Here is a 230,686-nt window from a genome sequence, read left to right as displayed (position 1 = left end):
TCGCTTGGCTGCTCGAAACCGGCAACCATGCGCAGCACCGTTGTCTTGCCGCAACCGGAAGGCCCCAGCAGCGCCAGAAAACCGCCATCACGAATGGTCAGCGAGACATCGTCCACCGCAGGTTTGCCAGTGCCAAAGTCTTTGGACAAATGGTTGAGTATCAGTTTTGCCACGGTACAACTCCCTTCGGCAGTTTGCGGCCAAGCAGTTCCAGAAGCAGCATGAGAATGATCACCATGGCCACGACAAGAACGGACAGTGCAGAGGCAAGATCGAAACTGCCGCTATCATCAAGATTGTAGATAACCACCCCAAGTGTCTGGGTGCCGGCTGACCACAGCAGCGCAGACACCGTCAGCTCATTACAGGCGATCAGAAAGACCAGAATAATCGACGCCCCAGCCGCCGGTGCCACCAGCGGCAGGATGATATCCTTCAACCGGCGCCAGAACCCCGCTCCAGCCAACCGGGCTGCCTCTTCCAAAGCAGGATCGAATTGCGAGAAGGCACCAACCATCGGCTTAAGGCTGACAGCGAAGAACGACGAGAAATAGGCCAGCAGAATAATCCAGATCGTTCCGTAAAGCGTCACGCCAACAAAGGGCAACGGTGCGGCCAGAAGCAGGATGAAGGCCACGGCAATGACGATGCCCGGCAAGGCATAGGGAATATCCACCAGCGCCGACAGGATGAACATGAAGCGGCTTTTTGCCCGCACCAGAAAATACGCCGTCAGCAATGTCACCAGAAGGAGACCTGCTGCCGTAACACTGGCGAGGAACATCGAATTCAGGAAGGCGGTACGCGTCGAGGCCTGCCGAAACAGGATTTCCTCATAGGCATGCAAGGTTGCTGTCTTGAGGCTGAGCGGCACACCATAGGCCGGTGCGAGCGAGCTTGCGATCAGCGCTGCCAGCGGCGCAACCAGAATGAAAAAGATGGCCAGCCACAACACCACTTCGAGCGGCAAACGCCAGGAGTGTAGCCGGAAGGTCGCGACCTTGCCCGACAGACCGATGATGCGGTAATCGCGGCCCTTCATGGCTCTTTCCTGCACCGCAAGACCGGCCACCGAAATAATGGCAATCATGCCCGACAACATGGCGATGTCGCCAAATGTGCTGGTACCGAAGCTGGCAAAGCGGCTGTAGATCAGCGTCGGCAGCGTGAAAATCGAGGCCGGAATACCGAGAATGGCAGGAATGCCGAAATTGCCGACGCCAGAGACAAAAGCAATGGCCGCACCGGCAATCAGCCCCGGTGTCGACAGGGGAAGAATGACATCTTTCAGCACCCGCCATGAGGTGGCGCCCGACAGGCGGGCGGCCTCGATACCATCCTGCGGCAGTGCCAGCAGGCCCGCCCTCAAGGACAGATAGACCAGTGGGGCGTGTTGTACGCCAAGCAGCAATGCAATGCCGCCGATCGAATAAAGCGGTTGCGGCGAACCCAGCGCTGGCGCGAGGCCAATGGCCTTCAACAACGTGCTCGATGGGCCCGTCATGCCAATCCACGACAGGGCTGTTACCTGTGGCGGGATCATCATTGGCAACATGAACAGGAAACTCATGGCAGCCTTGCCGCGCACGTCGCATAGCGTCAGTGCCAAGGCGAAACCGCCGCCAATGACAACGGAAATGATCATGCCAAGAAATGAGGTGACCAGACTGTTCAACACCGCGCGCCACAGGGCAGGATCAGTCAGCAATGGCCATAAGTCACCGTTCAGTGACGATAGAATTCCGGTATAGGCAAGACGCCCCAGCGGCAGGGCGCTGAGGACGAAAACCACCAACACCACAAAGGGAAACAGCCAGCGCGGCTGGCTGTTTCCTGATGCATTCAAAACGGACATAATGTGATTTAGCCGTTCGAACCGAAGATGTCGGAGAAGGTCTTCAGGTCTTTCTCGGAGTTCTTGAGAGCTTCCGGAGCATTGATCGGCAGAACCTTGATCTTGTCGCGGGCCGGGAAACCTTCGGGCAGAGCAACGTCGTTGCGTGCTGGAATGTAACCAAGCTTCAGGAAGCCTTCCTGGCCGTCCTTGGACAGAACGTAATCAACGAACTTCTTGGCAGCGTCAGCATGCTTCGTTGTGGACAGAATGCCAACCGGCTCGGTCACGGCCGAAACACCCTCTTCCGGGAAGATGAATTCAATCGGTGCGCCCTTGGCCTTTTCACGGATTGGCATGTAGTCAACCACAACGCCATAAGCCTTTTCGCCAGAGGCCACAGACTTCAGCACACCACCGTTACCACCAGCGGCAACCGCACCATTTTCCTTGAGCGCCTTGTAGTAGTCCCAGCCAAGGCTGTCGACGCCAGCCAGCGTCTGCGCGTGAATGAGAGCAGCACCCGAGGTCAGCGGGCTTGGCATAGTCACCATGCCCTTAGCTTCCGGCTTTTCCAGATCCTTCCAGCTGGTTGGCTTCATCGCAGCGGCAGTGTTGTACATGATGCCGGTGGTGATCAGCTTGGTGGAGTAGTAATAACCATCGGCGTCATACAGCGAAGCGTCGAGATTGGCGGCTTCCGGCGACTTGTAGGCCATCAGCTGACCAGCCTGCTTCATGCGCTCCAAGGTGACCGTGTCGGCAATCAGCAGAACGTCGGCAACCGGATTGCCGGCTTCAATTTCCGCCATCAGCTTTGCCATGATCTTTGGCGTTCCGTCGCGAACCCACTCGACGTCGAGGCCGGGATTGGCAGCCTTGAAGCCATCGACGGTAGCCTGCGCATCTTCATTTGGCTGGCTGGTGTAGAGCACCAGATCAGCAGCGTTGGCGCTGCCAACAATCATGCCAAACGAAACGAGAGCAGTGAAAGCGGAAAGAAGGGTTTTCATGGGTCCATTCCTGTTATGAGGTGGCCCCGCTAAAACACATATCTATAACATGTATGTGACAGTCCATTTTTCAGGCCTGTCAATACACCTCATATGACAACACTGCCATCGATAACGCCGGTCACTTCACCAGCGATCCAGATGTCGTCGTCCAGCTTCTCGACATAGACGCGCCCGGCACGACCAAGCACCGTGCCCTGACTTGCGACATAGCGTTGTGGCGCAACACCTTTGCCCATCAGCCACTGGGCAACACCGGCATTGAGACTGCCAGTGACAGGGTCTTCGCAGTTGTCGCAAAATGCCCGCAGCTCGAAATCGGTTTCAACACCGTCCTCATGGGTACATGGCGCCACCACACCGACTTGATAATGTCCAAGTGCCGCATAATCCGGCCGAATATTCAAAACATCCGCTCTGGTTTTCAACAACAATGACAGCCAGCCCGGACCATTGTCGGTCCAGTTTGCGTCGACAATGGCGCTAGATGCCACGTCAAGGGCAGCTGCTACCGTCGCCAGCGTCTCGGCATCAACAGTCCCGGATTTGCGCAAAGGCGGTGCGGCAAATGCCGGCCTGCCGTCACTGATGCGGATACGCACCAGTCCTGCCTCACACTCCTGCACAACGTCCTGCATTCCGGTTTTGCCATGATGAGCAAGCCAGACATGGCAGGACCCAAGTGTCGGATGACCGGCAAAGGGCAACTCACCAACTGGCGTAAAAATCCGCACGCGGTAATCAGCACCATCAACTGTCGGTTTCAGCAGAAACGTCGTTTCGCTGAGGTTGGTCCAGTTTGCAAAGGCCGCCATTTGCGCGTCCGAGAGATTATCGGCATCGCAGACCACCGCCAGCGGATTTCCCTTGAATGGCTGTGAGGAAAAGACATCGACCTGATGAAAGGCATGTGTTTGGGTCACGAAGAATTTCCTTGGGAAACGGGCGTCAGATGGTCCGTCATTCATTCATGCAGGCACAGGCAGGTGCTGCCGTAAAAACTGACAATAAGGAAGAAAAACAATTGCCGAAAACGCGGACATCCGGCCACATGCGGCTTGAAACCGCAGATGAAAGGCAGCGGGATACTGCTCCCGCTACCCTCACCCATCAACAACCAATCAGATGATTGGCATCGTCGCGCTGGTTGTCGCTTCTGCACCGGCAACCAGACGACCAAGGCGCTTGATGCCCTCGTCGATCATCTGCTCGTTGGCGCAGGAGAAGCTGATGCGCAGCGTGTTGCTACCGGAGCCATCAGCAAAAAATGCCTTGCCCGGCACGAAGGCAACGCGCTCGCTCGACAGCGACTTGGCCAGCAATTCAGCACCGTCGATGCCTTCCGGCAATGTTACCCAGATGAACATGCCACCTTCCGGTTTTGTCCAGCGAGCGGTCTTTGGCATGTATTTTTCAAGAGCTGCCAACATGGCATCACGACGGGCGCTATAGGTTGCCTTGATCTTGCCGACCTGCTTGTCGAAACCGCGTGAAGCAACATGTTCGATGGCCATCTGATTGATGGTCGAGGAATGCAGGTCAGCAGCTTGCTTCATCAGAACCAGCTTGCGGATGACCGGCATGGAGGCAACGACGAAACCAACGCGCAGGCCTGGTGCCAGCGTCTTGGAGAAGCTGCCGCTGTAGATGGTACGGGTGTTTTCAATGCCGCCGCTGCGCTCAATGTCGAGTGCCAGGATCGGTGCAATTGCTTCGCCATCAAAACGCAGGTTCTGATAGGCCGCATCTTCGAGAACCGCGATATCCAGCTCATCCGCCAGTTCCAGCAACTTCTTGCGGTCTGCAAGGCTGACGGTTTCACCGGTCGGGTTGGAGAAGTCGGCAGACAGATAGGCAAACTTCACCGAACCACCAGCCTTGGTAGCGTTTTCACGATAGGTTTCCGGCGTGCGGTTACCGCCCGGGTTCAACTGGTCATAGGTCGGCTCATAAGCGTTGAAGGCTGAGAGAGCGCCTAGATAGGTTGGCCATGTCACCAGCGCGGTATCCTTCGGCGACAGGAACAGCTTGCCGAGATAATCGAGCGCCTGCTGCGAACCGGATGTGATGAAAACATTGTCCACGGAGCATTCAATGCCGATCTTCGCCATGTCGGCAACGATCCATTCGCGCAGCGGCTTGTAGCCTTCGCTGACGGAATATTGCAGGGCAGAATTTACCTGTGCACCGGAAAAAATATCGGAATAGGCCTGCTTGAATTCCTGATCTGGGAACAATGCAGGGTCGGGAATGCCGCCTGCAAACGAGATGATATCCGGCTGCTCGAGCAGTTTCAGCAGCTCACGGATTTCCGACGCCTTCATGCGCGAAGAGCGCGTGGCGAAAATATGTTCCCAATCAAGCATGGGTACGTTTCCTCTTGTTTCGTTTTTTGTGCTTTTATCTTTATAGAAAACTCGAAAGGTCAGCAATGCTGACTTATCGAATTTTGGTACTATTTTTCGACTCTACGGCGCACTCCCAAATGCAGCCGCACACTCCATTACAACTCCCTTCAAGACTTAACAATTCCCAACTGTCAGCAGTTGGACGGTGCACTCGCCTGTCTCCATCAGCCAAACAATGCCCAATCACACATTGACGAAACGGTAATTTCCGGGTCGATTGCACGGCAACTGATTTGCATTTTTCGAGGAGGATAGAATGCTCAAGAATATCGACCCGGCACTCAATGCCGATGTGCTGCACGCGCTGCGCGCCATGGGGCACGGTGACACACTGGTCATTTCCGACACCAACTTCCCGTCCGACAGCGTGGCACAACACACCGTAGTCGGTCAGGTGCTGCGCATGGAAAACATTTCCGCTGCCCGCGCCATGAAGGCAATCCTTTCGGTTCTGCCGCTGGACACGCCCTTGCAGCCTTCCGTCGGCCGCATGGAAGTGATGGGCGCACCGGACCAGTTGGAGCCTGTGCAGGCCGAAGTGCAGAAAGAAGTTGATGCCGCCGAAGGCAAATCCGCCCCGATGTATGGCATTGAGCGCTTCAAATTCTACGAAGAAGCCAGGGATGCATATTGCGTGATCACCACGGGTGAAACCCGTTTTTACGGCTGCTTTATCCTGACGAAGGGTGTCATTCCACCATCGGCCTGAGTGTGGTCCGCTGCACCAGATGAAAAACTGGATGAGCGGCCACCTGCCCGCTCATTCCTTCAATCCGGGATTGGCGTGCCCTGATGAAAACGCAACTGCCAACCGGCACCCTCCCGGCTCCAGATTGACGATCGGTTGGCGCGCTCGATGTTCTCACCATATCTGACTTCGCTGACATAAGTCACCTGCACGACATCCTCAGACAGATGACGCGCATGGAATTCTGGTAGCGGAATGGTCGCATCAATCACTTCAGCAGAATGCGGATCAAAAAACATCTCCGCACGCGCATAGGTCCTGCCTGAGCGGCGGAATTCAAAAAAGTCGGCAGCAAACACCTTGTCCATCAACGCGTTGTCAAAACGGCTCCCACCGATCCACAGACACTCTTCCAGCCTGCGGATGGCATCCAAATCTTCTTTTGTTAGAGACACATCTGCGTCGCGCATAAGGCTGCCCTGTCTGTTTTATCGGGGTTTATCAGACCAGTTTTTACCGGGGTTCACAATAAAGGAAGCGCTAGGTTGATGGTTGCAAACCCGCCGGCCGCGTCATCCTCGGGCTCGTCCCGAGGATGACGCCAAATTAAGTGACGCAATGAAAACGGCCTGAGCTATCGCCCCGGCCGTTGGTATTCCTGCTTATCGTGAAGTTTATCTAACAGCCTCGTCGCCCCCTGTTCTTGCCGACCCCTCCGCTGCCGCAGGCACGCAAACAACAAAAAGGGCCAGCGCTTTCGCGCTGACCCTATTATTTCAACCTAAGCAAATGGCTTAGTTGACAGCCTTGTCAACCAACTGTTCTTGCCGATACCCGCGATGCCGCAGGCACGCAAACAACAAACAGGGATCGGCAAAAGGCTTAGTTAACTGCCTTGTCGACCAGCTTGTTCTTGCCGATCCATGGCATCATGCCGCGCAGCTTTGCGCCAACTTCTTCGATCTGGTGAACATCGTTCATGCGGCGGATGCCCTTGAAGCGTGCGCCACCAGCCTTGTATTCCTGCATCCAATCAGACGTGAACTTGCCGGTCTGGATGTCCTTGAGGACGCGCTTCATTTCAGCCTTTGTTTCAGCAGTGATGATGCGAGGACCGGTCACGTATTCGCCCCACTCCGCAGTGTTGGAGATGGAGTAGTTCATGTTGGCAATGCCACCTTCGTAGATCAGGTCTACGATGAGCTTCACTTCGTGCAAGCACTCGAAGTAAGCCATTTCAGGTGCGTAACCGGCTTCGGTCAGCGTTTCGAAACCAGCGCGGATCAGTTCAACCAGACCGCCGCACAGAACAACCTGCTCGCCGAACAGGTCGGTTTCGCACTCTTCGCGGAAGTTGGTTTCGATGATGCCGGAACGGCCGCCACCAACGCCACAAGCGTAGGACAGAGCAACTTCAAGAGCGTTGCCGGAAGCATTCTGGTGAACAGCAACGAGGCAAGGCACGCCGCCGCCCTTCTGGTATTCGCCGCGAACCGTGTGGCCTGGGCCCTTTGGTGCGATCATGACAACGTCAAGCGTGTCCTTTGGCTCGATGAGGCCGAAGTGAACGTTGAGGCCGTGTGCGAAAGCAATCGCTGCGCCGTCACGGATGTTGCCAGCAATTTCTGCCTTGTAGATGTCGGCCTGCAGTTCGTCCGGCGTTGCCATCATCAACAGGTCTGCCCACTTTGCAGCCTCTGCAACGGTCATGACCTTGAAGCCGTCAGCTTCTGCCTTCTTGATGGTCGGCGAACCGGCCTTCAGCGCGATAACGATATTCTTCTGGCCGCTATCCTTGAGGTTGAGCGCATGGGCGCGGCCCTGCGAGCCGTAACCGACGATGGCGACATTCTTCGCCTTGATGAGGTTGAGATCGGCATCACGATCGTAATAAACGCGCATATCATTTCCTTCTCTATGCTAATCAGGTTGAGACGGTGCGGGAAGGCAGCCCTGCCCCGCAGCCGCGTGATTATTTCTGCACACCATAGAGCGTCAGAAATGCCGTAACGGCCTTTCTTGCCCGTGGTGCGAAATCCTTTTCCGGTGCCTCGCCCAGCAGCATGCGAACATGCAGATCCGAGACGATAAGACCGTAAAACATGCGATAAGCCTCTTCGACGTCATCGATGCGAAGCAGGCCGGAGCGACGCCCCGTCTCCAGCAGAGCCTTGGCGCGACGGTCGATCTGGCGACGGCCGCGCTCCAGAAGCAACGTGCCAAGCTTGGAGCCGTCACGGCTGCTCTGCCCGACCGCCAGACGGTTCAGCGCCAGCGAAACATCGCCTGCCAGAACGTCCAGCAAATCATGGGCAAAAACGTCAAGATGTTCTTTCAACTGCTCGACGCTGAGGCGTTCGCCGGTACGCTCGATGGTGCGGACCTTGCTCTGCTGAAAGGTGATCATTGCAGCCAGCAGACCATCACGGTCGCCAAACCACTTATAGAGGCTTTCCTTGGAACAGTTGGCCGCGCGTGCCAGACCGGATGTGGTCAGCGCTTTATCCCCACCCTCGACAAGCAATTTCAAAGCCTGCTCCAGAACAGCGTTCTGACGCGGCGAAAATTCCTGTGTTGTGATTGGATCGGTTGTCACGGCATTCACTCCAGAAGTACGGATTAGTACCGTACAGTACGGTTCTGGCGATGGATAAGAGAATGCCTTCTCCGGGTCAAGATATTTTTTAAGGGAACGTTACGATTTGGCGCAGCGTAGCATAAAAGCTGCGACGCAAACAGTCTCGCCTTCGCAGCAGTCAGACAGCCTTGTCGAATTCAGCACGCGCAGTCCGCACGGCTTGCTGGTTTTCCAGCGCCCAAAGGATGACTTTCGACACAGGTTCATAAAGCGAATGCCCGAGCGGCGTCATGCGATATTCAACGCTTGGCGGCTTGGTCGGGAAAACCTCACGTTCGACATAACCGTCGCGCTGCAGATCACGCAAAGTCTGCGTCAGCATCCGCTGCGAAATATCAGGCACCATGCGCCGTAACTGGCCGAAACGATAGGGTTTTTCGGACAATGCCTCCAACAAAAGCGTTGCCCACTTACCACCAATCTGGCTGAGAAGATCACGCACCGGGCAATTGTCGAAATCCAGCGCCGAATTATCTATAGTGCCACTGTTTTTCGGTTTGAAGCCAGAGGTTGGCGCATCCATGGTGGTTCCCTTTTGGTAACGATCTACCTCGAAAGTGCCTTCTTTACAGCACACGGTCAATTCCTATTTTAGCCTTGGTCTCTTTTTGAGAGCAGCAGCACAAGCCGCTACTCATGACACGCAAACCAGCGCCACACGAAACCAAACAAGGAAACACGCCATGAGCAAAATTCTCGTCACCGGAGCAGCAGGCCAGCTTGGCAAGGCTGTCATTCAGCATCTTCTGGAGACTTACAAGGTGCCAGCATCCGACATCGTCGCCGCCAGCCGCGACACGTCCAAGCTCGCCGATTTCGCTGCCAAGGGTGTTGAAACCCGCAAGGCTGATTTTGATGATGAAACGTCTCTGACAGCAGCCTTTTCCGGCATCGACAAGCTGCTGATCATCTCTACCGACGCTCTTGCCGTACCCGGCCAGCGCCTCAAGCAGCACACAGCAGCGGTTAATGCCGCCGCCAAGGCCGGCGTAAAACATCTACTTTACACATCCATGCCAAACCCGGACAAATCGCTGGTTACCTTTGCACCTGACCATCTCGGCACAGAACAGGCCGTGAAGGCGAGCGGCCTGCCCTACACCATTATCCGCAACGCCTGGTATAACGACAACTACCTGCATGCCATGCCGCACAACCTGCAGACCGGACAGTGGTTCACCTCCAGCGGCACAGGCAAGGTTCCCAATATCTCGCGTGACGATTGCGCCCGTGCAGCCGCTGCTGCCCTCGCCAAGGGCAAGGCAGAAAACAAAACCTACACCATCACTGGTCCGCAGTCGCTGAATGCCGATGAGGTTGCCGCCCTGATCACCGCCGCTACCGGCAAACCGCTGGCCGTCGTGCAGATCAACGACGAGCAGTTGAAGCAGGGCATTGAGGGCGCAGGTCTTCCCGGCTTCGTCGCTGACATGCTGGTATCGGCTGATGCCAACATTCGTGCGGGCAACTTCGATGGCGTGACCAATGACTACGAAACGCTAACCGGCGAAAAGCCACAGTCCCCGGCAGATTACTTCAAGGCCAGCAAGGCAGCCCTGATCGGCTGATTCCATCAAGGTTTCTGAACGCAAAAAAGGAGGCAGGCAAACACTTGCCTCCTTTTGCATTTCGGTTTTGCTGTCGTGATTTGCTCGAAGAAACCGCGCCAACAGATTCTAAACATACCGGAATCGCCACTTATTAACCTTGCGGCATCCAGTCTCGTTATTCCGCAGCCATGCTTTCGCGCGACGCCTCGACATCGCGGGCTGGCGACAGGCCGTAAACACGGCTGTATTCCCGGCTGAACTGCGATGGGCTTTGGTAACCGACACGGTGACCGGCAGTACCGGCGTCCAGCCGCTCCAGCAACATCAACCGCCGTGCTTCCTGCAGGCGAAGCTGTTTCTGGTACTGCACCGGTGTCATTGCGGTGATTGCTTTGAAGTGATGATGAAAGGACGACACGCTCATGCCGACATGATCGGCAAGGTCTTCAATCCGTAACTGGCGGGCAAAGTTCTCGCGCAGCCAGGCAATGGCACGGGCAATGCGGTTGCCATGTGTGTCGGCGGCAACGATGCCCATCAACTGCTCACCAGCTGGCCCAGTCAACACGCGGTAGAGGATTTCCTCCTCTATCAGCGGCGCCATGGCTGGAATGTCGGATGGACGATCAAGCAAACGGAGCAACCTTGTGGTTGCATCGAGAAGTTCCGGTGTTGCCGCATTGACGACAATGCCACGCTGGCCGGTTGCAGTCTCCGCACGCCGCCGGATATGGGCGCGAGCCATAAGATCCAGCACTTTTTCGCCGCTGATAGCAAGCGTGATGCAGAAATGCGGAACCTGTTCGCTGGCCTCAACCACACGCCATGCGACAGGCAGGTCCAGCGAACTCAGCAGATAGTCACCCGCGGCGTAATTGATTGTGTCTGTGCCCAGTTGCAGGCTTTTAGCGCCTTGAATGACCATCGCAAGACAAGGACGGTAGCTACCATGGCACGGCGCACTGGGTGACGAACGTTTGCTGATACCCAGACCGTCAACGGCCGTCTGCACCTCCCCGTCAACAGGCGCGTAACGCGCAGCGATCGAAGCGATTTCATGATAGGGGCTGAAAGGCAGCGTCATTGGTCAAGTCTCATCGAGAAAGAACGGATCCGGTAGGCTACATCTAGATTATGGCGGCCTTTTCGCAAAGGCCACACTCCTTCAATTTGCAGGATCGTGCAAAAAGGCTGGAGGATCGCTCTAACGGCACAGCGCATTTTCATTGCAGTATCCGCCATCGCTTTCCCAAACCTGAAAGGAAACTTCAGATGGCTATTGCAAGAGGTTATGCTGCGACGGATGCGTCGAAGCCACTCACTCCTTTTACCTTTGAACGTCGCGAGCCGAATGACGATGACGTTGTCATCGACATCAAATATGCGGGCATCTGCCACTCCGACATTCACACTGTCCGCAACGAATGGAAAAACGCCGTTTTCCCAATCGTTCCTGGCCACGAGATTGCCGGCGTCGTCAAGGCTGTCGGTTCCAAGGTCACACGCTTCAAGGTCGGTGATCACGTCGGCGTTGGCTGCTTCGTGGACAGCTGTGTCGGCTGCGCCACCCGCGATCTCGACAACGAACACTACATGCCAGGTCTCGTCCAGACCTATAACGACAACGATGCCGATGGAAAAACCAGAACGCAGGGCGGTTACTCCGACCATATCGTTGTCAAGGAAGGTTATGTCCTGTCGATCCCGGACAACCTGCCGCTCGACGCGTCCGCACCACTGCTGTGCGCCGGTATCACGCTTTACTCGCCGCTTCGTCGTTGGGAAGCTGGTCCGGGCAAGAAGGTTGCCATTGTCGGCATGGGTGGTCTTGGCCACATGGGCGTAAAGCTCGGTGCTGCACTGGGCGCAGACGTTACCGTGCTGTCGCAAACGCTTTCCAAGCGTGAAGATGGCCTGAAGCTGGGTGCGAAGGAATATTACGCCACCAGCGACGCATCGACCTTCGAAAAGCTGGCTGGTACATTTGACCTGATCATCTGCACTGCAGGTGTGGCCATCGACTGGAACGCTTATCTCGGCCTGTTGAAGCCAAAGGGCAACATGGTTGTGGTTGGCGCGCCTGAGCATGCCATTCCGGTTCACGCCTTCTCGCTTATCGTCGGCGCGAGAAGCCTTTCCGGCTCGATGATCGGTTCGATCAAGGAAACCCAGGAAATGCTCGATTTCTGCGGCAAGCACAACATTGTCTCGGAAATTGAAAAGATCGACATCAAGGACGTCAACGAAGCTTATGAGCGCGTGCTGAAGAGCGACGTTCGTTACCGCTTCGTCATCGATATGGCGACACTGCCAGCCTGATTGCCGACCAATGGCCTGAATACACAAAGGGCAGGATGCGATATGCATCCTGCCCTTTTTCGTTTGTATCAGACGCGTGGTGTCACGCCTCGTCTTTGAGAGTTTCCTTCTGGGTAATCAGGCGGGCACTGTGCTGACCGCTAAGATAGATCCACAACCAGCTCCATGCCACCGCAAGGCGCGAACGCGTGCCGATCAGGAAGTAGATGTGGGCAAGGCCCCAGATCCACCAGGCAAGCCCGCCCTTGAGGCTGAACTTGCCGAAGTCGATAACGGCGGCACGTTTACCGATCGTCGCCAGATTGCCCTGATGCCTGTAACGAAACGGTGCTGTGAATGGCATGCCAGCCAGACGGGCAACAATGAGTCTCGCAACATAACTACCCTGCTGTTTTGCCGCTGGCGCTATACCCGGCACCGGCTTGCCGCTTTGCTGTGTTACGGCGGCCGTATCACCAATCACGAACACGTCAGGATCACCCTCAATGGTCAGGTCTGGCCCGACGATGGCGCGCCCTGCCCGGTCGGCCGCGATGCCAAGCCATTGCGCGGCGGGAGATGCCTGCACACCTGCCGCCCACACCACGGTGCGGCAAGCCACGAAACGATCTCCAATTGTCACACCTTCATCCGTGCAGGCTGTAACCGGTGTGCCAAGCGAAACCTGTACGCCAAGCTTTTCCAAAGCATCTTTGGCGTAAGCGGAAAGTTTTTCGGTAAACACCGGCAATACACGTGGACCAGCCTCCACCAGAATGACCTTGGCTTTGGTGGTATCAACACGGCGGAATTCCGGTGGAAGAATTTTATGCGCCAACTCGGCAATCATGCCGGCCATTTCCACACCGGTCGGGCCAGCGCCGATGATGACGAAGGTCAAAAGCGCTTCGCGCTCCGCCGGGTCATTGCTGAGCTCGGCCTTTTCAAAGGCCAGCAGCAAACGACGGCGTAACGTCGTGGCATCCTCCAGGGTCTTCAGACCCGGCGCCACGCTTTCCCACTGGTCATTGCCAAAATAGGCATGGCGTGCACCGGTTGCCAGAACCAGCGTGTCGTAACCAATGTTTTCACCGGTCTTCAACTGCACGGTTTTTGCGGCACGGTCGACGCCGGTCACCTCAGTCAACAGGGTGGTGACCTCTTTGCGGTCCTTGTACAGCAGGCGAATAGGCCAGGCGATTTCGGATGTGGCGAGAACGGTGGATGCGACTTGGTAGAGCAGTGGCTGGAACAGGTGGTGATTGCGTCGGTCAATCAGCGTTATGCGAACCGGCGCGCCTTTCAGACCATGTACAAGCTGAAGCCCGCCAAACCCGCCTCCGACAACAACGACATGATGTTCCTGCATAAAACTGCCCCTTGGTCATAATAAATAAAGCCCGCGCATGGGAATGCGCAGGCCCAATTTATAAAGCCAAAACTTGACGATAGTTATGAAATATCCTGACCGCAGGCGCGGCAAAAACGCCGCACCGTCTCGACCATGCCATATTCCAGGGCATCCGCAGTCAGCCCGTGACCGATGGAGACCTCGGCCAAATAAGGAATGCGCTTGACCAGTGCCGGGAGGTTGGCAACCGTCAGGTCATGACCGGCATTGACCGCAAGCCCTAGCGCCTTGGCGTGATCGGCCGTCTGGCCCAAAGCCTCAAGAAGTACTGCCTCTTTTGCCGGATCGTCGTAACACCCGCCAAACGGGCCAGTGTAAAGTTCGATACGTGCGGCACCGGTCTCAGCAGCCAGTTCCACGGCCGAACGGTCTCCGTCACCATCGGCAAACAGCGACACGCGCATGCCACCGGCTTTCAGACGCGCGACGGTTTCTTTCAGGAGCCCTGAATGTTTGTGAAAATCCCAACCATGGTCGGACGTGGCCTGCGACGGATCATCCGGCACCAATGTCACCTGCTCTGGCTGGGTCTGTTCGCAAAGCAACACAAATTCTTCCGTTGGATATCCCTCAATGTTGAACTCCGCCTGCGGGAACTCGTCATCAATCAGGGCGCGTAACACAGGCAAATCAGAAAACCGAATGTGGCGTTGGTCTGGCCGCGGATGTACTGTCAGACCGCTGGCACCGGCCTGAAGCGCCAGTCGACCAAAATGCTCGACATCCGGCCAGGGCAGACCGCGCCTGTTGCGCAGCATAGCTATGGCATTGAGATTAACGGATAAAGTGGTTGGCATGACGGCAGCCCTTGGAAAAGCAAATCAGGAGTGAGTACTCTCTTTTATCAAGGATGCAGTAACACAAACGCAACAACCAGAAAAAAATGTATTCGGCATGGAACAGAATCAGAAATGGGTTCATTATACTAAATTCGCGCAATCCGCTGAAAGGAATGCCGCCTGTGAGAGATGTTGCCGACCATAGGACCAATCACACAAACGACGCTCGCCTTGTGAGTGGCACACCTCGTGATTGCGCCAGGCAAACATTTCACTCCAGACATCAAAAATGAAAGACCAGACACGCGAGAGGGCCAATCTCGCGCTGTTCATTCATGGAATGTAGCGACTGATCAAGAAGGAATGCTGTAAAGATATTCACGCATGGAGGGGGGAGACCTTATGCAGAAGGAAAATACGCCCGACAGTCAAATACGTGCGAAAGCGAAGTCGTCGCTCTATGACGAACATATTTTCTTGCCAGACCTCAAACTATCCCTACGCTTGCCGCCAGAGCCGGTTGGAATAGCAGAGATGGCTAATCTTTTTGGCGTCACCCATAGAACGTTGCATTTCTACGAGGAAAAAGGACTGCTGTCCTCCCGCCGTTCTGGCCTGATGCGCATCTATTCGCATCGCGACGTAAATGTCATGGCGCTGGTCAACACCTGCCGCGAAGTGGGCATTCCCGTTGCGGTCATTCAGGAATTCATGGAAAAGCTGGCTGATGCGGATTCTCAAGTGGAAGCGACAGCGCTGTTCGAAGATTTGCTCAATAACCGCAAACGCGAACTGACGGCTGATCTTTCAACCATGCGCCGGCAAATGCAACAGATCAGCAATCTGCTTGCACCGGATGACGATGATGACACGGTTCAAACCGGCCCATCACCTGAAGATACGATCATACTGACCGACATCGAACGCAAATGCCTGGAACTGATGGCGGAAGGTTATGCCTCCGTTCGTCTGGCGCGTGCCGTTGGCCTGCGCACGGAAGAACTGCAGAAAATCGAATTGGGCATTATCCAGAAATTTAGCGCCAACAACCGCTTTCAAGCGGTTGCCAAGGCCGTATTGCTTGGAATCATACCCGCTTGAAAGAATGGGAATAGTCGCCCTATCGAACGATTGTCAGTGTTTCTGCCGCGCGGGTAATGGCTGTATAAAGCCAGCGCTCGCGGCTGTCGCGAAATGCGAAACTCTCGTCGAACAACACAACATTGTTCCACTGCGAACCCTGCGCCTTGTGCACAGTCAGCGCATAACCGAAATCAAACTCGTCGTAACGCTTGCGCGTCGTCCAGGGAATTTCGGTTTCGCTTTCCTCAAACGCCGCTTTCAGCAGTTTGATCTTTGCCGCACCGCGATCCATATCGTCGTCTTCGGGACGGATCATCAGGTTGATGCCGGGTTTTACCGTCTCGCGCGATGAACTCATCACCTGCCAGAGCGAGCCGTTCAGCAGGCCCTTGGCAGGGTCATTGCGCAGGCATACCAGCTTGTCACCCGATTGGGGGTAATCGGCCGAAAAGCCCTTCAACTCGCGAAGACGCTGGTTGTAACGACGACGGGTGCGGTTGGTACCAACCAGAACCTGATCGGCGTCCAGCACCAATGACTGCGTCACCTCGGATTTGGAAATCACCTGCGCGGAACCATAATCGCCGCGCATGATCTCGCGACCCTCGCGCACATCCATGGCCAGCTGGATGATCGGGTTATCCTTGGCCTGACGATGAATTTCGCTCAGCAGATAATCCGGTTCCTGCTCGGTGAAATAACCGCCACCGGTCACCGGCGGCAACTGGCCGGGATCACCCAGAACAAGGATCGGCGTGCCGAAGCTCATCAGGTCCTTGCCCAGTTGCTCGTCCACCATCGAGCATTCGTCGATAATGATCAGAGCAGCTTTGGCCAACGGGCTTTGCCGGTTGATGGAAAACATCGGTGCGATGGACGTCTTGCCGGTTTCCTCGTTTTCGATGGCTTCTTCACCACGTGGTCGATAAATCAGCGAATGTATGGTACGGGCATTGGACGCGCCGCGGGAACGCAGCACCTGTGCCGCCTTACCGGTAAAGGCCGCAAACAACACGTCGCCATCCACATTCTCAGCGAAATGTTTGGCAAGCGTCGTCTTGCCCGTTCCGGCATAACCGAAAAGCCTGAAAACCTGCGAACGGCCTTCCTTGAGCCAACGCGAAACGGCTTTAAGAGCCTCGTCCTGTTGCGGTGAAAATTGCATGCGCTCTCTTCGCAGGATTCGGGGCAACTGCGCAACCGCAAACTCTCCGTGGAAGTTTTCCTTCCATGCGTGCCAGCGAAGGCAATAGCGCCTAAAATGCCCCCATGAAGATACTGATTCTCGGCGCAACAGGTTTCATCGGCTCAGAGATTGCAAGGAAACTTGCCCTGCAAGGCCATCAGGTTACCGGTCTTGGACGCGACCCTCAGCGGACAAAATACAAGTTACCAGACATGCAATGGGTCAGCACCGATCTTGCGCCCATGGGCGAACCATCGGCATGGCAGGCACTTGTGGAAAGTCATGACGCCATCGTCAATTGTGCCGGCGCCCTGCAGGATGGCCTGGCCGACAATCTCGCCGCCACGCAGGAAAAATCCATGCTGGCGCTCTATCAGGCGGCACAGGCTGCAGGTGGCCGGTTGATCATCCAGATATCCGCCAGAACCGCAGGTGCAGCATCATCCCTGCCCTTCCTCGCCACCAAACGACGCGCTGATGAAGCACTTGTCGAAAGTGGGCTACCTTACGTCATTCTGCGACCGGCACTGGTCATCGGCCGCAATTCACATGGAGGAACATCGCTGCTGCGCGCACTTGCCAGCATGCCACGCATATTGCCGCTCACCCACGCAGACAGCCCTGTTCAAACTGTTGCCATCGGCGCTGTTGCGCAGATGGTTCTCTTAGCACTCAGCGGATCGATACCTCCCAGAAGCGACGTCGACCTCGCTGCCGATGAAAAGCATACACTCGGCTCGCTTGTTCTTCTGCACCGCCAATGGCTGGGCCTGCCGACTGCGCGGATCATTTCGCTGCCACCCGCCATCGCCCGACCGGTCAGCTGGTTGGCAGATTTGGCTGGACGTCTCGGTTGGCGCTCGCCCCTTCGTTCCACCGCGATGCAAGTCATGTCGGAGGGCGTCATTACCTCTGCCAGAACAGATGCCAGACATTACGGTGTGCTGCTGAAAACCGCACATCAGACATTACAGGCAAGCCCTTCAGGTGTGCAGGACCTGTGGTTTGCACGACTGTATCTTCTGAAACCGGCAATCATTCTGTGCCTGTCGCTGTTCTGGCTGCTGTCTGGCCTGATCCCGCTTTTCGACCTGCCGCGGGCATCCGGTCACTTCCTGCCCTTCATGCCATCCATGGCAGCAGTCACTATTACCGTCGCCACCTGTGTGTTGGACATGGCGCTGGGCCTCGCCGTTCTGGTGCGACCTTTTGCACGCAGGGCCATGCTCAGCATGTTGCTGGTTACCGCCGCCTATCTGGCTGGCGGCACTTTGCTGGAACCGGGACTGTGGCTTGATCCGCTCGGGCCGCTTGTCAAAGTCCTGCCCTCCATCCTGCTCACACTGGTCGCGCTCGCGACATTAGACGAACGATAGGCCACCATGCTGGAAGAAATTATCCGCCTTGCCCATGTCATTGGCGCAACCGTACTTCTGGGCACCGGTGCCGGCATTGCATTTTTTATGGTCGTGGCACGCCAGACCGAAAACCCTGTATTGATTGCCCATGTCAGCAGCACGGTAGTGATTGCCGATACGCTGTTCACGGCAACGGCCGCCATTTTCCAACCGATCACCGGATACCTGTTGGCTAAAAGCATCGGCTGGCCGCTGACAGAAGGCTGGGTCTTCCTGTCGCTTATGCTTTATGTCTTTACCGGCCTGTTCTGGTTGCCGGTGGTGTGGATACAGATCAGGCTGCGTGACATTGCTCGCCTTGCCGCAAAGGATAACACGCCATTGCCAGCACAGTGGTTCCGGCTTTACCGCATCTGGTTTGCCTGCGGTTTTCCAGCCTTCTTTGCCGTCATCGGCATATTCTGGCTGATGTTGATGAAACCCGACATTCCGCTTTGGAACTGAACGTCGAAACGGCATGGAAAGATTTTTTCCAAACCACGGAATAAATCCGCCTCCTCTGGTGTCTTACTCCATGTGACCGGCTGTTTCGCCGCACCAAACGAGGAGGATCTCCATGAAAACGCTCGCACTCATTCCTGTTGTCATGCTGGCCGTTGCCAGCACGGCCTATGCTGCCCCCATGCTGAAGACCGTGAAAACCGACAAGGGCGAAGTTCTTGCCGGCGACAAGGGCATGACGCTTTACACGTTCCAGAACGACAAAAAAGACGTGTCCAATTGCTACGACAAATGCGCGACCAACTGGCCGCCACTGATGGCAAAGGCCGACGACAAGGCTGGCAACGGTTACACCGTGATTGATCGCAAGGATGGAACAAAACAGTGGGCCAAGGATGGCAAACCGTTGTATTATTGGGTCAAGGACATGAAGGAAGGTGACGCCACGGGAGATGGCGTCGGTGGAGTTTGGCATGTCGCAAAGCCATGACGGCATGAACAATAACGAGAGGCGGGAGCCCAAAGCTCCCGCCGACAGTTCGTTCGAGGGCCAAATGCTGGCCCTGATGCCCTTGTTACGTCGGTATTCCCGCAGTCTTTCCCGCTCTGACAGTGACGGGGAAGACCTGCTGCAGGATTGCGTGGAACACGCCTTGTCCAAAAAGCAGCAGTGGCGCGGATCGCAGATGAAAGCCTGGGCCTATGCCATCATGACCAATATTTCCCGCAACCGTTACCGGGCGGAAAAACGCCATCCGTCTGAGAATATCAACGCCTGCGAAAACGAAATGGTGACCGAACCGGCAAGCGATACGCTGGAAAACAAGCGGCTGCATGATGCCCTTGCCCAGTTGAACCCTGACCTGCGTGCTGTTTTGATGTTGGTGACGGTAGAAGGTTACAGCTATCAGGAGGTCGCAAACCTCATGAATATACCGCTCGGCACCGTGATGTCGCGCCTTTCGAGAGCGCGAGAAACGGTGCGAATTCATCTGAGCGAGGACAATATCATACCACTGCGGAGACCGAAATGACGAGAGACAATGCCATAACGGAAAGCGATCTTCACGCCTATGCAGACGGACTGCTGGGTGCCGAAGACCACGCCCGCGTGGAGCAGTGGCTCGAGTCGAACCCGCAGGACCGCGCCAAGGTTACGGACTGGCACGACCACGCCAAGGCCCTGCGACAGGCGTTCGCCCCCTACCACACGGCAAAATATGACGACCACAAACTGCTACATACCCTGCAAGACAGTGGCCGTCGCCTTATGCCCGTCCTGATGCGTGCTGCTGCCGCCTGTCTGATTTTTGGCGCTGGCGCCGTTGCCGGGCAATTTGTACCCTTGCTGCCTCAAAAAGCAGATCCGCTTCGGACGACGCAGGTCGTGGCCGATATTTCGACACAGGCAGAATCTGCCTATCTCATCTATGCCAGCGAAGTCCGCCATCCCGTCGAAGTCGGAGCAGACCAGCAGGCACATCTGTCGACCTGGCTTGGCAAACGTTTAGGGTATCCTTTCACCGTCCCTGACCTGACCTCAGTGGGGTATGAGCTGGTTGGCGGCAGGCTGGTGCCGGTCAGTGGCAAACCCGGCGCCATGCTGATGTACCAGAACGGCAGCGGTGAACGTGTGACCGTGCTGGTGGGCCGTAATCCGCAAAACCGCACAACCAGTTTCCGATTGGCAAATGCCGACGGTGTGTCGACCTTCTACTGGATCGACAATGATATTGGTTATGCCGTGTCGGGCGAAATCTCGCACACAGATTTGCGCCGTATCGCCGAGGAATGTTACCGCCAGTTTCCGACCTGACCAACGCTATTTCAGCATTGGCCAGAGGCTGAGAACCAGAAGCACCGCCATGGTGATGTTGAACCACTTTAACCGCACGGGCACCGAAAGCCATTCCCGCAACGCGGAGCCAAAACCTGCCCAGGTGGAAACACTTGGCAGGTTGACGGCGGCAAAGGCCACCCCCACCAGCAGGACGGTGGTGAAATACTGGCGCTCATCCGTATAGGTCGCCATGGCTGTCACTGCCATCACCCAAGCTTTCGGGTTGACCCATTGAAACGCGGCAGCTCCCAGAAAGGTCATCGGTGCGGCCCCGGTCTTGCCCTCGGAGAGGCTGCGCGACATGCCTATCTTCCAGGCAATCCACACAAGATAAAGACCACCTGCGAATTTCAACGCCGTGTAGAGCATCGGCACAGAATGCAACAAGGCACCCAGCCCAAAACCAACGCCAATCAGTAGCGACAGAAATCCGGCACCGATGCCCAGCATATGTGGAACCGTTCGACGGAAGCCGAAGTTCACCCCAGAAGAGAACAACATCATGTTGTTGGGTCCGGGTGTGATGGACGTGGTAAAGGCAAAAAGGACAAGCGCCAGAAATGTTTCGATAGTCATGCGACCTCCAGAGGTGCGCCAGATTACCCACCGCGTGCCATAAGAACCAGTCGCAAACCGTCATAACAACAGTCACTTTTTTTGATAGATTGCGCCAACGGAGATGCCACACCGGACCGGTTTGATTCTATTGTCTGCGGGCTCGCCCGCCAGTGATGAAGGGTTCCCCATGCAAGAAGACATTCCAACTGTTAGCCTGCCCTCCGGCGTGAATGTTCCCGCACTGGGCCTTGGCACATGGATGATGGGCGAAGAACCGCGCAGCGAACCGGATGAGATTGCCAGCATTCGAAAGGCAATCGATGTCGGCATGACATTGATCGACACGGCAGAAATGTATGCCGATGGCAAATCCGAAGAGGTGGTCGGCAAGGCGATTGCAGGGCGACGCGATCAGGTGTTTCTGGTCAGCAAGGTGTACCCATGGAATGCCGACAGTAAGGGCACAATCAACGCCTGCGACCGAAGCCTCGAAAGGCTGGGCACCGATTTCATCGACCTCTATCTCCTTCACTGGCGTGGGCCACATGCGCTGCGCGAAACAGTCGCCGCTTTCGAGACCTTAAAACAGCAAGGAAAGATAGGCGAGTGGGGTGTCTCAAACTTTGACACCTCTGACATGGAAGAGCTGTTTGCCGTTCAAGGTGGTGGCAACTGCGCCGTCAATCAGGTGCTTTATAACCTGTCCCGTCGCGGACCGGAATACGATCTATTGCCTTGGTGTCAGCGAAACCGCGTACCGCTGATGGCCTATTCGCCGATTGAACAAGGCCGTATTTTGCGCAATGCCGAACTGATCCGTATCGCCAAGGCCTACCAGGCAACTCCTGCACAGATTGCCCTCGCCTTTTTGCTGGAGCGCGATGGCGTGATTGCCATTCCCAAAAGCAGCCATCCGCAGCGCGTCGAGGAAAACCGAGGCGCCGCTGGTCTTGATATCAGCGATGAGGATTGGGATGCACTGGATGCCGCCTTTCCGCCACCGGCGAAAAAAATGCCACTGGAAATGCTTTAGCAGCGCACGAATCTCACGCCGTTATTTGCCCACTTAAATTCCGTTCGCAGTTCACCGTTTTGTGAAAAATGTGCGCAAAGGTCGCGCACGTTTCTCGTGGCTTTTCGCCAAAATTCAGAAACACAAAAATCTATTTTTTGGTTGTGTATTTTCAATCAGACCTATCAAAATACAGGGTATTTTTTGCGGCCTTCAACCACAGGAATAGCGCGTTTAACCAAATGAAAAAACATTAGAAATTATTATAATAAACGACACTAAAGTACCCGTTCAAAATTGTGCCGCCGGCTTTAACCATTCTTTACACAACCATCGCGCTAAAACAAAAACAAGCACAGGATTGTAGGTAATTCATCGACAATGTGCGCCATGGTGAAACAAAGCTGACAAACATGAAAATCAAGACACTCCTCCCCGGCCTATTTGGCCTTCTCGTTGTGCTTGGCGTCGCGCAAGGAGCAATTGCCCTCAATTCAATTTCAAACCTGAAGGATGCAACGGAAGGCGTCAATCATCGCCTGGCCCGTTCCGAAGTGTTGTCGCAAATCAACATGCTGTTCGGCGACGTAAGACGCGCCTATGTGCAGGGCATGAGTGCCGGCACGATTGAAGAAGTCGATGCAGCTATTGCTGCCATTCACAAGGCACAGGCAGACCGCAAAAAGGCTGCCGATGAATTTGGCGCAACGATCACCTCGCCAGCCTTGGTGGAAAAATTCGCTATCGCTGAAAAATCCGTGACTGAATATGAAGCTGCTGGCGCGGCATTCATCGAATATATCAACAATGGCCAACTCTACGAAGCCAAGGGTTACATCCAGCAGACCCTGACGCCGATGGGTCAAGAGGCCGTTGCCAAGATGAACGACACCCTCGATCTGAACAGCAGCCTCGGTCGGGAAGCAGCAGCTGGCGCACAAAAGACGGCGAGCTTTGCCAACACTGTCACCATTTTGGCGATCATCGGTTCAACGCTGATCGCGATCGCCGCAGCAGTGCTGAGCCATATCCGTATTTCCCGTCCGATCACCGAGATCACCGATGCCATGAACAAGCTGGCTGCAGGCGATAACGCCAGCGCCATTCCGCATAGTGGCCGCAAGGATGAAATCGGCGATATGTCTGCCGCTGTTACGGTGTTCCGCCAGAACGCGATTGAGCGTGAACGTCTGGAGCACGAAACCGAAGCCAACCGCAGCCTCAGCGAAAAAGAGCGCCTTTCCCGCGAAGAGCAGAAGGCCCGTGAAGCTGCCGAAGTTCTGTTTGCCGTCGATAATCTCGGCACGGCGCTCGACCGTCTGGCAGCGGGTGACATGGTCTACCGCATCGAGGAAAAGTTTGCCGGTCAGCTGGATCAGCTGCGTACCAGCTTCAACACCTCCATCGCCAAGCTGCATGGCGTTCTCAGCTCGATTGGCGACAACGCTCGCATGATCGATGCCGGTGCCAATGAAATCCGATCCGCCGCCGAAGACCTGTCCAAGCGTACCGAACAGCAGGCCGCGTCAGTTGAAGAAACTGCAGCAGCCCTTGAGCAGGTGACCACCGCCGTCAAGGATTCCGCCGTTCGCGCCAGCGAAGCCGGTGAACTGGTATCGCAGACCCGTCTGGGCGCTGAACAGTCCGGTCAGGTTGTCCGCAAGGCGGTCGTCGCCATGCAGGGCATCGAAAGCTCATCCAACGAGATCAGCAACATCATCGGAGTCATCGATGACATAGCGTTCCAGACCAACCTCCTGGCGCTGAATGCGGGCGTGGAAGCAGCTCGTGCCGGTGAAGCTGGCAAGGGCTTTGCCGTCGTTGCACAGGAAGTACGCGAACTGGCACAGCGCTCTGCCAAAGCCGCAAAAGAGATCAAGGCGCTGATCACCACCTCCAGCGAACAGGTTCGCCAGGGTGTCGAACTGGTCGGTGAAACCGGTCGCACGCTGGAATCCATCGTCGCGGAAGTCCAGGAAATCAACCGACACGTCCATTCGATTGTCACCTCTGCCAAGGAACAGTCGACCGGCCTTTCGGAGATCAATACCTCCGTCAACCAGATGGATCAGGGCACCCAGCAGAACGCCGCAATGGTCGAGCAATCGACTGCAGCCAGCAACAGCCTTGCCACACAGGCTGCTGCGCTGACATCGCTGCTGTCGCAGTTCAAATTGGACAATGGCAACTCATATGGCATTGCCACAGCCAATGAATATTCCACACCAGTACAGTCTCCGGCCCGCGCATTGGGACAGAAACTGGCCTCGTCCTTTGGTCGGAAATTCGGCTGATCCAGTCATCTGACACAAATGACAAAGCCTCCCACAACAGACATTGTGGGAGGCTTTTCAGTATGTTGAGCCTGTTTCCTGAATCAAAATGCCACAAACATGAATCAGATTGGCAAGTTGGCTCCGCCGTCAATCATGGCGACAAGCGTTTCCAGCCTATCGGCCTCCCGTGGCAGCTTGTCGGTTCGCAAACGAGAGATACGCGGAAAGCGCATGGCGACCCCTGACTTGTGACGTCCGGAGCGGTTGATGCCCTCAAAAGCCACTTCGACGACAAATCCGAAATCCGGTTCGGCGCGAATGGAGCGCACCGGACCAAACCGCTCCACCGTATTGTCGCGTACAAACTTGTCCAACACATCCAGCTCGGCATCGGTAAAACCGAAATAGGCCTTGCCGACCGGCACCAGCTGATCGCCACCCTCGCCTGCCATCCACACACCGAAGGTAAAATCGGAATAATAGCTGGAGCGTTTGCCGTGGCCGCGCTGCGCATACATCAGCACCGCATCGACATTATAAGGGTCACGTTTCCACTTGAACCACGGTCCTTTTGCCCGCCCGGCCTGATAGGTGCTATCCAGCCGCTTGAGCATGATGCCTTCGATCACCGCATCTGGTGGATCGGCGCGCAGCCGCTCCAGTTCAGCCCATGAGGAAAATGGGACAAGTGGTGACAGGTCAAAACGGTCCGGCTTTGCTCCAGCAATCAGGCTTTCCAGCTTCTGACGTCGCTCGACAAAGCTCTGGCCGCGAATATCGACATCATCCTCAAACAAAAGATCGTAAGCGCGAATGAAGGCCGGATAATCCTGCAACATGCGACCGGAAACCGTTTTGCGATTTAGCCGCTGTTGCAAATCGGAAAAGCTGGCAGTTGGCCGGTTCGAGGTGAATGTACCTCCCACCAGCAACTCCCCATCGATCACACCGGTAAAATCCGCCGCGTCGACAATGTCAGGGAATGCATTTGAGATATCATCCCCGGAACGCGAATAAAGGCGGCATGTGCCGGACGAACGCGACAACTGCACACGAATGCCATCCCACTTCCATTCGGCGGCGTAATCCGCCGGATCAAGCGCATCGAGATCATTGTCGCCGACCGGCGTAGACAACATGACGGAATGGAAAATTGCCGGCGTTGCCAGAACAGGCCGGTCACTTTTGCCTTCAAGCCACGCAAACAGCGGTTCATAGGGTGGCTTTAAACCGTGCCACAGCGTCTCGATCTCGGTGATGTCTTTCGAGCCGAGTTCCGCCAGCGCCTGTTTTGCCAAACGGGCAGACACCCCGATACGCAAACCGCCGGTGACAAGCTTGAGAAAGGCAAAACGTCCTGATGTGTCCAGCCTGTCCAGCAAACCACGCACCGCATTGCGGATTTCTATTTTGCCAAGCGTCTGCATCTGCTGCACGACTTCGCCCAACGGCAGGTCTTGACCCGACTTTTCCGGTTTTATCTCGCCCTGATCCCAGACCAGCGCAACGGTCTCGGCAAGGTCACCAACATAGTCATAGGAGTAGCGAAACAGCACCTCGTCCATGCGCTCAAGTACAAGTTCGCGGATCATGGCCGGTTTGACGCCCTTGAGGTCAAGCGTGCCAACCAAGGCTGCCAGTGCAATACCGCGGTCAGGATCAGGTGTGGCGCGAAAATAATCGGTCAGCAATGTCAGCTTGGCATTGCGGGATGGTGTGAGAACCAAACGGTCGAGGAGCTGGGCGAAAGCATACATATGTCTCTCAATCCCCCTCGTCTTCATAACCAACAAGATGCAGTGGTTTCGCGGCAATGCCGTGCAGCTCACACCAGCGCACCAGTGCCTCCTCACGACCATGCGTCACCCAAATATTACCGGCGCCGGTATCACGGATCGTCTGCGTCAGTTCAGGCCAGTCGCAATGGTCGGAAATCACCAGCGGCAGCTCCACACCGCGTTGCCGCGCCCGCTGGCGCACCATCATCCAGCCGGATGCAAAAGCCGGCACCGGATCAGAAAAACGCCGCGCCCAGCGATCGGCAAAGGCCGAGGGCGGCCCGATGACAACAGCGCCCTTGAATATGCCTGCGTCCTGTTTTTCCACGGTTGCTGGTCGCAAATCCCCAAGCGGGATGCCCTGCGACAGATAATAGTCGCACAGCCTGGCAAGCGCACCGTGGATATAGATCGGCGCATCATATCCGGCATTGCGCAGCAGCATGATGACGCGCTGCGCCTTGCCCAGCGCATAGGCGCCTATAATGTGGGTACGCTCTGGAAACTGCTTCAGCGACTGCAGCAGTTTCGCCATTTCATCTCTCGGGTTCGGATGGTGAAAAACCGGCAGACCAAAGGTTGCCTCGGTAATGAACACATCACAGGTAACAGGCACGAAATCTTCGCAGGTTGGATCCGGGCTGCGCTTGTAGTCACCGGATGCCACAATGCGTGTTCCAGATTTTTCGACAGCGATCTGCGCCGACCCCAGCACATGGCCTGCCGGATAATAACGGATGGTGACGCCGTTGATATCGACGGTTTCACCGTGCGCAATCGCCTGCTCGCTTCCGCAGAAATCCTCACCGTAGCGAATGCGCATGATATCGAGCGTCTGGCGAGTCGCGAGAACATGCTGATGACCTGCGCGGGCATGGTCCGAATGGCCGTGGGTAATCAGCGCCCGACTCACCGGACGCACTGGGTCGATATGGAAATTACCCTCGGGGCAATAAAGACCATCCGGCGTGGGATAAAGCAGGGCTTCCGGTTTTATCATCAATGAAAACTAAGCCCCTTGATCTGATATTACGCATTTCATTATCCGAACGTCACACCCGCCGACACCTTGGGTCATTGAAACGGATACCTTGCCACCCTCATTTCTGTGCTCGTCACAGAAATCCAGCGGACGCGTGTCCACGCGTCGAAAACTTCTTTCAGCCCAAAGACTTGGGCAGACTGGATTCCTGTGACAAGCACAGGAATGAGGAAGGAACGTATTGGCCAGCATTCTTTCAAACAAAAAAGCCGCCCGCAACGGTCTGTTGCGAACGGCCCTGAGGTCATTTTGTTCCGGTGTTTTTACAATGCAAAGATCTTCTGACGGTCAAAAAGCCATGCCCTTAAAAAGCGCATGGCTCATTCAGTTACCGTTTTGTACGCGATCCAGGATTTGCCCCTCGAGGTTGGCAGATTGCGCTGTATATTGATCTTTCCAATACTTCGCTTTCTCTGCGTTAACCTCAACACCTACGCCCTGCTCGTAGAATGCCGATAGCATAAGTTGAGCAAAACTATTTCCACCTTGTGCAGCCTTTTCCATCAACTGGACAGAAAGCACTAGATCACGTTCGACACCTTTGCCTGCATAAACGGCCATTGCTAAAGCATATATACCATCGGGTGATCCCTGATCGGCTGCGCGGCGGAACCATTTCACAGCCTCAGCGTCACTTTGCGGAACTCCTCGACCGTAAGCGTAAAGTGAGCCCAGTGCCACTTGCGCATTGGCAATTCCATTTTCAGCGTCTACCAGCCAGATTTTATAAGCTTCTGGATAATCGCCTTGAACGAAAGCTGCATTGCCCCGTTCCAGTTCGTCAGCGCTTGAGAACCTGGGCATTCCCAGCACAATCATGCCAACGAACGGCAGAACCAGCAAAAAAGGATAACGTTTTAAAACCATGGAGCATCAACATAAAATTTGAGCACCAGAAGACTTGATTTCAGTTCTCTGGTGCTCCCGTTTTTTACATGCCCTGCGAACCACGGTTCATGGCAGCGATACCAGTACGGCACACTTCGATCAGGCCGAGTGGCTTGATGATGGCGACGAACTGGTCGATCTTCGAGGACTTGCCGGTGATCTCGAAAATGAAGTGCTCGACCGTCGCATCAACCACCTTGGCGTGGAAAGCATCGGCCAGACGCAGAGCTTCGGCGCGGTCTTCACCGCCGCCGACAACCTTGAGAAGCGCCACTTCACGTTCAATCGGACGCTCCTGCCCCAGTTCACGGGCACGCACCGTCAGGTCAACAACGCGGTAGACCGGAACGATACGTTCAAGCTGCGCCTTGATCTGCTCAAGAACCAGAGGTGTGCCGCGCGTGACAATGGTGATGCGCGACAGATGCGCCTCATGTTCGGTTTCGGAAACCGTCAGGCTTTCGATGTTGTAGCCACGACCGGAGAACAGGCCGATCACGCGGGCCAGAACACCCGGCTCGTTGCTGACGAGAACCGAAAGCGTGTGGTTTTCAATGGCAGCGGTTTCCTTCGAAATGAAGTACGCGGAGCCGGTGGGTTGTAGGTGTGCGTTCATATCTATGTTCCTCCCGATCCTTAAACGAGCTGACGGCCCTTGGCATCGATAGCGTTGGCAACGGCTTCGTCGGTCGCTTCGTCCGGCAGAAGCATTTCATTGTGGGCCTTGCCCGACGGGATCATCGGGAAGCAGTTGGCAAGGTTGGCAACGCGGCAATCGAAGATAACCGGCTTGTTGACCGCAATCATCTCGGCGATCTTGTCGTCCAGTTCCTTCGGATCGTCGCAATACATGCCAACGGCACCGTAGGCTTCCGCCAGCTTGACAAAGTCAGGCATTGCTTCGGTGTAGGAGTTGGACAGGCGGTTGCCGTGCAACAGCTGCTGCCACTGGCGGACCATGCCCATATACTGGTTGTTCAGAATGAAGATTTTGACCGGCAGGTTATACTGGATGGCGCAGGACATTTCCTGAATGCACATCTGGATGGAGGCGTCACCGGCAATATCGATAACCAGAGCTTCCGGATGCGCAACCTGAACACCAATAGCAGCAGGCAGGCCGTAACCCATGGTGCCGAGACCGCCCGACGTCATCCAATGGTTTGGCTTTTCAAAACCGAAGAACTGGGCCGCCCACATCTGGTGCTGGCCGACTTCCGTGGTGATGAAGGTGTCACGCCCCTTGGATGCCTCATACAGGCGCTGAAGCGCATATTGCGGCATGATGACGTCTTTGGAGTTCTTGTAGGCAAAGGAATTGCGGGCACGCCAGCGATCAACCTGCTCGTTCCACTCTTGTGTCTGTGCTTTTTCTGGCTTTTTCGCCATGGCGCGCCACAGGCGAACCATGTCTTCCAGAACATGGGCAACATCGCCAATGATCGGCAGATCAACGCGCACGTTCTTGTTGATCGACGACGGATCGATATCGATGTGGATCTTCTTGGAATTTGGCGAAAACGCGTTGAGACGGCCGGTAATACGGTCATCGAAGCGAGCGCCGACGCAGATCATGACGTCGCAATCATGCATGGCCATGTTGGCTTCGTAGGAACCGTGCATGCCCAGCATGCCCAGCCACTTGTCGCCAGACGCCGGATAGGCACCCAGACCCATCAGCGTCGACGTGATTGGGAAGCCAGTCAGTTCAACCAGTTCGCGCAGCAAACGGGTGGCTTCCGGACCGGAGTTGATAACGCCGCCGCCGGTGTAGAAAACCGGACGCTTGGCCTGCGCCATCAGTTCAACCGCAGCCTGAGCCGCATGAACGTCGCCCTGAAGCTTCGGCTTGTAATTGTTCTTGGAAACGGCAGCCGACGGTGGCGTGTAGGTACCGGTGGCAAACTGAATATCCTTGGGAACGTCGACAACAACAGGGCCTGGGCGGCCAGACTGTGCGATGCGGAACGCTTCGTGGATGATACCAGCCAGCTCGTTTACATCCTTGACCAGCCAGTTGTGCTTGGTGCAAGGGCGCGTGATACCAACGGTATCGCACTCCTGAAACGCGTCAGAACCGATGAGAGATGTAGGGACCTGGCCGGAAATGCAAACCAGAGGAATGCTGTCCATCAATGCGTCCTGCAACGGCGTAACCGCGTTGGTGGCACCTGGACCGGAGGTTACAAGCATGACACCAACCTTGCCAGTGGAGCGGGCGTAACCCTCTGCCGCATGGCCTGCACCCTGCTCATGACGGACGAGAATGTGCTGAATGTCGTCCTGCTGGAAAATCTCGTCATAGATTGGAAGCACAGCACCGCCGGGATAACCGAAAATGTGTTCCACGCCGTTGTCCTTCAACGCCTGGAGAACGATTTCCGCTCCTGTCATACGGTTGCTGTTGTCTGTGGTTTCCTTATCCGTCATTGCCTTTTCCATCCCGCTTCTGGCTTTGGAATATCGTTGGACCAGTTGGCCCGTTTCGAGACATAAAAAAAGGCCCCTTGAGGAGCCTGTTTTAGCGCATGGGAGCTTTCGCCGGATGGTTACACCATCCTGCCCATGCGCCGTCCCACCACGATAAGTACGTTAAGATTTTTCATGGGTCGGAGTGTTAGCCAGAAAAGCATTATCCGTCAACGTATGTTGCTAAAAAAATCAGCTTCTATTTCATTTCGTTCCAGAAATCGGCATTTTCCGTAAGAAAGTTTCGCAAAATCCTTACGAGTTATTAAAGTCGAACCGGTAGCTTTTTCCCAACAAAAAATAGCAAGACAAGTTCAGGGAAACACATGTTCAACGACGACCTTCGCAAATCGGCAACGGCCGGAGAGCAAGACAGACGCGATGAACATAGCGCAGCCAACCGTATGCTGGGCCGTGTCGTGTCCTGCACCGGTTCCCGCGCCACCCTGTCGAGCGTCGCTGCCGACGGGAAAACCGACCTGACGGAACTGTGGTCCGTTGGGCGACTGATTACCATTGCGGTCGGCCAGAACCGCGTGATTGCCCTGACCTACGCCATGAACACCCAACACCATCAGTGGCGGGAAGACGAAAACAACAACTTCAATGTCGAAGCTGAAATTCTCGGTGAAATCCAGCGACAGCCCGACGGCAGCGAAACCTTCACCACAGGCATTTCGCAATATCCGCATCTGGGCGCCATCGTTCACCGTATCCGTTCCGCAGACCTGATCCGCATCTATGACAGTGGACAGGACAGCACCTGCATCGTCGGTCGTCTCTCGCAGGACGAGGCCATTGATGCCGCCATTCATATTCCCTCGATGTTGTCGAAGCACTTTGCGGTTGTCGGCTCGACCGGTGTCGGCAAATCAAGTGCGGTCTCCCTGCTGCTGCAAAAGGCAATCGAGGCCGACCCGAAACTACGTGTGCTGATTCTCGATCCGCATAATGAATTTGCTGCCGCCTTCCCCAAACATTCTGTTGTGATCGACACCGACACGCTCGACCTGCCCTTCTGGCTAATGCGGCTTGAGGAATTTGCCGAGGTGCTGTTCCGCGGCCGTAAGCCGATACCGGAAGAACTCGATGTGCTGCGTGACATTATTCCTGACGCCAAGCGGGCCTTTCGCGGTTCCGAAAGCGCGCCGATGCGACGCCCGTCGGACAAAAGCTCCATCACCGCTGATACGCCAGTCCCTTACCGTATTGCCGACCTACTGGCCTTGATCGACGAACGTATTGGCCGCCTAGAAGGGCGCAGCGACAAACCGTTCCTGCGTTCATTGAAAATGCGGATCATTTCCGCAATCAATGATCCGCGCTACCACTTCATGTTCTCCAACAGCACGATCAGCGACACGATCATGGAGACCATTGCCCACATCTTCCGTATTCCCGGCAATGGCAAACCAATCTCCACCTTCCAGCTTGCCGGCATTCCATCAGAGGTCGTCAACTCTGTGGTGTCAGTGCTATGCCGCATGGCATTCGAACTTGCACTGTGGAGCAACGGCGCCATTCACATGCTGGTGGTCTGTGAAGAAGCACACCGTTACGTACCCGCAGATCAGGAGCTTGGCTTCGTGCCAACCCGCCAGGCTATTGCCCGCATTGCCAAGGAAGGCCGTAAATATGGTGTGTCGCTTGGTGTGATTACCCAGCGTCCGGGTGAGCTCGACCAGACCATTCTGTCGCAGTGCTCGACACTGTTCGCCATGCGCCTTTCCAATGAGCGAGATCAAGATATCATCCGCTCGGCCATGCCCAATTCGTCGCTCTCGACCATGAGTTTCCTGTCTTCCATCGGCAACGGCGAAGCGATTGCCTTTGGTGAAGCGATTGCCGTTCCGATGCGCATGAAGTTTACCCGCCTTGCAGCGGGCAATCTGCCAAAGGCAGCAATCGCCTCCAGCAGGATTGAAGATCCCACGCCCGGCACCATGGACCTCAGCACCATCGTCAGCCGTATGCGCTCCAAGGCAGGCCCTGACATCTCCAACTTCCAGCAGAGTTTTGAAGCGACCTATGGCACGTCAGAACAGGACCATTTCGCGGAATTGCCTCAGGACAGTTACGACGAAATTGCCAGCGAAGCGGAACTGGAAAGCTGGAACAAGGAAATCCGCTCAACGGAATCTGACCAGTCCTATGAGCCCTACCGGCCGGAAATGCTGCCTGGTACCAGCGCCTTCAAAAGCGCCGGAGCAAATCAGCAGCCGGGCGCCTCGTCCGGCCTGCCAAAGGCTGGTTCGCTGAGAGAAAGCTTGTTGAAAAAGCCACTCGGAAGCCTGTATCGCAAGGATTGATCAGGGCGCGATCCGCTCCCAATCATCGCCCATCTGGTTGCGGAACCATGTCATCTGCCGTTTGGCATATTGGCGGGTTGCAGCAGACGCCCGCTCAATCGCCTCTTCGCGTGTCAAACGTCCGGCCAGCATCTCGGCAATCTGCGATACACCGATGGCCTTCATCGCCGTTGCATCCGGTGCAAGGTTAAGTGCCAGAATAGCCTGGACCTCTTTCACAGCCCCCTTCTCCATCATCAGTTCAAACCGCCTGTTGATACGGTCATGCAGCACCGCCCGGTCGGGCAGCACCACGAATTTTTGCGCCCGCGCCGGATCGACGATGACGGGGCCGCTTGTTCCCTGAAAATGGGCGATCGATTGGCCGGTCGCCTTGAATATCTCCAGCGCCCGCACGATACGCTGCCCGTCCTGCACATTCAGCACTGCGGCAACTTCAGGGTCCTGCTGCGCCAGCTCGGCATGCAATGCGGCCGAACCTTCATTGATAAGGCGCGTGCGATAAAGATCGCGAATATCGTCGGGAACGGCCGGCATGTTGGAAAGCCCGCCGGTCAGCGCCTTGAAATAAAGCCCGGTGCCACCGACAAAAACCGGAAAACGTCCTTGGTTTTTCAACTGTTCGAGACGTGCGGTCACATCCCGCAACCATTCGCCGGTGGAATAAAGCTGGCTTGCCGGCACATGGCCATAGAGAAAGTGCGGAACGCCTTCCATCTCCGTCTCGGACGGGCGAGCGGACAACACCTGCAGCGTATCGTAAACCTGCATGCTGTCGGCATTTATCACCACACCATTGCGTTCCCGCGCCAGACGAAGTGCAAGCGCGGACTTGCCGCTGGCCGTCGGTCCGGTTATCAGGATCGCATCGATATCGTCATCAAGGTTTTTCATCATGGCTCTCGTTGCCACGCTTATTGCCAATCCGTCAAATCCTGTCGTTACTTCGGCCCTTGGAGAAAAGGTGGCAAAGGCACTCAATGCTTCCGGTCTTTATTGGCTGGCAGATGGCATAGCGTGCGATATCGTACTTGCTGACGGCACCGATGCAACGACAGCCCGCCAGACGGTTGAAGCAGCCCTTGATGGCGCGCCCGTCGACATCGTCATTCAGGACCAGGACACCCGCCGCAAGAAACTGCTGATCGCCGATATGGATTCGACCATGATCGGCCAGGAATGCATTGACGAGCTGGCAGCCGAAGTTGGCCTGAAAGACAAGGTTTCCGCCATTACCGCCCGTGCCATGAATGGCGAGATCGCCTTTGAACCGGCGCTGCGTGAACGTGTTGCCCTGCTCAAAGGTCTGCCGGTTTCCGTTGTTGATGATGTCATTGAAAAGCGCATCACCCTGACACCGGGCGGCAAGGAACTGATTGCCACCATGAAGGCAAAAGGCCATTACACCGCACTGGTGTCCGGCGGCTTCACCGTCTTTACCAGCCGGGTGGCCGACATGTTGGGCTTTGACGAAAACCGCGCCAATCTGTTGGGCGAAGAAAACGGCGCGCTTGATGGCACGGTCGCAGAACCAATTCTTGGCAAGCAGGCAAAGGTCGATTCGCTGATCGACATCGCTGGCAAGCTTGGCATCTCAACGGATGACGCCATTGCCGTCGGTGACGGCGCAAACGATCTCGGTATGCTCGGCCTTGCCGGTTCTGGCGTTGCCATTCACGCCAAGCCTGCCGTTGCCGCCGAAGCAAAAATTCGCATCGACCACGGCGACCTGACCGCCCTTCTTTATATTCAGGGCTATCGCAAATCGGATTTTGTTACCGCTTGATGATGCTTGAAACGCCACGTCTGATCCTGCGCGAATGGAAAGAGAGCGATCGCAATCTTTTCCGTGAGATCAACGCGGACGAAAAGGTCATGGAGTTTTTTCCGTTTCGCCACAGCTATGAGGCAGCCGATGCTGCCCTTGAGCGTGTCAACGACATGATCCGTGCAACCGGTTTTGGCTTTTACGCGGTGGAGCTGCGCGAAAGCCAGGAGCCGATGGGGTTCTGCGGCATTGCCCCCGTCGACATGAAGGGCATATTCCCCTTCGGCACCATGGAAATCGGCTGGCGTTTCGCCACCCGTTTCTGGGGCAATGGTTACGCAACAGAAGCCGCCAATGCCCTGCTGGCCAATGCATTTGAAGACAAAGCCATGCCGGAAGTGGTATCCTTTGCGGTTGAGGCCAACAACCGCTCGACTGCCGTCATGAAACGGCTTGGCCTGTTTCGCAGCCCCGAGCGCGACTTTGACCATCCGCGCGTGCCCGACACCCATCCGCACCTGAAACGGCATGTGACCTATGCGATGACGCGCCAACAATGGTTTGATCGGTCAGTTTGAGCTTTTTAAAAATGCACGCCCGATTTCAGGCTACAGCCGTGCCGGATGTGATTTAATAAGAGCCATGTTATTTGCTCTTCCTGACACCCAAACACTCTACAAGGCTCTTCTGGAACGCGACCAGTCCTATGACGGCCGCGCCTATGTCGGGGTGACCTCGACCGGAATATTCTGCCGTCTCACCTGCCCGGCCCGCAAGCCGAAGCCGGAGAATTGCCGCTTCTTTGCAAGCGTGCCTGAATGTATGTCGGCCGGCTTTCGAGCCTGTCTCAAATGTCACCCGCTCGGTCCAGCCGCCGAGGCTGATCCCGCCATTGCCACCTTGCTGAATGCCTTGAAGGACAAGCCGGGTTATCGCTGGAGCGAACAGGATGTCGAGAGATTGAAACTCGACCCCTCCACAGTTCGCCGCAGTTTCAAACGGCATTTCGGCATGACCTTTCTGGAAATGGCACGACTGGAACGTCTCCGGCAGGGTTTCGAAACGCTGGGTGATGGTGGCCGCGTTATCGATGCCCAGCAGGATGCCGGTTTTGAATCCCCCACCGCGTTTCGCGTCGCCTTCTCGCGCCTGCTCGGGCAAGTCCCCGGACGGTTGGCAGACAATGCACTGCTGCAGGCAGACTGGCTGACCACGCCGCTAGGCACGATGATCGCCGTCACCGACAACAAATCCTTGCACCTGTTGGAGTTCGCCGACCGTAAAGCACTTCCGGCTGAACTGAAAAAACTAGTGGACCTGTCAAAGGGCAGTGTCGGTGTTGGTCGTCTTCCACCGCATGACGTGCTTGAGAAGGAGCTGGATGCTTACTTCACCGGCAAGTCCGCAGACTTCAAGATACCGCTCGCCTGCCACGGCAGCGAATTCACCCGCACCGTCTGGGATGCCTTGCGTGAGATACCGGCAGGCGCGGTGCGCAGTTACAGCCAGATTGCCGAACAGATTGGCAGACCAACCGCCACGCGCGCCGTTGCCCGGGCCAATGGCGCCAACCAGATCGCCCTGATCATTCCGTGCCACCGCGTCATTGGTGCAGACGGATCCTTGACCGGTTATGGCGGAGGCCTGTGGCGCAAACAAAAACTGATCGAGATCGAACGACAGTTTCTGACCTGACACCCCCGTCACGCCACACAGCGGACTTCAAAACAAAACCCCATGCAGATCATCATCTGCATGGGGTTTTGATTCTTGCTTTCGGTTTGGGACAGCCTATTCGAGCGGCAGAGCCACGAACCGCAGATTGCCCTGCGCATCGGCAATCATCATATGGGCGTTCTTGCGACCTTCGGATTTCAGACCGTTGACACGAACCATCACATCACCGGGAACTTCCATAAAGTCCTGCCCAACTTCGACGATGATGTCACCCGACTTCACACCCTTTTCGCCAGCAACCGAACCGTCGGTCACGTTTTCGACCAACACACCTTCAACGCTTGACGCGATGCCACGTGCGGTACGCAACTCGTCGGTCAACTTCACCAGTTGCATTCCGAGCACGTTTTGTGGCGCGTCATTGCCATCAGTCATCTGATCGTCGACCATCGGCGAACCATCATCCTGCTGGGTCATGTCGTTGCCGGTGTCACCATCCGTTGGATCTTCCGATGTTGTGTCTTCCGTGGCCGAAGCAGCATCGTCCAGACGGCCCAGCGTGACTTTTACAGTCTGCTGCTTGCCGTCCCGCACGATGATAACGTCTACTTCCTTGCCAACCGGGCTTTCAGCGACAACACGCGGCAGATCACGCATTTCATTGACCGGTTTGCCGTCAAAATTCAGAATGATGTCGCCAGCCTGGATAGGACCGTTTTCAACCGGACCACCCTTCACGACACCGGAAATCAGCGCGCCCTTGGTGCTATCAAGACCAAGACTTGCCGACACATCATCAGTCACAGGCTGCACGCGTACACCAAGCCAGCCACGGCGCGTCTCACCAAATTCGATCAACTGATTGACGATGTTCTGGGCAAGTTCGGTCGGCACTGCAAAACCGATACCGATGGAACCGCCACTTGGCGAAATGATCGCCGTGTTGATGCCGATAACCTCACCCTTGAGGTTAAACAGCGGACCACCGGAGTTACCCTTGTTGATCGCCGCATCCGTCTGGATGAAGTTGTCGTAAGGACCAGCATTGATGTTACGGCCACGCGCCGAAATGATGCCGACGGACAGAGAACCACCGAGGCCAAACGGGTTACCAATGGCCATCACCCAGTCACCAATGCGCATGGCGCGGGAATCACCGAATTTCACCGCCTTGAGCGGCGCCTTCGGCTCTACCTTCAAAACGGAAAGGTCGGTCTTGGTATCGGTACCGACAAGCGTTGCCTTCAGCTTCGAGCCGTTTGGAAACACCACCTCGATATCGTCAGCACCTTCGATGACGTGGTTGTTGGTAACAACAAACCCCTTGGGATCGATAACGAAACCGGAACCGAGCGAGTTGACCTTCTGGCCACCTTGCTGCTCACGCTCGCCATCAAAGAAATCCTTGAAAAATTCCTGGAACGGCGAACCCTCAGGCACCTGCGGCACAGGACCCTTGCCAGTTTCTTTGACCTTCTGCGAGGTGGAAATGTTCACCACCGCGTCCAGCAACGGCTCGGCAAGATCAGCAACCGAGGCTGGTCCCTGGCTTTGCGCATATGCTGGCACCGTCAAAACCAGACCGTTCATCAACATTGCAATTCCTGCTGCCACGGAAACGGTGGAGCGGAAAGGCGAGCGCAGTATCAGGGCCATGGTATCCTCGTGTCGTGAACCGCAAATCGAATTCTAAAAAACTTATTCTTCCCGCTTAACGCATGATTTATTCGGGGAATGCAAGCTTTCTCTCAATCCTATTCATCAACCATAAGGCGGAATGATGAAGTGTAAAAATACCTTTTCGTGATCAACAGCATTTTCCTCTATATTTGCCGAGTATTGCCGTCATAGATCACAGGTTCGCCAAGCTTGAACCATGCTTTGGCGATCTTGCCATCTTCAACTTCGTAGATGCAAATCACATCGACTTCACCTTTACCCTCGGGGAAGTTGCGGATCACCGTCTCATGGTCGATCACCACATTGCCGACGGATATGCGGCTCAACAACTTTCCCTGAAGATCAGGTTCTTTGAAACGGTCAACGTGGCGAGCGCGAATTTCTGCGGCGCTGTTCGCCAGAAGCGTTGAGGGAAATGCGTAATATTGGCAATCCTCTGCCCACCAAGGCATGAATGACTCAATATCGCGTGCATTGTAGGCCTCCAGTTGCTTTTGCACTGGCAGCAGAACCGCATCGTCAGTCTGTTTCGTCATCAATCCAAATCCTGAAAAATCTTTCGCAATAAAAAAGGCCGGTATCAAACCGGCCTTTTTCCTATCAGACATTCAACATCAATCAGTTGGCAGGCGCCGGTGCAGCCGGTGTCTGTGGCTGCGGCAGTGTGCCTGAAAGGTTGTTGAAATAACGGAAGAACTGCGAGTCTGGTGACAGAACCAGCGTCGTGTCCTTGCCATTCATCGAGGCGGCATAAGCAGCCATTGAACGGTAGAACTCGAAGAAGGCCGGATCGCGCGTGAAAGCATCCGCGAAGATACGGTTTCTTTCAGCGTCGCCCTCACCGCGCATGACTTCAGAATCGCGCTGGGCTTCCGATTCCAGCTCGACGACCTGACGGTCGGCGATAGCGCGACGGCGCTGACCTTGTTCATTACCGCGAGCGCGGATCAGTTCGGCTTCCGCCAGACGTTCAGCCTTCATACGCTCGAAGGTCTGCTGCGAGACTTCCTGCGTCAGGTCAGTACGGCGAATGCGAACATCCACGATGCTGATACCGAGCGATTCCGCGTCAGGACGCAGATCGTCACGTACTTCCTGCATCATCGATGCACGGGCATCAGACAAGGCCGATTCGAAACCGCGCAGACCGTAAACCCGGCGAAGCGAGGCATCGAGGCGTGTGCGAAGACGTGCTTCAGCAGACATCTGGTCACCCGAAACCGTTTCACGGAAACGACGAGCATCGGTAATGCGGTAAACAACGAATGCGTCCACCTCATAGAACTTGCCGCCGGAAACCTGCACGCGGATGTCGTCATGATCGAAACGCAGAGCGCGATTTTCAATGTACTGCACACGATCCGCGTCCATGAACGCGAATGGCAGCTTGAAGTACAGACCTGGCTCGGTCTTCACGTCCTTGATCTGACCGAAGCGTACCACGATGGCCTGCTGACGTTCAGTGACCACGAAAATCGACGAATAACCGAAGAACAGCACCAAGCCGATAAAAACGAGGAGTGCAGAGAGACGATTGCTCATATTAGTTGCCTCCCTGCGTCGCGGCAGCCGCTGCGGCACCGCGTGTAATCTCGTTGAGCGGCAGGTAAGGAACAACCCCCTGCTTCTCGTCAATAATGATCTTGCTGGTACTCTTCATGACCTGTTCCATCGTTTCGATGAACAGACGCTGACGGGTAACATCAGGTGCCTTGGTGTATTCATCATAGATGGATACGAAACGCTGCGCTTCACCCTGAGCCTCGTTTACAACACGGCTCTTGTAAGCGTTTGCTTCTTCGCGGATCTGAGCTGCCTGACCGCGTGCCGCACCAAGCTTCTGGTTGGCATACTGGTTGGCTTCTTCAACAAAACGGTCTTCGTCCTGCTCGGCGCGCTGCACTTCGTCAAACGCATCTGCCACTTCGCGCGGCGGTGCTGCATCTTCGATAGCAACAGCATTAATCGAAAGGCCAGCTCCGTAACCGTCCATCGTAGCCTGAATGATGTTACGAACATCAGCAGCAATCTGTTGGCGGTTATCACGGAAAATGTCCTGCGCCGGACGGCGACCAACAACTTCACGCATCGCGCTTTCGGAAACCTGTTGCAAGGTTTCAGCAGGCGTATCGACGTTGAAGAGATAAGACTTTGGATCCGTTACGGTAAACAGCACGGAGAACTGTACGTTCACGATGTTCTGGTCGCCGGAAAGCATGACACCTGTACCGGTCGACGATGTCGCACGCGAACCAATATTCTGCTGCTGCTCTGTAACCTTGACGATCTCGACCGTTTCAATCGGCCAGAAATGGAAGTGAAGGCCCGGCATGGACACTTCATCCTTCGGCTTGCCGAAACGCAGTTCAACGCCGCGCTCATCTGGCTGCACCGTGTAAATGGACTGCATGGCAACGAAAGCAATCAGCACCAGCGCAAGTATGGCAACAACACCGCCATTAAAACCGCCCGGCAATATGTTGCGAAAACGATCCTGTCCGCGTCGGATAATGTCTTCCAGATCCGGTGGGCCACCATTTCCACCACCACCACCGCCGCCACGCGGACGGTTCGGTCCCTGCCCCCACGGGCCTCCTTGGTTATTACCACCGCCGCCGCCCCAAGGGCCGCCGCCGCCATTTTGATTGCTCCAGGGCATCAATACCTCTTGTGTTATGAATTCTCCCGCCCCCACCCTGCCGATTGCTCGCGCTGAACGGGTATATCGACCCCGTTATAGGGACGCAAACCTGCGGTTTCAACGCAGAGGCGGTAACTTATTCGACAATGAGGGTAAATTGTTCACTTTGCCGCGCCTCTTCGCCTGTAAGTAGCAAAGGTCACAGCATAGTTGTCTTTATCACCGGCTGGTGCGGCCGTTTCGTCCACCTTTTCAAACCGCTCAGGATCGATGTCCGGGAAATACGTATCCCCATCAATCCGTGCATCAATATGCGTCATATAAAGGCGGTCGGCAAATGGCATCGACTGGGCGTAGATTTCACCGCCACCGGCCACAAAAACCTCGTCTACACCAAGCTCTTTCGCCTTGGTCTTTGCCAGATCAAGTGCGGCCTCCAGCGACGACACTACATCAATACCATCAGGGCGATAATCGACATTGCGGCTGATGATGATATGCGGACGCCCCGGCAAGGGACGCTCGCCGACCGAGATGAATGTCTTGCGACCCATGATCATCGGTTTACCCATGGTCAGCGCCTTGAACCGCTTGAGATCGGTGGACAGCTTCCACGGCATGTCAAGCTCGCGGCCGATAACACCGTTTTCTGTCACTGCGGCAATCAGGGAAATGTTGGGCGTGCTCATACCGCAATCGGCGCCTTGATGCTTGAATCAGCTTCGTAGTTTTCCAGCGTAAAGTCTTCGAACTTAAAGTCAAAAAGGCTTTTCACGTCAGGATTGATGCGCAGTGTCGGCAAGGCTTTCGGCGTACGCGTCATCTGCAGCTGCGCCTGCTCGAAATGGTTGGAATAGATATGCGCGTCACCCAGCGTGTGCACGAAGTCACCCGGCTTCAGACCAACCACCTGCGCCACCATCAGTGTCAGCAGAGCATAGGATGCGATGTTGAATGGCACACCGAGGAAGATGTCAGCCGAACGCTGGTATAGCTGGCAGGACAATTTGCCATCGGAGACATAGAACTGGAACAGGCAGTGGCACGGCGGCAACGCCATGTCATCCACCAGCGCCGGGTTCCATGCCGACACGATATGACGGCGCGAATTGGGATTGGTCTTCAAGCTTTCAATCAACAGGGCAATCTGATCGATATGGCGACCGTCAGGGGCTGGCCAGGAACGCCACTGCGCACCGTAGACCGGACCGAGATCACCATTTTCATCCGCCCACTCGTCCCAGATCGAAACGCCGTTTTCCTTGAGATAGGCGATATTGGTATCACCCTTCAGGAACCACAGCAGTTCGTGAATGATCGAGCGCAGATGAAGCTTCTTGGTGGTGAGAACCGGAAACCCTTCAGAGAGATCAAATCGCATCTGATAACCGAACACGGAGCGTGTTCCGGTGCCGGTGCGATCGCCACGGTCGCTTCCAGTGTCCATCACATGTCGGAGAAGATCGAGATATTGCTTCATGAGGGGTCCGCCGCAGATTCCATATTGACTGGAATATAATAGTGAAAGGCGGCGGAACCAATGTCTATCGGGGGCGCTCCCCCGCTTTTTTAGAGGTCACCCAGTTTGCCGAGTTCCTTGGCCACCAGATAATAAAAGGTCACGCGCGATTTGGAGCGGTCAGCCGCCAGGGTTTTGCACACGGCATCAACGGCATTATCGGCCGCAGCGCCCGTGACGCCAAGTTTTTTGCCGCACCACTTTTCTTTCACGCGCGCCAGTTCTTCAGGATCGGACGCCGAAACCAGCGAGGAATCGCGATTGCGAAGCGCAATACCCAGGTGCTTGACGATTTTGCTGACGATTGCCTCGTCTGCATTAGCGTCGTATTTTTTCACATCTGCAAGATAGTCCGTCATGTCCTCTCCTTCATGTGTCCTCAAGCGCCATCTCCACTTAACTCAGGAGGCGCTTGTTAAGTACAATCTATCAGAGCAATGATTGCGTCAAGAACGACCATGATGATTTAACAACTTGCCACATAGCCTGACTTTAAAGGGGTTTTCCGGCCTGTTCGCAAAAACAAAATGGCGCAATCGTCCATTCAGGCTTCCAATTGAATTTAACGGATAAAACCAATCAGACCCTTGTTTTGTTCACGTCTCCGGCTTATCTAGAGAGTGCTTCGCAAGAAGATATGGCGATAAATGGTCGGTGTAATAAACCTATTGGACCCGGGGGCGGTACCCGGCGCCTCCACCAAAAACCGGCGGCCTTCTGGCCGGCTTTTGATGGGGGCGAAATAGGATCGACAAGGGCGTAAAGATCGTACTTTTGCTCGGCATGATACCGCCGTTATCGGGTCACAAGTGTAGTTGCAAATGACAACAACGCTAAGGAATACGCTCTCGCTGCCTAATGGCGGTGCGGGAATTCCGCTCTAAGTCCTTACGGTTAGCCCCGTAAGGCGGGGTTCGGAGGTACCTGGCAACAGAAACCTCCACCTTCTTTCTTTCAACAAATTCCTATATAATGACGTGACTCGTACGCAGGGTTTGGCGTTGCCGTCCCATGCGTCATTGAATATAGTGTCTGCAAAGACAATTGCATGTATAAAGAAAGATAGGATCGCATGGGGCAGGACCATATCCGTTACGATATTCTCGCACAGGATGCTCTTCGCGGCGTTATCCGCAAGGTGCTGAGCGAAGTTGCCGCAACTGGCCGCCTTCCCGGTGATCATCACTTCTTCATCACCTTCCTGACCGGCGCGCCGGGAGTGCGAATCTCCCAGCACCTCAAGGCTAAATATGCCGAGCAGATGACCATCGTCATCCAGCACCAGTTCTGGGATCTGAAGATCACCGAAACTCAGTTCGAAATCGGCCTTTCCTTCTCCGACACACCAGAGAAGTTGGTTATTCCGTTTAACGCCATCCGTGGTTTCTACGATCCTTCCGTCAACTTTGAGCTGGAATTCGATGTTCCGCTGTCTGACGAGGAGGAAGAAACCGAAGGCGCAGAAATCACCGCTTATCCGGAAGTGACGGCTGAAAAGGCACCTGCGGTCGAAGGTGAAGCAGGCGAAGAGAAAAAGGCCGGCTCGGTCGTTTCGCTCGACGCATTCCGCAAGAAACATTAATCCTGCAACACCATTCGATTTGTGGCTGGTGCGCTTACAGAATGAACGAAGCCATTTGTTTTGGTTCATGGTCGTGGCGGGTGTTCCCGCCACTTTAGTTTTATGTTGACACTTATTGGTCAGGAAACCGAGATGTCCGCTGACGTTGTCAATCTCCGCCAGTTCCGCAAACAGAAGGCGCGCTCTGAGAAAGAGAAGCAGGCGGACCAGAACCGCATTACCTTCGGGCGCACCAAGGCGGAAAAGAACCTGACCAGCGCCCTGAATGACAAAGCGGAAAAAACGCTGGATCAGGGGCGCATCGAAAAACCGCAGGATGACAAGTGAGCGGAAACAAACGCTACTTTTCAAACACTTGCAGCGGGTTTCGGACTCAATCTGACAACTGCTTGAATCAGTTTCGAAAGCCGAAACAGTGATCCGCAAACACTCAGCCACTCTTCACGGTCACCGTACCAGCATTTCCCTGGAAGACGCCTTCTGGAGCGAATTGCAGGATATTGCCCGCCATCGCAGCATGAGTTTTGCCGCATTGCTGGCCGAGATCGATGACAATCGCCCGCCAGAAAGCAACCTTTCCTCCTCGCTTCGGGTCTACGTGCTGGAGTGGATCAAAGCATCTGTCAAATTCGAGAGCAACGACACCGTCTCCTGACACAGCCAGAAACATGGCCCGAGACATCAAGGCGCTTGCCTCAAAGGTCATATCACGACCTTCCGCGATATGTACCTGACTGCGAGATGTAAAACACACAGTTCTACTTCACATCCTCGCAGCACCGGAACTATCGGTGCGGTTTATTCAAAAATTACGCAAAACACATACCGTCAATACTCCACTAAAAAGATGTATTTTGCTGTTTATCCCTGAAACCCGTCACTATGCTCTTAATCCAGGACAACAAATCCGAAACCGGAACCCTGCGAACAAGGTGCTTACATGACGATCAAGAAGTTTCTCACGATTACAGCAGCCACGATGGGTGTGGTCTTTGCAGGCATGACGGCGGAAGCCGCTGACAAGAAGGTTGTTGTCGCCTACCAGACCGACGCGCTGCCCTCCTCCGTGGCCATTGCCAATGGCGAGTTTAAACAGCCGGGTTACGAGATCGATTTCCGCAAGTTCAATTCCGGCGCTGAAATCTTCGCCGCCATTGCGTCGGGAGACGTGCAGATCGGTTACGTCGGCTCCAGCCCGTTCGCATCGGCAACATCCCGCGGTCTGGATGTCAAGGCATTCTACCTTTCATCGATTTCTGGCACTGACGAAGCGCTGGTTGTCAGCAATGCCTCCAAGATCTCATCTCTTGATGACCTCAAGGGCAAGAAGCTGGCCGCCGCTCCCGTGTCGACCGATCACTATCAGCTTCTAGCACTGATCAAGTCGCTGGGCCTCAGCGAAAAGGATGTTCAGGTTCTCGCCATCCCCCAGCCTGAAATTGTTGCCGCCTATACCCGTGGTGACATTGACGGCGGTTTCGTCTGGGACCCGGCGCTGACTGAACTGAAGAAAAACGGCAAGGTGTTGATCACCTCCAAGGAAGTCGCCGAAAAGGGTGCCCCCACCTTCTCCGCCTGGGTCGCGACAGGTGAATTCGCCAAAGACAATCCGGACTTCCTAAAGACGTTTTCCGGCGTGATAAACAAATATTACGGCTCCTTCCTCACCGACAAGGCCGCATGGGGACCAGACAGCGACAATGCCAAGACATTGGCGAAATTCCTCGGCGGCACTGCCGAGCAGCAGGCCTCTGCACTGACCAACCTCAATCTTCTGACACCGGAAAAGCAGGCTTCTGCCGACTGGCTTGGCGGCGGTGAAAAGTCGGGTGCTGCCAATATTCTCAAGGAAACCTCGGAGTTCCTGAAAAGCCAGGGCAAGATTTCCGAAGTGCTGCCAAGCTACGCCGCGTTCGTGACGCCGGACGCTTTGAAGTAACGCGATAATACGAACCAAACCCTGTCCCGCCGGTCGCAACGACCGGCGGGACACTCTGTTGCCAGAGCAACAATATCGGGGAACAAAAATGTTGAGCATTCAAAATGCCAGTGTCTATTTCGACGGGCGCGATGGCCGTGACATCCATGCACTTGACCGGGTGAATATCGATATTCCATACGGCGCCTTTGTGGTGGCGCTTGGCGCATCAGGCTGCGGCAAGTCGACTTTGCTCAATGCTATCGCCGGTTTCCTGCCGCTGTCGGAAGGCGAAATCACGCTGAATGGACGCGCTATTACCGGCCCCGGCGCTGATCGCGGTGTGGTTTTCCAGAAAGATACGCTGCTTCCCTGGTCCAATGTTCTCGACAATGTGGCGCTAGGTTTGAAATTTGCAGGCACCTCCAAACGGCAACGCCACGAAAAAGCGCAAGAGTTGCTAGCGCTCGTTGGTTTGAAGGACTTCGCCAAAAGCTTCCCCTATGAGCTTTCGGGCGGCATGCGCCAGCGCGTTGGCATTGCACGCGCACTTGCGACAGAGCCGGACATTCTGTTGATGGACGAACCCTTCGGCGCATTGGACAGCCTGACCAGAGAACAGATGCAGGAACTGCTGATTTCCGTCTGGCACCGTACTGGAAAACGCATCTTTTTCATCACCCATTCCATTGAGGAAGCCCTGTTCCTCGGCACCCATGTCATCGTCATGTCGCCGCGTCCAGGACGGATTGTCGCCCGTTACGAACTGGATTTCGTCAAACGTTTTGTCGAAACCGGCGATGTCAGATCTATACACCTGTCACCGGAATTTGGTCTGTTGCGCGAAGAAATTCGCGAAATTCTCCATGGCGACGACAAGAAGGGGCGGTTAAGCGCATGACAACGATAGAGCTAGATAACACCCGGCCACACACATCCGAGACCACCGCGCCAGCCCGCAAAAAAACCGTTCGCATGGCAGGTTTCGGCATCGATGGAAAACCGACACTGGCCATCAGCTTGGTTACCGGCGCAATCATCATTTTGCTGTGGTGGGCTGCAACCGCATTGAAACTGACACCAAGCCTGTTTCTGCCCAAACCCGGTGAGGTGCTGCGCCAGTTCTTCGTCATCTGGAATGATGGTTATGCCGGTGCATCGCTTGGCGAACATGTCGGCGCAAGCCTGTTTCGCATTGGCCTTGCCGCAATACTGGCGCTGGCAATGGCAATTCCGATCGGTCTGTTGATGGGACTGAACCGCTGGGCAAAAGGCATCCTTGACACGCCAATCGAATTTTACTGGCCGCTCCCGCCTCTCTCCTATCTGCCATTGATGATCATCTGGCTCGGTATTGGTGAAACCTCGAAAATTGCCCTGCTGTTTCTGGCAATGTTTGCGCCGATTTGTCTCTCGGCCCAGGCGGGTGTTCGCTCGGTGTCGATTGAGCGGGCGCAGGCGGCCCGTGCACTGGGTGCCACGCGCTGGCAGCTGTTCTCCCATATCGTGCTGCCAAGCGCTTTACCGGAAATCCTGACTGGCGTGCGCATTGCCTTCGGCATTGGCTGGGGAACGCTGGTGGCCGCAGAACTGATCGCCTCAACACAGGGCATCGGTTTTCTCATCATGTCGGCAGCGCAGTTTCTGGCAACCGACGTGGTGTTTGTCGGCATCGCCATTATCTCCGTCTGCGCCTTCGGTTTCAGCGCATCGGTCCGCTTGCTGGAACGTGTGCTGGTGCCGTGGAAGGGCAAGGCCTGACAAAACAAGGGGGGCGGCGCACCCTGCTCCGCCCTCCCGCCTTAAACTGCTGTAACACAAGCATGACATGCATGACTGGAATGACCATGAGCAAGCCCAACATCCTGATCCTGATGGCCGACCAACTTAACGGCCTGTTCTTTCCGGATGGCCCCGCCGACTTTCTGCACGCCCCTAATCTGCGGCGGTTGGCATCGAGTTCAACACGCTTTGCGACGGCCTATACCGGCAGCCCGCTTTGCGCGCCGGGCCGCGCCTCGTTCATGTCGGGACAATTGCCGAGCCGTACTCGTGTTTATGATAATGCCGCCGAGTTTGCCTCCGACATTCCAACCTTTGCCCATCACCTTCGTCGTGGCGGTTATCACACCAGCCTTTCCGGCAAGATGCATTTTGTCGGTCCAGACCAGCTTCACGGGTTTGAGGAACGACTGACCACCGACATCTATCCCGCCGATTTTGGTTGGACACCGGATTATAACAAGCCGGGAGAACGCATCGACTGGTGGTACCACAATATGGGCTCGGTCAAGGATGCGGGCATTGCTGAAATCACCAACCAGCTCGAATATGACGATGAGGTCGCCTACCACGCCGTCGCTAAGATCAGGGATCTATCGCGACGTCTGGATGACCGGCCGTGGAGTCTGACGGTCAGCTTCACCCATCCGCACGATCCCTATGTGACACGGCAGAAATACTGGGATCTCTATGAAGACTGCGCCTTTCTTGATCCCGTGACCGGGCCAATTCCTTATGAGCAGCAGTGCCCGCATTCCCGGCGCATTCTCGATGCCTGCGACCACTTGGCGCTCGATATTTCTGCAGAGGATGTGCGGCGCTCCCGCCGCGCCTACTTTGCCAATATCAGCTATATAGATGAGAAGATCGGCGAAATTCTCGATGCGCTCGAGGCCGGTCGCATGGACAAGGATACGATAATCGTTTTCCTGTCCGACCATGGCGATATGCTGGGCGAGCGGGGCATGTGGTTCAAGATGAGCTTTTATGAAGGCTCGGCGCGTGTACCCTTGATGATTTCGGCCCCCGGCCTGCCGTCAGGCCTTGTCGAGCAACCGGTGTCGACGCTGGATGTTCTGCCAACCCTTGCCGCGCTTGCCTGTATCGACATCAGCCCGTTTGCATCCTGGATCGATGGCCAGAGCCTCGTCGATGTCGCCAATGGCAATGCAGACCGCGATCCTGTCTTCATGGAATATGCTGCCGAGGCCTCAATCGCCCCGCTGGTTGGTGTGCGTGATGGTCAATACAAGCTGGTGCTTTGCCCGGTCGACCCACCGCAACTTTTTGATCTTGAGGCAGACCCGCAGGAAACCACCAACTTTGCGACTGATCCTGCCTATGCCGAGGTTTTTGCGAAGCTGGAAGCGCTGGCATTACAGCGTTGGGACATCGCGCGTTTTGATGGCGATATCCGAGCCAGCCAGGCACGTCGGCATGTGGTCTATGATGCGCTCAGAAGCGGCGCCTATTATCCATGGGATTTCCAGCCGTTGCAGAAGGCGTCGGAACGCTACATGCGCAACCACATGGACCTGAATATTCTCGAGAGTTCAAAACGTTATCCGCGAGGAGAATAACGGCGCCCATCACGCCGTCTTCCTTGTCTGTGTGGCTCAAGGTGTTGCGGTTGCAGGTGGCGGTGCGAGCTCCTGACGGATTACACCCTCTTCCGGTGAAACCGGCATGGTGTTCTGCATATCGAACTGCAACTGCTGCGCCTTTTCCTGCTCAGCTTTTTTTCTCGCTTGTTCTGCAAGACGTGCTTTTTCTTCAGCTTCCGCCTTTTCACGCGCAGCTTGTCGCTCGGCAGCGCGAGTGACGTAAAGAGCAGCTTCACGGCGCAGGCGCTGTTTTTCCAGAATATTGGCCTGCAAGGTTTCCACCCGGCGGCGTTCTTTTTCAAAGGCTCGCAGCGATAGATAACCGCTTATTGCCGCCACATCCGTGCTGACCGAAGGCGTAGCAACCGGGCCTGAATAGACTAGACCGACAGATGGCTCGCCGCCCGCCTGTGCTTCCTGTCCCGGATTGAAAGCAACTGTGACATTGCCATCCACTGTCTGCTCAAGCAGATCGAGGTTCAGCGTACCGGTCAGATTGGCCTCGCCAGCCGGCAGGCCGACATTCTGCAGACGCAAGATGCCGTTGTTGATCGTGAACGGCATCACAAGGCTGTCCGCCTTGACTTCACCGTTATAAATCAGAGCGTCAACCAGTGGCTTGGTTTTGGAGGCATCGATCTCGCCGTCAATCTTGTCGGCCTCAGCCAGCAGCGGGGCAAACGCCGCGACATTGATACCACGTATCGTCAGGCCATTGGCGCGGATGTCACCCGAACCACCGGCAGAAACCAGCATGTCATGCACACTGGCACCGGTTGCCTCCGCATTGAAGCTGGCATCGAAACGCCCGGTCGCGACCGGTGCACCGGCAAACTGCCACATATGCGCCTGCGGATCGACGCCGGTCACTTTGATATTCGAACGGAATATGCCGGCCTTTTCACCCGTTGCCATAACCAGTGAACCGGCGACCTTGCCGCCCATCCAGTCACCGCTTATTTCTTCCAGCGACAGGCGACCATTGCTCTGGTTCAGGCGGGTCGAAAATCCCGACACAGATTCCAGAATACCGGTCTGCAGATTACCCGCCTTCAGCATTACTGATGCCTCAAGGCCCGGGAAAGCTGGCAGGGAAACAGCCTCGGCATTCAAGCCACCATGGGTGCTGTCAAACACAGGGCCATAGGTGGTGTCACCAAGCCAGGCCAGATCAACCGTACCAAGCGACAGATCGCCTTCGATCTTGTGCGGCGATGCCAGTTGCATCGTCAAATTACCGGAAACCGGATTGCCGGCCGTCTGCCCGTTGATGCCGGACACCTTGATGGCATCTGGCAGAACCTCAACTCTGGACTTCATTTTCGTGGCCATGCCGCTGCCAATCTGCGGCAATGAAACACCATTCATGATGAGATAGGGTTCGATATCCGCGCTCTCCAGTGAAAAGTCACCGGCGCCCTGCCCGAATTTTTCAGTACCAAGGTTGAAAGCACCAACCATGGTTGCATGGGTTTTTTCGGTCGAGAAACGAATGTCCGTATTGGCGGCATTGCCAAGCGTGCCATTGATCTTGAGCGACACCAGGCCTTCGCCATCCGCATCAAACGGCAGCGGATCGAAACCGACCTGCCCGAACAGAATGGCGGTCGACTGGTTCTTTAACACCGATTCCAGCGAAAATGCCGTATCATCGGTAATCGCCAGAACATCAGGTACCTTGCCCACTGCCGAAATCCGGCTGCCATTGACCGTGCCGGATAATGCGACGCTCATGCCCTCATTTTCGGAACCGATGGAAAGATCGGCTTTGAGATCGGAATTGACGTACCAGCTGGCGCTGTCGAGCATCCTTTGCAAGATAGGATGGCCGGGCAGATGCTTTTGCAGCATCGCAAGGAATGGCTGCGGATCCGCAGCCCGCAGGCTGACGGTTCCCTTACCTGCGTAATTCAGCAGTGAGCCTTCCAGCCGTGCATTGGCATCAAGCTGCGCGCCGGCCACATCACCGGCGGTCAGTTTTTCAACACTTAACACGCCATTATCGACGCTAAAGGCGGTTTCCACCTCATTGGCGGTTACGCCGGATACGTTGAAGCGGTCAGCCTTGAACCTGGCAGCCATCCGGTGCTGGGAAATGGAGCTGTCGCCCTGCTCGCCCATGACAAGGCCGCCAATCGCTTTCAGCGCATCAAGATCAATCTCGTTACCTGCCAGATCAATCGACAGACTTGGCGCCTGACCTTCGGCCGATTCCCGTTCCAGACGGCCCTTCAGCGAGGCATTGCCAATCACCAGTTCAAGGTTTTCCAGCCGCTGCAACTGCGTGGTCAGCGACACCGAAGCGGAAAAGCCCGCAGAGCTCAGCTGTCTGATCGCCGGATCAACCGTACCAGACAGCCAGTTGGCCAGGCCCGACGGCTGGTTGGAGGCCACCAGCAGATCACCATTAAAGGCCGGTCCGCCGGTCAGTGTGAGGGCACCACTAGCCTCAAGCTGCGTGCGTCCGGGCATGATGGCAACCGCATTGACAATCTGCCACCCGGCACCGGCCGGGCGCACATCCAGCTTGATATCGCGAATGGTCGTGTCATCGGCAACAAGTGCCGGCAGGCGAATGGTGGCCTTGCCCGGTACCTGCGGCACTGGAATGCGGGCAATCAGGGCCGCAAAAGCTTCAATGCGCTGGCGAACCGAGACGACGGGGACACGCGCCGTTTTGCCCGTTTGTACCGGCACGGCAAAGCTGTTGACATCGATTTGCTGGCCATCGGCCGTCAGCAGAAATTCTGGCTGCGTTCCGGTATCAAGCGTGGCTTCGCCGGTGATAATGTAAGGATTTCCGGCATCCCCCAACTCCATGCGGTATTCGGGAACACGCACACTTTCGTTGGTCAGCTCAAACTTGCCCTGCGTGCGGGGCGCAGAAAAAATAGACACCTGCTGCGGCTGTTTTTTATCCTTCTCGTCCTGACGGATCTGGAAGGTAAAATTGCCGCTGTAAACAGGCTTACCATCGGTAACCGCAAGACCACCATCGAGATCAACCGCAACGGGATGCTCATCCGGCAGCAGGCGCAGGCGCAAACCGATACGCGCGAGTTTGGCGTCGGGCTCGCCGCTCGACAGTGAAAATGTGCCAGCATGTCCATCAATGGCGCCGCGTCCCTCCACACGCCAGGGACCAGCCAGAGAACGGGCGGACATATCCGCCGTCAGGCCGGTAACCGTGCGATTGCGTCCGGACTGTTCATCGATAAATTCAATCTGGCCGCCTTCGATACTTACCTTTTCCAGCACAACGGTTTTGGCCGGAATATCGGCGCGGCTGCCGCGCATCCAGTCGAGCGTGCCATCCTTTAACAGACGGATTTTTGCCTTCGGCTCTTCAATGCGCATATCAAAGATACGCGCTTCACCAGACATGAACGGCGCGAGTTCAGCATCCATGGAAAAACGCGCGACCTGAATGAGCGGAGATCCATCCGCGTCCATACCAGCGCGCACATCATGCAGCGTAACGGAAGGAAAAGGCAGAAGACGCGCTTCCACAGCACCGTACACCACAACCTTCTTGCCCAGAATACGGCTTGCCTGATCCTCGAAGTCCCTGCGGAAACTGGTCCAGTCGATAAAATACGGCACAAGCAGCGCCGCAAACAGCGCCACTACGAGCAGTCCGCCCAGAAAAACAAGAATGCGTCCGAGCACTGCCCGATATCTCCATAATAACAGAAAGGAAGTTAGTTCTTTTTGAACCAAGGGCAAGACACGTTTTTGATTGTCCCTTTGATTGCCCGTTTTGATTGGTTTGTTGGACTTAACTCATCCGGAACAACTTACCCGGATTAAATATGTTATCGGGATCAAGTGACGACTTGATGGCGCGCATCAAATCCACTGCATCTCCCAATTCTTCCTGCAGGAAGCTGAGTTTACCCTGCCCTATGCCGTGTTCACCCGTGCAGGTGCCATCCATCGACAGCGCCCGGCGATTCAGTCGCGCCACAAACGCCTCTGTCTTGGTTATGCTGTCAGCATCCTTGCCGTCAAACAACACCAGCACGTGGAAATTGCCGTCTCCGGCATGACCGACGATCGGTGCAAGGAAGCCGTTTTCAGCAATGTCCTTTTGTGTTTCCACCACGCAATCGGCAAGACGCGAAATCGGCACGCAGACATCGGTGGACAAGGCATCGAGCTGCGGTGCCAGCGCCCGGCAAGCCCAATAGGCGTCATGGCGAGCCTTCCACAGCTTGGCACGTTCCTGCGCGTCGCCGGTCCACTTGAAATCGGCACTGCCAAACTCTGCGGCAATTTCGGCAAATTGCTGAGACTGCAATGCGGTTGTTTCTTCTGTGCCGTGAAACTCCAGAAACAGTGTCGGCTTTTCTTCGTAGGACAGGCCGGAATAGGCATTGCAGGCGCGGATCTGCACCTCGTCCAGAAGCTCGATACGCGCCACCGGAATGCCCATCTGAATTGTCATGATCACGGCGTCACAGGCAGCCTTGATCGTATCGAAGGAGCAAACGCCACCGGAGATCTTTTCCGGAATACCCTGCAATCTCAGGGTCACGGAGGTCAAAACGCCAAGCGTGCCTTCTGCCCCCACAAACAGCCGGGTCAAATCGTAACCGGCAGAGGATTTGCGCGCCCGTCTTGCGGTGCGGATTTCCTCACCATTCGCTGTCACGGCCGTGACCGACAACACATTGTCCTTCATGGTACCGTAGCGAACGGCATTGGTACCAGAGGCGCGGGTTGAGGCCATGCCGCCAATCGAGGCATTGGCACCGGGATCAATCGGGAAAAACAGGCCAGTGTCACGCAGATATGTATTGAGCTGCTCGCGCGTCACACCCGGTTCAACGGTCACGTCGAGATCTTCAGCATTGACCTTGATGATGCGGTTCATGCGGGTAAAATCAATCGAGATGCCACCGGATGGCGCATTGACCTGCCCTTCCAGCGACGAACCGGTTCCGAAAGGAATGACCGGCACCTTATGCTCCGCGCATGCTTTGACAACAGTCTTTACATCATCGGCATTTTCAACAAACACCACGCCGTCAGGCAGCTGCGTGGTCAGGTATGTCGTGGTGTGGGCGTGCTGTTCGCGGAAGGACTGGCCGGTCTGGAGCTTGTCACCAAGCTGCTGCGCAAGAACTTTCAAGACATTGGCAATGCCCGCCTCGTTTCTGGTTCCCGAAATTACATCCTTCAAAGCCATCGGCGATCTCCACGGCGGCATCGGTTTTCAGAAAAATCGCAACCGATTTTCAAAAGGTCCGATGCTTATTTCAATAGGCTGGAACAATCTCCTTAAAGCATCAGCAACGACGCGAAGTGCTCCAAAATGCACAAGCCGGACTCAACGTTATCACGCGAGCCCGGCTTGGTATGAGACACGATACAATGTTTGTCCAGCACTGGCATCCCGCCAGCACTTTGTTTACCGCAGGTTACTCCGCCGCAAGAAGTTGCTTGTCCTCTTCCAACGCCCGGCGACGAATGGCTGTTTCCAATTCACGGTGCAGACGGATTTCCTCGTCGGCCTGCGGCTTGGCAAAGCGGGCCAACAGCACATAAGACACCGGTGTGATGTACAGTGTCACCAGTGTCGCAAAACCAAGACCACCGACGATAACCCAGCCGAGTGCAATACGGGCTTCCGCGCCAGCGCCCTGCGCCATAACCAGCGGAACACCGCCGAGAATGGTGGCAATCATGGTCATCATGACCGGACGCAGACGAATGGTGCAGGCCTTTTCAATCGCCTCCCGCACCGTTGCGCCCTGGTCACGCAGGTGGTTGGCAAACTCCACAATCAGAATGCCGTTTTTCGCCATGACACCAACCAGCAACACAAGTCCGATCTGACTGTAAACATTGAGGCTGGAGCCGGTCACCAGCAGCGCAATCACGGCGCAGGCAAGACCAAGTGGCACTGTCGACATGATGATGACGGAACTCAGCACACTTTCAAACTGTGCGGCCAACACCAGGAAAATAATGGCAATGGCAAAACCGAAGGTCAGCAACATGCCACTGGAGTTTTCCTGGAGCGTTGCGGCCTCACCCATTGGCAACAGGCGTGCACCCTGCGGCATGATCGATTGCGCCAATTCATTGACCTTGGCGACGGCATCACCCAGCGCCACACCCTCCTTCAAGCTGGCCGTAAAACCGACCGAAGGCAACTGCTGTTCACGGTTAAGCTGGGGTGCGACGGCTGTCTCCTTCAAGGTCGCAATAACCGACATCGGCACCATCCGCCCGTCCTTGGCCTTGAGGAAGATGTTTTCAAGGTCCGTCGGGTCATTGATCGGTCGGGTCGAAGACAACAGACGCACAGGAATGGCGTCGCCATCCACGAACACATCCACGATTGAGCGACCTTCCAGCAGCGACTGCATGGCACGCGCCAGACCGGTGATGTCGATGCCGAGATCGGATGCGCGTTCACGGTCGATCGATACGGAAAGCTGCGCCTGGTTTGGTTCATTGTCGAAACGCGGCGTGTCGAACATGCCGGTTTCGTCCATCGCCAGCAGCAGCTTTTGTGTCGCCTGTGTCAGGGACTGATAGTTGCTGCCAACCATCGCCATGCTGAGACCATTACCTGCACCGCGAATACGCAGACTGTTGGGCTGTTGGGCGGTGGCGCGCAAACCCGGTACCTTCTGTGCAACAGCATTCACATCCTGCGCAATCTGGTTTTGCGTGCGTTCACGTTCTGACCAAGGTGCAAGGGTCATCACGATAAAGCCGGTGTTGGACGAACCATTCATGCCGGTGATCGAATAAATATTACGAATCTCGCCACTGTCGCGCAGCGGTTTCAGCCCCTCTTCCACACGCTGCAATTGGTCACGGGTATATTCAAGGCCGGCACCCTGTGGCGCGGTTACGCGCATGAACAGCGACGAGCGGTCTTCGCGCGGCGTCAACTCGCTCTGAACCAAGCCGAACGCAACCCACGAGGCACCCGCAAAAGCGACAGCCACGATAACGACAATCAGTGGATTGTTGAGGCAGGAAGACAGCGTCCTTTTATAGGTGGAAGCAAAAACCTTCCCAAACCACGCCAGCGGCCCCGTTTGAACCTGCTCGCCCTGTTTCAACATGCGCGAAGCAAGCATCGGGCACAGTGTCAAGGCCACTATGGAGGATAGGCCAACAGCAAAGGCCAGCACGAAACCAAACTCGCGGAACAGGCCACCAAGCTGGCCGGGCAGGAAGGACAGTGGAATGAACACCGCGGCAAGCGTTGCTGTTGTGGCGATAACCGCAAAGAAAACTTCCTGCGTGCCAAGAACGGCAGCGGCACGTGGCCCCATGCCTTCGGCGCGACGACGCACGATGTTTTCAAGCACCACGATCGCATCATCCACCACGAGACCGGTCGCCAGAACGATGGCAAGCAGTGTGAGAATGTTGATCGAAAAACCGATCATGTAGATCGCGACAATCGTTCCGATCAAGGCAACCGGCATGGTGATGGCCGGAATAAGCGTTGCCCGCCAGTCCCGAAGGAACAGGTAAAGCACCACCACAACGATAAGAGCGGAGAGGCCAAGCGCCAGTTGCACTTCGTGCAGCGCGCCTTCAATGAATACCGCGTCATCACTGGTGATGACGATACGTGTGCCCTCGGGCAAGTTGGCCGACATTGCATCTACGGCGGCTTTGACACCAGTGGAAATATTCAGCGTGTTGGACTGTGCCTGACGCACGATACCAAGACCAACGCCTTGAACACCGTTGGAACGCAACGATGTGCTTTCATCGTCCGCACCCAGCATAACGCTGGCAACATCGCGCAGCCGCACCTTGTCCTTGACCATCAGGTTTTCAAATTCGGCTGGTGTCGTGAGATTTGCAGTAGCACGCACGACGATATCCTGCGTGGCGCTTTTAAGCGACCCGGCAGGCACATCAAGTGCAGCCGTTCCAAGGGCTGTCGAGACATCGGTCACCGTCAGACCGCGGCTGGCAAGGGCCGCCTGATCGAGATCAATACGGAAAACCTTATCCTGATCACCCGACAGTTCGACGTCGGCCACACCTTCAACGGCGGCCAGACGGTCAATGATCTCGTCATTCACCAGCTTGGTCAGATCTTCCATGCCAAGCGTCGACGAAGTGACCGCCAGTCGCATGATTGGCTGACTGTCGGAATCCGCCTTGATGATCTGCGGTTCGTCGGCATCGTCAGGCATCTGGTTGGTGACGCGGCCGATGGCGTCGCGAACATCATTGGAAGCAACGGCCAGATCAACCTTGTCGCCGAATTCAAGCGTCACACGGCTGCTGCCGAACTGCGACTGAGAAGAAATAGTCTTCACGCCGCTGACACGGGCCACGGCACCTTCAATGGTCTGCGTGACTTCCTGGTCAATGGTTTGTGGTGAGGCACCGTCATAGGTGGTGCGCACAGTGATAACCGGACGATCGACGTCAGGCAACTCACGTACATCAACGCCCACCAGTGCCGCCAGACCGGCGACGACCAGAAGCGTATTGATAACGGCTGCAAGAATGGGGCGCCGAACGAAAAGCGCGGTGAAGGCGAGTTTGGAATCCTGGCCGCCTGGAGGCGTCTGGGTGGTCATTGATCCGCTCACTGACTTGCTACCTCCGGTGCTCTCGGCTGATTATTTGTACGCACTGTTCCGCCCTCGCGAACGCGCTGCAATCCTTCTGTAACAAGCGGATCGCCTTCGCTAAGTTCCGCCTTCACCAGAACGGAATCCGGGTTGCGTTGGACGATCTGGACGCGAACCTTGCTGGATTTGTTATCCACCACACGCCAGACATAAGAGCCTTCCGCATCCCACTGCACAGCCAACGGATCGACGGATGGATAGTTTTCACCAGAGAAGCGCATGGTCACCGAGAAGGACATGCCTGCTCTCAGATCGTCATTGGCATTGTTGAAGACGGCGCGAACCCGAATGGTTCTGCTAGCTTCATCCACGCGGTTATCAATGGCTTCAACTTCACCTTTGAAAACCTCACCCGGGCGGGAGATCGAAGTTGCCTCCACAGGCATGCCCAATTTTATCGCGGTGGCGAACCGTTCTGGCGCCCAGAAATTCACCAGAATTTTCGAACGATCATCAAGGCCGACAATGCTGGTTTGCGTCGTGGCGTTGTCACCAATATTGATCGCCACAATACCGGCGATACCTTCAATCGGCGCTACGATATTACGGCGTTTGAAATTGAGTTCGGCAGTGCTGAGCGCCAGCTTGGCGGCTTCCTCAGCAATCTGCGCATCCAGCACATCCAGACGGGAAACGGATTTCAGATTGCTGTAGGAGGTGGATTTTTCAACCGCACTTTTTAGAGAAACCTGCGCCTTTTCGCGCTCGATGATTTGCTCATCATCATCAAGCCGTGCCAGCACGTCGCCCTTTTTGACCTTCTGGCCAGATGCCACGAGAATTTCGGAAATAAGCCCGGATGCCTGTGGTGTGACCACAACCGACTGGATGGCCTCACCATTACCAATGGCATTCATGCGGTCATTGATGGTGCCGGTCTTGACCGGTGCGATGGATACCAGCGTTGCATTGCCGCCCTGACGACCCTGGCCGTTTCCACCGCCCTGACCTTGCGCACCGCCTTGGCCTTGTGAACCACCATTGCCCGTCGCACTGGCTGCCGTTTCCGCAGCTGGCTTTTCGGCCGACAAAATCCCGGCCTTGGCCAGGATATTGCGCCCGTCAGACGTATTGAGTGCCCACAGACAGACACCTGCGCCCACGACAGCCAGACTGACACCAACCTGCTTCCAAGCCTTCATGCAATTCTCCGAATGATATGCTTCGGGGGCCAGCATGATAACGCTGCACACACCCCTCTGTGATTTGCTCCAGTATCTTTGCTGGATTTGAACAACGCAATGCACAAAACCGTTTGTTACGTAATTGTAATTTGCGTCATTTTTTGAATTGAACCCATCAAATAAGTTCAATTTACAATAGTGTCATGTTCACTATTGTGACTGTTGTAAAACATGCCTTTTTTGATTTCCGCATTCATTTCAAAACCTGCACGGGAGACGTACAACATGTGCAATGCCTGCGTAATAAACGATATTAAGGACCGCATGCTTTCAAGACGCAGCCTGTTCAAGGCCGCAGCAGCGGGGACGGTAACGGCTGCTGCCGCTACATTCGGAAGCGCACCGGTCGCCATGGCGCAAGCCGCCAGCAGCGTGACCGACATGACCCATGAACTGCATGAGGATTTCCCGACTTTCTTCGGCGAGCAGCAGTTTTTCAAGGACCAGAAATTCAATTACGCCGAACACAAGTTCAATCTGTTTGAACTGCGGGTCAACGAACACACCGGCACCCATGTAGACGCACCCCTGCACTTCTCGGAAAACGGCACATCGGTTGCCGAAATCCCGGTTGGCAATCTGGTGGTGCCGCTCGCTGTTATCGACATCCGCGAAAAGGCAGCATCCAATCCAGATGCGGAAGTCACGCCCGATGACATCAAGGCGTGGATTTCCAAAAACGGCGACCTGCCGGAAAATGCCTGCGTCGCAATGTTGTCCGGCTGGCAGCAGCATCTGGGCACAGACAAGTTTCGCAATGCCGATGGCGAAGGCAAGATGCACTTCCCCGGCTTCCACGTAGAGGCGGCCAAATACCTGCTGGAAGAAAGCAAGGCGGCAGGCATTGCCGTCGACACCCTGTCGCTCGACTTCGGCAAGTCGCCGGATTTTGCCACCCATTACGCCTGGTTGCCGGAAAACCGCTGGGGTCTGGAAGGCATCGCCAATCTGGACAAGGTTCCGGTCAAGGGCGCAACACTTGTCGTCGGCGCACCGAAACACCGGGGTGGTACCGGTGGGCCCGCCCGAGTTTTCACACTCGCATAATTCGGCAACCTGCTGACCGAACACGGAGGAAACATCGATGAGCACCGTCTCCAAAACACAAGATCCGGAAACCAATCCGCGTGTGAAGGCGGTGTTCGACGATATCCGGGCGACGCGAAAGTCCGACTTCATCAACAATATGTGGCTTTACCTCGCCTTTGATGCCGACCTGTTGGAAAGGACATGGGGCGAGGTAAAGGCTGTCATGGCAACGCCTTCAGCGCTTGATCCCTTGACCAAGGAGCTGCTCTATATTGCCGTGTCCGTCACCAATGGCTGCTCATATTGTGCCCATTCCCACACCGCTGCCGCCAAGTCGAAGGGCATGACGGATGAACAACATGCCGATCTTGTCAGGGTGATTTCGCTTGCGGCCAAAACCAACCAGCTGGCAACCGCGCTGCAAGTTCCAGTCGACACGGTTTTTGACGCCGATCAGAAAAGCTGACCCTCAAAATGCACCGATACAGGTGCTTTGACGGCTGAAACGGGAATAAAAGCAGAACATGCTTCTGGCCTTTCAGCCCCGAATCACTACATTGGGCCGCATGAGCAACAATTTTGATGATATCCCGTTCTTCGATGAAGAACCGGCAGAGCCACGCAAGCCAGCACCAGCGCCACAACAGGGCAGCGGTCTTGGCATTGCAGCCCGCGCCATGGCAGCGCGTGATCGGGCGCGTCCCGCCCCCGATTATCTCTCTGGCCTGAACGCAGAACAGCGCGAAGCAGTGGAAACACTGGAAGGCCCGGTTCTGGTGCTGGCCGGTGCAGGCACCGGCAAAACTCGCGTGCTGACCACACGTATTGCTCATATTCTGGAAACCAAGCGCGCCTTTCCAAGCCAGATCCTGGCGGTGACCTTTACCAACAAGGCCGCACGCGAAATGAAGGAACGTATTGGCGTTCTGGTTGGCGGCGCCGTTGAAGGCATGCCGTGGCTCGGCACGTTCCACTCCATCGGTGTGAAGCTGTTGCGCCGTCACGCTGAACTGGTCGACCTGCGGTCGGATTTCACCATTCTCGACACCGACGACGTTGTGCGACTGATCAAGCAGCTCATTCAGGCCGAAGGCCTGGATGACAAGCGCTGGCCCGCCAAGCAGTTTGCCGGCATGATCGACAACTGGAAAAACAAGGGGCTAACTCCGAAAGACATTCCGGAGGGTGACGCGCGCGCCTTTGCCAATGGCAAGGGTCGTGAGCTCTACACCGCCTATCAGGCCCGGTTGAAGACGCTCAATGCCTGCGACTTCGGTGACCTGCTGCTGCATCCGATCAGCATGTTCCGTCGCAACCCGGATATCCTCAAGGAATATCACCAGAAGTTCCGTTACATCTTGGTCGATGAGTATCAGGACACCAACACCGCCCAATATATGTGGCTGCGGCTTTTGGCGCAGCGCCCCAAGGGTGAAGTGCAAAACGTCTGCTGCGTGGGTGATGACGATCAGTCCATCTATGGCTGGCGCGGTGCCGAGGTCGATAACATCCTGCGTTTCGACAAGGATTTTCCCGGCGCAAAGGTCATCAAGCTGGAGCGCAACTACCGTTCCACCGAACACATTCTCGGCGCTGCCGGTCATCTGATTTCACACAATGAAGGCCGGCTTGGCAAAACGCTGTTTACCGACCGCGTTGATCCCGATGACGAAAAGGTCATTGTGCACGCCGCCTGGGATTCCGAAGAAGAAGCCCGCGCAGTTGGCGAAGAAATCGAACAGTTGCAGCGCCAGAGCCATAATCTCAACGATATGGCGATCCTTGTGCGCGCCTCATTCCAGATGCGTGAGTTTGAAGATCGCTTCGTGACGCTGGGGCTGAACTACCGCGTTATCGGCGGCCCGCGCTTCTATGAACGTCTCGAAATTCGCGATGCCATGGCCTATTTCCGTCTCGTCTGCCAACCGGCTGACGATCTGGCCTTTGAGCGCATCGTCAACACACCGAAGCGTGGACTTGGTGACACCACCATCCGCAACCTGCATGACTATGCACGTGCCCGCGATATTCCGATGTTGGCGGCTGCCGCCGATATTATCGAAACGGATGAATTGAAACCAAAGGCCCGCAAGGCGCTGTTCGATGTGATTCAATCTTTCAGAAACTGGCAGCAACGGCTTGAAACCACGTCACATATCGAACTGGCCGAGCAGATTCTGGAAGAGTCCGGCTATACCGACATGTGGAAGGCCGACAAGTCGGCTGAAGCGCCGGGCCGTCTCGACAACCTGAAGGAACTGATGCGCTCGATGGAAGCCTTCGAGAGCATGCGCGGTTTCCTCGAGCACGTCGCACTTGTCATGGACGCCGAGCAGAACGAAAACCTCGATGCCGTCTCGATCATGACGCTGCACTCCGCCAAGGGTTTGGAATTCGACACCGTGTTCCTGCCCGGCTGGGAAGAAGGGCTGTTTCCGCATCAGCGCGCACTGGATGAAGGTGGACGCTCCGGTCTCGAAGAAGAACGCCGTCTTGCCTATGTCGGCCTCACCCGCGCCAAGCGCCGCTGCCACATCTGGTTCGTATCCAACCGCCGTATTCACGGCCTGTGGCAATCGACCATGCCGTCGCGCTTCCTTGAGGAGCTACCGGCAAGCCATGTCGATGTGGCCGCCTCCGACAATAATTACGGCGGATATGGTGGACGCGGCGGTTACGGCCAATCCCGCTTCGACAAGGCCGATCCCTTCGCCAATGATTATTCGACCCCTGGCTGGAAACGTGCGCAGGCCAATCGGTCTGACGCGACGCGCGACAACTGGGGCAGTCGGTCTGGCCACGCTGTGGAACGTATCGGTTATGGCGAAAGCGGCCCGAAAGCCCGCACCATCGATGGGGAACTGGTTGCCAAATCCGTATCCGACACACCGTCGCGTTTTAATGTGGGCGATCGCGTGTTCCACATGAAGTTCGGAAACGGCAACATTACCACCATTGAAGGCAACAAGTTGACCATCGACTTTGATCGCGCCGGCCAGAAACGGGTGCTGGATGGATTTGTTGAGAAGGTCTGAGGTGTCGCAAATTGACGTCTCTGGCGCCAGCCCTAGCTCACCTCACCCGGTGTAAAACCAAAGATGTAGATGGCAGCGATAACGACTGCGATTGCAAAAATGAAAGCCACAAAGGTAATCATTCGGTGGAGTGGTTTGCGTGTTGTCTGTTTCATGGACAGGAAACGGCCCAGCTGTAAATTCCGTTCCCAACAAAATCGGATGCAGTCGTCGCCCACCACCCATTCACGTAATTTGATTCCGTATCAAAGAGATATCGGCTAAAGCTGAATCAGATTTTCAGCATTTGGCCTCCCATGACACAAACGACAAGCTCTCCTCGCCTCAACCCGTTGCATCTGGCGGCCGCCTTCGGCAGCGGCTGTCTCTTGACCCTGATGGTGCATTTCAACGGCATGTTGGCCCATTACGGCAACGCCATGTTCTCCTCATGGACCGCCCATGGCACCGGCACAGTCGCCGCCCTGATCTATCTTGCCATTCTCTACAAGAAACCCAAGTCGGGTGAGATTGCCAAACCCAAGGCGCCGCTCTGGGCCTATCTCGGTGGCGTCGTGGGTGCCGCCATCGTCATGCTGACCTCAAGCGCCGTCAACTCACCGCTCGCACTGTCGGGCACCATCGCACTTGGACTGGGTGGACAGGTCATCTTCAGCCTCGCAGCCGACCTCTGGGGTTTCTTTGGCCTGCCACGTCGCCGACCGGATGCGCGGGACCTCTGCGCCGTTGCCCTGATCCTCGGCGGCAGCGCCCTTATCATTCTGGTTGGGAGAGCGGCATGATCCTGTGGATTTCCATGGCCTTCGCAGGCGGCGTCTTCGTCGCTCTAAGCCGCCAGATCAACGGCCGTCTCAGCCTGTCAAACTCGCCGCTGATTGCTTCGTTCTGGAACCATATTGTCGGTTTTGTCGTGCTGACGCTGCTCGGCCTCGCAATTGGCGGCCTGCTGCCTGAAGGTGTGGCTGACGCGCCCTGGTACGCCTTTATCGGCGGACCGATCGGTGTGGTGTTCATTGCCTCGGGAAGCTGGCTCATTCCGCGCATTGGTGCGGTCAACACCGCACTTCTGGTCATCAGCGGTCAGATGGTATCGGGTGTGGTGCTGGATCTGTTCAGCAATCAGCCGCCAAAGATCTGGGCCAGTGCCCTTGGCGTACTGCTTATTCTCGCAGGAATGGCGCTCACCCAGCGCCGTTCCAAATAAGCTTCTTAAAACGGCCTGTCAGCCTTTTCTGGAAAACAGGCTGGCCAGTGTCTTTGTGGTTCCCTTGTTTTCCTTGTCGGCAAACACCGGTTTCGATTCCAGGCGAGAAACCACAACAATGCGATTAACGTCACCACGTTTGAAGGCCGCCAGGAACTTCGGATATTCCTTGAACACCACGCAACCGTTGGATTCGCCGCGTCTGGCCAGCATGTAGGTATGCGCCAACAGGCCGTTGCGGCCGTGCGGGTTGACGCCGCTTTCCGGTGTCAGACGAAGCGCTTCCACACCGTGGAACAGCGCTTCGCGCATGGTCAGCTTGTAGGACGATGGCGGGGTAGATCCCTTCATCTTCACATGCACATATTTCGGATTGTCGCGCATCGAACCGAGGCCGGAATGAGCCTCCAGCTTGTCGCCATTGGGCATGTGCACCGTCGCGGTCTCGATTTCATAGACAGCAGTTCTGGCACCCATGGCAGACGGGCGGGACGCGACGCTTGGAAGGGTTGGTTTTTCCGGGCGCAGCATTGCAACTTCTTTTTCCACTGCTTCCGTGCCGGTTTTCGGCTGGGCAGCAGGTGAGATTTTTGCAATCTGTGGACGGAACGACGGCAGCGGAATGCTGTCAGGCATATCCTGCGCCGTCTCAGGTGCCGCTTCCGGCGCTGATCCATTCAAAATAAGATCGAAACGGCGGCTGGCAGACGCATTGGCATCCGGCTTCACCTCGACAAGCGCCGAGAGCGAGCTTGAGCTTGGTTTCATCGGTGCAGCACTGGCCAGAAGCGTTGCCTCACGGAACGCCTTGTCCATTTTCACCTTCGCCAGCCGAAGCTCGGTGCGTTTATGTGCAGCCTTGATGCCTTCAGAGGTCAAACTCGCCATGCGGATCTGGTCTTCTGACGGTTTTCCAAGGCGGGAAAATTTGTTGATGCGCACATCATGGCTTCCCGAAGGCAGCGAAACGGGCACATGTGCGGAAATGGCTATCTGCGGTTTGTTAGCGTGCGAAGGCGTCAGAGAAGCGTGCACACTCTGCATCGTGGAGACAGTAAATCCCATCCAGACGGCAACAGTAATGACAACACCGGACACAATGGTGACCGGACTTATCATCTTGTTTTTTCTGGTAGAACGAACTTTACGGCCCGACGATACGGGTTCGCCAAAGGTGTGCACCTTAGTCGCCATGGTACTCATTACCTAACACGTTACTCTGCTCCCGGACACGCAGATAAAAACCGGGCACTCTGCACCGGCCTGCCAAACAGGAAGCGCCGATCACATAAAACAATGGCAAATTATGGTAACCAAACCCTTTACGTCGAAGATTCATTCTTCGATTATTTTTGGATTAGAACTCGCCATTCATTCCAACCTGCACGCCGACAGAGCCACCGGGCGCATAACCGAGCGATCCATTCACTACTAGCGGGTAGTCAACATCCAGCATATGCGCCACGGCAAAGCTGGTGGCAAACTCACCGCTATAGGTCGCAACATTGGTTGCCCATGAAGTTTTTCCAGGTGCTGATGGTGTTGGTGCGCCCGTCATCGCCATGGCCGCAGCAATCCCCTTATTCGCATCCTTACGGTTGCGATCGACCGTCGTCTTAAGCCTGGATATGTCACTGTTAAGGCCAGTAATATCAAAATCCGTGGTGGCGAGATTGCCGTTGGCATCCGCCGTCACCAGTTTGACCGGACCGACCTGCGCCGCACGGCTGGCGGCCGACCCTATGCCCGTCATGGTATAGGTGTTGGATGCGGTGCCCAGCACCACCTGCCCTTGCCGCAGCGCCGTGGCACCTGCCCCGATAGCCACACTGTTGCTGAAACCAGCACTCGAACCGGCGCCAAGCGCGATACCCGCCTGACCGCCAACAACCGCATCACGACCAATCGCAATGCCATCCGTTGCTGTCACCGTGCTGCGCAGACCAAATGCCAGCGCATTGGCGGCCGCCGCAGTTGTGGTGGCGCCATTGCCGATGGCAAGCGAATTGGCTTCGGCAGCTGACGCTGCAGCATTGGCCGTGCTGCCAAGACCGGTAATCTGGCCGCCGCCGATCGACACGCCGGCATTGGTATCGATAGTGACATTACTGGCGCTGAGGCCGCAATCGGTCGTGCTGACGACGTTCCCATCCTTATCTAGAATGGACACACCAATGGTCTGGCCATTCAGCACACCGACAATATCCGTGTCTATGATGCCGGCCAGCAACGACAGCAGCGGATCGACCACATTGGTGGCGATTGGCTCAAGCGCTGGCAGATCGACGCTCAGCCCCGAGCAGACATTGACCAATGGTACAGCCTGCGCCGACGCAATCCTCGCACAGGCAAGTGTCGATACGCTGGACGCCAGCGATAACACCAAAACAATTCTGACAGATTTCATGCGGCCTTCCTAACATGCTGTATGTACGCGATATTTAAATTAGCCATAGTTAATACAGTGGATGCTTTAATTTATTCTTTCTAATATGTGATTTTTCGCAGATCCCAAATGCGCAGAGGCCAAATACCGACGGGCAAGTCGGTTGCATCTTGATTGCGCACCGGAAGCAGCGTACCCAAACGCTATCGTCCCGCAGGAGGAGCCTACCATGAAAGCGTTGTTGCTGATCGACATCCAGAACGGGTTTTGCCCAGGCGGTAATCTGCCGGTTGCAGAAGGTGACAGGATTGTCCCCATCGCCAATGCACTCATTGAAAATGGCGGTTATGACCTGATCGTCGCGTCACAGGACTGGCACCCGGAAAATCACGGCAGCTTTGCTTCCCAGCACGCCGGAAAAGAACCCTTCGACATGGGTGAGCTGTCCGGCAAACCACAGGTCATGTGGCCGGACCATTGTGTACAGGGTACGTTCGACGCACAATTCCATCCAGATTTGAACACCGACAGTTTCGACTATGTGCAACAAAAGGGTGAGAACCCGGCTGTCGACAGCTATTCTGCCTTTCGGGACAACGATCAGGCAGCCGTCACCGGCCTTGCCGATTATCTGACCCGACAAGGTGTGACATGCCTCGACATTTGCGGGTTGGCCACCGATTATTGCGTCAACTTTTCCGTACAGGATGCGGTGGATATGCTGCCTGGCGTCAAGGTGCGTTTCATTGAGGACGCCAGCCGCGGCATTGATCCAGAAGGCGTCAAGGCAGCCATTACCGCCATGCGCGCCAAGGGTGCTGACATCATCACCAGCAAGGATATTCTGGCCGCCTGAGGCGACGCTTTATCCTATTACTTAGGAACGGTCTTTTCCAGAATATCGATATCGGACGCAGCGTCTTCCATACGCCGCGTCACGGCGGTCAGCGCATCATTCAGCCCGCGATTGTAAAAACGTGGGCCCAGCTCCGCAGACAGAAAGTCCAGCAACATTTCCCCCTGAAGCCCGCTGATCTCACAATCCAGCTCTTCATTCAGATGTTTGCGGATACGGCTGACGAGATCGGTTTTCTCCTGTCTGCTAAACTCGATAATACTCAATGTAGCGTCCTTCCCGACTCTCGACTTCAGCGGTTTCGATACCAAAAATGGCGCACCGCAGGCAATGCTTCACAAAATTCAATTTATCGATCAAAGCAATTGCATTGCATCAGCAGGATCACCGCTCTAGAGCGTTGCCAGACTAAATTGATCTGCTCCGGTCATTTGCACCGAACCATCCGACACATATCCGGTTTAGTCAGGAAACGCGCCTGCAGCGCGCAAGGAGAATACCCATCAATGGCACACGCAGACTTCAAAACTGGCCTCAAGGGCGGTTTTCTCATCGCATTGTCGGCGGCACCCTTCGGCTTGCTGTTTGGCGCCGTGGCGGTGGACAACGGCCTGACCATGTTCGAAGCGGTGCTGATGAGCGCAACTCTCTATGCCGGCGCCAGCCAGCTGGTGGGGATTGAACTGTTTGGACAAAAGATCGAGGCCTGGCTGGTCATCCTGTCGATCTTTGCCGTCAACTTTCGGCACATTCTTTATTCCGCTGCCATGGTGCGTCCCCTCGCCCACTGGTCGCTCGGTCGCAAGCTGATTGCCTTCTTTTTCCTGGTCGATCCACAATTTGCCGAATCTGTCCGCCGCAATGAAAACGGTGAAAAGATTTCATTCTCCTGGTATATGGGTTTTGCCCTTGCCATCTATTTCCCATGGCTGATCACCACCGTTCTCGGCGTGATGTTCGGAAAGCTGATCGGTGATCCACGCGCACTCGGATTTGATGTGCTGTTACCGATCTATTTTATGGGCATGGTGCTCGGCTTCCGCAAAAGACAGAATTTCTATCCCGTCATGCTCGCAAGTGGCATCGGCGCCATCGTCGCTTTCCATGTGGTCGGCTCACCCTGGCACGTCAGCCTCGGTGCCTTTGCCGGTATTCTGGTGGCTGTGCTGCTGCCTCCGGCACCGAGCCACATAAAGAATATTGAAGAAGCCGGGGAGCAGAGCCTGTGAGCGATCTTTTCAACACCTATACGCTCTGGCTTATCATCGCTGGTGCAATCGCCACCTATATGACGCGCATTGGCGGTTATCTTCTGATGACCCGCATGAAATCCATTCCGCCACGTGTCGAGGCCGGATTGAATGCGGTACCGGTCGCGGTTTTGACAACTCTGGTCACGCCCACCTTTTTTGACGGTGGTTACGAGGTCAAGGCCGGCATGATCGTCGCCATGATCGTTGGTTTGCGCTTTCCCGGTCTTACCATGCTGTTTGCCGGATGGTTACTTGTCGTTACCACCCGGCATTTTGTCGGTTAAGGCCTAATGCCTCAAACTGCGGCAGTGGCCTGATCAAGCCATGCCAGAACTGCCTCGTCGCTCAATAGCGGCGAGATTTTTCCCCGGACATTGGCGTGGTAGGCATTCAGCCAGTCACGCTCCTCCGCCGTCAGCAGCTCTGCCACCACCAGACGGCGATCAATCGGGCACCATGTCAGCGTCTCAAAAGCAAACATCGGCAGATCACCGCCCTCAATCTGTTCCGGCTCCGTCACATAGATCAGGTTCTCGATACGAATGCCAAACTGACCAGGACGATAATATCCCGGCTCATTGGACAGGATCATGCCTGGCAGAAACTCTTGTGTGGCAAGACGGGCAATGCGCTGCGGCCCCTCATGCACAGAGAGATAAGAGCCCACGCCGTGGCCTGTACCATGTCCGTAATCGACACCGGCTTTCCAAAGGGCAATACGCGCCAACGGATCGAGATCGCAGCCGCGGGTTCCCTTGGGGAAGCGCGCCGCGCTGATGCCAATCATGCCTTTCAGAACAAGCGTGAAGAACTTCTTCTGCTCAAAGGGCACATCACCAATTGCAACCGTGCGCGTAATGTCTGTTGTACCATTCACATATTGAGCGCCGGAATCGACAAGGAACATTTCGCCAGCATTCAACATGCGGTCAGTTGGCGTCGTAACGCGGTAGTGAATGATCGCCGCATGCTCACCGGCACCGGAAATAGTGTCGAAGGAAATATCCTTGAGCGGGTTCTGCATGCGCGACCCGACATGAGACCGAGTACGCTCCAGCATTTTGACCGCTTCGATTTCGCTGACACTGCCCGGCTTGGCATTGTCCAGCCAATAGAGAAACTCCACCATGGCTGCGCCATCCTGTAGATGGGCGGCAACACTGCCGTTCAGCTCTGCTGTATTTTTGCAGGCACGTGGCAGCTTGGCAGGATCAACAACCTCAACCAACTCACCACCGGCAAGCGTAATGGCATTTCGCAGGGCAACCGGCGCAAGATCGGCGTCAACGGCAATCCGTGCACCGTCCTTGGCGTGCCGGCGCAGACGTGCCTCAATTTCGGATGGCGCCAGCTGCACGGCCAGCTGCGCCAGATAGGCCTCTACTTCGATGCCGGTCTTGCGCTTGTCGAGAAAGATTTCGGCCGTGCCATCGGCAAAAACCAATGCGCGTGCCAAAGGATGCGGCGTGTGCGGCACGTCATTGCCGCGGATGTTGAAAATCCACGCCACGGAAGACGGCTCACCGATCAGCACAGCCTGCAGGTTTGCAGCGGTCAGATCCTGAGCAATGGTGGCAATCTTTTCACGCGCCAGAACGCCGGCATGCATTTCCGTCTGGATGGTAACAGCACCGAGAGGTTCGGACGGGCGGTCTTTCCACACGGCATCGAGCGGATTGTGCTGCAGGAGAACGATCTCACCACCAGCATCTTTTAGCGAAGCCTCAAGTCGGCGCAGTTCAGCACCGGTATGCAGCCATGGATCAAGACCCAACCGGAAACCCTTCGGGGCATTTTTCTTCAGCCAGATTGGCGGCGGGGCATTGACCAGATCGCCACCGGTGAAGACATCACCATCCACCTGCTCAACCAGTTGCGTGGTGTAGCGTCCGTCCACAAACACGATAGCTTGGGTGCGGGTTACCAGAATGACGCCTGCCGAACCGGTGAAACCGCTGAGCCACGACATGCGCTCGGCCGAGGCCGGTACATATTCGCCTTGATAGTCATCCGCGCGCGGCACCAGAAAACCGTCGATACCAAGAGCATCAAACGAAGCCCTCAAGGCCTCAACCCGCTCACGGCCAAATTGCGGGGCGGAAGTGGTTTCGAACGACTGAAACATGAACTGCTTTCCAAAAGATTCCATTGCGGCCGCGAATTTATAGCCGCGCGGCTGATGGGTCCAGCCGAAAGAACGGCGTGAAACTGGCAACACCTACAAAACCATCAGGAAACCGCGGCATTTGCATATGTTTTGCGCAAAAAAGTCGCAATCTGCACACGAACCACCCATAGCCATGCATAAAACGCATAACACCATTGTAGTCAGCCACCTACCTGAACTGAAAAGTATAACTTATGTTCTAATCATCGAAGGGAACACGAGGTTTCCTTCCGTATGTAAGGAACACGGCAATGGCAAAATCTTTCTTCCGCACAGCTTTCGATCGCGTTATTGAAGCTCGCGAGCGTCAGGTCGGCCGTTACGTAAACGGCGCGCTCCTGAACCTTGACGACCAGTCTCTCAAGGCTCTTGGCACCAGCCGCGAAGAACTTCGCCGCAAGGGCACCAGCTACGTATTCTGACTGTTACGCCCGGCTTGCTTTCTCCTCCTCCCGAAGTGGCCTGGCATCGGAATACGTTTCCCGCTCGAGCACCCTCCCAGCTCGCGGGCGATCAGCATGACTGATCGAAAGGCGACGCGAAAGCGTCGCCTTTTTTATTGGCCTGATGCCAAAATGGCGGAAAAAATCTCTGCGTTTGCTGCATTTCTTAAAAAAATCCAATGGCAAATCGACGGCGGACACGCCCGCCCACTCGCAAAAAAACCATCAGATATCAAGCAAAAGCGCGCTTACTTACGCAGGTAGCCGTTATTTGCGCAGGTGACCATTACTTGCGCAGGTGGATCGTCACCCAGCCATTGCGCCAGATGGTGCGAACATGGCTCAGATGTTCGCCATTATAGGCAGCAAGAACCTTCCAGCGCTGCGATGCCAGAATGCCGGACAGGATCACCGAGCCACCCGGAGCAAGATGCGCAACCAACTGCGGCGCCATCTTGATCAGTGGCCGCGCCAAAATATTGGCGATGATTAGATCAAACGGGCCATGTTTGGCAAATGCATCCGAATGGAACCCGGGGGCTGTTTCCAGAGACACACCCTGGACAATACCGTTAAGGCGCACATTTTCCTTAGCGACCCGCACCGCAATCGGATCGATATCGGTGGCAAGAACAGGAATGCGGCGCATCTTGGCAACAGCAATTGCCAGAACGCCACTGCCGGTGCCCAGATCAAGCGCATTGCGCACGGTACGGGCCCGCACAACCGATTCAATCATTTCAAGGCAGCCGGCTGTCGTGCCGTGATGACCGGTTCCGAAGGCCTGCCCGGCTTCGATTTCAATCGAGATATCGTTGACGCGAACCTTGTCGCGGTCATGAGAACCGTGAACCAGGAAACGCCCTGCCCTGACCGGCTTCAGGCCTTCCAGCGACTTGGCAATCCAGTCGATGTCGGGAATGATCTCACGCTGGACGGCAAGATGCGGGAAAGCGCTTTTCAGAAGTGTGTCGAGACGCTCGCGGACTTCGTCTTCTTCTTCCAGCAAAAGATAGACGGATGCTTCCCAGATGTCCTTCTTTTCATCGACCTCGGTGGTGGCGATGGCAATGCCATCTTCCTCGAAAACTTCGGTCATGACATCCAGTACCTGACCGGCCTCGATTTCAGTGGTCGTCACATAGAGGCGGATCTCGCTCACGGCAGCATCTCTTTCGGAAAATATCGGACTTGCCTGCCTTTGCCACAAAAGCAGGCGCAGTCCAATACCACCAGAGAAGAAACCGGCATTAACCCTTCAGGAGATTTTGCAGTTTCTGTACCGCAACGTCAGGGTTTTCGCCGTAGGCAATGGTGCTGACGAAACGTCCCTGCGCATCCAGCAGGAAAACCGACGCAGTATGATCCATGGTGTATTCACCGTTCGGATCTTTTTCATCCACCGGAACGCGCTTGGCGTAAACGCGGAAGCTCTTGATCATTTCGGCAATCTTGTCCGGCTCGCCGGCAATACCGGTGATACGGCTGGTTACGTTGGAGATATACTGACCAAGGATTTCCGGTGTATCACGCTCGGGATCAACCGTGACGAAATACCCCTGCATCTTGTCACCTGCCGGATCGACCTTCTCCATCCAGCCATTCAACTCGAAAAGGGTTGTCGGGCAGACTTCAGGGCAATGGGTAAATCCGAAAAACAGCGCCGTTGGTTTGCCCTGGAAGGCCTTTTCGGTGATCGGCTGGCCGTTTTGGGCGACAAGCTGGAACGGCGCGCCATAAGGGCCTTCCGTCATATGCTGTTTTGACTCAGACAACGCAAATGCCAGCCAGGTGACAACACCGCCCAGAAGGACAACAACACACCAGAGAACGATACGGACTTTTTTCATCTCAAATCAGCCTTCACACCAAATTTGATGACCACCAATGCGGCAGACATCCCAGTCTCGAAAGCAGATAATCAAACTTGCCCCTGACCGCAAATCAACAACCAGTTGATTGAAGGCACTGCGCGGATTTGCCGCCCTCGCCTACGCCGTCAGGTCAAAGGCACCAGGAAAGACCGGTCTGCGACAGGGTGAGGAAAATATCGACGCCGTGCGCCATCCAGCCCTGAAATGCCAGCAGGCTGACACCCAAAAAGCTCAAGACGGCCACAGCCATCAGCAGCATGTGATTTGTGGTTCGCACGAACATCGACATGCCCTGATGATAACATCGATGCTCCCCACCAACAACAGGACCAAAAACTGAAAGCCTGAGAAAAGACGCCGTTAGTAAAAGGTTAAACGGTTACAGTGCATGATCGTCATGCGGTCTTCCAAGATAGCGACATGACGTCTGCCGGGTTTTCCAAAAAGCCGGTCTTCCGCATTACCTGCCATTATGAACATCCGGACTTTAGCGCGTCCAGAACCGCCAGGAAGAATTCAGACCATGACGAATGCAATCAAGCAATCGGGTTCTCATCTCGAAATCGTTTCCTTCCATCTTGGCGATCAGGAATTCTGCATCGACATTATGGCAATCCGTGAAATTCGTGGCTGGGCACCGGTTACGCCTATGCCGCACACGCCTCCTTACGTTCTCGGTCTTATCAACCTGCGTGGCGCCGTTATTCCTGTCATCGACATGGCGTGCCGCCTCGGTATGAAAATGACCGAACCTTCGGAACGCTCTGCCATCATCGTCACCGATATCGGCGGCAAGCTGGTTGGTCTGCTGGTGGAACAGGTTTCCGACATGATGACCATCCGTTCGGAAGACCTGCAGCCGACACCGGAAATCATTCCTGAGACCCAGCGCAGCTTCTCGCACGGCATCGTCGCGCTTGAGAAGAGCATGGTCTGCTTCCTCAACCTCGATACGGTCATCGCGGAAGAACTGTCCCGCGAAGCCGCTTAAGACTTTAAATTACTAGGATTTTTGAAACGGCAGGCCTTACGGCTTGCCGTTTTTCCATGTCGGGTTCTGCCCGTAGAGCGGCACGGTTGAAATTGCCATCTTGGCCGAGCCATCGGTCAATTCGCGGGTGTGCACCAGATAGATCAAGGTATCATTCTGCTTGTCGTAAATGCGTGTGACCAAAAGCTTCTTCCACACCAGCGACATACCCTGCCGGAACACTTCCTCACCATCCTTGGAAAGATCGATATCACCGATCTCGACCGGTCCGGTCTGGTTGCAGGAAATGGCGTTGTTGGACGGGTCTTCAAACCAGTTGCCATTCTTCAACCGGTCAATGACACCACGCTCAAAATAGGTGACGTGGCAGGTCACGCCCTTCACTTCCGGATCGGCTACCGCCTCAACGATAATGTCATTGCCAATCCAGTCGACGCCGACTTCGCCAACCACCTGCGCATGCGCAGCGGTGACCGGAACCGCAACGAGCAGGCCGACCATCAGTTTTCGTAACAGGGATAATGCCATTCCAGCCTCCATTTGATATCCCCAAGATAGGATTGGAGCGGCGGAAGGCAAGTTGAAAGCTGCGTGTTTTAACGCCGCCGCATGGTGCAGGGCTCATAGCCAGTCGAGTGCACCTTGCCGGCCACCATGCCGATCTTGCCGGGAATATCCCTGATCTCTGGCACTTCGATCGATTTGGCCATTTCGATGGCCGCAGAGGCACACACCAGAGCGTCCTCGGCGGCATTGTGGTGCACAAAGCGCAGGCCCAGGTGCCCGGCGATGATGTTGAGTTTATGTGAGGGCAATTGCGGCCAGATCTTCTGGGACATTTTTACACTGCACAGATAGGAAAACGTCGGATAGCTCTGCCGGTACTTGTCGAAGCAGGCGCGCAGCACGCTAAAGTCGAAGGCCGCATTATGGGCAATCATCGTCGCACCCTGAAAATCATCGATAAACTCGTCCATCACCTCTGGAAATTCCGGCGCATCTTCAACCGTTTCCGGCCGAATGCCGTGAATGGAGATATTGAACGATGAAAAGCGCATCTCACGCGGACGGATCAATCTTTCCTCGACCCGCACCACCTGACCATTTTCCACCCATGCCAGACCGACAGAACAGGCGCTGCCGCGCTCTTCATTGGCAGTTTCAAAGTCGATGGCGATGGTCTTCAAAGGGCGATTCCCGATTGGTTCTTGGGCACCGCATAATACAATTTCACCTGAAATAGAACCGCTTGACGCCCGCCCGTCGGCCAGAACAACAAACGCCTTGTTTAAAAGCAAGTTTCGGGTGGCACGACTCACAAATCTCGATACACCAGTATCCATCACACATATTTCGTCGGGGCACGGCAATGGCAGCGATACAACGGCAAATGAACGCCAGCGAATGGGCCATGCTCATTGCCCTGTCGGTCCTGTGGGGCGGTTCCTTTTTCTTCATCGGCGTTGCGGTGAAGGAACTGCCACCGTTGACCATCGTCACACTCCGTGTCGGTCTGGCGGCCATTGCGCTGCTTATCGTCTGCCGTGTCATGGGGTTGAAGCTGCCAAGAGAAGGCCGCATCTGGCGCGCCTTCTTTGCCATGGGCATTCTCAACAACATTATCCCCTTTTGCCTGATCGTCTGGGGCCAGACCCATATTGCCAGTGGCGTTGCCTCCATTCTCAACGCCACAACGCCGTTGTTTACCGTCATTGTCGCGCATTTTCTGACGATTGATGAAAAGCTGTCGCCCAACAAACTGGCTGGCGTGCTGATCGGCTTTGTTGGCGTCGCCACCATGATCGGCCCATCTGCCCTTGGCGGCAGCGGATCAAATCTTTGGGGCCAGCTTGCCATTTTGGGTGCAGCCACGTCCTACGCCTTTGCCGGTATCTTCGGCCGCCGTTTCAAGACCATGGGTGTTGCACCACTGATGACAGCAACCGGCCAGATTTCATCGTCGACCCTGATGTTGATTCCGGTTGCTCTACTGATCGATCAGCCGTGGACACTGGCCATGCCAAGTACTGCCACCTGGGGCGCCTTGCTCGGCATCGCCCTGCTCTCCACCGCGCTTGCTTATCTGCTGTTCTTCCGCATTCTCTCCACCGCCGGGGCCACCAATCTTGCGCTTGTCACCTTCCTCATTCCAGTCAGCGCCATTTTGCTCGGCTCGCTGGTTCTCGGTGAACAGCTGGAAATGAAACATTTTGTTGGCATGGCGATGATTGCCGCCGGTCTTGTCGCCATTGATGGCCGCTTGTTGCGCCGCGTGAAAGCGGCGGGCTGATCCAGACCCGACGCGCTCTATCACGGCTCCCAATAGGGCGGTGAACCAAACGCCTTACGCAAATGATCCGCCAGCGCTCTCAGCTTGGCCGATGGACGCCGTCCCTCCGGATGGGCAATGTAGATAAATTCATCTTCCGCCTGTATGCCGACATCGATCACGGTCAAGCTGCCATCCCTGATGGCAGGGCCGGCAATAAAGGTTGGCAACAGCGCGATGCCAAGACCTGCCACCGCTGCGTCGCGGATCATATCGCCATGATTGACCCGCAGTGCGACTTTTGCCCTGACGATGACGGCACCGTTTGGGCCGACAAACCGCCAGTCCGCGACACCACGATTGGTGTAAAAAATTCCGCGATGTCCCTCCAGTTCAGCGGCATTATGGGGTGTTCCATGCTGTTTCAGATAGTCAGTTGATGCCACCAGCAGACGTCGGCTGGGCGCCAGCTTCCATGCCATCAATCGTGAATCAACAATCGGCCCATGCCGCACCACCGCATCAAATCCGGCCGACGACACATCGACACGCCGGTCATCCATATCCAGACTGACCTCGAGCGCCGGGTTCTGCAACAGAAATGGATAAAGCGCAGGGCCAAGATGCAGCCGACCAAAGGTCACAGGCGCAGACAGGCTGAGCGCGCCTTTCAGATCACCACGCCGCTCGGCCATGTCATCCGTGGCATCCCGCACTTCATTGACGATGCGCACTGCCCTTTCCAAAAAGGCACTGCCGTCTTCCGTCAGGCTGAGGCTGCGGGTGGTTCTGTGCAGCAGGGTCGTGCCCAAAACACGCTCGAGTTCCGACAACCGGTCGCTCACCACAGATTTCGAAAGATTGAGGCGGCGCGATGCCTCGCTGATCGACCCGGATTCTGCAACGGCCACAAATGCGGTTATTCCTTCAAGTTTCATCATTGTTCGGTTTTTCCGGAAAGCTGAGCCAATACTTGCAGACTAATCAGAACGATTGAGAAAAGCCATATTCGCTGCAGGCAAACACGCCACTCCAAACAAAGGAAAATGATCATGACACGCTTGCAGAACAAGACAGCACTCATCACTGGCGGCACTAGCGGCATCGGCCTTGAAACGGCCCGCCAATTTATTAGCGAAGGCGCACGCGTCGCCGTCACCGGCACCAACCCTGCCACCATCGAAAAGGCGAAAGCTGTGTTGGGTGATGATGTGCTTTACATCCGTGCCGATGCCGGAAACGTTGCATCACAGAAAGAAATTGCTGACCAGATCGCCGCAAAGTTCGGCAAACTCGACATCCTCTTCGTCAACGCAGGTGTCGCTGAATTCCGCACCATGGATCAATGGGATGAAGCTGCCTTTGACCGCTCGGTTTCGGTCAATGTCAAAGGCCCGTTCTTCCTGGTGCAGGCGCTGCTGCCTGTTTTCAGCAACAAGGCCTCCATCGTGCTCAACACCTCGGTCAACGCCCATATCGGCATGCCAAATTCCAGCCTCTATGCGCTGACCAAAGCAGCCCTGCTGTCGCTGTCCAAGACATTGTCGGGTGAACTGCTTGGCCGTGGCATCCGCGTCAATGCCGTTAGCCCCGGTCCGGTTGAAACCCCGTTGCATGAAAAATTCGGACTGGATGATGCCGGTAAAAAAGCCATGGCCGACGCGATTGTCGCGCAAATCCCTCTGGGACGATTTGGCCATGTTGCAGAAATTGCCAAGGCCGTTGTTTTCCTGGCATCCGATGAGGCAAGTTTCACGGTTGGCGCTGAACTGATTATCGATGGTGGCATGATTACCCTGTAACGCTATGCCCCTCTCAGCCCTGATTTTCCCGGAGCGGATGAAACCACTCCGGGAAACAGCATTGACATCAAGGCATATGCCACGCATTTTCACGCCATGATCAAAAACGCAACCATCGTGATGCTCAACATCGTGACCACCGGCACCCCGGCGGGCAAAGGATTGTTGACGCGTTAAACCGATCATCCATCCAGCCCTGCCAAAAAGAGCAGGGTTGATGAAACACCTGCTCTCCGGTCCCAAAATAGGAGAACAGGCATGCCGCCAGCCGAAAACCAAAACCTCGACTATGCTGATTTCGACCGTTCCGACATCACGGTACGGGCAACCCGTCTGGATGATGCGGCTGCGATCACCGAAATCATGAACCTGCCCGGCGTTCGCCATGGCACCTTGCGGCAACCATTTCAAAGCGTTGAGAAAACCCGCAAATTCATTGAAAGCGCCTCCCCTAACGACATCACGGTTCTGGCAGAATGGCGCGGCAGGATCATTGGCAATGCCGGCCTTCACCGCAAGGTGGGCCGGCAGCTGCACGCAGCTTCGCTTGGCATTGGCATTCACGATGATTTCGCTGGCAAGGGCGTCGGCTCGGTCCTGTTATCAGCCCTGATTGACGCTGCCGACAACTGGCATGATATCCGCCGTATTGAACTCAGCGTCTTCACTGACAATACGGCCGGAATTCATCTCTACGAAAAATTCGGCTTTCAGCACGAGGGCATCCTTAGGCAATACGCCTTTCGCAACGGCGAATATGTCGATGCCTATATGATGGCGCGCCTGCGCAGTTGAAGACAATGCCGCTGCCCTGACTGACATGGTCGCAGCGGCGCTCGCCGCTCAGCCACCAATCAGCGCCAGCCACTCATCCTCATCCATGGTCTGGATACCAAGCTCGACAGCCTTTGCGAGCTTGGAACCGGCACCGGGGCCAGCCACCAGAATATCGGTCTTTTTCGATACCGAACCTGCCACCTTCGCACCAAGGCCTTCTGCGCGGGCTTTGGCCTCATCGCGGGTAAACTTTTCCAGCGAGCCGGTAAACACCACCGTCTTGCCGGCCACGGGACTGCCCTCGGTCGATGGCTTTTCGGCCTCCTTGGGCTGCAGCTCGGCAATCAGCTCGTCGATCACCTTCAGATTGCGCGGTTCCTTATAGAACTCGACAATCGAACGGGCGACAACCTCGCCAATACCATCAATGCTGTTGAGCTCGGCCCATGCCTCACCCGTCAAGGGAGCCGCGGCCTTCATCGCCTCCTCGAAATGTTGGTAAGTGCCATAAGACCGCGCCAGCAGCTTTGCCGTGGTTTCACCCACATGGCGAATGCCAAGCGCAAAGATCAGGCGGTGCAGGTCGATTTCACGACGCGCATCAATGGCATCAAACAGCTTCTTGACGCTGACCTTGCCGAAACCGTCGATATTCTCGAGCTTGGTCAGGTGAGACCCTTCCTGACGTTTTTTCAGCGTGAAAATGTCAGGCGCCCTCTTGATCGACAATGCCGGGTCGTCGCTTTCAAAAAAGAAATCGATCTGCTTGGTGCCAAGCCCTTCAATGTCGAAGGCGTTGCGTGACACAAAGTGTTTCAGATGCTCTACCGCCTGCGCGCGGCAAACGAAACCGCCGGTACAACGGGTCACCGAATCGAGTTTGCCGGTCTTTTCATTGCGTTCCCGCACCGCGTGGCTTTTGCACACCGGGCAGGTCTGCGGAAACTCGTAAGGCGCAGCATCTGCAGCCCGTTTCTCAGGAATGATATCCAGCACCTGCGGAATGACATCGCCGGCGCGCTGCACGATAACGGTGTCGCCGACACGGATATCATGCCCGACCGGGCGAATACGCTCGCCGCTGTTGCCGATACCTTCGATGTAATCCGCATTGTGTAGCGTGGCGTTGGTCACAACCACACCACCCACCGTCACCGGGGTCAGGCGCGCCACCGGCGTCAACGCGCCCGTGCGACCAACCTGAATATCGATGCCCTCGACAATGGTGAAGGCCTGTTCTGCCGGGAATTTATGGGCGGTTGCCCAGCGTGGACTGCGTGAGCGAAAGCCCAGACGCTCCTGCAGATCCAGACTGTCTACCTTGTAGACCACACCATCGATATCATAATCGAGATTGGGACGTTCGACGCCGATTTCACGATAATGCTCAAGCAGTTCCTCAATGGAATTGATTCGACGCATCAGCGGATTGACGGGGAATTTCCACTCGCGGAATTTTTCCACGATGCCATATTGTGTGTCGGACAAACGCGTCGCCTGCCCACCATTGGACACCTCACCCAGCGCGTAGGCAAAGAACCGCAACTTGCGTGCCGCCGTCACCTTCGCATCAAGCTGGCGCAGTGATCCGGACGCCGTGTTGCGTGGGTTCACATAGGTCTGTTTGCCTTCGGCCTCCATCTGCGCGTTGAGCGCCAGAAAGTCGCTTTTGGCCATATAGACTTCGCCGCGCACCTCAACCACGTCAGGCGCACCAGCAGGAAGCGTATTGGGAATTTCAGAAATGGTCAGAATGTTGGCGGTGACATTTTCACCTGTCGTGCCGTCACCACGGGTGGCCGCCGATTTCAGCCTGCCGTTTTCATAACGGATCGACATGGACAGCCCGTCGATTTTTGGCTCTGCGGTAAAAGCAATCGAGTTATCCGGCAGCCTGCCCAGAAAACGATAGATCGACGCAATAAAGTCCTGCACATCCTCGTCGGAAAACACGTTGTCGAGCGATAGCATCGGCCGCGCATGCACAATCGGCGCGAAGGTCGGCAGTGGCGCAAAACCAACTTTTCTCGATGGGCTGTCAGCCCGCACCAGTGTCGGAAACGCCACCTCTATCGCGTCGTTACGGCGCTTCAGCGCATCATAATCCGCATCGGAAATCTCCGGTGCATCCTTGCCGTGGTAGAGCGCATCGTGTCGCGCCAGCTCTGCGGCGAGATAGGCAAGCTCGGAAGAAGCCTCAAGTTCGGTCAGTTTATCAACCGGGGTCAGTTCGTTTGCCATGGATGCCTCGCGCATGAATCTGCAACGCTTTTAGCGAATTATTTCGGCATGCAAAACCATCGCTTTGCAAAACACAGGAATAGATTATCCTGAAAATCCGGATCGATACAGAACCGGAGACACCAATGGAATTTACCACGCTTCTCGCCTTCGCCGCCGCATTTTTTGTGTTCGCGGCCAGCCCCGGCCCCGACAATATGACCATCATCGCCCGCACCATCACCCATGGCGCGGCATCCGGTTTCGCCTATGGTGCAGGCACCGTTGTCGGCATTCTGGTGTTTTTGACTTTGGCCGCCTTTGGCCTTTCCATTCTTGCCGGTGAAATGAGCACGGTGATGACCGTTCTGCGTTATGCCGGTGCCGCCTATCTGGTGTGGATGGGCATCAGACTGTGGACAGCAGAGCCTGTCGTTCCACAGTTGCAGCCAACAGCCAGCCAGCGTGGCCTGCTGCCGGTTTTCATGGCCGGTATTGCCCTAAACCTCGGCAACCCGAAAATGCCGCTGTTTTATGTGGCTCTGCTTCCCAACGTGGTTGGCGCATCCCTGACGCTGGATCACCTTGCGGCACTTGCAGCCATCGTCATTGCGGTAGAGATTGTCGTGATTGGTGGACATGTCGCACTTGCCGTGCGGGCTCGCAGCCTATTACGCCAACCTCACATCGTACGGCGGGTCAATCGCACCGCTGGCGGCGTCATGATCGGCTCAGGCATCGTCATCGCGACAGCACGTTAACAAGGGTAATTTCAGCATGAGCAAGACGATGACCATCAGCACGGACACGATGCGCATCCTGCAACCCTATCCAGACATCTATGCCTATTACGATGGCCGAATGAACAAGCGCCTTTATTCGCCGGAGCCGAACTGGCTGGATGACGGCGCCTACACGCTGGGCACCGCCTCCTATGCCATCGCCTCAGAAGGCCATGCGCTCGTCTATGATACGCATATGTCGCTTGATCACGCCCGTTTCATCCGCAACCATCTGCAAAGCCTTAGGGTCAGCAAAATCACGGTTGTGCTCAGCCACTGGCACACCGACCATATTGCCGGAAGCGAGGTGTTTGCCGATTGCGAGATCATTGCGCTGGCCTTGACTGCAGACACCATGGAGAAAAACCGTGAGGCGCTTGCCAAGCGCAATCCACCGATCTCGCCGGTCATCATGCCGACACGCACCTTTGAGACCACGCTCAGCCTTCAGATCGGCAAACGGCTCGTGGAGATGCACCACTTCGATATTCACAGCGCCGATGGCAATGTGCTGTGGCTGCCGCACGAAAAAATCCTGTTTGCGGGCGACACGCTGGAAGACACCGTGACCTATGTCTCAGAGCCCGAACATATCGCCACCCATATCGAAGAACTGAAGCGTATGCGCCAATGGCAAATTGCCAGAATTCTTCCCAATCATGGCCTTGAGCAGCGTATCGCCGTAGGCGGTTATGCACCGGAGCTGATCGACGCCAACCGAGCCTATCTGGAACGCCTTACCGGCCCGCACGGCCTGGCACTGGCCGACAAACAGACGCTTGAAGAATTTGTGGCACCGGAAGTGGCGAGCGGCGCAATTGTCTATCACGCCGATTACGAAGAGGTTCACCGCCACAATATAGATGCTGTCAAGAAGATACGGGCCTTGTAGGGCCCGTTTGATAACGCTAGTCGCTGTTTAGTCCTTGGCAGCCAGAAGACGGGCTGCAGCAGCCCTCGCCTCATCCGTAACAGAGGCACCCGCCAGCATACGGGCGATTTCCTCGGTGCGGTGCTGCGGCTCCATCGTTGCCACCTTGGTGGCAATCCGCTCGGTGCCATCACCAGTCGGCCCCTTGGAGATCAGCAGATGCGTCGCCGCACGTGCCGCCACCTGCGGGGCATGGGTCACTGATAGAACCTGAACGGTCTTTGACAATCTGCGAAGACGTTGGCCGATTGCATCAGCAACTGCACCACCCACGCCGGTATCGATTTCATCGAATACCAGTGTCGGCGCAGAACCACGATCCGCCAGAGCAACCTTGAGAGCGAGCAGGAAGCGCGAAAGCTCACCGCCCGACGCCACCTTCATGATCGGCCCTGGACGTGTGCCGGGGTTGGTCTGCACGTGGAATTCAACCACGTCGATCCCCTCGGCCGTCGCCGCATCGGCATCGGTCGTGACTTCAACGGTAAAACGGGCGCGTTCCAGCTTAAGGGCTGGCAGTTCCGCCATGACAGCGTCCGACAATGCGCTGGCTGCAGTGTGCCGCTTGTGCGACAGTGCAACGGCAGCCTGATCGAAATCGGCCTTTACCAGATGCAGATTTGCTTCGAGCTTCGCCAGCGTTTCTTCACCGGCATCAAGTTCGGCAAGGTCAGCCACCATCTTTTCGGCCAAGGCAGGCAGCTCGATCACCGGCACGGAATATTTGCGACCCGCTGCACGCAGTGAAAACAACCGCTCTTCAACACGCTCCAGCTCACGCGGATCAAATTCCGTACGGCGCAGCGCTGCTTCCACTTCGGTCTGCGCATTGGAAAGGTTATCCAGCGCTGCATCCAGTAACTGCACCGTATCTTCCAAAAGACCCGGTGCTTCGTGGCTCTTGCGCTCCAGACGACGCATCATCGATGCGATCATCGGCACAGGCGACGCGTTGCCATTCAAAAATTCGCTGGCTTCGGCAATATCACCGGCAATGCGCTCAGACTTCTGCATGACGGCGCGGCGTTCAGCCAGCTCGTCTTCCTCGCCGTCCTGAGGAGAAAGCTTTTCAAGCTCTTCGACAGAAGATCGCAAAAATTCAGCCTCACGGGCCGCCGCTTCCACCTTGGCGCGGTGCACTTTCAAGCCGCGCTCGGCATCTTTCCATTTGCGGTAAAGTCCCTGCAGCGATAAGGCCTCGTCACTCAAGCCTGCAAAGGCGTCGAGAAGTGCGCGATGCGCATCGGTATCGACAAGGGCGCGGTCATCATGTTGGCCGTGTATCTCGACCAGCAGCACGCCCAACTGGCGCATCATCTGCACGCTGACTGCCTGATCATTGACATAGGCCTTGGTGCGGCCATCAGCGGATTGTACGCGGCGGAAAATCAGATCGCCGTCATCATCAAGGCCGTTTTCACGCAACAGAAGGCGTGCCGGATGGTCGTTTGCCAGTTCGAAGGTGGCAGTCACCTGCCCCTTATCCTCACCATGACGCACAAGGCCACCGTCCCCTCGCCCACCAAGTGCAAGAGACAAACTGTCAAGAAGAATAGATTTACCGGCGCCCGTTTCACCTGTTAGCACCGACAAGCCCGCCTCGAACGCAAGATCGAGCCGTTCAATCAGGACGATATCCCGGATCGATAACTGCGTGAGCATGGGTTACACCCTCAGATCAAACGCCAAGAAGCTTGAGGCCAGCCTTGGAAATCCACGATCCCTTGTTCTCGCGTGGCTGAAGTCCGCCGGACTGCAACAGCTTGAACGAATCGGCATACCATTGGCTGTCCGGATAGTTGTTGCCCAGAACCGCAGCGGCGGTCTGCGCTTCGTCTGTCAGACCCATTGCATAATAGGATTCGGTCAGACGCGCCAAGGCTTCTTCGATCTGGTTGGTATTTGGATATGTCTCGACCACAACGCGGAAGCGCTTGATGGCGGCCAGATATTCCTTGCGCTCAAGGTAATAACGGCCGACCTGCATTTCCTTGCCGGCCAGCTGGTCGCGTGCAAAGCGGATCTTCGCCTGCGCGTCGCTGACATATTCCGAATTCGGATAATCATTGACCACTTTGGACATCGCTTCGATGGTGCGGGCAGCAGCGCGCTGGTCCTGCGTCACGTCAACGATCTGCTTGGAATAAGCCAGGCCGACCAGATACTGAACGTAAGCGGAATCTTCAGAACGCGGATATTGCTTGAGGTAACGATTGCCAGCTGCGATGGCCTGCTCGTTACGGTTCATACGGGTGCTGACGAATGTCTGCATCACCAGAGCCTTGCGGCCCCATTCCGTAAACGGATGTTGTTTGTCAATCGCTTCGAACTTGCGCGATGCTTCGGTCATGTTGCCGGAGTTCATGTTGGCGAGACCCTGCTTGTAGAGTGTCTCAGCCGATTCGCTTTCGAAACCAAGTTTGGTGATGTCGATATCTGGATCCGACTGGCATGCGGTCACGAGCGTAGCGGCCCCGGCCAGCAACATCGATACAAGCGCGACCCGAACCGTTCTATTCATTGCACCAGACCCTACATGCTTCATTATACAGATCCCATTTCGCGCAAATACATCAACATCAGCTTTGCACTGGCGTTTCTAGCCATAAAAGCGTCGGTAGAGCAACGCAATGATGACGCATTAACGCATTTTTATGGCGTACCACTTTGACGAGGACGAATATTTCCTGTTTTTCAGGTCAAAAGACGCCGCGTTTTATTCTCTTAACCGCACATTTTCTTGTCATCGCTTCTGAGTCGCGACCGGTTCCACAATCGGAGAAAATGTGAACAGTGCCATGCATTTCCATAGAAAAAAGCCGCATCCAGAGGACGCGGCTTTCAAAATCTTCAATCACGAAATTAGGCAGACCAAGGCGACACGTCAGCAACATTAACGCGGACAAACTCGGCGGCGCGCACGCGCTGGCTGCGGGAAACCGGAGCCTCGACAATTTCATAGGCGGTCGGATCGCTGAGCAGCGCCTTGAGCGCATTGGCGTTGACCTTGTGGCCACCACGGTAGGAACGGTAGCAGCCAATGAACTGCGCACCGGCCAGTGCCAGATCGCCAACAGCGTCCAGCGTCTTGTGACGAACGAACTCGTCCTTCTCGTAACGCAGGCCTTCCATATTGATGACAGTGTGGTCATCGGAAATCACAACGGAGTTCTCAAGCGACGAACCGAGTGCATAACCGGCCGCCCACAGGCGCTCCACATCACGCATGAAACCGAAGGTACGGGCGCGAGACAATTCCTTGGTAAAGGTTTCTGCAGTCAGGTCACCGCCCCAGGTCTGGCGGCCGATCAGCGGCGTATCAAAGTCGATCTCAACTTCGAACCGTGTGCCGTTGTATGGACGGAACTCAGCCCAGGAGGAACCGGCATCGATACGAACCGGCTTCAAAACGCGGATATAACGGCGCTTCACGCCGAGATTGACGATGCCAACCTGCTCGATAGCTTCGATGAACGGGAACGAGCTGCCATCCATGATCGGCGCTTCGGGACCATCAACTTCAACAACCAGGTTGTCGAGGCCAAGCGCATAGATCGCGGCCATGACATGTTCGATAGTGGCAATGGACTGTGTCTGCGAGCGGCCAAGCACCGTGCAGAGATCGGTGTTACCGACATTGGCGGAAACAGCCTTGATCTCGGTTATATTGCCGTTGTCGTGATGACGCTGGAAAACAATGCCGGTACCAGCTTCAGCCGGATGGAAGGTCATGGAAACCGCATTGCCCGAATGTACGCCAATACCGGAAATCTGCGCAGCAGCGGCGATAGTCGTTTGAAATCCAAGCAATTCGATACTCATTCACATGTGCCTTGTCTAACAGGAACCGAAAACGTCAGGGGTTCGGCTCCCCAATTCGAAATTGAGGAAACATACGGTTTTCCTCACAACTTGCAGTCATACATACGTATGGTCAGGCCACATAACAAATCACTGTTTCTTTCGCATTGTTACAAGTTTAAGAAATTGATAAATCAACATCTTTCTTCACATTTGGAAACAGTTTGTAACAAAAAACCCGGGCCTTTCGGTCCGGGTTTGGTGTTCAGAAGAATCGCATCTAATCAGTTCGACTGACGGCGCAGGAACGCCGGAATTTCCAACTGGTCGTCTTCGTGCGAGCTTGCAGCCTGCGGTGTGACACGACCCTGATTGTCGAGCTGGCCACGACGCGGTGCGTACAGGCTTGCCTCAGCGGAAAGCTGACGGCGCTGCTGTGGAGCAAGCGATGGTGCGTCCATCAACTCGGAAGGAACGTTGTCGTCTTCCTCACGACGTCCCAGCGAGTTGGTGATGCGCTTCAACAGGCCCATCGGGCCACGCTCTTCCGGAACAGTCGATGCCGGATGCGCAGTGCGGTGGTCCATCTCAGCCTTCACGACCGGAGGAAAGTCCTCGATCTTTGGCATGCGAACCGGCTCTACATGGCGAGGTGCCGCTGCAACTGGTTCATGGTGCACAGGTGCCTGTGGCTGCTGCATGCGTGGTGCAGCAACTGGCTCAGGTGCGTAGTGGGCCTGTGGTGCAGGTGCGGCCTGAACTGGAGCCTGACGAACAGGTGCAGGTGCTGGAGCTTCAACCGGAGCAGAAGCAAACAGCTTGCTCTGCGGGCGGAATTCAGCTTCTGCCTGTGCCTGGCGCAGCTGCTGTTCAGCAGCAGCCAGAGCCAATTCGCGTTCCATTTCGACTTCAGCCGTACGGATGGTCTGTGCGATTGGGTCAATCGCCTTAGGGGCCTGCATGACGGGGGCAGGCTGAACTGCGGCCGGAGCCGAAGCAACGGCCGCCGAAGGACGGATAAGTGGCTTTGCAGCAGCGGCCTGCGCCAGGTACTGGTCGTTCTGGCCTGCAACACGGTCGATACCGGTCGCAACAACAGACACGCGGATGAGGCCTTCGAGCGCTTCGTCGAAGGTCGCGCCGAGGATGATGTTTGCATCCGGATCGACTTCTTCGCGAATACGGGTCGCAGCTTCGTCCACTTCGAACAGGGTCATGTCGCGACCACCGGTGATGGAGATCAGCAGGCCCTGTGCACCCTTCATGGAGGTTTCGTCCAGCAGCGGGTTGGCAATAGCGGCTTCAGCAGCCTGCATTGCGCGACCTTCGCCGGAAGCTTCACCCGTACCCATCATCGCACGGCCCATTTCGCGCATGACAGAACGAACGTCAGCGAAGTCGAGGTTGATAAGACCTTCCTTCACCATCAGGTCGGTGATGCAGGCAACGCCCGAATAGAGAACCTGGTCGGCCATTGCGAAGGCATCCGCAAAGGTGGTCTTGTCGTTGGCGATGCGGAACAGGTTCTGGTTTGGAATGACGATCAGCGTGTCGACCGACTTCTGAAGCTCCTGAATGCCCTGTTCGGCAAGGCGCATACGGCGCTGGCCTTCAAAGTGGAACGGCTTGGTAACAACACCAACCGTCAGAATGCCCTTGTTGCGGGCAGCCTGTGCGACGACAGGAGCTGCACCCGTACCGGTGCCACCGCCCATACCGGCAGTAACAAAGCACATGTGTGTTCCGTTGAGGTGATCGACGATTTCATCGATGCACTCTTCAGCAGCAGCGCGACCGACTTCCGGCTGCGAACCAGCGCCGAGACCTTCAGTAACCTGAACGCCCATCTGAATGATGCGTTCGGCCTTGGTCATCGTCAGGGCCTGTGCGTCCGTGTTAGCCACAACAAAATCAACGCCCTGAAGACCAGCCGAGATCATGTTGTTTACGGCGTTGCCACCACCGCCACCAACACCGAATACGGTGATGCGAGGCTTCAACTCGGTGATATCAGGCTTATGCAGCTGTATCGTCATTGTCACATTCCTTCTTTGTCTTGGCCGCATCGCCACGCTGGCCGATTCATTACAACTCGTTACACACCTGCTCCGGCACCACGCCGGTTCAGGTCAAAAACTTTCTTTCAACCACTGCCCTACCCGGGCAATCCGTCCGCCACTTGTGCCGAACGGAGAAAACAGCCCGCCTTGTGAGGCATGTACTTCCGCGTCCGCGATCTGCGGATAAATCATCAGGCCAACCGCCGTCGAAAATGCCGGGCCCTTGGCTGCAACCGGCAGACCGGAAACACCAAGCGGACGACCAATACGCACGTTACGGGCCAGAATGCGGCGCGCCGTTTCCGGCAGGCCGGTCAACTGGCTTGCGCCACCGGTCAGAACCACGCGCTTGCCGACAATCGGGCTAAAGCCAGATTTCTGGATACGATCACGGATCAGTTCCAGGGTTTCTTCGATACGGGCACGCACGATACGCGTGACCAGAGCGCGGGAAACCTGTGACGGCTGGTCGCGGTCATCCTCACCGATTGGCGGGATCGAAATCATGTCACGTTCGTCTGCACCATTGGCCAGAGCCGAACCGTGAACCACCTTCAGACGCTCAGCGTCTTCAATGCGGGTCGACAGGCCGCGCGCCAGATCGGTGGTGACGTGGTGGCCACCAAGACCGATCGCGTCGGTGTGAATGAGACGGCCTTCAGCGAATACCGAAATCGTCGTGGTGCCACCGCCCATATCGATGGCTGCGCAACCCAGTTCGACTTCATCGTCAACCAGTGCAGCAAGACCACTTGCATAAGGGGTCGCAACCATGCCCTCGACCGACAGGTGAGCGCGGTTGACGCACAATTCGAGATTTTTCAGTGCCGAACGCTCTGCAGTAACAACATGCATGTCAACGCCGAGAAGATCGCCATACATCGACAGCGGATCACGGATGCCACGCTCGCCATCCAGCGAATAACCGGTTGGCAGGGAGTGCAGGATTGCCCGGTCCTGACGCAGCGACTGCTGGCTGGCGGCAATGAGAACCTTGCGCAGATCGCCTGCTTCAACTTCCTGACCACCCAGATCAATGCTTGCGGTATAGATGTCGCTGGCCAGACGGCCGGCCGATACGTTGACGATGAGGCTGTCGACTGTCAGGCCTGCCATACGTTCGGCTGCATCGACAGCCAGACGAACGACGCCTTCAACGGCATCCAGATCAGCGATGACACCGGACTTCACACCGCGCGAACGCTGGTGGCCAATACCGATGATCTCAACCTTGTGGGTACGACCCGGCAACACTTCGGTTTCCTGACGTGGCGTCAGACGACCGATCATGCAGACGATCTTGGTCGAGCCGATATCCAACACGGAAACGACATGTGACCGCTTTGAAGAAAGCGGCTTAAGGCGCGGCAGTCCAAAATGGGAAGAACCGAAAAAGCTCATATGTTCCCCGCTTTCTTGAGCGCCTTTTCACGTGCCGTAACGGCGGCCTCACGGCGCTCGGTTGCGGCTTGCGTCAACTGAATGGTGGTGCGGTCGGAAAGCCGCAAATCGATTGCTGCGATGTCGCGTGACATAACCTGCTGTTCAGCATCGAGACGCGACAGCAAATGCAGGGCCTTGGCGACATTGACTTCCGGCAGCTTGATGATGATGCCGTTATTCAGGTGCAGGTCCCAGCGACGACCGGAGATGCGAACATAGGCTTTGACCTTGCTGCGAATTTCCGGCCAGGCGTCCAGCTGCTCCATGAAGCTTGCAGCGCCGGTTTCAGCGTCACGACCAACGAACAGCGGCAGGGCTGCAAATTTGTTATCACGCAGCGGTGCAATCACGCTGCCGTTCTTTTCGATAAGCGACAACTCGGAACCGTGCTGCCAGATACCGAATGCATCACGCTCCTTGAGACGGATCTCGATGGTACGCGGATAGATCTTGCGCACATCAACATCTTCCACCCAAGGCAGATCAGCCAGGCGGCGGCGCGCTGTGTTGACATCCATAGCAACAAGCGAAGTGGTGCCATCAAGACCGAGCAGCTGCAGAATATCGATTTCGGAGGTCTGCGCATTGCCGGAAACCTTGACGTCTTCGATGGCAAAACCGGCAGCAGATGTGGTTGCCTGCGCAACGGTCTGGGTGTGACCACCAAGCGACATGCCGTAGAGACCGGTGGCTGCAAAAAATGCAATTGCGGAAATCGTGCCTGTGTGCGCGGGAATATTGACGCGGCCCGTTGCGAGGCTGACACAAAAGCGCACGACGCGACGCAGCGGACGAGGCAGCACGATGCGCTCGTCAGCGGAAGGAGCGAACTGCTCCACCCGGCGTCTGTTTGCTTTTTTGCCACCGATCATCGCGAACACGAAGCGTCCTCCACCATCCAGCGGACGAATTGACCAAACGTTAAACCATCATGAGCTGCCATTTCCGGCACGAGAGAGGTTGGTGTCATGCCAGGCTGAGTATTGACCTCAAGCCAGATAATCTCACCATCCTCAGACAGACGGTCATCGTAACGAAAGTCTGACCGGCTCACTCCACGGCACCCGATTGCCCGGTGCGCCATAAGAGCCAATGATTGTATTTTTTGGTAAATTTTCGGTGAAATTTCTGCAGGGATGACATGTTTCGAGCCACCCGCAGCATACTTCGCATCATAATCGTAGAAGCTGTGTCCAACCGGCACCACCTCGGTGACACCGAGCGCACGATCGCCCATGACACCACAGGTCAGCTCACGGCCGGGAATATAACGCTCAACCATCACCGCGTCGCTGTAACGCCATTCCGATGACGTCAGGACCTGCGGAGGATGGGATTGATCCTCTTTGACGATCACAACTCCGAAGCTGGAGCCTTCACGAACAGGCTTGACGACATAAGGCGGCGCCAGCGGGTGTTCATTGGTGAAATCGAAACGGTTCATCAGGCGCGCTTCGGCAACCGGCACGCCAGCCGCAGCAGCAACCTTCTTGGCCTGTCCCTTGTCCATGGCAAGCGCAGACGCAAGCACACCTGAACCGGTGTAAGGAATTTGCAGATATTCAAGAATGCCCTGAATGGTGCCGTCTTCGCCGAACGGGCCGTGAAGAGCATTAAAGACAACATCAGGATTAAGGCGCGACAGCACGGCCGATACATCACGATCGACATCGACGCGAGTGACCTCGTAGCCTTCAGCCTCAAGAGCAAGCGCACAGGCCTCACCTGAAGACAGGCTCACCGGCCGCTCCGATGAAAAACCACCCATAAGGACAGCGATATGTTTGCCGCTCATTTAAATCCCCGACATCAAACGTTTCTCTGACGCCACTAACGACCGCCTTACGCCCAAATTCCGGCACTGATTCTCTCAGCACCATCCACTGAACCACTTAAGAGCCATTAAGGTTAATGAAGCGTTTACTTTCGTTAACCAGCGCACCTTCCATGCGGTTTTTTAAACATGAATCATTCAATGTTCGGATTAATGCCTTAGAATCAGAGAGTTGCACTAAATGCAATATGTCTGGGTCAAAAAAAGCAAAAATGAGACCGTGTTTCGCTTCAGGACAATCGTTAACAGGCAAGCCTCAAACCGTTAAGATTCAGGCTTATCCACAACTCATGGATGAACCAGACAACATCCAGAAATTTTGCGACGCAACATCGGGGCGTCATTTTCGCCTTTCAAACCGGCTTTTCCGCCCTCAAAACACCTCCAGGAACACCATAAAAGCCCGGCAAAAACGCTTATATGATCAAAAAACAATGCTATTTTAAATTTTATTGCGCTTGCAGCATTCCATATTTGCGAAAATTGCGTTAACGCAATCACGCCGTTCAAGGCAATCTCAACACTTGAAGCGTATGTGCCTGTGCCCGCAAGGCCGCACGGCGCTTTGATACAATGGAACCAACACAATGACCGACGCGATATCCCGTGTATCGCCGACCGCTGACACTCCGAACGATGTAAAGACAAATTCGCCTGCACGAGTTCTTACTGCCAGCGTGGTCGGCACGACCATCGAGTTCTTCGACTTTTACGTCTATGCGACAGCCGCAGTTCTCGTGTTCCCAACGCTATTCTTCCCGAACAATGACCCGATGACGGCACTGCTGGCTTCTTTTGCCACGTTCTCCATCGCGTTTTTCGCACGTCCGCTCGGCGCCGTTGTATTCGGCCACTATGGCGACCGTGTAGGCCGCAAGACGACGCTTGTTGCCGCACTTCTGACCATGGGTATCTCCACCGTCATTATCGGCTTGCTGCCATCCTATGAGACTGCCGGCATCATTGCTCCGTTGCTTCTGGCACTGTGCCGTTTCGGTCAGGGCTTTGGTCTTGGCGGTGAATGGGGTGGTGCCGTGCTTCTGGCAACGGAAAATGCACCTCCTGGCAAGCGCAGCTGGTACGGCATGTTCCCGCAGCTTGGCGCGCCAATCGGCCTGCTGCTCTCCTCCGGCGTGTTCTGGATTCTGCTGCACTTCATGTCGCAGGAAGCCCTGCTGAGCTGGGGTTGGCGCATTCCGTTCGTTGCATCGATCATTCTGATTGCTGTTGGTCTGTGGGTTCGCCTGTCGATCACCGAAACACCGGCCTTCCAGAAGGCAATCGATCAGGAAGAGCGCGTTGCCGTTCCGGTTGCTGAACTGTTCCGCCACCACAAGCGCAGCCTGGCGCTCGGCACATTCGTTGCTCTGGCAACATTCGTGCTGTTCTACATCGGTACCGCCTACCTGCTGTCCTACAATGTCAAGGTTCTGAAAATCCCGTTCCTCGACGCTCTGGAAGTGCAGATCCTCGGTTCTATCGTGTTTGGTATCTTCATTCCGTTTGCAGGCAAGCTCGCAGAGCGTTTCGGCCGTCGTGAAATCCTGATCCTGACCACCGTGCTGATTGGCGCATTCTCGTTCCTGCTGCCCGGCCTGATGAGCGGTGGCGAAGGTTCGATCTTTGTCTTCGCCGCACTGGCAATGGCACTGATGGGCATGACCTACGGTCTGATCGGCACTGCACTTGCAGCACCGTTCCCGACAACCGTGCGCTACACAGGCTCGTCGATCACCTTCAACATGGCCGGCATCTTCGGCGCCTCGCTGGCACCATACATCGCCACATGGCTGCAGGTGAACTACGGCATGGCCTATGTCGGTTATTACCTCTGCGCCGCAGCGGTCATCACGCTGGCCTGCATTTTGCTGTCGCGCAAGAACGAAGTCTGATCCTGAATCAAACTGACAACAAAGCCCGCGAAGTCGCTGACTCCGCGGGCTTTTTCTTTGCCGTACTCATCGCACGAACCAAAGCGATGCCGCGACAGCATCAATAAGCGGCACAGGTAAGACACCCCTCTCCCCACAAACAAAACGGCCGGGTGATAAACCCGGCCGTTCTGAAACATTGAAAGCGTTTGCGTCAGGCGGCATCAGCCACCGAGGAAGGGCTCGACTTCACGGCCCGGCATGAACAGGCCAAGGCGCTTGATTTCCCACTCCAGCTGAATGCCGGAATGCTCACGCACGCGGCGGCGAATGGTCTCACCGAGATATTCCAGATCATAGCCGGTCGCGTTGCCGGTATTGATCATGAAGTTGCAGTGCAGCGACGACATCTGCGCGCCACCAATTACCAAACCACGGCCACCGGCCTCGTCGATCAGCTCCCATGCGGAATGGCCTTCTGGGTTTTTGAAGGTCGAACCACCAGTCTTTTCGCGGATCGGCTGCACCGTCTCACGATGAAGACGCACGGCATCCATGTCTGCACGGATTTTTGCTCTGTCTTCAGGATAGCCTTCGAAAAGTGCATCCACAAAGATCAGGCCTTCCGAGGCGCTGGAGTGGCGATAGGTGTAACCCATCTCCTCATTCGACAGCGTGTGGATATTGCCCTGACGGTCGACGGCACGCACTTCAACAACGCGCTCGCGGGTTTCGCCGCCATTGGCGCCAGCATTCATGCGCAGAGCGCCACCGATTGAACCGGGAATGCCGTAATAGAAGTGGAAACCACCGATACCATTGTCCATGGCCATCGCGGCAATATGTTTGTCCGGGCAAATGGCACCAGCGCGAATGCGGTTTTCGCCGGCCAGTTCAAGATCACCAAAACCCTTAGCGGAAAGACGCACGACAACACCAGGAATGCCGCCGTCACGCACCAACAGGTTGGAGCCAACGCCAACAACCGTCAGCGGCACATCTTCCGGCAGCAGTTTCAGGAAGGTAACGAGATCATCCACATCGTGAGGCTGGAACATAAGCTCCGCAAGACCACCTGCCCGGAACCACGTAACGCGGTCCATCGGCGCATCCGGCGTCAGGCGTCCACGCAGTTCATTCACTCCCTCGCCGAGCCTTCCCAGCAGCTTAACCCCATCCACCTGTTTCATGCAGACTTTCCTGATATGCTTTCCAGTTCAGAAGGCAGCGACGCCGCCCATTGCGTAATATTACCAGCACCCAACAGAACCACGAAATCACCGGGATTCGCAATGCCTGCGATCAATTTGGCAAGTTCGTCCTTTGAAGGCAAAAACCGCGCATCACGATGTCCTGCCGCCTTGATGGCAGAAATCAGAGTTTCGGAGTTTGCGCCTTCGATTGGATCTTCGCCCGCCGCATAAACCGGTGCAAGGATAATCGTGTCTGCATCATTGAAGCAATGCGCAAAGTCATCAAACAGGCTGGAAAGACGGCTGTAGCGGTGCGGCTGGTGCACGGCAATGATACGGCCCGTGCAGGCTTCACGCGCAGCTCTGAGCACTGCCTTGATTTCCACCGGGTGATGACCGTAGTCATCGAATACCTGAACGTCGTTCCAGGTGCCGGTCAGCGTGAAGCGACGCTTGACGCCGCCGAACGAGGCAAGACCCTTCTTGATGTTTTCTTCCGAGATGCCGAGACGGTTGGCAACCGCAATCGCCGCGCAGGCATTCGACACATTGTGACGGCCCGGCATCGGCAAAACCAGATCCTTGAAGGAGAAGATCTTGCCAGTGCGGCGACGACGGATTTCAACGTCGAAAATCGAACGCGTGCCATCAATGCGCACATTGGAGAAACGCACGTCGGCCTGCGGGTTTTCACCATAGGTGACAACCTTGCGGTCTTCGATCCGGCCCACCAGCGCCTGCACTTCTGGATGGTCGAGGCACATGACGCCAAAACCGTAAAACGGCACATTTTCCACGAACTGGCGGAAAGCCGCACGCACGGCATCAAAATCACCATAGTGATCGAGATGCTCAGGGTCGATATTGGTCACAACGGCCACATCGGCCGGCAGTTTCAGGAATGTACCGTCAGACTCGTCAGCCTCGACAACCATCCACTCACCCTCACCCATACGGGCATTGGTGCCGTAAGCATTGATGATGCCGCCATTGATAACGGTCGGGTCCAGCTCACCGGCTTCCAGCAGCGTCGCGACCATCGATGTGGTCGTGGTCTTGCCATGCGTGCCGCCAATGGCGATTGCATTGCGGAAGCGCATCAGTTCTGCCAGCATTTCTGCACGGCGTACGATCGGCAAATGCTTTTCGCGGGCAGCAATCAGTTCCGGATTGTTCTTCTTGATCGCAGTGGAAACCACGACCACTTCGGCTTCGCCAAGGTTTTCAGCGGTGTGGCCGACAAAAACATTAATGCCCTTTTCACGCAGACGCTGCACATTGGCGCTGTCTGACTGATCAGAACCCTGAACCTTGTGGCCGAGATTATGCAGCACCTCGGCAATGCCGCTCATGCCGATGCCACCGATACCGATGAAATGAACAAGACCTATGGCTTTTGGCATCTTCATGGATGCTCTCCTTCAATTTTCTTTTTAAATTCGGCAATGGAACCACCCTGCGCAAGCGTTTCCACCATATCGGCGAGAACCGAGGCCGCATGCGGTTTGCCGGTTGCCTTGGCAGCGGCGGCCGTCGTAGCCAGCCGCTCCGGTTGTATCAGCGCGTCTGCCAAAATGTTCGACAGCTTCTGCGGAGAAAGTTCGGATTGCTTGATGACACTTGCACCACCGGCACCAGCAAGGGCGGCAGCATTGGCGGCCTGGTCATGATCAAGCGCATGCGGATAAGGCACCAGCACCGAAGGCCGGCCAATCACCGACAGTTCCGATACGGTTGAAGCACCTGAGCGGCTGATCACCAGATGGGCAGCGCCGATACGCTGCGCCATGTCGCCGAAAAATGGCGAGACATCCGCCTGCACGCCAAGCTTGGCATAGGCGGCAATGACGTTGTCCTTGTCTTCCGGGCGTGCCTGCTGGGTCACTGAAAGGCGTGAACGCTTCTCATCCCCCAAAAGGCAGATGGCAGCCGGAATGGCGGCAGAGAAAAACTGCGCACCCTGGCTTCCGCCAAACACAACAAGCTTGAACGGCTCGGTGTTTTCCGAAGGGTCATAGGCAACATTGGCTGCCTCAAGCACTGCAGGCCGAACCGGATTACCGGTTGCTACGGTCTTGTTGGCATATTCACCACGATCTGAAGGCAGGAAACCACCGGCAATTGCCTTAACGCGTTTTGCCAGCGCCTTGTTGGCGCGGCCCATCACGGCATTCTGCTCATGCAGCATCGATGGAACGCCAAGCCCGGTAGAGGCGAGCAGTGGCGGAACGGTGGGGTAACCACCAAAGCCAACCACGGCCACAGGCTTCAGTTTCGTGATGAGGCGGCGTGCCGCGCGAAGACCGGTCCACAGCTTCAACAGTGAACGTGCCACCGCAATCGGATTTTTCGAACCGATCGTCGCAGATTGCACGACATGGATTTCATCGGCTGGAAACTTGCCGGCATAGCGTTCAGCGCGGCTGTCGGTGACCAGATGCACCTGATAGCCACGCGCTTTCAGCTCATAAGCCAGAGCCTCTGCCGGAAACACATGACCGCCGGTTCCCCCGGCGGCGAGCAGCACAATACCTTTGTTCATTCATATTACTCCGCGGGCACTGCCCCTACGCGGAAAAAGCTGCGCTCCTGCGCACGTTTTTCCGGCCTGTGGCGCGTCAATGCCAGAAGGAAACCGGCGGTGACGCTGATTGCCATCATCGATGAACCACCGTAGGAAATCAGCGGCAATGTCATACCCTTTGCAGGCATGAGTTCAAGATTAACGCCGATGTTGATCATCGACTGAATGCCGATCTGCAAGACAAGACCAGCCACCGCAAAGCGGGCGAAATCGTCTTTCTCCTTAAAGGCATGCGACAGTCCGCGCAGCACGATGAAGGCAAAAATCACCACCAGAACCATGCAGAACAGAATGCCGAATTCTTCTGCCGCAACCGAGAAGATAAAGTCGGTGTGGCTGTCCGGGATGATGCGCTTGACCACGCCTTCGCCAGGGCCCTGGCCGAACCAGTTGCCGCGAATGATCGCCTCACGGGCGGTATCCACCTGGAATGTGTCACCCTCACCGGTCAAAAAGCGGTCGATACGACCGGCCACGTGCGGGAAAACGAAATAGGCCGATATGAAACCGGCAACACCTAGACCGCCCAGCAGGATGATCCACAGCCATGGCACGCCGGCCATGAAGAACATGCCGCCCCACACCGCGCTGGTCAGGATTGTCTGACCAAAGTCAGGCTGGGCGATCAGAAGGGCCGCAACAACACCGAAGGTGATGATGGCAAACAGGTTGCCTGGAATTTCCGGATGGCGTGCCCGTTCGGCAAACAGCCATGCGCAGACCACCACAAAGGCCGGCTTCATGAATTCGGACGGCTGGATCGAAAATGTGCCTACGGAAATCCAGCGGCGCGCACCCTTCACTTCCATGCCAAAGAACAGCGCAAAAATCATCATCAGCAGCGACGCGATCAACATGATGATCGCGACGCGGCGGATTTGACGCGGCGACAGGAAGGACAGGCCGACCATGATTGCAATTGAGGGCAGGATGAATACCGCGTGTCGCTCAACGAAAAAGAAGCTGGTGAGGCCGATACGCTCAGCCACCGCCGGAGATGCGGCGAAGGAAAGCATCAGGCCGATGCCCATCAGCGCAATGAACGCGGCCAGGAAAAATCGGTCAATGGTCCAGAACCATTCGGCAACCGGACCTCGGTCAATACGGCTTACCATAGCGTCAGTTTCCCTTTCCAGAACCAATCAGCATTGTCACGCCGTCAAGAGCAGCGACATGTGCAACGAACGCATCACCACGTACTTCAAAGTTCTTATACTGGTCGAAGCTTGCGCAAGCCGGTGATAACATCACGACATTGCCGGTATTTTCGTCTTTTTGCGCATCTGAAGCAGCGTGTTCGACAGCTTTGTCCAGAGTGCCTGAAATTTCATAAGGAACCGTATCTCCCAGCGTCGCGGCAAATTCGGCCGCCGCCTCACCAATCAGGTAGGCCTTTGCGATGCGCGGAAACAGGCTGGACAGACTGGAGATGCCACCGGATTTCGGCAGGCCACCGGCAATCCAATAGATGCGATCATAGCTCGACAGTGCCGGAGCTGCCGCATCGGCATTGGTTGCCTTGCTGTCATTGATAAAGGAAACGGACCCGCGGCGCGCCACCGGCTGCATGCGATGTTTGAGGCCGGGGAATGTCTTCAAGCCTGCACGAATGTCATCGGCACTGACGCCGACGGCAAGGCAGGCCGCAATCGCAGCTGCCGAATTCTGCGCATTGTGACTGCCGCGCAATGTCTGAATGCCACCAAGATCGACAAACAGCGACGACGTTCCGCCCTGCGCCAGCATGATCTGGCTGTCCTGCGCATAAAGCCCTTCGGCCACCACATTGCGTTTGGAAATGCGCTGCACCTTGACACCAGCCCGTTCAACCCGGTCGGCAATTAATGCGCAGTAACTGTCATCAACCCCGATAACGGCGGTATTGCTGCCAGCAACCAGCCGCTCTTTCACTTCACCATAATGCTGCATGGTGCCATGACGGTCGAGGTGATCGGGTGTCAGGTTGAGGAGAAGACCGGCTGTCGGATTTAGCGTCGGAGTAAGATCGATCTGGTAGGAGGAGCACTCTACGACGTAGTAACGTTCCGCCTTTGGCGGATCAAGCGTCAGCACGGCGGTACCGATATTGCCGCCTAGTTGCGTGTCACGGCCGCTCGCGCGCAGAATATGGGCGATCAATGCCGTGGTGGTCGATTTGCCATTGGTACCCGTAATGGCGATGAACGGGCAATCGGGCGAGTGCGCCCGGCGCTCACGCACGAACAGTTCCACGTCGCCAATGATTTCGACACCGGCAGCGCGCGCCAGCTCAACCGTCCAGTGCGGTTTGGGGTGTGTCAACGGCACGCCGGGAGCAAGGACAAAGGCCGCCAAAGACGGCCAATGAACAGTTCTGAGATCCGCAACGGTTATGCCTTCGGCCGCCGCCTTGGCTGTACTGTCGGGATTGTCGTCATAAGCAACGACATCAGCCCCGCCAGCAACTAGCGCCTTTGCGGTGGCAAGGCCGGAACCGCCCAGACCGAACAGAGCGACCTTGCGACCTTTAAAAACCGTAACAGGGATCATGCCATCACCTCAATTTCAGTGTGGCGAGGCCGAGCATGGCAAGGCCAACGGCAATGATCCAGAAGCGAATAACGACCTGACTTTCGGTCCAGCCCTTCTTTTCGAAGTGGTGGTGGATTGGCGCCATCAGGAACACACGACGGCCGGTCTTCTTGAACCAGAATACCTGGATGATAACCGACAGGGTTTCCATAACAAACAGGCCACCGACGATGACCATGACAATCTCGTGTTTGGTGGCAACGGCCACAGAACCGATCAAGCCACCCAATGCCAGCGAACCGGTGTCACCCATGAAGATAGCGGCAGGTGGTGCGTTGAACCACAGGAAGCCGAGACCGGCACCAATAACCGCACCAACGATAACGCCAAGCTCACCCGTGCCCGGCACGAAATTGATCTGCAGGTAGTTTGCAAAAACCGCATTACCAACCAGATAGGCAATCACGCCGAAGGTTGCAGCAGCAATCATCACCGGCACGATGGCAAGGCCATCGAGACCATCGGTCAGGTTGACCGCGTTGCCGGCGCCAACAATCACGAACGCACCAAACAGCACAAAGAAGTAGCCGATGTTGAGCACGAATTCCTTGAAGAACGGAAACGCGATCGAGGTACCGAGTGTGGGATTGTGCGGGCTGGATGCCAGCGACATTTTCATCATGAAAAACACGGCAATGGCGGCGATGACAAATTCAATGCCCAGACGCGCCTTGCCGGAAAAACCCTTGTCGCTCTGCTTTGTAACCTTCAAGTAATCGTCGTAGAAACCGATGGCGCCAAATCCAAGCGTCACCATCAACACACTGACCACGTAAACGTTGGACAGGTCACCCCACAACAAGGAGCCGCCGAGAATACCGGCCAGGATCATCAGGCCGCCCATGGTCGGCGTTCCCGCCTTCTTGAAATGGGTCTGCGGACCATCGGCACGGATCGGCTGACCCTTGCCCTGCCTGACACGCAACGAGGCGATGATCGAAGGTCCGAAAATGAAGACGATCAGTGCGGAGGTAAACATGGCCGCACCGGCACGGAAGGTGATGTACCTGAACAGGTTGAAAATTTGAATATGGTCAGCCAGTTCGACAAGCCAGATCAGCATAATTGCCCTTTCAGCAAGGCAGTTTTAGTTTTGGGGTTCCGTGTCGGGGAATGGCGAATGCTTGTCAAGCAAAGCTGCGACGATCTTGCCGAAACCAATACCAAGAGACGATTTTAGCATCAGAATGTCGCCCGGCTGCACCGCACTGGCGACGAATTCATTCAATTCCTGCGTGGTCTCAAACCAGAAGACGTTGACACTGTCAGGCAGTGCGTCGCGCAGATGCGCCATGGCTTCGCCCGCCAGCCAGACATTTTCAATGCCTGCCGCAAGCAATGGACCAGCCAGCTCTTCATGCACCTGCGCAGAAAACTCGCCCATTTCCAGCATGTCGCCCAGCACGGCAACACGTCTGCCCTGCGCCTTGGCATCGACGGTAGCAAGAACAGCAATGGCTGCCCGCATCGAAGCGGGGTTGGCATTGTAGCTCTCGTCAATCAACACGAAGGAACCCTCACCAACCGTCAGGCGGTGGCGCTGGCCACGACCCTTGACGGCTTCCAGACGACGAAGCGCAGAAACGGCATTTTCGAGATCAGCGCCACACAACAGCGCCACACCCAGTGCCGCCATGGCGTTGTCGGCAATATGGCGACCGGGCGCACCGATGCGCAATTCGCGGGTTTCGCCATTGATGATTGCCCATAATGTCGAACCGCTAGGGGTGTTTTCATAATCGGCCAGACGGAAATCTGCCTTGGCGTGCTGCCCAAATGTGTAGATGTGTTCGACACCAGCCTTCTGGGCGGCTTCCTCAAGAAAATCGAACTGCGAGTTGTCACGGTTGAGTACAACCGCACCACCGGGCTCAACGCCCTCAAAAATTTCGGCCTTGGCGGCCGCAATTTCTTCAAGGTCACGGAAGTTGCCCAAATGGGCGGCAGCAATGGTGGTGATGGTTGCCACATGCGGACGCACCAACTTTACCAGCGGACGAATTTCGCCAGGATGATTCATGCCGACTTCAAATACGCCGAAATCACAATCGGCAGGCATACGCGCCAAGGTCAAAGGCACGCCCCAGTGATTGTTGAACGAGGCAACGGCGGCATGCACCTTGCCCGATGGCTCAAGTATCTGGCGCAGGATTTCCTTGGTTGTGGTCTTGCCGACCGAACCCGTCACAGCAATGATCTTGGCCTGGCTTCTGGCACGTGCCGCAATGCCGAGCTTGACCAAAGCAGCCAGCACGTCTTCCACCACGATCATCGGCACCGTCAGACGGCCGAGCGCCGGCAGCTTCGCCTCGCTGATAACAAGCAATCCGGCGCCATTGGCAACCGCAAAGCTGGCATAATCATGCCCGTCTACCCGGTCGCCCTTAATCGCAAAGAAGGCTTCACCGGGTTTGACCGTGCGGCTGTCGATGGAAATGCCGGTTATGCCCAGTGGCAAATTGCCGACCGGCCGTCCCGACATAACCGAAATCAATTCCTGCACTGTCCATAACCAGTTCAAAGCGACGTCTCCTCCAATGCACTGCGCACCTGTTGATGGTCCGAGAATGGCAGGACCGTCGTTCCGACGATCTGTCCCTCTTCATGACCCTTGCCGGCAACGATCAACGTGTCGCCGCTTTCCAGCATCGCCACGGCGTGGCGAATGGCCTGAGCGCGGTCAGCAATTTCCAGCGCGCCGGGAGCCGCTGCCATGATTTCGGAACGAATTGTTTCGGGCACTTCCGAGCGCGGGTTATCGTCAGTCACGATCACCACATCCGAAAGGCGTGAGGCAACCTCCCCCATGATCGGGCGCTTGCCCTTGTCGCGGTCACCACCGCAACCAAACACCACGACAATGCGGCCAGAGGTAAACGGCCGCACCGAGGTCAGCACGTTTTCCAGCGCATCGGGCTTATGGGCATAATCCACATAGGCAAGCGCGCCATTTTTTGCATGACCGACGAGCTCAAGGCGACCAGCTGCACCCACCAGCTTTTCCAGTGCTCGCAGCGCAACAGCAACCGGAACGCCGGTCGAAATCGCCAGACCAGCCGACACCAGCGCGTTGGCAACCTGAAAATCACCCGCCAGCGGAATATCGACTTCGAAAATTTCGCCCTGATGATGAATTTCAATCATCTGCTTGTGGCGGAAATGTTCGACGCGCTTCAACGTCAGGAAGTTACCCTTGCGGCCAACGGTGCGCACATCAAGCCCAGCGCTTTCAGCGGCCTTGATGGCATGTGGCGACCACGGATCGTCAGAGAAAATAACCGCAGGCTGGCCCTTTTCGAGCAATTCGCTAAACAGCCGCATCTTGGCGGCCATATAGTTTTCCATCGTCGGATGGTAATCCATATGATCACGGCCGAGATTGGTGAAGGCACCGGCAACCAGCTTCACGCCGTCAAGACGGTGCTGGTCAAGGCCATGGCTGGATGCTTCCATTGCAGCATGGGTTACACCCTCGCCAGCCAGTTCAGCCAGCAGCGCATGCAACGATACCGGATCCGGCGTTGTCAGCGAACCATAGTCGGAACGGCTAGGCGAAATAACACCGGTCGTGCCGATCTGCGCTGCCGCATAACCGGCTGCCGCCCAGATCTGGCGCGTGAAGGACGCAACCGAAGTTTTGCCAGCGGTACCGGTAACGGCCACCATGGTCTGCGGCTGCGCGCCGTAAAAACGGGAGGCTGCCAGCGACAGATAACGGCGAGGATTGGAAACGGCCAGAACCGGCACGGGCGCATCAGCCGGATGACCGGACAGAATAAGGGATGCACCCTTGGCAACAGCATCATTGATAAAGGCTGCGCCATCTGCCTTGGAACCGGCAAGAGCGACAAATAAGCCGCCCGGCTCCATCTTACGGCTGTCGGCCGTGAGGGATTTGATTTCAAGCTCTCCGAGAGTGGAGCGCATAACTTCGTTCAGTTCCGGAAACTCTGTTCCGGACAGATCTCGCAATTTCATCGACTGTTTTCCGTCTTGTCCCCCGACTCGAATCGTCGGTTTATAGTAAGCTCTAACAATCAATAAGACACGAGCAAGGCCGAGCCATCCTCACCGAACTTTGGTTTCACACCGAGTATGGCTGCAGAACGGCTGATGATCTCTTTGACCATTGGTGCCGCAGTGTTACCGGCAAGCGCCGCCCCGTTGCCCTTGTCTGTCTTTGGTTCATCAATAAATGTCAGCACCACATATTGCGGATCGCTGATCGGGAATGCCGCAAGGAACGCGTTGAAGTTCTTGTCATGCGCGTAACGGCCATTGACGACCTTGTCGGCCGTACCGGTCTTACCGCCCACGTCAAAACCGTCGACACGCGCATTGCGGCCGGAACCCTTCGTGCCATTCCAGTCAAACAGGAAGCGCATGTCCTTGCTGGTCGATGGCTGAATAACCTGCGTTGCCACGGCATCCGCATCAGCGCGGCTTCTTGGCAGGAATGTTGGCTCGATCAGCTTGCCGCCATTGACCAGTGCAGCACCGGCAACTGCCGTCTGCAACGGCGTTGTCGACACGCCGTGACCGAAGGAAATCGTGATCGAGTTGATCTTCTTCCATTCACGCGGCTGGGTTGGCATCGCCACCTCAGGCAATTCCGTCTTCATGCGCGTCAACAGACCAAGCTTGGTCAGGAAGTCCTTATGGCCCTGAATACCCACAACGTCAGCCATCTTGGCCGTGCCGATGTTGGACGAATACTGGAAAATCTCAGGTACCGAGAGAACACGTCCCTTGCCGTGGAAGTCCTTGATGGTGAAGCCACCGATACGGATCGGCGCCGACGCATCAAAGCTGTCGGTAATCCGCACCTTGCCGGTGTCCAGCGCCATGGCTGTAGTGAAGGATTTAAATGTCGAACCCATTTCGAACGTACCGTTCGACATGCGGTTCAGCCAACCTTCCTTGGCGCCTTCAGCCGGATTGTTCGGATCATAATCCGGGGCGGATGCCATGCCGAGAACTTCGCCGGTATGGACATCCAGCACCACGGCACCGGCACCAATTGCTTCGGTTTTTGCGATCCAGCTGTAAATGACTTCGCGCAGGATTGCCTGGACGCGCAAATCGATGGACAGTTTGACCGGCTCAAGCGGCTGGTCGGTCGTCATGCCAAGCGCTGTCAGATCAGCCAGACCCTGGCTGTCGACGTAACGCTCCATGCCGGCAACACCACGGTTGTCGATATTGACGTGTCCGACAATGTGCGAGGCCGTTGCTCCACCCGGATAGAAGCGGCGCTTTTCAGGACGGAAACCGATGCCGGGAATACCGAGTGCCAAAATCTGGCTCTGCTGCTTTGGGGTCAGCTGACGGCGCAGCCACTGGAAGCGCGAATTAGAAGATAGCTTCTGATAGGTGCCGCGCGCATCGAGATCAGGCAGAACCGTTCTCAGCTTTTCAATGGCTTCATCGACATCAACAATACGGTGCGGTTCGGCAAACAGCGAAACGGTCCTGATGTCGGTTGCTAGCACTTCGCCGTTACGGTCCAAAAGGTCAGGACGCGATGCCATCAGCCGGTCGGCTGGTGCAATGCTGGAGACGATTTCCGGCTTTTCCATGCCGTACTGCACCAGACGTCCACCGATAACACAATAAAAGGCCGTAAAGCTCAGCGCGATGATACCAACGCGGCTTTTGGCCTGCCCTGCTCGTTTTTTGCGTGCGCCTTCAAAGGCAGCATGATCGGTCACACCTCCAGTTGATACGGAGTAATGCGCCCGGCTTTTGTGAACCATGATACGGGAAAGAAATGACATCAGCGGTTCACCGATCCTGTTGTCGTTGTATCTACACCAAGCACGGAAGCACGCGGCTGCGGAACGGGAATGCCCTTCGAGGCCAGCCCGCCGGTTGTCGCGCCACGCGAAGCAAGTTTGGTATCGTTGGAACCGGCAGTCGCCGAGGCAATCGCATCCTCGACACTCATGCCTTCCGGCTCTGGCGGCTGCGGCAACTGCGAGCGCAACATCGGCAGTTCACTCGGCTGCGCAAGCTGGGTCGACAATGTCGGCACCAGTTTCAACTCGTCACCATAAACCGTCACAAGACGGTGCAGACGATTTGGCTGCGTCAGCAAGGCCCAGTCAGCGCGCAGAAGGTCAATCGTGTCCTTCTCCAGCTTGATTTCGGTTTCGAGCTTGCGAACCTCGGCCAGCTTTTCATCCGCACGATGTTTGATCGTATAGGTAACGACCGCTGCGGAAATCATGACGCCGACCAGAACGAGATCAAAAGTACGCAGCATGTCAGCCTCCCAGTTTTTCGAGGCTGGCCAGATCGGGCAACTCGAATATCGAGACATCCGCCTTTGGCGCCTTGGCTGCGGTGCGCACACCGGCTCGCAGCTTTGCGGAACGGGCACGTGGGTTCAATGCGGCTTCTTCTTCGGTGGCTGCAACCATCGGCTTGCCCAGCGCATCAAATATTGGAGACTTCTCTTCAACCATCGGCATGTGACGGGAGCCGGAAGCACGACCGGAACGATCGGCAAAGAACTTCTTGACGATACGGTCTTCCAGCGAATGGAACGTCACCACCACCAGTCGACCACCGGGTTTCAACGCCCGTTCGGCAGCAAACAGCGCCGAGGCCAGTTCGCCCAACTCATCATTGACAAATACACGCAGCGCCTGAAACACCCGCGTGGCAGGATGGATCTTGTCCTTGGCCTTGCGCGGGGTAACAATTTCAATCAGCCCGGCCAGATCGCGCGTGGTGCGGAAAGGTTCTTCGGCACGCTTCTTTTCGATGGCGCGCGCAATGCGACCCGCCTGCTTTTCCTCTCCGAGAAAACCGAAGATACGCGCCAGATCACCTGGCTTGCAGCGATTGACCACGTCAGCAGCTGATACGCCTGACGATGACATACGCATGTCGAGTGGGCCGTTTTTCTGAAAGGAGAAACCACGGTCGGCCTCATCGATCTGCATGGAAGACACGCCGATATCCAGAACCACGCCGTCAAGACCACCTTCCGGAGCATGGTGAGCAAGGTCTGAAAACCGTGACTGAATAAGAGTGAGGCGTCCGCCATTGGCTGCAACTTTTGCCTGACCGGCAGCAATGGCATTTGGATCGCGATCAAGTGCGATCACCTCTGCGCCTTGGTCTATAATCGCTTGGGTGTAGCCGCCTGCCCCGAATGTACCATCGAGAATAATCTTGCCGGGTTGCGGATCGAGAGCGACCAGCACTTCCTTCAACAAAACAGGAATATGACGAACGGTTTCGCCACCGGCATCATCAATGCCTTCGTCGGAATTCACTGTCATCTTGTTTCCCCGTATCAAACCGGACGCGTTACCGCAAAACTGCGCCCGGATCTTGCGGCCACCTGCGCTTCCTGAAAAGCATCCGGTTGCCAAAGCTGAAAATGGTCTGCTCGACCGACGAATGTGACCTCGGAGGAAATCCCGGTAAACTCCCGGATGAAATCCGTCACCATAAGCCGCCCTTCGGAATCGAGCTTCATAAAAACGCCGCCGCCGTGAACCAGCAACGACATCATGTTGGCCTCTGGCGAAAAAGCATCCATCGCCGAGATTTGCCGTTCGTAACGATCCAACAAATCCGGCCCACCGACACTGATCGCCGGAAACGCGAAATCCTGCAGACAATACAATTCTTGAACACCGCGCACGGCCAGAACGGAACGAAATGCCGAGGGAACGGAGACCCGTCCCTTTGTATCGATCTTGTTCGTGACGTTCGACAGAAAGCGGTTCATTGCCCGTCTCGTTTAAAACACCACCCGAAAGACGGACCAACCGCCCCGCAGGCCACACCGATACACACGACAACACGCCAGCCGTTAGAACAGCATGTTCCACAGCAGCCCCAAGGAGGCCTTCCGAAGATTTCAGCGATTGCGGGCCAGAAACACGACCCTTTGCGATGTGCATTTGGGATACCATGGGACACTATGGGCGTCAATGGGAGAAGCCAGCACAATACCGTCTTCCGCATCGTATATTCATAGACCGTTAAGTTTAATGAATGGTTTATGCGGCTTACGAAAGCGCAACCGAAACGGCGCACAAAATCGAGCCATAAACCACGATTTATTCATACATTTCAGTGCAATAACAGGAAAAGCGGAATCAAATCCGCAAAGGCCCTCATCAGGAGGAAAATCGCCAGTTGGCCTATAAGCCGGGTTTTGTATGGCACCGGTTTGACCCGGAACGTGGCAGCCATTCATCTGGGACGATGTTTGCACACCGCCTCTCGCAACCCACCCGGATGACTGGCCCGAAAACCGGCTGTAGGCGCTTGCGCGCCCCGCGTCATCCCTATTCGGTCTTGCTCCCGGTGGGGTTTACCTTGCCGCTTCTGTTACCAGTCGCGCGGTGGGCTCTTACCCCACCCTTTCACCCTTACCACGCATGCGTGGCGGTTTGCTCTCTGTGGCACTTTCCCTGGGGTCGCCCCCGCCGGACGTTATCCGGCACCGTGTTTCCGTGGAGCCCGGACTTTCCTCACCTTACCGTCTTTCGACATTGGTAAAGCGCGGCTGCCCGGCCAACTGGCATCGGCTCCTTAAACGGCTTTCGGCAGGAAAGCCACAGTGAAAAACACGAAAAGGCTGTAAAACCGGCAATCACTTGACGTCGCCGGTTAGCATCACATCGTTGCAAAGGCGGGTTTAAAGTCCGTGACATAGGCAGCATCATCAATCTGCCCCTCACGTACCAAGGTCGCACCCAGCCGCCCGATCTCGTCCGAGCTCTTGGCGGCCGTTCCACACCCACCCGTCAGCACGGCAATACGGGGGGACGACGTAAAGCCAATTGCCGGATACCCACCCGGCGTTTTCGACACCACGCAGGCACCTGTTGAAACACGTGACAAATCAACTGATGGCACAAGGCTCGCAACAATTGCCGTCAGATGATCCTGCGCAACCTGTCGCCCGCCAGAACGGAACCACTCACGCATGTCGGCATCACCGGAAACCAGCTTATCGTCAGGGTCACCGCCTATTTTGAGGTAAACCTTGCCGTCGGGATAACGCACCGGCGGTAACATATAGATGTGCTTTGACGGATCGCTCGGCTCATAAATCAGCGATGGCATGCCGGAATAAGCATCCAGTTCGTCTTCGGGAATTTCAAAAAACGTCACCGTTCTTTTGTAGACATTGAGCTTCACAGGCTGCGGCAGCAGACCTTCCATGATCGAGAACCCACCGGCAGCCACCAGCACATTATCAGCGCGGTATTCATTGCCTTCGGCCGTTGTCACCACCGCAACACCGCCTTCGTCACGAACAGAAACAGCCACTTCGCGCAAAACGGTAGCGCCAGCCTTTTCCGCCAAAGCGCTCTGCGCCTTCACCAGCGCGCGAGGATTGACGTATCCGGCATTTTGGGCCTCAAACACCCCCTCGCAACCCGCTTCAAAGGCGAAATAGGAAAAGTCCTTTGCCAGAGCGTCATTGCTCAACAGCTGCGTTTCGACATTCAATTTGGCAGCGGCATTGCAGATATTCTGGATAAATGGATTGCTGCCGCCACGCTTCGGACCAACGACGAGGCATCCAACAGGGGCGTAAAATTCAACACCGCTTTCCCGTGCAATGTCGCCGTAACGGGCGATGGAGCGATTTGCCATCAACGCCCAATCGGCATCGGGATCAATGGTACGGGTTATGCGCGCTTCATCATAGTGACTGGCAAACACGCCCTGATGGGTCTTGGCGTCCTGAGGCTCATCGGGACCAATCACCGCAACGCCGTCGGTCTGCCGTGCCAGATATTTGGCAGCGGCAGACCCCATCATGCCGCGACCAATGACGATATGCTTGAAATGTGCTGACATGCTGTTCCCTAATTATTTTAAATATGCGTCGCGCTTTTTGGCTTCAGGATCAATACGTTCTAGCGATCCGCTGAATCAAAGTCAGACGAAAACCGGCGCCATTGCCGCGGCGAATTCACGCTCCTGCAGCGCTCCGTCAAATAACAACTGCGCACCGAGCCTGCCAATTTCATCTGAGGATTTTGCCGCAACAAAATTGCCACCCGTCAGCACCGCGATATTGGGTGCCTCCGTGTAACCGATATAGGGATATCCGGTTTTGGTAATCGATGCGACGCAGGAGCCGGATGTGACCGGCGCACCAGCAAGATTAGGCAACAACGAAAGCGCACGTTTGGTCAGATAGTCGACCTCTGCAAGATTTCCGTCCGACTGAAACCAGGAGACTGCATCACTGAGCGAAGAAATCGCGCTCTTTTCCCCCTCGCCGCCGATCTTCAGATAGACCTTGCCATCCGGGTAGCGCACCGGCGGCAGGATATAGACGATATCGTCGTCATTATCGGCCAGCACGATGGTGGACGGCATATTCTTGAACAGCGCCTGTTTTGCCTCATCAAGCTCAAAGAACACGATGGTTCGGCCAGTCGCCGCCATGTCGACCGGGCGCGGCAAGATATCGGCCATATTGGTAAAACCACCGGCCGCCACTAGCACCTTTTCTGCCGTATAGCTGTTGCCATCGGCCGTTTCGACCAGCACATGCGAAGACATGTCATTGACGCGGATTGCCGTGTCCCGCAGCAGCGAAACACCCTGCTTTTGCGCGACAGTCACCTGCGCCTTCACCAAGGCGCGCGGGTTCACATAACCGGCATTCTGCGCTTCGAAATATCCGTTATGAGCTGGCGGCAGCGTAAACATCGGAAAACGCGCCGGCATGGCGTCCGGCTTGACCGTCTCAATATCAAGATCAAGCATCGAAGCTGTGGCAAATGCACGACGCACATAATCGGTATCGGAGATTGGTTCTTCGCCCGAGAACAGGCAGCCGACTTCACTGTAGAAGGAAATACCGCTGGCCACTTCGATTTCGGAATACCGGGCAAGTGATCGGACCGCGAGCGTTCCCCAAATCGGGTCGCCATCGAACCCGCGCGTGATACGGGCTTCATCATAATGGCTGGCAAACACACCGGAATGGTTTTTACGGTTTGCCGGTTCTTCAGGACCAATCAGCGCAATGCCATCGGTCACTTGAGAAAGGTGGCGGGCTGCGGCTGCGCCCATCATGCCCGCACCTATGATTATGTATTTAAAGTCCGTCACTGCATTCTGCTCCATATTCCGGAAACAGAGCTACCATGACCGGCAGTCCGCCTGTCAACACATGATGTGTACAAGACAGGTGAACTCAAACGGCAAGAACACAACCGTTTGATTGACACGAACGTGAAAGGACAATCAGCCTTCCAGAAGTGCCTGCACCTTACCACAGTAACGCTTGGAAACCGGGTTCATGCGTTTTGCGCCATGGCCTGCATTGTAACGCAAAATGGTGCCGCAGGTCTGGCCGCCGCCAAGCTGATGTGCCCGCGCAAGATATTCCATACCCCAGCGGATATTGGTCTCAGGGTCATAAAGGCCCTTTGCCGTACCGCGATAACCAAGCATACGCGCTGTTGCCGGCTTAATCTGCATCAGTCCAACTTCACCGGCACTGCCGCGGGCCTTTGGATTGAACTTGCTCTCGACGCTGACAACAGCATGAGCAAGACCAACAGGCACACCATATTTCTTGGCGTATTTGACGATGATCGGAGAGTAAGAATTGGTAAGAGCCGAAGGAACTGCCTTTTCCGGCATTGGATAACCGGGCTTACGGATCATGGTTTCAAGTGTAACGGTTTTGGTTTTCACCTTCTCATCACTGGCAAACGCAGATCCACCCTGTGCAACGAGCATGGCAATACATGCTGCACCGGCAACAACAACTCTTTTCATATTTAGAAAAATTCTCCAGACGTAAGACGGGAATGGCGCCACAGCGCAACAACTCACCTTGCGGAGTCCATCACGGATACTCCGGCTAAAAAAGTCTTACTTGTTGATATTCACGACAGTTGCTTAAATGAGCGTCCCACCGCAGTTCAATGGTGACGTTTAAACAGCCTATTAAGGATATACTGTGGCAACTCGGAAAAACTGATCTTCAAAGCCGCCAATTCAGGAACAAAACAACTGAAAAAAACTTAAACAGAGCGGTATTTTGGAAGTTCTGTTAAAAGCCTGTGCAGCGTGTCGATTGTCGAGAAATCGGCGATACCATCCACCCGCAGCGGACGAAAATGGCGCTGGAATGCAGCAACGACACCTTCTGTTTTTTCACAGAAAGACCCTGTAATTTCAACATTGTATCCGTAGAAGGACAGCATGGATTGCAGGGCCTCGACCGGTTGGCCAGCATCACCGCGCTGGAAAAAACGTCCGCCAGTTACCGCACCCGGCTCCACCCAGTGCCCGACCCCGTTTTCATGCAGGACTTTCCAAGGGAAGTTTTCGCCTGGGTCAACCTTGCGAACCGGTGCGATATCAGAGTGCGCCAACACCCTTTCAGGCGCGATAGACCAGCGCTCGCCACAATCTCTGCACAATTCGACAACCGCTTTGATCTGTTCGGCAGGAAACGCGGGCAATCCGCCGGTGTGGCCAGGATTGGCAATTTCAATGCCGATGGAGCGTGAATTGATATCCGTGGCGCCAGCCCAGAAACTTTTGCCGGCATGCCATGCACGGCGCGCCTCTGGCACAAGCTGCATCACACGCCCGTCTTCGTGGACAAAGTAATGGCTGGAGACTTCGCTTTCCGGATTGCACAGCCAGGACAAGGCACCATCTGCGCTCGGCATACCCGTGTAATGAAGAATGATCATATCAGGCGGACAGTTATCTACCCGCTCGCCATGGTTAGGCGAAGGTGCGACTGACGCACCCATGTAATCCAGTGTAAAAGCAGTCATGCAGCGCGGCGTTCTTTCTCAATCGCCGCATAAGCGGCATTGAGTGCAGCCATACGTTCATTGGCAGCGGCATGCAACTCCATCGGCACGCCACGGGCAATCAAGCGGTCAGGATGGTGTTCTGCCACCAGACTGCGGTAACGCTTGCGGATCTCAGTAAATGCGTCAGAACGCGAAACACCAAGTACCCGGTAAGGGTCACGACCATCGAGATGAACGTGGCGGGCCATGATCGTTTCGAAATGGTCTTCGGTAATGTGGAAGATTTCCGCAATACGGCCAAGGAATGCCAGTTCGCGCTCATGGATCAGACCATCCGCCTTGGCGATATGGAAAAGACCGTCGATGACGCTTTCCAGCATCTGGCAATTGTCCTGCCCCGAACCGCAAAGGCCAGCCAGACGCTCGGCATAGGCTTCATAACCGGCCACGTCCTGACGGGCGAGATTATAAAGACGGGCAACGTTTTGAGCTTCTTCTTCCGGAAAATCGAAAATCTGCCTGAAGGCGTTAACCTCAGCATCATTGACGACACCATCAGCCTTGGCCATCTTGGCAGAGAGCGCGATGATCGCCACAGAAAATGATACTTTACGACGGGTTTCCGGGTCGCCTTCAAACAGCGTGCGGATAGCTTCCACCACGCGACCGAGCGTATTTCCCGCCACGTCGCCGATTGCACCGAGCAGCCGTTCCCACAGAGATGAAAGTTGCAGACAGGCGAAATCTATAATCATCATGCAGATTCACCAGATAATGCGCGAAAAATCAAGGTGTACAGCAACCCGCCAGTATTAAGTTTTATTCATCTTTGGTCGCGATGGAAGTGATGATCGAAACTGGCACACATGCGCAACCTGCCACAAGACGCAGCACGGACAAGGTTATCCACAGCCCGCCAAATAGCGCCACATCACCGTGATCAATTGAAACGATTATATTTGCCCTTGGCCGCAATCGCCTCCAAAAACCGGGCGAAACACCCGTTTTTCTTGATAAATTCACTTTACAGCCGCGGCCTGCTGTCGCATCCATTTGCCCACAGACCAGATTTTCATGACCTAAAAGGAGTGCCGTTATGGCCAAACAGAAAGTCGCAATGCTGACCGCCGGTGGACTTGCTCCCTGCCTCTCTTCCGCTGTTGGCGGCCTGATTGGCAGATACACGGACATCGCACCGGAGCTCGACATCGTGGCCTACCGCTCCGGTTATCAGGGCGTTCTTCTGGGTGACCGTATCGAAATCAACAAGGACATGCGCGAAAAGGCGCACCTGCTGCACCGTTATGGCGGCTCGCCAATCGGCAACAGCCGCGTCAAGCTGACCAATGCTGCCGACTGTGTGAAGCGCGGCCTCGTCAAGGAAGGCGAAAACCCGTTGCGCGTTGCGGCTGAACGTCTGGCCAATGACGGCGTCACCATCCTCCACACCATTGGTGGTGATGACACCAACACCACCGCCGCCGATCTCGCAGCCTATCTTGGCGCCAACGGTTACAACCTCACTGTGGTTGGCCTTCCAAAGACCGTCGACAATGACGTCGTTCCAATCAAGCAGTCGCTTGGCGCATGGACAGCCGCCGAAGTCGGCGCAAACTTCTTTGACAATGTTAGCAATGAACAGAGTGCCGCACCTCGCACATTGGTAATCCATGAAGTCATGGGCCGCCACTGCGGTTGGCTGACGGCCGCAACCGCCCGTTCCTACATTCAGAAAACCAGCGCCAATGAATATGTCGACGGCTTCATGATGAATGCCGCGATGAAGAACATCGACGGCCTTTTCCTGCCGGAAATGGCGTTCGACCTGGAGGCAGAATCTGAGCGTCTGCGTGCCATCATGGACAAATCAGGTTATGTCACGCTGTTCGTGTCGGAAGGTGCCGGCCTCGATACCATCGTTGCCGAACGCGAAGCGGCTGGCGAAAGCGTCAAGCGCGACGCGTTTGGCCACGTCAAGATCGATACTATCAATGTCGGCGGCTGGTTCCAGAAGCAGTTCGCATCGCTGATCGGCGCGGAACGCTCGATGGTTCAGAAGTCTGGTTATTATGCCCGCTCCGCCCCGGCCAATCAGGATGACCTGCGCCTGATCCAGAGCATGGTCGATCTTGCTGTCGAAAGCGCGCTCAACAAGGTGTCCGGTGTCACCGGCCATGACGAGGAACAGGGTGGCAAGCTGCGCACCATCGAATTCCCGCGCATCAAGGGTGGAAAGCACTTCGATATCTCGGCAAAATGGTTCACCGACGTGATGGATCACATCGGCCAGAAGGCTGTGTCAGCATGACGCATAAGGGCGCCCTGCAACCTGCAGGTGCCCTAACCATTTGAATTTATGCATCGGCTTGTCAGGAAAATTTCTTTTTGATTGACGACCCGATGCTTTTTCAGGGTAAATTCCCTTGCAAGACGTCAGGAGCATGGCATCATGCTTCTGATCTTGCTAAATTAAAGCATGGCACACAAAACTGTGTAGCGGTTTTGAGATAAGAACATGCGATAAGAAAGACTTAAGGCGCGCCCGGACCATCTGCTGATCCGTTGCGCTTTGGGAGGAAAGGGAGCCGAAATGATGAACGCCGAGCTATGGATCACATTTGCCGCAGCTTGCGCCATTTTGTTTTCACTTCCCTCGCCGCTTTCACACCGGGTAGCATCCTATCGTGCCATCAGAGGCAAAAAAACCATTTTCCCGGCCATTACAGGCGCATCGATTGGCATTGTAACCGCAATGACGGCCGCCGCGGTGCCGACGCTCGGCTTTGCCTATCTCTCCGCATCCCTGCTGGAAATCGTGCAATGGGCCGGGATTGGCTGGCTGTTGCTGTTCATGCTGTGGGTGTTTGCCAGCCCGGCTGTGCGGCTTGCCAAGGCCGACAATGACAACCTTCCTTTCAAGACAGCCAGCGGTGTTTTCACCGACTGTTATTGCCTGGCGCTGACACCACGTTTCATCGCTGTCTTTCTGGCCTTGTTGCCGCAGTTCGTGACAGCAGGTGCAGACAACATTACCTTGCTGGCAGAAATGCAGGCGCTGGCCCTTCTGATGTCGCTTGTTCTGGCCCTCGGACACGCTGTTTTTGCCGAAAAGAGCCTGTCACTTGCGCGGCAGATGAGCAACCAAAAACGCAAGCCTTATCAACGCCGTAGCTACTTCATCAGCGGTCGCGCCGTAACAGCAGGATACCGCCGCATTGCCGCCTGACGTTGCAGGCCTGCTTGCCGCCCGGTTCACAATAGGTTAATGGACGTCACATGTAGTGGCCTGCTTCGTTCGCGACGAGGGCGTCGAAAGACAGGCAAAACGAGAGCGGCAACATGACAAAACGCCTGAGTGCAAGCCGGAGAACGGCGCTCCTGATATCGACCACTTTTGGTATCGCAGCCACTTTGGCAGGTTGCACCAGTGTAGAAATTGCTTCCAAGCCGCAGCTTGAAACCACCCAGCCGACCTTGCAGGCGCAGGCAACGACAGCGCCTGCTGCAGATGGCACGGCACCGGCCGCCGCAACTGTAGTTGCAGGCACAGAAGTTGCTGCACAGGCCGCAGCAGCACCCGCGACAGCAAGCGTCGCCGTTGATGCTGCCGGCAAACTCGTTCTTCCACCAGCCGCAGAAATTGCCGCAGCAGCCGCCCAAGCGCCGACCGATGGCCAGGCAGAAGCACAAATGGTGGCGCAGGCAACCACTCCGCCAGCACAGCAGGCAGCAACCGCACAGGCCACACCTGCTGCAGCCGCAAATACTGTTGCCACAGCAGGCAACACGGCCACCTTCACACAGGTTGCCGCCGTAAAGGGTTCGTTCCCAAGCAAACAATCCGAATCTGCAGCCATGCGCATTTCCATGGCCATGCAGCCGTTTGACGATGGCAAGGCCGCCCAGGCCGCCATTTCCGCGCAGACAGCTGTTCCCTCTCAAAAACCGCAGGGCGTGATGATGGCGTATGCCTCCGCCCCGCAGAACTCGGCCATCGCTGCCATCAACACCCGCGAAGGCATGGAAACTTCTCCTGTCGGACGCGAAAAGCTCAGCACGCTGATTTCCAAATATTCGCAGATGTATGATGTGCCAGAAGATCTGGTGCACCGCGTCGTACAACGCGAAAGCCGTTACGTTCCGTCCGCCTTCAACCGTGGACATTACGGCCTCATGCAGATCAAACACGCCACCGCCCGTTCCATGGGCTTTGATGGCCCTGCGTCCGGTCTGTTCGATGCAGAGACCAACCTGAAATATGCCGTCAAATATCTGCGCGGCGCATGGCTGGTGGCTGACAACGACCGTGACAATGCCGTACGTCTTTATGCACGTGGTTACTACTACGATGCCAAGCGTAAGGGCATGTTGCACGTCCTGCGCAAATAGGCGCTATCCACAGCACGTCATCAAACTGTAGCGTATCAGAGATAAACGCCTCTAACCCAATGTAGAGGTGGAATCATATGACGAGCGCCACACACAAAACCAGCTTTCGTAACAATGGAAAGCTGAAGAATGCCCTTCTCCAGCACAAGACACTTTCTACGGATGGCTTTTCCGAGCGTCTGTTCGGCGTGCTGTTTTCCGGTCTGGTTTACCCGCAAATATGGGAAGATCCGGAAGTCGACATGGAAGCCATGGAATTGCGGGACGGGCACCGCATTGTCACCATCGGCTCCGGTGGCTGCAATGTACTGGCATACCTCTCGCGTAATCCTGAAAGCATTGATGTCGTCGATCTCAATCCGCATCACATCGCCCTCAACAAGCTCAAGCTGACCGCTTTCCATCACCTGCCCGGCCACGGAGATGTTGTTCGCCAGTTCGGCCAGTCCAACATCCGCAGCAACAGTGAAGGCTATGACCGCTTCATCGCCCCTCACCTCGACCACCAGACCCGCGCCTATTGGTCCAAGCGCACGATGACCGGCCGTCGGCGTATTTCGGTATTCAATCGCAATATCTACCGCACCGGCCTGCTCGGCCGCTTTATCGGCGCAGGTCACGTCATTGCCCGCCTGCACGGCGTCAAATTGACCGAGATGACCCACGCCCGCACCATGGATGAGCAGCGCCGCTTCTTTGATGAGAAGGTAGCACCGCTGTTTGACAAGCCAATGATCCGCTGGCTCACCAAACGCAAAAGCTCGCTGTTTGGCCTTGGCATTCCGCCACGTCAGTATGACGAACTGGCAAGCCTCTCGGATGGCAACACCATCACCCCGGTTCTGCGTGCCCGCCTTGAAAAGCTGGCTTGCGACTTCCCCTTGAAGGATAATTACTTCGCCTGGCAGGCATTTGCTCGCCGGTATCCAGAGCCGCATGAAGGCGATCTGCCAGCCTACCTGAAGCCGGAATATTACGAAGCCATTCGTAACAACGCGCTCAAGGTTTCGGTACACCACGCAACCTTCACGGAGCTTTTGGCTGGCAAACAGGCCGCCAGCCTCGACCGCTACGTACTCCTAGATGCGCAGGACTGGATGAACGACACACAGCTCAACGATCTGTGGAGCCAGATGACCCGCACCGCTGCCCAGGGCGCACGCGTCATCTTCCGTACCGCTGCGGAAAAAAGCGTCATCGAAGGCCGCCTGTCGCCGGAAGTCCGCAACAATTGGGTCTATTTGGAAGAACGGTCGCACGAACTGAACCGCAAGGATCGTTCGGCAATTTACGGCGGCTTCCACATCTACGAAAAGACCTCGGCATGAGTGGTCAAAGCAAAGGGTTTCAGTCCCTTGATAGCAATGACCACGCCGGCCTGATGGATGATATGTACCGCTACCAGCGGTACATTTACGACCTGAGCCGCAAATATTACCTGCTCGGACGCGATGGCACCATTGCTGGCCTGAATATCCCAGCTTACGGCACCATGCTGGAAGTCGGTTGCGGCACAGGTCGCAATCTGCTGCTGACCCGCAAGATGTTTCCTACCGCCCGTTTGTTCGGTCTGGATATCTCTGCACAGATGCTTGAAACAGCCGCTGCAAACTTCAGATCTGAATCGACAAAACCGGTTTTCAAAGTGGCCGATGCCACGGCCTTTGACGCTGCCGATTTCGGACAGGATGGCGGTTTTGACCGGATCATGATTTCCTATGCGCTGTCGATGATCCCCGACTGGCACGGCGCAATCGATGCGTCATTGTCAGCACTGGCACCGGCAGGCAGCCTGCATATCATCGATTTCGGCCAGCAGGAAAAACTGCCCTTACTGTTCAGGCGCCTGTTGCGGGGGTGGCTTACCCGCTTTCATGTCACGCCGAGAGTTGATCTGCGAGATGTTCTCGAGCAGCGCCTCACGCAGCATAACGCCACCTTGCGCTTTGAAACTATTGGCGGTGGCTACGCCTGGCGGGCCGTGATTACCAAAGTCCAGCAGGGATAAACGGCACAATCGGCCCCCTCACATCCAGCATCATCCTCGGTTAAAAACCGGGGATGATGACATCTCGCTGCAAAGCCTTGCTTGAATACCAAGCAAAACAGTGTTTTGCCCCTTGTCATAACCGGTTGTTTACCACGATATGCTGAATTAAGAATATCCGAACTGCTTCGAAACCGAGGTGGTGTGGGGGTAGATTTCCTTTTTTAGACGAGACAGACATGGGGCGACGGCTTTTACCGGTGGTTCTTTCCACATTGATGCTGGTCAGTGGCTGCACTTCCGCCAGCTATGACCTGCTGGAAACGGCATCCGTTGCCAAACCACGCTTTCAGGACACCGATCCGCAGGACTTTGGCGTCAACAATCCGCACCGCCATGATATCCATGGCATCGATGTGTCCAAGTGGAACGGCGAAGTCGATTGGCAGCAAGTGCGCAAGTCAGGCGTCTCCTTCGTCTTTATCAAGGCCACCGAAGGTTCCGACCGCATCGACCCGAAATTCAATGACCACTGGCGCCTCGCCGCGAAAGCGGACATTCTGCATGCACCCTACCATTTCTACTATTTCTGCTCGACGGCGGATGCGCAGGCCGACTGGTTCATCCAGAACGTGCCGAAGGAAGCCGTAACCCTGCCGCCGGTTCTTGATGTCGAGTGGAACCCGTCTTCCCCGACCTGCAAGACGCGCCCTGCCCCGATGGTCGTGCGCGCCGAGATGCAGCGCTTCCTCGACCGTCTCGAGAAACACTACGGCAAACGTCCGATCATCTACACCTCGGTGGACTTCCATCGTGACAATCTGGTTGGCCAGTTCAAGGACTACCATTTCTGGGTTCGCTCGGTGGCTGCTCATCCAGCCAAGATCTATGAGGATCGCCGCTGGGCGTTCTGGCAATATACCGCAACCGGCGTTGTGCCCGGCGTGACCGGACCGACGGATATCAACGTGTTCTCGGGCAGCGAAAAGAACTGGAAAAGCTGGGTTACAACCGCTAGCAAGTAATGCTGAAAGGCCTTTGTTAACGAAGCAGCCATCAAACCGGATGTTCAGCCCGGTTTTGGGGTGTTTTTATACCAGGCCTCATGCTTTCGTCACAAAGCTTGTCGAAAGCAGGAAAACTTCATTACCAAGGAACCACACGATGTTCATGCCATCCGTCCGCAGCGCGGTTCTCGTCGCTGCCACCTGCCTTCTGACTTCCGGTACTGTTTTTGCGCAGGCGCAGACAACAACACAGGCACCCGCACAGGCCGCAGCTTGCGGCGGTGATCTTTCAGCTTTCCTGCAGGGTGTAAAAACAGACGCATTGGCAAAGGGCATCCCGGCTGACGCCATCGACAAGGCTCTGGCAGGCGCGGAGATTGACCAGAAGGTTCTCTCGAGAGACCGCGCCCAGGGCGTTTTCAAACAGACCTTCCTTGAGTTCTCGCAGCGCACCGTCAGCCAGGCTCGCCTTGATATTGGCCGCAAGAAGATTCAGCAGCTTTCCAGCACCTTCCAGCGTGCCGAGCAGGAATTTGGTGTTCCAGCTGGCGTCATCGCCGCCTTCTGGGCCATGGAAACCGATTTCGGTGCCGTTCAGGGTGATTTCAACACACGCAACGCACTTGTGACCCTGTCGCATGACTGCCGCCGTCCGGAACTGTTCCGTCCGCAGCTGCTTGCCCTGATTGAGATGGTGCAGCATGGCGATCTCGACCCTGCCACCAACACCGGTGCGTGGGCTGGCGAAATCGGCCAGGTACAGATGCTGCCCAAGGACATTATCGCCTTTGGTGTCGACGGTGACGGTGACAACCACATCAACGTCAAGACCAGCGCTCCAGACGCCATTCTGACGGCCGCGAAGTTCATCCAGAGCCTTGGCTTCCGCAAGGGCGAGCCGTGGATCCAGGAAGTCAGCGTTCCGGAAAACCTGCCTTGGGAAAAATCCGGCCTCGGTGGTCCTTTGACGGCTGGCGAGTGGTTTGCGCTCGGCGTGACCCCGCGTGACGGCAATAAGAATTTCGCAAACCTGCCGGCCGCACTGGTGCTGCCACAGGGTCGCAAAGGCCCGACCTTCATCACCTACCCTAACTTCAATGTGTATCTGGAGTGGAACCAGTCCTTCATCTACACGACGTCTGCGGCCTATTTCGCCACACGTCTGATGGGCGCACCTGTTTACAACAAGGGTAACCCCGATCAGGGTCTGGATGACGCGGCGATGCGGGAGCTGCAAACCAAGCTCGACAACATGACACATGACGTTGGCAAGATCGACGGCATTCTCGGTTCAGGGACCCGTGTTGCCGTCCAGCGCGAGCAGAAGCGTCTTGGTATGGCAGCCGATGGTTGGCCTACCCGCGAGCTTCTCGACGCGCTTTAAGGCAAAACTGCCACATTTGGCACCGATTGAACCAAGCGGCCCCTGTTCGAATCTGGGGCCGCATTTACCATCCCGCTTAAGGATTATGTCCTAATCTCGACAAAACGACTGGGGATAAGCGGCCTGGATTTACTTTTTCTCAATAAAACAATTAATTTCTAATATTGAAATATTATTTGATTTTCAATGGATTGAGGAAATCCATTCCTAAAAACCGAACAAATGCACTGCGCTGCGGCATAAAATACGCTTTTCAAGCGACACAAAACGGTCATATTATCCTCCAGTCAACAGAAGGAGGCAGACCATGGGACTCACGAACTCTCTTAATGCCTTGGTAGTCGGTATGGCGTTTGTGTTCGTCGGAGCAATGCTCTTTATCTGACGAGGACTTCAAGGCTCGATCAAGCATCCAAAACAGTTGATGACTTAAAAAAATTTAAAAGCGCAGATTCGGGAGGATCTGCGCTTTTTCCGTATTTGTGAGAATTTAAGTCGGTTCAGGCTGCCGAGCGTCGCTCACGGGACAGGCCGAGATTTTCCAGAACCGCATTGACCAGTGGCGCACGGTTCATCGTGTAGAGATGAAACTCGTTGAAGCCGCGACGCTGCAAATCCTCGATCTGCTCAGCGGCCACATCGGCGGCCACCTTGGCCCGGTCTGTCGGGTTGTCATCCAGACCTTCGAAGCGAGTATCCAGGAATGAAGGTACGCTTGTGCCGCAACGACCAGCAAAACGCTTGAGCTGCGTTAGGTTCTGGATCGGCATGATGCCCGGCACCACGGGAATAGTGATGCCAGCAGCCGTTACACGCTCCATGTAACGCTCATAGACGTCGTTATCGAAAAAGAACTGCGTTAGGGCACGCGTTGCGCCATTGTCGAACTTGCGCTTCAGCATGTCGATGTCAGCCGCTTCGTCGGTGCTCTCAGGGTGTTTTTCCGGATAGGCGGACACAGAGATTTCGAAATCGCTGATCTCGCGCAGCCCCTTCACCAGTTCCGATGCATTGGCATAACCGTCCGGGTGCGGCTTATATGCCGTGCCGATACCGGTTGACGGATCACCACGCAGCGCCACGAAATGGCGTACACCGGCAGCACGAAATTCGTCCACAACCTTATGCACGTCCTCCCGGCTGGCATCAACGCAGGTCAGATGCGCTGCCGTATGCAGCTTGGCATCGCCAATCATCCGTCGCACAGCCTCAAGCGTCGGTGCCTTGGTCGTGCCACCAGCGCCATAGGTCACCGACACGAAGTCCGGGTTCCAGCGCGAAAGCTCGGTCACCGTCTCCCACAATTGTTTGTCCATTTCCGGCGACTTCGGCGGAAAGAATTCAAAGGACAGATGAATATGGCCATTGGCGCGATTTTGTTCTGTCGTGGCCATTGTCATGCCCTCCCCGAGGCAACAAACGGAGTGGATGCTGCTGCCTCGTTTGCAATCAGCAAACGTTGGTCCTTTGCAATCCAGATTGTAACATCCAGTGACTGGCTGCCGGCTTTGCCGGAGCGCAGATCAACCGCCTTAAGGAGCTCGAGTTCAGACTTCTTCAGCCAGTCCTCAAGCGTTTGGTGAGAAAATCCGAGCCGCACATGGGCATGGTCTTCCCGCAGATAATCAAATGAATGCGGTGCCAGATCGATGATGACCAGACGGCCACCGGGGCGCAACAAACGCGCAGCTTCGGCAATGGCCCGGTCAGGCTCATCCAGGAAATGCAAAACCTGATGGATAACGATCAGATCGAAATCCTGACCTTCAAGCGGCAGGTTGAAAATATCGCCGTGCCGGACGGACGCATTGCTAATGCCCGACTTGTCGAGATTGGACCGCGCCACGGCAAGCATGTCACGGCTGGCATCCACGCCAATCGCACGGCGGTAGACACCGCTGAGCAACTGCAGGATACGGCCGGTGCCGGTGCCAAGATCAAGCATCGAGTCGATAGGCGTCGTGCCAATCAGGCCAAGAAGCTGCTCTTCGATCAATTCGTCGCTGACATGCAGCTTGCGCAATTCGTCCCAGGCGGCCGCATTTCGGCTGAAATAATCCTGCGCGCGCTCAGAGCGGACCCGTTTCACATCGGCCAGACGTTCGCTATCACGCAGTAAAACGGCATCATCCTTGGCAGTTGCGTCCAGCAACTGGCGTACCAGTGAGGCGGCGTTTCCATCCTGTTTCAGACGGAAATAAGCCCATGCACCTTCCTGATAACGGTCGATTAGATCTTCTTCCGTCAAAAGCTTCAGATGTCGGGACACACGTGGTTGGGATTGACCGAGAATTTCGGTAAGATCGGTGACAGTCAGATCGCCAGCCGACAACAAAGCCAGCAGACGCAACCGCGTCGGCTCACCTGCCGCCTTCAACAAATCCACAAGATTGTTCAATTCAAACTGCACAACACGCCTCGCCAAGACCCAATCAAGACATAAAGATATCTTTATGTGATTTGATAAGCGGTTGCAAGCGATAATCCCAAAACTGTTAACGCATTTTGTCAGGTCACGACAGGTCCCAGGGCGGCCGTTTGCGCGACGCTCCGGCCGCCCTGAGGTTAGCAATCAAGGTCAAACGACGTTGATTCCCGCCTGCCAATGCTCATAAAGCGTTTCGATGTCGCCACTGGTCAGCAGCGGCATCACCTGATGTAGTTGTTCATCGGGCCAGTTCCACCACTGCATTTCCATCAATATAGCAATATGGCGCTCGTCGAAACGCAGACGAATGTTACGGGCTGGATTACCGCCGATAATTGCGTAAGGCTCGACATCACGGGTTATCAGCGCGCGTGTACCGATCACCGCACCATCCCCGACTTTGACACCCGGCATGATAACGGCCTCGGAACCGATCCACACATCATTGCCGATAACGGTATCACCGGCCGGTTTGTAACCGTTCTGCGCGCCTGCGAATGCCGGCACCTCCGACATCCAGTAGAATGGAAAGGTGCTGATCCAGTCGTTTCTGTGGCCCTGATTACCAGCCATGATAAAGGAAGCACCTGATCCAATTGAGCAGAAGCTACCAATGATCAGCCTGTCGGCACCTTCATCCGGCAGAAGATACCGGGCACAATCATCGAAACTGTGACCGTGATAATAACCGGAATAATAGCTGTAGCGACCAACAACGATGTTGGGGTTGGTTATCTGCTTGTCGAGCGTAATGCCCCTGAAAGGGCTTTCAAAATAGTTTTGCATTGAAGTTCTCTCTGCATGTGTTTCGCCGCGGCGCACTTGCAGGCACACGGCATCCTTGCGAAAGACCAGAGGTCTTGTCGCCACAGCCCCTCACATCAGATGCGCGGGAGCACTATGCAGATGGTACACGGTGCAGATTTCATAGGATGCTTTTAGCCTGTTTCCCGTCTGGAGGAAACCCGCTGCGCGGCACTCAAGACCAAGGCGGTAACCGAACGATACAACAGAGCTGAATTGACAGCGGCCGCACAAGGTTTCCCCTTATGCGGCCGCTTGTATCGAAGTCAGGCTGAAGGTCAGGCCTCTGCCACGGGCCTATGAGATCAGAACTCGGTCCAATCCTCGGCAACGGCCGCATTGCCATGCGTACCTGTAGCAGAACGGCGAAGCGGTATCTGTCGGGGAGCCGTCGGCACAGGTGCTGCCACACGACGCATGACATCCGCCGCCGCCTGCAACTGCCCAACCTGCTGGCCAAGCTGGAACTGCGACAACAGAGAGTTCAGATTGACGCTTTCTTGCGCAAGCGCCGCACCGGCCGCATTCATCTCCTCCACCATCGCCGCATTCTGCTGCGTCGACTGATCCATGTGATTGACGGCCGTATTGACCTGCGCCAGTCCAGCGGACTGTTCATGTGCTGCGGTCGCAATGGCTTCCATATGGATATTGATCAACTGAACCAGACCGGCAATTTCGGCCAGACCTGTACCGGTATCGTTGACGAGGCGCACACCTTCGCTGACGGCAATTTCAGAATTACCGATCAGCGATTTGATTTCCTTGGCGGCATTGGCAGAACGTTGTGCTAGTTCACGCACCTCCTGTGCAACGACAGCAAAGCCTTTGCCTGCCTCACCCGCACGTGCGGCCTCGACACCGGCGTTCAGGGCCAACAGATTGGTCTGGAAGGCGATCTCGTCGATAACACCAATGATCTGGCTGATCTGCTTGGAGGAGTTTTCAATCTTCTCCATGGCAGAAACGGCGTTGCGCACGACATTGCCGGAGTTATCAGCACGGTCACGGGCGTTACGCACCACATCACGCGCCTCGCCTGCCCGTCTGGATGTTGAAGTCACATTGGCGGTGATCTGTTCCAGCGCTGCAGCGGTTTCCTCAAGTGACGCGGCCTGCTGCTCTGTACGACGTGAGAGATCATCAGACGCAGACGACACCTCCTTCGATCCACCAGTCACCGTGGATACGGAGTGGCCAACACTTGCCAGCGTCTCACGCAACTGGCGAACCGAACTGTTGAAGTCCTGCCGTAATGCTTCAAACTGCGAGGACAGTGGTTCGTGCAACTCGCACAACAGGTCACCCGCGGCCAGACGTTTCATGCTGCTGGCAAAGGTGCTTGTGGCCTCAACCAGCCGCGCCTCTGCTTCTGCCTCCGCAACCCGTTGCATGTCCAGCCGCTCGCGTTCTGCGCGGCCTCTTGCCTCTTCCTCTGCCGCTTCCAGTTCACGATTACGAATAGCGGCCTGACGGAACACCTCAACGGCCTGTTCCATGTCGCCGACTTCGTCCTTGCGGCCGGTGGCGACATCATTGTTGTCGATATCGCCATGCGCCAAGCGCCCCATAATCTGAACCATGCGTGCAATGGGCCGCACAACCGTCATCGCCATCAGGCCGGAAAACACCACCATGATGAGGCCGCCGATAAGGCAAAGCACGGCAATCACAACAAGATTGCTGAAAGCACCATCGGCATGCGCCTGCGCCAATGCCGCGATGCGCTGCAAATCCTCATTTTCGATCTGTTTGAGCGTTTCAATACGTTTGGTGGAAACAGTGAACCATTTGCCGCTGTCGAGATTGCCCAGCTCGGCATTTTCGCCATTGGCAAGAATAAGCGTGCGGATCGCGACAACGTCTTGGGAAACGTCGGCAATCATCGCCTGATATTTGCTGCGCTGGTTTTCATCCAGAACCGACAGCGAAGAATTGAGAAGCGCGGCCTGACCGCCAGCCATGGCTGCAAACTCTGCGAAGCGGCTTGGGTCCACTCGTTTTGCTGTAATAAAGCCATTGCCAATTGCACGTTCCTGACCGGCAATTTCCTTGGCCTGCATTAGTTGCACATAGCCAGACATCTGCTGGGCAATGCCGGCGTCTTGCGCAGTAGCGGCGATATTGCCGGAAAGACCGACAATCTTGCCAACGACGCCCGTGTAGAAACTGAACGATTGCGCACCGGTCGTTGACAGGTTGTCGACGGATCTACGTAGAACTGCAATTTCGCCAATACCGCTGCTGATTGATTGCTTGGGACCGGCCAGATCAAAATCAACCGCTTTCGCCAGTTCCTCCGACACCGTCTGGAACTCTCCGACCGCTGCATCGGTCTGCGAACGGGCGCTAGCAAGCTGGGACGCATTCTGATTGCCCTTTGAACCGATAAAACCCGCTGTCAGGCCACGCTCCACCTGCAGGGCATGGACCATGTCACTCAGCTTTTTCAACTGTTCACTGGCGACCGTAATCTGCTGCATGTCATTATAGATAACCAAACGATCCGATATCTGGACGTAGGCAAGATAACCGGCAGCAAGCATGGGCAATGTGACTGCGGTCCACAGTCGCTTGCTGATTGAAATATCGACCAATCTCATGAGACACTCCTGAAGCATGGCCTCATGCCATCTAAAATTGTGCCGATCATGCACCAGCAAAAGCTACGGAAATCACCTTAAGAAAAACTGAAAACAAAAATCAAAACAATGGCTTAAAATGACGATCATCAAGCTGCACACAAATGTCGCAGGTCAGATTTTCTTTATAATTCGGCAAGATTTGCCGCACAAAATAAAAGCCTCTGCACACATAGCGTGCAGAGGCTTCATGAAATTGTCCGTTATTTGGACAGGTCTTAGCGTGTCAGGCGCTTGTAGGCCTGGCTGCCGGGGTTGAGGGCATCAGGACCAAGGCGACGAACCTTGTCTTCCTCGTAGTCTTCGAAGTTACCTTCGAACCATTCGACATGGCCGTCACCCTCGAAAGCGAGGATGTGTGTCGCCAGTCGGTCAAGGAACATGCGATCGTGGCTGATGATGATGGCGCAGCCTGCGAAGGCTTCCAGCGCGCTTTCCAGCGCACCGAGTGTTTCCGTATCAAGGTCGTTGGTCGGTTCGTCGAGCAGCAGCACGTTGCCGCCAGCCTTCAGCATCTTTGCAAGGTGAACGCGGTTACGCTGACCACCCGAGAGATTGCCAACCTTCTGCTGCTGATCGCCGCCCTTGAAGTTGAATGCGCCGCAATAGGCTCTGGAGTTCATGTCGAACTTGCCAAGCTTGATCACTTCGGCACCGCCAGAAATTTCTTCCCAAACGGTCTTGTTGCCATCCAGCGCATCGCGGCTCTGGTCAACATAACCAAGGTGAACCGTTTCACCGACGCGGATCGAACCGGCGTCCGGCTTTTCCTGGCCGGTGATCATCTTGAACAGCGTCGACTTACCGGCACCGTTCGGGCCGATGATACCAACGATACCACCAGGTGGCAGCTTGATCGACAGGTCGTTGATCAGCGTGCGGCCTTCAAAGCCCTTGTTGATGCCTTCCAGCTCGATAACGACCTGGCCAAGACGCTCGGAGACAGGAATGATGATCTGCGCGTCGCCTGGACGGATGTTTTCAGCGGCATCCACCAGCTGTTCGTAAGCCTTGATACGGGCCTTCGACTTGGCCTGACGAGCTTTCGGGCTGGATGCAATCCATTCCTGTTCGCGCGACAGTGCCTTCTGGCGGCCGGCTTCTTCGCGGGATTCCTGCTGCATGCGCTTTGCTTTGGCCTGCAGGTAGGCAGAGTAGTTGCCTTCGTAAGGAATGCCACGGCCACGGTCGAGTTCGAGAATCCAACCGGTAACGTTGTCCAGGAAGTAACGATCGTGGGTGATCATCATCACGGCGCCCGGATAGTCACGCAGGTGCTTTTCGAGCCATGCAATGGTTTCGGCGTCAAGATGGTTGGTCGGTTCGTCGAGCAGCAGCAGGTCAGGCTGCGACAGCAGCAGACGGCACAGCGCAATACGACGGCGCTCACCACCCGACAGCGTTTCAACATTGGCGTCCTTTGGCGGGCAGCGCAGTGCTTCCATCGCCATTTCGACCTGCTGTTCCAGATCCCACAGGTTCTGGCTGTCGATGATGTCCTGAAGCTTGGCACCCTCATCCGCAGTTTCGTCGGAATAATTCATCATCAATTCGTTGTAACGATCGATAACGGCCTTCTTGTCGGCAACGCCTTCCATGACGTTTTCAAAAGCGGTCTTGGCAGGATCAAGCTTTGGTTCCTGCTCCAGGTAACCAACGGTCGCGCCTTCGGCGAGCCAGGCTTCACCGGTAAATTCCTTGTCCTGACCGGCAATGATGCGCAGCACAGTAGATTTACCGGCACCGTTTGGACCGAGAATACCAATCTTGGCATCCGGGTAGAACGACAGGTTAACGTTTTCGAGGATCTTCTTCGCCCCGTAGGACTTGTTAAGACCAGACATATGATAAATGAACTGACGTGCCATTAAAGGAATGCTCCGCGCCATGAAATGAGGTTTGCCGCTATGTAGGCGAAATGACCGTGTGGGGCAATGTCGAAACGGGAATTATCCTACGTCGCAAAAGCAAACGGCATACAACGCCCCGTCAAAATCCTATCGTAAGCGGCTGTGATCGATGCGGAAAACCTGCAAGTCGGACGCGTTGTCTGTGATAATTCTTTCCAGCCCTGGCCAGTCTTGGCCTGTTGCCAGCACCGTGTAAAGCACAGCGTCCTTGTCGCTCAACTCAAATCCCAGGCGGCATACAACAACATAGTCAAAAGGTGCAAGCGCCTGTTTTCTGGCTTCCACGTCATTGGAGAGAAATGCCGTAAAGACCCGACGCATACCGGGTGCGGTGCGATGAAACGGCGCGGATGCAATCGAAAAACCATCCGGCATGGTTGCTGCGAGTGGCATCGCCAATCCTTGCGGCGAGATGATACGGCCCGGCGAAAGCGTTGCCAAGACTGACATATCCTGCCCTTGGCACTGGTCATATTGCATTAAATCAGTGGGGTGAAAGGCAAATTCGCCTTTGGAGAACATCAGAAGCGATCCTGCAAAAACAAGCACGCTTGCAGCAGAACTAAACACCGCTGGCAGGATCGAGGCGCCGTCTGCTCTCGCCTGCCGCCACCAGTGCACGGAGAAGAAAAGGAAAAACGGCATAAATAACAGCGCGAATTTCAAATAACGAGCCATCAACAACGCCAGAATAAGCGCACACGCCATGACCGCGTAGAGGATCAGATATTTGGTATTCTGCTGAAAGCCTTTCCTGATGACAGGAATAAGTGCAAAAAACACAAGTCCGGTTACCGCGCCAAGAAGAGGCACGACACCACTCGTATCGACACTATAAAGCTGCAGGAAGTTCTTCTCCTGCAAAACGCGATCAAACCAAAGCGCGTGCTCCAGCGGCCCCAACATCCCATATGGACCTTGCAGGCATTGCGGAAACAAACAGGCCGTAACAGCAACGATAATCAGCAGCGGGACAATGAAAGCCGCCGCCTTGATAGACTGCTGCGCAGCACGCGGCGTAAAATAGAGGCTGCCACATATACTCAGCGGCACCAAAATCATCGGCAATATATAAGGTGCCGAAAACGCATCGCACTGAACCGACCGTATCGAGGCGGGTCCAAGAAACGCAAATGCACAAACAATGGTGGCAATAAACATTGCCATACAGGCGCCAAGCAGCACCCGCCTGCTCTCTTTATTACCGACAAGATAGGAAAGTATAAGACCCGCCCAGACGACCACGACAAGCGGCAAGACTTCAAGGCCTGTTACCAGAGATATGGCGGCGCCGGAACCGATCAGCACACCACTATTGAAGCTCCACAGCATCAACCCGCAAGCAATCATCATCATTGCCAGGATCTGCACATTATGATGATCGATGCGACCTGGCGAAAATTCCTGCACTACGCTTGCCAGAAAGCACACCATGCAAACAATCAGAATGATCTGCATGCGCGTAGAAAATGTTTCGAGCGGCACCATGCGCGTCAAAAGCAACGCCGCCAGAAAACTGAAGGGCACAAGCAAAAGAAGTGGAACGATGAAGAGCGCAATATTCAAGGCCACTTCAGGTGCGAAAAGCATTTCCGCACTTGCAGTTACAATGACATATGGCAAGTCAACCAGCCGCGACCACGGCGAGAAATACGGTTCCGGCATGGCGATGAACGGCAACTGAAAATCAAACCATTGCCCTTTGGGCGACAGCAAATGACGGATTTGCAGTTCTCGCATCCGGTCGTCAACATCACTCACCTGAGCAACACCTTCGGTCATGCTCAGGAAGATCAGGATCATGGCGACGGTATAAATCAGCAAGGATACGTGGAAGATGGGTAATTGACCGTTTTTCTGTAACGGTTTCATTGTATTGGCTGAAATGGATATCATAACCAAACCCTGCAAGATCAACCTCACATCCGTAAAGGATGAAGCATTGATTTTGCAATACCTGAAGTTGCAAAAGCACTAAGATGCTCTGAACGAAAGGGCAAACCATGTTCTCACAGATCAACCGCCTTGAGAGTCCGTCTGGCGCCTCTGTTGCCTATCGCCACATGCCCGCCGAAAACGAGGCGCGCGGCGTGCTGATGATCTGCCACGGCCTTGTTGAACATGCCGGTCGTTATGCCCGCTTTGCCGATGTAATGGCAAAACAGGGTTTTGAAGTTTACGCCCATGACCACCGAGGCCACGGACGGACAAAAGCCGATGACGCGCCGCTTGGCCGTTTTGCCTGGAAAGATGGCGTCGACAAGGCGATCAAGGATGTGATGGCTGTGCGCAGCCTAGTCGGCGAGCGTCATCCCGGCCTGCCGGTTGTCCTGTTTGGACATTCAATGGGTGGACTTGTCGCACTGAACACAGCCGTCAGCCATCCGCAATCCTTTGCTGCCCTGTCCATATGGAACTCCAACTTTAACCCCGGTCTTTCGGGCCGTGCCGCTCAGGTGGTGCTGCGCATCGAGAAATGGCTGAAGGGTTCGGATGTGCCGAGCGGTATTCTGCCCAAGGCAACGTTTCGGACATGGAATGCCCGTATGCCGGAAAAGCGCACCACCGCCGACTGGCTGAGCCACGACAAGGCTGCTGTCGACGCCTATGTCGAAGATCCGCTCTGCAGTTTCGAGGCAAGTGTCTCTCTCTGGCAGGACGTATTTGAAATGTCCTATCGTGGCCCAAAACTGATCAGCCGATTACCAAAAGACATGCCGATCCTGCTGGTCAGCGGAGACGAGGATGCCGCCACCAATGACGGCAAGGAAATTGTCTGGCTTGCAGACCAGTTCCGAAATGCCGGCTTCACTGACATCAAGGACATTATTTACAAGGGCATGCGCCACGAAACATTGAATGAAAAAGGCTGGGAAGTGCCCGCAGCCGATTTCGCGGCATGGTGCACAAAGGTCGTCGAGGACTGACCGCTCCTGTGCCGAAACGGAATATCATCATGAGATAATATCGAATGCGTTCCCTCAAAAAGGGTGTTCTATAGTCAGGACACCGTTGCGCATTCGCACGTTGAAAGAAACACCAATGACATCGAAAATGGCCCGCGGAAAAACAGCAACTCAAGCGACAGCTCTGGCATCCGGCAGTGTATCCACCGGGCTGTTCATGATGTTTGCCGCGGTGATGATTTCCCCGATCATCGACATTTTCGCCAAGCTGGCAATCACGACCGTTCCAGCGATTGAAATCAGTGCAGCGCGTTTCCTGATCCAATCGCTTGCAGCCGTGCCTTTTCTCATCATGCGACCGCATCTGTTCTCGATGTCCTGGCGCTCAACAGGCTTTCACATCGTTCGTGGTGGCATCCTTGCCCTGTCGATGATCAGTTTCGTTGCCACGCTGGAATTCATGGAAGTGGCAGATGCAATTGCCATCTTTTTCGTTGAGCCAATCATTCTCACCATCCTTAGCAGCATCATCCTGAAGGAAGCGATTGGCTGGCGGCGTTACACCGCATGCGCCGTCGGCTTTTTCGGCGCGCTGCTGGTCATTCAGCCCAGTTTTGCCGAAGTCGGTTACGTTGCGCTTCTGCCAGTTCTTTCGGCGTTCTGCATCGCCAGTTTTGCCATTCTGACCCGCATCGGTTCGCAGAAGGAAGACCCGTGGAGCATGCAGCTTCAATCCGGCATGTGGGGTTTCCTGTTCTGCGCCCTTCCAATGTTGTTCAGTGACATGCTTGGAATGCCCGGGATTGCCTTTACCTCGGCCGATACCACGATCCTGCTTTATCTCTTGGGTGTTGGTGTTTCAGCCACTCTATCAGGCATTCTCGGCGTTTACGCCTATCGCGCAGCTCCGGCCTCGATGCTGGCGCCGCTGCAATATCTGGAAATCGTTTCTGCGACGATCTTTGGCTGGCTGGTGTTCAACCACCTCCCGGATGCCATCAAATGGCTTGGCATCGCCATCATCGTAGCGTCGGGCCTCTACATCATCTGGCGGGAACGCCGCTTTGCCTCAAAGCCAGTCTCCAATGTCGAGACCACACCGCTGACCCCATGAGATAATGACCCTAGACATGACCCAGCAGACACATGACAGACAGCCGCCACTTAAAGGCATCCGCGTTATCGAACTGGCCCGCGTTCTGGCCGGGCCATGGGCGGGACAGATGCTGGCGGATATGGGCGCCGATGTCATCAAGATTGAAAACCCAGATGGCGGTGATGATACCCGCGCATGGGGACCACCCTTCGTGGAAAGTGTTGATGGCGACAATCTCTCGGCCGCCTATTATCACGCCACCAACCGCGGCAAACGGTCGATAACCGCTGATCTGCGTACCGTCGAAGGCTGCGATCTCGTTCGCCGTCTGATCGCAACCGCAGATGTGGTCATCGAAAATTTCAAGCGTGGCGGGCTTGTCAAATATGGGCTGGACTATCAAAGCCTGAAAGCGCTTAATCCGAAGCTGATCTATTGCTCAATTACCGGTTTCGGCCAAACTGGCCCCTATGCGGATTTCGCCGGTTACGATTACATCGTGCAGGGCATGTCAGGTTTCATGTCAATCACCGGTGAACCGGATGGACAGCCTATGAAGGCGGGCGTTGCCGTTGCCGACATCTTCACCGGCATTTATTCGGTGACCGCCATTCAGGCAGCCATCATCCACGCGATGCGCACCGGACAGGGCCAGCATATCGACATGGCCCTGCTGGATGTGCAGTCGGCCGTGCTGGCCAACCAGAACATGAACTATCTCATTTCTGGCAAGCCTCCGGTGCGTCTTGGTAATGCCCATCCCAACATATCCCCTTACGAGGTGGTACCAACAGCCGATGGTTTCCTTATTCTGGCCGTTGGCAATGATGGCCAGTTCAGCCGCCTGTGCAAAATTCTTGGGCTTGCCGACATCGCCAGTGACGAGCGTTACGCGACCAACAAGGCGCGTGTCGCCCACAAGGCAGATGTACGCCGCATCATCTCCACCGAAACCTTGAAGTGGCAAAAGCGCGATCTGCTGACCGCCTGCGAGAGCAATGCGGTGCCAGCCGGCCCGATCAACTCGATTGAAGAAATGTTTGCCGACCCGCAGGTAGAGGCGCGCGGCTTGCGGGTTGATCTGCAGGCCGCAGACGGCACCACCATCCCCGGTGTCCGCACCCCTATCGTGCTGTCCGAAACACCATTGCAATACGAACGCCCCAGCCCGCGTCTTGGCGAACATCAGGCTGATGTGCTGGCTGAACTGGAAGAGATCGAAAGGAACATGACGCCATGAAAAGAACCGGCGGACAATTGATTGTCGAGGCACTGAAGGCCAATGGCGTAACACGCGTTTCCTGCGTTCCCGGCGAAAGCTATCTCGCCGTTCTCGATGCGCTCTATGAAAGCGGCATTGAGACCATTGTGTGCCGCCAGGAAGGCGGCGCGGCAATGATGGCCGACACCTGGGGTCGTCTGACGGGCCAACCCGGCATCTGCATGGTAACCCGTGGCCCCGGTGCCACCAACGCGTCAGCCGGCATGCATATCGCCATGCAGGATTCCATTCCGATGATCCTGTTCATCGGTCAGGTGCAGCGCGATGCGCGTGAACGTGAAGCCTTCCAGGAAGTCGAATATCGCCGCGCCTTTACCGAATTCGCCAAATGGGTGGGCGAGATCGATGATGTCAGGCGCATTCCCGAATTTGTAAGCCGCGCCTTTGCCGTTGCCACCTCCGGCCGTCCCGGCCCTGTTGTGCTAACACTGCCCGAGGATGTGCTGGTTGAGGAATTCGACGCACCGCAGGCCAAGCCATCGATGCCGGTCGAGGCGCATCCTGGTGCATCACAGATTGCTGATTTTGCCGAGATGCTGAAGGCAGCCAACCGTCCTCTGGTCATTCTTGGTGGCACCCGTTGGACGGAAGAAAGCGTGGCACAGTTCCAGGCTTTTGCTGAAAAGTTCAAACTGCCGGTCGGCTGCTCTTTCCGCCGCCAGATGCTGTTTGATCATCTGCACCCATCTTACGCCGGCGACATCGGCATTGGCGTCAATCCAGCACTTGGCAAGGAGGTCAAGGAATCCGACCTCATCGTGCTGCTCGGTGGGCGTTTCTCCGAAATGCCGTCCTCCGGCTACACACTGCTTGATATTCCATATCCCGCGCAGAAGCTGGTGCATGTCTATCCGGACCCGGATGAACTCGGTCGTGTCTACCGCCCGGATCTGGCCATCTGTGCCAGCCCGAAGGATTTTGTGGCGGCCCTAGCTAAGCTTGAGGCACCGTCCAATCCCGTCTGGGAACAACGTACCGTTGCCATGCACGAAACCTACCTCAAGTGGTCGACCCCACCCAAGACAGGCCCCGGTTCGGTTCACATGGGACCGATCATGGAATGGATTGAGGAAAACACCCCGAAGGATGCCATTTTCACCAATGGCGCTGGCAACTACGCCACATGGCTTCACCGTTTCCATCGCTTCCAGCGCTTCAACACCCAGTCTGCGCCAACATCCGGCTCGATGGGTTACGGTCTGCCGGCTGCGGTTGCCGCCAAACATCTTTTCCCGGGGCGCGAGGTCATCTGCTTTGCCGGTGATGGTTGCTTCATGATGCACGGGCAGGAATTCATCACGGCCGTGCGTTACGGCCTGCCCATCATCACGCTGCTGGTCAACAATGGCACCTATGGCACCATCCGCATGCATCAGGAGCGGGAATATCCCGGTCGCGTCAGCGGCACGGATCTGGTCAATCCGGATTTCGTGGCTTTCGCCAAGGCCTATGGCGGTCACGGTGAACTTGTCGAAACCACCGATCAGTTTGCACCGGCGTTCGAGCGTGCACGCGCCAGCGGCAAACCGGCAATCATCGAAATCAAGCTGGATGCGGAAGCCATCACGCCTACCCGCACACTGACGCAAATTCGCGAAAAAACCTGATAACTGGCATGGACAGGTTTCCGGAATGGTGCAATTCCTGCGGTCAAATAAACCAACAGGAAGCGCCATGCCGGAAGCACAGTCCCCAGTGATCACCCCTAGAGGAATGAAGATCGAGCCCAGCGCCGGCGCCCCTTTTGAAGCGGTGCGGGTCTCTAAAACCGTTCTTCATACCTGCCGGTTTGCAGCGCTGGCGACCATTGATCCCGTCAGTGGATATCCCTACACCACCGTCACCAATATCGCGATTGAGCCTGACGGCACGCCATTCTTTTTTGCAGCCCGTCTGACACTTCACGCCCGCAACATCGAAGCCGATAACCGCATTTCCCTGACGCTTGCCCCGTTTGGCAAAGGTGATGCGCTGACGGAATCTCGCCTGACACTGGTCGGTCGTGCCGTCTTGATCCAGGCAGATGAATTTGAAACGGCAAAAGCCGCCTATCTCGCCCGTTACCCGAAATCCAAGCTCTATCTGTCACTTCCCGACACGTTGCTGTTCCGGCTGCAGGTTGAGGGCGTACAGATCAATGGTGGGCCAGCACGCAATGCCAGTAACATTACACCTGTAGACCTGCGGACCGACCTCTCCGGGACCGACGCGCTGATGGCTGGCGCTGCCGACGAAATCGAACGTCTCAACGCCATCAAGGGTGAGGCCACTCGGCTGGCGTCGCTCGCCGGCAAAAAAGCCGGCACCTGGAAAATCACGTCGATTGATCCTGAAGGTATCAACCTCGCGGCCTCGTCCGATCTGGCGCGGCTGTGGTTTGCGGACCGTGTCGAAACATTGAATCAACTTGCAAAGGCGTTGAATCAGGATTCGAAGTAACAGCGACAAGGGATTCACAAACAATGACAATCCCTGAGCGCGCCCTCGACAACCTCATAAAAAAAGGCCGGTCAGCATGACACTGACCGGCCTTTTCTGTTTGTTCGTTGCGATCAGCGACTTAGAGCGCTGCCGTCACGATGAACTCAACCTTGTAGTCCGGCGTTGCCAGAGCAGCTTCGCTGGTGGCGCGTGCTGGCGGGTTTGCCGGGTCAATCCAGCCTTCCCAGACAGCATTCATTTCGCCGAAGGTCGACATGTCGGAGAGGTAGATGATGGTCTGAAGGATCTTGGATTTGTCAGAACCGGCAGCAGCCAGCAGACGATCAACTTCAGCCAGTGCAGACTTGCTCTGCTCGGCAACCGACGAACCTTCACCAACCTGACCAGCCAGATAAACAGTGTTACCGTGAACGACTGCACCGCTCATACGCTTGCCGGGTTCGATACGCTTGATGCTCATAAAAATGCTCCTGTTATAAGCTTATGAAAATTCCCTGCCCCATCTCGGGCAACGTGCAAAAACGGCTCAGCCGCGCAGATGATGGGTCTTGTCGTAGATGGCAGTCGAGCGCGCGCCAGAGCGGCAGTAGCCCAGCATCGGACGCTGCAACTCGTCAAGCGCATCCACCATCCCGGCAACAGCTTCACCATCGACACCGTTCCGACCAACCGGCACATGTGCAATGGTCAGACCCAGCTCTTCCGCCCGCTCGGCAATATCGGCAAACAGAGGCTGGCCCTCTTCTTCACCGTCTGGGCGGTGGCAAACGATGGATTTAAAGCCGAGCGCCTTGATCTGATCCAGATCGGCAACGCTGATCTGGCCGGTCACTGAATATTCATCGTCAATACGTCGGATATCCATCTTCAAATCCTCCTGAAATGCCTAGGCTCGGCAAGCCTTTCGGCCCTTCGCCTCTAAAATTGAAGTGCCAAGGGTGTAAGGCGAATTGGCCGGTGCGTCAATCGACAAGCAACTGCCAGCACCGGGTTTAAAACCGCATCAGGCAATGTGGAAACGCAAACCGTAATTCCGCGTTTCGCCCGGCTGCAACATGTTAAACTCGCCACTATCGGCAAGCTCCTCACGGCTGACCCAGCGGTGCGAAACCGGTTCAATGCCAAGCACATGGGCAGGCGCCTTCTGGTTACGCCACATTTGCAGATAAGGCAGAGTATCGGTGCGGAACTGCACTGTCAGGATCTTGCCGCCAAGCGAGGCAATCGGCCCCAGACGAAGCGTTGCCCATGCCTCATTGCCGGTGGCTGGCACACAGAATACGCTGCCCGGCTCCTCGCCAAACCGCCAGTTGAAGCCACCACCCTCCAGCATATCACCTTCAAGCTGCACATTGTCGTCGAACAACCGTGCGCCGACATTCATGTGGTACATCAGAAATACCGGTTGCACCGTATCACTGGTGTTGGTGATCGTGTCATCCAACGCCACTTCACCGGTTGCACCGTCAATCGTCCAGACACGCTGCAACAAGGCCGCGCCACCAGTGGCAAGCCGCACCGGAATATCCGCTGCAATCCTTGCCCTTTTCTCGCCGACGTCCCAGGCGGTTATCTCAGCCGGGTGGGATGAGGACGAGCCATGCAGCGGATATTTACGGCCCTCGGCATCCCCCTCAATCGGCTGCGGATGGCGAATGTGGTCAGGGCCACAGGTGAACAGGAAACCTTCCAGTGAGTGATCGATGCGCGGGTCGCCATCATCAGGAATAGCCCTGCCCGGTGCGATATTGATTCCCTCGACAACGCAGGAACCGATGTCCAGAACCGACGTTTCATCCAGATGAATAACTGGCGATTTACCAAGTTGAATGTCTCGCATACGGCCTCTCACTGGCAGTTGAACTATATTTTACCGTGAACGTGCACTGAGACATGATGAAATTAACGTAACGTTCACTTCGAATTCATCTTTTTCACAATAGGGTCAATATTGTGATGTGTAGGTGGATGAAAAGAGTGAGGAAAAGCGGAATCGTGAAACAGTTTCTTAAAACAACTTTTTTCGTGGCTGTTACCACTTTGTCCGTCTTGCCGTTCAGTTTTGCTGACGCGCAGGACCGCTATCGCTATGCCACTCAGGAACAGCCACTGCTGGTGACGCCGGATGGACGCGTGCTTGATTTCATTCCGCAACGCAGTGACATCGTCATCAGCCGCGACCGCATGGGCCGCACCGTTTTCTATGATAGCTATGGCAACCTGCTGGCCACGGAAATGCCGCCGGAGGCTGTGCGCAGGCAGCAGCCTTCCCGCGAGACCTATTATCCGCCAGCACCTGGCCACTCCCAGCGCGATATCGGCTATTACGACAATGGTAGCGTTCGTGATTACCGCGAATATCGCAATGATGGCACAGACCGTGACGTCTACACCGGTTCTGTGCCCGCACCTGGCGCCATTGAAAGCGCACCGCTGGAACAGCCAATGCCCGGCGAAAGCACGACAGCCGCCGTTCCGCAGCCGGATCGCCTGATCGAGCGCCACGCCCCGGTTACCGCACCGACCAATCGTTCGCGCCAGGAAATTGTCGCACTTCAGACATTCCTCGACCGTGAAGGCATCTCGCCCGGCGTCATCGACGGCAAGATGGGTTCCAACGTCACCAAGGCCATTTCGGCCTGGCAGGACATGACTGGAGAAACACTGGACCCGAACAATTCGGAAGACATTCTGGAGCGCTTACGCATGTCCGGTGGCATGGCCATCGTCAACTACACGATCACCGCAGCCGATGCTGCCGGTCCGTATGTTGCAGCCATTCCTGACGACTACAGCCAGAAGGCGCAGCTTCCCGCCATGTCGTTTACCTCGGTCACGGAATCGCTCGCCGAGCGTTTCCACATGGATGAAACCTATCTGAAAGAGTTGAACCCTGGCGTTGACTTCACGGTGCCCGGCTCGATCATCAAGGTTATCGATCCCGGCAAACCGAAGGCTGGCTCGGTTGCGCGCATCGTCGCCCACAAGGGCATCAAACAGGTATTCGCCTATGACGAAACCGGCACGTTGGTCGCGGCCTATCCGGCCACCATCGGTTCGTCTGATACACCGTCGCCAAGCGGCATTCACACCGTTGAACGTATCGCACTGAACCCCGGTTATACCTACAACCCGAAAATCAACTTCCAGCAGGGTCAGAACACCCAGATCCTGCAGATTCCGCCAGGGCCGAACGGTCCGGTCGGCACCGTCTGGATTGCCCTGTCGAAACCGACCTACGGCATTCATGGCACGCCGGAGCCATCCAAGATCGGCAAGACCAACAGCCACGGCTGTATCCGCCTGACCAACTGGGATGCCACCGAATTGGCCAAGATGGTCAAGCCCGGCGTGGTTGTGGAGTTTGCCGAATAAGGCCTCCAACCATTCTCACGACATGAAAAAGGCGCGACACTGCTCAGGTGTCGCGCCTTTTCTTGTCTTCGTAGAGGCCGTCAGACCTTGATCTTGTGCCTGCGACCCTTGCCGATATCCGGCAGCAGCACTGTCAGCAATCCAAGCAGAGGCAGGAACGAGCACACCTGGTAGACGTAGACGATGCCCTTGTGGTCAGCCACCACGCCAAGTGCCGCAGCACCGATACCGCCAATACCGAAGGCGAAACCAAAGAACAGTCCTGCAATCATGCCAACCCGGCCCGGCACCAATTCCTGTGCAAACACCACGATTGCCGAGAAGGCCGATGCCATGATCACACCGATGATAAATGTCAGGACAATCGTTGTGTTGTAGCCGACGTAAGGCAGCACCAGCGTAAAGGGCAGCGCACCAAGGATCGAGAACCAGATCACGAATTTCGTGCCGAACCAGTCAACAACTGGTCCACCAGCAACCGTACCAATGGCAACGGCGCCGAGGAACACGAACAGCAGGATCTGGGCGTATTGCACCGACACGTCGAAACGCTCGATCATGTAGAAGGTGTAATAACTCGAAAGGCTGGTCATGTAGAGGTACTTCGACAATACTAGCAGTGCCAGAACGGCAATGGCCTTCATGACCTTTGCGCGGGGCAACACGATAGCCGGTGCAGCAGCCATACGCTTTGCGGTGGCAACACGGTGCTGCGAATACCATCTGCCCACCTGGAACAGAATGATCATGCCAGCCAATGCCGCAGCAGAGAACCACGCAACGCTTTCCTGTCCGCGCGGCAGCACGATGAATGCAGCAAGCAACGGTCCAAGTGCCGAGCCAAAATTACCGCCCACCTGAAATAGTGACTGCGCCAAACCATGACGGCCACCGGACGCCAGACGTGCAACACGCGAGGATTCCGGATGGAATACCGCAGATCCCAGACCCAACACACCGGCTCCCAGCAGCAGTACGGCATAAGAATGCGCATAGGCCATCAACAACAGGCCGATCAGCGAAAAGCCCATGCCGACCGACAGCGAATATGGCAGCGGACGTTTATCGGTATAGATACCGATCAGCGGCTGAAGCAGCGACGCAGTGACCTGAAACACCAGTCCAAGTAGACCGATCTGCGTGAAGTCGAGCGCATATCCGTCCTTGAGCATGGGATAAAGCGCCGGGATAAGCGACTGCATCGTGTCATTCAGCAAATGACAGAAGCTGACAGCCATGATGATGCCGAAGACCGTTTCTTCCGCTTTGTGTGTTTCCAGACCTACTGAGTTATTGGCCACTTTCGTCTCCATTATTTGACATAATCCAATAAGAGGATTGTGGCACCCCCGCTTTCGTGTTTTGGTCCATTTATTACGCGAGTGGGCCAAATGCAGCAAAAGAAGCCACAAGAAATAATGGGACCCCGCAGCAAGCACTATGACAGACTGTGGGCGATAGAGACTGCGGCAGGTCCGGTTCACACCTCACCCAACCATTACAGTGCCGGCGATCTGGTTGAACGCCACAGCCACAAGAGAACACAATTGCTTTATGCGCGCTCCGGCGTGGTGCTTGTCACCACCGATCAGGGTCGCTGGATGGTGCCACCTGAACACGCCTTGTGGATACCACCGGGTGTCGAACATTCCGTGGAGATGTTAGGTGCCGTAACCATGCTGTCGCTTTATCTTGATGCCAGTGCCGTGCCTGACCTCCCCGCCTTCGTGCGCGTGGTTAGCATAACCGGTCTGGCACGAGAGCTGATCATCGAAGCCGTGCAACCGCCATCGGACGACAACAGCCGCGAACGCGCCGAGCTGATCCTGCCGCTGCTGTTGAATGTCGTGGCCAAACTGCCGGACATTTCGCTCGGCCTGCCATTCCCAGAGGATCCCCGCCTTGCTGCCTTGTGCCGTCGGTTCATAGTCAACCCGACGCCGGATCTCATCATAGATGTCTGGGCAAGGGAACTGTCGATGAGCAGGCGCGCCTTTACCCGCGCTTTTCGCCGCCAAACCGGCCTGTCACTGTCCGTGTGGCGCCAGCAGGCCTGCCTGTTTGCAGCATTACCGCGCCTTGCGGCCGGTGAAGCCGTAACCACTGTGGCGCTCGATCTCGGTTATGGCAGCATTCCAGCCTTCACCACCATGTTCAAACGCATGTTGGGCACCTCTCCCCGCTCCTACCTCACCTCGCACAGCAATCACTGAAAACAAAAACGCCCGCTGGTGATGCAGCGGGCGAATATCTGTGACTGAACTGGGAGCCGTATCAGGCAACCTTGCGTCTCAGAATGCTGGGAACGTGAGGTACGCTACGCACAACCCTGACCGGCAAAAGCCGCAGGATTTCCTTGGCAAGCGACTGGGCGTTTTCTTTTGCCTTGTCGAGGTTGCTGACCTTGAGTGGATCGAGACCCAAGAGCGTACCGCCATAGTCGAAAATGTCTCGATACGCCGCACGCTCGGCAATCGCTGTGTCGAGCACGCGCACGTTTTTGGTCGCCAGAAGGCCTTTGACCAGCAGCAGCGAACGGGTGGTGATCATCGCATTGACGCGCGTCAGCACAACCGAATGATCAATCTTTCTGCCGGTCTTTTCGGTGAGGAATTCAATCAGTTCCAGAACCTGCGCGCCACCGCGCGCATCCATGGCACAGCCCTGAATGGGAATGACGACATGGTCCGATATGCCAAGCGCCATCGTCAGCAACGGGCTGCGGGTGCCAGGCATATCAATGATAAAACAGTCCGTATTGGCTTTGTTTTCTCGGATATGGGCCTCAAGCGACGAACTCGTGACGTGCGAGATAACCGAGAGGTTTGGGATATGCCCGGAAAGTTCGTGCCAGCGGGAGATCCAGTGCTGCGGATCGGCATCAAGGATGGTGACGCGATGGCCCATACGGGCAAGTTCGGTTGAGAGCAGGAGCACGGCGGTGGTTTTACCGGCGCCACCTTTGGTATTTGCGAATGTAATGACTGGCATGGAGCCCTCGAAGTGATGCAGAGCCTAATTTCATCGCTCCTGAAGGCACCTCACGCTCATGGTGCCAGCCCATATTCTTAACGATTATGGTTAATGAACCGGAAATTTTGGAAAGATTGTAAATTTGCCAAAACGCAAGATCATCGCGAAAAACTGCTGGGGCATCATGCACAAGGCATTGTTGCATAAAGGCTTTTTGGCGCAGAATACGACAAAGGGCCGTATAGGTGTCCCCCCACACGGCCCTCATACTCCAGCCGCAAAATGCAGTATCGATGCCTTAAAGGTCCAGAATGCGCTCAGCTGTTTTATGCCTGCTTGCGGCAAGACCCGACATCTGAGGCGCGTAAACGTCCGGCCTTCAGGTCTTCATATTGCGGCAGGCTGGCATCCGGCCCTCCGATATTGGCCTCGTAGGTCGCACGATCAATGCTGATTGTGCGGCCGCTGCTGGTAAAGCCGATCATGCCCTTTTTGCCGGAATAGGCCACGCCAACCTTCATTTCGCAGAAGTAGCGCGTCCCGCTTTTCATAAAGGTCCAGCCCCAGATACCTGCCTTGTTTTTGGCAAGTGGTCCGACTGCATAACCCTGTCCTGTCAGGCTTTTGAAGCTCTCTGCTTGCGCACCGGCTGGCAGACAAAAAAGCGCCACTGCAATCAGTGGCGCAAAAGTAGAGTGTTTGAACATTATGAATTTGGCTTTCAGAAGCAGTCTTCGAACAGTTTTTTGGTGTTTTCCAGTGTCATCGGCACCGGATTACCGCCGCAGCTTGGGTCCTTGATGGCTTCGGCTGTCAGCTCATCAATCCGGTCTGGCTTGATGCCCATTGCCGTCAGATTTTCTGGCACACCCAGCTCTTTGCGAAGCTCAAGAACGTAATTGTAGAAACAGTCAAAGCCACCCTCAATGCCGAGATAGGCTGCCGCGCGGGCAATCTTGTCTTCAATGGCGGAGCGATTGAAGCGCAGAACCGCCGGCATCACCACCGCATTGGTCATGCCGTGGTGGGTGTTGTAGACAGCACCGATCGGGTGCGACAGCGAATGGATGGCACCAAGACCCTTCTGGAAGGCAACAGCACCCATGGCAGCAGCAGCCATCATGTTGGTGCGGGCTTCGATATCGCTGCCATCCTTGTAAGCGCGTGGCAGATATTCCTTCACCAGACGCAGACCTTCCAGCGCAATGCCCTGGCTCATTGGATGGAAGAACGGTGACGAATAGGCCTCAAGGCAATGGGCAAAGGCATCCATGCCGGTACCAGCGGTAATCATCTTCGGCATACCGACCGTCAGTTCCGGATCGCAGATAACAACGCCGGGCAAGAACTTGGGATGGAAGATGATCTTCTTCACGTGCGTCTTGGAGTTGGTGATAACGCTGGCGCGGCCGACTTCTGAGCCGGTACCTGCTGTGGTCGGCACGGCAACGATCGGCGCGATGCCGTCTACATTGGCACGGGTCCACCAGTCGTCAACATCTTCGAAGTCCCATACCGGCCGGGTCTGGCCAGCCATGAAGGCGACCGCCTTGCCGAGATCAAGGCCGGAGCCGCCACCAAAGGCAACAACGCCGTCATGACCACCGTCCTTAAACGCCTTTACACCGGCTTCAAGGTTGATCTCATTCGGGTTCGGGTCAACTTCGGCAAAGATCGCACGACCAAGACCAGCCTGCTCCAGAACATCCAGTGCATGGCCGGTAATTGCCATGCTTGCGAGACCACGGTCGGTTACCAGCAGTGGCTTCTTGATGCCAAGTGTCTTGCAGGCATCCGCGAGTTCCTTGATCCGTCCACGGCCCAGCTTGACGGCGGTCGGATAGCTCCAGTTCGCGACAATATTCATTTCGTGACTTTCTTCAGATGGTAGGATTTCGGACGGGTCAGGTTCTGGAAACCGATGACCGACAGTGAACCGCCACGGCCGGTTTCCTTCACGCCGGTCCAGCACAGAGCAGGATCGAGGTAGTCGGCCCGGTTCATGAACACGGTGCCGGTTTCAATCTCGCGACCAATCCGCCCTGCCCGTGCCGGGTCTTGCGTCCACAGGGATGCGGTCAGTCCGTATTTGCTGTCATTCATCAGTGCGATGGCTTCGTCGTCATTCTTGACCTTCATGATGCCGACGGCAGGACCAAAGGTCTCCTCAGTCATGAACTCCATGGAGTGATCGACATTGACCAGGATCTGCGGCGCGACATAGGCGCTTTCACCATCATCGGCAGCAAACAGCTTTGCATCGACCAGCGGCTTTGCACCCTTGGCAACCGCATCGGCAATCTGCTGACGCACCACCTTGGCAAAACGCTTGTTGGCCATCGGGCCCAGCGTTGTTTCCTGCTCAAGCGGATTGCCGAGTTTGTAATTGGACACCCAGGCAACGGACTTTTCGACAAACGCATCGTAAAGCGCTTCATTGACATAGATACGTTCGATGCCGCAGCAGCATTGGCCGGAATTATAGGTCGCGCCATCCATCAGCGTATCGACCGCTGCATCAAGATCGGCATCTTCCATGACGTAACCGGGATCCTTGCCGCCAAGCTCCAGACCAAGACCGGTAAAGGTGCCAGCTGCAGCCCGCTCAATGGAGCGACCACCTTCAACCGAACCGGTAAAGTTGACGAAGTTGAACAGGCCTTCGGAGATCAGGGTAGACGTGGTGCCATGGTCCAGAAACACATTGATAAACACGTCTTCGGGTACGCCCGCCTCGACAAAGGCACGTACCATGCGCTCACCCACCAGCAGGGTCTGGGCGGCATGTTTGATGACGATTGTATTACCTGCCATCAGAGCCGGCGCAACCGTGTTGATCGCAGTCATGTAAGGATAGTTCCATGGTGCGATAACAAACACGACACCATGTGGTTCGCGCTCAATGCGACGTTCGAAATTGCCACTTTCTTCGATCACCAGCGGCGCCAAAGCATCAGCCGCAATCGAGGCGACGTAATTGGAGCGCTCGTTGAAACCTTTGAACTCACCACCATAACGCACGGGGCGGCCCATCATATGTGCCAGTTCCGGCACCACCTCACCAACCATTTCATTGAGGCGTGCCACGCCCTTCAGCACCAGTTGCACACGGTCCTCAAGCGGACGCCGCGCCCAATCCTTCTGTGCATTGCGTGCTTTGGCAACGGCAGCCCGTGCCGCGTCCAGCGACAGCACCTCGCGTTCGGCATACACCGAACCATCAATGGGTGAGATATTCTGGATCATGACCATGATCGTTTTCCTGTGTTAATGAAGCGGGCGGTGAAAACGGCATGTTGTTACCGCCCATAGTCTTTCCTCGGTATCGGGCCGAAACCGCGTCGCAGGTGACGGCCCGACAAATTTACGCTCGCTCAAAACCGCGCGCGACTTCCCAGTCGGTAATGCGCCGGTCGTATTCCTCCTGTTCCCACTCGGCAGCGCGCACATAGTGGTCAACCACTTCATCGCCAAAAGCAGACCGCAACATGGCAGATGACTTCAATTCCTGCATGGCGGCACGCAATGTCGTTGGAATTTCCCGCACCTCTTTTGCTCCGTAAGCATCTCCTACGAAAGCAGGCTCCAATTCAAGTTTCTTCTCAATGCCATCAATGCCTGCGGCAATCAGGGCCGCCATGGCGAGATACGGATTGAGATCGGAACCACCCACCCGGCACTCGACACGGATCGCCTTGCTGCCTTCACCGCACAGGCGATACCCTGCCGTGCGGTTGTCCTTGCTCCAGATAGCCTTGGTTGGTGCAAACGTACCAGCCATGAACCGCTTGTAGGAGTTGATATAGGGCGCAAGGAAATAGGTAATCTCGCTGGCATGCGCCAACAGACCCGCCATGTAATGCTTCATTGTGTCAGACATGCCATGCTCTGCTCCCTTGTCGAAGAAGGCTGGCGTCTTGCCATCAAGGCTCCACAGTGACTGATGAATATGTGACGAACTGCCGGCGGAATTATAATTCCACTTGGCAAGGAAGGTGATGGCCTTGCCCTTGGACCAGGCAATTTCCTTGGCCGCATTTTTGATGATCGAATGGCGGTCGGCCATAGTCAGCGCATCGGCATACCGCACGTTGATCTCTTCCTGACCGGGCGATGCCTCACCCTTGGAGTTCTCCACCGGAATGCCTGCTCCCTGCAGCCCCTTGCGCAGGGCCCGCATCACATCCTCCTCCTTGGTGGTCTGGAAGATGTGGTAATCCTCGTTGTAACCGCTGGCGAGGTGCAGATTGCGATATCCACTTTCACGGGCCGCATCATAGGTCTGGTCGAACAGGAAAAACTCAAGCTCCGTTGCCATGAAGGGCTTCAACCCCATCTCGGCCAGTCGCGCCACCTGCTTTTTGAGGATGGCACGCGGTGAATGCGGGACCTCTGCATGAGTGTGATGATCCAGTACGTCGCACAGCACCAGAGCCGTGCCTTCCAGCCATGGCACGCGCCGCAGCGTCGAGAGGTCAGGCTTCATGGTATAATCACCATAACCCTTCTCCCAGCTTGTCGCCTTGTAGCCGGCAACAGTCTCCATCTCCATGTCGGTCGCCAGCAGGTAGTTGCAGCTGTGCGTTTCTTCATGGGCACTTTCCACGAAAAATTCCGCCTGAAAACGCTTGCCCATCAGGCGGCCCTGCATATCAACCAGACATGCCAGCACAGTATCGATACGCCCTTCGGTCACGTCTTTTTTCAGTTCATCGAATGTATAGGTGGCGGTCATTTTTTATCTGATCCCTCAATCGAAAGGAGACGGCCCGAATTATGGGCCGTCCGTTTCTTTTTATTGGCGTGCGTCAAGCACGCGTAGCGGCCTGCTTGTGCTCCAGAGCAAACTCTTCTTCCGGAGACAGGATCAGGCGATGCCGGCCAACCAGTGCGAAGTAAGCAATGGCAATGGCAAACCATACGGCCACCCAGACAACACCCTTTGAGAAGTTAGGGTCCTGAACCTGATACAGCAGGGTTACGACAGCAATGATGATGGTCAGCACGGCTCCTGGAATACCCACCGGAGAACGGAATGGCCGTTCAATGTGCGGCAGATTGCGGCGAAGCATGATGAACGAGATCGCCTGCATGATGTAGGAGAACATCGCACCAAACACCGCCATGTTCAGCAGCACGCTGCCGATGATGCTGCCACCCTGGTCTGCGCCCAGCGAGAACCAGATTACCAGCATGACGCTGAGGCCCACGAGAGCGCCGGTCAGCATTGCAACATGCGGTGTCTTGAACTTCGGATGAGTGACAGAAAGTGCTGTCGGGAAGTATCCGGCACGCGACAGCGAATAGATCTGGCGTCCCTGCGCATAAAGGATCGTGTGGAAGCTGGCGATCAGACCGGTCAAGGCAACGAGACCGAGCAGAACCACGCCACCGTCACCATAGACGGCCTTGAAACCATCTAGCAGCGGCTCAAGCGACGAACCGAGATGGAAGGCACCCACGCCTGGCAGCGATGGGTTGAGCAGCACGATCATGAATGCCGAAATCATCAGAGTGATAATGCCGAGAATGATGCCCTTCGGCATATCACGCTTCGGATCGACAGATTCCTCGGCCGCCAGCGGCAACTGTTCGATGGCAAGGAACAACCAAACGGCAAACGGCAGCGTGGCCAGAACACCGGAAAAACCGAATGGGAAGAATGATCCATTGCCCTCTGGCAGTTCAACCGCAGCGCCATCAGGCCCGACGCCGATGTTCAATGCCCAACGCGAAAAGTCCATGTTCGGAATGGCGCTGATCCAGAAGAACACCAGAACACCGAGCGAAATCAGCGTGATGACCAGCGTTACCTTGAAGGAAAGCTCAAGCCCGAAAATGTTGAGAGCAAGAAAGATGACGTAGAACAACACCCATAAGAAGGGTGAATAGACGGGATCGAGCCCAAGGATTGAGTTCACATAGGCCGTGATGAAAGTCACGATAACGGCGGGGGTGAGAACATATTCGACGTTCTCGCAAAGGCCGGTGATAAAACCGCCCCACGGACCCATGGCCGTGCGGGCAAAGGAATAGGCCGCACCGGTATGCGGCAATGCTGGGCTCATTTCAGCAATGGAAAGAGTAAGGCCGAGATACATGACGGCGATAATCATGCCCGCAACGAGCATGCCACCCCATCCGCCGGTGGAAAACCCGAAGTTCCAGCCGGAAAAATGCCCTGAAATAACTGCGCCAACCCCAAGTGACCAAAGTGACCACACACCGGCATAGCGTGAAAGTCCTCGTTTTTCGAAATAGGAAGCGTCCGCTTTTTTATAGCTGACGCCTGCTGATGAACTGTCCATGCTCTTCTCTCCTGAAAAAGAAAAAACAGGCAGTCAGCCGGAATGGCCGATTTTGCCCCAGTTGATCGGGTGCGTTCGGAACGATTGATCCGCTAGCGCCCATGCGCATTTACTGTTCCCCTGCAGCACTCCGCGCCTTTTCGGCTGTCTGAACGTGCGGCAGTATTTCAAATGTTCTTATTGCGAGTGCGGATCTTTGCCCGTCATCTCCCCAGATTGTTTCACCGTGCCAACGACGACAGTGCCTGTTTCACAAGTCCCGCCACAAAATCCGCGGCAGCTTCCTGCTCCTTTTCATCCCTGATGAGATCGTTGCGAATTTCGATCATCACGTTGAGCAAACCTTCCGGCAGTGCGTGCAGGCGCAATGTGTGCGTCACGCCATCTTCCGGTCCGTAAGGCTGGTTTCTTTCCACCTGATAGGGCTTACCCCCATCAGGAGAATCACTGTTTGCCGCCGCCAGCATTCCGTCGGCCAGACGGCTGTCGACATCATGAAGAATGCCGACCTGAACCTCACGGAGCTGGCCGTAATAAACAGGCGTGAAGCTATGAATGGTTACGATGACAGGCTGACGCCCCTGCGACAGGCGGGCGGCAATAATGTCATCCACCTGCTCGTGGAACGGCATGTAAACCGCCGATGTGCGGGCAAAACGCTCGGCATCGGAAATCTGCCGATTACCCGGTATTTCATAAATCTCGCTGGAAGACGGCATTGCTGCCACGGATTCCGGCGGGCGGTTGCAGTCGTAAATCAGCCGGGAATATCGTTGATAAACAAGGGTTGCATCAAGCTTGCCCACCAGCAGTCTGGAGACCGCCAGTGCGCCTGGGTCCCAGGCAATGTGGCTGGACAGCACATTGGCATCCAAGCCTAGCGTGCCAAAATACTCCGGAATTTCCCGTGACGCATGTTCGCAGATCAATAGCACATCACCGACAGCATCCGCGTTTTCCACGGCGACAGTGTCACCCTCAGCATCAGTGAAAAACCGTGAACGCAAAGTCATGCAAAGAACCCCGCCAGATCATGCCACGTCCCCACGCAGCAAGAAAAGAATTCTTCACCATTCACATTCTGTCAATGAAATTCTGAAAGAATCTTTTCAAGTTTTCGATTGACTCCCCCAACATCCCCATTGTTAATCTGCAAATCCAGACCGGCAAAAAGACCGGAGGGGGAACAATTTGCAAAGTGCAGCGGCAACCGTATCGGATGTCATCCATAGCCATTATGAAAACCTGACGAGAGCTGAAAAACAGCTCGCGGAAAGCTTGCTTGCTAACTACCCCGTCTCAGGACTGGGCAGCATAACCACGGTCGCGGAAAACGCTGGCGTCTCCACGCCAACCGTTGTGCGTATGGTGCAGAAGCTTGGCTTCAAGGGATATCCGGAATTTCAGGCAAGGTTGCATCAGGAGCTGGAAGCGACGATTTCCGGGCCGATCGCCAAACATGACCGTTGGGCATCCAATGCTCCCGGCCTGCACATTCTCAACCGCTTCGCTGATGCCATTACCAGCAACCTGCGCGACACGTTGAGCGATCTCGACACCGCCTCTTTCGACAATGCCGCTGCGCTGCTGGCCGACCGTAAGCGCAGCCTCTATTTCGTGGGTGGCCGTATCACAGGATCGATCGCGGAATATTTCTTCACCCATATGCAGGTCATCCGCCCGAAAACGACGCTGATGTCGTCCAACTCCAGCTCATGGCCGCAATATATGCTGAACATGAGCGCCGGTGACGTGCTGGTGATCTTCGACATCAGGCGTTACGAACATGACATGGCGACCCTTGCAGAGGTTGCCCATGCCAATGGCGTCAGCATTCTGCTGTTTACCGACCAATGGACCTCCCCTGTCGCAAAACATGCACTGCATACGTTTAGGGTGCGGATCGAAGCGCCGTCCGCGTGGGATTCGTCCGTTGTTACCCTGTTCGTTGTTGAAGCCCTGATCGAAGCCGTTCAGAGCCGTTCATGGGACGAAACAAAGGAACGCATGAACGCGCTGGAAGGACTTTTCGAGCAGACACGTCTGTTCCGCAGACCCGACAGAACATGAACATCAGTCAGAATGCATATTCCTTGACGAAAATTGCATCTGCTGCTTGGATAACCTTACAACGCTTCCGGCGCGTGATGGGGAGAAGATAAGCCGGAATAGACGCCTTGAAATTTTTCACTGAACAAAAAAATATTTTTCCGCTCCATGGGTTGCAACAAAACGCAAAGATGGCGGAAAAAAGGCGAAAAGCGGCGGAATCCGGATAAGGGCAACGCAATCTGATCGTCACATTAAGTTCACGTAACGGAAGTATCAGCGTCCGCCGACGCCTGAGAAACACGAAGAGGAGAAAAAAGTGATCTCTAACAGCCGCCGCCTGCTAGCACTGTCTACAGCCATTGTGATCGCCTCCACGGCCGTCGCATCTGCTCAGCCAAGTGCAGAACTCATCGAAGCAGCCAAGAAGGAAGGCATGCTTACTACGGTCGCACTGCCACACGACTGGTGTGGTTATGGCGATGTCATCGCAGCCTTCAAAGCCAAGTATCCAGAGATCACCGTCAACGAACTGAACCCAGACGCCGGTTCCGCTGACGAAATCGAAGCCATCAAGGCAAACAAGGACAACAAGGGTCCGCAGGCTCCTGACGTTATCGACGTCGGTCTGGCTTTCGGTCCACAGGCAAAGGCTGAAGGGCTGTTGCAGCCTTACAAGGTTTCCACCTGGGACGAAATTCCAAACGAAGTTAAGGATGCCGAAGGTTACTGGTACGGCGACTACTACGGCGTTATGTCCATCATGGTGAACAAGGATCTCGTATCCAACGTTCCAACCGACTGGGCTGATCTGCTGAAGCCGGAATATGCTGGCCAGGTTGCTCTTGCTGGTGACCCACGTGCTTCCAACCAGGCTATCCTCAGCGTTCTGGCTGCTGGTCTTGCTTCCGATGCCAAGTCTGGCAAGGACGCCGGCGAAGCTGGCCTGAAGTACTTTGCAGAACTCAACAAGGCTGGCAACTTCGTACCAGTTATCGGCAAGGCCGGTACGCTGGCACAGGGCGCAACCCCGATCGTCATCGCGTGGGACTACAATGCTCTGTCCTGGGCAAAGACACTGAATGGCAACCCTCCGACAGAAGTTGTCGTTCCTGCCAAGGGCGTTCTGGCTGGCGTTTACGTACAGGGTATCTCGGCTTACGCGCCACACCCGAACGCTGCCAAGCTTTGGATGGAACACCTGTATTCTGACGAAGGTCAGCTCGGCTGGTTGAAGGGCTTCTGCCACCCGATCCGCTTCAACGCGATGGCAAAGGCCAACAAGATCCCTCAGGATCTGCTTGATGCCCTGCCACCAGCAGCTGCTTACGAAAAGGCATACTTCCCAACCCTTCAGGAAGTTGACGACAACAAGGCCGCTGTAACAGCTGGCTGGGACAGCGTTGTCGGCGCAAACGTTCAGTAAGCATTGATACAAGCCGCCCCGGCCATTGCGTGCTGGGGCGGTTTTTATAAAATTGAAACAAGAGACCGCATCAACTGCGGCGTTTGGGGCACACGGCATGTCATCAGCCAACACTGGCGCGACCCGGCAGACAAGCAAGCGACCTCGTCTTCCGCTTGATTGGCTGGGCGTTGTTCCTTTTCTTATATTCGTTGTTCTTTTCCTGTTTTTGCCGACGATGAAAATCGTCATTGGCGCTTTTCAAAATCCTGATGGCAGTTTTACGCTGGATAATATCAAGGGACTCTACACGCCCTCGATTATCGCCGCCTACTGGATTTCCATCAAAATCAGCATCGCCTCGGCCCTTCTCGGCTGCCTGATCGGTTTTGGTGTGGCCGCAGCCGTTGTGCTGGGTGGCCTGCCCAACTGGATCCGTAGCCCGCTGCTGACATTTTCCGGTGTTGCTTCGCAGTTCGCCGGTGTGCCACTGGCCTTCGCCTTCATCGCCACACTCGGCCCTGTTGGTCTCGTCACGGTTTTCCTGAAAACACAGCTCGGTCTTGACCTACGCCTCATGGGCTTCAACCTGCTGTCGTTCTGGGGCCTGACGATCACCTATCTGTTTTTCCAGATTCCGCTGATGATCCTCATCATTACCCCTGCCCTGGATGGCCTGAAGCGCGAATGGCGCGAAGCCGCCGAAATCCTCGGCGCCAGCGGTTTCCAATACTGGCGCATGGTGGCATTCCCCATCCTGCTACCGTCCATTCTTGGTACCATGTCGCTGCTGTTTGCCAACGCGTTTGGCGCTGTTGCAACAGCTATAGCACTGACCGGCTCGTCGCTCAGCATCGTGCCTATTCTGTTGTTTGCGCAGATCCGTGGCGACGTTCTCGGTAACCCGCATCTGGGTTACGCACTTGCATTCGGCATGATCGTGCTGACCGGCATTGCCAACGCGCTTTATATCTGGCTGCGCGCCCGCAGTGAAAGGTGGCTGAAATGAAGCGTATTTTCGCCTGGGGTGCGCTGGTTTTCGGCATTCTATATTTTGCCCTGCCGCTGATCGGCATGACAAACTTCTCCATGAAAATGCGGCGCGGCGAATATTCCTTCGACGCTTACGCCAAGGTGCTTGGCGATCCGCGTTTTCAGGAAACCTTCAGCTATTCTGTCATGATGGCGCTTTTCACGATCGTGTTCGGCGTGTTGCTGGTGGTTCCGACTGCCTATTGGGTGCGTCTTAAACTGCCAGCGCTTCGCCCTTACGTCGAATTCGTCACGCTGCTGCCACTGGTTATTCCAGCCATCGTTATCGTATTCGGTTACATCCGCCTTTACAACACCTCGAGCTGGCTGCCGCTGACCGGTTCCGCCTTCGGCACCGACCTGTTATTGATGTTCGGCTATGCAATACTTGCTTTGCCCTACATGTATCGTGCTGTCGATACGGGTCTGCGTACCATCGATATCGGCACACTGACTGAAGCCGCCCAGAGCCTGGGTGCGGGATGGTTTACCATCCTGTCGCGCATCATCCTGCCAAATGTGCTGGTTGCCGTTCTGTCAGGCGCATTCCTGACCTTTGCCATCGTCATTGGTGAATTCACCATGGCAGCGCTTTTGAACCGCCCCGCCTTCGGACCTTACATGCAGTTGCTCGGCGCCAACCGCGCTTATGAGCCTGCCGCCCTTGCCGTAATTTCCTTCGGCATTACATGGGGTTGCCTTGGTCTGATCCAACTCGTCTCACGCTACCAGAAGGGCGCGCCTCCAAAGGCCTGAGGAAGATTTTATGAGCTTTTTGACACTTCAGAACATTAAAAAATCTTTTGGCCCGGTGCAGGTCGTCCATGACTTCAACATGGCGATCGAAAAAGGTGAGTTCATCTCGTTCCTCGGCCCATCGGGATGCGGCAAGACCACCATCCTGCGCATGATCGCCGGTTTCGAGACACCGAGCGACGGCGACATCGTCATCAACGGTCGCAACCAGACGACATTGCGGCCGAACCAGCGCAACATTGGCATGGTGTTTCAGGCCTACGCTCTATTTCCAAACATGAACGTGTTTGAAAACGTTGCATTCGGCCTCAAGGTCGCCGGTAAGCCAAAGAGCGAGATCGACACACGCGTCAAGGAAATGCTGGCGCTCATTCACCTCGAACATCTGGCTGACCGTTACCCATACCAAATGTCCGGTGGTCAGCAGCAGCGTGTTGCCTTGGCCCGTGCTCTTGCGCCAAAGCCGGAAGTGCTGCTGCTCGACGAACCGCTCTCGGCTCTCGACGCCAAGATCCGCGTGTCGCTGCGTGAAGAAATTCGCCAGATCCAACGTCAGCTTGGCATCACCACCATTTTCGTGACCCACGATCAAGAAGAGGCCCTGTCCATTTCCGACCGTATCGTGGTGATGAATGCTGGGCGTGCAGACCAGATCGGCACGCCGTTTGAGGTTTACAACAAGCCGGAAACCCGCTTCGTGGCGTCCTTCGTTGGCACGCTCAACATTCTCGAGGCAACGGTGGTTGATCCGGCCAGCGCCACGGTCAAGATCGGCGAAACGACCCTGAAGTTGGCAGAACCGATTGCCACTCACAAACAGGGCGACAAGATTTCGCTGGCGCTTCGCCCGGAAGCAGGAACGCTGTCTGCATCGGAAAACAAGGACTCGTCGATTTCCGGAAAGGTGCTGAGCAGCAACTTCCTCGGCTCGGTCATCCGTACCCGTCTGGATGTCGCTGGCCACAAGATCTCGTTCGACATGTTCAATAATCCCGGCATGCAGCCACCAGAACATGATTCTGTCGTGACCTTGTATTTCGACGCACGCGACCTTCTCGTTATCCGCGAGTAGGAAATACAATCGATTTAAACAGACTTTGCGCCGCTTTTGTTCACCATCGGGCAAAAGCGGCCAGAAACCGCTTGTAATCCCCCTGACGATGCCCCATTCAACCGCCCGGACAGTGAGTTTCAGACATTCCGCCCATGCCACCATGCGCCGGACAGTCTCCTCAATGTTGTATGCGCAATCCATTGCCATGACATAATTCAAACGAGCGGCGGGTTGCGTGGGGTCACCTACGAAGAGAACGGCATCATCATGTCTCCCACCACGACACCGGCGGCTGCCCGCCCCCTGAATTCACAGGATTACCGTACACTCGGCCTGTCCGCCCTTGGCGGCGCGCTTGAGTTTTACGACTTCATCATTTTCGTCTTTTTCGCCACCGTCATCGGCCACCTGTTTTTCCCGGCCGACATGTCGGACTCGGTGATCATGATCCAGACCTTCGGCATTTTTGCTGCCGGTTATCTGATCCGCCCGATCGGTGGCATCGTACTTGCCCATTTCGGTGACCGTTATGGCCGCAAGCGTGTGTTTGCTTTCTCCATTCTGCTGATGGCGCTTTCGACGCTCGGCATGGCGCTGATGCCAACCTATGCATCAATTGGCATTGCTGCACCGATCATGCTGGTTATCCTGCGCATGTTGCAGGGCGCTGCCATTGGTGGCGAAGTGCCGGGCGCCTGGACATTCGTGTCTGAACACGTGCCATTCCGCCGTGTTGGCCTCGCCTGCGGTTTCCTGACCTCCGGCCTGTCGCTCGGCATCATGCTCGGTTCGCTCATTGCGACCGCCATCAACAGCATTTTCACGCCTGACGAAGTTGCCGCTTACGCCTGGCGCATTCCGTTCTTCATTGGCGGCATCTTCGGCCTTGTTGCCGTTTACCTGCGCCGTTGGCTCGAAGAGACCCCGATCTTCAACGAAATGAAGAAATCGAAGTCGCTGTCGCGTGACCTGCCACTTGGCACCGTTTTGAAGAACCACAGACGCGGCGTCATCATTTCTGCCCTGCTGACGTGGGTTTTATCTGCGGCAATCGTCGTCACGACACTGATGACCGCTACCTTCCTGCAGAAGCTTTATGGCTACTCGGCGCTTGAATCACTGGCTGCCACCAGCTTTGGAACGCTGTTCCTGATCATCGGTGTCATTTTGGCTGGTGCACTGGTCGACAAGATTGGCAGTGGCCGTTTCTTCATGGGCGCCAGCGTGTTCTTCGGCATTGCCACTTTCACGTTCTACAGCTTTGCCGGTACCTCGCTTACCGCCCTTTTTGGCCTTTACGCGGTTATGGGCTTCTCGGTCGGCATCGTCGGCGCAGTACCATACGTGATGGTCCGTGCCTTCCCGGCATCGGTACGTTTCTCCGGCATGTCCTTCGCCTACAATGTCTCCTACGCGATCTTTGGCGGCCTGACACCAGTCGCCGTCACGACCGCGCTGGCTTACACCCCGATGGCTCACGCCTGGTATCTGGTATTCATCGCCGTTCTGGCCTTTGCCATTGGTGTCTACCTGCATCTGCGTGGTGACGAGGTGGAAAGCCATGTCGGCATCGAGGAACTGGAAACACTGCGCGCCTGAGAAGGCCGCCGCCTCGCCGTCCCAAAAGGCGGGACGAACACAGTCTTTTAGACAACAAAAAAGGCGCAAAGTTTTTCGCGCCTTTTTCTTTTCCTTCAATGCCTTGTCGAGAAAGCCGGACTCAGATCATCAACGGCCTGACGCAAACTCTCAGGCCGCATTTTCCACGTCGTCGTCGCCATTGGCCGGCACATAGTTCAGCACCGGTCCAAGCCAACGCTCAACCTCGACAACCGGCATGCCCTTGCGCGCCGCATAGTCGTGAACCTGATCGCGCTCTACCTTGGCAACGCCGAAATAGTAGCTTTCAGGATGGCCGATATAAATGCCAGACACGGAAGAACCCGGCCACATGGCGTAGCTCTCGGTCAACTCGACACCGGCGGCATTTGTCGCGTCCAAAAGTTCGAACAGCGTCTTCTTTTCGGTGTGATCAGGCTGGGCAGGATAACCGGGTGCCGGGCGAATACCGGCATAAGCTTCACCGACCAGATCTTCATTGCTGAGGCTCTCGTCCTTGGCATATCCCCAGAACTCCTTGCGCACACGTTCATGCATGCACTCGGCAAAGGCTTCGGCAAAACGGTCCGCCAGCGCCTTTACGAGAATGGACGAATAGTCGTCATTGGCGCGCTCAAACCGTTCGGCAATCGCCACTTCCTCGATACCAGCCGTGACAACGAAACCGCCGACATAGTCCTCAACGCCGCTGTCCTTTGGTGCCACGAAGTCAGATAGCGCCACATTCGGACGACCGTCGCGCTTGGACAACTGCTGACGCAGAGTGAAGAACGTCGCCAATTCCTCCGCGCGGCTTTCATCGGTAAACAAGCGGATATCGTCACCAACAGTATTGGCAGGCCAGAAACCGATAACAGCCCGCGGACGGAACCACTTCTCATCAATGATCTTCTTGAGCATAGCTTGTGCGTCAGCATAAAGCTGGCGTGCGGCTTCACCCTGCTTTTCATCGTTGAGGATCGCCGGGTAGCGGCCTTTCAGTTCCCACGTCTGGAAGAACGGAGTCCAGTCGATGTAACGCGACAATTCCTCAAGGTCGTAGCTATCGAACACCTTGGTGCCATAGAACTGCGGTTTGACCGGCTTGTAATCGCTCCAGTCAACCTTGTGGGCATTATCACGGGCACGCTGCAACGGTAGGCGCAGCTTCTCACGCTCGTTACGGGCATGGGCTTCGGCAACTTTGGCGTATTCACCGCGAATACCATCGATATAGGCAGGCTTCTGCTCGTTGGACAGCAGCGCCGACACCACACCCACGGCACGCGAAGCATCGGTGACGTAAATCGCCTGCCCCTTCTCATAACGCGGGTGGATCTTCACGGCCGTGTGCACACGGCTGGTGGTTGCGCCACCGATCAGCAGTGGGATGTCAAAACCCTGCCGCTCCATTTCGGCAGCGACATGCACCATCTCGTCCAGTGACGGCGTGATAAGACCGGAAAGACCGATGACATCCACCTTCTCGGCAATCGCCGTTTCCAGAATTTTCGAGGTCGGCACCATCACGCCAAGATCAATGATCTCGTAGTTGTTGCAGGCCAGCACGACGCCGACAATGTTCTTGCCGATATCGTGTACGTCGCCCTTCACGGTCGCCATCAGCACCTTGCCGGCAGCACTGCGTTCAGAGCCACCATTCAGACGCTTCTCTTCTTCCATGTATGGCAGCAACACGGCCACGGCCTGTTTCATGACGCGGGCGGATTTCACCACCTGCGGCAGGAACATCTTGCCGGCACCAAACAGGTCACCCACCACATTCATGCCGGCCATCAGCGGGCCTTCGATAACGTGCAGCGGACGCTCGGCGTTCTGGCGTGCTTCTTCGGTATCGGTATCGATATAGTCGGTGATGCCATTGACCAGCGCATGGGACAGACGCTTTTCAACCGGCAGCTCACGCCAGGACAAGTCCTGCACCTTGGCTTCCTTGGCACCAGAGCCACGGAAGCGTTCCGCAATTTCCAGCAGTCGCTCAGTGGCATCGTCACGACGGTTCAGCACCACGTCTTCACAGGCGTCACGCAGTTCAGCGTCGATATTGTCGTAGACAGCCAGCTGGCCGGCATTGACGATACCCATGTCCATGCCAACCTGAATGGCGTGATACAGGAACACCGCATGCATGGCTTCGCGCACCGGCTCATTTCCACGGAACGAGAAGGACAGGTTGGAAACACCGCCGGAGATATGTGTCAGCGGCATGGTCTTGCGGATGGTCTCTGTCGCCTGAATGAAGTCGACACCGTAATTATTGTGCTCTTCAATACCGGTTGCCACCGCAAACACGTTCGGATCGAAGATGATGTCTTCCGGCAGCAGACCAGCCTTTTCGGTCAGCAACTTGTAAGCACGGCTGCAAATCTCGACCTTGCGCTGATAGGTATCGGCCTGGCCAACTTCGTCAAACGCCATAACAACTACGGCAGCACCGTAATTGCGTACCAACCGTGCCTGCTCGAGAAACTTCTCCTCGCCTTCCTTCAGCGAGATGGAGTTGACGATGGACTTGCCCTGAACGCACTTCAGACCAGCTTCGATGATCTCGAATTTCGACGAATCGATCATGACAGGAACGCGGGCAATATCCGGTTCAGCAGCAATCAGGTTCAGGAACTCGACCATGGCCTTCTGGCTGTCGATCAGGCCCTCATCCATGTTGATGTCGATGACCTGCGCACCGTTTTCCACCTGATCGCGGGCAACGGTAAGTGCTGCCGTATAATCACCAGCGGTAATCAGCTTGCGGAAACGCGCCGAGCCGGTCACGTTGGTACGCTCACCGACGTTGACGAACGGAATGTCCTTTGTCAGCACGAAAGGCTCAAGGCCAGACAGCGACATGAAGGACCTGTGCTCAGGCACCTGGCGCGGCTTGTGGCCCTTTACGGCTTCGGCAATGGCGCGGATATGGTCAGGCGTCGAACCACAGCAACCGCCGACAATATTGACCAGACCGTCGCGTGCAAAACCTTCAACCTGCTTTGCCATCATCTCGGGCGTTTCGTCATACTGGCCAAATTCGTTTGGCAGGCCAGCATTCGGATAGGCGCAGATGAAGGTATCCGCAACGTCAGACAATTCCTGCAAATGCGGACGCATGGCGTTGGCACCAAGCGCGCAGTTCAGGCCGATGGTGAAGGGATTTGCGTGACGCACCGAGTTCCAGAACGCCGACGGCGTCTGCCCGGACAGCGTGCGGCCCGAAAGATCGGTGATCGTACCTGATATCATTACCGGCAAATAAATGCCCTTGGCAGCAAAACGCTCCTGGCAGGCGAAAATTGCTGCCTTCGCGTTCAGCGTGTCGAAGATCGTTTCTATCAGGATGATGTCAGAACCACCATCGATCAGACCATCGATCTGCTCGCCATAGGCAAGACGCAGATCATCGAAGGTCACGGCGCGGTAACCGGGATTGTTAACATCAGGGGAAATGGAGGCGGTACGGTTGGTCGGGCCGATGGCACCAGCCACGAAACGACGCTTGCCATCTTCGCGTTCGGCGCGCTGCGCAGCACGGCGCACGACGGCTGCACCTTCACGGTTCAGGTCATAAACAGCACCTTCCATCTCGTAGTCAGCCTGCGCGATGCTGGTTGACGAGAAGGTATTGGTTTCCAGAATATCGGCACCGGCAATCGCATAGCGATAATGAATGTCTTCAATCGCACTTGGCTGGGTCAGAATAAGAAGGTCGTTATTGCCCTTCTGATGGCAGGCGCAACCAATGAACCGGTTGCCACGGAAGTCGTCTTCCTCAAATCCCAGCCCCTGGATCTGCGTGCCCATAGCACCATCAAGGATGAGGATACGCTCACGCGCTGCCTGTTGAAGGGCTTTCAGAATTTCTGCGCCATCCTGGCGACCACCTTCTGCGCCGAACACTTCGTCAAACACGGGCACTCTCCTCATTCCAGCTTGCGGTATCGCAAGCATCAACTCACATAAAGATATGTTTATGTCAATATATCTTCAAGGCATAGCTATGGTTTCACATGATGTCGCATCATAAGAGAATGCTCTTCTGCGTGACAGCCAATAGATGAGCAGATATAGCTTTCCCCAACATGGAGGAAGACAATGCCGAAGGCCGAAACACTCTCTGCGAACTGGAGCACCCTGCCCCTGCACAGGCAATGGCTGTTGAAACAGGCGGATGGATTGCATGATTTCTTTCAATATCGTGCCGTCAATCCCAAGGGTGGTTTCTTCGATCTGAACGCCAGTGGCGCGCCTTTGCAGCCGGAAAACCCGGTTCGCGGCATTCACGCCTCTGCCCGCATGGTGCATTGTTTCGCCATTGGCCATTTGCTCGGTCGCCCCGGCTGCGGCGATATCATCGACCATGGCATGACCTATCTGTGGGAAAACCACCGTGACACACAGCATGGCGGTTATTTCTGGCAGGTCGATGACAACGGTCCGGTCGATTCGAGCAAGCAGGGTTACGGCCACGCATTTGTACTGCTGGCCGCTTCCTCCGCCAAGGTGGTCGGCCACCCGCTGGCAGATGCCATGCTCGCCGATGTGACCGAGGTTTTGGAGACCCGCTTCTGGGAAGAAAAACACGGCGCCATCAATGAGGAGTTCAACCGCGACTGGTCACCTATCGAAGCCTATCGCGGCCAGAACTCCAACATGCACCTGACCGAAGCGCTCATGGCGGCCTATGAGGTGACCGGCGAACGAAGCTATCTCGACAAGGCCGAGCGCATTGCCGACCTCATCATCAACCGCTGCGCCCGCGCGTTGGATTTCCGCGTGCCTGAGCATTTCGATGACAACTGGACGCTGAACAAGGATTATCGCGGCAACGAAATGTTCCGTCCTTCCGGCTCCACGCCCGGCCACTGGCTGGAATGGGCACGCCTCATCCTGCAATTATGGGTGCTGGGTGAGCGCAAACACGACTGGATGCCGCTTGCAGCCCAATCCCTGTTCGTGCAGTCCATGGCTCTTGGCTGGGACAGACAACAAGGTGGCTTCTTCTATACGCTGGACTGGGGCAATGTTCCCGCCAAGACGGAAAAGCTCTGGTGGCCAATGTGTGAGGCAGCCGGTGCTGCCCACTTCCTCAATGAAAATCTGCCGGCTGACGCGTTTTATGAGGACAGCTATCGCAAGATTTGGAGCACCATTGCCAACCGCTTCATCGACCACAACAATGGCGGCTGGCATGAGGAACTGACCGAAAACCTCGTTCCGGCCAATACGCTGTTCCCCGGCAAAGGCGACATTTACCACGCGCTGCAGGCCTGCCTCATTCCGCTGTTCCCAGCTGATGGCAGCCTGACCAAGGTTATTGCCGAAAAAGGTGCCCGGTTCTGAATTGATTCCGGATAACAAAAGTGCCGCGTTCCTTAGAAACACGGCACTTTTTTATGAGTAAGATTTAAAATCCGATGCTTTCTTCAAACTCATCCCAGGATTCGTACATTGCATAACGACCAATGCCGGGGATCGGCACATGACCGTAATAAGGTGACAGCTGGAATTCGGAAAATATCTCGCTTTTCCCGGCAACGGCACCAACATACATGGCAGACACCAGCCCGGTGCGGTTGGCACCATGCTCACAATGAATGAGAATGGGCTTTTCAGCGTTTTTCATGATTTCTACCAGAAGCTCAGAATCATCCTGCGTCAGCTTTTCCTTGGAACTGAGCGGAAAATCGACCAGACGAATACCGTGTGCCTTGGCCGCTTCGCTTTCGGCGTCATACCAGGCTTCGCGTTTCTCATCCCGTAGATTGATGATGGTCTTGATGCCGTAGGTTTCGGCATATGAGGTAATATCCTTGCCGCTTGGCTGTGCCGAGCGATAAAGCTCACCCGGCAGCACTTCATGGAAATTCCCGATCAACTGATTGATGCCCATATGGGCGCCGGTCAAAACAGGCAATGCGACCAGACAAACAGCCGCAATTTTTGCAATTTTCAAAATTCGCACAAACATACACTCATATACGCACGCAACAATGGCGCTTACTTGTCAGCGCACAGGCGATAAAACAAGTAAGCCATGGTTGCATTCAACGGCGTAGAGGCGTCACGATTGCGTGATGTTTTCGCCTTGGTTCCACTCGGGTAGTGGGAAAACGCGGTCATAACCCCAATTGAAAACAAATGCATAGACCATGTAAAACAGTGCGAAAGCCGCATCCATCACAAACGCTGCCCAGAGTGTGATGCCGAGATATGTCGCAATGAACGGCAACAGCACGACAAGCAGACCTGCCTCAAACAGCACCGTGTGCAGTACACGGATCGGAATGGTCTTTTCGGTCGTGCCGCGCCAGCGCGTCATCAGTACATCGAAAGACAGATTGTAAACGTAGTTCCACAGGGTGGCGAGCGTTGCACCGACAACTGCGATAACACCAATGTCTTCGATAGGTTTGTTGAACACCAGCGCGCCCAAAGGCGTAACCAGCAAAAGACCGATGATTTCGAAACTGATGGCGTGACGGATTCTGTCGCGAACGGAGCGCATGATATTCACCTGCGGGTGCTACCGGGTCGTCCCGATCAATCTTCCCGTTATGGGGGAGGCCGTCCTCTCTTGCGCCCTAAATAGGATATGATGTCGTAAATGCAACTGCTTTTCTTTGGCGAAAAGTCTGAGACAAGCGCGGGACAAACAGCGCCACGAACAGACAAAGGGCAACGGTAAACCGCTGCCCCTCGCCGCTAAAAGATTACTGTTCCAGCGCAAATGTCAGGTTTACAGTCACGGTATAGGTGTTTTCACCAGCCGCGATCGGTACGCCCGCATCCATTTCTTTCATCATGGCTGCGCGCACCATTGGCTGCGCCATCGGGCGTGGCATGTTTTCATTGATTTCAATGATACGGCCAAGCTTTACGCCAGCGGCTGCAGCAAGGGTCTTGGCTTTTTCAACCGCATTGGCAACGGCTGCCTTGCGTGCCTCCTCAACCGTCGCATCCGGTTTGTCATTGGTGAAGCTGATATCGCCACCCTGATTGATACCAAGCTTGACCGAGGTATCCATGATGCCGCCAAGCTTTGCCAAATCGCGCACCCGCACTGTCAGGCCGTTGCTAACCTGATAACCGATGATCTCAGGCGCAACATAAACGCCATCCTTTGGCTCAACCTGCTTGTAGAGCGGCTGAATGGAGAAGTTGCTGGTCTGCAGATCCTTGTCGTCAATCTTGTCAGCCTTCAGTGCTTTCAAGACTTCGGCCAGTGCCTTGCTGTTGGCATCGAGAGCTGCCGCGGCAGTGTCAGCCTGCTTAACAACGCTGAAGGAGAGAATCGCCATGTCAGGCACGATTGCCGCCTGGCCTTCGCCCGAAACATTGATAACTGCTTCGCGTGGCGTGGAGGCCTGCGCAAAGGCAACACTTGCACCCATGGGCAGTGTCGAAAAAGTCGTGAATGCCGCCAGAATCAAAGCAGTACGGGCATTTTTAGCAATCATGGAATGTCTCCTCATTATTGGATGCACCAAATCGTTGCAAGTTTGAGCGCATCACTATCCTGTGGCAATAGATTGTGAAGCCTTTACGGCAATGGCTTGTAGGTTCCCACAAATTGGTTTAGAGCCATTTTTGCGCCGATATGAACCATTGCATCCGGCGTACATGAGCACGTGTTGCTCAGTGGGCCTGTAGCTCAATGGTTAGAGCCGGCGGCTCATAACCGCTTGGTTGGGAGTTCGAGTCTCTCCAGGCCCACCAAATTTCTCCAGAACACTTCAATATCACGTATTCTCGAAACGGGGGTGCGGAAAGTTGCGGGCTGATTTGTTGAAACGCCCCATGCCTGCCCGTGAGAGCAAAGCAAGAGGCGTTCCTTTCAGGCCATCAAGGGCGGGTGGACCAGACGGCTGATGCTGTGAAATGATTAGCGGCGGATAACCGGGCAACCACGCTCATTCGCGAAGATAACGCGGTCACGGCCGTGGCGGTCAAAACCGGCGACAACAACGCGACGCGGCGAAACGTCAACAACGCGGGCACGGCGCAAGCCCATGCGGCTTGCCTTTTCTTCTGCAAACCAAGGGGAGCAATTGTCGCGTCGACGATCGCGCTCACGCTGCCAGCCATGACCACCGCCGTGGCCACCGCCGTTGTAGATACCGAAACGAATTTCCGGACCACCGGCAGAAGCTGTCGACGCGGTCGCAGAGAAACCACCAAGAGCGATGAGTGCTGCCAGACCGGCTTTTGCAAAACTATTCAACATTGTGTTTTCTCCAATTTCCTTGAGGGTTGGACCAATAACGATCCCGCATTTCCCAAGCGGTTGAAGAGAACATAGAAAGATCAGGCTGAACGGATTCAGAACCGTCCGTTCAGCTATAGTTCATTATGATTAACTCGGACGAAAATTCGAAATAAAGGATTGATTTTCATATAAAAATAAAAAGTCACGGCGATAGGTGAAGTACGATTTCACGCCGGTGAGACTGGTCTCGATGCTCGAAAAGATAGATGCCCTGCCATGTTCCCAACGCCATTCGACCTGCTGACACGGGGATACCGATGGACACCTGTGTCAGTGCTGATTTGATGTGAGCAGGCATATCATCAGGCCCCTCCATCGTATGAACAACCCAACGCATGGAAGGGTCGTTTGATGGGGGAACAAGGCGGGCAAAAAACTCCCGCAAATCTCGCTGCACATCCGGATCGGCATTTTCTTGAATCAGCAGAGAACAGGATGTATGGCGCACGAACAGCGTCAGCAGCCCGTCCTCACCGCCACAGTCTCGTATAAAAGACGCCGCCTCACGAGTAAATTCGTAAAGCCCCTGCCCTTTGGTCGAGATCACTATGGTTTTCTGCGGCATGTATTTTTTCCTGTTTTAAAATGGAACTTAAATGCTTCGGAAATGTTGATGGCCATAAGGGGCAATTTCCATAACGGGACAAACGCGTGACGACTGAAATCTTGGACCGAATTTTTGCCCCAACACAATCGAATCTTGACCGAAGGCAGTCTTCTATGTCGCGTGGCACCGACGCCATCTTCAATCGTTTCCCGCTGATAATTCATCAAAAATCATCAATTGCGACTGTGTATCCTTACGGCAGCGTGATTGCTTCAGTTCCGGTTCGTTTTGAAAGTATGGCATATGAATATCCCTGACAAACAGGTCAATCTGACCAATTGCGACAAGGAACCAATCCATATACCTGGCTTCGTACAGCCCCATGGTTGTCTGATCGCCTGTGACAAAACCATGCACACCATCATTCGCCACTCGGAAAACTGTGGTGAAATTCTGCGTGAAACTGAGAACCTGAACGGCAAACCGATTGAAAGCATTCTGGGCGATCAGGCGGTGCATGATCTACGCAACGCGCTGACCATTATGAACCGCAGCGAAAGACCGGCAGTACTGCCGGGCGTCAAAATCAAAGATGGCCTGATTTTCGACATTTCCGTGCATCGGCACAAATCTACTACAATCATCGAACTGGAGCCGGCCAGCGATGAAGTCCATCCCTTGCACTTGGCACAGCGGATGATCGAGCGGATCAAGTCGCTCAATAACATCGAAATATTTGTAGAGCGGGCCGCCAAGCTGGTAAAAGCCACGCTCGGTTATGACCGCGTAATGATCTACCGTTTTGAAGACGACGGCGCGGGCAAAGTCATCTCCGAGGCGAAAGAACGCGAGCTGGAAAGTTTTCTTGGGCAATATTTCCCCGCCAGCGACATTCCCCAGCAGGCTCGCGCGCTTTACCTGAAAAACACCTTGCGCATCATCTCCAATGCCAACGGCGATCGGGTTGCGATAAACCCGGTTCTTGATGCTTCCGGAGAACCGCTCGATCTCTCATTTGCCCATTTGCGCAGCGTTTCGCCCATTCACCTGGAATACCTGCGTAACATGGGCGTGTCGGCCTCCATGTCGATCTCCATCATTGTTGATGGTGTGCTCTGGGGCCTTATTGCCTGCCACCACTACTCGCCTCGCATGCTGTCGCTGCCAGGTCGCATCGCTGCAGAAATGTTTGGTGAGTTTTTCTCCCTGCATCTCCAGGCCCTGAAACAGAAGCGCAAACTGGACACTGCTAATCAGGCACATGCTGCACTAGATACGTTTTTGCGTATTGCAGCCCACCACACGGATATTGAGCAACTTCTCGTCGAGAGTTTCCATGACTTCACCCGGTTGATGCCATGTGATGGCGTTGGGCTTTGGTTGAAGGGCAAGTGGTACAGCCAGGGCTCTACACCGCCAGAAGATGCGATCCCGGGGCTTATCATGTTCACGACCTCAATGGTCGAAGGCGCCAAAATCTGGGCAGGTCATTGCCTCTCGCAACAGCATCCGGAAGCAGCAGCGTACAGCGATGTTGCCGCCGGAATGCTTGCCATCCCGTTGTCGCAGGTCGAAGAAAAATATCTGCTGTTTTTCCGCAAGGAATTGATCCAGACTTTGAACTGGGGAGGAAATCCGGATAAATCCTATGAAACAGGTCCTTTGGGCGACCGCCTGACCCCGCGCAAGAGCTTCGCCATCTGGAAAGAAACAGTGGAAATGCAGGCGCAACCGTGGACCGAAGCCGACCGGCAGATTGCCGAAGCCGCACGTGTTGCACTGATGGAAATCGCCTTTCACCATAGCGAACTGATGGCAGGCGAGCGCAAACGCGCCGAGGTGCGTCAGCGCATGCTGAACGAGGAGCTGAACCACCGCGTCAAAAACGTGCTGGCGATTATCAAGTCACTGGTGGGCAATCCGAAACAGCAAGGGCGCACACTGGAGGACTACATCACCTCGCTGAAAGGTCGTATACAGGCACTGTCATTCGCCCATGACCAGATCATTCGTGGTGATGGCGGTGGTGCCCTCAAAGACCTTCTGGACGCCGAGCTGACACCGCATAGCGCTGGTGAAGGCACAATCAGCCTGGACGGCCCGCATATCATTCTCGATTCGCGCGCCTTCTCCGTCATGGCGCTGGTCCTGCACGAACTTGCCACCAATGCTGCGAAATATGGCGCCCTCGCCCACAGCGGCGGACAATTGTCCGTCAGCTGGAAGCTGAACGAGGTGGGCGACTGCGCTCTGGAATGGCGCGAAGTGCTGCGTACGCCGATGATTGCGCCGTCACGCACGGGGTTTGGCACGGCACTGATCAATCGCAGCATTCCCTACGACCTCGGCGGTAAAAGCACGACGACCTATTTGCTGGATGGTTTGCAGGTGCAGATGCTGCTGCCTGCCCGACACATCTCTTCGTCAAACATCGTCGCTCCGGTTGCGAGCGAAACCAAAAACACTGCCCCATCACACCATCATAAAAAGGGTGAACCGTTGAAAGTGCTCCTCGTTGAAGACCAGATGCTGATTGCTATGGATGTTGAAAATATGCTGGAAGACAATGGTATCTTCGGCGTGGAAACAGCCACATCCTCTGGCATGGCACTGGAAAAGCTGAAAAGCTTCTCACCGGATGTCGCCATTTTGGATATCAATCTTGGCTCGGACACATCCATTCCGGTCGCACAGGAACTCTTGAGACGCAAGATTCCATTCATGTTTGCGACCGGTTATTCTGATAGCCTGGCCGTACCGGCAGAACTGACCAATGTGCCAGTTATCCGAAAACCTTATGATGAAGATGCCCTCATGTCAGAAATTGGCAGACTGTCACAAAAAGCGGAAACTGCCTGAGTGGTCGGATTTTAAGGCACCGGGAAACCACGTTTCACGACATCGGCCTGCGGCACTGCCGCCTTGCCAATCTCATACTGGAACGATGTGACGTTGAAGTTATCGAGGTCTACCTCGCAACGGAATGTGACATCGTACCAGCGGTTGCCAACGTTAAAGGCACCGCCACTCGCATCAAGCACATTGCCGGAAATCAGGCCACCCTTTTCTGAAAAAGGCACAATGCCATCCGGTCCACTGGAGCCAGAGCGTACCTGACGGATCTGCGCCAACGCCTCAATGCTGCACATTTGCACGATGCGGCGTTTGGGTGGCAAATCGCCCAGCATGGAACGCATGCCGGGATTATCAATCACCCGATTTGATAAAAGCTTTTTGGCGCTCTTTAATTTCTTTGGCGCATCGGTCTTCGGTGTCTGTGCTGCCTTTTCCTCTACCGGCTTGTCCTCGACAGGTTTTTCCTCCGGTTTGGCCTCTACCGGCTTTTCAGCAGGTTCGGTTTTGACAGGATCAGGCGGTGCCAACTCACCATCGGCAGCGGTTGGCGGCGGGTTGTCCTCGGCAGCAGCCGAGGCCGTCTCCACTGCGGCATTCTCTACCGGATTCTCGCTTGGCTCGGTTACCGTTTCGGTTGGCTTTTCCTCCAGCTCCGTAGGGTCTTCAGCGACGGAAGCGTCGTCATCGGGACTAGTGCCAGGATTATCCACGACATCGTCCTTCTGAGGCTCAGGGCGGATTGCGATTGCTGGCATTGTGGCCGCTGGCATTTTTTGCGCAGCCTCTTCGGCAGGCGGCGGAGGCGGAGGTGCAGCGGGTTGTTCCGGCTTTTCCGGTTCCTTTTCAGGCTCAGGTGGCGGCGGTGGTGGTTCTGGCTCTGGCGGCACCAGATCGACACTAATGCTTTCAGGCTCCGCCATCTCGGTCGGGAAATCCGGAAACTGCAAAAAGAACGCACCAACAAAAGCAAGGTGCAGTACGACCGATACCGGGATCGTCCATCCTTTTTGCCACCATTGTTTTTCCGGAATCTTCTGCATCACACAACATCAATAATGCAAACAAAGCCAAAGTGCGACGGCATCTCGTACAATATACCGTGCGTTCCACCCATTCGCACTTTGCCTCACATGAGCTTGAAAGCGCGCAACAAAAAACCGGCCACAAGGGCCGGTTTTTCAAAGTGCGATATTTTGCTTTTAGCTATCCAGGAACGAACGCAGCTTGCGCGAACGGCTTGGGTGCTTGAGCTTGCGAAGCGCCTTGGCTTCAATCTGACGAATACGTTCGCGTGTCACCGAGAACTGCTGACCAACCTCTTCCAGAGTGTGGTCGGTGTTCATGCCGATGCCGAAACGCATACGCAGAACGCGCTCTTCACGGGGGGTCAGGGACGCCAGAACGCGCGTGGTTGTTTCACGCAGGTTGGCCTGAATGGCAGCATCGATAGGCAGAAGCGCGTTCTTGTCTTCGATGAAGTCACCCAGATGCGAATCTTCTTCGTCACCCACTGGCGTTTCGAGCGAAATCGGCTCCTTGGCGATCTTCAGAACCTTGCGCACCTTTTCAAGCGGCATGGCCAGCTTTTCAGCCAGTTCTTCCGGTGTCGGCTCGCGACCAATTTCATGCAGCATCTGGCGCGATGTACGAACGATCTTGTTGATCGTTTCGATCATGTGCACCGGAATACGGATGGTACGTGCCTGGTCCGCAATCGAGCGGGTGATAGCCTGGCGAATCCACCATGTCGCATAGGTCGAGAACTTGTAACCACGACGATATTCGAACTTGTCCACCGCCTTCATCAAGCCGATGTTGCCTTCCTGAATAAGGTCGAGGAACTGCAGACCACGGTTTGTGTACTTCTTGGCGATGGAAATAACGAGACGCAGGTTGGCCTCAACCATTTCCTTCTTGGCGATACGCGCTTCGCGTTCACCCTTCTGCACCATCGACACAATGCGGCGGAACTCGGCAATGGAAATGCCGGTTTCGGTGGCCAGATTCTGGATTTCGAGACGGATATCGCGGATTGTCTGGTTCTCTTCGCGTGCGAAGTCCTTCCAGCCCTTGGCAACAAGGTTGGCAATCGACTTCATCCAGTTCGGATCAAGTTCGGCACCGTGATACTGCTCAAGGAAGCTGTCACGCTTCACGCCGTAGGATTCAGCCAGACGCAGCAGACGGCCTTCGTTCTGCATCAGACGCTTGGAAATGTCGTAAAGCTGCTCAACGAGGCTGTCGACGCGGTTCTGGTTCAGCGACAGCGACTTAACGGCCGTGATCAACTGATCCTTAAGTTCCTTGTACCGACGCTCCTGCCCGCTGGACAGGGTGCCTGTACAGGCCAGGCGTGCCTCAACCTGCTGGTCCTGAAGCTTGCGCAGCTTCTTGTAGGTGTCAGCAATCGTATCGAGCGTTTCCATGACCTGCGGACGCAGTTCAGCTTCCATCGCAGCAAGAGAAAGGTTCGATTCGTCATCGTCCTCTTCTTCTTCCTCGAGTGGCAGGCCTTCACCGCCGACATTGGTCACATCGTCATCGCTGACGCGTGCACGGCGTGTCTTTTCTTTTTCTTCGGCAGCCTTGCGATCAGCCTCGATCTTTTCAGGGCTCTGGAACTGCGGGGCAGCCTTCGCCTCAGGACCGGAATAGGTCGTTTCGAGGTCGATGATTTCGCGCAGCAGTGTTGTGCCTTCGTTGAGTTCATCGCGCCAGATAATCAGCGCCTGGAACGTCAACGGGCTCTCACAGAGACCGGAGATCATTGTTTCGCGGCCAGCTTCGATGCGCTTGGCAATGGCAATTTCGCCTTCGCGAGACAGAAGCTCTACCGAACCCATTTCGCGCAGATACATGCGCACCGGATCGTCTGTACGATCGGTCGGTTCTTTCTTCTTCGCCGTCGCCAGTGCCGTGCCGCTGGACGTGCTCAGCTCACCGCCTTCGGATTCCTCCGCTTCGGTATCGCCGTCCTCGTCATTATTGCTGGCTTCTTCGGCTTCTTCATCCTCGACAACATTGATGCCCATATCGGACAACATTGCCATCGTGTCTTCGATCTGCTCCGACGTCACCTCTTCGGAAGGCAGAACAGAGTTCAGCTCATCCATCGTGACATAGCCGCGCTTCTTTGCGGCCTTGATCATTTTTTTGACCGCGTCATCGGAAAGATCGAGAAGCGGACCGTCCGTCGCACCGTCGCGTTCGTTTTCTGCTTCTTCGTTTTCTTTGACTTTGGTTGCCATCTATCTCGTCGCTTTCCCTGACGCTAACATGCCGTTCGCTCCAAACCTGTTGCCTTGGTAGGCATCAGGTGTGAAGCGAATCACTGTCACACACCTAACGGAATGATATTTAATTGCCGATTAACCACGACGGCCGTCAGCGTCAAACAATGCGTTCGCATGCAGAAGTGCTCGCTAATGCCGTTCTGATCCACCAAGGGCCATTCCACCTTATTTACCTGAATTGGTGATTCCCGCTATTTCTCATCCAGTCAAGCCTTTCCGGCACAACAGACCACGAAAAGTCAAAAAAGCCGATAATAACAAGGCATTTTACGGGCAGTCACCGACTTATCCACTATTTAGGAAACAGAAGGGTTAAAACAAGCCCCAGAGAAGAACTCAAGGCCTATCTCTTATCAACTGCGTCCAAATGCCGGTCCTTTCACCCGTCCGGACATCACACCGAAACCATCAATAATCGCTTCCTGGTTCTCCATTCGGGTGATTTCGAGCTGAACCTCATTAAGCGCCCGCATCAATTGAACAACGCGATCACCATCGCCCGCTTCGGTTGCTTCGGCAATCTCACGCTGTTGTTCTATTTTCTGCCAACGCAGCACTTTGGTGCGTTTATGCAAGGCCAGCGCCTGATTATAGCCTTCGCGCGCATCTTCCGGCGCAGCATCGACGGTCGCCGTCCAAAGACGCGCGTTGCGAACCTGCTGCTCCATCGCCTTCAGCAACACACCGAAGCCTTGGCCCTCCAGCCGCTCCATCATGCCTTCGCGTGACAGGCGCTCGGCACTTTCAGCCGCGTAGGTCAAAACCTGCGACCAAAGCCGCTGCAAATCACGGTTTTCATAATCAATGGCGGCAATCTCGTCATATTCCTCCAGCAGCAGCACTGGATGATTGACAATGGTAATGGCCAGCACGCTTTCGCGCAGCGCAGGCGTTGCCTGATATCCCTTGACCAGGCCTGACTGCACAAGGCGGTCGGAGAAGCTGGAAGACGCCGCACCGCCACGTCCTGCACCACCAGCCCCAGCAGCACGCCCGCCAGCACCTGCACGTGGCTGTGCGCCATTACGGCGCATCTGCCCACCCTGCGATGGGCCACGCTGGAACTGCGGCTGGAAAAAGCCGTTCAACCGGTCGCGCATGTCCTGCTGGTAGTGACGACGCACGCTTTCATCTGCAATGACAGTCACGATCTGTTTCAGGCGATTTTCAAGTTCGGCCCGCTTTTCCGGCGTATCGAAGCTCATGGCTGCCGTCTCACGGCTCCAGATCATCGCCGCCAGCGGCTTGGCTTCAGCCATGACGCGGTCGAAAGGTGCCCGCCCCTCATGACGCACCAAATCATCCGGGTCCTTGCCATCGGGCAACAGTGCGAAACTGACCGAACGTCCCGGCTTGATATGCGGCAACGCCAAATCTGCAGCGCGGTTGGCAGCGCGAATACCCGCACCATCACCATCAAAGCACAACACCGGCTGCGGCGACATTTTCCAGAGAAGTTCAAGCTGATTTTCAGTCAACGCAGTGCCAAGCGGTGCAACGGCATTTTCAATACCGGCCTGATGCAACGCGATAACGTCCATATACCCTTCGACGGCAATGACCGTTCCACCGGACTGTTGTCCCGGTGTCTGGCTGGCGCGCCTGGCTCTGGCGAAATTGTAAAGCACATTGCCCTTGTGAAAGAGCTCGGTCTCATTGGAGTTCAGGTATTTGGCCAAGGCATCCTGCGACATGGCACGACCACCAAAGGCAATCACCTTCTCGCGTGATGACAGGATCGGGAACATGATGCGATCGCGAAACCGGTCATAGGACACCGGCACGTTTTCATGCACCACCAGGCCGCAGGCCTCCATCTGATCCTTGCCGACACCTTTGCCAGCCAGATATTCCTTCAATGTATTGCGCCCTTCCGGGGCAAAACCCAGTCGAAAGGTCTCGATGGTGCGACCTGTCAGTCCGCGGTCGCGCAGATAGGCTCTCGCCTTGGCACCAGCTGCGGTCTGCAACTGGTCCTGAAAGAATACGGTCGCCATTTCCATGACGTCCTGCAGTGAGGCTCGCTCACGCTCGCGCCGCTCAGCCTGCACATCCGGCTGCGGCATGGCAACACCTGCCATATCGGCAATCTGTTGCACGGCTTCTGGGAAATTGAGACCATCCAGATCGGTCAGAAAACGGAAATGGTCACCGGACACGCCACAACCAAAGCAGTGGTAGCGGCCCTTGCGGTCCTCGCAGTGGAAGCTTGGGCTTTTTTCACCATGGAACGGGCAGCAGGCCCAGAAGTCACCGCGCGACGGATTGCTCTTCTTCCTGTCCCACGTCACGCGCCGCCCGATAACATCAGAGATGTTAACGCGGTCACGTATTTCATCGAGAAAGGAATTCGAAAAGCGCATCTGAAACCTCGGCAAGCCTTCCATATAAGCGCGTCAAAGACATTATATCAACAATGGCGAAAGGTAATGCCCACTATTCACAGGGGGGATACATTTCCTTCGGACCAAGGGAAATTACGGTGCAGATTTCCTTGGGTAGAGACGCTGCTGGAAGGAAATAAAAAAAGGCAGGGCACACACCCTGCCTTCCACAATAACATTTTTGGCTGAAATTACTTCAGCAAATCCTTGACCATGCCGGATGCCTTGGCAAAATCGATCTGGCCCGGATATTTTTCCTTCAGCACGTTCATGCACTTGCCCATGTCACGCAGACCGGCTGCACCGGTTTCGCTGATCACAGACTGGCAAAGCTCACGCACTTTTTCTTCCGGAATCTGCTCCGGCATGAAACCGCGAATAACCGCGATTTCCTCACGCTCCTGCGTAGCAAGCTCGGGACGGTTGGCGCCATCATAAATGGTGGCAGACTCGTCACGCTGCTTGATCATCTTGGTGAGGATCTGCATGATTTCGTCATCCGAGACCGGGTCTTTGCCAACACCACGGTTGGCGATATCACGGTCCTTGATCGCCGTCTGGATAAGCCGGATGGTGCCAGTGCGGCGCGCATCTCTTGCCTTCAGCGATTCTTTCAGCTCATTTGCGAAAATATCGCGCATCATGGTCTCAATTCTCCTTCGAAAAGCGTTGTTTTGCCTGTCTCGTCAGGCCGCTTTTCCGTGTTATTTTTGGCGTTCTCTTAGACGAGCGAACAACACCCCGCAAATCAATTACACAACCCGTTGAATTTCATGGGCTTTAATTCCACGTAATCCACAAGGCTATGGTTGACCGCCAGCGTCGCTTTGTCTATTTTCCGGCACCTGCACGAGATTTTAATCAAGGGTACTGTCGCGAGGATTTCGCGCGCCCTTGCCTGCGACCAGAGATGGCCCTTGATCCGTCACCTTTCAAGAGGTGAGCGGTTGCGCGAGGGCGGAAACGGAACGGATATGACCGCAACAACTCCATGGACCACCCGCAAACCAACTGCCATGCTCGTTCTTGCCGACGGCACAGTCATTGAAGGCTTCGGCATCGGCGCAACTGGCAAGGTTCAGGCCGAAGTCTGCTTCAACACGGCACTGACCGGTTACGAGGAAATCCTCACCGATCCGTCCTACCTTGGCCAGATTGTTACGTTCACCTTCCCGCATATCGGCAACGTTGGTACCAATGATGAAGACATCGAAGACCTGACACCGGCGGCACGCCGCGGTGCGGTTGGCGTTATCTTCAAGGCCGACATCACCGACCCATCCAACTACCGCGCCGCCAAGCACCTCGATGCATGGCTGAAGGCCCGTGGCATCATCGGCCTGTGCGGCATCGACACACGCGCACTGACTGCATGGATCCGTGAAAACGGTGCACCAAACGCCGTCATCGCCCACGACCCGAACGGCGTTTTCGATATCGACGCGCTGAAGACTGAAGCCAAGGCATGGAGCGGTCTGGTCGGTCTCGACCTCGCCATTGAAGCCACATCCGGTCAGTCTTCCGTCTGGACCGAGACACCTTGGGTATGGAACGAAGGTTACGGCACGCTCGGCGAAGCTGATGCCAAGTACCACGTCGTCTGCGTTGACTTCGGCGTAAAGCGTAACATCCTGCGCCTGTTTGCCGGCCTTGACTGCAAGGTCACTGTCGTTCCTGCCAAGACCTCTGCCGAAGACATTCTGGCTCTGAAGCCCGACGGTGTGTTCCTGTCCAACGGTCCTGGCGACCCGGCTGCGACCGGAGAATATGCCGTTCCTGTCATTCAGGATTTGATCAAGTCCGAGCTGCCGCTTTTCGGCATCTGCCTCGGCCACCAGATGCTTGGTCTGGCGCTTGGTGCAAAGACTGAAAAGATGCATCAGGGCCACCACGGCGCCAACCACCCGGTCAAGGACTTTACCACCGGCAAGGTGGAAATCGTGTCCATGAACCACGGCTTTGCAGTCGACACGAAGTCGCTGCCGGAAGGCGTTGAAGAGACTCATATTTCGCTGTTCGACGGCACAAACTGCGGCCTGCGCGTTGTTGGCAAGCCGGTGTTCTCGGTACAGCACCACCCGGAAGCATCCCCTGGCCCGCAGGACAGCCACTACCTGTTCCGCCGCTTCGTCAATCTCGTTCGCGAGAAAAAGGGTGAAGCCGCTCTGGCAGAGCGTTGATACGACTCTCTAAAAATCAACAGATATAAAAAAGGCCCGCGTCACGCGGGCCTTTCTTTATGTAGCATTTCAAAAATGTCTCAGATGGCAATGGCCTGTTTCTGCCGCTGCACCAGCGCGATGAAACGCCATGACAGGGTAATGGAAGCTACGGTCAGGCCAACAAGAATGCCGTACCAAACGCCCTCGCCGCCAAGCCCCAGCGGGAAACCGAGAACCCAGGCCAACAGGAAGCCGACCGGCCAATAGGAAATCAGCGCCATGATCATTGGCACGCGTGCATCTTTCAGGCCGCGCAGAAGGCCGCTGGCAATTGCCTGCAACCCATCCATCAGCTGGAAAATACCGGCAATGATCACCAGCTTCGCCGCATAGTCGAGAACCGCCGGTACATTCGGCAGGTGTTCATTGAGGAACCAGCGGCTGAGATATTGCGGTGCTGCGGCAAACAGAACGCCGCCGGCAATGGCAATGATGCAGGCCAGTGCACTGACCATGATCGCTGCTCGAACCAGATTGGGATAGTCCCCCTGCCCGTAAGCAATACCGACCCGCACCGTTGCTGCCTGCGACAGACCAAGCGGGATCATGAAGGCAATCGAGGCCAGTTGCAGCGCGATACCGTGGGCAGCAAGCTCTGTTGTTCCGATCTGTCCCATCAAAATGGACGCGGCACTGAACAGCGACACCTCGGCCAGAATGGTGACGCTGATTGGCAAACCAAGACGCAGCACTTCAAGCAGCGCCTGCCAGTCCGGCCGCCAGAAACGAACAAAGACCTCGTATTGACGCATTTCCTCGCGGCTTTGCACAAACGCAGCCAAGCAGACGAAGCTGAGGGTCTGCACGATGACGGCGACGATTGCGGCACCGTTCATGCCAAGCGCAGGAAAGCCGAAATGCCCGAGCACCAGACCGTAAGCGAGGATACCATTCACCACGAGCGTCAGGATGGTGATGTAAAGAACGACGCTGGCCTTGCCGACGGCGCTGACCAGACCACGCATCACGTAAAACAACAGACCCGGCAGAAGACCGTACTTGGTGATGCCGAGATAATCCCCCGCCAGCCTTGCCACTTCGGCATTCTGACCGAAACCAAGCAGGATACGCTCTGCATTCATGAAGAATGGCAGCACCAAAAGCCAGTAGACGATGGCAACCCACATGCCCATGCGCAGCGAGCGGCGCGTCGAGCGTACGTCACCGCGACCGAAAGCCTGCGCAATCATTGGCACAACGGCAATCGAGAAACCGGAGCCGAAGATAAACAGCACAAAGAAGAACTGTCCGGCCAGAACCATGGCTGCCAGTTTTTCAGCGCCAAGCTGACCGACAATCACCATATCCGTCGTGTGAATGCCCAACTGCGCGAGCTGCGCGCCAATCAATGGGATACCCAGCGCAAGCGTGGCTCTCAGATGGGATGACCAGGATTGCGCGCCGGTTTGAACACTGCCTGAAACAACGGACGAGGACATGCGGCACCTTCTCAAAATAAAAGCCGCTTCCACGGAAACGGGAAACGGCGTTGGCCTAATCCATAAAATATTCGGCGTACCGATGCAACCAAGCAATGCAAATGCACAAAAAAATGGCAAAAATCAAAACGACAAGCAGTCTTGAGTGTTCGCAAATAATTTCACGCTACAGTCAAACTACATTTACAGTTTTGAAATAACGCAAAAGCTAAAACAGCCACATATAACTGGCCCGCATGATGCGTGTATACAACGCCGTTACCCGGCATGATTGTCTCGCCCTCCGAATTCGGTCCGTTCATCCGGCCAAAAGTCGCGAATACCTATAAGGGAAGCTGCGCTTGTCTATTAAATCTAGCCTTATGACGCGCATTATTATCGCTGCGTCGCTCGTTGTCGTGACGGCTTTTGCCGGTTTTTCCGTCTATATCGACGCGCTGCAACGGGAAGCCACGACGACTTCCGTTGCCCGCAACATTGACGCCGCCGGCAAACAGGCGGCGCAAAGCATCGCCAACTGGCTGAACGGCCGCGTGATGTTGACCGATGTCGTCACCAAAGCCATGGCCAAAGCACCGGACGAAGATGCCAAGCTGAACGTGCTGCAAAATGATGTCCTGACCGGCCAGTTCATGTCGACCTATTTTGGCGACAGCGCGACCGGCGTGTTCACCACATGGCCGAGATTGCCTTTGCCAGAAGGATATGATCCACGGACCCGCCCATGGTACCAGGATGCCGTGAAAGCGCAGAAGACCGTGCTGACAGAGCCATATTCCGACGCCTCAACAGGCGGCCTGATTATCACTGCCGCCTCGCCTGTCATGATCAACGGCCAATTGGCTGGTGTGACCGGCAGCGACTTCTCGCTTAACTCGCTGGTGACGATGATCAAGTCGGTTGAAGTCGGCACCGACGGTTACGCCTTCCTGGTCAGCAAGGATGGCAAGATACTCATTCACCCGGACGCGAACTTCGTCAACAAGACGCTGACCGACCTGTTCCCGACAGCAACGCCAAGTATTGCCTCAACAATCACTGAAACGGCAATCGACGGCAAAGCCAAGCTCACCAGCTTCATTCCAGTCACCGGCCTGCCGTCTGTTGAATGGTATGTCGGCTTTGTTGTGGATAGCGGCGTTGCTTACGCCTCGATTTCACAGTTCCGTGTCGCCGCAATCATTGCCACCACGCTTGCAGTTATCGGCATGATCGGTTTCCTCGCCTTCCTGCTTGGCCGACTGGTGATCACGCCGGTGACACAGATGACCGCTGCCATGCAGAACCTGGCCTCCGGCCACCTGTCCATCACCATTCCCGGTCAGGATCGCACCGACCAGATCGGTTCGATGGCCGCAGCCGTTGCCGTGTTCCGGACCAACGCACTGGAAAGACAGCGCCTGGAAACCGAAGCCTCTGAATCCCGTTCACTGTCCGAACAGGAACGCGACCAGCGCGAAAGAACTGCAGCCAAGGACAGTGCCGACATTCAGTTTGCCGTTGATGCACTGGCAAAGGGCCTTGAACATCTCTCCAATGGCGATCTGCAATACCGCATTTCGACACCATTCGTTGCGCGTGTTGACCGTCTGCGTGAAGACTTCAACAACTCCATCACCAAGCTCAACGATGCTCTGACCAATGTTGGCCAGAATGCCCGCGCCATCGATGCCGGTGCAACGGAAATCCGCCACTCGGCCGATGACCTTGCCCGCCGCACCGAACAGCAGGCAGCGTCTGTTGAACAAACCGCAGCCGCCCTTGAGGAAATTACAACCACCGTCAAGGATGCTGCCCAGCGCGCCGAAGAAGTTGGAAAACTGGTTGACCGCACCCGCAACAATGCTGAACAGTCCGGCCACGTCGTTAATGACGCCGTGCGCGCCATGGAAGGCATCGAACATTCGTCGACCGAGATTTCCAAGATCATCGGCGTCATCGACGAGATTGCCTTCCAGACCAACCTGCTGGCACTGAACGCCGGCGTGGAAGCCGCCCGTGCCGGGGAAGCCGGTAAGGGTTTTGCGGTGGTTGCGCAGGAAGTTCGTGAACTGGCGCAGCGCTCTGCGACGGCCGCGAAGGAAATCAAGGCGCTGATCAGCACCTCGACCGCTCAGGTACAGGAAGGTGTGACGCTGGTTGATAATGCCGGCAAGGCACTGGAAGCCATCGTTACGCAGGTGCAGGAAATCAACCTCCATATCAATGCGATTGTCATTGCCACCCGCGAACAATCGACCGGCCTGTCGGAAATCAACACCGCCATCAACACCATCGACCAGGGCACACAGCAGAATGCCGCCATGGTCGAAGAACAGACCGCCGCCAGCCACGGCCTTGCCTCGGAAGCGGCATCGCTCAATGAGCTGTTGGCGCAGTTCAGACTGGGCATGCAGCAGACACAACACAAGTCTTACAGCCGCGCAGCCTGATCAGACAAAACGTGGCCGCCCAAAGCGGCCACGTCCTTCTTTTTATGCGCTCTCCTACCCTCGTCTCAAAGATCATGACCGGGAGCTGCAAAGCCTCCAAACTGCACTTGCCGAACCCTAAAAAAGCCGACACCTTGCCAGACGACATAGAGAGTCGGGAGAGCGGGAATGTCGGAGATTATTTGGCGCGGCGTGGTCATGGGCATAGGCGGAACCATCCTCATGGATATCTGGGCCATTATTCTCCATTTCGTCTTCAAGCAGCCCGCTCCGAATTGGGGACCTCCCGGTCGCTGGTTCTGGCACCTGCCCAAGGGCAAGGTTTTTCACGACAGCATCGCCAATGCGACACCTTACAAAAACGAAGTGGCACTTGGCTGGTTTATGCATTACGCCATTGGCGTTCTCTATGGCATCCTTCTGGCGTTGGTCGTGACACCACTATGGTTTGCTGAGCCACACTTCATCCAGCCGTGGATCGTCGGCATCGTGACCGTTGGTGCTGGCTGGTTTCTGCTTCAACCGGGCCTGGGCCTGGGATGGGCAGCCTCCAAAACTCCAAACCCGACCAAAGTGCGCGTGTTGAACCTTGTTGCGCATACTATTTTTGCGCTCGGCATGTTTTTGTCAGCGCTGCTGCTTGCCGGTTAATTGGCTCTCTGGCCCGTCAAACTGAACCGGATATGCCAGTTCAGTTGTTTTACGCGATCATCCCGTCGACACCTATGACTTCAGTGCAACTCAGGTGACACCTCACGAGTTTGCAGCAAAATGCGTGTCTGCACGGGAGGATAAAATGGAACTGACATTCACGGTGTCCGCCAGAATATCAAAACCGGTTCATGAGGTTTTCGAGGCAGTTGCCGATCCAAAGAAATTGTCCGGTTATTTCACAACCGGTGGCGCCAAGGGCAGGCTTGAAACCGGCACCACCGTCAGCTGGGATTTCCAAGATTTTCCCGGCGCATTTCCCGTTGAGGTCATCATGGCCGAGCAGGACAGGCAAATAATCCTGCAATGGCAGGCCAATGAAGAAGGCGTCGACGAGGCGGGCAGTTACAACACCACGGTGACAATCAGCTTTGAACCGATCGGTGATGACAGGACGCTTGTCAGCATTACCGAAAACGGCTGGCGAGAAACGCCAGCCGGGTTGAAAGCATCCTATGGGAACTGTCAGGGCTGGTCGCAAATGCTGTGCGCCCTGAAGGCCTACCTGGAATACCGCATCAATCTGCGCGAAGGCATGTATAAATGACCGTCAGATATCGGTGTTGAACGTATCACAGTCAGCAACGCGACCAGTGTCGTAACCACGCTTGAACCATGTCATGCGCTGTTGCGACGTGCCGTGGTTGAAACTGTCGGGCACAACATAACCTTGCGACTGCTTTTGCAGTGTATCGTCACCGATCTGATGGGCAGCATTGAGCGCTTCTTCGAGGTCGCCGGTATCGAGAATACCTTCCTGCTCGGTGAATTTTGCCCAGATGCCGGCGTAGCAATCGGCCTGCAACTCAACCCGCACCGACATGCGATTGGCGTCCACCTGGCTCATCGACTGACGACGACGGTTGAACTCCGGCAACACACCGGTAAGGTTCTGCACGTGATGGCCGACCTCATGTGCAATCACATAGGCCTGCGCAAAGTCGCCGGCAGCGCCAAAGCGCTGGTCCAGTTCACGGAAGAATGTCGTATCGAGATAGACCTTGCGATCCCCCGGGCAATAGAACGGACCAGTTGCCGCAGACGCATATCCACAGGCCGAAGACACCTGACCGGAAAACAGCACCAGTGTCGGTTCCTGATAGGTCTGACCCGCAGACTTGAAAATGCCGCTCCAGGTATTTTCGGTTTCAGCCAACACAACGCGGACAAAGGCCGTGGTGTCGTCGGTGGAATTGCCTTGTGGACGAGTGCCTGTCTGCTGCGTTGAGCTATCCCCCATCATGCCCTCACCGCCAGACAGCAGGGTAAGCGGGTTGATGCCGAGAAACCAGCTGACGAGAAGGATGACCAGAAGGCCGCCTATACCGATTCCACCACCAGTGCGCCTGCCGCCCGAAGGAATTCGAAACCCGGTGCGGCTGAAAGGATCATTGCCCAAACCGCCCCGACCTGCTGACATATCACGTTTGTCTTCGACGTTGTCAGACTGACGGCGCCCTTTCCATTCCATGGTCGTTTATCTCCCGACAGAAAATAACGCTAATATATGTCTTGTGTTGTATCAGCGAATTGAGATCATGGAAATGAAGTTGCTCCATGAAATGCATGTCAGATATGCGAATGCATATTTCCTGTCGATTTTTAAACTTTCGGGGTTCCGTTCGTTAAAACATTTGCCTATAAGCCGCTTCTAGCCTGAAAATATTTGAAATTGCGCGCCCCGGCCGGTGAACCTTCACCATGGCCGTTTTTTGCGCAACACGAGAAGCGGAACGAGAGCCATGCCGAAGCGCCAAGATATCAAGTCCATCCTAATTATCGGCGCGGGACCGATTGTTATCGGTCAGGCTTGCGAATTTGACTATTCCGGCACGCAGGCGTGTAAAGCGCTGAAAGAGGAAGGCTACCGCGTCATCCTCGTCAACTCCAACCCGGCAACGATCATGACGGATCCGGGTCTTGCAGACGCCACTTACGTTGAGCCAATCACTCCCGAAGTCGTGGCCAAGATCATCGCCAAGGAGCGCCCCGACGCGCTTCTGCCGACCATGGGTGGTCAAACGGCTCTCAACACCGCGCTCTCTCTCAAGCGCATGGGTGTTCTGGACCGCTACAACGTCGAAATGATCGGCGCAAAGCCTGAGGCAATCGACAAGGCTGAAGACCGCGCCCTGTTCCGCGAAGCCATGGCAAAGATCGGCCTTGAAACACCGCGCTCGATGCTGGCCAATGCCACCGAGATCAAGGACGCCGACCGCAAGAAACACGAAGCTGCCCGTGCAGAACTGAAGGCCAAGCTTTCCGGATCTGATCTGGACAAGGCACTCGACGATCTGGAAAACCAGTGGAACCTGGGCGAAACAGATCGCAAGCAGCGCTACATCAGCCACGCAATGGCCATTGCCGCACAGGCAATTGATGTTGTTGGCCTGCCCGCCATCATTCGCCCATCCTTCACTATGGGCGGCACCGGCGGCGGTATTGCTTATAACCGCTCGGAATTCTTTGAGATCATCGGCGGCGGTCTCGATGCATCGCCAACCACTGAAGTGCTGATCGAAGAATCCGTACTCGGCTGGAAAGAATATGAAATGGAAGTGGTCCGCGACAAGGCGGACAATTGCATCATCATCTGCTCGATTGAAAACATCGACCCGATGGGCGTTCACACCGGCGATAGCATCACCGTGGCTCCAGCCCTGACGCTGACGGACAAGGAATACCAGATGATGCGCAATGCATCGATCGCGGTATTGCGCGAAATCGGTGTGGAAACAGGCGGCTCTAACGTTCAGTTCGCGGTTAACCCGAAGGATGGCCGCCTCGTCGTCATCGAAATGAACCCACGCGTGTCGCGTTCGTCTGCGCTGGCCTCCAAGGCCACCGGCTTCCCGATCGCCAAGGTCGCTGCAAAGCTCGCCATCGGTTACACGCTGGACGAACTGGACAACGACATCACCGGTGGTGCGACCCCGGCCTCGTTCGAACCATCGATCGACTACGTCGTCACCAAGATCCCGCGCTTTGCCTTTGAAAAGTTCCCAGGCGCGTCGCCAATCCTCACCACGGCCATGAAGTCGGTTGGTGAAGTCATGGCGATCGGCCGTACATTTGCAGAATCGCTGCAGAAGGCGCTGCGCGGCATGGAAACCGGCCTGACGGGTCTCGATGAAATCGAAATTCCGGGCTACGAAGAAGGCGAAGGCTCCAAGAACGCTATTCGCGCCGCTATTGGCACACCGACACCGGATCGTCTGCGCATGGTTGCCCAGGCTCTGCGTATGGGCATGTCCGAAGAAGAAGTGCACGAAAACAGCAAGATCGACCCATGGTTCATCGCGCAGTTCAAGGCGATCGTCGACACCGAGGCCCGCATCCGCGAACATGGTCTGCCGACCGACGCTGAAAACCTGCGCGCGGTGAAGGCCATGGGCTTCTCCGACGCGCGTCTTGCCAGCCTGACCAACAAGCGTCCAAAGGAAGTTGCCGAGCTTCGCAACAGCCTCAACGTACGCCCGGTCTTCAAGCGCATCGACACCTGCGCTGCTGAATTCGCTTCGCCAACCGCATACATGTATTCGACCTACGAAGCGCCATTCGTTGGTGCACTGCGCTCGGAAGCAGAAGTGTCCGACCGCAAGAAGGTCGTCATCCTCGGTGGCGGTCCTAACCGTATCGGTCAGGGCATTGAATTCGACTATTGCTGCTGCCATGCCGCCTTCGCACTGAAGGATGCAGGCTTTGAAGCCATCATGATCAACTGCAACCCGGAAACCGTGTCGACCGACTATGACACCTCCGACCGTCTGTATTTCGAGCCGCTGACTGCGGAAGACGTGATCGAAATCATGCGCGCCGAGCAGGAAAAAGGTGAATTGGTTGGCGTTATCGTGCAGTTCGGCGGCCAGACGCCGCTGAAGCTGGCTGAAGCGCTCGAAAAGAACGGTATCCCGATCCTCGGCACAGCGCCTGACATGATCGACCTTGCAGAAGACCGTGACCGCTTCCAGAAGCTGTTGATGAAGCTGGACCTCGCCCAGCCAAACAACGGTATCGCTTACTCGGTTGAGCAGGCGCGTCTGGTTGCCTCTGAAATCGGCTTCCCGCTGGTTGTTCGTCCATCCTACGTTCTGGGTGGCCGCGCCATGCAGATCATTCATTCGGAAAGCCAGTTGCAGGCCTACCTGCTCGACACGGTTCCAGGCCTCGTACCTGAAGACATCAAGCAGCGTTACCCGAACGACAAGACCGGCCAGATCAACACGCTGCTCGGCAAGAACCCGCTATTGTTCGATAGCTACCTGACCAACGCGGTTGAAGTGGACGTGGATGCACTGTGCGATGGCGAAAACGTCTTCGTATCGGGCATCATGGAGCATATCGAAGAAGCCGGCATCCACTCCGGTGACTCCGCCTGCTCGCTGCCAGTTCGTTCGCTGTCGAACGAAATCGTTGACGAGCTGGAACGTCAGACCACGGCTCTTGCCAAGGCATTGAATGTTGGCGGCCTGATGAACGTGCAATACGCCATCAAGGACGGCACGATCTACGTTCTCGAAGTCAACCCACGCGCATCGCGTACCGTGCCATTCGTTGCCAAGACCATCGGCGCACCGATTGCCAAGATCGCGGCCCGCGTCATGACCGGCGAAAAGCTTGATGCAGCGATTGCGGCTTACGGCGAAAAACCAGATCCACGCAACCTGAAGCACATTGCCGTCAAGGAAGCCGTCTTCCCGTTTGCTCGTTTCCCTGGCGTCGACATTCTGCTCGGACCGGAAATGCGCTCGACCGGTGAAGTCATCGGCCTCGACACCGACTTCGCACTGGCCTTTGCCAAGGCGCAGCTTGGTGCTGGTGTGGATCTGCCTCGCTCAGGCGCCGTGTTCGTATCGGTTCGTGACGAAGACAAGGAACGTGTTCTGCCAGCCATCCGCATTCTCGTGGAAATTGGCTTCAAGGTTCTCGCAACCGGCGGCACCCAGCGCTTCCTCGCAGAACAGGGTATTGAAGCCGAAAAGATCAACAAGGTTCAGGAAGGTCGTCCGCACATCGAAGACGCCATCCGTAACCGTCAGGTCCAGCTGGTCATCAACACCACCGACAGCAACAAGGCGATCTCCGACTCGAAGTCGCTGCGTCGCGCAACGCTGATGCAGAAGGTGCCTTACTACACCACTATGGCTGGTGCAGAGGCCGCAGCCCTCGCCATCAAGGCGCTGAAGGCCGGCAACCTCGAAGTCAGACCGCTGCAAAGCTACTTCTGATCCTTTGTGATACCATCAACCGGCCAACAGCAATGTTGGCCGGTTTTCTTTTGCCCGCAATTTGAAAACCGATGAGTGCGAGGATCGACATGACCAACAAGATGGAAGTTCTGAACGAACGCCTGTTCAGCGTGGATCGCGACACCCTATTTCGCGCCTTCGCAGACACCGAGTTGTTGTCGCTTTGGTGGGGACCAGATGGTTTTACCAACCGCATCGGCAAATTCGATTTCAGACCCGGCGGCACATGGCAGATTACCATGACGGCCTCCAACGGTACCGACTTCCACAATATATCGACGTTCCGGGAAATCACGGTGCCCGAGCGTATTGTCTTTGAACATCACGAGCCAATCCACGTCTACACCATGGAAATAGACTTCACAGAGCAGATCGGCGGCACCCAGCTCAACTGGCGTATGTTGTTTGATGCGACAGAAGAAAACCTCGAGTTGAAGAAGTTCATTGCCGCTGCCAATGAACAGAATTTCGACCGGCTGGAAAATCTTTTGCTGCAGATTTCGCAAGATCAATAATCTCCATGATATCGTCACAGCCTTGCAGCCGGATTGAACGGGCGAAGGTCTAGCCCGAGTTTGATACTTGCCAATTTTGCAATTTCAGGAAAATCTCTCGCCAATGCGGGAGGAACGACATGACGGACACACCATCAGTGCAGGATCACGCCAGCAAGCGTGAATGGATCGGCCTCTGTGTCCTGTCGATTGCCTGCCTGATCTATTCCATGGATCTGTCGGTGCTGTTTCTGGCAATGCCGGCAATCGTCGCAGACCTTGATCCGAATGCCAGTGAGCTGCTGTGGATCAACGATATCTATGGCTTCATGGTCGCTGGTTTTCTGGTGACCATGGGCACATTGGGCGATCGGATCGGTCGTCGCAAACTGCTGCTGATCGGCGCATTTGCATTTGGTGTGGCCTCAGCGCTGGCCGCCTTTTCCGACACAGCCCAACAGTTGATCATATCGCGGGCGCTGCAGGGCATTGCCGGTGCCACAGTTGCGCCATCCACCCTGTCGCTCATCGTCAATATCTTCAAGAACGAGGCCGAACGAAACCGCGCCATCAGCATCTGGGGATCTGCATTTGCACTTGGCGGCCTGATAGGGCCGCTGATTGGCGGTTTGCTGTTGGAGTATTTTCATTGGGGGTCAGTATTTCTGATCAACATCCCGGTGATGTTGTTTCTACTGATCATCGCACCGTTCATTTTACCGGAATACAAGAGCGATGAGGCGGAAGGCATTGATCTGCCTAGCGTTCTTTTATCACTCGCAACCGTGCTGCCAATCATCTACGGTTTCAAACACATGGCGGCAGATGGTTTTGCACTCATCCAGTTGTTGCCCGTCGCAATTGGCCTGTTGGTTGGCGTGTTTTTTATCCGCCGTCAACAACGCCTTAGCCACCCGCTGATTGATCTCAAACTGTTCCGCATTCCGGCGTTTACAGCATCATTAATGGTCAATCTGGCTGGCGTCTTCTTTGTATTCGGCACGTTCCTTTATCAAAATTTGTTCCTGCAGCTGGTCATCGGCCTCACACCGTTGCAGGCAGCCCTGTGGTCTATTCCTTCGGCATCAGTTTTCACCATCATGTCGTTTCAGGCGTATCGCTTCACCAACCATTTCGGCCCGGTCAAAACCGTGTTGATGGGTCTAATGGTCAATGTTGTCGGCACCACAGTCATGGCTATTGCCGCCTATTATGAAAGTCTGCTCGGCATCCTGTTTGCCAGCATGTTGATCGGCCTCGGTTTCGTGCCTGTCATTCTCACCACCACCGGGTTGATCGTTGGCACAGCGCCGCCGGAGCGTGCCGGGTCAGCATCGGCCATTTCCGAAACCAGCTCTGAATTTGGTGGTGCTTTAGGCGTTGCATTGCTTGGCAGTCTCGGCACCGTGTTTTACCGCATGACAATGTCAGGCGTTGATCTGACCGGGCTTGACCAAACGCAAGCAACAGCCGTGTCGGCAACACTTGCAGGAGCCGTGGAAACGGCAAAGGCTCTCGGCGGCACAGCCGATCCGTCTTGGCTGGAACCCGCCAAGCAGGGTTTCTCAACCGGCTTTGCCGCCTGCTGTCTTCTCGCGTCCGTAATCTTGCTCCTGCTGGCCGTTATTGCGCGAAAGGTCTATGCCAAGGCCCATATCGATGAAAGTGCTGTCGGTTCGCATTGAGCGAACCTCAATTGACACAGATTTCCTCGGCCATTTTCCTGACCGTCGCCATATCCTCAAGAAACAGGCGCATTTCCTCGGCCTTTTTGCCTTCATCGGGAATACGCAGCAGGTAGGATGGATGCACCGTGACGAATAACAGCCTGTCGCCCTGCATCGGCACAGGTTTGCCGCGTAGCTCAGACAATTTACCTTTGATACCTGTCAGCGCAAAAACCGCTGTCGCCCCCATGGCAACGATCAGTTTCGGCTGAACCAGATCGATCTCGCGGGTCAGCCACCATCGGCAATGTTCAATCTCCATAACATCTGGCCGTTTATGAATACGGAGCTTGCCACGCGGTTCATATTTGAAATGTTTGACAGCGTTGGTGACGTAAAATTTAGAGCGATCCATTCCGGTCTGCGACACGACCTCATTAAACACCTTGCCAGCCGGACCGACAAACGGCCGACCAGCTAGATCTTCATGATCACCCGGCTGTTCACCAACGATCATCACATCCGCACGGGATGGCCCCTCACCGAACACCGTCTGCGTGGCAGTGCAGTGCAACGGACAGAGCGTGCAACTGCGCGCTTCATGTTTCAAACCCTCGAGCGTATCGGCATCAGGCAAAGCAGGTGCCGGTCGGTTTTCCGCCATGGCCTGAATGCGATGATGAAACAGCTGCGGTTCGGTTGCAGCCTTTGCCGCCATTTCCAGTACACGCGCCTCTGCACCCAAAATAAGCTCCGGAATAAGGTCGGCTTCCGGCAGGTTCTTCCAGTATTTTTTCGGCATTTCCGCCGTCATCGCCTTTATCTTCAACCGTGCCGGATTGAAAATATTGGCATAATAGGTTCGCCAAAGCTCATCGGTTTCGTCGGTTAGATCCGGCTTTTCCGCTGCAATTCGCGACGTCTCGAGCGTTTCTCCATCCCAACGCGCAGAACCTTTCGGTGTAGCAATCACCCAATCCATATCTGTAAATCGCCGCTGAAAAAAATCCGCCTTGCGCTCGACAATGAAATGATCTGGCTCGAACCAGGCAATAAACCGCCGCCGTCCCGCAACGCCCTCCGGCAAAGGTACTTCCTTGAACCGAACAAAGGCCGTCATCTTGTGGCTGTCGCGGCGCACCGATTTTTCCATGTTGCGGGCGCGGGTCACATCCGGGTCGGCCTTGAGTTGCAACAATGTTCGGTCATCGGACAGCCGCCACAACAGCCGATAAAGCAACGCAAAACGAGACGGGTCACTGTGACAGATTATCGCTTGCGCCAATGGCATGAAGGCTGCGGGAACACTGACAGGGGCATCACTTTTTGCTGCTGGCAGTGCAGAGTCGTCCTCAAAACCAAACAGGCCAGCGCTCTCGTCGCGTAAGCGCCAGTCTATGTCATGCGGAGGAATTTTTGCCGCAAGGCAGGCCCGTGCCGCATCTCGCCACTCGCCAAAATCTCCCCGGCCCTCCAGCGAAATCCGGTACATTACAGCAACGTCAGCTGTTCTGGCTGCGGTGCAAACATGGCGCGTAAATCCGGCCGTTCCGTCAATTTGCCCGGCGTCCAACCCTCGGTCACTACAAAGGCTTTGACCTTTTTAATCGACACGCCAAACCGGGCAAGATCCTCCAGACGCAGCCGCCGGAAACGGCGCGATGACAGCACGGAATTGACCGTCTTGGTTCCAAAACCCGGAACACGCAGCAGCATTTCCCTGTCTGCAGTATTCACATTCACAGGAAAGCTCTGCCGGTTGGCCAGTGCCCAGGCGAGCTTCGGATCGATATCGAGATCCAGCATGCCGTCCTTTTGTGTGGAGGTTATCTCGCCGATATCAAAACCATAAAAGCGATAAAGCCAGTCAGCCTGATAAAGCCGATGCTCCCGCATCAACGGCGGTTTGATCAACGGCAGATTTTTTGACGAATCCGGTATCGGGCTGAAGGCGGAATAATAGACACGCCTCAAACCGTAGCTGCCGTAGAGCCGTGCGCTGGTGGACAGGATCGTGCTGTCATTTGCGCCGTCTGCACCGACTATCATCTGCGTGCTTTGACCGGCGGGCGCGAATTTTTTCACGCGCTTTGTCTTCAAGGTCGGCTCGCCCGTTTCCTCGATTTTCAGGCGGATATCGGCCATCGACTTCCTGATATTGCCGGGCTGTTTTTCTGGCGCAAAACGGCCGATACCGCTGTCGGTTGGCAATTCGATATTGATCGATAGGCGATCGGCATAAAGCCCTGCCTCCTCCACCAAATGGGCGGACGCTTCAGGAATGGATTTGAGATGAATGTAACCGCGAAAGCCGTGCGTTACGCGCAGTTCCCTCGCCACCCGAACCAGTTCCTCCATCGTGTGATCGGAAGACCGGATAATGCCAGAGGATAGAAAAAGACCTTCAATGTAATTGCGCCGGTAAAATTCCAGCGTCAACCATACCACTTCTTCCACAGTAAAGCGGGCGCGCTCGACATTGCTCGAGGAGCGGTTGATGCAATAGGCGCAGTCATAGATGCAGAAATTGGTCAGCAGGATTTTCAACAGCGATATGCAGCGACCGTCCGGCGCATAGGCATGACAAATGCCGGATCCCTCAGTCGAACCCAGCCCGCCACTCGCTGCCGAGTTTCGTTTTGTGGTTCCGCTGGAAGCACACGACGCGTCATATTTCGCAGCATCAGAGAGAACTGCGAGTCGCTCTTTAATTGACTTTCCCATACGGTGTTCACTATATGTTCTTTTTGGATTTGTCAATTTCCACATTGGAAACTGCTCGAAATCCTCACAAAATATGTAAGCGTCAAATCTTCTGGCAATTTGAGGTGGTCTTCTGATATAGTGGTCGGAATTGTTGTTTTTGGGCATGGTTCCGAAGTTTTACTTCGGAACCTGTTTCTTTTTGTGTCTGCGTGAAGCAGATGGAATGCGAAGGAATAAGAAATGGTAGAGAAAGTACCGATGACTCAAGGCGGTTACACCAAGTTGCAGGAGGAGCTGCGCTGGCGTCAACAGGAAGAACGCCCACGCATCATCGAGGCTATCTCGGAAGCACGTGCCCATGGCGATTTGTCCGAAAACGCCGAGTACCACGCTGCCAAGGAAGCACAGAGCCACAATGAAGGTCGCATTTCCGAACTGGAAGACCTGACAGCCCGTGCTGAGATCATCGATCTGTCCAAAATGTCAGGTTCCAAGATCAAGTTTGGCGCCACCGTCAAGCTGATTGACGAGGACACCGACGAAGAAAGAACATACCAGATCGTTGGCGACCAGGAAGCGGACGTCAAGGCCGGCCGTATCTCCATCTCCTCCCCGATTGCGCGCGCGCTGATCGGCAAGGAAGTTGGCGACAGCATCGAAGTCAACGCACCCGGCGGCGCCAAGGGTTATGAAATCCTCTCCGTAAACTGGATGTAATAACTACATTCATTTTTTTCGGAGCAAGACGTGACACAAGTCGAATTAAAGGACATTCGGGTCATTGCCCCGAATTTCAAAAAACGTTTATCCGGCGTCACGTCGACGATCATTCAACTGGTACCGGTTCAAAACAGGCTGGGGCAAAAGGTGGCAACCTTAGGCCCCGGCCTGCCAGACAACCTGCCACATATCCGGTTTCGGGATTTGTGGCGCCTGTGGCAACAGGCTCCCGGTGGTGGCCCGCGCGTCTGGCATGCTCGGCGCAATCTGGAAATGCTACCGGGCATTTTCATGCGTGATGTCCTGCGTATGAAGGTGAAACTGGTTTTCACCTCTGCTGCACAACGCAAGCATTCAGCCTATACTCGCAAGCTCATTGCCCAGATGGATGAGGTTGTTGCAACGAGCGCCAAGTCCGGCTCGTTCCTTGAAAGGCCGCATACTGTCATCATGCATGGCGTGGATACCGAACTTTTCCATCCGCCGAAAAGCAAAGACGACACGATTGAAGCAACCGGCCTGCCTGGAAAATATCTCGTGGGCTGTTTTGGCCGCGTACGCCATCAAAAAGGCACCGATCTTTTCGTGCAGGCGATGATTGCGCTGCTTCCGTCCTATCCAGATTGGACTGCGGTCATTAGCGGCCGTGTCACCCCGGAACACAAATCCTTTGCCGACAAGCTGAAAGCAGATATCGATGCTGCCGGACTTTCAAAACGCATCGTCTTTCTCGGTGAGGTCGATGACATCAAGCCGTGGTACCGTCGGTTGACACTGTATGTCGCCCCTTCCCGCAATGAAGGTTTTGGCCTAACGCCACTTGAAGCGATGTCATCGCAAACAGCAGTGGTCACCAGCGATGCCGGTGCCTATGCTGAAATGGTGCTGGCGGGTGAAACAGGCACTGTTGTTGCCGCCGGTGATGGCGATGCCCTTCGCAACGCTATAAAAAATCGTCTTGAGAACCCTGCCGAAACCCTGGAATGGGGAGAGACAGGACGTAGCCACATGCTCAACACTTTCGAACTTCAGGGTGAGGCACGTGCGCTGCAAAAGATTTACGAGCGCGTAGCCCAACAAGGCGGACATCCCAATGGCAGACGTTGAGTTCATATATTCTCAGCGAAACAATTACGAACCCCTCAAGGCCGTCCTCGGCTCGGGCATGGACTGCGCCCCCTTCAAACTGACAGACGGTTTGAAGGAGTTTATCCGCAGCCACGGCGTTGGTGAACTGGGCCGCGTGTTCAGCGACAAGGGATGTTCGATCGATATCCGCCCCAGCATCGAGCATAATCTGTTACGACGCCAAATCCGGCTGCCCTTGCTGTATTCAAACCCGCTGTCCGTTGCCTTTTACCGGGCAACCACTGCCATCAGATCACGCCTGTCGGCCATTTTGATTGAAGACCGGCTGAACGCTTACCCCGACGCAAGTGCTCTGATTTTCAACGGTTTCATGATGCCGGCGTCCCTATTGATGGAAGCAGCCATCCAGCGCTCACGTCCGATGGTGATGATGGAAAACGGCTTTTTCCCCGATACCATCCAGTGCGACACCAAAGGCATCAATTTCGGCAGCACATTGCCAAGAGATCCTGCCTTTTATTACTGGGCTGCAAGCCATATCACCGGGGATTTGCCGCAGACGCTGGTGAAACGCAGCAGCAAACAAAAGGGTGAAGAACTGACCAACCTGCCGGCTGATTATATATTCGTGCCCTTCCAAGTCCCAAGCGACATGCAGATCCTGGCTTATTCGCCGTGGATAAGGGACATGAAGCACTTCTATGAGGTGCTGTATCAACTGGCGCAAAGAATGCCCGACAGACATTTCGTCATCAAGGAACACCCAAGCTTCCCGCTTTCCATCCAGAAGCACATCGAGCTGCATCCGCGTATTATTTTTGCCAACCACAACGAAACCCGCAAGTTGATTGAGGGTTCATCAGCCGTCATCACCATCAATTCGACCGTCGGGCTTGAAGGTCTGGCTATCGGCAAAAAGGTCATCGTGCTGGGTGACGCGCCCTATGAGATGGCGGAACTGGTCATCTCGGCGCGTTCGCTTGAACGTTTGCAGCAGGCTATAACGGCGCTCAATGAATGGCAGCCCAATGAGACGCTCAGACAATTGTTCCTGCGTTATGTCTATAATGTTTTCCTGCTGCCTGGCAGCTTCAAGGCTGTCGACGCTGATCTGATCGAGAGAATCAGAAAACGGGGCCGTGGCGAAGACACACATTCGCGTCTGCTGGCCGAATATAACGGCCTGCAACAATCCAGCCTTAGCACGCTCTGAAAAAACATCTCCCGACAACGACAACCGCTATCGGGAGAGTTTAACCTGTCTTAGACTTCGACCAGACCGATACGCTTGACCTGACGAATGGTCAGCATGGTTCTGACCGTGTCGACATTTTCGTCAGCCGTCAGCACTTCGATTACGAAGTCTTGAAACTGTGTCAGGTTCTCCGCCACACAGTGCAGCAGAAAATCACTTTCGCCAGAGACCATCCAGGCCTGACGTACAAGCTGCCAGCGATCTGTCGCCGCAGCAAAGGCCTTGAGGTTGGCTTCCGACTGACGCTTCAGGCCAACCATGCAGAAAGCAACAAGATCAAAGCCAAGCTTGGGGGCATTGAGCATGGCGTGATACCCTTCGATCACGCCGCCCTCCTCCAGCTTTCTGACGCGACGCAGGCATGGCGGCGCGGAGATCCCGACCTTCTCGGCCAGATCGACATTGGTCATACGACCGTCTCGCTGCAACTCTCGCAGAATTTTAAGATCGATGGCATCGAGTTCTACGCGAGTCACCGGCTATCTCCCGTGGTAATGGTTTTCATTCCTTCTACTCCTGACGCCAAGATTCGCAAGAATGTGAGGCAAACAAGTCATAAAATTACATAACTGCATAACTGCCCTGTTGGTAAAGCACGGCTGCCCTTGAATATCGGTACTGTACGCCCTTAAATACGGGGCAAAACAGGCGGCGGCGTTTTAGCATTTGCGTCCATTGCACCTGCTTCATCCCGAACCGCATCGAAAGGAAGTCAAATAATGTCCGCGCGCCACAGCAAAGTTCTTATCATCGGTTCCGGCCCAGCAGGTTACACAGCTGCCATTTATGCAGCGCGTGCCATGCTCGAGCCTGTCCTTATTGCCGGTATGGAACAGGGTGGCCAGCTGATGATCACCACCGATGTGGAAAACTATCCTGGTTACGCCGATCCGATCCAGGGTCCATGGCTGATGGACCAGATGCTGAAGCAGGCAACCCATGTCGGCGCAGAAATCGTCAACGATCTGGTGACTGAAGTAGAAACCACCACCCGCCCATTTGTCGTGAAGACAGATTCCGGCACCGTGTGGACCGCTGACACGCTGATCATTGCAACCGGCGCCAAGGCAAAATGGCTTGGTTTGGAAAGCGAACAGCACTTCCAGGGCTTCGGCGTTTCCGCATGCGCCACCTGCGACGGTTTCTTCTACCGCAACAAGGACGTGATCGTGGTCGGCGGCGGCAACTCTGCCGTTGAAGAAGCGCTTTATCTGTCCAACATTGCCAAGACCGTCACGGTCGTTCATCGCCGCGATTCCTTCCGGTCTGAAAAGATTTTGCAGGAACGCTTGTTTGCCAAGGAAAACGTCAAGGTTCTCTGGAACACTGCCGTTGAGGAAATCGTTGGCACACCAGCAAAGCCGCCAATGCCACCATCTGTGACAGGCGCAAAGCTCAAGGACACACGCACCGGCGCGATTACCGAAGTCGAAACGCACGGCGTCTTCGTGGCGATTGGCCATGCGCCAGCGGTTGAACTGTTCAAGGATAAGCTGCGTCTCAAGCCAAATGGCTACATGTGGACTGCACCGGATTCGACAGCAACCAATGTTGACGGCATTTTTGCTGCAGGCGACGTTACCGACGATACCTACAGACAGGCAATCACCGCAGCCGGCATGGGATGCATGGCGGCACTGGAGGCCGAACGTTTCCTGGCAGGACACCAACCCGCAGCAATAGCGGCCGAATAAGATAACAACGATAAGGGAACAGCATGGGCATGCCATTAGACTGGGATAAACTGCGCATTTTCCATGCGGCAGCGGAAGCTGGCTCGTTCACACACGCGGCCGATAAACTTCACCTGTCCCAGTCGGCCATCAGCCGGCAAGTCAGCGCGCTGGAGCAGGATGTCGGCGTCAAGCTGTTCCACCGCCATGCGCGCGGCCTTATCCTGACAGAGCAAGGCGAATTGCTCTATCGCACCGCCCATGATGTTCTGCTGAAGCTTGAAACCGTCAAGATGCAGCTGACGGAGACAACCGAGAAGCCAAGCGGCAAACTGCGTGTCACAACAACAGTGGGCCTTGGCCAGGGTTGGTTGACCGACAAAATTCAGGAATTTCTGCAACTCTACCCTGAAATGTCCATCCAGCTTATCCTCGACAACGAGGAGCTGGATGTGAACATGCGCCATGCTGACTGCGCAATCCGCCTTCGCCAGCCGCAGCAGTCGGACCTCATCCAACGCAAGCTGTTCACCGTGCATATGCATGTGTACGCAGCACCGTCCTATATCAACCGCTATGGCGAGCCACAGTCGATTGAGGATCTGGACAACCACCACATCATTTCGTTCGGTGAACCGGCGCCAAACTACCTGCTGGACGTCAACTGGCTGGAATATGCCGGACGCTCGTCTGACAATGCACGCACACCGCACCTGCAGATCAACAGCCAGACGTCGATCAAACGTGCATGCCTACTCGGCATCGGCATTGCGTGCTTGCCCGACTACATTGTTGGCCGTGACCCCGGTCTGATCCAGCTACCGATCAGCGCAGACATTCCATCTTTCGATACCTACTTTTGCTATCCGGACGAAATGAAGAATGCCGCAAAGCTTAAGGCTTTCCGTGATTTCATTGTCGCCAAGGCGCGCAACTGGAATTTCTGATTCTGCCCAAAATCCGCACCGCCTGCCTAAACTCAACAAAAACAACTAGTTATATCGCAAATCAAGAGAATCGCCTGTCGTTTGACAGGCGAGATTTGCACAGAAATAAGACAAAGTTCTTAAGCGATGCGCTAGACGCATGCCTGACCTGCACAAAAAAGAGTTGCTGTATGCACAAAAAAGCACCATATCGCTCACAGCTAGTGCACACGGTGGCTTTCCTCCCAGTTCCACCGCATTAGCTGTTCCCCTCTGGAGGTTTTTTAACCTTCACACTTATAAGGGCCCTGGAGCAATCCGGCGGCCCTCTTTTTTTACCCATTTTCGAAAAAATCGCGTTTTATTAGAAAATCATCCCTTGTGATTGAGCAACACAACTCCCATATGTGGATTAGCTGATGCGCTGATGAATTTTCCAGTGCACTAGCTGTTCCCCTCTGGAGGTTTTTAACCTTCAAACTTACGGCCGCGGAGAAATCTGGCGGCCTATTTTTTTGCGCGTTTTTCCGCGTGAATTTTTTTACGGCGTCGATCTTGAATATCGATAAACGTCGATACACATATCGATCAACGCAAATATGAGGATAGACCCATGAACCATGAGGATGTGCTGAAAGCTCTATCGCATCCTGTGCGGTTGAAGTTTCTGATCTGGCTTAAAGACCCGGAAAACCATTTTTGTGGCCAGGAGCATCCGTTTAGCATGGGCGTTTGCGCCAGACAGTTCGAAGTCAGCGGCCTGTCGCAATCAACTGTATCAACCCACCTTGCCACCCTGCAGGCGGCAGAACTCATCAAATCCCGCAAGGTTGGGCAGTGGATTTTTTACGAGCGCAATGAAGAGACCATTGCGGCATTTCAACAATATCTGAATGAAAATTTGTAGAAAGTTGAGCAACATGAGCAATCTGTTTGATCCAGCACAGGCCGGAGATATTACCCTCGCAAACCGTGTCGTGATGGCACCACTGACACGCAACCGTTCGCCGGGTGAATTCCCGAATGATCTCAATGTCACCTATTATCGCCAGCGCGCTACAGCCGGCCTGATTGTCAGCGAAGGTACCGCAATTACCCAGCAGGGTCAGGGTTATGCCCACGTTCCAGGCCTCTACAAGCCGGAAGCCTTGGCAGGCTGGAAAAAGGTAACGGATGCCGTGCATGAAGAAGGCGGCAAGATTGTTGCCCAGATCTGGCATGTCGGCCGCATCTCGCACACCTCGCTGCAGCCGCAGGAAGGCCAGCCGGTCGCCCCTTCCGCCATTATCGCCAAGTCCAAAACTTACATCATCAATGAAGATGGCACCGGCGCCTTTGCCGAGACGTCCGCCCCCCGGGAGTTGGACAAATCCGACATAACAGCCATCCTCGAGGATTACCGCAAGGCTGCCCGCTTTGCTATTGACGCAGGTTTTGACGGCGTCGAAATCCATGCAGCCAACGGCTACCTCATCGAACAGTTCCTGAAATCCAGTACCAATCAGCGCACCGACGAGTACGGCGGCTCGATTGAGAACCGCAGCCGCTTCCTCCTCGAGGTAGTTGATACGGTTGCCAAGGAAATCGGTGCTGGACGCACTGGCATTCGCCTGTCACCAGTCACCCCGGCAAACGACATCGCCGAACCTGCCCCACAACCGCTCTATGAATATGTCGTAAAGCAGCTTGGCGGCCGCGGCCTGTCCTTTATTCACGTCGTGGAAGGCGCTACAGGCGGTCCACGCGATCTGTCCGATAGCGGCAACCCATTTGACTATGACGCGCTGAGAGCCGCCTACGTCAACGCTGGTGGCAAGGGTCTTTGGATAGCCAACAACGGTTACACCCGCGAAACCGCAATTGACGCGGTTGCCAACGGCAAGGCAGATGCCATCAGCTTTGGCCGTCCGTTCATCGCCAACCCGGACCTGGTGCGTCGCCTCAAGGAGAATGCTGAGCTCAACGCCTTGCAGCCAGAAAAACTTTACGGCGGTGGCGCTGAAGGTTACACCGACTACCCTGCCCTCGCCTGAGCGGTACATAAATCCCACTGCGCAATCAACCGATTGCGCAGTGTCTTTGAATCAATCTCCGAATTACGCCGTCCCAGCCAAAGCACCAAGTGATCACAATTCCGTTTCGAAACTGGAATGATTGTAGAAATCCAGCTATACGAAATTGACTAATTTCCTTGCATCTCCATACGGATTTTTATGAACAGCATCGAGCCAAGTTGGGATTTTTACCGCACATTCCTGAGTGTCTTGCGTGACGGTTCTTTGTCCGCTGCCGCCCGTGAACTGGGCATCACCCAACCAACCGCCGGTCGCCATATTGGCGCGCTCGAAGAAACGCTCGGCTACCAGCTTTTTATCCGCTCTCCCCACGGCCTGATGCCAACGGAAGCAGCGCTGGCCCTTCGACCTTACGCCGAAAACCTTGCGGCGACCGCATCGGCACTGTTGCGCGCAGCATCAGGTGAGGTCGGCAAGGTTGAGGGTTCAGTCCGTATCAGCGCCGCCGATATTATCGGCGTTGAAATTTTGCCCGATATCATCGCGGGCCTTCAGGAAAAATATCCGAAGCTGGAAATCGAACTATCGCTTTCCGACACAATAGAAGACCTGCTGCGTCGCGAGGCGGATATTGCCGTTCGCATGACTGAACCGCTGCAGGAAGCACTTGTCATCCGTTATGTCGGCAATATGCGGCTGGGTTTTCACGCCCACAAATCCTATCTTGCCAAGGCGGGTACACCGCAGGAAAAACAGGATCTCAACAGTCATCATCTGATTGGTTTTGACCGGAAAACGCCTTTCATCCGCGGCTTGCTGCAAAAGATGCGCAAGGACAATCCCAGTATTCCCGATGCGGAGGCAATCGGCTTTTCAATAAGGGCGGACAGCAATCTGGCGCAGCTGTCGATGATCCGTGCAGGTGCAGGCATTGGCGTCTGTCAGATCGGCATTGCCAACAGGGAGGACAATCTGGTGCGCATTTTGCCTGCCATCGAAATTCCGCTGTACACCTGGGTTGCGATGCACGAGAACCTAAGAACATCACCCAAGTGTCGCGCCGTTTTCAGCGCTCTTGTCGACGGGTTGAAGGGCCATCTGAAACAAATGGACCCAGAGGCACTAACACATAAGCCCTGAACAACACGGCAAACTTACGCCACCCTGCTATCACAAGGCAGGCAGTATCAAGAATTGGGCATAGTGGGTACGGTTTCGTCCACAATGACAGCCTCTGGCCGGTCGCCGCCATTGCTGTATTCCTCATGCCAGCGTCCGCGCTCATCCTGGTAGCTGATTTCTTCATCTTCGCCACCAACCTGCTGTTCCTGCACCACAATGTTGACGGCAGCCAACGCATCGGCATGGCTTGGAAAGGCTTCAGACCAGGCACCATTCATCCTGTAAGCCCAACCGCCATCATGCGGCACAATCTCGTACACCACTTTTGTCATGCGCATTTCCTCCTGTTTTTTGAAGGACATGTCGCTGGCCGCGAGGATGATACAAAGGACATGGCGTCGCGGCATGGCGGCATGTGTCCTTGGGACGGTACTATCCTATTAAAAAGCAAAAAGTGCAAACATCGCTTGATGTACATCACATCACAAACGAAAAAGCCCGGCACGAAGGCCGGGCTTTTCCTTGATATCAGACAGAATTACTTGCAGGCTGCGCAGAAACGTTGAATGCGCTTGCACGCTTCTTCGAGAAGCGCTTCCGACGTTGCGTAGGAAATGCGGAAGTTCGGGCCAAGACCAAAGGCCGAACCGTGAACCACGGCAACGCCTTCCGTTTCCAGAAGTTCGGACACGAAATCCTCATCGGTCTCGAGAACCTTGCCCGACGGTGCGGTCTTGCCAATCAGGCCAGCACAGGACGGGTAAACGTAGAATGCACCCTCAGGCGACGGGCAATTGATGCCCTTGGCCTGGTTGAGCATCGAAACCACGAGATCACGACGGCCTTCGAAGATCTTCTTGTTGGCCGGAATGAAATCCTGCGTACCGTTCAGCGCCTCAACAGCCGCCCACTGTGCAATCGATGTCGCACCGGAGGTCTGCTGGCCCTGGATCATGTCCATGGCCTTGATCAGCTGCAGTGGACCTGCAGCGTAACCAATGCGCCAGCCGGTCATGGCATAGGCCTTGGAAACGCCGTTCATGGTCAGAGTGCGGTCGTAGAGCGAAGGCTCAACTTCAACCGGTGTGACGAACTTGAAGTCACCATAGGTCAAGTGCTCATACATGTCGTCGGTCAGAACCCAGACATGCGGATGCTTGACCAGCACGTCGGTCAGAGCCTTCAGCTCAGCCTGGCTGTAAGCAGCGCCCGAAGGGTTGGATGGTGAGTTGAAAATGAACCACTTGGTCTTTGGCGTGATCGCCTTTTCCAGTGCTTCAGGTTTCAGCTTGAAATTGTCTTCCAGCGTGGTGCTGACGAAAACCGGTGTACCGCCGCAAATGGAAACCATTTCCGGGTAGCTGACCCAGTAAGGTGCAGGGATAACAACTTCATCACCAGCGTTAAGCGTCGCCATGAATGCGTTGAAAAGAATCTGCTTTCCACCGGTACCAACGATTGTCTGCTCTGGCTTGTAGTCAAGACCGTTTTCGCGCTTGAACTTTTCGGCAATTGCCTTGCGCAGTTCAGGAATACCCGAAACTGGCGTGTATTTGGTTTCGCCGCGTTTAATCGCGTCGATGGCAGCTTCCTTGATATTGTCGGGCGTATCGAAATCCGGCTCGCCTGCGCCAAGACCAATAACGTCGCGACCCTGAGCTTTGAGCTCACGAGCTTTCTGGGAAACTGCGATGGTTGCGGATGGCTTTACACGGGAGAGAATGTCGGCAAGGAAGGCCATTTTTATCGGTCCTATTGAAGTTGACATCGGCAGAGGCTCTTCAAGTCACCGTCTGCGGCATGTTCTATGTCGAAAGACTGCCCTGCTTTCAAGCGCAAAAGCACCGCAATATGACAGGTTGACGTCATTTTTCGGTCCCTTGGTCCATAATGGCATCGCTGTTTTTTGGATGCTTAACGGCAAGGTAACGCTTTAGCGATATCGTATATACGATCCAGCGCGGAAGCGAATATTAACTGATATTGTAGCGGCCGATGACCCCAAAGAGCATTTTCTCGAATCTTGCCAAAGAACCGGATGGCACCTGGACAACAGTCTACGGTCACTTCGTGCTGAAATCCGCACTCCAGCCAATTTTCCGGCGGTTGGGGAATGGGCGATTGAACATCGATTCCTTTGAGGGTCTTGTGCGTCCCTACAAGGCTGACGAAGCGGTATCGCCTGCCGAGTTTTTCCCCTCGGTGAACCCGGTTGATATTGAAGCGATCGACAGTCTGCTGCGGACCCTGCACATCCTCAACACAGGATATCTTGATCGCAGCAAGGCGCGTATCTTTGTCAACTTTCATCCCGGCCTTTTCCGCACACCGGGAAAGATGCGTCAGGAAGTAGAACGCATGCGCCTTGCCGCCCATGAGGCTGGCATGACGCCTGATCGCATCGTGTGCGAGTTCTCCGACAAGAAGGCTGAGGACACCCAGCTGATCGCCGATTTCGCCAGTCATATGCATGCCATTGGTTTTCGCGTTGCCATTGATGATTATGGCGCTGGCGATTCCGATATTGAGCGCGTGAAACTGGTCAAGCCGGACTATGTGAAGTTTGAAGCCAGTTGGGTGCGCGACTTCATGAGCAACTCGGCGGGTGCCGCACTGCTGCGGGTCATCGTCAGACAGTTCATGGACGACGGCATAGAGCCGGTTTTCGAAGCATTGGAAGAAAACTGGCAAGTCGAACTCTGTGGTGATCTCGGCGTAAACTTAATGCAGGGATATGCACTGGCCCGCCCCGAACTCGCACCAACCACCTTTGACGAGCGTTTCCCCGAACTCGATGAACACGGCCGGATCATCTACTCCGGTGTCGACCAGGTTCAGCAGCACCTCTACCGGGACGTTACACCTGTGGAAAGTCGCATCCTGCGACCTACCAGGGCCTTTGGAAAACGCAAGAATTGACCGCGTTTTGCGGGCAAAATCTGCTTGCCACAATATGACCATGATAATTGCGGGTTAAAGTCCAAATTCGGTCGCCAAGCAGTCCACATCACAGCCTTTATTCCCTTCATGAGACAGAGGGAATCGAAACATGTTCATTGAAGATCAACAGACAGCACAGCGCGTAAGAACCCGCAGAACATTGTTTTCGTTGTGGATGGCAATTGCAGCCCTGACGGTTATCGTCACAATGGCAGCTGGCCTTGCCACCTCTGCCCACGCCTCCGAAATATCGATGGTCATGCAGTCCGTTCCATCAAGCGCAGTGGCGCTGTCTGAGGGCCTCAATGACCGTGTTGTGCTGATGGCATGTCTTGTTGCTTCTTTCCTGCTGATGATGAGCGGAACGGCAGCCTTGGCACGCAGAAGCCTGAAGGACGTTGCCAAAGACCATATCAATCGCCGCACCTGATCTAAAAACTCTGTCGATCAGCAAGTCGTGAACACCAAAAGGTTGAAACCTTTTACAAGCAATGCACATTTAGCCCGGCACCACACCACAGGGCGCAATTCGAATTATCGAACGAAAGACCGGCGCTCCAGATTTTACTTTGATGCATAATCTTGGCCGGTCCTTATATGCCTGCCACGGGTTACGCTCTGAACGGAGATAATCCATGACGGAAAGCCGCCATCGCCCCTCCGCGATACTGGGTAAATTCACAGCGCACCACCTCCCTCTGGCTGCTCTGATTGCGAGCGCCTCCCTGCTGCTGCCCATCTTTTCTTATGCGGCTGACGATGTAAGACAGGAAAAAACCGAAAAAGCCGACATTGCGGTACAGATTGTGGCATCCGGTCTGGAAAATCCCTGGTCCGTCGAAGTGTTGCCGGATGGCTCTTATATCGTCACTGAACGTGCCGGTCGCATGAGGATCATCAAGGACGGCAAACCGTCTGCACCACTTGCTGGCCTGCCGGCGATATCGGCTGGCGGCCAAGGTGGATTGCTCGACATCGCGCTTGATCCGAAATTTGCTGAAAACAGAACGCTTTATTTCACAGCCTCCATCAATGGTGATGGCGGACGCGGCACGGCTGTGTTTCGTGCAAAACTGGCGCCAGACAATTCACGCCTTGAGGGCGCTGAACGTCTATTTGCAATGAACCGCTTTACCGGCACCGGCCAGCATTTTGGTTCACGGATCGCAATCTCCAGCGATGGCAAATTGTTCTTCGGCATTGGCGACCGGGGTGATGGTGATCGCGCTCAGGATCCCAAGGACCATGCTGGCAAGATCTTGCGTATCGAGACAGATGGTAAGATCCCCGCAGACAACCCTTACGCTGTAAATGGTGAAGGTGCGCCAGAAGTCTGGTCCATTGGCCATCGTAACCCGCAAGGATTGGCTTTCGACACCAAAGACGGCACCCTGTTCACGGTAGAACATGGTGCCCGCGGCGGCGATGAAATCAACATCCCGCAACCCGGTGGCAATTTCGGTTGGCCTGTCATTTCCTATGGCAAACATTATTCCGGTCAGGACTTCCCTGGAGGGACCGCACAGGAAGGTATGATACAGCCTGACTATTATTGGGATCCCTCGATCGCACCCGGCGCCATTGCCGTTTATCACGGCGCCATGTTCCCGGAATGGGATGGCAGCCTGTTTGTCACCGCATTGAAATATCAGTTGCTTGTGCGGCTGGAGCGAGATGAAAGCGGCAAGATAGCCTCGGAAGAACGTATGCTGAAAGGCGATTACGGCCGTATGCGTGACGTTGTCGTTGCCCCCGATGGCGCGCTTCTCATCTTAACCGATGACAGCAACGGTTCTCTTTTAAGAGTATCACGCGCCAACGCCTCCTGAGCTTTGAGACAATCAGCACGTTGCGTGTCACAATTAAACGCAACGTGTTGAAAGCCCCACATCAAAGCGATCAGTCCAGCTTGCCGGACGTTCTGTGACCTGATAGAGCCAAGCCATCACAATCACAGATCTGCAATATATATGTGCTGAATACCGTTATCAGGTTCCCCGCACTTATGGATCGTTTGGGCAATCATGACGCGCGTTCAGGCCAATCTTATTCTGCTTCTTGCGGCTGCCATTTGGGGTGGCGGTTTTGTTGCACAATCAACTGCCATGCAGAATATCGGACCTTTCTGGTTCGTCGGCCTGCGGTTTGGCATTGCGGCGCTGGCTGTGCTGCCGTTTGCGTTGATGGAAGCTCGCAAGATGAAAAGCCTGCCAACCGGCAAGGAGCTTTCCGGCTTCGGCCTGGTCGGTCTCGCATTGCTCGGTGGCGCCATTACACAGCAGATTGGCCTTGTGACAACAACGGTTACCAATAGTGGCTTTCTGACCGGCCTTTACGTGATCTTCGTTCCGGTGATCGCTGTTGTTGTCTATCGCCGTTTTCCGCACTGGATTGTCTGGCCCGGCGCGCTGATGATGTTGGGCGGGATTTTCCTGTTATCCGGCGGCACCTTCAGCAAGTTGAATGGCGGCGATATCTTCTCGATTATCTGCGCCTTCTTCTGGGCAATCCAGATCACGCTGGCAGGACGGTTCGTCACTACGAGCAATCGACCGCTTGCCCTCTCCTGCGTCCAGTTTGCCGTGTGCTCCGTATTATGCTGCTTGATGGCAACCGTTATGGAGCCCTTCTCGCTCAACGCCATTTCCAACGCATGGCGTGAAATTCTCTATGTCGGCCTGGTATCGTCAGGCCTTGCCTTTGTGCTGCAGGTTATCGGACAGCGTTATACGACGGCTCCGCAGGCCGCGATCTTCCTGTCATCAGAAGCACTGTTTGCCGCCATGTTTGCAGCAGCGTTTTTGGGTGAAACCTTGAGCGGCATTGGTTACATTGGATGCGCGCTGATCTTCGTAACCATACTGCTTGTGGAGCTTGTACCGGAGTTCACCCGACAAAGGTCGGCGGTATACACGCAATAAAAGTGTATTTCTAATTTTTTTCGATTTTTCGCCAAAAACTACGCTTTTTGCGCGTAAAATAATAAAAAATCCCGAACGGCGCGATGCTTTTTCCGATGTTAGCGTAAACATAGAAAAAAAGCCTCACACGGTGATTCATAGCCATAAGATGACAGCTATCCGAATAAACAACGGATAAAAACTTTTGCTTGCCAATTTTCTATAAACACAGCACTCTGTTGCGGTTCGGGCAATTTGCGAGCATGGGAAGACCTAAATAATATGCGAACCGGAGGCGCCAAAACTCCGGACGGGGAATAATTAAAGGACGAAAACCTTCAAATATATTTCTCGTGAGTAAGGAGGTCCCTTTTCTCACCATTCAAGAACTGCCTGCCGTACGCCCTTTGGGCAAAACTGAAATGCTGCCTGACGCTGAACACAGGCAGAGCGAAAAGGACCTGATGCATGGCCGAGACTGGCACCGTAAAATTCTTCAACACAGACAAAGGCTTCGGCTTCATCAAGCCAGACAATGGTGGCGCTGATATCTTTGTACACATCTCTGCTGTACAGGCTTCCGGCCTGTCCGGTCTTTCAGAAAACCAGAAAGTGAGCTTCGACACGGAACCTGATCGTCGCGGCAAAGGCCCAAAAGCAGTCAATCTTCAGATTGCTGGCTGAGCCAAAGGACGACTTTCCCGTCCAGTTGAAGCCCGGCAGGAATGCCGGGTTTTTTTATGCGAGCATTTGGCGACCTGCGCTTTAACATCTACGCAGACATCAGTGTCCTATAACGCCCCTGTTCAGCGGTCGCCTCCGAAAACCGCAACCGGTTTTCGGAAAGCGTGATGGGGTGTTTCAAAGACCGCGCAGGTAAGGGTTTGTCCGGCGCTCTTCCCCGATACGGCCACCTGGTCCATGGCCACAAATAAAGCCGACCTCATCGCCCAGCGGAAACAGCTTGTCACGAATGGATGCCATCAACTGATCATGGTTGCCACCGGGCAAATCGGTGCGTCCGACAGAACCGGCAAACAGCACATCACCCACATGGGCAAAGCCCTGCGCACGGTTGTAATAAATCACATGCCCCGGCGCGTGGCCCGGCGTGTGGTAGACCTCAAATACATGCTCGCCGAACGAAACAGTCTGCCCCTCTTCCAGCCAGCGATCAGGGATGACATTCTGCAGGCCTTCAATGCCGTATTTCTCGGCCTGCGTTTCAATGCGCTCGAGCAGCGGAAGATCGTCCTTGTGGGGACCGACAATATCGAGCGACAGTTTTTCTTTCAGCTCCTTGGCACCACCAGCATGATCGAGATGACCATGTGTCAGCCAGATTTCCTTGAGCTTGATGCCGTTTTCTTCGATGGTCTGAACAATAACGTCAACATCACCACCCGGATCGACAATCACGCCCTCTTTGGTGTCCGCATCAAACAGAATGGTGCAGTTTTGCTGAAACGGCGTCACCGGAATAATCCCGGCCTGAAGTTTTCCCATGATCATCTCCAAAGGTTCTGGGTCAGGTGGTGCCTTTGTATACGGAGGGTCGCTCCAGCACACAATCCAGTAGCTGCAACAACCACCATCAAGCTCTTTTGAGTAGACAAAAAGAATGCCGCTAAAACAGAAACTTACTGAAAAAATGCGCGAGTTTCAGGAACAGGCCCAGCGGAAAGGCGTTCTATTCCCAGTCATAAACGGAGTGATAATGATGACGCATAAGCTCAAACTACTCATCGCCGGCAGCTTTTTGGCGCTGATGGCAGGTGGAGCCAGTGCCGCAATGGTTGCCACCACGGCCGATGATATTTCGGTGCGTTCCGGCCCCGGCGAAGAATATGAAGAAGTTGGCCTTGCCACCCGTGGCAGCAGCGGCGTTCTCGACGGATGCCTCGAAGGCAGTAGCTGGTGCCGCATGGACATTAACGGCATGCGCGGCTGGGTATACGCTGAACAGCTCAACGTAATGTACGAAGGTTCACCAGTGGTGCTAGAACAGCATATGTCCGAACTGGATGTTCCAGTTGTCGCTTTTGAGAAAACTGGCAGCATTAACGTGCCACAGCCAGGTCCAGGTGACGAGAAGCTGGGTCGCGTGGAGGATATCGATGCGATAACACCACCAGAAAACATCATCACCTACATCGACCAGAACCCTGCGCAGGAAGTTGAGGTCCAAGGTGACGTTGTCATCGGCAGCGCGGTTCCGGCCGAAGCACCGCTGATCGCCATCCCGGATTACCAGTACCGTTATGTGCGCGTAAACAATGTACCCGTACTGGTAGAGCCTGAAAGCCGCCGCATCGTTTATATTTATCAATAAACGCCACGGCATTTCTGGCTGGAAATGGAGCGCGAGAGATCGCGCTCTTTTTTCATTTAACCATAGGACCTAGAAGGCTGGCATCTCACAGAAACCGTCACTGAAAGTGTTGTCTTTACAGATTGATGTGGTTGCAACCGCATATTATGCACGGCAACACAAAATGATTGATTGCATCCTCCCGCAAAGATCGAATTTCAGCTAGTATTCGCCAGGATTCGAAAGACCGGACATGTAAGGAAATACGGTGCCACCGCAGTCGCTGAAAAAAGCCGCCAAGGAACTTCATAAACTTCCAAGTGTGGATGAAGGCAAAATCGATTTTGAAACAATCGAGGCTTTGTTTTTTGCCTACAGGGACTTCGTGTCTGACCCTGACGCTATTCTGGAAAAGCTGGATTACGGACGCGCCCATCACCGTGTCGTATATTTCGTCAGCCGCCATCCGGGAATGACCGTGGCAGACCTTCTCGACACGTTGCAGATCACCAAACAGAGCCTGGCGCGTGTTCTCAAGCAATTGATCGATGATGGTTACATTCGTCAGATGACAGGCCCGGAAGACCGCCGCCAGCGCAGGCTTTATCCGACACTGACCGGGCGCGAACTTGCCCTGGCACTCAGCGAACCACAATCCCGTCGCATTGACAATGCGCTTGATGGTATGAAACCGGAAGCACGCACCTTCATACGTGAGTTTCTGAAACGCATGCGGACACCAGCGCCGACAGCAGCGGAGGAATGACATGCCGAAGGCTGAGCAGAAGCAGCAACCAGCAGCCGACGACGCAGCACATTTGCTGATTGTCGATGATGACGCCCGCATTCGTGAACTGCTCCAGCGTTTTCTTGGCGAAAAGGGATACCGCGTCACCGTTGCGGCGGATGCGGCCGAGGCTCGTCGCAAAATGGAAGGCATTCGTTTCGACCTGTTGATCCTCGACGTGATGATGCCGGGCGAAAACGGCCTGTCCCTCACCCGCTCGCTCAACGAGAACAAATCCGTGCCGGTCATCCTGCTGACCGCACGGTCAGAGGCGGACGCTCGTATTGCCGGACTTGAGGCCGGTGCGGACGATTACCTTGCAAAGCCATTTGACCCGCGCGAGCTGGTGCTTCGTATCAACAACATCCTGCGCCGCAATGCATCGCCGGACACACCCAAAATCGAACAGGTGATGTTTGGTCCTTACAGCTTCTCCATTCCGCGAAAGGAACTGCGCAAGGGACCGGAGACGATAAGGCTTACCGATCGTGAGCAGGACATCATGCTGCTGTTTGCCCTGCGGTCTGGCGAAACCATTCCACGCCATGAGTTGGTAGACACCGATGCCGATGTTGGAGAACGCACTATCGACGTGCAGATCAACCGCCTGCGCCGCAAGATCGAGGATGACCCGGCAAACCCGGTCTATTTGCAGACGGTACGCGGCATCGGTTACCGTTTGAGCATCGATTGATATAACCAGCCAGCCCAGAACGCAGGCATTATCTGAACGCCGGAAAGGTTATGACGACCATGGCGAGCCTTGATTTCATGAACAAGATTCAGAACAGCAACATCTGGTCGTGGTGGCGTTTTGCAGCCCGCTGGCTGCGGCACTGGCTACCGACAGGGCTTTACACCCGTTCTCTGCTGATCATCATCTTGCCGATGATCTTGCTGCAGGCTGTTGTCGTCACCCTTGTGATGGAACGTCACTGGCAAATGGTGACCGAGCGCCTGTCTGCCGGGGTCACGCGCGACATCGCCGCCATTATCGAAATTCTGGAGACGGAAGAAGACGAGGCTGATGAGGCACGCATCGTGCGGATTGCCCGTGAGAAGCTGGATCTCAGCATCTACATCGAACCGAAACAGGAACTGCCCGCCCCGCTTCCCAGGCAATACTTCTCCATCCTCGACAATATTCTGGAAGACCAGATCACATTGCAGATCGGCAAGCCGTTCTGGATCGACACCTATGGCAACGGCTCACTGGTCGAAATCCGTATCCAGCTTGAAGATCACACCTTGCGTGTCTTCACCCGCCGCAACCAAGCCTACGCCTCCAACACCCATATCTTCATTGTCTGGATGGTTGGCGCCTCCCTGGTTCTGGTCGGCATTTCCGTCCTGTTCCTGCGTGGTCAAATTCGGCCGATCCTGTCGCTGGCGCAGGCTGCAGAAAGCTTCGGCAAGGGTCAGAAGATCATGCAGTACACGCCACGCGGTGCCGATGAGGTACGCCGCGCCGGCCTGGCCTTCATTCTGATGCGGGAGCGTATCGAAAGACAGCTTGAGCAACGAACGGCGATGCTGAATGGCGTCAGTCATGACCTTCGCACCATTCTTACGCGCTTCAAGCTGCAGTTGGCGCTGGCAGGTGAAAGTGCCGGACTGGAAGAACTGGACCGTGATGTCGATGACATGCAGTCGATGCTGGAAGCCTACCTCACCTTCGCCCGGGATGGCGCAGAAGAAGATATAGGCAAACTCGCCATCTCACAGGTTCTGGAAAAACTGCGTATTGATTTCGATTTGCACGACAAGGTCATGACCTACAATATCTACGGAAGTGATGTGATCGCAGCCCGCCCCAACGCCTTTGCAAGGCTTATTGGCAATATTGCCGGCAACGCCCAGCGTTATGCCAATATGCTGCATGTCGATGTACGACACGCACCCAAATCCGTTATTCTGACATTTGATGATGATGGTCCCGGTATTCCGGAAGACCTACGCGAAGATGTGTTTAAGCCCTTCTTCCGGCTGGATGAGGCCCGCAACCTCAACTCGTCAGGAACCGGCCTTGGTCTGTCGATCGTCAAGGATATTGCCATCAGCCATGGTGGTGAGGTGACGCTGGATAACAGCCCGCTCGGCGGACTTCGCGTCATCGTCAGAATCCCAGCTTAACACACACAGCAGTATGCGATCTTAAGCACGGGACGGATAAGAGCTTTGTCAGGTGATACGTGCGTCTCAGCACATCTTCTGGCCGTTCGGCACCGGCCGCTCAACCGCCGCCAGCACGATGTCGCCATTTGCATCAGCAAAGCCGAGCGTCAAAACTTCGGAACGCACAGGGCCGATCTGACGCGGCGGAAAATTCACAACCGCCAACACCTGTCGGCCGACAAGGTTCTCGAGAGTATAATGCACGGTGATCTGTGCGGATGATTTCTTGACGCCGATCTCGACACCAAAATCTATCTTGAGTTTGAAAGCCGGTTTGCGTGCTTCAGGAAAAGGTTCTGCCTCAATGATCGTTCCAACGCGGATGTCGACCTTTTCAAAGTCAGCATAGCTTATCTCTTGAGACATGAAATCCTACCCACAATTCCGCGCAGTGAAATGAAGCAACCCGAACCCTAAATCACAGGGCAAGGGCCCCGCTTCAGTTGGCAAGTTCTTCTGCCCGTTTACGGGCCGCAGCGATGGCTTCGTCAAAAAGCGGCTGCATGCCCTCCGGCGCCATCAGCACCGACAGGGCGGCGGCGGTCGTACCGCCGGGCGATGTCACATTCTGTCTTAGGCGAGACGCGTCTTCGGGGGACTGATGAAGCAGTTCACCAGCCCCCGCGACAGTCTCTCGCGCAAGTCGCATAGCGAGGTCCGCAGGCAGGCCAAGTTTCCGACCAGCCTCCGCCATGCATTCCACGAGATAAAAGACATAGGCCGGACCACTGCCGGAAACGGCGGTGACGGCATCGATATCGCCCTCGCCAGCAACCCATTCAACAGGGCCACTGACTTTAAGAAGATTGTGAACCTGAGTGCGCTGCTCTTCGCTAACGGCAGCATTGGCATAAGCGCCTGTGACGCCGCGACCAACCATGGCCGGTGTATTGGGCATGGCACGCACCATGGCGGCGGCACCCAGCTGCGTCTCCAGATAGCTCAGTGTTTTACCGGCCGCGATCGACACGATAACCGTGTCACTGCCAACCAACTTCTTGATCGATGGCAGAACCGTATCCATCAGCTGCGGCTTGACCGCAAGAAACACGATACCAGCCGTCATGCCATCAGGTGGGGTAACCGAGTGGGTCGCACCCGCCTCGGCAATCATCCGTTTCATGGCGTCGGATGGGTTGGGATCGAGAACAACGACGGACGCGCCGGCAACACCCTTCTTGAGCCAGCCGGACAGCATGGCGCCACCCATATTGCCAGCTCCAACAAGAACGAGAGGCCTGCCTGTCGTCGTGACCATCTCAGGCTTCTCCAACCGTCTCGAACAGGGCCACATCCATGGCCTGTTTTGCGTCCATGCCGGACCACACAACAAACTGGAATGCCTGGAAGTAGGCTTCGCAAGCGTCAAGCGCGCTGGAAAGCAGCACTTCAACCTGCTGATTGGTTGGCTCTGCGCCGCCGGCAAGCAACAGTGACTGACGGAAGATCACGACATCTTCCTGACGCCACAGATCAAAGTGCCCCATCAACGTTTGTCCGTTGACGAGCGACAGCAAACGAATGACTTCGTTGATCCGTCTCTCTGGCACCTTGATGTCGAAAGCGCAGGCAAGATGCAGCGCTTCGAACTGTTCCATCCACGAGAACGAGACGTGATAATCCGTCCAGCGTCCTTCCACCGTCATGGCAATCTCGTCTTCACCGGATCGCTCGAACGACCAGTCGTTCAAGGAGGCGACGAACTCGATCATATCAACCGGGTTCGTCTGACGTTCAGCTTCAATTTCCACTAGGCTCATACGGCACCTTCTCAACCGGAATGGATTGCGCAGTTTCGTACACAAGGAACAAAACTCACACATACACCCGACACAACATTTGGGACGATTGCCCGAGCCGCCAGAATAACGCAGTCACCCTGTCTGGAGCTTACCAGGTTCGTTTCGAATCATCATTTAAAATCAGTGTATAACGACCGAGTCCGGCTGCCACCCCCTCCTTTGCTAATTTGCGGAATAGGCAGTGGATAGAAGTTGTGACGCGATATCAGTTCAGAGTCATAACCGACTCTGGCGATTGAACTTTTCGCCAATGTCCACAGACCGGAAAATTTTCAGATTTTTTTATCTATTGACGCCAAATAACAGATTCGAATGCCCAAACCGGCCTGTGGACATCTCCGGACGAGGCCCAGGAATCAAAAATGCCGGACCAAACCGGCCCGGCATTCAACAGAATCAACGGGTAATGACCCGGCAGGATTATTTGGACAGCTCTGCGATTTTCGCCTCAAGCGCTTCGATGCGCGCCTGCAAAGCGTCATTTTCGTCGCGCGCCTTGATCGCCATTTCGCGGACAACCTCGAACTCTTCGCGCTTCACCAGATCAAGACCGCTCAACCAGCGGTCTGCCTGTGCGTGAAAAGCGGTCTCGACTTCCTTGCGCACGCTCTGTGCGGCACCTGCCGCATCCGTCACCAGCTTGGCGAATTCATCCACAATACGATTCGGTCCTGTACTCATGACGAAACATCCTTTCTTCCGGGCCGTGACGGCCAGCAAAAACCATGAATTTCAGGTAGGCACTCCCATGCCTCTATGCAAGTAAAATCGAAAGCAGCGGCACGGTTGCATATCAGGGAAAAATTGTGCCCAAAAATCGCCTTGACCCGTTCCTATTCAATCGCCATCTTCCGGCTCCCGGCAGATAAAGGCACTTCCATGCAGGAAATCTACCGCACAATAACAAATTGATGGGACATGAGTTTGTATCGAGCCGCGACATCACTTTCGATCATGCCTTTTCCGCAAATCGATCCGATTGCCATCTCCATCGGGCCTTTGGCCGTTCACTGGTATGGACTGGCTTATGTCGTTGGCATCATGCTTGGGTGGCTTTATGCGCGTCACCTCACCCGGAAAAACACCTTGTGGCCCGGCGACACCTCGCCCATCACCGTCGCCCACCTTGATGACTTCATAGTCTGGGCAACGGCGGGCATCGTGCTTGGCGGACGCCTCGGATACATATTGGTCTATGATTTTCCGTCAGTTGCAGCCAATCCCTTGCGCGCTTTCGAGATATGGAATGGCGGCATGTCCTTCCATGGCGGCCTGACCGGCACAACCATCGCCATGTTCCTGTTTGCACGCCGCAACAAAATCCCGGTCTGGAGCATGTTTGACATTATTGCAGCTGCGGCACCGATCGGCCTGTTCTTCGGACGCATCGCCAACTTTATCAATGGCGAATTGTGGGGCCGGTTGAGCGACGCTCCCTGGGCCGTCGTGTTCCCGACCGGCGGTCCCTTTGCACGCCATCCAAGCCAGCTTTATGAAGCGGCTCTGGAAGGTCTGGTGCTGTTTATCGTGCTGGTGGTTGCCATTCACGTTTTCAATGCCCTGAAACGACCTGGCATTGTCACAGGCATCTTTGTCACCGGTTACGGCCTGTCGCGTATCCTCGTGGAATTCTTCCGCGAACCAGATGCACAACTCGGTTATCTCGCAGGGAACTGGTTGACCATGGGCATGGTTCTTTCCACACCCATGGTGGCACTCGGCATCTGGGCCATCTTGCGCGCACGTCTGGCACCGGCCCACGTGTGAAGCGGAAAGGCATAACTGATGACGCAACTCGCAGAGCGCCTGAAGTCCATGATCCGCATAAGCGGACCGTTGAGTGTGACGGATTATTTTTCGCTGTGCCTGGCCGACCCGCAATACGGCTATTACAAGACCCGTGAGCCGTTTGGCCCGACCGGCGACTTCGTCACCGCCCCGGAGATCAGCCAGCTTTTTGGAGAAATGCTCGGCGTCTTCATGGTGCATGCCTGGCAGCGGCATGGCACACCTGTCAATACGCGGCTGATTGAAATCGGTCCCGGACGCGGCACCATGATGGCAGATATGTTGCGCGTGATCTCCCGCATCGCCCCGCCGCTTTACGAAACCTGCACCGTGCACCTGGTGGAAACCAGCCCCAGGCTGACCGAAATCCAGCAACAGACGTTGCAGGCCCATGATGGCAAAGTCAGCTGGCACAGCAGTTTTGATGAGGTACCGGCAGGCTTCTCGTTAATTGCCGCCAATGAATTGTTCGACGCCATTCCGATCCGACAGTTCATAAAGACAGGCCACGGCTTCCGCGAAAGACTTGTCGGGCTGGATGCTGACGACAATCTGGCATTCACCACAGGTGCAGCGGGCATTGATCCGGACCTGCTACCGCTTGCACCGGAGAAAGAGCCTGTCGGCACGATTTTCGAATATTCGCCTGCGCGCGAAAGCGTGATGATTACCATCTGCGAGCGGTTGAAAAGCGAAAACGGTACGGCACTGATCATCGACTACGGCCACCTTGTGACCGGTTTTGGCGACACATTGCAGGCGCTGCGCATGCATGAGTTCGACCCGCCGCTTGATCACCCCGGCGAAGCCGACCTGACAAGCCATGTCGATTTCCAGCATCTGGCACAAACGGCGCGCGATCTCGGCGTACATATCAATGGCTGCCTGCATCAGGGTGACTTTCTGTACGGGCTTGGATTGGCGGAACGCGCCTCGGCCCTGACCCGCAATGCAACACCCGAACAGGCCAAGGCAATCACGGAATCCGTATCGCGTCTGGCCGGTGAAGGTGCAGGACGAATGGGGGAACTGTTCAAGGTGCTTGCCATTTCAAGTCCGAACCTCCATCTGCTTCCATTCCGCGCGGTGGATTGACAGGGAACGCTCACGCTGTTCAACATCGCCAAAACGAAGCAGTAAAACTGCACGGGCACCCCGCCAGGGTGAATTCAGGGAGTTTTGTCATCACCGGGTCATCCCGTCCCGTTTCAATCGCATTCAATCAAGGAAACCCGATATCATGCAGGATGAGCACATGCCTCTGCCGATAGAAAGCCCCCTGCTCTCATCAGGTTTAAATGGCGCAATACGCCATGGTTTTTTCACCCGGCAAGGCGGGGTTTCACACGGTATCTATCGCGGACTGAATGTCGGGCTCGGCTCGCAGGATGATCAGGAAGCCGTCATTGAAAACCGTGCTCGCGTCGCAAACTGGTTTGGCCTGCCGCTGGAACGGCTGGCAACCGTCCATCAGGTTCACTCCCCAGATGTGACAACCGTCGACAGCCATTTCGATGGCGAACGTCCGCAATGCGACGCGCTGGTAACCAGAACACCTGGTATCGTGCTTGGTGTATTGAGCGCCGATTGTGGCCCTATCCTGTTTTCCGATCCCGAAGCTGGCGTTATCGGCGCGGCTCACGCTGGCTGGAAAGGTGCACTTGGCGGCGTGCTGGAAAACACCATCGAAGCCATGGTCGACCTTGGTGCACGGCGTGAACACATCATCGCCTGCCTTGGCCCGTCGATCAGCCAGAAAAACTATGAGGTCGGGCCAGAATTCATTGATCGTTTCCTGAGCTACGATCCCGCCTACCAGACCTATTTCAACGCCTCCGACAAACCCGGCCACGCGATGTTCGACCTGCAGCGACTGACGGTAGACCGGTTGTTGAACGCTGGCGTAAAGGCGCACTCCCTCGACATCTGCACCTACCCCGATACGGAGCTGTTCTTCTCCTATCGCCGCACGACACATGCCGCCGAGCCGGATTACGGTCGGCAGATTTCCGCAATTGCAATCACGGAGAGCTAATCATGGCACTGCACTTCACGACAGGAGAATTCGAAAGCCGCCGCACCCGCCTGATCGAGCGGATGAAGGCGGAAAATCTCGATGCGCTTTTGTTGTTTGCGCAGGAAAGCATGTATTGGCTGACCGGCTATGACACATTCGGCTACTGCTTTTTCCAGACACTGATTGTGAAGTCCGATGGAACCATGACGCTGTTGACGCGCTCTGCAGATCTGCGGCAGGCCCGTCAAACCTCCAATATTGAGAACATTACCATATGGGTGGACAGGCTGAACGCCGATCCGACACTGGACCTGAAAAACCTGCTGAGCGAAATGGATCTGCTCGGCGCCAAGGTTGGCATTGAATATGACACCCATGGCATGACCGGCCGCGTCGCAAAGTTGCTTGATAACCAGCTGGCCACTTTCTGCCAGATCAGCGACGCGTCCTATCTGGTCAGCGGACTGCGTCTTGTCAAAAGCGCCGAGGAAATTGTGTATGCCAAACGCGCTGGCGAACTGGCGGATGATGCGCTGGATGCTGCCCTTCCGCTGATCCGCGCCGGTGGTAGCGAGGCCGATATTCTGGCTGCCATGCAGGGTGCCGTCTTTGCCGGCGGCGGCGATTACCCCGCCAACGAGTTCATTATCGGATCTGGTCAGGACGCCCTTCTTTGCCGTTACAAGGCCGGCCGCCGTACTCTGGAGGAAAAAGACCAGCTGACACTGGAATGGGCCGGGGTAAGCGCACATTACCACGCTGCGATGATGCGCACCGTCGTCATCGGCACGCCAGACTTCCGTCAGAAGGAGCTATACAACGCCTCCCACGAGAATATCATTGCCATCGAAGAGGTCCTGAGGCCGGGCAAGACATTTGGCGATGTGTTCGATACTCATGCCCGGATCATGGATGAGCGTGGACTGACACGGCACCGCCTCAACGCTTGCGGTTATTCGCTCGGCGCACGTTTTTCGCCCTCGTGGATGGAACACCAGATGTTCCATGCCGGCAACACCCAGGAAATTCTGCCTGACATGACCCTGTTCGTGCATATGATCATCATGGATTCCGATAGCGGCATCGCCATGACCCTCGGCCAGACCTATCTGACCACAACGGATGCGCCCGTCTCGCTGTCGCGCCATACGCTGGATTTGATTGCAGTCTGAGAGAACCGTTGATTTGACATAACCGGCTTGACGCCCATACATTGCCGCCGGGCAGATGTGCTTCGTTGCGATATCCTCACCGATATCCGGCAAGGCAAAGATGACGGAGACTGACGATGAGGAAAAACCGCGTATGAGGCGGCTGACGACCATGTTGGCCATTCCCGGCCTTACATTCGCTCTTGCAGCCTGCAACACGTCCGATGCACTCACGCCACAGGTCGGTATTGGCGAAGGGCTGCAGCCATCGTCTACTCCCTTGACGCAAAACGATCTTGATCGCGCCTCTGCTGCCGCAGACACCCAGACGGCTTACCAGCCGCCGCAACGGCAGACCTACCGTCCACAAAACACGCTGGATGCGCAGGCGCACGCCCTGTCTAACGGTGCCGGGCAATATCAGGACTATCAGCAGCCGGTAACGTCAGAGCCGCCTGTTCAGCAACAACAGCAGTTGCAACCACCACAACAGCAGCAGCAGCAGAGCGCGTCGCTGGCGCCCGCGTCATCGTCCGGCAGCATTCGTTTCTTGCCAATCATCGGCGCGCCGGTTCAGGCCGTCACACCGTTGTCACGGCAACTCGGCGCAGAAGCCCGCGCCAAAGGCTTGACGATCCGCAGTTCCAACGACACGGCAAGCGACCATATTCTCAAAGGTTACTTCTCCGCCTTCCCGGATGGCGGCAAAGTGACAATCGTCTTTGTGTGGGATGTGCTGGATAACAATGGCGCCCGTCTGCACCGTCTGCAGGGACAGGAAAGCGTGTCGGGCAGAGGCAGTGATCCTTGGGCGGCGGTAACACCAGCCGCGATGGAATCCATCGCCAATAGAACGCTTAACGAGTACATGGCATGGCGCAATGCGAACGCGGGGTGAGTTTTGTCAAAAAGAATTCATGAAAAACGTGAGCAAATCCGCTTCACCCCTTGCATTCACGACCAACGGCGCTATTAAGGCGCGCATGGCAATAAGGCATGTCCGGCGGCGTTTTAGAGCCGGGTGTCCCTTCCCTTGAATAACGCACCGGTCACGAGGTATATCCTTATGATCTCTCACGCGATGGCATGGTAACAGGCGGGCCGCAATGAAGGTTTTCGCAGGCAATTCGAACCGGCATCTCGCCGAAGCGATCTGCAAGTATCTTAATGTTCCTCTCGGAAATGCCACTGTAAGGCGGTTTGCTGACCAGGAAATTTTCGTCGAAATCAGCGAGAATGTTCGCGGTGAAGACGTGTTCATAGTTCAGTCAACATCGTTCCCGGCGAACGATCACCTGATGGAACTGCTGATCATGATCGACGCGATGCGCCGGTCCTCCGCAAAGCGCATCACTGCCGTTCTCCCCTACTTCGGCTATGCGCGTCAGGATCGTAAAGCGGGGCCCCGCACACCGATCTCGGCAAAGCTGGTGGCAAACCTCATCACCGAGGCTGGCGCCGACCGCGTTTTGACGCTGGACCTGCACGCTGGTCAGATTCAGGGCTTCTTCGATATACCGACAGACAATTTGTTTGCTGTTCCAATCCTCGCTCGCGATGTGAAAGAACACTATGACCTGAAAAACGTCATGGTCGTATCTCCAGACGTTGGCGGCGTTGTTCGTGCCCGCTCGCTGGCCAAGCGTCTCGACTGTCTGCTGGCAATCGTTGACAAGCGCCGTGACCGTCCAGGTGAATCCGAAGTCATGAACGTTATTGGTGACGTCAATGGCAAGGATTGCATCCTCATAGACGACATCGTTGATTCCGGCGGCACGCTGTGCAACGCCGCTGAAGCTCTGCTCAAGAACGGTGCAACAAGCGTTACAGCTTACATCACGCACGGCGTTCTATCAGGCGGCGCAGTGGCGCGTATCGCCTCTTCCAAACTGCGTGAGCTCGTCATAACTGACAGCATTCAGCCAACCACGTCCGTGCAGTCCGCTCACAACATTCGTGTTGTTTCGACGGCCAACCTGTTGGGTGAAGCTATCAACAGAACCGCACAGGAACAGTCCGTATCCGGTCTGTTTGACTGATATTCGCAAAACCGGTTGGTCTATCCGACCTCGGGAAGGTGCGCGTAATACGCGCACCTTCCCGTAAAAAGCGAATAATTATCATACAATATAGCGATATTTAACGCCCTCGAAAGCAATTGCTGCGAAGACTTTCCCCAATCGTGTTCTCACTGGAGGGGGTAAGTTCATGCCTGTTGGCACATCGCGGGAGGTTGCCAAGCGCAGTTCCTTGTCTATCAAGACAAAATTTGCGGCTTTGGTAACGGGAGCAACGCTGGTTTCATGCCTTTCTGTCGGCCTGTTGTCCTATCAAACAGGCAAGGCAGGTCTGATTGACGCAAGCAAATTGCGCCTTGAAACCGTTGAGCAAAATCAGGCAAAGCAGCTTTCGGCCTACACAGACCGCGTGGAGCAAACCCTGGCCGAGATTGCACAGAACAGTGCCCTTGCCCAAGCAACAGAAACAATGACCAACATCATCGCAACCGAGCGTGATGAAGTCATCAAATCCTTCCGCCGCACCGATATTCCAGTTGAACAACGCGTCGCATTCGATGGTGAAAAGCTGAAACTGCTCTACGGCATTCAGCACGCCACTATCAACGGAACGATTGCCAGCAACTGGCGCAATGCCCGTGTCAGCGACATCTACGTCGTCGACAAGAATGGCCTCATCATCTACTCCGTCGCCAAGGAAAGCAACTTCCTGACCAATATTTCCGAACCAGGGAATGAAGCGATTAAGGAATTGCATGACCGTATCGCTGCCGGACAGGACGGTGTTGTCCACAGAGGCACATTCAACGGCACAGGTGCAGAGGCCTCCACTTACATCGGGATGCCACTTGCCATTTCGTCCTGGGGCCAGGTGCTGCGCAAAGGCGTCATCATCATCCGCGTATCGGCAGACCGCGTTGCCTCTGTCGTCACGCCAGAGGGCATCGGCACATCGATTGACGATGCATTCCTGCTGAATGAAAAGGGAGCCTTCCGCTCCGGCGTTGTCTCCGGTGGTGCAAACGCGCCGGTTCCACAGGAACTGATCGCCGCCGCCGCAAGTGGCCAGACCGGTTCAGTTTTTGCCGACAGCGGCAGCAACCGCACCTTCTTTGCATACGCTCCGGTTACGATTTTTGGTGAGAAGCATCTGCTTGCCACCGGCCAGGCCGAAAGCAAGGTTCTGGCTTCTGCCAACCAGCTCGCCTTCTCAGCGTTCATTGCCACGCTCGCCGTGCTCGGCATCATGACCCTGATCGGCATTCTGGTGTCGTCGGGCCTGACCAAGCCGCTCACCGAACTGGCAAAGCTGATGAACCGCCTGAACGAAGGCGACAAGTCCATTGACATCAAAGCGGTTTCCCGTGGCGACGAAATCGGCGTCATGGCCAAAGCACTGGAATCTTTCCGTCAGGGCCTGATCGAAAAAGAACGCATGGAAGAAGATTCCGCCCGCAAGAGCGAAGAGCTGGATGAAGAGCGCCAGCAGCGCGAAACGGAAAAGGCACGCAGCGCCAAGGAATTGGAAGACGCGGTGTCGGCTCTGGCCACCGGTCTTGCAAACCTCTCCAACGGCAAACTCGATCTGCGTATCGACCGCCCGTTCGTTCCGTCTCTCGACCACCTGCGTGTTGACTTCAACAACTCGGTTGCAGGGCTGGAAGCGACCATTGCCAATATCGGCAGCAGCGCAAACACCATTCACGCAGGTTCCGGCGAGTTGAAAAGCGCTTCACAGGACTTGTCGCACAGAACAGAACGTCAGGCAGCAGCCCTGGAAGAAGCCGCCGCTGCACTGGGTGATATGACCCAGACCGTCAATGACGCGCTGAGCCGTTGCAACATTGCCGTTCAGGCAACCGCAGAAACGATGGATGGCGCGCAGAAGTCGACCGAGGTGGTCCGTGAAGCAATTGTTGCCATGGAACGCATCGAATCCTCGTCGTCCAAGATTCGTCAGATCATTGATGTGATCGACCAGATCGCTTTCCAGACCAACCTTCTGGCCCTCAATGCAGGTGTAGAGGCCGCGCGCGCCGGTGAAGCGGGCAAGGGCTTTGCGGTCGTTGCCCAAGAAGTGCGTGAACTGGCGCAGAAATCAGCGGCTGCAGCACGCGATATCTCGCAACTCATTGCAGCCTCCGCGCAGGACGTTGAAGGTGGTGTAGCGCTGGTTCTGAAAACCGGTGAAAGCCTGGAGCACATTCAGGGCCGCATTCGCTCGGTCAATGATCATATTGGGGCCATTGCCACCGCATCGCGTGACCAGTCGCTGCGTCTTGGTGAGATCAATGCATCGGTCAACTCGCTGGATCAGGTCACCCAGCAGAACGCGGCAATGGTCGAGGAAACCACCGCCTCCGCCTTTGCTCTGGCCAGTGAGGCAGACAGCCTCAATGCGCAGATCAGACAGTTCTCTGTGCGTCGCCAGATACAGGCGGAAAACCGCTACGCTGCGTAAGCAATAACAAAGATCAAGAATGAGAAAGGCCGGAGCTTCCACTCCGGCCTTTTTGTTTCAGGCGTCATTTTTGCCCTCCTTCCAGATCGCGCCTTGCAAAGGGCGAAACGTCTTCTGGACCGGGCTGCCGGAGACCGCAATCTCCGGCAGCACGCCGGCAGGGACACCACCGGCTTCCGGGGAGGATATTCTGCAGGTTGCGTAACCTTAAGGCGACGCAACGTGCTTCTGGTCTTCGGGTCTTAGAAGAACCCAAGCTTGTTCGGGCTGTAGGAGACCAGAAGGTTCTTGGTCTGCTGATAGTGGTCGAGCATCATCTTGTGGGTTTCACGACCGATACCGGATTGCTTGTAGCCACCAAATGCCGCGCCTGCCGGATAGGCATGGTAGCAATTTGTCCAGACGCGACCTGCCTCGATGCCACGGCCAGCGCGGTATGCGAGATTGGTATCACGGCTCCACACACCGGCACCCAGACCATAGACTGTGTCATTGGCAATCTCGATTGCCTCTTCCAGTGTCTTGAAGGTGGTCACCGATACGACCGGGCCGAAGATTTCTTCCTGGAACACCCGCATCTTGTTGTTGCCTTCAAAGATCGTTGGCTGAATGTAATAGCCATCCTTGAGGTTGCCAGGCAGAGACTTCTTGTCACCACCGGTCAGCACCTTGGCGCCTTCCTTACGGCCGATCTCGAGATAACTCATGATCTTATCGAACTGCTCCTGAGAGGCCTGCGCACCGATCATGGTCGATGGGTCAAGCGGGTCGTTCTGGCTGATGGCCTCAACACGTTTGACGGCTTTTTCCATGAAGCGGTCATAGATCGATTCGTGCACCAGAGCGCGGGATGGGCAAGTGCAGACTTCGCCCTGATTAAGCGCAAAGAATGCAAACCCTTCCAGCGCCTTGTCGAGGAACGCATCGTCTTCATTCATCACATCGGCGAAGAAGATATTTGGTGACTTGCCACCCAGTTCGAGTGTGATGTTGGTGACGTTGTCAGCCGCATAACGCATGATTTCCTTGCCCACCGAGGTGGAACCGGTAAATGCGATTTTGGCGATGCGATTGCTTTGGGCCAGCGGCTTGCCAGCTTCCGTACCCAGGCCATTGACGATGTTGATCACACCCGGTGGCAGCAGATCTTCGATGAGCTCCATCACCACCAGAATAGAAGCTGGTGTTTGCTCTGCTGGCTTGAGCACCACACAGTTACCTGCGGCCAATGCCGGAGCAAGTTTCCATGCCGCCATCAGGATAGGGAAGTTCCATGGAATGATCTGGCCAACCACGCCAAGTGGCTCATGGAAATGATAGGCAACCGTGTCATTGTCGATCTGGCCGATTGAGCCTTCCTGCGCCCGAATGCAGCCCGCAAAATAGCGGAAATGGTCGATGGTCAGTGGAATATCGGCATTCATCGTTTCACGAAGCGGCTTGCCGTTGTCCCAAGTTTCAGCGCGAGCAATCTTGTCGAGATTGTCTTCAATGCGCTGTGCAATTTTCAGCAGAATGTTGGAACGCTCGGCAACACTTGTCCGGCCCCAGGCGGCACGGGCCTTATGGGCCGCATCAAGTGCCACTTCAATATCCGCAGCATTCGAGCGGGCAACCTCGCAAATCTTCTGCCCTGTGACGGGCGAGAGATTGTCCATGTATTTTCCGGATTGGGGTTCAACCCATTTTCCACCGACGTAGTTGCCGTATTTTGCTTTAAACGGGCTGTCGGCGATCTTTTGAATCTGAATATTCATTGAGTTCATCCTCCCTGATGAAAGCGGTTCTCACAAACCGATGTGGAGAGAATGGGCCTGAAAATCATAGCACGATAGGGTGCAGGCGGCGTATGGCACCGCACACTGTTTCATATCTGCTACAATAGCAGATGCTGGATTGTACCAAATGTGTTCGGAAATCGAATGGTTGGCAGCGACGGCATTCATGCCATTCAAACCGGTTTGAACCCGGCAAACAAAGCCGGTGCTGGCCAAAGTTATTCAAAGGCTCACAAACACAGGAGCCTTAGAAAGATACAAACAGCGACCTCCCGCCCAACACCAGACGACCAAAAACTAGCGCCTGTGCAAGACGAATGCCTCAGTGAATTTCAAGCTTCTTCAGCTTGCGATGCAAGGTGGCGCGGCTGATACCAAGCAGATTGGCTGCATGAGACACATTACCATTGGCGCGCGACAGAACACGGCGCACAGCCGCCCTCTCCGCCTCCAGCAAATCTGACCGCATATCGCCCCGTTGCTCCTGCAAAGCATCAACAGCTGGAACACCCTGCGCAATCAGCGCATCATCAAGCCGCAAGATTTGCCGTGCCGCACGAGTGGCACCGAGAATGATGTCGTCATGATCGACGGCAATCAGTGAAAGCGCCGCCGAACCGGCATTTGGCACCATGATGATTCTCGCTTCCGGGAATGCACGGCGAAAAAGATTACCCTCGATACGCTGCGCGGCGTCGCGAACGGTCTGCGTCAGAATGGACACCGTCAGTTCATTGACGTCATCCCGGCAGGTCGAGATATCAAGGGCACCGGCAATATGCCCCATATGGTCGCGAATGGGCGCCGTTGTGCAGGAAAGGCCGATATTTGACGTGAAGAAATGCTGGTCGCGGTAAACGACAACCGCACGCTCATCGGCCAGCGCAGTACCTATACCGTTGGTGCCAACACTGGCTTCGCTCCAGATCGCACCGGACCACAGGCCCAGTTCACGAAACTCCTTGTCGTCACCGGCTGCACCGCGCCGCTCTAGGGCAACGCCCTTAGCATCTGTTAACATCAGGCAGCAGCCCGCCTTGCCGACCGCCTGAAATATCCGATCGAGCTCGTCAGCGCTTTCCACCAACAGATCGGCAGAGGTCAGACGCGCTTGCTGAAATTCCGAATCCATAAGGAACAGTGGTTTATGGGCTTCTTCCGGCGCTAACCGGTGCATGGTCATGCACCGGCGCCAGGAGGCGACGATGGGTGAACTTGCCGCCGCAGAACGCTGGCGCGCACTTTCATAAACCCTGTCTGCGTGAGCTATGGCATTTTGCATTGTCCGCTCCTCCCAAAGCTTTTTTGAATGGTGCATGCAGGGAAACTATGTTTCAACGCTAAAATACATCTTATAACACAAACGTCATCTGTACTGTGCGAACATATGTGGCAATCCGCAATAAACCCGCACTTCGCTTGCGTTTCCCCATGCTTTGTACTATAGGCGCGCTGTCCGTGTAGACACCCTTGGAGGCAACGCGGATGAAACATTTATGATGTTTCCAGTTTCAGACTGCAATGGTGGACTGAAACTCTCCATACAACCTCGAAAGGAATAGCCATGAGCAAGGAAACTTACGAGCTCAAGGCCGAGGCGCGCGAACGGGTCGGTAAGGGGTCCTCCCGTGAACTTCGCCGCAACGGTTTGATCCCAGCTGTCATCTATGGTGACAAGCAGGCCCCAATTTCTATCGCGCTCTCGACCAACGAAGTAACCAAGCGTATTCACGCTGGCGGCTTCATGACGACGATTGCAACCATCGACGTCGATGGCAAGAAGATCAAGGTTCTCCCTAAGGTTTACCAGCTTGATCCGGTCCGCGACTTCACCATGCATGTCGACTTCCTGCGCGTTTCTGGCAACACTGCCGTCAACGTTCAGGTTCCGGTTCACTTCATCAACGAAGACAAGTCCGCGATCAAGACCGGCGCTGTTCTCAACATCGTTCGTCACGAAGTTGAACTGCACGTTCCTGCCAACGACATTCCGGAATTCCTCACGGTTGACCTCGCTGGCGCCAAGGTTGGCGACAGCCTGCACATCTCTGCTGTGAAGCTTCCCAAGGGCGCAACTACGGTTATTGCTGATCGTGACTTCACGATTGCAACGATCGTTGCTCCTGCTGCTGGCATTGCTGAAGAAGAAGCTGCATCCGAAGAATAATCGGCCGCATCTGTTTCTGACAGATTGAACACCCTGCTTTCAATCGAAGGCAGGGTGTTTTCGTATGCGCCCAATACTAATACACGCCAATATTGCTCATAAAAAAACAAACAATCAGAGCGCGTTCAATCAACCTTTAATATAGTTATTTCAGCATCATTTAATGATTATGTGGAATTATGATTGAATATTTGGAGATACTAATTGACCACCATAGCGATTGCTTGAGGATGGAAAGACTTTTTTAAGCATATGCTTGGTGACTATTTATATCTTACGAACGATCGGCGTGGGGGACGCTGGTTTTACAAGGGGTTGCGGGGGCTGGATATATTGACATGACCCATTCGGTAGAAAGTCGTTTTATCGCGATTGTATCGGGAGCGTTGCTCGCTGTCGTCGCGCCGCTTTTTACTTTACTGCTCGCCCTTTCCTATCAGGAAGCGATAAAAAACCAGCGTGATCATATTGAAATCCTGCTGGCCGCCAATTCCCAGGCGCTCAGCCGTCCATTATGGGACATGGATGACGACACCATCAACCAGATCACCGGAACACTGGTCTCCGATCCTGTTATCCGCATGGTACGCGTCAAGGACACGTCGGGACAACTTGATCTGGTGCAGACAGCGGGCACCGGGGTTCCCGAAGAGCCACAGACCGTTACCCGCACCATCAGCTATAAAACGCTGAACGGCATGGAGACTGTTGGCAGTGTCACGATCTATTACGCGTCGATCAACATCTTCTCGTCGCTCAGCCGCATCGAAGTCGCCTTCATCTCGATCTTCATTCTTGCCATCCTGACGGTCTTTGTCACGGCAGTCGTTGGCAACCGTTTGATGATCATAAAACCGTTGTTGCGACTGACAGCGGCCATTGAGGCAACACGCCAGCTTGGCTCCCGTCACCACGTCGACTGGCGGTCCAGCGATGAAATGGGCCGGCTTGCAAAAAGCTTCAACGAAATGCAGATCCAGCTTGAGCGGGAAGAGCGCGAGATCAAGAAGGCGCATAAACGGACGACGGAAATCTACAATCTGACGCCCGCCATGCTATTTTCACTCGACAAGGCAGACCGTATCTCGGCAGTCAGTGACTACTGGAGCCAGAGAACCGGTTACGACCGTGAAAACATCATCGGCACGCATTTTTCCGATCTTGTTGCCGATGAGGACCGCAAGACCTTCATCCTGCGCAAATTCTCTGGTTCAAGCACTGAGAGCGCCTCCGACATTACCATCCGCTTCAAATGTGCGGATGGAAAAACGATGGACGTGCTCATTCAGGAAAAGGCACTCAGCTCCATTGAGGCTGGCCGTCACACGGCATCGCTCAGCGTTATGACCGATGTGACCGAACTGCGCCAATCAGAAAAGCGCAACAAACATCAGGCTATTTCCGACCACCTTACCGGCCTTCTCAATCGCCAGGGCTTTGAAGCCATGCTGGATGAGAAAATCCGCGAAGCAGATGAAAATCGCACGGAACTCGCCTGTCTGTTCATCGACCTTGATCGCTTCAAGACGATTAATGACAGTTTGGGCCACGCCGCTGGTGACGAGGTGCTGCAGGAGTTTGTGGACCGCATCAAGCCGCTGCTGGAAGGCAGCGACAGTGCATCGCGTCTTGGCGGCGACGAGTTTGCCATCCTGCTGGCCGGCGACAACACCGAAAACCGCGCGACAGTGTTCTGTGAAAAGATCAGTGACATCTTCAATCAGCCATTTGTCACCCACGGCAATATCGTGCGCCTCAGCGCCAGTATCGGTCTTGCGCTATATCCAACCCATGCCTCGAATGCGGCAGAGCTGCTGCAAAACTCGGACATGGCGATGTATACGCGCAAGCGTGGCGGCAAAAACGGCGCACAGATGTTTGACCCTTCCATCACCGACAAGGCACGCGAACGCGCCGAGACGGAAAGTGATATCGAACAGGCAATCGCCAATGACTGGTTCGATGCCTATCTGCAGCCAATCGTTCGGCTGGAAAGCGGCGAGACCATCGGCTTTGAAGCGTTGATGCGCCTCAACCACCCGACAAAGGGCATTCTTCCTCCCGCCAATATCATCAATGTGGCAGAGGAAACCGGCACCATAAATCGTATTGGCAACCTGATCCTGGAGCACTCGCTTGCCAATCTGGCAGAGATTTCCGCGCTTCCGCATCTGTCGGATTGTTATGTCGCGGTGAACTTCTCGGCCCAGCAGTTTGAGCCCGGCTTGCCGACGCGGATTGCCGGCCTTCTCTACCGTTACAATATTCAGGCCAGCCGTCTGGTGATTGAAATCACCGAGGCCGTGTTAATGAATGACGACCCGCAGATCAGAACCATTCTGAACACCATCCACGACTTCGGCTGCCGTATTGCGCTCGACGACTTTGGAACCGGTTACTCGTCGCTAAGCTACCTGAACCGCTTCCCGGTAGACATCGTCAAGATCGACCAGTCGTTTACCAAGTCGATCATGGATCCGGTGTCCGACATCAGCCAGAAGAGCCACATGCTGATCGAGGGCATCAGTGCAATCTCACATAAGATGAGCTGTTCTGTCATCGCCGAGGGCATTGAGACACTGGAACAGCAGGAGTTATTGATGGAAATCGGCGTGGATTGCGGACAGGGTTACCTGTTTGCCAAACCGCAGCCAATTGCCCAGTTGATGCCGATGTTCGCAGCGCAGAACGCGTTTATGAAGCCAGCAATTGGTGCTGAGGCCTGAAAATCAGCATGGGGGAAACGGTGTGAAACATATACTTGTCAGTTTGTTTTTAATCGTCTCTTCCACGTACGCCCACGCACATACCCTCACCTTTTCCACCGAAGACTATCCGCCTTACAGCTTTACCGACGCCAATGGCAACGCCAGAGGCGTATATATGGAACAGCTGGAAATCATGATGGAAAAGGAAAAACTGGACTACAAGGTTACGGTCATGCCATGGGCGCGGGCCTTGGCCCTTGCGGAAACCCAGTCCATGCACTGCGTGTTCGCCACGGCCAGAACCGCAGAACGTGAGCACAAGTTTAAATGGGTCGTGCCTCTACACACCGACCGCAATGTGTTGATTGCCCTGAAAGCCAAAAAAATCCGTATCGGAAAAATCACTGACAGTTTCGGATACACCATCGGTACGCAACGCAACGATTACACCGAAACCGTTCTTCGCCAGATCGGTTTTCCCAATATCGAACTGAGCGCCGATTTCAATCTAACGCTCAACAAGCTGTTTGCCGGACGCATCGACATGATGCCCATGTCGGAAAGCACATTCATCAAAATCGCCAAGGGCACGACAAATTTCGAAAAAGTCTTCACGCTGTCTGACCAGATCCTCGGAGTAGCCTGCAACAAATCCGTACCTGATAGTATCATCGCCCGCATGCAAAAACGGCTGGATGATCTGATCGCCGAT

Annotated in this window: 203 protein-coding genes, 1 tRNA gene and 2 other RNA genes (2 of these 206 running past the window's edge); 98 read left to right on the top strand and 108 right to left on the bottom strand. The window is 55.4% G+C overall.

Annotated elements, in window-relative coordinates; genetic code table 11:
* From M2418_RS03905 to M2418_RS03885, 5 genes are all read right to left on the bottom strand, one after another.
* Nucleotides 1–173: the 5' end (the start) of an ABC transporter ATP-binding protein gene (locus tag M2418_RS03905; protein ID WP_259144559.1), read on the bottom strand. Its footprint begins 856 nt before the window's first position; the window shows 173 of its 1,029 coding nt (coding positions 1–173); the start codon lies at nt 171–173; the stop codon falls past the left edge of the window.
* Nucleotides 161–1,855 (bottom strand): iron ABC transporter permease, encoded by a 1,695-nt coding sequence (locus M2418_RS03900; protein ID WP_259144558.1) that lies wholly within the window; start codon nt 1,853–1,855, stop codon nt 161–163. Before M2418_RS03900 ends, M2418_RS03905 begins: the two co-directional genes overlap by 13 nt.
* 8 nt (nt 1,856–1,863) lie before the next feature.
* Entirely contained in the window at nt 1,864–2,847 is a 984-nt protein-coding gene (locus M2418_RS03895; protein WP_250981808.1) for an ABC transporter substrate-binding protein, read from the bottom strand.
* An 89-nt stretch (nt 2,848–2,936) separates the two neighbouring features.
* Nucleotides 2,937–3,770: a PhzF family phenazine biosynthesis protein gene (locus M2418_RS03890; protein WP_405049368.1), complete on the bottom strand. Its 834-nt coding sequence runs from the start codon at nt 3,768–3,770 to the stop codon at nt 2,937–2,939.
* A 198-nt stretch (nt 3,771–3,968) separates the two neighbouring features.
* Nucleotides 3,969–5,213: a PLP-dependent aminotransferase family protein gene (locus tag M2418_RS03885; RefSeq protein WP_259144554.1), complete on the bottom strand. Its 1,245-nt coding sequence runs from the start codon at nt 5,211–5,213 to the stop codon at nt 3,969–3,971.
* 298 nt (nt 5,214–5,511) lie between these two features.
* Here M2418_RS03885 and M2418_RS03880 point away from each other — a divergent pair, with 298 nt between their 5' ends.
* Nucleotides 5,512–5,964, top strand: a complete 453-nt coding sequence (locus tag M2418_RS03880) for an RbsD/FucU family protein (RefSeq protein WP_259144552.1) — start codon at nt 5,512–5,514, stop codon at nt 5,962–5,964.
* A gap of 59 nt (nt 5,965–6,023) precedes the next feature.
* Here the strand turns inward: M2418_RS03880 and M2418_RS03875 are convergent, their stop codons facing one another.
* The 4 genes from M2418_RS03875 to M2418_RS03860 all read right to left on the bottom strand — a co-directional run bounded on the left by M2418_RS03875 (nt 6,024) and on the right by M2418_RS03860 (nt 9,104).
* The gene (locus tag M2418_RS03875; protein WP_259144550.1) at nt 6,024–6,413 is read right to left on the bottom strand and encodes a DUF4440 domain-containing protein; all 390 of its coding nucleotides are present in this window, start codon (nt 6,411–6,413) and stop codon (nt 6,024–6,026) included.
* A 412-nt stretch (nt 6,414–6,825) separates the two neighbouring features.
* A complete protein-coding gene (gene ilvC, locus M2418_RS03870) occupies nt 6,826–7,845 on the bottom strand; it encodes a ketol-acid reductoisomerase (protein ID WP_250981812.1) in 1,020 nt (339 codons plus the stop codon).
* 70 nt (nt 7,846–7,915) lie between these two features.
* On the bottom strand, nt 7,916–8,539 hold the full coding sequence (locus M2418_RS03865; protein WP_192488587.1) for a TetR/AcrR family transcriptional regulator: 624 nt from the start codon (nt 8,537–8,539) through the stop codon (nt 7,916–7,918).
* 160 nt (nt 8,540–8,699) lie between these two features.
* Nucleotides 8,700–9,104: a helix-turn-helix domain-containing protein gene (locus tag M2418_RS03860; RefSeq protein WP_259144539.1), complete on the bottom strand. Its 405-nt coding sequence runs from the start codon at nt 9,102–9,104 to the stop codon at nt 8,700–8,702.
* Nucleotides 9,105–9,264: 160 nt separating this feature from the next.
* On the opposite strand from M2418_RS03860, the gene M2418_RS03855 reads away from it, so the two are divergent.
* Complete coding sequence (locus M2418_RS03855; RefSeq protein WP_259144537.1) at nt 9,265–10,149, top strand: SDR family oxidoreductase; 885 nt, start codon at nt 9,265–9,267, stop codon at nt 10,147–10,149.
* 157 nt (nt 10,150–10,306) lie between these two features.
* On the opposite strand, the gene M2418_RS03850 is transcribed toward M2418_RS03855, so the two are convergent.
* Complete coding sequence (locus tag M2418_RS03850; RefSeq protein ID WP_259144535.1) at nt 10,307–11,215, bottom strand: AraC family transcriptional regulator; 909 nt, start codon at nt 11,213–11,215, stop codon at nt 10,307–10,309.
* A gap of 188 nt (nt 11,216–11,403) precedes the next feature.
* Here M2418_RS03850 and M2418_RS03845 point away from each other — a divergent pair, with 188 nt between their 5' ends.
* A complete protein-coding gene (locus M2418_RS03845) occupies nt 11,404–12,450 on the top strand; it encodes an NAD(P)-dependent alcohol dehydrogenase (protein ID WP_259144533.1) in 1,047 nt (348 codons plus the stop codon).
* An 82-nt stretch (nt 12,451–12,532) separates the two neighbouring features.
* Here M2418_RS03845 and M2418_RS03840 read toward each other — a convergent pair whose 3' ends face one another.
* Both M2418_RS03840 and M2418_RS03835 read right to left on the bottom strand, forming a co-directional pair.
* Nucleotides 12,533–13,798, bottom strand: a complete 1,266-nt coding sequence (locus M2418_RS03840) for an NAD(P)/FAD-dependent oxidoreductase (protein WP_259144531.1) — start codon at nt 13,796–13,798, stop codon at nt 12,533–12,535.
* Nucleotides 13,799–13,881: 83 nt separating this feature from the next.
* Nucleotides 13,882–14,637 carry a pyridoxine 5'-phosphate synthase gene (locus M2418_RS03835; protein WP_259144529.1) on the bottom strand — a complete coding sequence of 252 codons (756 nt, stop codon included), beginning with the start codon at nt 14,635–14,637 and terminating at the stop codon, nt 13,882–13,884.
* Nucleotides 14,638–15,021: 384 nt separating this feature from the next.
* Between M2418_RS03835 and M2418_RS03830 the strand changes: the two genes are divergently transcribed.
* Entirely contained in the window at nt 15,022–15,720 is a 699-nt protein-coding gene (locus tag M2418_RS03830; RefSeq protein WP_259144522.1) for a MerR family transcriptional regulator, read from the top strand.
* A 19-nt stretch (nt 15,721–15,739) separates the two neighbouring features.
* On the opposite strand, the gene M2418_RS03825 is transcribed toward M2418_RS03830, so the two are convergent.
* The gene (locus M2418_RS03825; protein ID WP_192488579.1) at nt 15,740–16,867 is read right to left on the bottom strand and encodes an ATP-dependent RecD-like DNA helicase; all 1,128 of its coding nucleotides are present in this window, start codon (nt 16,865–16,867) and stop codon (nt 15,740–15,742) included.
* 104 nt (nt 16,868–16,971) lie between these two features.
* Between M2418_RS03825 and M2418_RS03820 the strand changes: the two genes are divergently transcribed.
* From M2418_RS03820 to M2418_RS03800, 5 genes are all read left to right on the top strand, one after another.
* Nucleotides 16,972–18,264, top strand: a complete 1,293-nt coding sequence (locus M2418_RS03820) for an SDR family oxidoreductase (protein WP_259144512.1) — start codon at nt 16,972–16,974, stop codon at nt 18,262–18,264.
* A gap of 6 nt (nt 18,265–18,270) precedes the next feature.
* Entirely contained in the window at nt 18,271–18,750 is a 480-nt protein-coding gene (locus M2418_RS03815) for a DUF2269 domain-containing protein (protein ID WP_259144500.1), read from the top strand.
* 112 nt (nt 18,751–18,862) lie between these two features.
* On the top strand, nt 18,863–19,237 hold the full coding sequence (locus tag M2418_RS03810; protein ID WP_192488576.1) for a hypothetical protein: 375 nt from the start codon (nt 18,863–18,865) through the stop codon (nt 19,235–19,237).
* Nucleotides 19,221–19,781, top strand: a complete 561-nt coding sequence (locus M2418_RS03805) for an RNA polymerase sigma factor (RefSeq protein WP_192488575.1) — start codon at nt 19,221–19,223, stop codon at nt 19,779–19,781. Before M2418_RS03810 ends, M2418_RS03805 begins: the two co-directional genes overlap by 17 nt.
* On the top strand, nt 19,778–20,563 hold the full coding sequence (locus tag M2418_RS03800; RefSeq protein ID WP_259144497.1) for an anti-sigma factor: 786 nt from the start codon (nt 19,778–19,780) through the stop codon (nt 20,561–20,563). The genes M2418_RS03805 and M2418_RS03800 overlap by 4 nt, the downstream gene beginning before the upstream one ends.
* A 6-nt stretch (nt 20,564–20,569) precedes the next feature.
* On the opposite strand, the gene M2418_RS03795 is transcribed toward M2418_RS03800, so the two are convergent.
* Nucleotides 20,570–21,163, bottom strand: a complete 594-nt coding sequence (locus M2418_RS03795) for a LysE family translocator (protein ID WP_192488573.1) — start codon at nt 21,161–21,163, stop codon at nt 20,570–20,572.
* Between the two features lie 169 nt (nt 21,164–21,332).
* Between M2418_RS03795 and M2418_RS03790 the strand changes: the two genes are divergently transcribed.
* The gene (locus tag M2418_RS03790; RefSeq protein WP_259144495.1) at nt 21,333–22,178 is read left to right on the top strand and encodes an aldo/keto reductase; all 846 of its coding nucleotides are present in this window, start codon (nt 21,333–21,335) and stop codon (nt 22,176–22,178) included.
* A gap of 392 nt (nt 22,179–22,570) precedes the next feature.
* Nucleotides 22,571–24,451 carry a methyl-accepting chemotaxis protein gene (locus tag M2418_RS03785; protein WP_259144492.1) on the top strand — a complete coding sequence of 627 codons (1,881 nt, stop codon included), beginning with the start codon at nt 22,571–22,573 and terminating at the stop codon, nt 24,449–24,451.
* Nucleotides 24,452–24,555: 104 nt separating this feature from the next.
* On the opposite strand, the gene M2418_RS03780 is transcribed toward M2418_RS03785, so the two are convergent.
* The 5 genes from M2418_RS03780 to M2418_RS03760 all read right to left on the bottom strand — a co-directional run bounded on the left by M2418_RS03780 (nt 24,556) and on the right by M2418_RS03760 (nt 30,571).
* Nucleotides 24,556–26,190, bottom strand: coding sequence for a cisplatin damage response ATP-dependent DNA ligase (locus M2418_RS03780; protein ID WP_259144490.1), 1,635 nt, complete (start codon nt 26,188–26,190; stop codon nt 24,556–24,558).
* Nucleotides 26,191–26,197: 7 nt separating this feature from the next.
* Nucleotides 26,198–27,208: a ligase-associated DNA damage response exonuclease gene (locus tag M2418_RS03775; protein ID WP_259144913.1), complete on the bottom strand. Its 1,011-nt coding sequence runs from the start codon at nt 27,206–27,208 to the stop codon at nt 26,198–26,200.
* A gap of 369 nt (nt 27,209–27,577) precedes the next feature.
* Nucleotides 27,578–28,120 carry a tetratricopeptide repeat protein gene (locus tag M2418_RS03770; RefSeq protein WP_259144488.1) on the bottom strand — a complete coding sequence of 181 codons (543 nt, stop codon included), beginning with the start codon at nt 28,118–28,120 and terminating at the stop codon, nt 27,578–27,580.
* A 64-nt stretch (nt 28,121–28,184) separates the two neighbouring features.
* Complete coding sequence (gene ilvN / locus M2418_RS03765; protein ID WP_192488569.1) at nt 28,185–28,757, bottom strand: acetolactate synthase small subunit; 573 nt, start codon at nt 28,755–28,757, stop codon at nt 28,185–28,187.
* A gap of 20 nt (nt 28,758–28,777) precedes the next feature.
* A complete protein-coding gene (locus M2418_RS03760; protein WP_192488568.1) occupies nt 28,778–30,571 on the bottom strand; it encodes an acetolactate synthase 3 large subunit in 1,794 nt (597 codons plus the stop codon).
* 365 nt (nt 30,572–30,936) lie between these two features.
* Between M2418_RS03760 and M2418_RS03755 the strand changes: the two genes are divergently transcribed.
* Nucleotides 30,937–32,919 (top strand): ATP-binding protein, encoded by a 1,983-nt coding sequence (locus M2418_RS03755; protein WP_259144478.1) that lies wholly within the window; start codon nt 30,937–30,939, stop codon nt 32,917–32,919.
* On the opposite strand, the gene miaA is transcribed toward M2418_RS03755, so the two are convergent.
* Nucleotides 32,920–33,816, bottom strand: a complete 897-nt coding sequence (miaA, locus tag M2418_RS03750; RefSeq protein ID WP_259144472.1) for a tRNA (adenosine(37)-N6)-dimethylallyltransferase MiaA — start codon at nt 33,814–33,816, stop codon at nt 32,920–32,922.
* On the opposite strand from miaA, the gene serB reads away from it, so the two are divergent.
* The 3 genes from serB to M2418_RS03735 all read left to right on the top strand — a co-directional run bounded on the left by serB (nt 33,815) and on the right by M2418_RS03735 (nt 36,382).
* Nucleotides 33,815–34,705 (top strand): phosphoserine phosphatase SerB, encoded by an 891-nt coding sequence (gene serB, locus M2418_RS03745; RefSeq protein WP_259144470.1) that lies wholly within the window; start codon nt 33,815–33,817, stop codon nt 34,703–34,705. The two genes, miaA and serB, sit on opposite strands and share 2 nt — an antisense overlap.
* On the top strand, nt 34,702–35,265 hold the full coding sequence (locus M2418_RS03740) for a GNAT family N-acetyltransferase (RefSeq protein WP_250981833.1): 564 nt from the start codon (nt 34,702–34,704) through the stop codon (nt 35,263–35,265). Before serB ends, M2418_RS03740 begins: the two co-directional genes overlap by 4 nt.
* A gap of 64 nt (nt 35,266–35,329) precedes the next feature.
* Nucleotides 35,330–36,382 (top strand): bifunctional transcriptional activator/DNA repair enzyme AdaA, encoded by a 1,053-nt coding sequence (locus tag M2418_RS03735; protein WP_259144452.1) that lies wholly within the window; start codon nt 35,330–35,332, stop codon nt 36,380–36,382.
* A gap of 96 nt (nt 36,383–36,478) precedes the next feature.
* On the opposite strand, the gene M2418_RS03730 is transcribed toward M2418_RS03735, so the two are convergent.
* The 7 genes from M2418_RS03730 to M2418_RS03700 form a co-directional block, all read right to left on the bottom strand.
* Nucleotides 36,479–38,020 carry a Do family serine endopeptidase gene (locus M2418_RS03730; protein ID WP_250981835.1) on the bottom strand — a complete coding sequence of 514 codons (1,542 nt, stop codon included), beginning with the start codon at nt 38,018–38,020 and terminating at the stop codon, nt 36,479–36,481.
* A 167-nt stretch (nt 38,021–38,187) separates the two neighbouring features.
* Nucleotides 38,188–38,580, bottom strand: coding sequence for a nuclear transport factor 2 family protein (locus tag M2418_RS03725; protein ID WP_259144427.1), 393 nt, complete (start codon nt 38,578–38,580; stop codon nt 38,188–38,190).
* Nucleotides 38,581–38,662: 82 nt separating this feature from the next.
* Entirely contained in the window at nt 38,663–39,586 is a 924-nt protein-coding gene (hflC, locus tag M2418_RS03720; RefSeq protein ID WP_259144424.1) for a protease modulator HflC, read from the bottom strand.
* Between the two features lies 1 nt (nt 39,587).
* Complete coding sequence (gene hflK / locus M2418_RS03715; RefSeq protein ID WP_259144421.1) at nt 39,588–40,703, bottom strand: FtsH protease activity modulator HflK; 1,116 nt, start codon at nt 40,701–40,703, stop codon at nt 39,588–39,590.
* Between the two features lie 143 nt (nt 40,704–40,846).
* Nucleotides 40,847–41,374, bottom strand: a complete 528-nt coding sequence (locus M2418_RS03710; RefSeq protein WP_259144412.1) for a dihydrofolate reductase — start codon at nt 41,372–41,374, stop codon at nt 40,847–40,849.
* On the bottom strand, nt 41,371–42,165 hold the full coding sequence (locus M2418_RS03705; protein WP_250981839.1) for a thymidylate synthase: 795 nt from the start codon (nt 42,163–42,165) through the stop codon (nt 41,371–41,373). Before M2418_RS03705 ends, M2418_RS03710 begins: the two co-directional genes overlap by 4 nt.
* A gap of 89 nt (nt 42,166–42,254) precedes the next feature.
* A complete protein-coding gene (locus M2418_RS03700) occupies nt 42,255–42,563 on the bottom strand; it encodes a DUF2853 family protein (RefSeq protein WP_259144396.1) in 309 nt (102 codons plus the stop codon).
* 224 nt (nt 42,564–42,787) lie between these two features.
* Between M2418_RS03700 and ssrA the strand changes: the two genes are divergently transcribed.
* The 8 genes from ssrA to betC all read left to right on the top strand — a co-directional run bounded on the left by ssrA (nt 42,788) and on the right by betC (nt 49,066).
* Nucleotides 42,788–43,149, top strand: a transfer-messenger RNA (tmRNA) gene (ssrA, locus tag M2418_RS03695).
* A gap of 127 nt (nt 43,150–43,276) precedes the next feature.
* Nucleotides 43,277–43,786 (top strand): SspB family protein, encoded by a 510-nt coding sequence (locus M2418_RS03690; protein WP_192488555.1) that lies wholly within the window; start codon nt 43,277–43,279, stop codon nt 43,784–43,786.
* Nucleotides 43,787–43,918: 132 nt separating this feature from the next.
* Nucleotides 43,919–44,113: a DUF4169 family protein gene (locus tag M2418_RS03685; RefSeq protein ID WP_259144375.1), complete on the top strand. Its 195-nt coding sequence runs from the start codon at nt 43,919–43,921 to the stop codon at nt 44,111–44,113.
* A gap of 88 nt (nt 44,114–44,201) precedes the next feature.
* Nucleotides 44,202–44,441 carry a ribbon-helix-helix domain-containing protein gene (locus tag M2418_RS03680; protein ID WP_259144373.1) on the top strand — a complete coding sequence of 80 codons (240 nt, stop codon included), beginning with the start codon at nt 44,202–44,204 and terminating at the stop codon, nt 44,439–44,441.
* Between the two features lie 324 nt (nt 44,442–44,765).
* Nucleotides 44,766–45,725, top strand: coding sequence for a taurine ABC transporter substrate-binding protein (gene tauA, locus M2418_RS03675; RefSeq protein ID WP_259144911.1), 960 nt, complete (start codon nt 44,766–44,768; stop codon nt 45,723–45,725).
* 88 nt (nt 45,726–45,813) lie between these two features.
* Nucleotides 45,814–46,605 (top strand): taurine ABC transporter ATP-binding protein, encoded by a 792-nt coding sequence (locus M2418_RS03670; protein ID WP_259144371.1) that lies wholly within the window; start codon nt 45,814–45,816, stop codon nt 46,603–46,605.
* A gap of 74 nt (nt 46,606–46,679) precedes the next feature.
* Nucleotides 46,680–47,465, top strand: a complete 786-nt coding sequence (locus M2418_RS03665; protein ID WP_259144901.1) for an ABC transporter permease subunit — start codon at nt 46,680–46,682, stop codon at nt 47,463–47,465.
* 86 nt (nt 47,466–47,551) lie between these two features.
* Nucleotides 47,552–49,066 (top strand): choline-sulfatase, encoded by a 1,515-nt coding sequence (gene betC, locus M2418_RS03660; RefSeq protein WP_259144370.1) that lies wholly within the window; start codon nt 47,552–47,554, stop codon nt 49,064–49,066.
* A gap of 36 nt (nt 49,067–49,102) precedes the next feature.
* Here betC and M2418_RS03655 read toward each other — a convergent pair whose 3' ends face one another.
* From M2418_RS03655 to M2418_RS03640, 4 genes are all read right to left on the bottom strand, one after another.
* Nucleotides 49,103–52,759 (bottom strand): AsmA-like C-terminal region-containing protein, encoded by a 3,657-nt coding sequence (locus tag M2418_RS03655; RefSeq protein ID WP_259144369.1) that lies wholly within the window; start codon nt 52,757–52,759, stop codon nt 49,103–49,105.
* 109 nt (nt 52,760–52,868) lie between these two features.
* Complete coding sequence (locus M2418_RS03650; RefSeq protein WP_259144367.1) at nt 52,869–54,281, bottom strand: FAD-binding oxidoreductase; 1,413 nt, start codon at nt 54,279–54,281, stop codon at nt 52,869–52,871.
* A gap of 232 nt (nt 54,282–54,513) precedes the next feature.
* Nucleotides 54,514–57,666 carry an efflux RND transporter permease subunit gene (locus tag M2418_RS03645; RefSeq protein ID WP_259144365.1) on the bottom strand — a complete coding sequence of 1,051 codons (3,153 nt, stop codon included), beginning with the start codon at nt 57,664–57,666 and terminating at the stop codon, nt 54,514–54,516.
* An 8-nt stretch (nt 57,667–57,674) separates the two neighbouring features.
* Nucleotides 57,675–58,862 (bottom strand): efflux RND transporter periplasmic adaptor subunit, encoded by a 1,188-nt coding sequence (locus M2418_RS03640; protein WP_259144364.1) that lies wholly within the window; start codon nt 58,860–58,862, stop codon nt 57,675–57,677.
* 267 nt (nt 58,863–59,129) lie between these two features.
* Here M2418_RS03640 and M2418_RS03635 point away from each other — a divergent pair, with 267 nt between their 5' ends.
* The 5 genes from M2418_RS03635 (at nt 59,130) to M2418_RS03615 (ending at nt 64,172) form a co-directional block, all read left to right on the top strand.
* Nucleotides 59,130–59,951 (top strand): cyclase family protein, encoded by an 822-nt coding sequence (locus tag M2418_RS03635; RefSeq protein ID WP_250981848.1) that lies wholly within the window; start codon nt 59,130–59,132, stop codon nt 59,949–59,951.
* A gap of 37 nt (nt 59,952–59,988) precedes the next feature.
* A complete protein-coding gene (locus tag M2418_RS03630; protein ID WP_259144353.1) occupies nt 59,989–60,399 on the top strand; it encodes a carboxymuconolactone decarboxylase family protein in 411 nt (136 codons plus the stop codon).
* A gap of 100 nt (nt 60,400–60,499) precedes the next feature.
* Nucleotides 60,500–62,968: an ATP-dependent helicase gene (locus tag M2418_RS03625; protein ID WP_259144350.1), complete on the top strand. Its 2,469-nt coding sequence runs from the start codon at nt 60,500–60,502 to the stop codon at nt 62,966–62,968.
* A 296-nt stretch (nt 62,969–63,264) separates the two neighbouring features.
* Complete coding sequence (locus tag M2418_RS03620; protein ID WP_259144349.1) at nt 63,265–63,750, top strand: DMT family transporter; 486 nt, start codon at nt 63,265–63,267, stop codon at nt 63,748–63,750.
* Entirely contained in the window at nt 63,747–64,172 is a 426-nt protein-coding gene (locus M2418_RS03615) for a DMT family transporter (RefSeq protein ID WP_259144346.1), read from the top strand. Before M2418_RS03620 ends, M2418_RS03615 begins: the two co-directional genes overlap by 4 nt.
* 18 nt (nt 64,173–64,190) lie before the next feature.
* Here the strand turns inward: M2418_RS03615 and M2418_RS03610 are convergent, their stop codons facing one another.
* Both M2418_RS03610 and M2418_RS03605 read right to left on the bottom strand, forming a co-directional pair.
* On the bottom strand, nt 64,191–65,366 hold the full coding sequence (locus M2418_RS03610) for a DUF2778 domain-containing protein (RefSeq protein ID WP_259144344.1): 1,176 nt from the start codon (nt 65,364–65,366) through the stop codon (nt 64,191–64,193).
* Between the two features lie 163 nt (nt 65,367–65,529).
* On the bottom strand, nt 65,530–66,579 hold the full coding sequence (locus tag M2418_RS03605; protein WP_259144342.1) for a hypothetical protein: 1,050 nt from the start codon (nt 66,577–66,579) through the stop codon (nt 65,530–65,532).
* A 208-nt stretch (nt 66,580–66,787) separates the two neighbouring features.
* Here M2418_RS03605 and pncA point away from each other — a divergent pair, with 208 nt between their 5' ends.
* A complete protein-coding gene (pncA, locus tag M2418_RS03600; protein ID WP_259144340.1) occupies nt 66,788–67,414 on the top strand; it encodes a bifunctional nicotinamidase/pyrazinamidase in 627 nt (208 codons plus the stop codon).
* A gap of 17 nt (nt 67,415–67,431) precedes the next feature.
* Here the strand turns inward: pncA and M2418_RS03595 are convergent, their stop codons facing one another.
* Nucleotides 67,432–67,680 carry a DUF2164 domain-containing protein gene (locus M2418_RS03595; RefSeq protein WP_259144326.1) on the bottom strand — a complete coding sequence of 83 codons (249 nt, stop codon included), beginning with the start codon at nt 67,678–67,680 and terminating at the stop codon, nt 67,432–67,434.
* Between the two features lie 240 nt (nt 67,681–67,920).
* Here M2418_RS03595 and M2418_RS03590 point away from each other — a divergent pair, with 240 nt between their 5' ends.
* Both M2418_RS03590 and M2418_RS03585 read left to right on the top strand, forming a co-directional pair.
* Complete coding sequence (locus M2418_RS03590; protein ID WP_259144324.1) at nt 67,921–68,643, top strand: AzlC family ABC transporter permease; 723 nt, start codon at nt 67,921–67,923, stop codon at nt 68,641–68,643.
* Entirely contained in the window at nt 68,640–68,951 is a 312-nt protein-coding gene (locus M2418_RS03585) for an AzlD family protein (protein WP_250981858.1), read from the top strand. Before M2418_RS03590 ends, M2418_RS03585 begins: the two co-directional genes overlap by 4 nt.
* Before the next feature lie 11 nt (nt 68,952–68,962).
* On the opposite strand, the gene M2418_RS03580 is transcribed toward M2418_RS03585, so the two are convergent.
* Nucleotides 68,963–70,792 carry an aminopeptidase P family protein gene (locus M2418_RS03580; RefSeq protein ID WP_259144322.1) on the bottom strand — a complete coding sequence of 610 codons (1,830 nt, stop codon included), beginning with the start codon at nt 70,790–70,792 and terminating at the stop codon, nt 68,963–68,965.
* 293 nt (nt 70,793–71,085) lie between these two features.
* On the opposite strand from M2418_RS03580, the gene M2418_RS03575 reads away from it, so the two are divergent.
* Complete coding sequence (locus M2418_RS03575) at nt 71,086–71,256, top strand: hypothetical protein (RefSeq protein ID WP_192488534.1); 171 nt, start codon at nt 71,086–71,088, stop codon at nt 71,254–71,256.
* A gap of 96 nt (nt 71,257–71,352) precedes the next feature.
* A complete protein-coding gene (locus M2418_RS03570; protein WP_259144320.1) occupies nt 71,353–71,541 on the top strand; it encodes a hypothetical protein in 189 nt (62 codons plus the stop codon).
* Between the two features lie 22 nt (nt 71,542–71,563).
* On the opposite strand, the gene M2418_RS03565 is transcribed toward M2418_RS03570, so the two are convergent.
* The 3 genes from M2418_RS03565 to M2418_RS03555 all read right to left on the bottom strand — a co-directional run bounded on the left by M2418_RS03565 (nt 71,564) and on the right by M2418_RS03555 (nt 73,434).
* On the bottom strand, nt 71,564–72,439 hold the full coding sequence (locus tag M2418_RS03565; RefSeq protein ID WP_259144317.1) for a 50S ribosomal protein L11 methyltransferase: 876 nt from the start codon (nt 72,437–72,439) through the stop codon (nt 71,564–71,566).
* Between the two features lie 88 nt (nt 72,440–72,527).
* Complete coding sequence (locus M2418_RS03560; RefSeq protein ID WP_192488532.1) at nt 72,528–73,127, bottom strand: SCO family protein; 600 nt, start codon at nt 73,125–73,127, stop codon at nt 72,528–72,530.
* Nucleotides 73,128–73,281: 154 nt separating this feature from the next.
* On the bottom strand, nt 73,282–73,434 hold the full coding sequence (locus M2418_RS03555) for a hypothetical protein (protein ID WP_259144315.1): 153 nt from the start codon (nt 73,432–73,434) through the stop codon (nt 73,282–73,284).
* Between the two features lie 240 nt (nt 73,435–73,674).
* Between M2418_RS03555 and M2418_RS03550 the strand changes: the two genes are divergently transcribed.
* Nucleotides 73,675–74,142: a chemotaxis protein CheW gene (locus M2418_RS03550; protein WP_192488531.1), complete on the top strand. Its 468-nt coding sequence runs from the start codon at nt 73,675–73,677 to the stop codon at nt 74,140–74,142.
* Between the two features lie 36 nt (nt 74,143–74,178).
* Here the strand turns inward: M2418_RS03550 and M2418_RS03545 are convergent, their stop codons facing one another.
* Both M2418_RS03545 and M2418_RS03540 read right to left on the bottom strand, forming a co-directional pair.
* On the bottom strand, nt 74,179–74,670 hold the full coding sequence (locus M2418_RS03545; RefSeq protein ID WP_259144299.1) for a CreA family protein: 492 nt from the start codon (nt 74,668–74,670) through the stop codon (nt 74,179–74,181).
* Between the two features lie 68 nt (nt 74,671–74,738).
* On the bottom strand, nt 74,739–75,329 hold the full coding sequence (locus tag M2418_RS03540) for a 3'-5' exonuclease (protein WP_259144898.1): 591 nt from the start codon (nt 75,327–75,329) through the stop codon (nt 74,739–74,741).
* 182 nt (nt 75,330–75,511) lie between these two features.
* Between M2418_RS03540 and M2418_RS03535 the strand changes: the two genes are divergently transcribed.
* Nucleotides 75,512–76,432: a DMT family transporter gene (locus M2418_RS03535; RefSeq protein WP_250981863.1), complete on the top strand. Its 921-nt coding sequence runs from the start codon at nt 75,512–75,514 to the stop codon at nt 76,430–76,432.
* A gap of 20 nt (nt 76,433–76,452) precedes the next feature.
* On the opposite strand, the gene M2418_RS03530 is transcribed toward M2418_RS03535, so the two are convergent.
* A complete protein-coding gene (locus M2418_RS03530; RefSeq protein WP_250981864.1) occupies nt 76,453–77,352 on the bottom strand; it encodes a LysR family transcriptional regulator in 900 nt (299 codons plus the stop codon).
* Between the two features lie 111 nt (nt 77,353–77,463).
* Between M2418_RS03530 and M2418_RS03525 the strand changes: the two genes are divergently transcribed.
* A complete protein-coding gene (locus M2418_RS03525; RefSeq protein ID WP_250981865.1) occupies nt 77,464–78,213 on the top strand; it encodes an SDR family oxidoreductase in 750 nt (249 codons plus the stop codon).
* Between the two features lie 258 nt (nt 78,214–78,471).
* Nucleotides 78,472–79,008 (top strand): GNAT family N-acetyltransferase, encoded by a 537-nt coding sequence (locus M2418_RS03520; RefSeq protein ID WP_259144296.1) that lies wholly within the window; start codon nt 78,472–78,474, stop codon nt 79,006–79,008.
* A gap of 48 nt (nt 79,009–79,056) precedes the next feature.
* On the opposite strand, the gene ligA is transcribed toward M2418_RS03520, so the two are convergent.
* Nucleotides 79,057–81,231, bottom strand: coding sequence for an NAD-dependent DNA ligase LigA (gene ligA / locus M2418_RS03515; RefSeq protein WP_259144286.1), 2,175 nt, complete (start codon nt 81,229–81,231; stop codon nt 79,057–79,059).
* A 125-nt stretch (nt 81,232–81,356) separates the two neighbouring features.
* Between ligA and M2418_RS03510 the strand changes: the two genes are divergently transcribed.
* Together M2418_RS03510 and M2418_RS03505 are read left to right on the top strand one after the other, a co-directional pair.
* Nucleotides 81,357–81,971 carry a LysE family translocator gene (locus M2418_RS03510; protein WP_259144285.1) on the top strand — a complete coding sequence of 205 codons (615 nt, stop codon included), beginning with the start codon at nt 81,357–81,359 and terminating at the stop codon, nt 81,969–81,971.
* A gap of 16 nt (nt 81,972–81,987) precedes the next feature.
* Nucleotides 81,988–82,884, top strand: a complete 897-nt coding sequence (locus M2418_RS03505; protein WP_259144283.1) for an MBL fold metallo-hydrolase — start codon at nt 81,988–81,990, stop codon at nt 82,882–82,884.
* 27 nt (nt 82,885–82,911) lie between these two features.
* On the opposite strand, the gene recN is transcribed toward M2418_RS03505, so the two are convergent.
* From recN to M2418_RS03470, 7 genes are all read right to left on the bottom strand, one after another.
* A complete protein-coding gene (recN, locus tag M2418_RS03500) occupies nt 82,912–84,585 on the bottom strand; it encodes a DNA repair protein RecN (protein ID WP_250981870.1) in 1,674 nt (557 codons plus the stop codon).
* Nucleotides 84,586–84,601: 16 nt separating this feature from the next.
* Nucleotides 84,602–85,468, bottom strand: coding sequence for an outer membrane protein assembly factor BamD (locus M2418_RS03495; RefSeq protein WP_192488522.1), 867 nt, complete (start codon nt 85,466–85,468; stop codon nt 84,602–84,604).
* A gap of 317 nt (nt 85,469–85,785) precedes the next feature.
* Entirely contained in the window at nt 85,786–86,745 is a 960-nt protein-coding gene (gene lpxC, locus M2418_RS03490) for a UDP-3-O-acyl-N-acetylglucosamine deacetylase (protein WP_259144274.1), read from the bottom strand.
* Nucleotides 86,746–87,008: 263 nt separating this feature from the next.
* Complete coding sequence (gene ftsZ, locus M2418_RS03485; protein ID WP_250981872.1) at nt 87,009–88,760, bottom strand: cell division protein FtsZ; 1,752 nt, start codon at nt 88,758–88,760, stop codon at nt 87,009–87,011.
* A 93-nt stretch (nt 88,761–88,853) separates the two neighbouring features.
* On the bottom strand, nt 88,854–90,185 hold the full coding sequence (gene ftsA, locus M2418_RS03480) for a cell division protein FtsA (RefSeq protein WP_192488519.1): 1,332 nt from the start codon (nt 90,183–90,185) through the stop codon (nt 88,854–88,856).
* Nucleotides 90,182–91,099 carry a cell division protein FtsQ/DivIB gene (locus tag M2418_RS03475; RefSeq protein ID WP_259144888.1) on the bottom strand — a complete coding sequence of 306 codons (918 nt, stop codon included), beginning with the start codon at nt 91,097–91,099 and terminating at the stop codon, nt 90,182–90,184. Before M2418_RS03475 ends, ftsA begins: the two co-directional genes overlap by 4 nt.
* Entirely contained in the window at nt 91,096–92,022 is a 927-nt protein-coding gene (locus M2418_RS03470; protein WP_192488518.1) for a D-alanine--D-alanine ligase, read from the bottom strand. Before M2418_RS03470 ends, M2418_RS03475 begins: the two co-directional genes overlap by 4 nt.
* Before the next feature lie 626 nt (nt 92,023–92,648).
* Here M2418_RS03470 and M2418_RS03465 point away from each other — a divergent pair.
* Nucleotides 92,649–93,953, top strand: coding sequence for an MFS transporter (locus M2418_RS03465; protein WP_259144250.1), 1,305 nt, complete (start codon nt 92,649–92,651; stop codon nt 93,951–93,953).
* 203 nt (nt 93,954–94,156) lie between these two features.
* On the opposite strand, the gene murB is transcribed toward M2418_RS03465, so the two are convergent.
* The 18 genes from murB to M2418_RS03375 form a co-directional block, all read right to left on the bottom strand.
* Nucleotides 94,157–95,122, bottom strand: coding sequence for a UDP-N-acetylmuramate dehydrogenase (murB, locus tag M2418_RS03460; protein WP_250981874.1), 966 nt, complete (start codon nt 95,120–95,122; stop codon nt 94,157–94,159).
* The gene (gene murC, locus M2418_RS03455; protein ID WP_259144248.1) at nt 95,119–96,534 is read right to left on the bottom strand and encodes a UDP-N-acetylmuramate--L-alanine ligase; all 1,416 of its coding nucleotides are present in this window, start codon (nt 96,532–96,534) and stop codon (nt 95,119–95,121) included. Before murC ends, murB begins: the two co-directional genes overlap by 4 nt.
* A complete protein-coding gene (gene murG, locus M2418_RS03450; RefSeq protein WP_259144246.1) occupies nt 96,531–97,667 on the bottom strand; it encodes an undecaprenyldiphospho-muramoylpentapeptide beta-N-acetylglucosaminyltransferase in 1,137 nt (378 codons plus the stop codon). The genes murC and murG overlap by 4 nt, the downstream gene beginning before the upstream one ends.
* A 5-nt stretch (nt 97,668–97,672) precedes the next feature.
* Entirely contained in the window at nt 97,673–98,824 is a 1,152-nt protein-coding gene (gene ftsW / locus M2418_RS03445) for a putative lipid II flippase FtsW (RefSeq protein ID WP_192488512.1), read from the bottom strand.
* A 4-nt stretch (nt 98,825–98,828) separates the two neighbouring features.
* Nucleotides 98,829–100,238: a UDP-N-acetylmuramoyl-L-alanine--D-glutamate ligase gene (murD, locus tag M2418_RS03440; RefSeq protein ID WP_259144218.1), complete on the bottom strand. Its 1,410-nt coding sequence runs from the start codon at nt 100,236–100,238 to the stop codon at nt 98,829–98,831.
* Between the two features lie 4 nt (nt 100,239–100,242).
* Nucleotides 100,243–101,343, bottom strand: a complete 1,101-nt coding sequence (gene mraY, locus M2418_RS03435) for a phospho-N-acetylmuramoyl-pentapeptide-transferase (protein ID WP_192488510.1) — start codon at nt 101,341–101,343, stop codon at nt 100,243–100,245.
* A 24-nt stretch (nt 101,344–101,367) separates the two neighbouring features.
* Nucleotides 101,368–102,801, bottom strand: a complete 1,434-nt coding sequence (locus M2418_RS03430) for a UDP-N-acetylmuramoylalanyl-D-glutamyl-2,6-diaminopimelate--D-alanyl-D-alanine ligase (protein WP_259144215.1) — start codon at nt 102,799–102,801, stop codon at nt 101,368–101,370.
* Nucleotides 102,798–104,258: a UDP-N-acetylmuramoyl-L-alanyl-D-glutamate--2,6-diaminopimelate ligase gene (locus tag M2418_RS03425; RefSeq protein ID WP_259144206.1), complete on the bottom strand. Its 1,461-nt coding sequence runs from the start codon at nt 104,256–104,258 to the stop codon at nt 102,798–102,800. The genes M2418_RS03430 and M2418_RS03425 overlap by 4 nt, the downstream gene beginning before the upstream one ends.
* A 59-nt stretch (nt 104,259–104,317) precedes the next feature.
* Nucleotides 104,318–106,057: a penicillin-binding protein 2 gene (locus tag M2418_RS03420; RefSeq protein WP_259144204.1), complete on the bottom strand. Its 1,740-nt coding sequence runs from the start codon at nt 106,055–106,057 to the stop codon at nt 104,318–104,320.
* On the bottom strand, nt 106,057–106,545 hold the full coding sequence (locus M2418_RS03415) for a hypothetical protein (RefSeq protein WP_192488506.1): 489 nt from the start codon (nt 106,543–106,545) through the stop codon (nt 106,057–106,059). Before M2418_RS03415 ends, M2418_RS03420 begins: the two co-directional genes overlap by 1 nt.
* 1 nt (nt 106,546) lies before the next feature.
* On the bottom strand, nt 106,547–107,572 hold the full coding sequence (gene rsmH, locus M2418_RS03410) for a 16S rRNA (cytosine(1402)-N(4))-methyltransferase RsmH (RefSeq protein ID WP_259144196.1): 1,026 nt from the start codon (nt 107,570–107,572) through the stop codon (nt 106,547–106,549).
* 14 nt (nt 107,573–107,586) lie between these two features.
* Nucleotides 107,587–108,027, bottom strand: a complete 441-nt coding sequence (mraZ, locus tag M2418_RS03405) for a division/cell wall cluster transcriptional repressor MraZ (RefSeq protein WP_192488504.1) — start codon at nt 108,025–108,027, stop codon at nt 107,587–107,589.
* Between the two features lie 405 nt (nt 108,028–108,432).
* Nucleotides 108,433–108,829, bottom strand: an RNA gene (rnpB, locus tag M2418_RS03400) — RNase P RNA component class A.
* Nucleotides 108,830–108,923: 94 nt separating this feature from the next.
* Nucleotides 108,924–110,120, bottom strand: a complete 1,197-nt coding sequence (locus M2418_RS03395) for an FAD-dependent oxidoreductase (RefSeq protein ID WP_259144185.1) — start codon at nt 110,118–110,120, stop codon at nt 108,924–108,926.
* A gap of 81 nt (nt 110,121–110,201) precedes the next feature.
* Nucleotides 110,202–111,389 carry an FAD-binding oxidoreductase gene (locus tag M2418_RS03390; protein ID WP_259144177.1) on the bottom strand — a complete coding sequence of 396 codons (1,188 nt, stop codon included), beginning with the start codon at nt 111,387–111,389 and terminating at the stop codon, nt 110,202–110,204.
* A 135-nt stretch (nt 111,390–111,524) separates the two neighbouring features.
* Nucleotides 111,525–112,064: a lytic transglycosylase domain-containing protein gene (locus M2418_RS03385; RefSeq protein ID WP_259144169.1), complete on the bottom strand. Its 540-nt coding sequence runs from the start codon at nt 112,062–112,064 to the stop codon at nt 111,525–111,527.
* Nucleotides 112,065–112,312: 248 nt separating this feature from the next.
* Nucleotides 112,313–113,080, bottom strand: a complete 768-nt coding sequence (locus tag M2418_RS03380; RefSeq protein ID WP_259144167.1) for an N-acetylmuramoyl-L-alanine amidase — start codon at nt 113,078–113,080, stop codon at nt 112,313–112,315.
* Nucleotides 113,077–113,817 carry a DnaJ family molecular chaperone gene (locus M2418_RS03375; RefSeq protein WP_250982385.1) on the bottom strand — a complete coding sequence of 247 codons (741 nt, stop codon included), beginning with the start codon at nt 113,815–113,817 and terminating at the stop codon, nt 113,077–113,079. Before M2418_RS03375 ends, M2418_RS03380 begins: the two co-directional genes overlap by 4 nt.
* Nucleotides 113,818–114,158: 341 nt before the next feature.
* On the opposite strand from M2418_RS03375, the gene M2418_RS03370 reads away from it, so the two are divergent.
* From M2418_RS03370 to M2418_RS03340, 7 genes are all read left to right on the top strand, one after another.
* On the top strand, nt 114,159–115,370 hold the full coding sequence (locus M2418_RS03370) for a pyrophosphate--fructose-6-phosphate 1-phosphotransferase (RefSeq protein ID WP_192488499.1): 1,212 nt from the start codon (nt 114,159–114,161) through the stop codon (nt 115,368–115,370).
* A gap of 282 nt (nt 115,371–115,652) precedes the next feature.
* Entirely contained in the window at nt 115,653–116,288 is a 636-nt protein-coding gene (locus M2418_RS03365; RefSeq protein WP_250981887.1) for a LysE family translocator, read from the top strand.
* Nucleotides 116,289–116,401: 113 nt separating this feature from the next.
* Nucleotides 116,402–117,451 carry a lytic transglycosylase domain-containing protein gene (locus M2418_RS03360; protein ID WP_259144166.1) on the top strand — a complete coding sequence of 350 codons (1,050 nt, stop codon included), beginning with the start codon at nt 116,402–116,404 and terminating at the stop codon, nt 117,449–117,451.
* A 77-nt stretch (nt 117,452–117,528) separates the two neighbouring features.
* Nucleotides 117,529–118,779: a DUF3419 family protein gene (locus tag M2418_RS03355; protein ID WP_259144158.1), complete on the top strand. Its 1,251-nt coding sequence runs from the start codon at nt 117,529–117,531 to the stop codon at nt 118,777–118,779.
* Nucleotides 118,776–119,459 carry a class I SAM-dependent methyltransferase gene (locus M2418_RS03350; RefSeq protein ID WP_259144156.1) on the top strand — a complete coding sequence of 228 codons (684 nt, stop codon included), beginning with the start codon at nt 118,776–118,778 and terminating at the stop codon, nt 119,457–119,459. The genes M2418_RS03355 and M2418_RS03350 overlap by 4 nt, the downstream gene beginning before the upstream one ends.
* 218 nt (nt 119,460–119,677) lie before the next feature.
* Nucleotides 119,678–120,463, top strand: coding sequence for a glycoside hydrolase family 25 protein (locus M2418_RS03345; protein WP_259144154.1), 786 nt, complete (start codon nt 119,678–119,680; stop codon nt 120,461–120,463).
* A gap of 145 nt (nt 120,464–120,608) precedes the next feature.
* The gene (locus M2418_RS03340; RefSeq protein WP_259144885.1) at nt 120,609–121,829 is read left to right on the top strand and encodes a lytic murein transglycosylase; all 1,221 of its coding nucleotides are present in this window, start codon (nt 120,609–120,611) and stop codon (nt 121,827–121,829) included.
* A 500-nt stretch (nt 121,830–122,329) separates the two neighbouring features.
* Here M2418_RS03340 and metF read toward each other — a convergent pair whose 3' ends face one another.
* From metF to M2418_RS03310, 6 genes are all read right to left on the bottom strand, one after another.
* The gene (metF, locus tag M2418_RS03335; RefSeq protein WP_259144152.1) at nt 122,330–123,223 is read right to left on the bottom strand and encodes a methylenetetrahydrofolate reductase [NAD(P)H]; all 894 of its coding nucleotides are present in this window, start codon (nt 123,221–123,223) and stop codon (nt 122,330–122,332) included.
* 2 nt (nt 123,224–123,225) lie between these two features.
* Nucleotides 123,226–124,239 carry a metalloregulator ArsR/SmtB family transcription factor gene (locus tag M2418_RS03330; protein WP_192488493.1) on the bottom strand — a complete coding sequence of 338 codons (1,014 nt, stop codon included), beginning with the start codon at nt 124,237–124,239 and terminating at the stop codon, nt 123,226–123,228.
* Between the two features lie 168 nt (nt 124,240–124,407).
* Nucleotides 124,408–125,043 (bottom strand): type B chloramphenicol O-acetyltransferase, encoded by a 636-nt coding sequence (gene catB, locus M2418_RS03325; RefSeq protein WP_259144149.1) that lies wholly within the window; start codon nt 125,041–125,043, stop codon nt 124,408–124,410.
* 323 nt (nt 125,044–125,366) lie between these two features.
* Nucleotides 125,367–127,664 (bottom strand): methyl-accepting chemotaxis protein, encoded by a 2,298-nt coding sequence (locus M2418_RS03320; RefSeq protein ID WP_259144139.1) that lies wholly within the window; start codon nt 127,662–127,664, stop codon nt 125,367–125,369.
* A 257-nt stretch (nt 127,665–127,921) separates the two neighbouring features.
* On the bottom strand, nt 127,922–129,571 hold the full coding sequence (gene ettA, locus M2418_RS03315) for an energy-dependent translational throttle protein EttA (RefSeq protein ID WP_192488491.1): 1,650 nt from the start codon (nt 129,569–129,571) through the stop codon (nt 127,922–127,924).
* A 129-nt stretch (nt 129,572–129,700) separates the two neighbouring features.
* Nucleotides 129,701–131,509, bottom strand: coding sequence for a hypothetical protein (locus tag M2418_RS03310; RefSeq protein WP_259144136.1), 1,809 nt, complete (start codon nt 131,507–131,509; stop codon nt 129,701–129,703).
* Nucleotides 131,510–131,616: 107 nt separating this feature from the next.
* Here M2418_RS03310 and M2418_RS03305 point away from each other — a divergent pair, with 107 nt between their 5' ends.
* The 5 genes from M2418_RS03305 to M2418_RS03285 all read left to right on the top strand — a co-directional run bounded on the left by M2418_RS03305 (nt 131,617) and on the right by M2418_RS03285 (nt 137,336).
* A complete protein-coding gene (locus M2418_RS03305; protein WP_259144134.1) occupies nt 131,617–132,540 on the top strand; it encodes an alpha/beta hydrolase in 924 nt (307 codons plus the stop codon).
* A gap of 115 nt (nt 132,541–132,655) precedes the next feature.
* Nucleotides 132,656–133,633 (top strand): DMT family transporter, encoded by a 978-nt coding sequence (locus M2418_RS03300; RefSeq protein WP_259144132.1) that lies wholly within the window; start codon nt 132,656–132,658, stop codon nt 133,631–133,633.
* Nucleotides 133,634–133,649: 16 nt separating this feature from the next.
* Nucleotides 133,650–134,855, top strand: coding sequence for a CaiB/BaiF CoA-transferase family protein (locus M2418_RS03295; RefSeq protein ID WP_250981898.1), 1,206 nt, complete (start codon nt 133,650–133,652; stop codon nt 134,853–134,855).
* Complete coding sequence (locus M2418_RS03290) at nt 134,852–136,504, top strand: thiamine pyrophosphate-binding protein (protein ID WP_259144123.1); 1,653 nt, start codon at nt 134,852–134,854, stop codon at nt 136,502–136,504. Before M2418_RS03295 ends, M2418_RS03290 begins: the two co-directional genes overlap by 4 nt.
* Before the next feature lie 67 nt (nt 136,505–136,571).
* Nucleotides 136,572–137,336 (top strand): HugZ family protein, encoded by a 765-nt coding sequence (locus M2418_RS03285; RefSeq protein WP_259144121.1) that lies wholly within the window; start codon nt 136,572–136,574, stop codon nt 137,334–137,336.
* 121 nt (nt 137,337–137,457) lie between these two features.
* Here M2418_RS03285 and M2418_RS03280 read toward each other — a convergent pair whose 3' ends face one another.
* The 3 genes from M2418_RS03280 to M2418_RS03270 form a co-directional block, all read right to left on the bottom strand.
* Nucleotides 137,458–137,799 (bottom strand): RidA family protein, encoded by a 342-nt coding sequence (locus M2418_RS03280; protein ID WP_192488487.1) that lies wholly within the window; start codon nt 137,797–137,799, stop codon nt 137,458–137,460.
* A gap of 66 nt (nt 137,800–137,865) precedes the next feature.
* Entirely contained in the window at nt 137,866–138,204 is a 339-nt protein-coding gene (locus M2418_RS03275; RefSeq protein ID WP_192488486.1) for a TIGR01244 family sulfur transferase, read from the bottom strand.
* A gap of 138 nt (nt 138,205–138,342) precedes the next feature.
* A complete protein-coding gene (locus M2418_RS03270) occupies nt 138,343–139,179 on the bottom strand; it encodes an aldose 1-epimerase family protein (RefSeq protein WP_259144118.1) in 837 nt (278 codons plus the stop codon).
* A 155-nt stretch (nt 139,180–139,334) separates the two neighbouring features.
* Here M2418_RS03270 and M2418_RS03265 point away from each other — a divergent pair, with 155 nt between their 5' ends.
* On the top strand, nt 139,335–140,714 hold the full coding sequence (locus M2418_RS03265; protein WP_405049367.1) for a L,D-transpeptidase family protein: 1,380 nt from the start codon (nt 139,335–139,337) through the stop codon (nt 140,712–140,714).
* 80 nt (nt 140,715–140,794) lie between these two features.
* Here the strand turns inward: M2418_RS03265 and M2418_RS03260 are convergent, their stop codons facing one another.
* Nucleotides 140,795–141,952: an MFS transporter gene (locus M2418_RS03260; protein ID WP_250982387.1), complete on the bottom strand. Its 1,158-nt coding sequence runs from the start codon at nt 141,950–141,952 to the stop codon at nt 140,795–140,797.
* A gap of 180 nt (nt 141,953–142,132) precedes the next feature.
* Here M2418_RS03260 and M2418_RS03255 point away from each other — a divergent pair, with 180 nt between their 5' ends.
* The gene (locus M2418_RS03255; RefSeq protein ID WP_259144114.1) at nt 142,133–142,927 is read left to right on the top strand and encodes a helix-turn-helix domain-containing protein; all 795 of its coding nucleotides are present in this window, start codon (nt 142,133–142,135) and stop codon (nt 142,925–142,927) included.
* Between the two features lie 61 nt (nt 142,928–142,988).
* Here the strand turns inward: M2418_RS03255 and M2418_RS03250 are convergent, their stop codons facing one another.
* From M2418_RS03250 to M2418_RS03220, 7 genes are all read right to left on the bottom strand, one after another.
* Complete coding sequence (locus M2418_RS03250) at nt 142,989–143,705, bottom strand: ParA family protein (RefSeq protein WP_250981905.1); 717 nt, start codon at nt 143,703–143,705, stop codon at nt 142,989–142,991.
* 308 nt (nt 143,706–144,013) lie between these two features.
* Nucleotides 144,014–144,394, bottom strand: coding sequence for a hypothetical protein (locus M2418_RS03245; protein ID WP_250981906.1), 381 nt, complete (start codon nt 144,392–144,394; stop codon nt 144,014–144,016).
* Between the two features lie 14 nt (nt 144,395–144,408).
* A complete protein-coding gene (locus tag M2418_RS03240; protein WP_259144112.1) occupies nt 144,409–145,554 on the bottom strand; it encodes an iron-containing alcohol dehydrogenase in 1,146 nt (381 codons plus the stop codon).
* A complete protein-coding gene (locus tag M2418_RS03235; protein ID WP_259144110.1) occupies nt 145,551–146,939 on the bottom strand; it encodes an aldehyde dehydrogenase family protein in 1,389 nt (462 codons plus the stop codon). The genes M2418_RS03240 and M2418_RS03235 overlap by 4 nt, the downstream gene beginning before the upstream one ends.
* Nucleotides 146,940–147,051: 112 nt before the next feature.
* Nucleotides 147,052–148,422 (bottom strand): glutamine synthetase family protein, encoded by a 1,371-nt coding sequence (locus M2418_RS03230; protein WP_259144108.1) that lies wholly within the window; start codon nt 148,420–148,422, stop codon nt 147,052–147,054.
* 73 nt (nt 148,423–148,495) lie between these two features.
* Nucleotides 148,496–149,995 (bottom strand): amino acid permease, encoded by a 1,500-nt coding sequence (locus M2418_RS03225; RefSeq protein ID WP_259144094.1) that lies wholly within the window; start codon nt 149,993–149,995, stop codon nt 148,496–148,498.
* A 221-nt stretch (nt 149,996–150,216) separates the two neighbouring features.
* Entirely contained in the window at nt 150,217–151,008 is a 792-nt protein-coding gene (locus M2418_RS03220; RefSeq protein WP_259144091.1) for an N-formylglutamate amidohydrolase, read from the bottom strand.
* Between the two features lie 178 nt (nt 151,009–151,186).
* Between M2418_RS03220 and M2418_RS03215 the strand changes: the two genes are divergently transcribed.
* From M2418_RS03215 to M2418_RS03190, 6 genes are all read left to right on the top strand, one after another.
* Entirely contained in the window at nt 151,187–152,065 is an 879-nt protein-coding gene (locus tag M2418_RS03215; protein ID WP_192488474.1) for a MurR/RpiR family transcriptional regulator, read from the top strand.
* Nucleotides 152,066–152,363: 298 nt separating this feature from the next.
* Nucleotides 152,364–153,470 carry an ABC transporter substrate-binding protein gene (locus M2418_RS03210; protein WP_192488473.1) on the top strand — a complete coding sequence of 369 codons (1,107 nt, stop codon included), beginning with the start codon at nt 152,364–152,366 and terminating at the stop codon, nt 153,468–153,470.
* Nucleotides 153,471–153,567: 97 nt separating this feature from the next.
* The gene (locus tag M2418_RS03205) at nt 153,568–154,458 is read left to right on the top strand and encodes an ABC transporter permease subunit (protein ID WP_192488472.1); all 891 of its coding nucleotides are present in this window, start codon (nt 153,568–153,570) and stop codon (nt 154,456–154,458) included.
* Nucleotides 154,455–155,237, top strand: a complete 783-nt coding sequence (locus tag M2418_RS03200) for an iron ABC transporter permease (protein ID WP_192488471.1) — start codon at nt 154,455–154,457, stop codon at nt 155,235–155,237. The genes M2418_RS03205 and M2418_RS03200 overlap by 4 nt, the downstream gene beginning before the upstream one ends.
* Nucleotides 155,238–155,247: 10 nt before the next feature.
* Complete coding sequence (locus M2418_RS03195; protein ID WP_259144087.1) at nt 155,248–156,309, top strand: ABC transporter ATP-binding protein; 1,062 nt, start codon at nt 155,248–155,250, stop codon at nt 156,307–156,309.
* 249 nt (nt 156,310–156,558) lie between these two features.
* Nucleotides 156,559–157,890, top strand: coding sequence for an MFS transporter (locus M2418_RS03190; RefSeq protein WP_259144869.1), 1,332 nt, complete (start codon nt 156,559–156,561; stop codon nt 157,888–157,890).
* Nucleotides 157,891–158,040: 150 nt separating this feature from the next.
* Here M2418_RS03190 and metH read toward each other — a convergent pair whose 3' ends face one another.
* Nucleotides 158,041–161,814, bottom strand: coding sequence for a methionine synthase (gene metH / locus M2418_RS03185; RefSeq protein WP_259144085.1), 3,774 nt, complete (start codon nt 161,812–161,814; stop codon nt 158,041–158,043).
* A gap of 183 nt (nt 161,815–161,997) precedes the next feature.
* On the opposite strand from metH, the gene M2418_RS03180 reads away from it, so the two are divergent.
* Nucleotides 161,998–163,245, top strand: a complete 1,248-nt coding sequence (locus tag M2418_RS03180) for an AGE family epimerase/isomerase (RefSeq protein WP_259144077.1) — start codon at nt 161,998–162,000, stop codon at nt 163,243–163,245.
* A gap of 64 nt (nt 163,246–163,309) precedes the next feature.
* On the opposite strand, the gene M2418_RS03175 is transcribed toward M2418_RS03180, so the two are convergent.
* The 3 genes from M2418_RS03175 to M2418_RS03165 form a co-directional block, all read right to left on the bottom strand.
* Nucleotides 163,310–163,873 (bottom strand): dual specificity protein phosphatase family protein, encoded by a 564-nt coding sequence (locus M2418_RS03175; RefSeq protein ID WP_405049366.1) that lies wholly within the window; start codon nt 163,871–163,873, stop codon nt 163,310–163,312.
* A gap of 93 nt (nt 163,874–163,966) precedes the next feature.
* Complete coding sequence (locus M2418_RS03170; RefSeq protein WP_259144073.1) at nt 163,967–164,410, bottom strand: PACE efflux transporter; 444 nt, start codon at nt 164,408–164,410, stop codon at nt 163,967–163,969.
* A gap of 205 nt (nt 164,411–164,615) precedes the next feature.
* Nucleotides 164,616–165,362: an SIMPL domain-containing protein gene (locus M2418_RS03165; protein WP_405049365.1), complete on the bottom strand. Its 747-nt coding sequence runs from the start codon at nt 165,360–165,362 to the stop codon at nt 164,616–164,618.
* Nucleotides 165,363–165,545: 183 nt separating this feature from the next.
* Here M2418_RS03165 and M2418_RS03160 point away from each other — a divergent pair.
* A tRNA-Ile gene (locus M2418_RS03160) sits at nt 165,546–165,621 on the top strand.
* A gap of 166 nt (nt 165,622–165,787) precedes the next feature.
* Here M2418_RS03160 and M2418_RS03155 read toward each other — a convergent pair.
* Both M2418_RS03155 and M2418_RS03150 read right to left on the bottom strand, forming a co-directional pair.
* Nucleotides 165,788–166,129 (bottom strand): hypothetical protein, encoded by a 342-nt coding sequence (locus M2418_RS03155; protein ID WP_259144066.1) that lies wholly within the window; start codon nt 166,127–166,129, stop codon nt 165,788–165,790.
* Nucleotides 166,130–166,313: 184 nt separating this feature from the next.
* Complete coding sequence (locus tag M2418_RS03150) at nt 166,314–166,736, bottom strand: secondary thiamine-phosphate synthase enzyme YjbQ (protein WP_259144064.1); 423 nt, start codon at nt 166,734–166,736, stop codon at nt 166,314–166,316.
* Nucleotides 166,737–166,822: 86 nt separating this feature from the next.
* Here M2418_RS03150 and M2418_RS03145 point away from each other — a divergent pair, with 86 nt between their 5' ends.
* Nucleotides 166,823–167,035, top strand: coding sequence for a hypothetical protein (locus M2418_RS03145; RefSeq protein WP_259144063.1), 213 nt, complete (start codon nt 166,823–166,825; stop codon nt 167,033–167,035).
* Complete coding sequence (locus tag M2418_RS03140; RefSeq protein ID WP_259144061.1) at nt 167,022–169,577, top strand: HWE histidine kinase domain-containing protein; 2,556 nt, start codon at nt 167,022–167,024, stop codon at nt 169,575–169,577. The genes M2418_RS03145 and M2418_RS03140 overlap by 14 nt, the downstream gene beginning before the upstream one ends.
* Nucleotides 169,578–169,588: 11 nt before the next feature.
* Here the strand turns inward: M2418_RS03140 and M2418_RS03135 are convergent, their stop codons facing one another.
* The 4 genes from M2418_RS03135 to M2418_RS03120 all read right to left on the bottom strand — a co-directional run bounded on the left by M2418_RS03135 (nt 169,589) and on the right by M2418_RS03120 (nt 175,892).
* A complete protein-coding gene (locus tag M2418_RS03135) occupies nt 169,589–170,614 on the bottom strand; it encodes a DUF930 domain-containing protein (protein ID WP_259144052.1) in 1,026 nt (341 codons plus the stop codon).
* Between the two features lie 159 nt (nt 170,615–170,773).
* Nucleotides 170,774–172,822: an RNA polymerase sigma factor RpoD gene (gene rpoD / locus M2418_RS03130; RefSeq protein ID WP_192488459.1), complete on the bottom strand. Its 2,049-nt coding sequence runs from the start codon at nt 172,820–172,822 to the stop codon at nt 170,774–170,776.
* A gap of 398 nt (nt 172,823–173,220) precedes the next feature.
* Nucleotides 173,221–175,230: a DNA primase gene (gene dnaG, locus M2418_RS03125; RefSeq protein ID WP_250981923.1), complete on the bottom strand. Its 2,010-nt coding sequence runs from the start codon at nt 175,228–175,230 to the stop codon at nt 173,221–173,223.
* A 212-nt stretch (nt 175,231–175,442) separates the two neighbouring features.
* Nucleotides 175,443–175,892: a GatB/YqeY domain-containing protein gene (locus tag M2418_RS03120; protein ID WP_259144865.1), complete on the bottom strand. Its 450-nt coding sequence runs from the start codon at nt 175,890–175,892 to the stop codon at nt 175,443–175,445.
* 333 nt (nt 175,893–176,225) lie between these two features.
* On the opposite strand from M2418_RS03120, the gene carA reads away from it, so the two are divergent.
* The gene (carA, locus tag M2418_RS03115) at nt 176,226–177,431 is read left to right on the top strand and encodes a glutamine-hydrolyzing carbamoyl-phosphate synthase small subunit (protein ID WP_250981924.1); all 1,206 of its coding nucleotides are present in this window, start codon (nt 176,226–176,228) and stop codon (nt 177,429–177,431) included.
* An 80-nt stretch (nt 177,432–177,511) separates the two neighbouring features.
* On the opposite strand, the gene M2418_RS03110 is transcribed toward carA, so the two are convergent.
* On the bottom strand, nt 177,512–178,912 hold the full coding sequence (locus M2418_RS03110) for an MATE family efflux transporter (protein ID WP_259144016.1): 1,401 nt from the start codon (nt 178,910–178,912) through the stop codon (nt 177,512–177,514).
* 341 nt (nt 178,913–179,253) lie between these two features.
* Here M2418_RS03110 and M2418_RS03105 point away from each other — a divergent pair, with 341 nt between their 5' ends.
* The 3 genes from M2418_RS03105 (at nt 179,254) to M2418_RS03095 (ending at nt 182,602) form a co-directional block, all read left to right on the top strand.
* The gene (locus M2418_RS03105) at nt 179,254–181,344 is read left to right on the top strand and encodes a methyl-accepting chemotaxis protein (RefSeq protein ID WP_310503172.1); all 2,091 of its coding nucleotides are present in this window, start codon (nt 179,254–179,256) and stop codon (nt 181,342–181,344) included.
* A 168-nt stretch (nt 181,345–181,512) separates the two neighbouring features.
* Entirely contained in the window at nt 181,513–181,995 is a 483-nt protein-coding gene (locus tag M2418_RS03100) for a DUF2938 domain-containing protein (protein WP_259144014.1), read from the top strand.
* Between the two features lie 145 nt (nt 181,996–182,140).
* Complete coding sequence (locus M2418_RS03095; protein ID WP_259144012.1) at nt 182,141–182,602, top strand: SRPBCC family protein; 462 nt, start codon at nt 182,141–182,143, stop codon at nt 182,600–182,602.
* Nucleotides 182,603–182,605: 3 nt separating this feature from the next.
* On the opposite strand, the gene M2418_RS03090 is transcribed toward M2418_RS03095, so the two are convergent.
* Nucleotides 182,606–183,526: a neutral zinc metallopeptidase gene (locus M2418_RS03090; RefSeq protein ID WP_259144011.1), complete on the bottom strand. Its 921-nt coding sequence runs from the start codon at nt 183,524–183,526 to the stop codon at nt 182,606–182,608.
* A 271-nt stretch (nt 183,527–183,797) separates the two neighbouring features.
* Here M2418_RS03090 and carB point away from each other — a divergent pair, with 271 nt between their 5' ends.
* The 3 genes from carB (at nt 183,798) to M2418_RS03075 (ending at nt 189,483) form a co-directional block, all read left to right on the top strand.
* On the top strand, nt 183,798–187,283 hold the full coding sequence (gene carB / locus M2418_RS03085) for a carbamoyl-phosphate synthase large subunit (protein ID WP_259144009.1): 3,486 nt from the start codon (nt 183,798–183,800) through the stop codon (nt 187,281–187,283).
* An 89-nt stretch (nt 187,284–187,372) separates the two neighbouring features.
* Nucleotides 187,373–187,819, top strand: a complete 447-nt coding sequence (locus tag M2418_RS03080; RefSeq protein WP_259143989.1) for an SRPBCC domain-containing protein — start codon at nt 187,373–187,375, stop codon at nt 187,817–187,819.
* A 119-nt stretch (nt 187,820–187,938) separates the two neighbouring features.
* Nucleotides 187,939–189,483 (top strand): MFS transporter, encoded by a 1,545-nt coding sequence (locus M2418_RS03075; RefSeq protein ID WP_259143987.1) that lies wholly within the window; start codon nt 187,939–187,941, stop codon nt 189,481–189,483.
* A gap of 7 nt (nt 189,484–189,490) precedes the next feature.
* Here M2418_RS03075 and M2418_RS03070 read toward each other — a convergent pair whose 3' ends face one another.
* Nucleotides 189,491–190,957, bottom strand: coding sequence for a UdgX family uracil-DNA binding protein (locus M2418_RS03070; protein WP_259143986.1), 1,467 nt, complete (start codon nt 190,955–190,957; stop codon nt 189,491–189,493).
* Nucleotides 190,957–192,189 carry a putative DNA modification/repair radical SAM protein gene (locus M2418_RS03065; protein ID WP_259143984.1) on the bottom strand — a complete coding sequence of 411 codons (1,233 nt, stop codon included), beginning with the start codon at nt 192,187–192,189 and terminating at the stop codon, nt 190,957–190,959. Before M2418_RS03065 ends, M2418_RS03070 begins: the two co-directional genes overlap by 1 nt.
* A 222-nt stretch (nt 192,190–192,411) precedes the next feature.
* On the opposite strand from M2418_RS03065, the gene greA reads away from it, so the two are divergent.
* Genes greA through M2418_RS03050 form a run of 3 tightly spaced genes read left to right on the top strand, consistent with a single transcriptional unit; the run spans nt 192,412 to nt 195,193 of the window.
* Nucleotides 192,412–192,888, top strand: coding sequence for a transcription elongation factor GreA (greA, locus tag M2418_RS03060; protein WP_192488446.1), 477 nt, complete (start codon nt 192,412–192,414; stop codon nt 192,886–192,888).
* Between the two features lie 30 nt (nt 192,889–192,918).
* Nucleotides 192,919–193,998 (top strand): glycosyltransferase family 4 protein, encoded by a 1,080-nt coding sequence (locus tag M2418_RS03055; protein ID WP_259143982.1) that lies wholly within the window; start codon nt 192,919–192,921, stop codon nt 193,996–193,998.
* Nucleotides 193,985–195,193 (top strand): nitrogen fixation protein FixF, encoded by a 1,209-nt coding sequence (locus M2418_RS03050; protein ID WP_259143980.1) that lies wholly within the window; start codon nt 193,985–193,987, stop codon nt 195,191–195,193. Before M2418_RS03055 ends, M2418_RS03050 begins: the two co-directional genes overlap by 14 nt.
* A 50-nt stretch (nt 195,194–195,243) precedes the next feature.
* On the opposite strand, the gene M2418_RS03045 is transcribed toward M2418_RS03050, so the two are convergent.
* Complete coding sequence (locus M2418_RS03045; protein WP_192488443.1) at nt 195,244–195,711, bottom strand: Lrp/AsnC family transcriptional regulator; 468 nt, start codon at nt 195,709–195,711, stop codon at nt 195,244–195,246.
* Nucleotides 195,712–195,954: 243 nt separating this feature from the next.
* Between M2418_RS03045 and trxB the strand changes: the two genes are divergently transcribed.
* The 5 genes from trxB to M2418_RS03020 all read left to right on the top strand — a co-directional run bounded on the left by trxB (nt 195,955) and on the right by M2418_RS03020 (nt 200,989).
* On the top strand, nt 195,955–196,929 hold the full coding sequence (gene trxB, locus M2418_RS03040; protein ID WP_192488442.1) for a thioredoxin-disulfide reductase: 975 nt from the start codon (nt 195,955–195,957) through the stop codon (nt 196,927–196,929).
* Between the two features lie 29 nt (nt 196,930–196,958).
* Nucleotides 196,959–197,855: a LysR family transcriptional regulator VtlR gene (locus M2418_RS03035; protein WP_352230544.1), complete on the top strand. Its 897-nt coding sequence runs from the start codon at nt 196,959–196,961 to the stop codon at nt 197,853–197,855.
* 592 nt (nt 197,856–198,447) lie between these two features.
* Nucleotides 198,448–198,741 carry a helix-turn-helix transcriptional regulator gene (locus tag M2418_RS03030; RefSeq protein WP_192488440.1) on the top strand — a complete coding sequence of 98 codons (294 nt, stop codon included), beginning with the start codon at nt 198,448–198,450 and terminating at the stop codon, nt 198,739–198,741.
* A 13-nt stretch (nt 198,742–198,754) separates the two neighbouring features.
* Entirely contained in the window at nt 198,755–199,867 is a 1,113-nt protein-coding gene (locus M2418_RS03025) for an alkene reductase (protein WP_259143972.1), read from the top strand.
* Between the two features lie 180 nt (nt 199,868–200,047).
* Complete coding sequence (locus M2418_RS03020; protein ID WP_250981936.1) at nt 200,048–200,989, top strand: LysR family transcriptional regulator; 942 nt, start codon at nt 200,048–200,050, stop codon at nt 200,987–200,989.
* 47 nt (nt 200,990–201,036) lie between these two features.
* Here M2418_RS03020 and M2418_RS03015 read toward each other — a convergent pair whose 3' ends face one another.
* Together M2418_RS03015 and M2418_RS03010 are read right to left on the bottom strand one after the other, a co-directional pair.
* Nucleotides 201,037–201,303, bottom strand: coding sequence for a DUF2188 domain-containing protein (locus M2418_RS03015; protein ID WP_192488437.1), 267 nt, complete (start codon nt 201,301–201,303; stop codon nt 201,037–201,039).
* 206 nt (nt 201,304–201,509) lie between these two features.
* Nucleotides 201,510–202,712 (bottom strand): pyridoxal phosphate-dependent aminotransferase, encoded by a 1,203-nt coding sequence (locus M2418_RS03010; protein ID WP_192488863.1) that lies wholly within the window; start codon nt 202,710–202,712, stop codon nt 201,510–201,512.
* Nucleotides 202,713–202,966: 254 nt separating this feature from the next.
* Between M2418_RS03010 and M2418_RS03005 the strand changes: the two genes are divergently transcribed.
* The 5 genes from M2418_RS03005 (at nt 202,967) to M2418_RS02985 (ending at nt 207,495) form a co-directional block, all read left to right on the top strand.
* A complete protein-coding gene (locus M2418_RS03005; RefSeq protein WP_259143964.1) occupies nt 202,967–203,890 on the top strand; it encodes an EAL domain-containing protein in 924 nt (307 codons plus the stop codon).
* 130 nt (nt 203,891–204,020) lie between these two features.
* Nucleotides 204,021–204,341, top strand: a complete 321-nt coding sequence (locus tag M2418_RS03000; protein WP_259143957.1) for a hypothetical protein — start codon at nt 204,021–204,023, stop codon at nt 204,339–204,341.
* A gap of 205 nt (nt 204,342–204,546) precedes the next feature.
* A complete protein-coding gene (locus M2418_RS02995; protein WP_259143956.1) occupies nt 204,547–205,740 on the top strand; it encodes a PQQ-dependent sugar dehydrogenase in 1,194 nt (397 codons plus the stop codon).
* A 195-nt stretch (nt 205,741–205,935) separates the two neighbouring features.
* Entirely contained in the window at nt 205,936–206,832 is an 897-nt protein-coding gene (locus tag M2418_RS02990) for a DMT family transporter (protein WP_259143955.1), read from the top strand.
* A gap of 447 nt (nt 206,833–207,279) precedes the next feature.
* Nucleotides 207,280–207,495, top strand: coding sequence for a cold-shock protein (locus M2418_RS02985; protein WP_003494703.1), 216 nt, complete (start codon nt 207,280–207,282; stop codon nt 207,493–207,495).
* 177 nt (nt 207,496–207,672) lie between these two features.
* Here the strand turns inward: M2418_RS02985 and M2418_RS02980 are convergent, their stop codons facing one another.
* A complete protein-coding gene (locus tag M2418_RS02980) occupies nt 207,673–208,317 on the bottom strand; it encodes an MBL fold metallo-hydrolase (protein WP_259143924.1) in 645 nt (214 codons plus the stop codon).
* A gap of 214 nt (nt 208,318–208,531) precedes the next feature.
* On the opposite strand from M2418_RS02980, the gene M2418_RS02975 reads away from it, so the two are divergent.
* The 4 genes from M2418_RS02975 (at nt 208,532) to M2418_RS02960 (ending at nt 212,042) form a co-directional block, all read left to right on the top strand.
* Complete coding sequence (locus M2418_RS02975) at nt 208,532–209,143, top strand: DUF1236 domain-containing protein (RefSeq protein ID WP_192488862.1); 612 nt, start codon at nt 208,532–208,534, stop codon at nt 209,141–209,143.
* 247 nt (nt 209,144–209,390) lie between these two features.
* On the top strand, nt 209,391–209,888 hold the full coding sequence (locus tag M2418_RS02970; RefSeq protein WP_259143915.1) for a MarR family winged helix-turn-helix transcriptional regulator: 498 nt from the start codon (nt 209,391–209,393) through the stop codon (nt 209,886–209,888).
* 1 nt (nt 209,889) lies between these two features.
* Complete coding sequence (locus M2418_RS02965) at nt 209,890–210,603, top strand: response regulator (RefSeq protein ID WP_192488430.1); 714 nt, start codon at nt 209,890–209,892, stop codon at nt 210,601–210,603.
* Nucleotides 210,604–210,662: 59 nt separating this feature from the next.
* Entirely contained in the window at nt 210,663–212,042 is a 1,380-nt protein-coding gene (locus M2418_RS02960) for an ATP-binding protein (RefSeq protein WP_259144831.1), read from the top strand.
* 66 nt (nt 212,043–212,108) lie between these two features.
* On the opposite strand, the gene M2418_RS02955 is transcribed toward M2418_RS02960, so the two are convergent.
* From M2418_RS02955 to M2418_RS02940, 4 genes are all read right to left on the bottom strand, one after another.
* Entirely contained in the window at nt 212,109–212,450 is a 342-nt protein-coding gene (locus tag M2418_RS02955) for a tRNA-binding protein (RefSeq protein WP_259143906.1), read from the bottom strand.
* A 73-nt stretch (nt 212,451–212,523) separates the two neighbouring features.
* Nucleotides 212,524–213,342, bottom strand: coding sequence for a pyrroline-5-carboxylate reductase (gene proC, locus M2418_RS02950; protein ID WP_192488428.1), 819 nt, complete (start codon nt 213,340–213,342; stop codon nt 212,524–212,526).
* Between the two features lies 1 nt (nt 213,343).
* Complete coding sequence (locus M2418_RS02945; protein ID WP_192488427.1) at nt 213,344–213,844, bottom strand: YbjN domain-containing protein; 501 nt, start codon at nt 213,842–213,844, stop codon at nt 213,344–213,346.
* A 462-nt stretch (nt 213,845–214,306) separates the two neighbouring features.
* Nucleotides 214,307–214,567, bottom strand: coding sequence for an accessory factor UbiK family protein (locus M2418_RS02940; protein ID WP_192488426.1), 261 nt, complete (start codon nt 214,565–214,567; stop codon nt 214,307–214,309).
* A gap of 237 nt (nt 214,568–214,804) precedes the next feature.
* Here M2418_RS02940 and lgt point away from each other — a divergent pair, with 237 nt between their 5' ends.
* From lgt to M2418_RS02905, 7 genes are all read left to right on the top strand, one after another.
* On the top strand, nt 214,805–215,653 hold the full coding sequence (gene lgt, locus M2418_RS02935; protein ID WP_405049364.1) for a prolipoprotein diacylglyceryl transferase: 849 nt from the start codon (nt 214,805–214,807) through the stop codon (nt 215,651–215,653).
* 15 nt (nt 215,654–215,668) lie between these two features.
* Nucleotides 215,669–216,769, top strand: coding sequence for a class I SAM-dependent methyltransferase (locus tag M2418_RS02930; RefSeq protein WP_259144816.1), 1,101 nt, complete (start codon nt 215,669–215,671; stop codon nt 216,767–216,769).
* Nucleotides 216,770–216,914: 145 nt separating this feature from the next.
* A complete protein-coding gene (gene pgeF / locus M2418_RS02925) occupies nt 216,915–217,709 on the top strand; it encodes a peptidoglycan editing factor PgeF (RefSeq protein WP_259143902.1) in 795 nt (264 codons plus the stop codon).
* 2 nt (nt 217,710–217,711) lie between these two features.
* Nucleotides 217,712–218,863, top strand: a complete 1,152-nt coding sequence (locus tag M2418_RS02920) for a Xaa-Pro peptidase family protein (RefSeq protein ID WP_192488424.1) — start codon at nt 217,712–217,714, stop codon at nt 218,861–218,863.
* Between the two features lie 100 nt (nt 218,864–218,963).
* Nucleotides 218,964–219,740 carry a hypothetical protein gene (locus M2418_RS02915; RefSeq protein WP_246787769.1) on the top strand — a complete coding sequence of 259 codons (777 nt, stop codon included), beginning with the start codon at nt 218,964–218,966 and terminating at the stop codon, nt 219,738–219,740.
* A 208-nt stretch (nt 219,741–219,948) separates the two neighbouring features.
* Nucleotides 219,949–220,881, top strand: a complete 933-nt coding sequence (locus tag M2418_RS02910; RefSeq protein WP_192488423.1) for a ribose-phosphate pyrophosphokinase — start codon at nt 219,949–219,951, stop codon at nt 220,879–220,881.
* A 169-nt stretch (nt 220,882–221,050) separates the two neighbouring features.
* The gene (locus M2418_RS02905; protein WP_259143893.1) at nt 221,051–223,321 is read left to right on the top strand and encodes a methyl-accepting chemotaxis protein; all 2,271 of its coding nucleotides are present in this window, start codon (nt 221,051–221,053) and stop codon (nt 223,319–223,321) included.
* A 242-nt stretch (nt 223,322–223,563) separates the two neighbouring features.
* On the opposite strand, the gene adh is transcribed toward M2418_RS02905, so the two are convergent.
* Nucleotides 223,564–225,078, bottom strand: coding sequence for an aldehyde dehydrogenase (gene adh, locus M2418_RS02900; RefSeq protein ID WP_259143891.1), 1,515 nt, complete (start codon nt 225,076–225,078; stop codon nt 223,564–223,566).
* Between the two features lie 343 nt (nt 225,079–225,421).
* Nucleotides 225,422–226,381, bottom strand: coding sequence for a helix-turn-helix domain-containing protein (locus M2418_RS02895; RefSeq protein WP_259143889.1), 960 nt, complete (start codon nt 226,379–226,381; stop codon nt 225,422–225,424).
* Nucleotides 226,382–226,663: 282 nt separating this feature from the next.
* Here M2418_RS02895 and M2418_RS02890 point away from each other — a divergent pair, with 282 nt between their 5' ends.
* The 3 genes from M2418_RS02890 to M2418_RS02880 form a co-directional block, all read left to right on the top strand.
* Nucleotides 226,664–227,266: a 50S ribosomal protein L25/general stress protein Ctc gene (locus M2418_RS02890; RefSeq protein WP_192488420.1), complete on the top strand. Its 603-nt coding sequence runs from the start codon at nt 226,664–226,666 to the stop codon at nt 227,264–227,266.
* 338 nt (nt 227,267–227,604) lie between these two features.
* Complete coding sequence (locus tag M2418_RS02885; protein WP_259143886.1) at nt 227,605–229,992, top strand: EAL domain-containing protein; 2,388 nt, start codon at nt 227,605–227,607, stop codon at nt 229,990–229,992.
* Nucleotides 229,993–230,014: 22 nt separating this feature from the next.
* Nucleotides 230,015–230,686, top strand: the 5' portion of a protein-coding gene (locus M2418_RS02880; protein WP_259143883.1) for an ABC transporter substrate-binding protein. The gene runs 78 nt beyond the window's last position; the window shows 672 of its 750 coding nt (coding positions 1–672); its start codon is at nt 230,015–230,017; its stop codon lies off the right edge, out of view.

The sequence above is a fragment of the Rhizobium sp. BIGb0125 genome, from assembly GCF_024810055.1.
In the GTDB taxonomy this organism is placed as follows: Bacteria; Pseudomonadota; Alphaproteobacteria; order Rhizobiales; family Rhizobiaceae; genus Agrobacterium.
Note: the sequence above shows the minus strand (reverse complement) of the source record. Positions and strands in the feature narration are given on the sequence as shown.

What these genes read in the sequence shown, in the direction of transcription:
- M2418_RS03900 (WP_259144558.1), bottom strand. Translation starts at nt 1,855, where the DNA reads ATGTCCGTTTTGAATGCATCAGGAAACAGCCAGCCGCGCTGGCTGTTT.
- M2418_RS03895 (WP_250981808.1), bottom strand. Translation starts at nt 2,847, where the DNA reads ATGAAAACCCTTCTTTCCGCTTTCACTGCTCTCGTTTCGTTTGGCATG.
- M2418_RS03885 (WP_259144554.1), bottom strand. Translation starts at nt 5,213, where the DNA reads ATGCTTGATTGGGAACATATTTTCGCCACGCGCTCTTCGCGCATGAAG.
- M2418_RS03880 (WP_259144552.1), top strand. Translation starts at nt 5,512, where the DNA reads ATGCTCAAGAATATCGACCCGGCACTCAATGCCGATGTGCTGCACGCG.
- M2418_RS03875 (WP_259144550.1), bottom strand. Translation starts at nt 6,413, where the DNA reads ATGCGCGACGCAGATGTGTCTCTAACAAAAGAAGATTTGGATGCCATC.
- ilvC (WP_250981812.1), bottom strand. Translation starts at nt 7,845, where the DNA reads ATGCGCGTTTATTACGATCGTGATGCCGATCTCAACCTCATCAAGGCG.
- M2418_RS03860 (WP_259144539.1), bottom strand. Translation starts at nt 9,104, where the DNA reads ATGGATGCGCCAACCTCTGGCTTCAAACCGAAAAACAGTGGCACTATA.
- M2418_RS03855 (WP_259144537.1), top strand. Translation starts at nt 9,265, where the DNA reads ATGAGCAAAATTCTCGTCACCGGAGCAGCAGGCCAGCTTGGCAAGGCT.
- M2418_RS03850 (WP_259144535.1), bottom strand. Translation starts at nt 11,215, where the DNA reads ATGACGCTGCCTTTCAGCCCCTATCATGAAATCGCTTCGATCGCTGCG.
- M2418_RS03845 (WP_259144533.1), top strand. Translation starts at nt 11,404, where the DNA reads ATGGCTATTGCAAGAGGTTATGCTGCGACGGATGCGTCGAAGCCACTC.
- M2418_RS03840 (WP_259144531.1), bottom strand. Translation starts at nt 13,798, where the DNA reads ATGCAGGAACATCATGTCGTTGTTGTCGGAGGCGGGTTTGGCGGGCTT.
- M2418_RS03835 (WP_259144529.1), bottom strand. Translation starts at nt 14,637, where the DNA reads ATGCCAACCACTTTATCCGTTAATCTCAATGCCATAGCTATGCTGCGC.
- M2418_RS03830 (WP_259144522.1), top strand. Translation starts at nt 15,022, where the DNA reads ATGCAGAAGGAAAATACGCCCGACAGTCAAATACGTGCGAAAGCGAAG.
- M2418_RS03825 (WP_192488579.1), bottom strand. Translation starts at nt 16,867, where the DNA reads ATGCAATTTTCACCGCAACAGGACGAGGCTCTTAAAGCCGTTTCGCGT.
- M2418_RS03820 (WP_259144512.1), top strand. Translation starts at nt 16,972, where the DNA reads ATGAAGATACTGATTCTCGGCGCAACAGGTTTCATCGGCTCAGAGATT.
- M2418_RS03815 (WP_259144500.1), top strand. Translation starts at nt 18,271, where the DNA reads ATGCTGGAAGAAATTATCCGCCTTGCCCATGTCATTGGCGCAACCGTA.
- M2418_RS03810 (WP_192488576.1), top strand. Translation starts at nt 18,863, where the DNA reads ATGAAAACGCTCGCACTCATTCCTGTTGTCATGCTGGCCGTTGCCAGC.
- M2418_RS03805 (WP_192488575.1), top strand. Translation starts at nt 19,221, where the DNA reads ATGTCGCAAAGCCATGACGGCATGAACAATAACGAGAGGCGGGAGCCC.
- M2418_RS03800 (WP_259144497.1), top strand. Translation starts at nt 19,778, where the DNA reads ATGACGAGAGACAATGCCATAACGGAAAGCGATCTTCACGCCTATGCA.
- M2418_RS03795 (WP_192488573.1), bottom strand. Translation starts at nt 21,163, where the DNA reads ATGACTATCGAAACATTTCTGGCGCTTGTCCTTTTTGCCTTTACCACG.
- M2418_RS03790 (WP_259144495.1), top strand. Translation starts at nt 21,333, where the DNA reads ATGCAAGAAGACATTCCAACTGTTAGCCTGCCCTCCGGCGTGAATGTT.
- M2418_RS03785 (WP_259144492.1), top strand. Translation starts at nt 22,571, where the DNA reads ATGAAAATCAAGACACTCCTCCCCGGCCTATTTGGCCTTCTCGTTGTG.
- M2418_RS03780 (WP_259144490.1), bottom strand. Translation starts at nt 26,190, where the DNA reads ATGTATGCTTTCGCCCAGCTCCTCGACCGTTTGGTTCTCACACCATCC.
- M2418_RS03770 (WP_259144488.1), bottom strand. Translation starts at nt 28,120, where the DNA reads ATGGTTTTAAAACGTTATCCTTTTTTGCTGGTTCTGCCGTTCGTTGGC.
- ilvN (WP_192488569.1), bottom strand. Translation starts at nt 28,757, where the DNA reads ATGAACGCACACCTACAACCCACCGGCTCCGCGTACTTCATTTCGAAG.
- M2418_RS03760 (WP_192488568.1), bottom strand. Translation starts at nt 30,571, where the DNA reads ATGACGGATAAGGAAACCACAGACAACAGCAACCGTATGACAGGAGCG.
- M2418_RS03755 (WP_259144478.1), top strand. Translation starts at nt 30,937, where the DNA reads ATGTTCAACGACGACCTTCGCAAATCGGCAACGGCCGGAGAGCAAGAC.
- serB (WP_259144470.1), top strand. Translation starts at nt 33,815, where the DNA reads ATGGCTCTCGTTGCCACGCTTATTGCCAATCCGTCAAATCCTGTCGTT.
- miaA (WP_259144472.1), bottom strand. Translation starts at nt 33,816, where the DNA reads ATGATGAAAAACCTTGATGACGATATCGATGCGATCCTGATAACCGGA.
- M2418_RS03735 (WP_259144452.1), top strand. Translation starts at nt 35,330, where the DNA reads ATGTTATTTGCTCTTCCTGACACCCAAACACTCTACAAGGCTCTTCTG.
- M2418_RS03730 (WP_250981835.1), bottom strand. Translation starts at nt 38,020, where the DNA reads ATGGCCCTGATACTGCGCTCGCCTTTCCGCTCCACCGTTTCCGTGGCA.
- M2418_RS03725 (WP_259144427.1), bottom strand. Translation starts at nt 38,580, where the DNA reads ATGACGAAACAGACTGACGATGCGGTTCTGCTGCCAGTGCAAAAGCAA.
- hflC (WP_259144424.1), bottom strand. Translation starts at nt 39,586, where the DNA reads ATGAGCAATCGTCTCTCTGCACTCCTCGTTTTTATCGGCTTGGTGCTG.
- hflK (WP_259144421.1), bottom strand. Translation starts at nt 40,703, where the DNA reads ATGCCCTGGAGCAATCAAAATGGCGGCGGCGGCCCTTGGGGCGGCGGC.
- M2418_RS03710 (WP_259144412.1), bottom strand. Translation starts at nt 41,374, where the DNA reads ATGAGCACGCCCAACATTTCCCTGATTGCCGCAGTGACAGAAAACGGT.
- M2418_RS03705 (WP_250981839.1), bottom strand. Translation starts at nt 42,165, where the DNA reads ATGAAGCAATATCTCGATCTTCTCCGACATGTGATGGACACTGGAAGC.
- M2418_RS03700 (WP_259144396.1), bottom strand. Translation starts at nt 42,563, where the DNA reads ATGACGGACTATCTTGCAGATGTGAAAAAATACGACGCTAATGCAGAC.
- M2418_RS03690 (WP_192488555.1), top strand. Translation starts at nt 43,277, where the DNA reads ATGGGGCAGGACCATATCCGTTACGATATTCTCGCACAGGATGCTCTT.
- M2418_RS03685 (WP_259144375.1), top strand. Translation starts at nt 43,919, where the DNA reads ATGTCCGCTGACGTTGTCAATCTCCGCCAGTTCCGCAAACAGAAGGCG.
- tauA (WP_259144911.1), top strand. Translation starts at nt 44,766, where the DNA reads ATGGGTGTGGTCTTTGCAGGCATGACGGCGGAAGCCGCTGACAAGAAG.
- M2418_RS03670 (WP_259144371.1), top strand. Translation starts at nt 45,814, where the DNA reads ATGTTGAGCATTCAAAATGCCAGTGTCTATTTCGACGGGCGCGATGGC.
- M2418_RS03665 (WP_259144901.1), top strand. Translation starts at nt 46,680, where the DNA reads ATGGCAGGTTTCGGCATCGATGGAAAACCGACACTGGCCATCAGCTTG.
- betC (WP_259144370.1), top strand. Translation starts at nt 47,552, where the DNA reads ATGAGCAAGCCCAACATCCTGATCCTGATGGCCGACCAACTTAACGGC.
- M2418_RS03650 (WP_259144367.1), bottom strand. Translation starts at nt 54,281, where the DNA reads ATGGCTTTGAAGGATGTAATTTCGGGAACCAGAAACGAGGCGGGCATT.
- M2418_RS03645 (WP_259144365.1), bottom strand. Translation starts at nt 57,666, where the DNA reads ATGACCACCCAGACGCCTCCAGGCGGCCAGGATTCCAAACTCGCCTTC.
- M2418_RS03640 (WP_259144364.1), bottom strand. Translation starts at nt 58,862, where the DNA reads ATGAAGGCTTGGAAGCAGGTTGGTGTCAGTCTGGCTGTCGTGGGCGCA.
- M2418_RS03635 (WP_250981848.1), top strand. Translation starts at nt 59,130, where the DNA reads ATGTGCAATGCCTGCGTAATAAACGATATTAAGGACCGCATGCTTTCA.
- M2418_RS03630 (WP_259144353.1), top strand. Translation starts at nt 59,989, where the DNA reads ATGAGCACCGTCTCCAAAACACAAGATCCGGAAACCAATCCGCGTGTG.
- M2418_RS03625 (WP_259144350.1), top strand. Translation starts at nt 60,500, where the DNA reads ATGAGCAACAATTTTGATGATATCCCGTTCTTCGATGAAGAACCGGCA.
- M2418_RS03620 (WP_259144349.1), top strand. Translation starts at nt 63,265, where the DNA reads ATGACACAAACGACAAGCTCTCCTCGCCTCAACCCGTTGCATCTGGCG.
- M2418_RS03615 (WP_259144346.1), top strand. Translation starts at nt 63,747, where the DNA reads ATGATCCTGTGGATTTCCATGGCCTTCGCAGGCGGCGTCTTCGTCGCT.
- M2418_RS03610 (WP_259144344.1), bottom strand. Translation starts at nt 65,366, where the DNA reads ATGGCGACTAAGGTGCACACCTTTGGCGAACCCGTATCGTCGGGCCGT.
- M2418_RS03605 (WP_259144342.1), bottom strand. Translation starts at nt 66,579, where the DNA reads ATGAAATCTGTCAGAATTGTTTTGGTGTTATCGCTGGCGTCCAGCGTA.
- pncA (WP_259144340.1), top strand. Translation starts at nt 66,788, where the DNA reads ATGAAAGCGTTGTTGCTGATCGACATCCAGAACGGGTTTTGCCCAGGC.
- M2418_RS03590 (WP_259144324.1), top strand. Translation starts at nt 67,921, where the DNA reads ATGGCACACGCAGACTTCAAAACTGGCCTCAAGGGCGGTTTTCTCATC.
- M2418_RS03580 (WP_259144322.1), bottom strand. Translation starts at nt 70,792, where the DNA reads ATGTTTCAGTCGTTCGAAACCACTTCCGCCCCGCAATTTGGCCGTGAG.
- M2418_RS03575 (WP_192488534.1), top strand. Translation starts at nt 71,086, where the DNA reads ATGGCAAAATCTTTCTTCCGCACAGCTTTCGATCGCGTTATTGAAGCT.
- M2418_RS03570 (WP_259144320.1), top strand. Translation starts at nt 71,353, where the DNA reads ATGACTGATCGAAAGGCGACGCGAAAGCGTCGCCTTTTTTATTGGCCT.
- M2418_RS03560 (WP_192488532.1), bottom strand. Translation starts at nt 73,127, where the DNA reads ATGAAAAAAGTCCGTATCGTTCTCTGGTGTGTTGTTGTCCTTCTGGGC.
- M2418_RS03555 (WP_259144315.1), bottom strand. Translation starts at nt 73,434, where the DNA reads ATGTTCGTGCGAACCACAAATCACATGCTGCTGATGGCTGTGGCCGTC.
- M2418_RS03550 (WP_192488531.1), top strand. Translation starts at nt 73,675, where the DNA reads ATGACGAATGCAATCAAGCAATCGGGTTCTCATCTCGAAATCGTTTCC.
- M2418_RS03545 (WP_259144299.1), bottom strand. Translation starts at nt 74,670, where the DNA reads ATGGCATTATCCCTGTTACGAAAACTGATGGTCGGCCTGCTCGTTGCG.
- M2418_RS03535 (WP_250981863.1), top strand. Translation starts at nt 75,512, where the DNA reads ATGGCAGCGATACAACGGCAAATGAACGCCAGCGAATGGGCCATGCTC.
- M2418_RS03530 (WP_250981864.1), bottom strand. Translation starts at nt 77,352, where the DNA reads ATGATGAAACTTGAAGGAATAACCGCATTTGTGGCCGTTGCAGAATCC.
- M2418_RS03525 (WP_250981865.1), top strand. Translation starts at nt 77,464, where the DNA reads ATGACACGCTTGCAGAACAAGACAGCACTCATCACTGGCGGCACTAGC.
- M2418_RS03520 (WP_259144296.1), top strand. Translation starts at nt 78,472, where the DNA reads ATGCCGCCAGCCGAAAACCAAAACCTCGACTATGCTGATTTCGACCGT.
- ligA (WP_259144286.1), bottom strand. Translation starts at nt 81,231, where the DNA reads ATGGCAAACGAACTGACCCCGGTTGATAAACTGACCGAACTTGAGGCT.
- M2418_RS03510 (WP_259144285.1), top strand. Translation starts at nt 81,357, where the DNA reads ATGGAATTTACCACGCTTCTCGCCTTCGCCGCCGCATTTTTTGTGTTC.
- M2418_RS03505 (WP_259144283.1), top strand. Translation starts at nt 81,988, where the DNA reads ATGAGCAAGACGATGACCATCAGCACGGACACGATGCGCATCCTGCAA.
- recN (WP_250981870.1), bottom strand. Translation starts at nt 84,585, where the DNA reads ATGCTCACGCAGTTATCGATCCGGGATATCGTCCTGATTGAACGGCTC.
- M2418_RS03495 (WP_192488522.1), bottom strand. Translation starts at nt 85,468, where the DNA reads ATGAAGCATGTAGGGTCTGGTGCAATGAATAGAACGGTTCGGGTCGCG.
- lpxC (WP_259144274.1), bottom strand. Translation starts at nt 86,745, where the DNA reads ATGAGTATCGAATTGCTTGGATTTCAAACGACTATCGCCGCTGCTGCG.
- ftsZ (WP_250981872.1), bottom strand. Translation starts at nt 88,760, where the DNA reads ATGACGATACAGCTGCATAAGCCTGATATCACCGAGTTGAAGCCTCGC.
- ftsA (WP_192488519.1), bottom strand. Translation starts at nt 90,185, where the DNA reads ATGAGCTTTTTCGGTTCTTCCCATTTTGGACTGCCGCGCCTTAAGCCG.
- M2418_RS03475 (WP_259144888.1), bottom strand. Translation starts at nt 91,099, where the DNA reads ATGATCGGTGGCAAAAAAGCAAACAGACGCCGGGTGGAGCAGTTCGCT.
- M2418_RS03470 (WP_192488518.1), bottom strand. Translation starts at nt 92,022, where the DNA reads ATGAGCGGCAAACATATCGCTGTCCTTATGGGTGGTTTTTCATCGGAG.
- M2418_RS03465 (WP_259144250.1), top strand. Translation starts at nt 92,649, where the DNA reads ATGACCGACGCGATATCCCGTGTATCGCCGACCGCTGACACTCCGAAC.
- murB (WP_250981874.1), bottom strand. Translation starts at nt 95,122, where the DNA reads ATGAAACAGGTGGATGGGGTTAAGCTGCTGGGAAGGCTCGGCGAGGGA.
- murC (WP_259144248.1), bottom strand. Translation starts at nt 96,534, where the DNA reads ATGAAGATGCCAAAAGCCATAGGTCTTGTTCATTTCATCGGTATCGGT.
- murG (WP_259144246.1), bottom strand. Translation starts at nt 97,667, where the DNA reads ATGAACAAAGGTATTGTGCTGCTCGCCGCCGGGGGAACCGGCGGTCAT.
- ftsW (WP_192488512.1), bottom strand. Translation starts at nt 98,824, where the DNA reads ATGGTAAGCCGTATTGACCGAGGTCCGGTTGCCGAATGGTTCTGGACC.
- murD (WP_259144218.1), bottom strand. Translation starts at nt 100,238, where the DNA reads ATGATCCCTGTTACGGTTTTTAAAGGTCGCAAGGTCGCTCTGTTCGGT.
- mraY (WP_192488510.1), bottom strand. Translation starts at nt 101,343, where the DNA reads ATGCTGATCTGGCTTGTCGAACTGGCTGACCATATTCAAATTTTCAAC.
- M2418_RS03425 (WP_259144206.1), bottom strand. Translation starts at nt 104,258, where the DNA reads ATGAAATTGCGAGATCTGTCCGGAACAGAGTTTCCGGAACTGAACGAA.
- M2418_RS03420 (WP_259144204.1), bottom strand. Translation starts at nt 106,057, where the DNA reads ATGTCATTTCTTTCCCGTATCATGGTTCACAAAAGCCGGGCGCATTAC.
- M2418_RS03415 (WP_192488506.1), bottom strand. Translation starts at nt 106,545, where the DNA reads ATGCTGCGTACTTTTGATCTCGTTCTGGTCGGCGTCATGATTTCCGCA.
- rsmH (WP_259144196.1), bottom strand. Translation starts at nt 107,572, where the DNA reads ATGACAGTGAATTCCGACGAAGGCATTGATGATGCCGGTGGCGAAACC.
- mraZ (WP_192488504.1), bottom strand. Translation starts at nt 108,027, where the DNA reads ATGAACCGCTTTCTGTCGAACGTCACGAACAAGATCGATACAAAGGGA.
- M2418_RS03395 (WP_259144185.1), bottom strand. Translation starts at nt 110,120, where the DNA reads ATGTCAGCACATTTCAAGCATATCGTCATTGGTCGCGGCATGATGGGG.
- M2418_RS03385 (WP_259144169.1), bottom strand. Translation starts at nt 112,064, where the DNA reads ATGAAAAGAGTTGTTGTTGCCGGTGCAGCATGTATTGCCATGCTCGTT.
- M2418_RS03380 (WP_259144167.1), bottom strand. Translation starts at nt 113,080, where the DNA reads ATGACTGCTTTTACACTGGATTACATGGGTGCGTCAGTCGCACCTTCG.
- M2418_RS03375 (WP_250982385.1), bottom strand. Translation starts at nt 113,817, where the DNA reads ATGATTATAGATTTCGCCTGTCTGCAACTTTCATCTCTGTGGGAACGG.
- M2418_RS03370 (WP_192488499.1), top strand. Translation starts at nt 114,159, where the DNA reads ATGGCCAAACAGAAAGTCGCAATGCTGACCGCCGGTGGACTTGCTCCC.
- M2418_RS03365 (WP_250981887.1), top strand. Translation starts at nt 115,653, where the DNA reads ATGATGAACGCCGAGCTATGGATCACATTTGCCGCAGCTTGCGCCATT.
- M2418_RS03360 (WP_259144166.1), top strand. Translation starts at nt 116,402, where the DNA reads ATGACAAAACGCCTGAGTGCAAGCCGGAGAACGGCGCTCCTGATATCG.
- M2418_RS03355 (WP_259144158.1), top strand. Translation starts at nt 117,529, where the DNA reads ATGACGAGCGCCACACACAAAACCAGCTTTCGTAACAATGGAAAGCTG.
- M2418_RS03350 (WP_259144156.1), top strand. Translation starts at nt 118,776, where the DNA reads ATGAGTGGTCAAAGCAAAGGGTTTCAGTCCCTTGATAGCAATGACCAC.
- M2418_RS03345 (WP_259144154.1), top strand. Translation starts at nt 119,678, where the DNA reads ATGGGGCGACGGCTTTTACCGGTGGTTCTTTCCACATTGATGCTGGTC.
- M2418_RS03340 (WP_259144885.1), top strand. Translation starts at nt 120,609, where the DNA reads ATGCCATCCGTCCGCAGCGCGGTTCTCGTCGCTGCCACCTGCCTTCTG.
- metF (WP_259144152.1), bottom strand. Translation starts at nt 123,223, where the DNA reads ATGGCCACGACAGAACAAAATCGCGCCAATGGCCATATTCATCTGTCC.
- catB (WP_259144149.1), bottom strand. Translation starts at nt 125,043, where the DNA reads ATGCAAAACTATTTTGAAAGCCCTTTCAGGGGCATTACGCTCGACAAG.
- M2418_RS03320 (WP_259144139.1), bottom strand. Translation starts at nt 127,664, where the DNA reads ATGAGATTGGTCGATATTTCAATCAGCAAGCGACTGTGGACCGCAGTC.
- ettA (WP_192488491.1), bottom strand. Translation starts at nt 129,571, where the DNA reads ATGGCACGTCAGTTCATTTATCATATGTCTGGTCTTAACAAGTCCTAC.
- M2418_RS03310 (WP_259144136.1), bottom strand. Translation starts at nt 131,509, where the DNA reads ATGATATCCATTTCAGCCAATACAATGAAACCGTTACAGAAAAACGGT.
- M2418_RS03305 (WP_259144134.1), top strand. Translation starts at nt 131,617, where the DNA reads ATGTTCTCACAGATCAACCGCCTTGAGAGTCCGTCTGGCGCCTCTGTT.
- M2418_RS03300 (WP_259144132.1), top strand. Translation starts at nt 132,656, where the DNA reads ATGACATCGAAAATGGCCCGCGGAAAAACAGCAACTCAAGCGACAGCT.
- M2418_RS03295 (WP_250981898.1), top strand. Translation starts at nt 133,650, where the DNA reads ATGACCCAGCAGACACATGACAGACAGCCGCCACTTAAAGGCATCCGC.
- M2418_RS03290 (WP_259144123.1), top strand. Translation starts at nt 134,852, where the DNA reads ATGAAAAGAACCGGCGGACAATTGATTGTCGAGGCACTGAAGGCCAAT.
- M2418_RS03285 (WP_259144121.1), top strand. Translation starts at nt 136,572, where the DNA reads ATGCCGGAAGCACAGTCCCCAGTGATCACCCCTAGAGGAATGAAGATC.
- M2418_RS03280 (WP_192488487.1), bottom strand. Translation starts at nt 137,799, where the DNA reads ATGAGCATCAAGCGTATCGAACCCGGCAAGCGTATGAGCGGTGCAGTC.
- M2418_RS03275 (WP_192488486.1), bottom strand. Translation starts at nt 138,204, where the DNA reads ATGGATATCCGACGTATTGACGATGAATATTCAGTGACCGGCCAGATC.
- M2418_RS03270 (WP_259144118.1), bottom strand. Translation starts at nt 139,179, where the DNA reads ATGCGAGACATTCAACTTGGTAAATCGCCAGTTATTCATCTGGATGAA.
- M2418_RS03260 (WP_250982387.1), bottom strand. Translation starts at nt 141,952, where the DNA reads ATGGCTGTCAGCTTCTGTCATTTGCTGAATGACACGATGCAGTCGCTT.
- M2418_RS03255 (WP_259144114.1), top strand. Translation starts at nt 142,133, where the DNA reads ATGGGACCCCGCAGCAAGCACTATGACAGACTGTGGGCGATAGAGACT.
- M2418_RS03250 (WP_250981905.1), bottom strand. Translation starts at nt 143,705, where the DNA reads ATGCCAGTCATTACATTCGCAAATACCAAAGGTGGCGCCGGTAAAACC.
- M2418_RS03245 (WP_250981906.1), bottom strand. Translation starts at nt 144,394, where the DNA reads ATGTTCAAACACTCTACTTTTGCGCCACTGATTGCAGTGGCGCTTTTT.
- M2418_RS03240 (WP_259144112.1), bottom strand. Translation starts at nt 145,554, where the DNA reads ATGAATATTGTCGCGAACTGGAGCTATCCGACCGCCGTCAAGCTGGGC.
- M2418_RS03235 (WP_259144110.1), bottom strand. Translation starts at nt 146,939, where the DNA reads ATGGTCATGATCCAGAATATCTCACCCATTGATGGTTCGGTGTATGCC.
- M2418_RS03230 (WP_259144108.1), bottom strand. Translation starts at nt 148,422, where the DNA reads ATGACCGCCACCTATACATTCGATGAACTGAAAAAAGACGTGACCGAA.
- M2418_RS03225 (WP_259144094.1), bottom strand. Translation starts at nt 149,995, where the DNA reads ATGGACAGTTCATCAGCAGGCGTCAGCTATAAAAAAGCGGACGCTTCC.
- M2418_RS03220 (WP_259144091.1), bottom strand. Translation starts at nt 151,008, where the DNA reads ATGACTTTGCGTTCACGGTTTTTCACTGATGCTGAGGGTGACACTGTC.
- M2418_RS03205 (WP_192488472.1), top strand. Translation starts at nt 153,568, where the DNA reads ATGTCATCAGCCAACACTGGCGCGACCCGGCAGACAAGCAAGCGACCT.
- M2418_RS03200 (WP_192488471.1), top strand. Translation starts at nt 154,455, where the DNA reads ATGAAGCGTATTTTCGCCTGGGGTGCGCTGGTTTTCGGCATTCTATAT.
- M2418_RS03195 (WP_259144087.1), top strand. Translation starts at nt 155,248, where the DNA reads ATGAGCTTTTTGACACTTCAGAACATTAAAAAATCTTTTGGCCCGGTG.
- M2418_RS03190 (WP_259144869.1), top strand. Translation starts at nt 156,559, where the DNA reads ATGTCTCCCACCACGACACCGGCGGCTGCCCGCCCCCTGAATTCACAG.
- M2418_RS03180 (WP_259144077.1), top strand. Translation starts at nt 161,998, where the DNA reads ATGCCGAAGGCCGAAACACTCTCTGCGAACTGGAGCACCCTGCCCCTG.
- M2418_RS03175 (WP_405049366.1), bottom strand. Translation starts at nt 163,873, where the DNA reads ATGTTTGTGCGAATTTTGAAAATTGCAAAAATTGCGGCTGTTTGTCTG.
- M2418_RS03170 (WP_259144073.1), bottom strand. Translation starts at nt 164,410, where the DNA reads ATGCGCTCCGTTCGCGACAGAATCCGTCACGCCATCAGTTTCGAAATC.
- M2418_RS03165 (WP_405049365.1), bottom strand. Translation starts at nt 165,362, where the DNA reads ATGATTGCTAAAAATGCCCGTACTGCTTTGATTCTGGCGGCATTCACG.
- M2418_RS03155 (WP_259144066.1), bottom strand. Translation starts at nt 166,129, where the DNA reads ATGTTGAATAGTTTTGCAAAAGCCGGTCTGGCAGCACTCATCGCTCTT.
- M2418_RS03150 (WP_259144064.1), bottom strand. Translation starts at nt 166,736, where the DNA reads ATGCCGCAGAAAACCATAGTGATCTCGACCAAAGGGCAGGGGCTTTAC.
- M2418_RS03140 (WP_259144061.1), top strand. Translation starts at nt 167,022, where the DNA reads ATGAATATCCCTGACAAACAGGTCAATCTGACCAATTGCGACAAGGAA.
- M2418_RS03135 (WP_259144052.1), bottom strand. Translation starts at nt 170,614, where the DNA reads ATGCAGAAGATTCCGGAAAAACAATGGTGGCAAAAAGGATGGACGATC.
- rpoD (WP_192488459.1), bottom strand. Translation starts at nt 172,822, where the DNA reads ATGGCAACCAAAGTCAAAGAAAACGAAGAAGCAGAAAACGAACGCGAC.
- dnaG (WP_250981923.1), bottom strand. Translation starts at nt 175,230, where the DNA reads ATGCGCTTTTCGAATTCCTTTCTCGATGAAATACGTGACCGCGTTAAC.
- M2418_RS03120 (WP_259144865.1), bottom strand. Translation starts at nt 175,892, where the DNA reads ATGCGCGATATTTTCGCAAATGAGCTGAAAGAATCGCTGAAGGCAAGA.
- carA (WP_250981924.1), top strand. Translation starts at nt 176,226, where the DNA reads ATGACCGCAACAACTCCATGGACCACCCGCAAACCAACTGCCATGCTC.
- M2418_RS03110 (WP_259144016.1), bottom strand. Translation starts at nt 178,912, where the DNA reads ATGTCCTCGTCCGTTGTTTCAGGCAGTGTTCAAACCGGCGCGCAATCC.
- M2418_RS03100 (WP_259144014.1), top strand. Translation starts at nt 181,513, where the DNA reads ATGTCGGAGATTATTTGGCGCGGCGTGGTCATGGGCATAGGCGGAACC.
- M2418_RS03095 (WP_259144012.1), top strand. Translation starts at nt 182,141, where the DNA reads ATGGAACTGACATTCACGGTGTCCGCCAGAATATCAAAACCGGTTCAT.
- M2418_RS03090 (WP_259144011.1), bottom strand. Translation starts at nt 183,526, where the DNA reads ATGGAATGGAAAGGGCGCCGTCAGTCTGACAACGTCGAAGACAAACGT.
- carB (WP_259144009.1), top strand. Translation starts at nt 183,798, where the DNA reads ATGCCGAAGCGCCAAGATATCAAGTCCATCCTAATTATCGGCGCGGGA.
- M2418_RS03080 (WP_259143989.1), top strand. Translation starts at nt 187,373, where the DNA reads ATGACCAACAAGATGGAAGTTCTGAACGAACGCCTGTTCAGCGTGGAT.
- M2418_RS03075 (WP_259143987.1), top strand. Translation starts at nt 187,939, where the DNA reads ATGACGGACACACCATCAGTGCAGGATCACGCCAGCAAGCGTGAATGG.
- M2418_RS03070 (WP_259143986.1), bottom strand. Translation starts at nt 190,957, where the DNA reads ATGTACCGGATTTCGCTGGAGGGCCGGGGAGATTTTGGCGAGTGGCGA.
- M2418_RS03065 (WP_259143984.1), bottom strand. Translation starts at nt 192,189, where the DNA reads ATGGGAAAGTCAATTAAAGAGCGACTCGCAGTTCTCTCTGATGCTGCG.
- greA (WP_192488446.1), top strand. Translation starts at nt 192,412, where the DNA reads ATGGTAGAGAAAGTACCGATGACTCAAGGCGGTTACACCAAGTTGCAG.
- M2418_RS03050 (WP_259143980.1), top strand. Translation starts at nt 193,985, where the DNA reads ATGGCAGACGTTGAGTTCATATATTCTCAGCGAAACAATTACGAACCC.
- trxB (WP_192488442.1), top strand. Translation starts at nt 195,955, where the DNA reads ATGTCCGCGCGCCACAGCAAAGTTCTTATCATCGGTTCCGGCCCAGCA.
- M2418_RS03035 (WP_352230544.1), top strand. Translation starts at nt 196,959, where the DNA reads ATGCCATTAGACTGGGATAAACTGCGCATTTTCCATGCGGCAGCGGAA.
- M2418_RS03030 (WP_192488440.1), top strand. Translation starts at nt 198,448, where the DNA reads ATGAACCATGAGGATGTGCTGAAAGCTCTATCGCATCCTGTGCGGTTG.
- M2418_RS03025 (WP_259143972.1), top strand. Translation starts at nt 198,755, where the DNA reads ATGAGCAATCTGTTTGATCCAGCACAGGCCGGAGATATTACCCTCGCA.
- M2418_RS03020 (WP_250981936.1), top strand. Translation starts at nt 200,048, where the DNA reads ATGAACAGCATCGAGCCAAGTTGGGATTTTTACCGCACATTCCTGAGT.
- M2418_RS03015 (WP_192488437.1), bottom strand. Translation starts at nt 201,303, where the DNA reads ATGACAAAAGTGGTGTACGAGATTGTGCCGCATGATGGCGGTTGGGCT.
- M2418_RS03010 (WP_192488863.1), bottom strand. Translation starts at nt 202,712, where the DNA reads ATGGCCTTCCTTGCCGACATTCTCTCCCGTGTAAAGCCATCCGCAACC.
- M2418_RS03005 (WP_259143964.1), top strand. Translation starts at nt 202,967, where the DNA reads ATGACCCCAAAGAGCATTTTCTCGAATCTTGCCAAAGAACCGGATGGC.
- M2418_RS03000 (WP_259143957.1), top strand. Translation starts at nt 204,021, where the DNA reads ATGTTCATTGAAGATCAACAGACAGCACAGCGCGTAAGAACCCGCAGA.
- M2418_RS02995 (WP_259143956.1), top strand. Translation starts at nt 204,547, where the DNA reads ATGACGGAAAGCCGCCATCGCCCCTCCGCGATACTGGGTAAATTCACA.
- M2418_RS02990 (WP_259143955.1), top strand. Translation starts at nt 205,936, where the DNA reads ATGACGCGCGTTCAGGCCAATCTTATTCTGCTTCTTGCGGCTGCCATT.
- M2418_RS02985 (WP_003494703.1), top strand. Translation starts at nt 207,280, where the DNA reads ATGGCCGAGACTGGCACCGTAAAATTCTTCAACACAGACAAAGGCTTC.
- M2418_RS02980 (WP_259143924.1), bottom strand. Translation starts at nt 208,317, where the DNA reads ATGGGAAAACTTCAGGCCGGGATTATTCCGGTGACGCCGTTTCAGCAA.
- M2418_RS02975 (WP_192488862.1), top strand. Translation starts at nt 208,532, where the DNA reads ATGACGCATAAGCTCAAACTACTCATCGCCGGCAGCTTTTTGGCGCTG.
- M2418_RS02965 (WP_192488430.1), top strand. Translation starts at nt 209,890, where the DNA reads ATGCCGAAGGCTGAGCAGAAGCAGCAACCAGCAGCCGACGACGCAGCA.
- M2418_RS02960 (WP_259144831.1), top strand. Translation starts at nt 210,663, where the DNA reads ATGGCGAGCCTTGATTTCATGAACAAGATTCAGAACAGCAACATCTGG.
- M2418_RS02955 (WP_259143906.1), bottom strand. Translation starts at nt 212,450, where the DNA reads ATGTCTCAAGAGATAAGCTATGCTGACTTTGAAAAGGTCGACATCCGC.
- proC (WP_192488428.1), bottom strand. Translation starts at nt 213,342, where the DNA reads ATGGTCACGACGACAGGCAGGCCTCTCGTTCTTGTTGGAGCTGGCAAT.
- M2418_RS02945 (WP_192488427.1), bottom strand. Translation starts at nt 213,844, where the DNA reads ATGAGCCTAGTGGAAATTGAAGCTGAACGTCAGACGAACCCGGTTGAT.
- M2418_RS02940 (WP_192488426.1), bottom strand. Translation starts at nt 214,567, where the DNA reads ATGAGTACAGGACCGAATCGTATTGTGGATGAATTCGCCAAGCTGGTG.
- lgt (WP_405049364.1), top strand. Translation starts at nt 214,805, where the DNA reads ATGAGTTTGTATCGAGCCGCGACATCACTTTCGATCATGCCTTTTCCG.
- pgeF (WP_259143902.1), top strand. Translation starts at nt 216,915, where the DNA reads ATGCAGGATGAGCACATGCCTCTGCCGATAGAAAGCCCCCTGCTCTCA.
- M2418_RS02920 (WP_192488424.1), top strand. Translation starts at nt 217,712, where the DNA reads ATGGCACTGCACTTCACGACAGGAGAATTCGAAAGCCGCCGCACCCGC.
- M2418_RS02915 (WP_246787769.1), top strand. Translation starts at nt 218,964, where the DNA reads ATGACGGAGACTGACGATGAGGAAAAACCGCGTATGAGGCGGCTGACG.
- M2418_RS02910 (WP_192488423.1), top strand. Translation starts at nt 219,949, where the DNA reads ATGAAGGTTTTCGCAGGCAATTCGAACCGGCATCTCGCCGAAGCGATC.
- M2418_RS02905 (WP_259143893.1), top strand. Translation starts at nt 221,051, where the DNA reads ATGCCTGTTGGCACATCGCGGGAGGTTGCCAAGCGCAGTTCCTTGTCT.
- adh (WP_259143891.1), bottom strand. Translation starts at nt 225,078, where the DNA reads ATGAATATTCAGATTCAAAAGATCGCCGACAGCCCGTTTAAAGCAAAA.
- M2418_RS02895 (WP_259143889.1), bottom strand. Translation starts at nt 226,381, where the DNA reads ATGCAAAATGCCATAGCTCACGCAGACAGGGTTTATGAAAGTGCGCGC.
- M2418_RS02890 (WP_192488420.1), top strand. Translation starts at nt 226,664, where the DNA reads ATGAGCAAGGAAACTTACGAGCTCAAGGCCGAGGCGCGCGAACGGGTC.
- M2418_RS02885 (WP_259143886.1), top strand. Translation starts at nt 227,605, where the DNA reads ATGACCCATTCGGTAGAAAGTCGTTTTATCGCGATTGTATCGGGAGCG.